The 207358-nt window shown below is 62.6% G+C and carries 224 protein-coding genes, 2 tRNA genes and 7 pseudogenes; 141 read left to right on the top strand and 92 right to left on the bottom strand.

The window, feature by feature from the left end; all coding sequences use genetic code 11:
* The 3 genes and pseudogenes from FXB41_RS28775 to FXB41_RS28765 form a co-directional block, all read right to left on the bottom strand.
* A pseudogene (locus tag FXB41_RS28775) lies at nucleotides 1-675 on the bottom strand (winged helix-turn-helix domain-containing protein); the annotation flags it as partial.
* A 229-nt stretch (nucleotides 676-904) separates the two neighbouring features.
* Nucleotides 905-1030, bottom strand: a complete 126-nt coding sequence (locus FXB41_RS41565; protein WP_283806973.1) for a hypothetical protein — start codon at nucleotides 1028-1030, stop codon at nucleotides 905-907.
* Between the two features lie 814 nt (nucleotides 1031-1844).
* Nucleotides 1845-2204 (bottom strand): VanZ family protein, encoded by a 360-nt coding sequence (locus FXB41_RS28765; RefSeq protein WP_219684112.1) that lies wholly within the window; start codon nucleotides 2202-2204, stop codon nucleotides 1845-1847.
* 243 nt (nucleotides 2205-2447) lie between these two features.
* Here FXB41_RS28765 and FXB41_RS41560 point away from each other — a divergent pair, with 243 nt between their 5' ends.
* Entirely contained in the window at nucleotides 2448-2867 is a 420-nt protein-coding gene (locus FXB41_RS41560) for a hypothetical protein (protein WP_219684131.1), read from the top strand.
* A gap of 1063 nt (nucleotides 2868-3930) precedes the next feature.
* Here FXB41_RS41560 and FXB41_RS28755 read toward each other — a convergent pair.
* A pseudogene (locus tag FXB41_RS28755) lies at nucleotides 3931-4846 on the bottom strand (IS3 family transposase); the annotation flags it as partial.
* A 20-nt stretch (nucleotides 4847-4866) separates the two neighbouring features.
* Between FXB41_RS28755 and FXB41_RS28750 the strand changes: the two are divergent.
* The 3 genes and pseudogenes from FXB41_RS28750 to FXB41_RS28740 all read left to right on the top strand — a co-directional run.
* A pseudogene (locus FXB41_RS28750) lies at nucleotides 4867-5453 on the top strand (IS110 family RNA-guided transposase); the annotation flags it as partial.
* 79 nt (nucleotides 5454-5532) lie between these two features.
* Entirely contained in the window at nucleotides 5533-5715 is a 183-nt protein-coding gene (locus FXB41_RS28745) for a hypothetical protein (RefSeq protein WP_219684110.1), read from the top strand.
* A 165-nt stretch (nucleotides 5716-5880) separates the two neighbouring features.
* A pseudogene (locus FXB41_RS28740) lies at nucleotides 5881-6276 on the top strand (hypothetical protein); the annotation flags it as partial.
* Between the two features lie 42 nt (nucleotides 6277-6318).
* Here FXB41_RS28740 and FXB41_RS28735 read toward each other — a convergent pair.
* The 21 genes from FXB41_RS28735 to FXB41_RS28640 all read right to left on the bottom strand — a co-directional run bounded on the left by FXB41_RS28735 (nucleotide 6319) and on the right by FXB41_RS28640 (nucleotide 26317).
* Complete coding sequence (locus tag FXB41_RS28735) at nucleotides 6319-6762, bottom strand: hypothetical protein (RefSeq protein ID WP_219684108.1); 444 nt, start codon at nucleotides 6760-6762, stop codon at nucleotides 6319-6321.
* A 49-nt stretch (nucleotides 6763-6811) separates the two neighbouring features.
* The gene (locus FXB41_RS28730; protein ID WP_246649281.1) at nucleotides 6812-8296 is read right to left on the bottom strand and encodes a terminase large subunit domain-containing protein; all 1485 of its coding nucleotides are present in this window, start codon (nucleotides 8294-8296) and stop codon (nucleotides 6812-6814) included.
* Nucleotides 8293-8472 (bottom strand): hypothetical protein, encoded by a 180-nt coding sequence (locus FXB41_RS28725; RefSeq protein WP_219684107.1) that lies wholly within the window; start codon nucleotides 8470-8472, stop codon nucleotides 8293-8295. Before FXB41_RS28725 ends, FXB41_RS28730 begins: the two co-directional genes overlap by 4 nt.
* An 899-nt stretch (nucleotides 8473-9371) precedes the next feature.
* On the bottom strand, nucleotides 9372-10040 hold the full coding sequence (locus FXB41_RS41050; RefSeq protein WP_246649279.1) for an acyltransferase: 669 nt from the start codon (nucleotides 10038-10040) through the stop codon (nucleotides 9372-9374).
* A gap of 11 nt (nucleotides 10041-10051) precedes the next feature.
* Nucleotides 10052-10453: an acyltransferase family protein gene (locus FXB41_RS41045; protein ID WP_246649278.1), complete on the bottom strand. Its 402-nt coding sequence runs from the start codon at nucleotides 10451-10453 to the stop codon at nucleotides 10052-10054.
* A gap of 549 nt (nucleotides 10454-11002) precedes the next feature.
* On the bottom strand, nucleotides 11003-12037 hold the full coding sequence (locus FXB41_RS28715; RefSeq protein ID WP_219684105.1) for a Gfo/Idh/MocA family protein: 1035 nt from the start codon (nucleotides 12035-12037) through the stop codon (nucleotides 11003-11005).
* Nucleotides 12034-13245 (bottom strand): class I SAM-dependent methyltransferase, encoded by a 1212-nt coding sequence (locus FXB41_RS28710; RefSeq protein ID WP_007602944.1) that lies wholly within the window; start codon nucleotides 13243-13245, stop codon nucleotides 12034-12036. The genes FXB41_RS28715 and FXB41_RS28710 overlap by 4 nt, the downstream gene beginning before the upstream one ends.
* Nucleotides 13238-14455: a class I SAM-dependent methyltransferase gene (locus FXB41_RS28705; protein WP_219684103.1), complete on the bottom strand. Its 1218-nt coding sequence runs from the start codon at nucleotides 14453-14455 to the stop codon at nucleotides 13238-13240. The genes FXB41_RS28710 and FXB41_RS28705 overlap by 8 nt, the downstream gene beginning before the upstream one ends.
* Complete coding sequence (locus FXB41_RS28700; protein WP_007602946.1) at nucleotides 14448-15068, bottom strand: WbuC family cupin fold metalloprotein; 621 nt, start codon at nucleotides 15066-15068, stop codon at nucleotides 14448-14450. Before FXB41_RS28700 ends, FXB41_RS28705 begins: the two co-directional genes overlap by 8 nt.
* Complete coding sequence (locus FXB41_RS28695; RefSeq protein ID WP_007602947.1) at nucleotides 15046-15711, bottom strand: class I SAM-dependent methyltransferase; 666 nt, start codon at nucleotides 15709-15711, stop codon at nucleotides 15046-15048. The genes FXB41_RS28700 and FXB41_RS28695 overlap by 23 nt, the downstream gene beginning before the upstream one ends.
* Nucleotides 15712-15736: 25 nt before the next feature.
* On the bottom strand, nucleotides 15737-16129 hold the full coding sequence (locus FXB41_RS28690; protein WP_007602948.1) for an LIC12192 family sporadic carbohydrate cluster protein: 393 nt from the start codon (nucleotides 16127-16129) through the stop codon (nucleotides 15737-15739).
* Nucleotides 16122-16928, bottom strand: coding sequence for a sporadic carbohydrate cluster 2OG-Fe(II) oxygenase (locus FXB41_RS28685; RefSeq protein ID WP_007602949.1), 807 nt, complete (start codon nucleotides 16926-16928; stop codon nucleotides 16122-16124). The genes FXB41_RS28690 and FXB41_RS28685 overlap by 8 nt, the downstream gene beginning before the upstream one ends.
* Nucleotides 16925-18043, bottom strand: a complete 1119-nt coding sequence (locus FXB41_RS28680; RefSeq protein ID WP_219684102.1) for a DegT/DnrJ/EryC1/StrS family aminotransferase — start codon at nucleotides 18041-18043, stop codon at nucleotides 16925-16927. Before FXB41_RS28680 ends, FXB41_RS28685 begins: the two co-directional genes overlap by 4 nt.
* Entirely contained in the window at nucleotides 18033-19139 is a 1107-nt protein-coding gene (locus FXB41_RS28675; protein WP_007602951.1) for a DegT/DnrJ/EryC1/StrS family aminotransferase, read from the bottom strand. Before FXB41_RS28675 ends, FXB41_RS28680 begins: the two co-directional genes overlap by 11 nt.
* A gap of 8 nt (nucleotides 19140-19147) precedes the next feature.
* On the bottom strand, nucleotides 19148-20107 hold the full coding sequence (locus FXB41_RS28670) for a transketolase family protein (RefSeq protein WP_007602952.1): 960 nt from the start codon (nucleotides 20105-20107) through the stop codon (nucleotides 19148-19150).
* A gap of 10 nt (nucleotides 20108-20117) precedes the next feature.
* On the bottom strand, nucleotides 20118-20966 hold the full coding sequence (locus FXB41_RS28665; protein ID WP_007602953.1) for a transketolase: 849 nt from the start codon (nucleotides 20964-20966) through the stop codon (nucleotides 20118-20120).
* Complete coding sequence (locus FXB41_RS28660; protein WP_219684100.1) at nucleotides 20963-21991, bottom strand: aminoglycoside phosphotransferase family protein; 1029 nt, start codon at nucleotides 21989-21991, stop codon at nucleotides 20963-20965. Before FXB41_RS28660 ends, FXB41_RS28665 begins: the two co-directional genes overlap by 4 nt.
* A complete protein-coding gene (locus FXB41_RS28655) occupies nucleotides 21988-22599 on the bottom strand; it encodes an HAD family hydrolase (RefSeq protein WP_245286052.1) in 612 nt (203 codons plus the stop codon). The genes FXB41_RS28660 and FXB41_RS28655 overlap by 4 nt, the downstream gene beginning before the upstream one ends.
* 5 nt (nucleotides 22600-22604) lie before the next feature.
* Nucleotides 22605-23606: an NAD-dependent epimerase/dehydratase family protein gene (locus FXB41_RS28650; RefSeq protein WP_007602964.1), complete on the bottom strand. Its 1002-nt coding sequence runs from the start codon at nucleotides 23604-23606 to the stop codon at nucleotides 22605-22607.
* Nucleotides 23607-23633: 27 nt separating this feature from the next.
* The gene (locus FXB41_RS28645; RefSeq protein ID WP_007602965.1) at nucleotides 23634-25205 is read right to left on the bottom strand and encodes a PfkB family carbohydrate kinase; all 1572 of its coding nucleotides are present in this window, start codon (nucleotides 25203-25205) and stop codon (nucleotides 23634-23636) included.
* 83 nt (nucleotides 25206-25288) lie between these two features.
* Nucleotides 25289-26317, bottom strand: a complete 1029-nt coding sequence (locus FXB41_RS28640; protein WP_007602976.1) for an SDR family oxidoreductase — start codon at nucleotides 26315-26317, stop codon at nucleotides 25289-25291.
* Nucleotides 26318-26479: 162 nt separating this feature from the next.
* Between FXB41_RS28640 and FXB41_RS28635 the strand changes: the two genes are divergently transcribed.
* The 13 genes from FXB41_RS28635 to FXB41_RS28575 all read left to right on the top strand — a co-directional run bounded on the left by FXB41_RS28635 (nucleotide 26480) and on the right by FXB41_RS28575 (nucleotide 46686).
* Nucleotides 26480-27067 carry an SIS domain-containing protein gene (locus tag FXB41_RS28635; RefSeq protein WP_007602979.1) on the top strand — a complete coding sequence of 196 codons (588 nt, stop codon included), beginning with the start codon at nucleotides 26480-26482 and terminating at the stop codon, nucleotides 27065-27067.
* Between the two features lie 52 nt (nucleotides 27068-27119).
* Nucleotides 27120-28412, top strand: a complete 1293-nt coding sequence (locus FXB41_RS28630) for a methyltransferase domain-containing protein (RefSeq protein WP_311985920.1) — start codon at nucleotides 27120-27122, stop codon at nucleotides 28410-28412.
* 376 nt (nucleotides 28413-28788) lie between these two features.
* Complete coding sequence (secE, locus tag FXB41_RS28625; RefSeq protein WP_007602984.1) at nucleotides 28789-28980, top strand: preprotein translocase subunit SecE; 192 nt, start codon at nucleotides 28789-28791, stop codon at nucleotides 28978-28980.
* Nucleotides 28980-29534, top strand: a complete 555-nt coding sequence (nusG, locus tag FXB41_RS28620; RefSeq protein ID WP_007602985.1) for a transcription termination/antitermination protein NusG — start codon at nucleotides 28980-28982, stop codon at nucleotides 29532-29534. The genes secE and nusG overlap by 1 nt, the downstream gene beginning before the upstream one ends.
* Nucleotides 29535-29664: 130 nt before the next feature.
* Entirely contained in the window at nucleotides 29665-30093 is a 429-nt protein-coding gene (gene rplK, locus FXB41_RS28615) for a 50S ribosomal protein L11 (protein WP_007602986.1), read from the top strand.
* Nucleotides 30094-30099: 6 nt separating this feature from the next.
* A complete protein-coding gene (rplA, locus tag FXB41_RS28610; RefSeq protein ID WP_007602988.1) occupies nucleotides 30100-30792 on the top strand; it encodes a 50S ribosomal protein L1 in 693 nt (230 codons plus the stop codon).
* Nucleotides 30793-30882: 90 nt separating this feature from the next.
* Complete coding sequence (locus FXB41_RS28605) at nucleotides 30883-31830, top strand: 2-hydroxyacid dehydrogenase (RefSeq protein ID WP_007602991.1); 948 nt, start codon at nucleotides 30883-30885, stop codon at nucleotides 31828-31830.
* A 577-nt stretch (nucleotides 31831-32407) separates the two neighbouring features.
* Complete coding sequence (rplJ, locus tag FXB41_RS28600) at nucleotides 32408-32926, top strand: 50S ribosomal protein L10 (protein WP_035995742.1); 519 nt, start codon at nucleotides 32408-32410, stop codon at nucleotides 32924-32926.
* 54 nt (nucleotides 32927-32980) lie between these two features.
* Nucleotides 32981-33358 (top strand): 50S ribosomal protein L7/L12, encoded by a 378-nt coding sequence (gene rplL / locus FXB41_RS28595; protein ID WP_007602994.1) that lies wholly within the window; start codon nucleotides 32981-32983, stop codon nucleotides 33356-33358.
* A gap of 482 nt (nucleotides 33359-33840) precedes the next feature.
* A complete protein-coding gene (gene rpoB / locus FXB41_RS28590) occupies nucleotides 33841-37956 on the top strand; it encodes a DNA-directed RNA polymerase subunit beta (RefSeq protein WP_007602996.1) in 4116 nt (1371 codons plus the stop codon).
* A 128-nt stretch (nucleotides 37957-38084) separates the two neighbouring features.
* On the top strand, nucleotides 38085-42281 hold the full coding sequence (gene rpoC / locus FXB41_RS28585) for a DNA-directed RNA polymerase subunit beta' (protein WP_007602997.1): 4197 nt from the start codon (nucleotides 38085-38087) through the stop codon (nucleotides 42279-42281).
* 190 nt (nucleotides 42282-42471) lie between these two features.
* The gene (locus tag FXB41_RS28580; protein ID WP_007602998.1) at nucleotides 42472-44532 is read left to right on the top strand and encodes an FAD-dependent oxidoreductase; all 2061 of its coding nucleotides are present in this window, start codon (nucleotides 42472-42474) and stop codon (nucleotides 44530-44532) included.
* A gap of 132 nt (nucleotides 44533-44664) precedes the next feature.
* On the top strand, nucleotides 44665-46686 hold the full coding sequence (locus tag FXB41_RS28575) for an ABC transporter ATP-binding protein (RefSeq protein ID WP_219684097.1): 2022 nt from the start codon (nucleotides 44665-44667) through the stop codon (nucleotides 46684-46686).
* Here FXB41_RS28575 and FXB41_RS28570 read toward each other — a convergent pair.
* Entirely contained in the window at nucleotides 46614-47852 is a 1239-nt protein-coding gene (locus tag FXB41_RS28570; protein WP_219684095.1) for an FAD-dependent oxidoreductase, read from the bottom strand. The two genes, FXB41_RS28575 and FXB41_RS28570, sit on opposite strands and share 73 nt — an antisense overlap.
* A 640-nt stretch (nucleotides 47853-48492) precedes the next feature.
* Between FXB41_RS28570 and rpsL the strand changes: the two genes are divergently transcribed.
* From rpsL to FXB41_RS28400, 34 genes are all read left to right on the top strand, one after another.
* Entirely contained in the window at nucleotides 48493-48864 is a 372-nt protein-coding gene (rpsL, locus tag FXB41_RS28565; RefSeq protein WP_219684094.1) for a 30S ribosomal protein S12, read from the top strand.
* Between the two features lie 15 nt (nucleotides 48865-48879).
* Nucleotides 48880-49350 (top strand): 30S ribosomal protein S7, encoded by a 471-nt coding sequence (gene rpsG / locus FXB41_RS28560; RefSeq protein ID WP_007603009.1) that lies wholly within the window; start codon nucleotides 48880-48882, stop codon nucleotides 49348-49350.
* Between the two features lie 30 nt (nucleotides 49351-49380).
* On the top strand, nucleotides 49381-51453 hold the full coding sequence (gene fusA, locus FXB41_RS28555; protein WP_007603010.1) for an elongation factor G: 2073 nt from the start codon (nucleotides 49381-49383) through the stop codon (nucleotides 51451-51453).
* A 40-nt stretch (nucleotides 51454-51493) separates the two neighbouring features.
* Entirely contained in the window at nucleotides 51494-52684 is a 1191-nt protein-coding gene (gene tuf, locus FXB41_RS28550; RefSeq protein ID WP_007603012.1) for an elongation factor Tu, read from the top strand.
* Between the two features lie 82 nt (nucleotides 52685-52766).
* Nucleotides 52767-53075 carry a 30S ribosomal protein S10 gene (gene rpsJ, locus FXB41_RS28545; protein ID WP_002712302.1) on the top strand — a complete coding sequence of 103 codons (309 nt, stop codon included), beginning with the start codon at nucleotides 52767-52769 and terminating at the stop codon, nucleotides 53073-53075.
* Nucleotides 53076-53128: 53 nt separating this feature from the next.
* The gene (gene rplC / locus FXB41_RS28540; RefSeq protein ID WP_007603016.1) at nucleotides 53129-53842 is read left to right on the top strand and encodes a 50S ribosomal protein L3; all 714 of its coding nucleotides are present in this window, start codon (nucleotides 53129-53131) and stop codon (nucleotides 53840-53842) included.
* Nucleotide 53843: 1 nt separating this feature from the next.
* Entirely contained in the window at nucleotides 53844-54464 is a 621-nt protein-coding gene (gene rplD / locus FXB41_RS28535; RefSeq protein ID WP_007603018.1) for a 50S ribosomal protein L4, read from the top strand.
* Nucleotides 54461-54763, top strand: coding sequence for a 50S ribosomal protein L23 (locus tag FXB41_RS28530; RefSeq protein WP_007603019.1), 303 nt, complete (start codon nucleotides 54461-54463; stop codon nucleotides 54761-54763). Before rplD ends, FXB41_RS28530 begins: the two co-directional genes overlap by 4 nt.
* Before the next feature lie 12 nt (nucleotides 54764-54775).
* Entirely contained in the window at nucleotides 54776-55609 is an 834-nt protein-coding gene (gene rplB / locus FXB41_RS28525; protein ID WP_007603020.1) for a 50S ribosomal protein L2, read from the top strand.
* 12 nt (nucleotides 55610-55621) lie between these two features.
* Nucleotides 55622-55900: a 30S ribosomal protein S19 gene (gene rpsS / locus FXB41_RS28520; RefSeq protein ID WP_007603021.1), complete on the top strand. Its 279-nt coding sequence runs from the start codon at nucleotides 55622-55624 to the stop codon at nucleotides 55898-55900.
* 10 nt (nucleotides 55901-55910) lie between these two features.
* The gene (rplV, locus tag FXB41_RS28515) at nucleotides 55911-56297 is read left to right on the top strand and encodes a 50S ribosomal protein L22 (protein ID WP_007603022.1); all 387 of its coding nucleotides are present in this window, start codon (nucleotides 55911-55913) and stop codon (nucleotides 56295-56297) included.
* A gap of 18 nt (nucleotides 56298-56315) precedes the next feature.
* Nucleotides 56316-57041 (top strand): 30S ribosomal protein S3, encoded by a 726-nt coding sequence (gene rpsC, locus FXB41_RS28510; RefSeq protein ID WP_007603023.1) that lies wholly within the window; start codon nucleotides 56316-56318, stop codon nucleotides 57039-57041.
* 32 nt (nucleotides 57042-57073) lie between these two features.
* Nucleotides 57074-57487 (top strand): 50S ribosomal protein L16, encoded by a 414-nt coding sequence (gene rplP, locus FXB41_RS28505; RefSeq protein ID WP_007603024.1) that lies wholly within the window; start codon nucleotides 57074-57076, stop codon nucleotides 57485-57487.
* A gap of 5 nt (nucleotides 57488-57492) precedes the next feature.
* Complete coding sequence (gene rpmC / locus FXB41_RS28500; RefSeq protein WP_007603026.1) at nucleotides 57493-57699, top strand: 50S ribosomal protein L29; 207 nt, start codon at nucleotides 57493-57495, stop codon at nucleotides 57697-57699.
* A 13-nt stretch (nucleotides 57700-57712) separates the two neighbouring features.
* A complete protein-coding gene (gene rpsQ / locus FXB41_RS28495) occupies nucleotides 57713-57961 on the top strand; it encodes a 30S ribosomal protein S17 (protein WP_007603028.1) in 249 nt (82 codons plus the stop codon).
* A gap of 83 nt (nucleotides 57962-58044) precedes the next feature.
* Nucleotides 58045-58413 (top strand): 50S ribosomal protein L14, encoded by a 369-nt coding sequence (rplN, locus tag FXB41_RS28490; RefSeq protein ID WP_007603030.1) that lies wholly within the window; start codon nucleotides 58045-58047, stop codon nucleotides 58411-58413.
* Nucleotides 58413-58727 carry a 50S ribosomal protein L24 gene (gene rplX / locus FXB41_RS28485; RefSeq protein WP_007603031.1) on the top strand — a complete coding sequence of 105 codons (315 nt, stop codon included), beginning with the start codon at nucleotides 58413-58415 and terminating at the stop codon, nucleotides 58725-58727. The genes rplN and rplX overlap by 1 nt, the downstream gene beginning before the upstream one ends.
* Nucleotides 58720-59277 carry a 50S ribosomal protein L5 gene (rplE, locus tag FXB41_RS28480; protein ID WP_007603032.1) on the top strand — a complete coding sequence of 186 codons (558 nt, stop codon included), beginning with the start codon at nucleotides 58720-58722 and terminating at the stop codon, nucleotides 59275-59277. Before rplX ends, rplE begins: the two co-directional genes overlap by 8 nt.
* Nucleotides 59278-59323: 46 nt before the next feature.
* The gene (rpsN, locus tag FXB41_RS28475) at nucleotides 59324-59629 is read left to right on the top strand and encodes a 30S ribosomal protein S14 (RefSeq protein WP_007603033.1); all 306 of its coding nucleotides are present in this window, start codon (nucleotides 59324-59326) and stop codon (nucleotides 59627-59629) included.
* A gap of 14 nt (nucleotides 59630-59643) precedes the next feature.
* Nucleotides 59644-60042, top strand: coding sequence for a 30S ribosomal protein S8 (gene rpsH, locus FXB41_RS28470; RefSeq protein ID WP_007603034.1), 399 nt, complete (start codon nucleotides 59644-59646; stop codon nucleotides 60040-60042).
* Nucleotides 60043-60058: 16 nt separating this feature from the next.
* Nucleotides 60059-60592, top strand: a complete 534-nt coding sequence (gene rplF, locus FXB41_RS28465; protein ID WP_007603035.1) for a 50S ribosomal protein L6 — start codon at nucleotides 60059-60061, stop codon at nucleotides 60590-60592.
* Nucleotides 60593-60603: 11 nt separating this feature from the next.
* On the top strand, nucleotides 60604-60966 hold the full coding sequence (rplR, locus tag FXB41_RS28460) for a 50S ribosomal protein L18 (RefSeq protein WP_007603036.1): 363 nt from the start codon (nucleotides 60604-60606) through the stop codon (nucleotides 60964-60966).
* Nucleotides 60967-61013: 47 nt separating this feature from the next.
* Nucleotides 61014-61601, top strand: a complete 588-nt coding sequence (rpsE, locus tag FXB41_RS28455; protein WP_007603037.1) for a 30S ribosomal protein S5 — start codon at nucleotides 61014-61016, stop codon at nucleotides 61599-61601.
* Nucleotides 61602-61626: 25 nt separating this feature from the next.
* The gene (gene rpmD, locus FXB41_RS28450; RefSeq protein WP_007603038.1) at nucleotides 61627-61833 is read left to right on the top strand and encodes a 50S ribosomal protein L30; all 207 of its coding nucleotides are present in this window, start codon (nucleotides 61627-61629) and stop codon (nucleotides 61831-61833) included.
* A gap of 73 nt (nucleotides 61834-61906) precedes the next feature.
* A complete protein-coding gene (gene rplO / locus FXB41_RS28445) occupies nucleotides 61907-62392 on the top strand; it encodes a 50S ribosomal protein L15 (protein ID WP_007603039.1) in 486 nt (161 codons plus the stop codon).
* Nucleotides 62393-62544: 152 nt separating this feature from the next.
* Nucleotides 62545-63876 (top strand): preprotein translocase subunit SecY, encoded by a 1332-nt coding sequence (gene secY / locus FXB41_RS28440; protein WP_007603040.1) that lies wholly within the window; start codon nucleotides 62545-62547, stop codon nucleotides 63874-63876.
* Nucleotides 63877-64156: 280 nt separating this feature from the next.
* Nucleotides 64157-65038 (top strand): adenylate kinase, encoded by an 882-nt coding sequence (locus FXB41_RS28435; protein ID WP_007603041.1) that lies wholly within the window; start codon nucleotides 64157-64159, stop codon nucleotides 65036-65038.
* Nucleotides 65039-65225: 187 nt separating this feature from the next.
* Nucleotides 65226-65594: a 30S ribosomal protein S13 gene (gene rpsM / locus FXB41_RS28430; RefSeq protein WP_007611599.1), complete on the top strand. Its 369-nt coding sequence runs from the start codon at nucleotides 65226-65228 to the stop codon at nucleotides 65592-65594.
* Nucleotides 65595-65717: 123 nt separating this feature from the next.
* Nucleotides 65718-66107 (top strand): 30S ribosomal protein S11, encoded by a 390-nt coding sequence (gene rpsK / locus FXB41_RS28425; protein ID WP_007603045.1) that lies wholly within the window; start codon nucleotides 65718-65720, stop codon nucleotides 66105-66107.
* Between the two features lie 111 nt (nucleotides 66108-66218).
* Nucleotides 66219-67250: a DNA-directed RNA polymerase subunit alpha gene (locus tag FXB41_RS28420; RefSeq protein WP_007603046.1), complete on the top strand. Its 1032-nt coding sequence runs from the start codon at nucleotides 66219-66221 to the stop codon at nucleotides 67248-67250.
* A gap of 120 nt (nucleotides 67251-67370) precedes the next feature.
* A complete protein-coding gene (gene rplQ, locus FXB41_RS28415; protein WP_007603047.1) occupies nucleotides 67371-67787 on the top strand; it encodes a 50S ribosomal protein L17 in 417 nt (138 codons plus the stop codon).
* A 159-nt stretch (nucleotides 67788-67946) separates the two neighbouring features.
* A complete protein-coding gene (locus FXB41_RS28410; RefSeq protein WP_007603048.1) occupies nucleotides 67947-68735 on the top strand; it encodes an SDR family NAD(P)-dependent oxidoreductase in 789 nt (262 codons plus the stop codon).
* Between the two features lie 9 nt (nucleotides 68736-68744).
* Nucleotides 68745-69041 (top strand): DUF1330 domain-containing protein, encoded by a 297-nt coding sequence (locus FXB41_RS28405; protein WP_007603049.1) that lies wholly within the window; start codon nucleotides 68745-68747, stop codon nucleotides 69039-69041.
* Between the two features lie 53 nt (nucleotides 69042-69094).
* On the top strand, nucleotides 69095-70423 hold the full coding sequence (locus FXB41_RS28400; RefSeq protein WP_007603050.1) for a chloride channel protein: 1329 nt from the start codon (nucleotides 69095-69097) through the stop codon (nucleotides 70421-70423).
* 3 nt (nucleotides 70424-70426) lie between these two features.
* On the opposite strand, the gene FXB41_RS28395 is transcribed toward FXB41_RS28400, so the two are convergent.
* On the bottom strand, nucleotides 70427-71440 hold the full coding sequence (locus FXB41_RS28395) for a zinc-binding alcohol dehydrogenase family protein (protein ID WP_219684093.1): 1014 nt from the start codon (nucleotides 71438-71440) through the stop codon (nucleotides 70427-70429).
* A gap of 78 nt (nucleotides 71441-71518) precedes the next feature.
* Entirely contained in the window at nucleotides 71519-73132 is a 1614-nt protein-coding gene (locus tag FXB41_RS28390; protein WP_007603052.1) for an OprO/OprP family phosphate-selective porin, read from the bottom strand.
* Nucleotides 73133-73444: 312 nt separating this feature from the next.
* Here FXB41_RS28390 and FXB41_RS28385 point away from each other — a divergent pair, with 312 nt between their 5' ends.
* The 9 genes from FXB41_RS28385 to FXB41_RS28345 all read left to right on the top strand — a co-directional run bounded on the left by FXB41_RS28385 (nucleotide 73445) and on the right by FXB41_RS28345 (nucleotide 82162).
* Entirely contained in the window at nucleotides 73445-74851 is a 1407-nt protein-coding gene (locus FXB41_RS28385) for a DegQ family serine endoprotease (RefSeq protein ID WP_219684092.1), read from the top strand.
* Nucleotides 74848-76182 (top strand): replication-associated recombination protein A, encoded by a 1335-nt coding sequence (locus tag FXB41_RS28380; RefSeq protein ID WP_007603054.1) that lies wholly within the window; start codon nucleotides 74848-74850, stop codon nucleotides 76180-76182. The genes FXB41_RS28385 and FXB41_RS28380 overlap by 4 nt, the downstream gene beginning before the upstream one ends.
* A 78-nt stretch (nucleotides 76183-76260) precedes the next feature.
* Nucleotides 76261-76578 carry a HigA family addiction module antitoxin gene (locus FXB41_RS28375; RefSeq protein WP_007603055.1) on the top strand — a complete coding sequence of 106 codons (318 nt, stop codon included), beginning with the start codon at nucleotides 76261-76263 and terminating at the stop codon, nucleotides 76576-76578.
* The gene (locus FXB41_RS28370; protein WP_007603056.1) at nucleotides 76575-77792 is read left to right on the top strand and encodes an RluA family pseudouridine synthase; all 1218 of its coding nucleotides are present in this window, start codon (nucleotides 76575-76577) and stop codon (nucleotides 77790-77792) included. Before FXB41_RS28375 ends, FXB41_RS28370 begins: the two co-directional genes overlap by 4 nt.
* A 50-nt stretch (nucleotides 77793-77842) precedes the next feature.
* On the top strand, nucleotides 77843-78637 hold the full coding sequence (locus tag FXB41_RS28365; protein ID WP_007603057.1) for an ATP12 family chaperone protein: 795 nt from the start codon (nucleotides 77843-77845) through the stop codon (nucleotides 78635-78637).
* A gap of 54 nt (nucleotides 78638-78691) precedes the next feature.
* Nucleotides 78692-80296 carry a flagellar hook-length control protein FliK gene (fliK, locus tag FXB41_RS28360; RefSeq protein WP_007603058.1) on the top strand — a complete coding sequence of 535 codons (1605 nt, stop codon included), beginning with the start codon at nucleotides 78692-78694 and terminating at the stop codon, nucleotides 80294-80296.
* Entirely contained in the window at nucleotides 80293-80553 is a 261-nt protein-coding gene (locus tag FXB41_RS28355) for an EscU/YscU/HrcU family type III secretion system export apparatus switch protein (RefSeq protein ID WP_007603059.1), read from the top strand. The genes fliK and FXB41_RS28355 overlap by 4 nt, the downstream gene beginning before the upstream one ends.
* A gap of 68 nt (nucleotides 80554-80621) precedes the next feature.
* Nucleotides 80622-81440 carry a class D beta-lactamase gene (blaOXA, locus tag FXB41_RS28350; RefSeq protein WP_219684091.1) on the top strand — a complete coding sequence of 273 codons (819 nt, stop codon included), beginning with the start codon at nucleotides 80622-80624 and terminating at the stop codon, nucleotides 81438-81440.
* 65 nt (nucleotides 81441-81505) lie between these two features.
* On the top strand, nucleotides 81506-82162 hold the full coding sequence (locus FXB41_RS28345) for a carboxymuconolactone decarboxylase family protein (protein ID WP_219684090.1): 657 nt from the start codon (nucleotides 81506-81508) through the stop codon (nucleotides 82160-82162).
* Nucleotides 82163-82295: 133 nt separating this feature from the next.
* On the opposite strand, the gene FXB41_RS28340 is transcribed toward FXB41_RS28345, so the two are convergent.
* The 3 genes from FXB41_RS28340 to FXB41_RS28330 all read right to left on the bottom strand — a co-directional run bounded on the left by FXB41_RS28340 (nucleotide 82296) and on the right by FXB41_RS28330 (nucleotide 84519).
* Nucleotides 82296-83291: a dienelactone hydrolase family protein gene (locus FXB41_RS28340; RefSeq protein ID WP_219684088.1), complete on the bottom strand. Its 996-nt coding sequence runs from the start codon at nucleotides 83289-83291 to the stop codon at nucleotides 82296-82298.
* 79 nt (nucleotides 83292-83370) lie between these two features.
* Nucleotides 83371-83964, bottom strand: a complete 594-nt coding sequence (locus FXB41_RS28335) for a hypothetical protein (protein ID WP_219684128.1) — start codon at nucleotides 83962-83964, stop codon at nucleotides 83371-83373.
* Between the two features lie 150 nt (nucleotides 83965-84114).
* Complete coding sequence (locus FXB41_RS28330) at nucleotides 84115-84519, bottom strand: DUF4260 domain-containing protein (RefSeq protein ID WP_219684086.1); 405 nt, start codon at nucleotides 84517-84519, stop codon at nucleotides 84115-84117.
* A 148-nt stretch (nucleotides 84520-84667) separates the two neighbouring features.
* Here FXB41_RS28330 and FXB41_RS28325 point away from each other — a divergent pair, with 148 nt between their 5' ends.
* Together FXB41_RS28325 and FXB41_RS28320 are read left to right on the top strand one after the other, a co-directional pair.
* A complete protein-coding gene (locus FXB41_RS28325) occupies nucleotides 84668-86200 on the top strand; it encodes an acyl-CoA carboxylase subunit beta (protein ID WP_007603066.1) in 1533 nt (510 codons plus the stop codon).
* Nucleotides 86201-86322: 122 nt separating this feature from the next.
* On the top strand, nucleotides 86323-86670 hold the full coding sequence (locus tag FXB41_RS28320; RefSeq protein ID WP_219684084.1) for a hypothetical protein: 348 nt from the start codon (nucleotides 86323-86325) through the stop codon (nucleotides 86668-86670).
* Between the two features lie 10 nt (nucleotides 86671-86680).
* Here FXB41_RS28320 and FXB41_RS28315 read toward each other — a convergent pair whose 3' ends face one another.
* Both FXB41_RS28315 and FXB41_RS28310 read right to left on the bottom strand, forming a co-directional pair.
* Nucleotides 86681-86833 (bottom strand): hypothetical protein, encoded by a 153-nt coding sequence (locus FXB41_RS28315; RefSeq protein WP_007603069.1) that lies wholly within the window; start codon nucleotides 86831-86833, stop codon nucleotides 86681-86683.
* A gap of 177 nt (nucleotides 86834-87010) precedes the next feature.
* Nucleotides 87011-87661, bottom strand: coding sequence for a glutathione S-transferase family protein (locus tag FXB41_RS28310; protein WP_219684083.1), 651 nt, complete (start codon nucleotides 87659-87661; stop codon nucleotides 87011-87013).
* A 127-nt stretch (nucleotides 87662-87788) separates the two neighbouring features.
* Between FXB41_RS28310 and FXB41_RS28305 the strand changes: the two genes are divergently transcribed.
* Entirely contained in the window at nucleotides 87789-88103 is a 315-nt protein-coding gene (locus FXB41_RS28305) for a hypothetical protein (RefSeq protein WP_007603072.1), read from the top strand.
* Between the two features lie 137 nt (nucleotides 88104-88240).
* Entirely contained in the window at nucleotides 88241-88519 is a 279-nt protein-coding gene (locus FXB41_RS28300; protein WP_007603073.1) for a twin-arginine translocation signal domain-containing protein, read from the top strand.
* 147 nt (nucleotides 88520-88666) lie between these two features.
* Here FXB41_RS28300 and FXB41_RS28295 read toward each other — a convergent pair whose 3' ends face one another.
* The 3 genes from FXB41_RS28295 to FXB41_RS28285 all read right to left on the bottom strand — a co-directional run bounded on the left by FXB41_RS28295 (nucleotide 88667) and on the right by FXB41_RS28285 (nucleotide 90943).
* Nucleotides 88667-88918 carry a GCG_CRPN prefix-to-repeats domain-containing protein gene (locus tag FXB41_RS28295; RefSeq protein WP_007603074.1) on the bottom strand — a complete coding sequence of 84 codons (252 nt, stop codon included), beginning with the start codon at nucleotides 88916-88918 and terminating at the stop codon, nucleotides 88667-88669.
* A gap of 214 nt (nucleotides 88919-89132) precedes the next feature.
* The gene (locus tag FXB41_RS28290) at nucleotides 89133-90143 is read right to left on the bottom strand and encodes an alpha/beta fold hydrolase (RefSeq protein WP_219684082.1); all 1011 of its coding nucleotides are present in this window, start codon (nucleotides 90141-90143) and stop codon (nucleotides 89133-89135) included.
* A gap of 101 nt (nucleotides 90144-90244) precedes the next feature.
* Nucleotides 90245-90943: a winged helix-turn-helix domain-containing protein gene (locus FXB41_RS28285; RefSeq protein WP_035994716.1), complete on the bottom strand. Its 699-nt coding sequence runs from the start codon at nucleotides 90941-90943 to the stop codon at nucleotides 90245-90247.
* Between the two features lie 194 nt (nucleotides 90944-91137).
* On the opposite strand from FXB41_RS28285, the gene FXB41_RS28280 reads away from it, so the two are divergent.
* The 3 genes from FXB41_RS28280 to FXB41_RS28270 are packed head-to-tail and all read left to right on the top strand — an operon-like array spanning nucleotide 91138 to nucleotide 92695.
* Entirely contained in the window at nucleotides 91138-91446 is a 309-nt protein-coding gene (locus FXB41_RS28280) for an NIPSNAP family protein (RefSeq protein ID WP_063995954.1), read from the top strand.
* A 37-nt stretch (nucleotides 91447-91483) separates the two neighbouring features.
* Complete coding sequence (locus tag FXB41_RS28275) at nucleotides 91484-91834, top strand: antibiotic biosynthesis monooxygenase family protein (protein ID WP_007603077.1); 351 nt, start codon at nucleotides 91484-91486, stop codon at nucleotides 91832-91834.
* A 51-nt stretch (nucleotides 91835-91885) separates the two neighbouring features.
* Complete coding sequence (locus FXB41_RS28270) at nucleotides 91886-92695, top strand: isocitrate lyase/PEP mutase family protein (protein ID WP_219684080.1); 810 nt, start codon at nucleotides 91886-91888, stop codon at nucleotides 92693-92695.
* Between the two features lie 59 nt (nucleotides 92696-92754).
* On the opposite strand, the gene FXB41_RS28265 is transcribed toward FXB41_RS28270, so the two are convergent.
* Nucleotides 92755-93147, bottom strand: coding sequence for a hypothetical protein (locus FXB41_RS28265; protein ID WP_007603078.1), 393 nt, complete (start codon nucleotides 93145-93147; stop codon nucleotides 92755-92757).
* Between the two features lie 164 nt (nucleotides 93148-93311).
* Between FXB41_RS28265 and FXB41_RS28260 the strand changes: the two genes are divergently transcribed.
* Nucleotides 93312-93956 carry a trimeric intracellular cation channel family protein gene (locus FXB41_RS28260; protein ID WP_219684079.1) on the top strand — a complete coding sequence of 215 codons (645 nt, stop codon included), beginning with the start codon at nucleotides 93312-93314 and terminating at the stop codon, nucleotides 93954-93956.
* Nucleotides 93957-94138: 182 nt separating this feature from the next.
* On the opposite strand, the gene FXB41_RS28255 is transcribed toward FXB41_RS28260, so the two are convergent.
* Complete coding sequence (locus tag FXB41_RS28255) at nucleotides 94139-95365, bottom strand: c-type cytochrome (RefSeq protein WP_219684078.1); 1227 nt, start codon at nucleotides 95363-95365, stop codon at nucleotides 94139-94141.
* A 280-nt stretch (nucleotides 95366-95645) separates the two neighbouring features.
* Here FXB41_RS28255 and FXB41_RS28250 point away from each other — a divergent pair, with 280 nt between their 5' ends.
* From FXB41_RS28250 to FXB41_RS28210, 9 genes are all read left to right on the top strand, one after another.
* The gene (locus tag FXB41_RS28250) at nucleotides 95646-99137 is read left to right on the top strand and encodes an indolepyruvate ferredoxin oxidoreductase family protein (protein WP_219684077.1); all 3492 of its coding nucleotides are present in this window, start codon (nucleotides 95646-95648) and stop codon (nucleotides 99135-99137) included.
* A gap of 392 nt (nucleotides 99138-99529) precedes the next feature.
* Nucleotides 99530-100687 (top strand): thiolase family protein, encoded by a 1158-nt coding sequence (locus tag FXB41_RS28245; RefSeq protein WP_007603083.1) that lies wholly within the window; start codon nucleotides 99530-99532, stop codon nucleotides 100685-100687.
* Nucleotides 100687-101076 (top strand): Zn-ribbon domain-containing OB-fold protein, encoded by a 390-nt coding sequence (locus FXB41_RS28240; RefSeq protein WP_007603084.1) that lies wholly within the window; start codon nucleotides 100687-100689, stop codon nucleotides 101074-101076. Before FXB41_RS28245 ends, FXB41_RS28240 begins: the two co-directional genes overlap by 1 nt.
* A gap of 214 nt (nucleotides 101077-101290) precedes the next feature.
* Nucleotides 101291-102151 (top strand): MaoC family dehydratase, encoded by an 861-nt coding sequence (locus FXB41_RS28235; RefSeq protein ID WP_007603085.1) that lies wholly within the window; start codon nucleotides 101291-101293, stop codon nucleotides 102149-102151.
* A gap of 182 nt (nucleotides 102152-102333) precedes the next feature.
* Nucleotides 102334-103212, top strand: coding sequence for an SDR family oxidoreductase (locus tag FXB41_RS28230; RefSeq protein ID WP_219684076.1), 879 nt, complete (start codon nucleotides 102334-102336; stop codon nucleotides 103210-103212).
* Between the two features lie 28 nt (nucleotides 103213-103240).
* Nucleotides 103241-104194: a dihydrodipicolinate synthase family protein gene (locus tag FXB41_RS28225; protein WP_219684075.1), complete on the top strand. Its 954-nt coding sequence runs from the start codon at nucleotides 103241-103243 to the stop codon at nucleotides 104192-104194.
* 4 nt (nucleotides 104195-104198) lie between these two features.
* Nucleotides 104199-105014 carry an NUDIX hydrolase gene (locus tag FXB41_RS28220; protein WP_219684074.1) on the top strand — a complete coding sequence of 272 codons (816 nt, stop codon included), beginning with the start codon at nucleotides 104199-104201 and terminating at the stop codon, nucleotides 105012-105014.
* Nucleotides 105015-105094: 80 nt separating this feature from the next.
* Nucleotides 105095-106009, top strand: coding sequence for a DMT family transporter (locus FXB41_RS28215; RefSeq protein ID WP_007603089.1), 915 nt, complete (start codon nucleotides 105095-105097; stop codon nucleotides 106007-106009).
* 125 nt (nucleotides 106010-106134) lie between these two features.
* A complete protein-coding gene (locus FXB41_RS28210) occupies nucleotides 106135-108822 on the top strand; it encodes a PAS domain S-box protein (protein WP_219684073.1) in 2688 nt (895 codons plus the stop codon).
* 99 nt (nucleotides 108823-108921) lie between these two features.
* On the opposite strand, the gene FXB41_RS28205 is transcribed toward FXB41_RS28210, so the two are convergent.
* Nucleotides 108922-109272 (bottom strand): GrlR family regulatory protein, encoded by a 351-nt coding sequence (locus FXB41_RS28205; RefSeq protein ID WP_007603093.1) that lies wholly within the window; start codon nucleotides 109270-109272, stop codon nucleotides 108922-108924.
* Between the two features lie 256 nt (nucleotides 109273-109528).
* Here FXB41_RS28205 and FXB41_RS28200 point away from each other — a divergent pair, with 256 nt between their 5' ends.
* Entirely contained in the window at nucleotides 109529-110026 is a 498-nt protein-coding gene (locus FXB41_RS28200) for a hypothetical protein (RefSeq protein WP_219684072.1), read from the top strand.
* A gap of 49 nt (nucleotides 110027-110075) precedes the next feature.
* Here FXB41_RS28200 and FXB41_RS28195 read toward each other — a convergent pair whose 3' ends face one another.
* A complete protein-coding gene (locus tag FXB41_RS28195; protein ID WP_007603095.1) occupies nucleotides 110076-110459 on the bottom strand; it encodes a VOC family protein in 384 nt (127 codons plus the stop codon).
* Nucleotides 110460-110637: 178 nt separating this feature from the next.
* On the opposite strand from FXB41_RS28195, the gene FXB41_RS28190 reads away from it, so the two are divergent.
* The 3 genes from FXB41_RS28190 to FXB41_RS28180 all read left to right on the top strand — a co-directional run bounded on the left by FXB41_RS28190 (nucleotide 110638) and on the right by FXB41_RS28180 (nucleotide 112142).
* Nucleotides 110638-111207: a hypothetical protein gene (locus FXB41_RS28190; RefSeq protein ID WP_219684071.1), complete on the top strand. Its 570-nt coding sequence runs from the start codon at nucleotides 110638-110640 to the stop codon at nucleotides 111205-111207.
* 161 nt (nucleotides 111208-111368) lie between these two features.
* A complete protein-coding gene (locus tag FXB41_RS28185; RefSeq protein WP_007603097.1) occupies nucleotides 111369-111914 on the top strand; it encodes a hypothetical protein in 546 nt (181 codons plus the stop codon).
* Between the two features lie 151 nt (nucleotides 111915-112065).
* A tRNA-Arg gene (locus FXB41_RS28180) sits at nucleotides 112066-112142 on the top strand.
* 16 nt (nucleotides 112143-112158) lie between these two features.
* On the opposite strand, the gene FXB41_RS28175 is transcribed toward FXB41_RS28180, so the two are convergent.
* From FXB41_RS28175 to FXB41_RS28150, 6 genes are all read right to left on the bottom strand, one after another.
* Complete coding sequence (locus FXB41_RS28175; protein ID WP_219684070.1) at nucleotides 112159-113451, bottom strand: hypothetical protein; 1293 nt, start codon at nucleotides 113449-113451, stop codon at nucleotides 112159-112161.
* 226 nt (nucleotides 113452-113677) lie between these two features.
* A complete protein-coding gene (locus tag FXB41_RS28170) occupies nucleotides 113678-114235 on the bottom strand; it encodes a hypothetical protein (RefSeq protein ID WP_219684069.1) in 558 nt (185 codons plus the stop codon).
* Nucleotides 114232-114495 (bottom strand): hypothetical protein, encoded by a 264-nt coding sequence (locus FXB41_RS28165; RefSeq protein ID WP_219684068.1) that lies wholly within the window; start codon nucleotides 114493-114495, stop codon nucleotides 114232-114234. Before FXB41_RS28165 ends, FXB41_RS28170 begins: the two co-directional genes overlap by 4 nt.
* A gap of 92 nt (nucleotides 114496-114587) precedes the next feature.
* The gene (locus tag FXB41_RS28160) at nucleotides 114588-115043 is read right to left on the bottom strand and encodes a hypothetical protein (RefSeq protein WP_219684067.1); all 456 of its coding nucleotides are present in this window, start codon (nucleotides 115041-115043) and stop codon (nucleotides 114588-114590) included.
* 11 nt (nucleotides 115044-115054) lie between these two features.
* A complete protein-coding gene (locus FXB41_RS28155; RefSeq protein WP_219684066.1) occupies nucleotides 115055-115696 on the bottom strand; it encodes a hypothetical protein in 642 nt (213 codons plus the stop codon).
* A gap of 78 nt (nucleotides 115697-115774) precedes the next feature.
* Nucleotides 115775-116629, bottom strand: a complete 855-nt coding sequence (locus tag FXB41_RS28150; RefSeq protein WP_219684065.1) for a helix-turn-helix domain-containing protein — start codon at nucleotides 116627-116629, stop codon at nucleotides 115775-115777.
* 695 nt (nucleotides 116630-117324) lie between these two features.
* On the opposite strand from FXB41_RS28150, the gene FXB41_RS28145 reads away from it, so the two are divergent.
* From FXB41_RS28145 to FXB41_RS28075, 16 genes are all read left to right on the top strand, one after another.
* Nucleotides 117325-117753: a hypothetical protein gene (locus FXB41_RS28145; RefSeq protein ID WP_219684064.1), complete on the top strand. Its 429-nt coding sequence runs from the start codon at nucleotides 117325-117327 to the stop codon at nucleotides 117751-117753.
* A gap of 68 nt (nucleotides 117754-117821) precedes the next feature.
* Complete coding sequence (locus FXB41_RS28140; RefSeq protein WP_219684063.1) at nucleotides 117822-118361, top strand: hypothetical protein; 540 nt, start codon at nucleotides 117822-117824, stop codon at nucleotides 118359-118361.
* Nucleotides 118362-118441: 80 nt separating this feature from the next.
* Nucleotides 118442-118696, top strand: a complete 255-nt coding sequence (locus tag FXB41_RS28135) for a hypothetical protein (RefSeq protein WP_219684062.1) — start codon at nucleotides 118442-118444, stop codon at nucleotides 118694-118696.
* 162 nt (nucleotides 118697-118858) lie between these two features.
* A complete protein-coding gene (locus FXB41_RS28130; RefSeq protein ID WP_219684061.1) occupies nucleotides 118859-119254 on the top strand; it encodes a hypothetical protein in 396 nt (131 codons plus the stop codon).
* Entirely contained in the window at nucleotides 119251-120132 is an 882-nt protein-coding gene (locus FXB41_RS28125; RefSeq protein ID WP_219684060.1) for a hypothetical protein, read from the top strand. Before FXB41_RS28130 ends, FXB41_RS28125 begins: the two co-directional genes overlap by 4 nt.
* Before the next feature lie 130 nt (nucleotides 120133-120262).
* Complete coding sequence (locus tag FXB41_RS28120; RefSeq protein ID WP_219684059.1) at nucleotides 120263-120538, top strand: hypothetical protein; 276 nt, start codon at nucleotides 120263-120265, stop codon at nucleotides 120536-120538.
* A 404-nt stretch (nucleotides 120539-120942) separates the two neighbouring features.
* Complete coding sequence (locus FXB41_RS28115) at nucleotides 120943-121086, top strand: hypothetical protein (RefSeq protein ID WP_219684058.1); 144 nt, start codon at nucleotides 120943-120945, stop codon at nucleotides 121084-121086.
* A 35-nt stretch (nucleotides 121087-121121) separates the two neighbouring features.
* On the top strand, nucleotides 121122-122936 hold the full coding sequence (locus FXB41_RS28110) for a hypothetical protein (protein ID WP_219684057.1): 1815 nt from the start codon (nucleotides 121122-121124) through the stop codon (nucleotides 122934-122936).
* 86 nt (nucleotides 122937-123022) lie between these two features.
* Nucleotides 123023-123154, top strand: a complete 132-nt coding sequence (locus FXB41_RS41555; protein ID WP_283843470.1) for a hypothetical protein — start codon at nucleotides 123023-123025, stop codon at nucleotides 123152-123154.
* On the top strand, nucleotides 123147-123641 hold the full coding sequence (locus FXB41_RS28105; protein WP_219684056.1) for a hypothetical protein: 495 nt from the start codon (nucleotides 123147-123149) through the stop codon (nucleotides 123639-123641). Before FXB41_RS41555 ends, FXB41_RS28105 begins: the two co-directional genes overlap by 8 nt.
* Nucleotides 123642-123650: 9 nt before the next feature.
* Nucleotides 123651-125759, top strand: coding sequence for a hypothetical protein (locus FXB41_RS28100; RefSeq protein ID WP_219684055.1), 2109 nt, complete (start codon nucleotides 123651-123653; stop codon nucleotides 125757-125759).
* A gap of 373 nt (nucleotides 125760-126132) precedes the next feature.
* The gene (locus FXB41_RS28095; RefSeq protein WP_219684054.1) at nucleotides 126133-126672 is read left to right on the top strand and encodes a hypothetical protein; all 540 of its coding nucleotides are present in this window, start codon (nucleotides 126133-126135) and stop codon (nucleotides 126670-126672) included.
* Entirely contained in the window at nucleotides 126665-126973 is a 309-nt protein-coding gene (locus FXB41_RS28090; RefSeq protein WP_219684053.1) for a hypothetical protein, read from the top strand. The genes FXB41_RS28095 and FXB41_RS28090 overlap by 8 nt, the downstream gene beginning before the upstream one ends.
* A 26-nt stretch (nucleotides 126974-126999) precedes the next feature.
* Nucleotides 127000-127308 carry a hypothetical protein gene (locus tag FXB41_RS28085; RefSeq protein WP_219684052.1) on the top strand — a complete coding sequence of 103 codons (309 nt, stop codon included), beginning with the start codon at nucleotides 127000-127002 and terminating at the stop codon, nucleotides 127306-127308.
* Between the two features lie 132 nt (nucleotides 127309-127440).
* Complete coding sequence (locus tag FXB41_RS28080) at nucleotides 127441-128079, top strand: DUF8453 domain-containing protein (RefSeq protein WP_219684051.1); 639 nt, start codon at nucleotides 127441-127443, stop codon at nucleotides 128077-128079.
* 476 nt (nucleotides 128080-128555) lie between these two features.
* Nucleotides 128556-128996 carry a hypothetical protein gene (locus FXB41_RS28075; RefSeq protein ID WP_219684050.1) on the top strand — a complete coding sequence of 147 codons (441 nt, stop codon included), beginning with the start codon at nucleotides 128556-128558 and terminating at the stop codon, nucleotides 128994-128996.
* Nucleotides 128997-129030: 34 nt separating this feature from the next.
* On the opposite strand, the gene FXB41_RS28070 is transcribed toward FXB41_RS28075, so the two are convergent.
* A complete protein-coding gene (locus FXB41_RS28070) occupies nucleotides 129031-129705 on the bottom strand; it encodes a recombinase family protein (protein ID WP_219684049.1) in 675 nt (224 codons plus the stop codon).
* Between the two features lie 245 nt (nucleotides 129706-129950).
* Here FXB41_RS28070 and FXB41_RS28065 point away from each other — a divergent pair, with 245 nt between their 5' ends.
* The 3 genes from FXB41_RS28065 (at nucleotide 129951) to FXB41_RS28055 (ending at nucleotide 131786) form a co-directional block, all read left to right on the top strand.
* Nucleotides 129951-130187: a hypothetical protein gene (locus FXB41_RS28065; protein WP_219684048.1), complete on the top strand. Its 237-nt coding sequence runs from the start codon at nucleotides 129951-129953 to the stop codon at nucleotides 130185-130187.
* Nucleotides 130188-131046: 859 nt separating this feature from the next.
* Nucleotides 131047-131313: a hypothetical protein gene (locus tag FXB41_RS28060; protein ID WP_219684047.1), complete on the top strand. Its 267-nt coding sequence runs from the start codon at nucleotides 131047-131049 to the stop codon at nucleotides 131311-131313.
* Between the two features lie 239 nt (nucleotides 131314-131552).
* Nucleotides 131553-131786, top strand: coding sequence for a hypothetical protein (locus tag FXB41_RS28055; RefSeq protein WP_376707516.1), 234 nt, complete (start codon nucleotides 131553-131555; stop codon nucleotides 131784-131786).
* A 1103-nt stretch (nucleotides 131787-132889) separates the two neighbouring features.
* Here the strand turns inward: FXB41_RS28055 and FXB41_RS28050 are convergent.
* Together FXB41_RS28050 and FXB41_RS28045 are read right to left on the bottom strand one after the other, a co-directional pair.
* The gene (locus tag FXB41_RS28050) at nucleotides 132890-133471 is read right to left on the bottom strand and encodes a hypothetical protein (RefSeq protein WP_219684045.1); all 582 of its coding nucleotides are present in this window, start codon (nucleotides 133469-133471) and stop codon (nucleotides 132890-132892) included.
* 105 nt (nucleotides 133472-133576) lie between these two features.
* Nucleotides 133577-133807, bottom strand: coding sequence for a hypothetical protein (locus FXB41_RS28045; protein ID WP_219684044.1), 231 nt, complete (start codon nucleotides 133805-133807; stop codon nucleotides 133577-133579).
* Between the two features lie 455 nt (nucleotides 133808-134262).
* Here FXB41_RS28045 and FXB41_RS28040 point away from each other — a divergent pair, with 455 nt between their 5' ends.
* Nucleotides 134263-135075, top strand: a complete 813-nt coding sequence (locus FXB41_RS28040; protein WP_219684043.1) for a COG4705 family protein — start codon at nucleotides 134263-134265, stop codon at nucleotides 135073-135075.
* Nucleotides 135076-135976: 901 nt separating this feature from the next.
* Here the strand turns inward: FXB41_RS28040 and FXB41_RS28035 are convergent.
* The 5 genes from FXB41_RS28035 to FXB41_RS28015 form a co-directional block, all read right to left on the bottom strand.
* Nucleotides 135977-136159, bottom strand: a complete 183-nt coding sequence (locus FXB41_RS28035) for a hypothetical protein (RefSeq protein ID WP_219684042.1) — start codon at nucleotides 136157-136159, stop codon at nucleotides 135977-135979.
* 125 nt (nucleotides 136160-136284) lie between these two features.
* On the bottom strand, nucleotides 136285-136788 hold the full coding sequence (locus FXB41_RS42180; RefSeq protein WP_219684041.1) for a hypothetical protein: 504 nt from the start codon (nucleotides 136786-136788) through the stop codon (nucleotides 136285-136287).
* 2342 nt (nucleotides 136789-139130) lie between these two features.
* Nucleotides 139131-139310, bottom strand: coding sequence for a hypothetical protein (locus FXB41_RS28025; RefSeq protein WP_219684040.1), 180 nt, complete (start codon nucleotides 139308-139310; stop codon nucleotides 139131-139133).
* Nucleotides 139311-139667: 357 nt separating this feature from the next.
* Nucleotides 139668-139832: a hypothetical protein gene (locus FXB41_RS28020; protein ID WP_219684039.1), complete on the bottom strand. Its 165-nt coding sequence runs from the start codon at nucleotides 139830-139832 to the stop codon at nucleotides 139668-139670.
* On the bottom strand, nucleotides 139829-141106 hold the full coding sequence (locus FXB41_RS28015; RefSeq protein WP_219684038.1) for a hypothetical protein: 1278 nt from the start codon (nucleotides 141104-141106) through the stop codon (nucleotides 139829-139831). The genes FXB41_RS28020 and FXB41_RS28015 overlap by 4 nt, the downstream gene beginning before the upstream one ends.
* Before the next feature lie 745 nt (nucleotides 141107-141851).
* On the opposite strand from FXB41_RS28015, the gene FXB41_RS28010 reads away from it, so the two are divergent.
* From FXB41_RS28010 to FXB41_RS28000, 3 genes are all read left to right on the top strand, one after another.
* Nucleotides 141852-142169, top strand: coding sequence for a hypothetical protein (locus FXB41_RS28010; RefSeq protein ID WP_219684037.1), 318 nt, complete (start codon nucleotides 141852-141854; stop codon nucleotides 142167-142169).
* 79 nt (nucleotides 142170-142248) lie between these two features.
* Entirely contained in the window at nucleotides 142249-142641 is a 393-nt protein-coding gene (locus tag FXB41_RS28005) for a response regulator (protein WP_219684036.1), read from the top strand.
* A gap of 9 nt (nucleotides 142642-142650) precedes the next feature.
* Nucleotides 142651-143031: a response regulator gene (locus FXB41_RS28000; RefSeq protein ID WP_311985919.1), complete on the top strand. Its 381-nt coding sequence runs from the start codon at nucleotides 142651-142653 to the stop codon at nucleotides 143029-143031.
* 251 nt (nucleotides 143032-143282) lie between these two features.
* Here the strand turns inward: FXB41_RS28000 and FXB41_RS42050 are convergent, their stop codons facing one another.
* A complete protein-coding gene (locus tag FXB41_RS42050) occupies nucleotides 143283-143459 on the bottom strand; it encodes a hypothetical protein (RefSeq protein ID WP_376707517.1) in 177 nt (58 codons plus the stop codon).
* Between the two features lie 255 nt (nucleotides 143460-143714).
* Between FXB41_RS42050 and FXB41_RS41035 the strand changes: the two genes are divergently transcribed.
* Nucleotides 143715-143939, top strand: coding sequence for a hypothetical protein (locus tag FXB41_RS41035; protein WP_246649272.1), 225 nt, complete (start codon nucleotides 143715-143717; stop codon nucleotides 143937-143939).
* Between the two features lie 510 nt (nucleotides 143940-144449).
* On the opposite strand, the gene FXB41_RS27990 is transcribed toward FXB41_RS41035, so the two are convergent.
* Nucleotides 144450-144878: a hypothetical protein gene (locus FXB41_RS27990; protein ID WP_219684033.1), complete on the bottom strand. Its 429-nt coding sequence runs from the start codon at nucleotides 144876-144878 to the stop codon at nucleotides 144450-144452.
* Between the two features lie 158 nt (nucleotides 144879-145036).
* Here FXB41_RS27990 and FXB41_RS27985 point away from each other — a divergent pair, with 158 nt between their 5' ends.
* The gene (locus tag FXB41_RS27985) at nucleotides 145037-145372 is read left to right on the top strand and encodes a hypothetical protein (RefSeq protein WP_219684032.1); all 336 of its coding nucleotides are present in this window, start codon (nucleotides 145037-145039) and stop codon (nucleotides 145370-145372) included.
* A gap of 269 nt (nucleotides 145373-145641) precedes the next feature.
* The gene (locus tag FXB41_RS27980; protein WP_219684031.1) at nucleotides 145642-145872 is read left to right on the top strand and encodes a hypothetical protein; all 231 of its coding nucleotides are present in this window, start codon (nucleotides 145642-145644) and stop codon (nucleotides 145870-145872) included.
* 181 nt (nucleotides 145873-146053) lie between these two features.
* Here the strand turns inward: FXB41_RS27980 and FXB41_RS27975 are convergent, their stop codons facing one another.
* Entirely contained in the window at nucleotides 146054-146341 is a 288-nt protein-coding gene (locus FXB41_RS27975) for a hypothetical protein (RefSeq protein ID WP_219684030.1), read from the bottom strand.
* A gap of 276 nt (nucleotides 146342-146617) precedes the next feature.
* Nucleotides 146618-147043 (bottom strand): hypothetical protein, encoded by a 426-nt coding sequence (locus tag FXB41_RS27970; protein ID WP_219684029.1) that lies wholly within the window; start codon nucleotides 147041-147043, stop codon nucleotides 146618-146620.
* A gap of 124 nt (nucleotides 147044-147167) precedes the next feature.
* Between FXB41_RS27970 and FXB41_RS27965 the strand changes: the two genes are divergently transcribed.
* From FXB41_RS27965 to FXB41_RS27955, 3 genes are read left to right on the top strand one after another with little or no spacing between them, the layout of a single operon-like run.
* Nucleotides 147168-147731 carry a hypothetical protein gene (locus FXB41_RS27965; protein WP_219684028.1) on the top strand — a complete coding sequence of 188 codons (564 nt, stop codon included), beginning with the start codon at nucleotides 147168-147170 and terminating at the stop codon, nucleotides 147729-147731.
* Nucleotides 147718-148083 (top strand): helix-turn-helix domain-containing protein, encoded by a 366-nt coding sequence (locus tag FXB41_RS27960; RefSeq protein ID WP_204511448.1) that lies wholly within the window; start codon nucleotides 147718-147720, stop codon nucleotides 148081-148083. The genes FXB41_RS27965 and FXB41_RS27960 overlap by 14 nt, the downstream gene beginning before the upstream one ends.
* A gap of 14 nt (nucleotides 148084-148097) precedes the next feature.
* Nucleotides 148098-148517, top strand: a complete 420-nt coding sequence (locus FXB41_RS27955; protein ID WP_219684027.1) for a DUF6941 family protein — start codon at nucleotides 148098-148100, stop codon at nucleotides 148515-148517.
* Nucleotides 148518-148531: 14 nt separating this feature from the next.
* On the opposite strand, the gene FXB41_RS27950 is transcribed toward FXB41_RS27955, so the two are convergent.
* The 3 genes from FXB41_RS27950 to FXB41_RS27940 form a co-directional block, all read right to left on the bottom strand.
* Nucleotides 148532-148867, bottom strand: a complete 336-nt coding sequence (locus FXB41_RS27950; RefSeq protein WP_219684026.1) for a hypothetical protein — start codon at nucleotides 148865-148867, stop codon at nucleotides 148532-148534.
* Between the two features lie 216 nt (nucleotides 148868-149083).
* A complete protein-coding gene (locus FXB41_RS27945; protein ID WP_219684025.1) occupies nucleotides 149084-150049 on the bottom strand; it encodes an AraC family transcriptional regulator in 966 nt (321 codons plus the stop codon).
* Between the two features lie 437 nt (nucleotides 150050-150486).
* The gene (locus FXB41_RS27940; protein WP_007603100.1) at nucleotides 150487-150762 is read right to left on the bottom strand and encodes a hypothetical protein; all 276 of its coding nucleotides are present in this window, start codon (nucleotides 150760-150762) and stop codon (nucleotides 150487-150489) included.
* A 312-nt stretch (nucleotides 150763-151074) separates the two neighbouring features.
* Here FXB41_RS27940 and FXB41_RS27935 point away from each other — a divergent pair, with 312 nt between their 5' ends.
* Nucleotides 151075-151536, top strand: a complete 462-nt coding sequence (locus tag FXB41_RS27935) for a host attachment protein (RefSeq protein WP_219684024.1) — start codon at nucleotides 151075-151077, stop codon at nucleotides 151534-151536.
* 30 nt (nucleotides 151537-151566) lie between these two features.
* Here FXB41_RS27935 and FXB41_RS27930 read toward each other — a convergent pair whose 3' ends face one another.
* Nucleotides 151567-151830, bottom strand: coding sequence for a hypothetical protein (locus FXB41_RS27930; protein ID WP_007603106.1), 264 nt, complete (start codon nucleotides 151828-151830; stop codon nucleotides 151567-151569).
* A gap of 289 nt (nucleotides 151831-152119) precedes the next feature.
* On the opposite strand from FXB41_RS27930, the gene FXB41_RS27925 reads away from it, so the two are divergent.
* From FXB41_RS27925 to FXB41_RS27915, 3 genes are all read left to right on the top strand, one after another.
* Nucleotides 152120-152566, top strand: a complete 447-nt coding sequence (locus FXB41_RS27925) for a hypothetical protein (protein WP_219684023.1) — start codon at nucleotides 152120-152122, stop codon at nucleotides 152564-152566.
* Between the two features lie 101 nt (nucleotides 152567-152667).
* Nucleotides 152668-153540: a DMT family transporter gene (locus FXB41_RS27920; RefSeq protein ID WP_219684022.1), complete on the top strand. Its 873-nt coding sequence runs from the start codon at nucleotides 152668-152670 to the stop codon at nucleotides 153538-153540.
* 97 nt (nucleotides 153541-153637) lie between these two features.
* Nucleotides 153638-154381 (top strand): hypothetical protein, encoded by a 744-nt coding sequence (locus FXB41_RS27915; protein WP_219684021.1) that lies wholly within the window; start codon nucleotides 153638-153640, stop codon nucleotides 154379-154381.
* A 57-nt stretch (nucleotides 154382-154438) separates the two neighbouring features.
* On the opposite strand, the gene FXB41_RS27910 is transcribed toward FXB41_RS27915, so the two are convergent.
* From FXB41_RS27910 to FXB41_RS42045, 3 genes and pseudogenes are all read right to left on the bottom strand, one after another.
* The gene (locus FXB41_RS27910) at nucleotides 154439-154768 is read right to left on the bottom strand and encodes a histone (protein WP_219684020.1); all 330 of its coding nucleotides are present in this window, start codon (nucleotides 154766-154768) and stop codon (nucleotides 154439-154441) included.
* Between the two features lie 66 nt (nucleotides 154769-154834).
* A pseudogene (locus FXB41_RS27905) lies at nucleotides 154835-155465 on the bottom strand (FAD-binding domain-containing protein); the annotation flags it as partial.
* A pseudogene (locus FXB41_RS42045) lies at nucleotides 155437-155637 on the bottom strand (deoxyribodipyrimidine photo-lyase); the annotation flags it as partial. The pseudogenes FXB41_RS42045 and FXB41_RS27905, both read right to left, overlap by 29 nt.
* Nucleotides 155638-155714: 77 nt before the next feature.
* Here FXB41_RS42045 and FXB41_RS27900 point away from each other — a divergent pair.
* Nucleotides 155715-157445, top strand: a complete 1731-nt coding sequence (locus FXB41_RS27900) for a methyl-accepting chemotaxis protein (protein WP_219684019.1) — start codon at nucleotides 155715-155717, stop codon at nucleotides 157443-157445.
* Between the two features lie 56 nt (nucleotides 157446-157501).
* On the opposite strand, the gene FXB41_RS27895 is transcribed toward FXB41_RS27900, so the two are convergent.
* Entirely contained in the window at nucleotides 157502-158161 is a 660-nt protein-coding gene (locus FXB41_RS27895; RefSeq protein ID WP_219684018.1) for a peroxiredoxin, read from the bottom strand.
* Between the two features lie 392 nt (nucleotides 158162-158553).
* Here FXB41_RS27895 and FXB41_RS27890 point away from each other — a divergent pair, with 392 nt between their 5' ends.
* Nucleotides 158554-159126 (top strand): hypothetical protein, encoded by a 573-nt coding sequence (locus FXB41_RS27890; protein ID WP_007603116.1) that lies wholly within the window; start codon nucleotides 158554-158556, stop codon nucleotides 159124-159126.
* 40 nt (nucleotides 159127-159166) lie between these two features.
* Here FXB41_RS27890 and FXB41_RS27885 read toward each other — a convergent pair whose 3' ends face one another.
* From FXB41_RS27885 to FXB41_RS27865, 5 genes are all read right to left on the bottom strand, one after another.
* Nucleotides 159167-161032: an alkaline phosphatase family protein gene (locus tag FXB41_RS27885; RefSeq protein ID WP_219684017.1), complete on the bottom strand. Its 1866-nt coding sequence runs from the start codon at nucleotides 161030-161032 to the stop codon at nucleotides 159167-159169.
* 854 nt (nucleotides 161033-161886) lie between these two features.
* On the bottom strand, nucleotides 161887-162204 hold the full coding sequence (locus FXB41_RS27880; RefSeq protein ID WP_035994724.1) for a response regulator transcription factor: 318 nt from the start codon (nucleotides 162202-162204) through the stop codon (nucleotides 161887-161889).
* Nucleotides 162205-162252: 48 nt separating this feature from the next.
* Nucleotides 162253-163476, bottom strand: coding sequence for an ABC transporter permease (locus FXB41_RS27875; protein WP_219684016.1), 1224 nt, complete (start codon nucleotides 163474-163476; stop codon nucleotides 162253-162255).
* Nucleotides 163473-164198: an ABC transporter ATP-binding protein gene (locus FXB41_RS27870; protein ID WP_219684015.1), complete on the bottom strand. Its 726-nt coding sequence runs from the start codon at nucleotides 164196-164198 to the stop codon at nucleotides 163473-163475. The genes FXB41_RS27875 and FXB41_RS27870 overlap by 4 nt, the downstream gene beginning before the upstream one ends.
* Nucleotides 164195-165622, bottom strand: a complete 1428-nt coding sequence (locus FXB41_RS27865) for an efflux RND transporter periplasmic adaptor subunit (RefSeq protein WP_007603121.1) — start codon at nucleotides 165620-165622, stop codon at nucleotides 164195-164197. Before FXB41_RS27865 ends, FXB41_RS27870 begins: the two co-directional genes overlap by 4 nt.
* A gap of 645 nt (nucleotides 165623-166267) precedes the next feature.
* Here FXB41_RS27865 and FXB41_RS27860 point away from each other — a divergent pair.
* The 6 genes from FXB41_RS27860 to FXB41_RS27835 all read left to right on the top strand — a co-directional run bounded on the left by FXB41_RS27860 (nucleotide 166268) and on the right by FXB41_RS27835 (nucleotide 169215).
* Nucleotides 166268-166927 (top strand): response regulator transcription factor, encoded by a 660-nt coding sequence (locus FXB41_RS27860; protein ID WP_219684014.1) that lies wholly within the window; start codon nucleotides 166268-166270, stop codon nucleotides 166925-166927.
* Between the two features lie 165 nt (nucleotides 166928-167092).
* Entirely contained in the window at nucleotides 167093-167494 is a 402-nt protein-coding gene (locus FXB41_RS27855) for a hypothetical protein (RefSeq protein WP_007603123.1), read from the top strand.
* Nucleotides 167495-167613: 119 nt separating this feature from the next.
* On the top strand, nucleotides 167614-168006 hold the full coding sequence (locus FXB41_RS27850; protein ID WP_035994727.1) for a curlin: 393 nt from the start codon (nucleotides 167614-167616) through the stop codon (nucleotides 168004-168006).
* A 31-nt stretch (nucleotides 168007-168037) separates the two neighbouring features.
* A complete protein-coding gene (locus FXB41_RS27845; protein WP_035994730.1) occupies nucleotides 168038-168415 on the top strand; it encodes a curlin in 378 nt (125 codons plus the stop codon).
* A gap of 69 nt (nucleotides 168416-168484) precedes the next feature.
* Nucleotides 168485-168904: a curlin gene (locus FXB41_RS27840; protein WP_283843468.1), complete on the top strand. Its 420-nt coding sequence runs from the start codon at nucleotides 168485-168487 to the stop codon at nucleotides 168902-168904.
* Between the two features lie 20 nt (nucleotides 168905-168924).
* The gene (locus FXB41_RS27835) at nucleotides 168925-169215 is read left to right on the top strand and encodes a hypothetical protein (RefSeq protein WP_219684013.1); all 291 of its coding nucleotides are present in this window, start codon (nucleotides 168925-168927) and stop codon (nucleotides 169213-169215) included.
* 53 nt (nucleotides 169216-169268) lie between these two features.
* Here the strand turns inward: FXB41_RS27835 and FXB41_RS27830 are convergent, their stop codons facing one another.
* A complete protein-coding gene (locus tag FXB41_RS27830; protein ID WP_007603125.1) occupies nucleotides 169269-169553 on the bottom strand; it encodes a hypothetical protein in 285 nt (94 codons plus the stop codon).
* Nucleotides 169554-169837: 284 nt separating this feature from the next.
* On the opposite strand from FXB41_RS27830, the gene FXB41_RS27825 reads away from it, so the two are divergent.
* A complete protein-coding gene (locus tag FXB41_RS27825; RefSeq protein ID WP_007603127.1) occupies nucleotides 169838-170278 on the top strand; it encodes a hypothetical protein in 441 nt (146 codons plus the stop codon).
* A gap of 18 nt (nucleotides 170279-170296) precedes the next feature.
* Here the strand turns inward: FXB41_RS27825 and FXB41_RS27820 are convergent, their stop codons facing one another.
* On the bottom strand, nucleotides 170297-171139 hold the full coding sequence (locus FXB41_RS27820) for a GNAT family N-acetyltransferase (protein WP_219684012.1): 843 nt from the start codon (nucleotides 171137-171139) through the stop codon (nucleotides 170297-170299).
* Nucleotides 171140-171261: 122 nt separating this feature from the next.
* Here FXB41_RS27820 and FXB41_RS27815 point away from each other — a divergent pair, with 122 nt between their 5' ends.
* Together FXB41_RS27815 and FXB41_RS27810 are read left to right on the top strand one after the other, a co-directional pair.
* Complete coding sequence (locus FXB41_RS27815) at nucleotides 171262-171966, top strand: SDR family oxidoreductase (RefSeq protein WP_219684124.1); 705 nt, start codon at nucleotides 171262-171264, stop codon at nucleotides 171964-171966.
* 262 nt (nucleotides 171967-172228) lie between these two features.
* Nucleotides 172229-173048: pseudogene (locus FXB41_RS27810) on the top strand (outer membrane protein).
* 73 nt (nucleotides 173049-173121) lie between these two features.
* Here FXB41_RS27810 and FXB41_RS27805 read toward each other — a convergent pair.
* Complete coding sequence (locus FXB41_RS27805) at nucleotides 173122-174285, bottom strand: serine hydrolase (protein ID WP_446479885.1); 1164 nt, start codon at nucleotides 174283-174285, stop codon at nucleotides 173122-173124.
* A gap of 264 nt (nucleotides 174286-174549) precedes the next feature.
* Here FXB41_RS27805 and FXB41_RS27800 point away from each other — a divergent pair, with 264 nt between their 5' ends.
* From FXB41_RS27800 to FXB41_RS27790, 3 genes are all read left to right on the top strand, one after another.
* Entirely contained in the window at nucleotides 174550-174942 is a 393-nt protein-coding gene (locus FXB41_RS27800; RefSeq protein ID WP_007603136.1) for an ArsR/SmtB family transcription factor, read from the top strand.
* A gap of 2 nt (nucleotides 174943-174944) precedes the next feature.
* On the top strand, nucleotides 174945-175436 hold the full coding sequence (locus FXB41_RS27795; protein WP_219684121.1) for an SRPBCC family protein: 492 nt from the start codon (nucleotides 174945-174947) through the stop codon (nucleotides 175434-175436).
* Nucleotides 175437-175613: 177 nt separating this feature from the next.
* Nucleotides 175614-176456: a hypothetical protein gene (locus FXB41_RS27790; RefSeq protein ID WP_219684011.1), complete on the top strand. Its 843-nt coding sequence runs from the start codon at nucleotides 175614-175616 to the stop codon at nucleotides 176454-176456.
* Between the two features lie 4 nt (nucleotides 176457-176460).
* Here FXB41_RS27790 and FXB41_RS27785 read toward each other — a convergent pair whose 3' ends face one another.
* Both FXB41_RS27785 and FXB41_RS27780 read right to left on the bottom strand, forming a co-directional pair.
* Nucleotides 176461-177123: a response regulator gene (locus tag FXB41_RS27785; protein ID WP_007603140.1), complete on the bottom strand. Its 663-nt coding sequence runs from the start codon at nucleotides 177121-177123 to the stop codon at nucleotides 176461-176463.
* Nucleotides 177120-178505 carry a HAMP domain-containing sensor histidine kinase gene (locus FXB41_RS27780; protein WP_219684010.1) on the bottom strand — a complete coding sequence of 462 codons (1386 nt, stop codon included), beginning with the start codon at nucleotides 178503-178505 and terminating at the stop codon, nucleotides 177120-177122. The genes FXB41_RS27785 and FXB41_RS27780 overlap by 4 nt, the downstream gene beginning before the upstream one ends.
* Before the next feature lie 191 nt (nucleotides 178506-178696).
* Between FXB41_RS27780 and FXB41_RS27775 the strand changes: the two genes are divergently transcribed.
* On the top strand, nucleotides 178697-179572 hold the full coding sequence (locus tag FXB41_RS27775) for a DUF3280 domain-containing protein (protein WP_219684009.1): 876 nt from the start codon (nucleotides 178697-178699) through the stop codon (nucleotides 179570-179572).
* A 3-nt stretch (nucleotides 179573-179575) separates the two neighbouring features.
* On the opposite strand, the gene FXB41_RS27770 is transcribed toward FXB41_RS27775, so the two are convergent.
* The 3 genes from FXB41_RS27770 to FXB41_RS27760 are packed head-to-tail and all read right to left on the bottom strand — an operon-like array spanning nucleotide 179576 to nucleotide 182613.
* The gene (locus tag FXB41_RS27770) at nucleotides 179576-180607 is read right to left on the bottom strand and encodes an L-idonate 5-dehydrogenase (protein WP_219684008.1); all 1032 of its coding nucleotides are present in this window, start codon (nucleotides 180605-180607) and stop codon (nucleotides 179576-179578) included.
* A gap of 27 nt (nucleotides 180608-180634) precedes the next feature.
* Nucleotides 180635-181402 (bottom strand): SDR family oxidoreductase, encoded by a 768-nt coding sequence (locus FXB41_RS27765; RefSeq protein ID WP_219684007.1) that lies wholly within the window; start codon nucleotides 181400-181402, stop codon nucleotides 180635-180637.
* Between the two features lie 11 nt (nucleotides 181403-181413).
* A complete protein-coding gene (locus FXB41_RS27760) occupies nucleotides 181414-182613 on the bottom strand; it encodes a mandelate racemase/muconate lactonizing enzyme family protein (RefSeq protein ID WP_219684006.1) in 1200 nt (399 codons plus the stop codon).
* 178 nt (nucleotides 182614-182791) lie between these two features.
* On the opposite strand from FXB41_RS27760, the gene FXB41_RS27755 reads away from it, so the two are divergent.
* Together FXB41_RS27755 and FXB41_RS27750 are read left to right on the top strand one after the other, a co-directional pair.
* Entirely contained in the window at nucleotides 182792-183556 is a 765-nt protein-coding gene (locus FXB41_RS27755; RefSeq protein ID WP_219684005.1) for a GntR family transcriptional regulator, read from the top strand.
* Between the two features lie 115 nt (nucleotides 183557-183671).
* Complete coding sequence (locus tag FXB41_RS27750) at nucleotides 183672-185036, top strand: MFS transporter (protein WP_007603148.1); 1365 nt, start codon at nucleotides 183672-183674, stop codon at nucleotides 185034-185036.
* Nucleotides 185037-185045: 9 nt separating this feature from the next.
* Here the strand turns inward: FXB41_RS27750 and FXB41_RS27745 are convergent, their stop codons facing one another.
* A complete protein-coding gene (locus FXB41_RS27745; RefSeq protein WP_219684004.1) occupies nucleotides 185046-186296 on the bottom strand; it encodes an arsenic transporter in 1251 nt (416 codons plus the stop codon).
* Nucleotides 186297-186585: 289 nt separating this feature from the next.
* Nucleotides 186586-189063, bottom strand: a complete 2478-nt coding sequence (locus tag FXB41_RS27740) for a PAS domain-containing hybrid sensor histidine kinase/response regulator (protein ID WP_219684003.1) — start codon at nucleotides 189061-189063, stop codon at nucleotides 186586-186588.
* On the opposite strand from FXB41_RS27740, the gene FXB41_RS27735 reads away from it, so the two are divergent.
* The 5 genes from FXB41_RS27735 to FXB41_RS27715 all read left to right on the top strand — a co-directional run bounded on the left by FXB41_RS27735 (nucleotide 189064) and on the right by FXB41_RS27715 (nucleotide 193868).
* On the top strand, nucleotides 189064-189282 hold the full coding sequence (locus FXB41_RS27735; RefSeq protein WP_219684002.1) for a hypothetical protein: 219 nt from the start codon (nucleotides 189064-189066) through the stop codon (nucleotides 189280-189282).
* Entirely contained in the window at nucleotides 189279-190349 is a 1071-nt protein-coding gene (locus FXB41_RS27730) for a zinc-binding metallopeptidase family protein (protein WP_219684001.1), read from the top strand. The genes FXB41_RS27735 and FXB41_RS27730 overlap by 4 nt, the downstream gene beginning before the upstream one ends.
* A gap of 184 nt (nucleotides 190350-190533) precedes the next feature.
* Nucleotides 190534-192549, top strand: coding sequence for an acetyl-CoA carboxylase biotin carboxylase subunit (locus FXB41_RS27725; protein ID WP_219684000.1), 2016 nt, complete (start codon nucleotides 190534-190536; stop codon nucleotides 192547-192549).
* Nucleotides 192550-192705: 156 nt separating this feature from the next.
* Nucleotides 192706-193572: an isocitrate lyase/PEP mutase family protein gene (locus FXB41_RS27720; protein WP_219683999.1), complete on the top strand. Its 867-nt coding sequence runs from the start codon at nucleotides 192706-192708 to the stop codon at nucleotides 193570-193572.
* Complete coding sequence (locus FXB41_RS27715) at nucleotides 193569-193868, top strand: acylphosphatase (protein WP_219683998.1); 300 nt, start codon at nucleotides 193569-193571, stop codon at nucleotides 193866-193868. The genes FXB41_RS27720 and FXB41_RS27715 overlap by 4 nt, the downstream gene beginning before the upstream one ends.
* Nucleotides 193869-193876: 8 nt before the next feature.
* Here the strand turns inward: FXB41_RS27715 and FXB41_RS27710 are convergent, their stop codons facing one another.
* Nucleotides 193877-195397: a PAS domain-containing hybrid sensor histidine kinase/response regulator family protein gene (locus FXB41_RS27710; RefSeq protein ID WP_219683997.1), complete on the bottom strand. Its 1521-nt coding sequence runs from the start codon at nucleotides 195395-195397 to the stop codon at nucleotides 193877-193879.
* A 147-nt stretch (nucleotides 195398-195544) separates the two neighbouring features.
* Entirely contained in the window at nucleotides 195545-196399 is an 855-nt protein-coding gene (locus FXB41_RS27705) for a LysR family transcriptional regulator (protein WP_219683996.1), read from the bottom strand.
* 112 nt (nucleotides 196400-196511) lie between these two features.
* On the opposite strand from FXB41_RS27705, the gene FXB41_RS27700 reads away from it, so the two are divergent.
* Nucleotides 196512-196934, top strand: coding sequence for a tautomerase family protein (locus tag FXB41_RS27700; RefSeq protein ID WP_219683995.1), 423 nt, complete (start codon nucleotides 196512-196514; stop codon nucleotides 196932-196934).
* Between the two features lie 58 nt (nucleotides 196935-196992).
* On the opposite strand, the gene FXB41_RS27695 is transcribed toward FXB41_RS27700, so the two are convergent.
* Nucleotides 196993-197706, bottom strand: coding sequence for a DNA helicase (locus FXB41_RS27695; RefSeq protein ID WP_219684119.1), 714 nt, complete (start codon nucleotides 197704-197706; stop codon nucleotides 196993-196995).
* A 184-nt stretch (nucleotides 197707-197890) separates the two neighbouring features.
* Complete coding sequence (gene lipB, locus FXB41_RS27690) at nucleotides 197891-198640, bottom strand: lipoyl(octanoyl) transferase LipB (RefSeq protein ID WP_219683994.1); 750 nt, start codon at nucleotides 198638-198640, stop codon at nucleotides 197891-197893.
* Between the two features lie 80 nt (nucleotides 198641-198720).
* On the opposite strand from lipB, the gene FXB41_RS27685 reads away from it, so the two are divergent.
* Nucleotides 198721-198963 (top strand): FliM/FliN family flagellar motor switch protein, encoded by a 243-nt coding sequence (locus FXB41_RS27685; RefSeq protein WP_007603171.1) that lies wholly within the window; start codon nucleotides 198721-198723, stop codon nucleotides 198961-198963.
* A 185-nt stretch (nucleotides 198964-199148) separates the two neighbouring features.
* Nucleotides 199149-199233 (top strand) — tRNA-Leu (locus FXB41_RS27680).
* A 153-nt stretch (nucleotides 199234-199386) separates the two neighbouring features.
* Here FXB41_RS27680 and FXB41_RS27675 read toward each other — a convergent pair.
* Entirely contained in the window at nucleotides 199387-200208 is an 822-nt protein-coding gene (locus FXB41_RS27675; protein WP_219684117.1) for a DUF2182 domain-containing protein, read from the bottom strand.
* Nucleotides 200209-200272: 64 nt separating this feature from the next.
* Nucleotides 200273-200902: a DUF1326 domain-containing protein gene (locus tag FXB41_RS27670; RefSeq protein ID WP_007603175.1), complete on the bottom strand. Its 630-nt coding sequence runs from the start codon at nucleotides 200900-200902 to the stop codon at nucleotides 200273-200275.
* A 257-nt stretch (nucleotides 200903-201159) separates the two neighbouring features.
* On the opposite strand from FXB41_RS27670, the gene FXB41_RS27665 reads away from it, so the two are divergent.
* Nucleotides 201160-201768, top strand: coding sequence for a cysteine hydrolase family protein (locus FXB41_RS27665; protein WP_219683993.1), 609 nt, complete (start codon nucleotides 201160-201162; stop codon nucleotides 201766-201768).
* Between the two features lie 12 nt (nucleotides 201769-201780).
* Here the strand turns inward: FXB41_RS27665 and FXB41_RS27660 are convergent, their stop codons facing one another.
* From FXB41_RS27660 to FXB41_RS27640, 5 genes are all read right to left on the bottom strand, one after another.
* Complete coding sequence (locus FXB41_RS27660) at nucleotides 201781-202941, bottom strand: DUF305 domain-containing protein (RefSeq protein WP_219683992.1); 1161 nt, start codon at nucleotides 202939-202941, stop codon at nucleotides 201781-201783.
* Entirely contained in the window at nucleotides 202938-203117 is a 180-nt protein-coding gene (locus FXB41_RS27655) for a CsbD family protein (RefSeq protein WP_007603181.1), read from the bottom strand. Before FXB41_RS27655 ends, FXB41_RS27660 begins: the two co-directional genes overlap by 4 nt.
* Nucleotides 203118-203262: 145 nt before the next feature.
* Nucleotides 203263-204867 (bottom strand): alpha-amylase family glycosyl hydrolase, encoded by a 1605-nt coding sequence (locus tag FXB41_RS27650; protein ID WP_219683991.1) that lies wholly within the window; start codon nucleotides 204865-204867, stop codon nucleotides 203263-203265.
* Nucleotides 204868-204907: 40 nt separating this feature from the next.
* Nucleotides 204908-205450, bottom strand: a complete 543-nt coding sequence (locus FXB41_RS27645; RefSeq protein WP_219683990.1) for a hypothetical protein — start codon at nucleotides 205448-205450, stop codon at nucleotides 204908-204910.
* A 12-nt stretch (nucleotides 205451-205462) separates the two neighbouring features.
* Nucleotides 205463-206638 carry a zinc-dependent alcohol dehydrogenase gene (locus FXB41_RS27640; RefSeq protein ID WP_219683989.1) on the bottom strand — a complete coding sequence of 392 codons (1176 nt, stop codon included), beginning with the start codon at nucleotides 206636-206638 and terminating at the stop codon, nucleotides 205463-205465.
* Between the two features lie 201 nt (nucleotides 206639-206839).
* Between FXB41_RS27640 and FXB41_RS27635 the strand changes: the two genes are divergently transcribed.
* A partial coding sequence (locus tag FXB41_RS27635) for an SDR family NAD(P)-dependent oxidoreductase (RefSeq protein WP_219683988.1) occupies nucleotides 206840-207358 on the top strand: 519 nt, incomplete at its 3' end.

Genomic DNA, 207358 nt, shown 5'->3' with positions numbered 1-207358 from the left:
TCGGCCCATAGATGCGCGCTAGTTTCCGCGTCCACGAGCTGAACGTTTACGCGAAGTCGATCGCCGGCTCCCTGCATAGAACCCTTTAGCACGTACCGAACATTCAGTTCTCGGCCAATCTGCTTGAGATCGATCGCTTTGCCCTTGTACGCGAATGCGTCGGCCGATAACGAACGAGCCGGAGATGCGCGACAAATCTGTGGTCAAACTCTCGGTCACGCCATCGACAAAGTAGTCCTGCCCAGGATCGTCACTGAGGTTAGCGAAGGGCAACACAATGATGGAAAGGCGGGGCGCTGAAGGCGACGTTTGTGCCGTGCCGCCGTAATGCACCGTCGAATTCGCTAACGCGGTTTCGGACCTCTGTCCTTCGTGCACTGCGCCAACGAAGCGGAAGCCTTTGCGCTGCAATGTTTTGATTAGGCGCTGCTTTTCACCGTCGTCACCGACTGCTGCCCGAGCGGCATTCAGGCGGGTCGTTAACGCGGCGTCTGAGACGATGCGTCCATTCCAAACTGCGTTAATGAGATCGTCCTTGCTGACAACGCGCTCCCTGCGTTGGATCAAATAGTCGAGCAGATCGAAGACCTGCGGCGCTGTGGGGACCACGTCGGCTCCCCGCCGTAGCTCGCGCCGGTCGGTGTCGAAAGCGAAGTCCTCGAAAAAGTAGCGCAACCTACCGCTCCTTGGATGCCACGCAGACGGCTCTAGCGACAATTGCGGTTCAAAAATACGCCGCTGGCGCGCCCGAGGGAAGTCCCCTTCTGGCCCGTTGGCGAAGTGCGGTTTGGCTCAGATATGGCCTGCTAAAGGGGCGGACCGGAAGTGAAAAAGCGCCCATCAAACCGGCGCTGGTGACCCCAAGCCGTCATCGTCGGCGTGCGTTTCAGGAGGGCCCGATCCGCTAACGCTTGCGCACCAGCAAAGACCAAACAGGCGACGCACCGTCCCAGCCGCGAAGGCGCCCCGACAGCCGCACCTTCAGCCCGGCTTCCGTGATCCGCTCGACAACAAGATGCAGCGCGATCACGTCGCCCTCTGACAGCTCCACACAGCCACGCTTCCGCGACCACACCGCGCCCGGGAAGCGAAACAAGTTCGCCTTTAGCCATCGTCCGCTGCGCTCCGACAGCGGTTGTAAGTCGACCTGAGCGCCGGCCCTAGGCCGCAGCCTGACATCTGCCCGTCGCAGCCAATTCGGAATCCACGCCATGCGAATGACTAGCCGTTACTTTCCACGTTTGTCTAGGCTTTGTCCGTCTGAATGGATTCGTCGCCCGAAGCCGAGGACGCTCTTTCAATGTAGACTGGAAGTTTGCAGCCCGCGCCGATCGGCGCCTATTGGCGCGTTGCCGCCCTTCGCCGACAGGGCCGCTATGTCTGCCTTCAGGAGATAAGCCGACCCATAGACGGGTCGCTTATGGAACGGCGCGAATAGAACTCATTGCTCAACTTGAGAAGTTCCGAGCGGAGGCAGGCTATGTTTACAATTTCGCTGCCTATTCCGCCTGTCGCGTGGCCTCAGCCTTCGTGCGCGCTCTCGTGGCGATACTGACGTTGGAGCTAGAGGACATGGTGGTCCGATTGGTTTGAACCCGGCTGCGAAGCTGTTCATCGACACCATCCGCGGGGCGGGAAAGGCAATTGGCAATCCAATCACAGTAATCACGGTGCGGAAGAGTTCAGACGCAAACCTTATGAACCATTCGGCTCCTGTCCTGGTTGAAGGGACCGAGCAGGCTAACCAGCTCGCCAAGTCGATATCGACATTGCGACGTGAGCTATGTCAACGGACGTCCCTGGCTTATGGCACGATTGGGCATGAACCCAACCCGCAATAACCGTTAAACATCAGATGCAGCCGTCCAGCGCTCAATCAGGCGTAAAGCGATGCTGGCGAGCAAAATCCCGAGCAACCCGCCAACCACCTTTTCGGACGCATCCAGCAATCTAGCATGGCGATCTGGCGTCAGCTTTTGGAACAATTCCAGCACCACTGCGCTACCAAGCACGAGGCTGCACACCAGCGTCATCCGGTCCCGGTACGCGGCACAAAATGCGAAACCTAGAAACGCAAAGGCCGCTACGTGTTCAATGTTGGCCGAACTGCTCAGTTGAGGCCTGTCGTGGATTGGAGACAGACTCGCGTAGGTGATAAAGGCAAGAGAAGCCCACGCCACGGCAATTGAAATTCTATACAGCATAGTAGCGACTGACCCCGAGTTGTTGCCGCAAAATACTTAAGCGCCAACCGGATCCAGCGGCTCGCATTTGCCAGCGTGGTGGCTGCGGTTCTTCACCCTCATCCAGAACTTCTGCCGCCCGCGGCAGGGCAGTACGAAGCGCACTAGAACGCAACTTTTCGTGATTGAACCAATTAAAAGGATTTAATTTATTTAATCTAATTTAAGTTAAATAGTCGCAGTTTGAGCCCAGGGGAATACCTGATGCCCGCAAAAGAAGACGAAGACCGCCGGGAGTTCTTGAAGATGTGTGGCAGGTTTGCTGCCGTAACGCCGCCATCGATGACTCTACTCCTGTCGACGTCGTTGACGTCAACAGCCATCGCACGTTCCGGCGCCCATGACGGAGCAGGATATAGCAGCGGTGGCAGCAGTCATTCAGTCTTCGACAATGATCCACACAGCGCGACCGAGGATCACTCGACCAAGGAGCATTCATCAGCCGGCGGCGGTGGTGGGGGCTCTGGCGGGGGTGGCGGCGAGAACTCGGGTGGCGCAAAGGGGTCCAAGGTCGCGCATTCCGGAGAGGAAGGCTCCCGATCTGGAGGTGGCGGCGGTAACAAGGGCTCCTCGGGCTTTGGCGGCCAGGATGGAGATGACAAGAAGAAGAATGAGCGCGATTGAAAAGGACCAGCCAAGCGCCGCTTAGCTGCTGTCTGGTGGGGGGAACATGCGCCGTCTCAAGGTGACAATCCTGGTTTTGGCATATGCGGTGATATCGCCCGCGTCTGCGCAAACCTGTTGCCCCACCGGCTGCGCGCCAGACGCCAATCGATGCGTGAGCGGCGGTCCGCTGTGGACCAGATGCCTTCCTATCGCCTGCGCCGAAGATTCTCGAGGGCCGTCACGTGGGTCCGCCGTGAGCAAGCACAGAGCCGCCGTGCTCGCCCGCCGGCCAGCGCGTACCTACGTGGTCCCAGCTCAGATTCCCCCAGAGTGCCCATTGGTGAAACCGACCAAGGTGCAGGTCGTCGACGCGACCGCTCAATGCATGAACGTGTTGACTCGAAATGCGCAGTTGCGGGATTGCTTTTTTGAGGACGACGCCGGGAGGGTCGAAGACGAAAGAACCGGCCTGAACTGCCCCGATCGCCAAGCTGCGCTGGCGAGGCAGTGTCTAAAGCGCTGCGTCAACTATGCATCCGATACGACACATCTGGTTTGCGCCGGCAGCTATCCAAACACCATCTGGCGTGCGTCTTTTGGAGCTATCTCGGGCTACGCTGTCGGTTCCGAGCTTGTCGACCTTTGCGGCCCTCGGCTAAGAACGCTGCGGCAAGCTCCAACGCGCTGAGGTGCGCTGGACTGAGCCCTTGCCTGCCATCAGGGGGGAGACAAGGGTCCGCCAACTGGCCCTCAATCGAGATGAACAAGGGCTCTCTTTGGGCGTCCTGCCGTGAGCTAGATGGCGAGAGAGGCTATTCATCGTTCCGATGTTGCCGATCAGCAAAGGTCTGTTTCTGGCCCTCAAGCGGAAGAGCGCCTCAGCCGCATAAGTCCGCTGGTTCGAGGATATTGTTGCAAAAGTCGTCTTTCGCCGATGACCAAAATTCTGCGGGCCGTGGGCGCGACTTTCGCGTACAAGATGCGAGGGACCTCACGGCCTCACGCAAAATTCACAGGCGACTTCGGTAAGACGATTGAGGTCATACGAATCAGCGGTCGCTCGTGACCTGCCACCGAACTTTCATCCGGCCGCGGTTAGAGCCTCGGGGTTTTTACGCCAAGTGGCGCGGTTGGAGCAACGGACGATCGGCGGAGCTGGTCGGGGTTGCGTAGCCGATCGTCCGTTGCGGTGAGGTGGGCGGCATAAGCCGCGGGGGTCATGTATTTCAGCGACGAGTGAGGCCGCTGAAGATTGTAGTCGGCAACCCAATTGGCGATCTTGGCGCGGGCGTCGTCCAGATCGAAGAAGAGAGTCTCGTTGAGCAGCTCGTCACGCATCCGGCCGTTGAAACTCTCGACGAAGCCGTTCTGCATCGGCTTTCCCGGTGCAATGAAGTGCCAGTCGATGGCTGCGTCCCTGCACCAGGCGAGCATGGCATTGCAGGTGAACTCGGTGCCGTGGTCGGACACGATCATACCTGGCTTGCCGCGTCGTTCGACGACGGCCGTCAGTTCGCGAGCGACGCGTCGTCCTGAGATCGATTTATCCGGAATGGCGCCCAGACATTCTTTGGTGACGTCGTCGACGATGTTGAGGATGCGGAAGCGCCGACCGTTGGCGAACTGGTCGTGGACGAAATCCAGCGACCAGCGCGCGTTGGGCATCGCCTCGACTAGGATCGGGGCACGGGTCCCCACGGCCTTGCGGCGAGCCCGCCGCTTGCGGACGGTGAGCCCTTCTTCCCGATAAAGCCGGTAGATCCGGTTGATCCCCGATGGCTCACCCTCCCGCCGCAGCAGCACGAACACCGGCGGTAGCCGAAACGCCGCCGCTCGTTGGCAAGGTCACGCAGCCGGCCACGGAGAGTCGCGTCCGGAGGACGGCTGGAGCGATAGCGGATCATCTTCCGATCCGCTCCGACAATTGAACAGGCCCGCCGCTCCGACAGGCTCATGACGGCCTGCAGATGCGCGACCGCAGCGCGCTTGGCGGCGGGGCTTTTGAAAGGAGGAAGCAATGAGGACACGGAACAAGCCCAGGCCGGCAACGGTGTTTGGGATCGACATTGGCAAGAACCTTTTCCACGTCGTTGGGCTCGACGCCGCCGGAATGCCGATCCAGAAGGCGACCTTTCGGCGCGATACGCTCTTGCAGTTCTTAACATGCAGGACCGGCTTTGGTGGGGATGGAGGCCTGCTCCGGCTCGCAATGGTTGGCCCGCAAGATCGCCGCCATGGGGCACACCGTTCGCATTATCCCAGCTCAATTCGTGAAGCCATATGTGAAGTCCAACAAAAATGACATCATCGATGCCGCGGCGATCCGAAGCCGTGACGAGACCAACGATGCGCTTCGTCGAGCTAAGGTCGCCTGAGCACATTGACCTGCAAGCGCTGCATCGTGTTCGCGATCGGATGATGTCGCAACGGACGTGCCTCATCAATCAGATGCGCGCTTTTTGCCTGGAATATGGGATCGCTATTCACCAGGGCGCCGGCAAGTTCAAGGCTGATCTGCCGAAGGTTTTGGCCGATCAGTCGAATGATCTAACCTCGACAATGCGTCGCATTCTTGCATCTACATTTGACGAGCTGCGGCAGCTGGGGGGGTGAGCTGGCCTTTGTCGAGTCTACGGTAAGCGAAGAAGAGAGAGGGGGACCTAAACCCTCGGTGGAGCGGCCTATGGTGCTGTTTTGTCACCAGTACTTCACCCCGCAGCGCTGCGTGAAGGGAGGCTCAGCAGGACCGGAACCAAAATCAGGCGCCGTAAAGCTGATGGGTGCTCCCGGCGAGACAGAAGCAATTGATCTGGCGCGGCATGGTAGTAAAGAGATCCGCGACGAATGGGAAAAACTCAGCAAGTAAACGCTATCTTCTTCCGTCGATCTGCTGGCGGTGCCCGGCAGGGTCACGCATGCCAATGGCACCGCCGAACGCCGGGCTGCGGAGGTCATGCTGAAGGCGAGACCCAAAGCCCGCAGGTCGTCGCATCACGGCTGGTGAGGACAAGGCGTACGATACCGCCGATCATGTCGCCAATCTTCGCGCCCTCGGCGTGACGCCTCATGTGACACAGAACCAGGCCATCAAGCGATCGACGAACGAACCACGCGGCATCCGGGATTCGGCATGTCGCAATCGCCCGGGGCGATGGTCGAGTGCATTTTCGGATGGGGCAAGCAGCATGGCACCATGCGCAAGAACAAACATTGGGGCATCGCTCGCGTCGCCGCCGACTTCCTGCTTAATCTGATCGCCTATAACCTGATCCGAATCCAAAACTGCTCGCCGCAGAGGCGCCCCATCAGCGCGGAATTTGCCTCGGGCAGTGCTTGTCCAGCCCTGGCTTTGCGCGAGGTTTTTTCTTTGGATCTGGCACAGGAGCGTTCGAAGGTCCCGCCGCGGAACGCGCAGGCACGACGCTGAGGCAATCAGCCAGCGGACAATATGCTTGGGTCACTGACCACTTCAATAGTGCAGGCAATAGGCAGACCTCTGCCGTATCTTACTCCTCTCCAGCAGAAGTCGCTCCATCGCGGCGAGTCCACCTCGTAGTTCGTCCAGCGCCTTGATCAACTTCTGCTTCGCCTCTGACTCTTGCGGCGTCAGCTCCTCGCGTCTGTGCAGCCGCTCGATTTCCCTGGTGGCTGCCACGCTGGCACTATCGAACGGCCTGAACACAGCCAGCTGCTTCATCGCCCGGTGGCCGACCTCGGCGCGGCGTCGCATGATCTCATCACGGGCGAGCTGTCTGCTTCCCTCGATCTCAGTACAGTCGCTATCAAAGGTTCGGGCGAAGTCGTGAAGCTGCTGTACGCACTCATGCAGCAGCCTCCAGACGACGCTCGTGGACGCTTCAGGCCAGCGCAGATGGGTCGGCACGATCCGTATGGCTATCTCGTTCTGGGTCAAGTGCCTCATTGCGGTCTCCTTCTCAATTTAGGACTTCGTAGTGTTGCGATTAGTTCACCTTCAGCCACCGAATTCGCTCTCGCTCAATCGGGCGCATAGTTTTAGGATCGATCTCGCAGCCGGGCCTGCTACCCACTACTGGATAGGTGAACATGCGAAGCCCCGAGCGGACGGCGAGGTTGGAGGCGAGAACGCCGGCGACAGCGTTCGCGAGGTCGTCGTGAGCCCCCGGGGGATGGTCGATTGATTCCCGACCGCTCCTGGCAGTGCGGCGCTCCAGGGCGATGAGCTGGGCGGCGAGTCGCGGGTTGTCGAGTAACTCAGCCCGGCGGCTATTCAGGAGCGGCAGCAAGTCGAGATACAGGTCGCTCTTCGACTTGTTTGAGACGTCATAACTGATGCCGTGCTTGCGAAATTGCTCTCTGGGAAACTCGCCCGCGTACCTGTCGCCCACGATCCCTGAGATTCGGTAGGACCTGCAGGTAGAGGCGAACTCCGCAATCGCGGCTTCGGGTGAGAACGGCGGCTTGATCTCGCGAATACAGTCCAGAATCAGGCTGTCGTTCTCTCGATGAGCGATGGCAAGCGTAAAGCTGTCGGACGACCCGCCACTCGGGTCAGTGAAGGCGAGGTAGCGCAAGCCTGTTCTCGGCTGGCGCTCGAACGTGCCTCTGCTGATGCACGCCTGCACGGCTTCGAGGTTGATGAAGGACTCGACGTCGGACCTGAACTCCGCACCGAACTCGGCGCTCGCGGAGGCGGGATCGCGTTCGTAAGCCTGGTCAATCAATGCCTGCGGGATCGTCGGGTTCATTACCCTCGTCGGTGCCTGCCAGACCAGGACCGGATCGGCATCGCGGCCGAAGTGCCTGCGGTGAGCGTCCCACAGCGCGCCACGCCGCGCGTAGGGGCTGGAGGCGCAGAGCAGCAGCGAATTCGGGAACTGCGCCATGCCGGGCCGCAGAGCATTGATGATCTCGAAGTCGGGCTCCGCCGCGTCGTCGGTCGGCCAGAAGGCAATCTCGTCGCAGAGTGCGGCAACGATGCTATAGCCGCGGGTACTCCGGAATGAGGCGACGTGAACCTCGATGGTGATCTGGTTGTCGAGGTCGAATGCCTCGGCCGTCTCGCGCTCGATCATTTGGGCAAGGAGCGGAACGCGCAGCAGTGCCCGGATGTATCTGAGAATGATACGGGCCTGCTGCCGGTCGCGGGCGATCACCATAATCGTGCCGCGCTCGCCGGGCGCCAGGAATTGTCGGCAGTCGCGGAAGCAGGCGATGAATACCGCCAGCATTGCCAAGACGAACGACTTACCGCCCCTTCTTCCGACGGCCAGCCAAGCCTCGGTCGCGGCTGTAGTAGGCAGCGCCTCGCGGCCCGTGCAGGCTCGATACACCGAAGCTTGCTCCTCCGTCATTTCGATTGCGAACAGGGCAGCAAGAAAGGCGAACCACGCGGCCCAGTGTTCGCGGTTCTTGAACCAAGGGGCGAAGAGGTGCCTGTCACAGGCCGCGTCGAGGATCGAGATCATGTCTCGTCCTCCTCGTCCTCATCCAACTTGCCTTTGAGATAGCTCTCCAGCGAAGGCAGGACCTCCCGCGCCCTGCGGTTGATGCCGATCCGCTGGGCGACCCGGACCATCGTCGACGTGAGCGTCGAGTGGGTGGCCACGTCGATGGGGTGGCCCAGCGCGAGTTGCGCCTCCATCTGCTCGGCGACAACAGCGCTGGCCGCGAAGCGGCGGATCAGCTGAAGCCGAGTCTCGCTAACCTGACGTCAATGGGTACCGCTTTACGATGTACCATCGCGGATTGGTGACGAGTACCGCGGTACGCATGGGCATTGAGAACCCGTCGGCTACCGGAGCCGGCGGGTTTTTCTGTTCGGAATGAGTTAGCGCCGCACTCACTTGCTACCTGTGCCGGGGCAACGCCCTTGTCTCTCGTTGGAGGCGGCCGGTTCGTTCGGATGCCTACAGGAAAGACTCGCCGATCCATTTGCTCTGGAATACGTTGCTCGAGCTACGCGCATTTCGCGTGGCGAATTTTGAACAACGTATATTGGGAGCAGCAAATGTCGATTATGAGAGCTTTTGCCCTGTTCGTAATTCTTGCATTCGGAGGCGCCGTGATCGCCGCCGGGTTCATGACATCGCCGGCATCGGCTAACAAAATGGATGGTAAGCCTGGGGGCTATGGCTCTCGTACCACAGCGAATTATGGTACCCCGAAGAGCGGCACAGCGAAACCGCCAACCGCGACGAAGAAGCCTCCGCAGTAAGCCGTACGGCCCGCCGGTTCGCTGGCGGGCCTCTCTCCCAGGGCGAACTAGTGCTATAATGTGAGGATCGATTCTTCGGCAATCGGTTGGATGAGTCAATGCGCATCCATGTCCTTATGTGGGCAGGTTCGTTGACCCTCTGCGGTCTCCTCATCTCAGCTTGCGCGCATTCAACTGATTCCAACTCGCCGTCAGCTATTCGCGCTGGGGCACCATGGGCGCGAGACCTCAACGAGCCGCCGCCAAGTAGAGAACCCGCTGGTGCGGCAATGCCGCAGATAAAGGCCGATCTAGATGCTGCGCGTGTGAAAGCTTCCACGATTAAATCAAGAAGAAGGAAAGATGCGTCGCGCTAATCTTTGACGTGTTTTAGATCGGGCACCATGCTCGGCGATGCGGGCCATAAACTGCCTTGCCAAGACAATGGACGGATCCGCTTTCGCACTCGAAGCATAGGCTGCTCGATCAATAGCGCCGAAAGTGTACCCATCAGGAGCGTGACCATGAAAGCGAAAAGGGCCCTTGCTCCAGAAGCTTAAAGGCAGGTCTGACGTTAGGTGTTGTATTGGAAGAGCATAGAGATAGACGCCATACGAGATATCGAGCTTGGGCGCAGTCCACCGGGGCAGCGGGATAGTGTTTAGTACGACACAGACCGGTGCGATCGCCACGAGTGCAAGGGTTTCTTTATGGCCACACCACAGGAGCAACACCGCGATCGACGTAAAGCAGGCAACTGCAATCGTCTTCGTTAGGCAACGTTCTAACAGAGCAACGCCGACCCCACCGGCGAAAAGAATTGCGCATGTCAGGCCCCGCTCGCCGAGCCAGATCGGCAATAGCTCGCTCCAAATGCCGGAGATTGCAAAGCCGCCAAGAACAACAAAAACGGCGCCTCCAATGGCGCGGGCATCGAACCGGCAAACTAATGCAACGATGGCCAAACAGACATAGAGCTTTGCCTCCTGGGGAAGCGTCCAGAGCGGTGTTAGCACCTCAGTTGTGCCTAGGCTCGACTCGAAAACTCCCGGAAGCTTGTAATCCAACCCGAAGAAGAGAATCGAGTCCCGCCATAAGAACAAAATGGCGTGTTTCGACCATTGAATCCCAAACCTGGCGGAGCAAAGTAATCGCTTAACGGGAGGGTTGTGACGACAGCACCCATCAGGACGCACAAAGAGACGCAAACGATCAGAGCAGGAAAAATTCGAAACGCGCGACTGACGAGGAATTGCGCCGACGAACGCGATCGGACCATGCTTAGAGAATTCAAATAACCGCTAATCGCAAAGAAGGCGAAGACTGCAAATCCACCCAGCGAGCCAACCCACGGCACGGCGGGCTCAGGGAACCCTGTAATTTGATACTGGTGCGACCAAAACACAAGGGAAGCGGCGACGAGCCGCATCAGATCGAAATTCCCGGCCCGCGGATTCATTGCCGCAACTTATTCGAACGAAAAAAGCAGCGCAATGTACTGCATTGGCCGACACTGTCTGTGTGGCCCGGGCCATGGGCGGACTCCTAGACTTGACGGCGACCACCCGTGGGATCCTGAGCCGCCGCATGGGGCGAGATCAGCGCATCATCGACAAGCTACGGGCATTCGAGCGGCTTTGCATTGAGCTGGCGGCCGACGCGACCATGCCGGAGGAGCCGGCAGGCTCGAGATGGCAGCGAACTATCGCGCCGAGGCTGGCCGCTGCTGGACCCAATCCCGGACCCAAAGGCGAAAGTACAGGACAGAACTGAACGGATAGGGTGGATCAGGGGGCGAGGAGAGCCGCTTGATTTCATTACGCAAACGAATTTGGCGGCACCGGATGATACGATGCCGCCCGTACTCCAAAACCGGGGGTCGCAGGTTCGAGCCCTGCCACTCCTGCCAGCGAAATCAAACGCTTAGCTAGGATGTGGCGATCAGCGATCGGCTGGATATTGCTAGATGGCGTGAGCCCTAGGCGATGACCTGCCGTTTCCAGATCGCCTCCGCAAGGGCGATATCGGCCACAGACTCTGCGCCGGAAGCCAGCGGCGTCCTCCGTTCCACGATATCGGCGACGAATGCATCGGCTTGACGCCGAAACGCCCAGCTCGTGTCGCGCCGCAATTGCGTGCGTTGTCCTTGCTGATCGAGGATGACCTCCGCCTCCTGCTCGGCAAAAGGCGGGGGCAATTCGATGGTCAGCGCGCCCCGCTCGAACGCGATGCTCAGCCCCTCGCGCCAGACGCCTTCGGATCCGTTCGCGAGTTGCAGCGCGCAGGCGACGCCGTCGAAGTCGAGCGTCACGGTCGCCGCGCCCGAGCTCTCGATGGTGCTTTCCGCGACTGTCGGTGACGATCCGAGCATGTAACGCGCGAGGTTGATGATATGGCTGAACACATTCAAAAAATTGTCGTAGCCGGGTAGCATCACGCCCGGCATCCAGTCTGGGCCGTCCTGCCAGAGCTCGAGCCCGTCCGGCCGCACTTCGCCGGTCATGACGAAATTGTCCTGCGACCGGCCAGTGCTGCCGCCGAAGCACCAGCCTCGCGCGCCGACAATGCGTCCAAGCGACTGATCCGTTCGCAGGCGCGCCAACTCGGCCAGCGCGCGCGCCACGCCGGCGTCGTGACGCTTCATGTAGCCGATGCTGTAGACGAGGTTGTGCCGCCGCGCCGCCTCGGCCAGCGCAACGGCCTGAGCCGCGGTGTAGGCCATCGGCTTTTCCGACAGCACATGGCGGCCGCTGTTCAACGCATCCAGCACGATCGGGCCGGTGGCGCGACGCTTCGTAACGACGACGACGGCCGACACCTCGCTATCCGCCAGCAATTCCCGGTGCGTGCCGTAGACCCGCGCGATGTCGAATTTCTGCGCCGCTGCGGCGGCGAGATCAGGCCGGAGATCCGCGATCGCGACAACGCGGCAGGCGGGGTTCGCGGCGAAATTGGCGAGGTGGCACATCTGGCCGACCATGCCCGTTCCGATGATGCCAATGCCCGGCCTCACTTGCTAGGACCCTCGAAGCGTTTCCGGAGAACGAGGAAATGCGCCGGCTGTCCCCAGGTGTTGATGAACGCCCGGTCTGACTGGGTGAGGGCGGTGACTGTGGACGCATCCCGTCGCCCGATCGCGTCAAAGATGCGATGGAAGCTGTCGAGGGTCGCGATGATGGCGTCGATGTCGGACGCATCGTCGGCAAGAATGTCCGTCGCCGGTATCGTCTCGCGCAGTGACGCGAGGTTCGCGATCACACGGGGCAGGCTGGCGCCGAAGGGATCGTCGATCATCGCATCGACATCGAGAACCAGTGTCTCGATCGAAGCCGAGATCGCCTCGACCGCTTCGGTCTTGCCGGCCAGATAGAGCTTCCGTCCGCCGAGAAAGCTCAGACGGCTGCGACCGAGGTGGCGCGTCGCGCGGCGCAGCTTCTCGTCGTCGGAGAGGACCTTCTTGTGCCAGTAGACGTCCAGGCTGTCGCGATAGACGGGCCACCCCGAACAGATATCGAACCCCTGCTCGTGCGCCGCCGTGCACAAGGCCCCCGCGTCGAGGAAGTAGCGGTGCCGGACGAAAGGGTTCTCGAGCACGTCCATCAGCCAGGATTCGAAGCTGCGCGTGTGCGGAATGCTGTTCCATTTCGCGTCGAACAGCAGCTTCGCCGTCTCGAGCCCGGGACGGCCCGTCAGTGCCTTGCCGGCCGCATGAATCGCCTTGAGCGCGAGCTCGAAGAAGCCGCCGTAGCGCTCGTAGTAGGAAACGACGGCGTAACCGTCCGGATTGAGCAGCCGGTGAAAGATGCCGAGCCAATTTTCAGTCGGCTGCACCGTGTAGATGAATCCTTCGGCATCGATAATGTCGAAACGACGATCGCTACGAAATCCTTCGACGTCGAACGACACGAGTTCGCGGAGACGTTGGGCTTGGCTGAAATGCGCGAAGTAAGCCTGGATTTTTGCGTGCGCATGCCGGTTCGGCTCGGCGAGCGTCATGTTCGCGCCCCAGCTCGCAAACACGAGCGCGTTCTCGCCGGAATCAGGGCCGAATTCGAGCATGTCGGCGTCGCGGAACAACCGCGGCGGCAGCACCAGCTTGTCCGAAAACAACTCGCGCCGCAGGCCGGCATAGGCTTCGAGTTCGGCGGCGGATTTGAAATTCCCGAACGTCGGTAGGACGTCCTGACGTTCGTAATAGTTGAAGAGCTTGTCCTCAGCCATGCCGCGACCCTGCGGCCGCCTCGAGACGATCGAGCTCGCTCCAGATGTCGGAGGGCGCGAAGATCGAAACGATGTGGAGCGGACGCTTCACGTTTTCACGCAGCCGGCTGCCGACCTTGTCTTCGTTCTCCTGGTTCACGGCCAGAAGACAGACGAGCGGCTCCGACTTGCCGGCGAGGTCCTCCGGCGGGCGGATCGGAATGCCGGTGCCGGGCAGGAACAAGCCCTGGCGCTCCTTCTGGTCGTCGACCGAGAGGTCGACAAGATCCGCAAATTCATGGGCATTGGTGAAGGTGCAGGCGCGGCAGCCGGCGCCGTAGATGGCAATCTCGGCGCCGTCGGCGCGGGCCTTGGCGAGGATCGGGCGAAGACGCGCGCCGTACTCCCTGGCGCGCCGACCGAATTTCTCGCCGACGCCGGACGGCGCGGCCGGCGTCGTCACGTCGCGCGTCGCGCGTCGCGCTGCAATCGCGAGGCTGCCGCCGCTGAAATTGTACTTCTTCACCGACACCGCCTCGAAGCCGTGGCGCGCCAGCAGCGACAGCAGCGTCGGCTCGGTGAAATAGCTGACGTGCTCCTCCCACAGGACGGAGAGGTCGCCCGCCGTCGAGCCGGGCGCGAAATCAGGCACATCGATGAACAGCAGCCCGTCGTCGCGTAGCGCGATTTTCACGCAGTCGAAAAAGTTCTCGAAATCGACGATGTGCTCCAGCACCTGGCGCGACACGACGAGGTCGAACTTGCCGGCCTCGGCAACCGCGTCGTGAGACAGCGCCGGGCTGATCATGTCGGCATAGACCTTGACGCCACGCTCGCGGGCGATCTTGCCGGACACCGGGTTGGGCTCGACGCCCACCAAAACCTTCGCGCCGCGTTCGCGAAGCCTGTCCATGAACAGGCCGTCGTTGCATCCGATCTCGAACACGGATTGGTGGCTCGAGAATTTGGCGATGGTGTCGAGTTCGTCGACCTGGTGCGGCTCCGGCTTCCAGCTGCTGAAATTGTAGTTGAACTGCCGATACAGAATGTCGGGATCGATCGGCTTCACGATCTGGGGCAGGCCGCACTCGCCGCAGGCGAACACCTCGAACGGATACCGTTCGTCCTGTTCGTCGCGGCTGTGCCGAAGCCGATGCGCAATCGGCATCTGTCCGAGGTCGATGACCGGGCGCAAATTGGTCGAATGGCAGAGGCGGCAATGATTAGTCATCGGTAGCAACCTCTGCTGGAATGGCTCGTGAAGTATGGCGATGGGCCAGATGCTTCGCGGCGAGCGCACCGGTCCTAGTGACATAGTCCTGCACTTCCGCGGCATCGCCGCCATCCGGAGCCCAGTCGGGAAACGCCGTGCGGGAGGGATCGAACGGACCGGCGGTGGTTTCGTGAAACACCAGCCACTCCGAGGTGATCAGGATCGAGTGAAGCACCTGCTCGGGCATCCGGTAGTAGCAGAGCGCGCCCCGACCGTACGGCGCCATCTCTAGCACGTCGCGAATGTGGCCGTCGTCCTCGAAGATCACGACCTGCGCGGTACCCTCGATCAAATGAAACGACTCAGGTTTGCCAAAATGCTTGTGAGGCCGCACATAGGCCTCGCGATGATGCACGATCAGCATCTCGTGCAGGCCGGACGAGGGATCGGGATGCATGCACAGCCGGCTGCGCAGACGCGGATTGCCTGCGGCGATGCGCTTCAGTTCCGCGATCGTGGCGTCGTCCGCCGTGACGATGGCGTCGTCCGAATAATACACTTCAAGATTTTGCGCTCGCAGCGAGGCCGGCCGGCGCAGGCCCGTTGCTTCATTCGAAGAAGATGAACCCATGGTCGCCCCGGTAGCCGCATTTGTCGTAGATCCAGGCCCAGGTTTTCGGACCATGGAAACTCAGGCAGGTGAGCTGCCAGTAGAGCAGGTTCGCCTTCTCGCGCTCGTCGCGGAACGATTCCACCATCAGATATTTCGAGGTGCCGCGTCCAACGCGCTCGATCTCCGACACGGCGCGGAAGACGTCCTCGAGCGGAAGATTGTGGAGCACGCCGAGCGACACCACGAGATCGAAGCTGTGGTCGGGGTAGGGGAGCTCGACGGCGCTGCCGACCTTCAATTGCGGTCGCACCTCTTCCTTGGCATTGGCGATGCCATAGTCGGAGATGTCGATGCCGGCGATGGTGAGGCCAGGGACGAGTTGGGTGAATTCGTAGAGCAAATAGCCCTTGCCGCAGCCGACATCGAGCACGCTCATCCCGGGCTTGATGCCGTAGCGGTCGATCAGGGTCTGGGCGAGCGGCCGCCACCGTCCGTCGTAGCTATAACCGCCATAGCCATAGCGGCGGTCGCCGTCCCAGTAGTCGCGTCCCCATTGCCGCGCGACAGTGGCAGATTCCGCCTTGTCGTGCTCGACGACCCGCTGAACGTAGTGCCGCTTGGTCGATGCGTGCATTGGCTGGAGCAGGTTGATCTCGGTCATTGTTTTCAACCGGTCCGCGGCATCGTCACAGGATGGTCGCGAATTTGTTGACGAGCAGGATGTCCTCGACGGCCTGAATGTTGTCGCGCGAGGACAGCGTGATCTCCTCGACGGCCGCGTGCAGGTCGCAGCCCTCGCTCAGCACGCGGTCATAGATCTTCCGCCGCCTTGCCTCGTCGGGCGGCAGCATGAAGATGCTGTAGAGAATCAAGCCGCGCAATCGAGGCAACTCGTCCAGGATGTCCTCGAGCACCATGTAGCTGCCGGGCATAGTGTGCTCGGCGGCGCTGAGCAGATAATGCAGGTTCTTCCGCCGCGCGTAGTCGCGGATCACGATGTTCTGGACGTGCTGCGGGGTGCGGCTGCCGTTCAGCGGCCGGGCGCCGATATAGCCGCGATGGCCGGCTCGCTCAGCCATGGAAGCCTCCCGGGAGCTTGTATTGCATGCCGACGCGGGTCGCCGGACGTAGCAGGATCGGTTCGAAGAATTCGCCGAATCGCTTGTCCGCATAGGGCGACATGATGCTCTTGAAGCGGCAGTTCATGCTCCAACGCGAGCCGGCTTCCTCGTTGACGCGATTGCCGTGCATCAGGGTCTGGTTGAACAGCATCACGTGACCGTAGGGAATCTCGATGAAGGTCGCGTGCGGCTTGATGGTCTGGTAGAGTTCCTCGGCGCTGCGCAGGCTGGCCATCCGGTCCTGCATGTCGCCGTTCAGGGATGGCGGCAGCAGATACATCGATTTGGTGCGGTGGACGTCGACCAGCGGTACCCACACCACGACCTCGAACGGCGAGTCGCCCGACCAGACGTCGGAATGGGTGGCGAGGAGCGACGAATCGTCTCCGGGCAGCTGGATGCTGAGATTGACGCGGCGCTGCATGCAGAGTTCGTTGCCGACGATGGTCTCGATCGTCGAGCGCGCCAGACGGAAATAGGTCGGCCGGAACCAGGGTTCTGCATTGAGGCCGTTGAAGACGTGCAGCCGCAGGCCGTTGAGATCATCGACGCTCACCCGCGTGTGGATGGTGTCGAGCATCGCGTAGGGGTCGTTGCCGTGTGGCAGCTTCAAAAAGTCCGCCGCGAGCTCGGCGGCGCGCCGCTGGATCCGGTCGAGCCCGGCGCGATCGTCGGCCGGCGTGGTGACGAAGCCGTCATCGATGAAACGTTGCGCCAATGCCTGCTCATCGGCCTCGAGGAAAGCCGTGTCCGTCATGCAAAGTACTCCCGGGCGGTCGCGCAAATATAGCTGATGTCCGAGGTCGAGAGGAACTGGTTGATGGGGAGCGTGAGGATCTGATCTGCCTGCCGCTCGGTCGCCGGGAACGCGCCGCGACCGTGGCCAAGATGCGCAGCCGCCTCCTGGAGGTGGATCGGTACCGGATAGTGGATCGCGGTCTCGATACCTTTGTCGGCAAGATATTTTTGGAAGCTATCGCGACGGTCCGTCTGCACGACGAAGGTGTGGAAGGTGTTGAACTCGATGTTGCGACAAAGCGGGATGAACAGGGGAAGGCCGGCGAGCTCGGCGCGGTATTGCGCGGCGTTGCGGCGCCGGCGTTCGATGACAGAGGGCAGGTGACGCAAGCGAATCCGGAGCACCTCGGCCTGGACCGTGTCGAGGCGTGACACGATGCCCCATTCCTGGACGTCACTGCGATTGATCAGGCCATGATTGCGCAGGCGGCGAATTCTCGCGGCAAGCTCGGCGTCGGCGGTGACGACGAAGCCGGCGTCGCCCGCGGCATTGAGGTTCTTCAGCGGGTGGGCGGAGAAGCAGCCGAACGTTCCGATGGTCCCGCTCATCCGCCCGTCATAGGTCGAGCCGACGGCCTGCGCGCTGTCCTCGATCACGGCGAGAGCGTGCTTGGCCGCGATCGCCATCAGCGGGTTCATGTCCGCCATGCGTCCGGTCAGGTGCACCGGCATGATCGCTTTGGTGCGCGAGGTGACGGCGGCCTCAACTGCGGCGGGATCGATATTCTGGTCCGGCAGCACGTCCGCAAACACGGGCTTGGCGCCGACGGCAATGATGGCCGCGGTCGATGCCACGAACGAATTGGGTGGGGTAATCACCTCGTCCCCGGGACCAATGTTGAGCGCCCTCAAGGACAGGATCAGCGCATCGGTGCCGGAATTCAGCGTCACCACATGCGGCGAGCCGATATAAGTGGTGAGCTCCTCTTCGAACTTGGCAATGGCCGCGCCGCCGATGAAATCGCCGCGCCGGAATACGCCCTCGACCGCCTGCATGATCTCAACGCGCTCTTCCTCGAATTGGGCGGGAAGATTGACGTAACCGATGCGCCGGCGGCCGGTGTCAGCGTCCATGGCAGAACGCCCGAACGATCTCGATGACGCGGTCCTGCTGCGCCCGTGTCAGATGCTGGTCGACGGGGAAGCTGATGACTTCCCGGGCATGGCGGTCGGAGACCGGGAAGGTGCCTGGCGCGTAGCCGAGGTGTTTGAGGCCTTCCTGCTGATACAGCGGGATGGGATAGTGGATCTTCGCTTCGATGCCGTTGTCCAGGCAGTGTTTGTAGAGCTCGTCGCGGCGCTCGGCGAACACCATGTAGAGATGGTAGACGTGCTTCACGTTAGGCCGGCGCGGCGGAATGCGCAGGCCGGGCAGGCACGCGAGGCCTGCATCGTAATAGGCCGCGTTCTCGATTCGACGGCGCGTGATCTCGCTGGTCTGGCCGATCAGCCAGTTGCCGACGACCGCCTGGAGGGAATCGAGCCGCGAATTGCAGCCGAGAATCGCGATTTCGTCGCGATTCTTCATGCCGTGGTTGCGGATCAGGCGAAGCCGCTCGTTCATCCCGTCGTCGTTGGTGACGACGACGCCGGCATCGCCCCAGACGTTGAGGTTCTTCAGCGGATGCAGGGAGAAGCCGGCCGCGATACCGTGGGTGCCGGACCGCTTTCCCGCGAATTCCGACAGGATGCCCTGGCAGGAATCCTCGACCACGGGGATGTTGTGACGCTGGGCGATCGCCATCAGCCTGCCCATGTCGGTGACCTCGCCGGTCAATTGAACCGGCATGATCGCCTTGGTTTTCTCCGTGATCGCGGCTTCGACGTAGTCGACGTTCATGCAGAAGGAGTCGTCGCAGTCGACCAGCACCGGGGTCGCGCCGGTCTCGGCGATGGCGCCGACGGTGGCGATGAAGGTGTTGGCGGCCGTGATGACCTCGTCCCCATGGCCGATGCCGAGCGCCTTGAGCGGCAGCTTGAGCGCATCGGTGCCCGATCCGACGCCGATGGCGTGACGCACGCCGATCAGCTCGGCAAAGCGCCGTTCGAATTCCGCGACCGGCTTGCCCAGAGTGAAGTCACCCGTCGCCACCAGTCGGCCGATCTCGGCCAGGATCGGTGCTGGGTCGGAGAATTGCTCGAGCAGATAGGAATATCGAACGTCGTGCATGGGACCCGTCAGGTGGAATGAAGTTGCGGAGAGGAGGTGTATGAGGCGGGAAGCGCGCGCGCGATCGAGGTCGCAATGGCGTCGGCGGAAAGTCCGTGCTTCTTCAGCAGCGAGTCCTGCGATCCGTAATTGTGCATGAACCGGTCCGGCAACGACAACCGCAGCATCGCGGGCAGGCCAGAGCCGAGCTTGTCGATCAGCGTCTCCGCGACCGCGCTGCCCAGGCCGCCCGAGGGCACGTGCTCCTCCAGCGTCGCCACTAGCCTGATACCCCGGATCGCTTGCAGCAGCGCCTTGGTGTCGAGCGGCTTGACCGTGTGCATGTGCAGGATGCCGGCGCGAATGCCTTGCGCGGCCAGCAGGTCGGCCGCAGCGAGTGCCCGCTGGAGCATGATGCCTGTCGTGATCATGACGACGTCGCCTGGCGGCCGCATCAGGATGGCCTTGCCGATCTCGAAGCCGTGCTCGGCCTTTGAGACTACGGCGTCGCCACCTTTGCCGAGCCGGATGTAGATCGGCCCGGTCCAGTCGAGCGTTTGCCCCATCAGCCGCGCCGCTTCGTCGGCGTCGCACGGGCAGACCACCGTCATGTTCGGCAGCGCCCGCATGATGGCGATATCCTCGATCGCCTGGTGGGTGGGGCCGAGCGGGGCGTAGACGAGCCCGCCGCCATTGGCGATCAACCGCACCGGCAGATTGTGCAGGCACAGATCGACCGCGACCTGCTCGTAGCAGCGGCGGGTCAGAAACGTGGCGATGGTGTTGACGTAGGGCACGAAGCCTTCCATCGCGAGACCTGCCGACATGCCGATGATGTGCGCTTCCGAAATGCCTTCGATCAGGTGGCGCTTGGGAAACTCCTTGCTCATCGCGCGCAAGGTACCTGCGCCGGGATCGGAGCCGATGTAGAGCACACGCTCGTCGCGCGCGGCGAGCTTGTGGACCATGTTCATCGCGGTGTTGCGCATGAGAAGCCGATCAAAAATCCCCGACGGCGACGCGGATGGCGTCGAGCTCGCTGTCGGTGAGCTTGTTCTTGTGATGCCAATCCGCGTTGGATTCCGCGGCCGGCAGACCCTTGCCCTTGACGGTATGGCAGATGATCGCTGTGGGTTTTCCCGGAACGGCCGGGACCTGCTTCAGGACAGTGCGCAGGGCGCCGACGTCGTGGCCGTTGAGCTCCTGCACGGCAAAGCCGAAGCTGCGCCATTTGTCCGCGAGCGGCTCCAGCGGCAGGACGTAATCGGTGGGCCCGTAGCTCTGCAGCTTGTTGTAGTCGATCAGCGCGACAAGATTGTCGAGCCCGTGCTTGGCCGCGCCCATGGCAGCTTCCCACACCGATCCCTCGTTGATCTCGCCGTCGCCGAGAAGGACGAAGGTACGGTAGGTCCGCTCGCGCATGCGCGCGGCGAGCGCCAGGCCGACACCGATCGACAGTCCGTGTCCGAGCGCGCCGGTCGAGGCCTCGACCCCCGGCACCATTCCGTATTCGGGATGTCCGCCCAAAATGCTGTCGGGGCCGCAGAAACCGTCCAGCTCCGACAGCGGAAAGAATCCGCGATCGGCCAAGAGCGCATAGAGTGCCAGACACCCGTGTCCCTTGCTGAGGATCGCGCGGTCGCGGGTCGGATCGCGCGGATTGCTCGGATCGATCCGCAGCACGTCGTCGTAGAGCACGCGGACCATCTCGATCAGCGACAATGCCGGACCGACATGTCCGCGTCCCGCAGAGCGGACAGAACCGAGCACCAGGCGGCGCAGATAGAGGCTGCGCTCATCCAGCGTGCAGGCGAGGGCGGTTTCAGCGTGGGGTGAGATCCGGGTCACTTCGGTAAATCGGTTGGGCGAATCGTCTGGTGAAGTCGGCGGGCTTTGTCGAGCTGACCGGCGAGGCGGATCCTAACATCGCCACCTTGCGCAGGCATTGCGCGCCGGGAGCGGCTGTCCGGCAAATACGCGTTCAGGACAATCAGGCACCAGATTCCCTTGAACACAGGATATAGTACGTCAAGGCGGATCGCAAACGCGTCATCGCTCGCCTCGAAGGCGCGCGACAGCCGTTCGATCAAGCGATTCGCGCTCGCTTCCGGCAGGTCGCTGCCGGGGTGAATGGCGGTGTCGGACACGAGCTTGACCGGATCGTCCCAGCCAAAATATTCGAGGTCGATGAATCGCAAGCGCCCGTCTTCGGCGCGCAGCGCGTTGTGCAGTCCGAAGTCGGACGGACTCAGCGCGCGATGGGTGGGCGCAAGGTCCACCGAGGGACCCCGGCCCAGTTCCGCGTAGCGCCGGCGGAGCTGCCGAATCGCGACGGCAGTGCTGGGAACGAGGCTGCCTTCGATAAACGTGCGCAGGTCCGGATGATCATCCAATGCCCGCCTCAATGCGTCCAGGCGCTGCTCGTACTGGGCGATGGCCGCTTCTGGCGAAAAGATGCTGGCTGAGGCGTTGCGCAAATGCTGCGCGCCTTCGGCGTCGCGCAGCTTCTGCAGCCCGATGAGGAAATCGGCGAGTTGATCGGCATCGTCGCCCTGGGGGCGCAGCACCGCAGGTTCGCCGTCGAACCATTGGTACAGCGCGCAGAACGCATCCGCGTCCTTCGCGACCGGCCGTGGTGTCGACGTGATGCCGTGGCGCGCCAGGAACGAGAGTGCATCATACTCCTGTCCCAGGCGATCGCGTCCGTCGGACCGATAATGCTTGAGGGCGAGGGGCGGTCCCTCCGCCATCTCCAGCCGAAAAACCCTGTTGTTGCCGCCGGACCGTGCCGGCTGGGCGTCTGCGACACGCGCACCGGCCAGGCGGCTGCCGATTGCCATCGCATCCGGCGCGGTGATGTCGCTCTCGCTCATGCTGCAAACACCTCGCGGCGGATATCGGCCCATGTCGCGATCGGCTTGCAGTGTTCGGGGTGAGGAGGCTCCGACCGCGTGAACAGGATCGATCGCGTGGTTTTCGGAAAATGCGGTTGCTCGAAGACGTCGACCAGATCGTCGATGAAGACGTCCAGCTTCAGGCTCGCGAGCCTCTCGACCTTGGCGGCCAGTGTGTGCTCGAAATAGACGTCGTCGACGGCCAGCGCCGCATCCGCAGCGTCGATCAGGCCGGCTCCCCGCAGCCAGCCGCGCGCCGCGTCGCGCAGGTCGGTGCGGTCGGGGTCCTGATGACCGAATCGGGTCTTGTGGCTGACGATGCAGACCTTCGAGCCGGCCCGCTTGCACGCCACCAGGAATTCCCGCACGCCCGGATAGATTTCGGCGCCGCCAATTCCCTTGCCGTAGACGAAGCCTTGCAGTCCTTGCCAGGCGAGCTCGCCGCCCGCGCTGGACCGGAGATGATCCCGTAGGTCGGTCTTCAGCCCCTCCCACCCTTCCGGCACCAGCCCACGCTGAAGTGCGACGGCGGCAAAGACCTTGTCGTAGCAGATGATCGTGTTGTCGAAATCGATGCCGATCCGCACGCCGCTCACTTCAGGCTGATGTTCTGCATCATCTTGATGTTGAAGTACCGGGGGTCGTTAAGCGAGTTCGGCAGGTGGCCCGCCTTGAAAGCGTCAACGAGGCCGGACACGGCCTGCTCGATCGTATGGGACGGCGCAAAGCCGAGCTCGCGCCGGATCTTCTCCGAAGAAACGTGGTAGGAGCGGAGATCGTCGGTCGGCTCGACGACGACATCGACATTGCTGCCGACCACCGACTTGACGATGTCGGCGATCTTCATCAGCGAGTGGTTCTCGTAGCCGATATTGTACGTCTTGCCGTCGATCTTTGCGTCATCCAGCTGGAGCAGGAACAGATAAGCGGCTGACATGTCCTGGATGTGCAAATTGGGCCGGCGCTGCGTTCCGCCGAACACGCGGATGCGGCCGGTGTTAACCGCGAGATTAGTCAGGATGTTGACGACGACGTCGAGCCGCTGTCGCGGTGCGTAGCCGCAGACGGTGGCGGGGCGAACCGTGCAGGCGACGAACCCGGACGCGGCCTCGTCGGCTAGGTCGGTCTCGCACATCGCCTTGAACTTCGAGTAGTCCGTGAGCGGCTCGCAGGACAGGTCCTCGGTCACCTCGGCTTCGTCCTTGATTCCGTAGACGCTGGACGAGGAGGCATAGATGAAGCGCTTGATGCCAGCCTTCTTGGCGGCGCGCACCATCGGCCGGAAGCAGTCGTAGTTGATGGACTTGCCGAGCCCCGGGTCCAGCTCGAACGACGGGTCGTTGGAGATGCAGGCGAGGTGGATTACGGCGTTGTTGCCGCGCAGGGCCTCGTTGATCGCGGCTTCGTCACGGATGTCACCCTTGATCAGGCGCAAATTGGGATTGTCGCGGACGGCATCGAACACGTCCTCGCCATACATGAACAGGTCGAGCACGGTGACCTTGTGGCCCGCAGCGAGCAACTGGGGAACCAGCACGCTACCGACATAGCCGGCACCACCGGTGACCATCACATTCCATTTTCGACCAATCACTGTCGTTCTCCAGTATCTGCCGTCGCGCTACTTCAACAGCGCGGTGACGAACTTGACCAGCGGCACCTTTTCGACCGAGCTGCGGTGGCCGACGATCCCGACCTTGATCGCGCCGGCTGCGTTCCCGATGAAGGCGACGTCCTCGATATTGCCGCCGGCGGCAACCAGCGGCGCGGTGATCGTTAGGAAGGCGTCGCCCGCGCCGACGGTATCGACGACGGTCTTGGTGAAGGCGGGGACGCGCGTGACGCCGGTTTTCGACGAGAAGGGGTAGCAGCCGAAGGAGCCGTGCGTGATGATCATGTTGTCGCAGTCGATCTTGCCGTGCAAGCCGGCCTCGATCACGGACGCGATGTCGCTGAACTTGTCGCTTGCAGCCAGACGCGCCTCCGGCGCGTCGATGCAGATGTAGTCGGCCCGCGGATACCTCGTGATCAGGTTGTAGCCGTGATTGCCGCTGTTGCTCTGGGCATTGACCGCCAGGAATCTGGAGTTGGCGATCAGGGTGTCGATCGTGCTCGACGCGATCATGCCGTGACCGAAATCGGTGGCGATCACCACGTCCGCGCCACGGACGCGCTCCGTCGTGATACGGTCGATCTCCTTCCGATCGGCCTCGTCGAGCGGCGTGTCGTCCATGGTGTAGACTTCGAAGAGCTTGTGCAGATATCCGAGCTCGACGTACCGCGATTTGCGGGTCGTCGGACGGCCCTGAAGGCGGATCGGCGTCAACGTGACGTTCGGGCGGACATGCGCCCGAATGAACTCCTCAGGGTAGTCGTTGCCACCAAGCGTCGTGACGACCTCCACCGACTTGCAGAAGCTCGCGACATGGTTCGCCGCGGCAATGACGCCGCCCGCAAATTGCTCGCCGCTCTTGAACAGCGTGGCGACGATGTTTTCCTTCGAGGCCTTTCCGAGCGCCGTGACGTACTGGTATTCGTCGATGATGGTGTCGCCGACCAGCACGACGTGCATGTCCTGCACCTTGTCGATCAGCTTCAGCAGGCGATCGGCGCCGCCACCTTCACGGACTTTTTGCAGGTAGTCGCGGAGGGGAGGATCGTAGATGTCGAAATACCGGTTCACCAGCGACGAGGAGCTGAATGTCACGTCGCGCGTGAACACGATGCGCCCGCCGTGACGCTCGACGGCGTCGCGCTCGGTCCGGATCTTGCCGGTTACGTCGTCTTCGGGGTTTTCATAGTCAGACCCCTTCACATAGATGTCCGGCCGCACCGTATCCAGGATCGGCTCGGCGCTGGAAGTGTGATTGATGCCGACCCAATCGACGGTCGCGAGCGAGGCCAGCATCTCGGCCCGCATGTTTTCGGGGAAGATCGGCCGACCGGGTCCCTTGTTGACGTAACGGTCGGCGGTGATCGTGACCATGACGACGTCGCCGTCGTTGCGCGCCGCCTGGATGTGTCTGATATGGCCGAGATGCACGAGGTCGAAGACGCCATGGCAGAGTGCAACCTTCCGGCCCCGCGCTTGCGCGGAGCGCGCGATCTCGCCCAGTTCCTCGATTGTCCTGATCTTTTCGTGCTCCGCCAGTTGGTCGTTCAACGCGGGATTGTCGGTCGGAATATAGCCCATGTGAATTACCTAAAGCGCCGGCCGGCCTCAGCCGGGCGGCCCGGAATTGATCGATTCGCGGCAACGATACCCGGCGAACCTGTTCACTGGCTTGCCTTCTGCGGCGCGCCGGATGGCGCGTCGTTGTTGTCTGCGAGATATTTGAACCAGTCCTTCGTGGCGTCCGCGATCTTGTCCACTGTCCACAGGGGAGCGTCCTTGTACTGATCCATCGAATTCAGCATCGTCGCGACCCCGTCCTCAAATCTTACCTTCGGCGTCCATTTCAGGATCCGCTTGATCTTGGTGATGTCGGCATAGGTGCAATCGGGCTCGCCGGGACGCTTGGGAATGTGGACCTTGTCGCCGCCGAGAAGCTCAACCAGCCGGTTGACACTGTAGGTGTTGTCGGAGCCGACGTTGAAAATCTCGTTCGAGACCTCGGAGCGCGCGGCGGTCACGAAAGCATCGGCGACATCGCTGACGAAGGTGAAGTCGCGGGTCTGTTCGCCATCGCCGACCACCGTGAAGGGCTTGCCGGCGAGCTTCTGCGCCATGAACACGCCGAACACGGCGCCGTAGGTGCCCGTGGTGCGATGGCGCGGCCCGTACACGTTGAACAGGCGCAGCGCGACCGCGGGCAGCTTGTAGACCTGGCACCAGTGCATGACGCACTGCTCGCCGAGATTCTTGGTGAGGGCATAAGGATACATCGGTCGGATCTCAGCGCTCTCCGGCGTCGGATAGACATCGGGAATTCCGTAGCAGGAGGACGACGCAGCATAAACGAAGCGGCTGACGCCGGCCTGCCGGGCAGCCTCGAGAACGTTGATCGTGCCGTCGACATTGGCGCGGTGATACGGGATCGGGGACTCGATCGAGGGGACGATGTCGGCCAGCGCGGCGAGATGAAACACCCAGTCGATGCCGTCGAAATGCGGCTTGATCGATTCGAGTTCGGTGACGTCGGCCCGCACGATCTTCAGTCGACCAGAATCGACACGCGAGGCCAGATTTTCGGGGCGTCCGATCACGAAATTGTCGAGCGCGACGACCTCATGGTCGTCGTCGAGGAGGCGGTCGACGAGGTGACTGCCGATGAAGCCCGCGCCACCGGTAACGATGCATTTCATAGGAACATCCGTGATGCGAATGCCCAGCGAAACAGGCCCGCCAATGTTGAGTGAAGGTGGAAACCGAATCGGCTGTTGGTCGACTTCGATGGTAATATAGCTTTGCAATCGCTGGTGATAGCCGGTATCAGGGGCGCCATGTTGCCGTCGAGCTGCCAACCCATGCCTGTGGAGCCCATCAATCCCGATCACAAGGCCTTCCTCGACGATTATGTGGGGCGCCTCCATCGCGCGACGGCGGTTGACGACGGGGTTTTCGCCAGGATTTCCGCCACCCGCACGGCTTGGTTGCGCGCGCGCGAGCAGGGCGGCCGAGTCATCTTCATCGGCAATGGAGGCTCGGCCGGCATCGCCTCCCATCTCGCGATCGATCTGGCGAAGAACGCATCGGTGCCCGCACTCTGCTTCAGCGATGCCAGCATGATGTCGTGTCTTGCCAATGATTACGGTTTCGAGCACTGGCTTGCGCATGCTGTGCGGCTGAGCGCCCGCGCCTGCGATTGCCTCGTCGCGATCAGCTCGTCGGGACGCTCGAAGAATATTCTCAATGCGGTCGCGCAGGCGCGGGCGATGAAGCTCGATGTGATCACGCTGTCGGGCATGAACGCCGAGAATCCGCTGCGCAATCTCGGCGACGTCAATTATTACGTCGACAGCCGCAGCTACAACATCGTCGAGACCACGCATCAGTTCTGGATGATGGCCGCGATCGACCTCATCATCGGTGGCGCGGAATATCCGGCGTCCTGAGGCGGTGCCGTCGATCTGATCACCACGGGGTGAGATTGCCTCACCCGCTCGCATGTCTCCGTTTTACGGTCCTACGATGAAAAACCTGTTTTACGTCCGCCATACCTGCCGCCTCTGTCATTCGGACAAGCAAGAGCTTGTCGTCCCGATGGCGGGCATGCCCATCGGCACCCCGAACTTCCAGGTGCCGGATGCAAGCGCCGACGATTCTGTCTTTCGGGCCGCGGTGCCGATGGCGCTGCACCTGTGCGCAGACTGCGGCCACCTGCAGATTCTCCACGTCGGCAATCCGGAGATCCAGTACCGCAACTACGTCTATACCACCTCGCTCTCGCTTGGCCTGCGGGAGCACTTCGCAGGCTATGCCAACGACGTCGTCAGCCGGTTCGCCGTCGCGCCGGGCTCGCTGGTCGTCGAGCTCGGCAGCAACGACGGATCGCTGCTCGGTTTCTTCAGGGAGCGCGGCATGCGGGTGCTGGGTGTCGATCCCGCCGTCGACATCGCGCGGCGTGCGACGGAAGCAGGAATCGAGACCATCGGCGATTTCTTCACCGATGCCATCGGTCGCCGCATCCTGCAAAGCCACGGCGCGGCCAGCGTCGTGATCGCCAACAACATGATCGCAAATGTCGACAATCTCGACCCGCTGGTGATCGGGGTTCGCGACGTGCTTGCGCCGGACGGGCTGTTCGTTTTCGAAACGCAGTATGGCCTCGACGTCACCGAGAAGAACCTTCTCGACACCGTCTATCACGAGCATCTGTCGTATTTTAACATCAAGCCGCTGACGCGCTTCTTCGCGCGGCTCGGCATGGAAGTGATCGACGTCCAGCACATCGAGACCAAGGGCGGCTCGATCCGGGTGACGGTGCAGCGTGCCGGCGGCGCGAAGAAGCCGTCCGCTGAGGTCGCGCGCTTCATCGCCGAGGAAGATCGGCTCGGCGTCGACCAGCCGGGCTACTATGTGCCCTATGCGAAGAGGATCGCCGCCATCCGCGACGAGTTGGTCGCGATGGCCGATGCCGCCCATGCGCGCGGTCAACTCGTGGCCGGCTACGGCGTCTCGGTCGGGACCACGACCCTGCTGCCGCAGTTCGGCCTGGAGAACAAGATCGACTTCCTGGTGGACGACGATCCCAAGAAGGCGAACGTGATGGCCGGCCCGGGATACGACATCCCCATCCTGCCGCCCGCCGCCCTTTACGAGCGCAAGCCAGCGTTCGTCGTCGTCTTCGCCTGGCGCTACGTGGACCCGATCCGGGCCAAGCATGCCGGCTATTTCGCCGAGGGCGGAAAGTTCGTTGTGCCGTTGCCGGGCATTTCGACGATCGACCGGGCCGACTGACCTTGAGGAGGCGCTAATGGGGCGGCAGATGACGGGCCCGGTGGTCTCGTCCTGCCAGGAACCGGCTGCGCCCCTTGGGACGGCGGATTGCAGGCGGCAGATAAGCCCTTGATTGGCCTGATCTCTGGTCGGTCGCCTGTGGAGGTCGTTTTGCTCGCGCCAGCCCTCCCTGTCTTGACCTTTGGCCCCATCCGCAGTAGATACCGCGCACTCGCAGCCGGCCCGTTAGACGCGGATCTCCGGCGCGGCTTTGAAATCCCCGAACAATCGAGCCCGGATTCCGGCTCATCCTTCGAGACAGAGGGCTGGGCCAACGGCGGCTGTTCGGATCCCTGAAATTCATTCGCGTCTGTCGACGGACGTTGGACATCAAACGATGGCAGTCAGCCCGTTCAAGTTCTTGCAGGAAGTGCGCTCGGAGACCGCCAAGGTCACCTGGCCGACCCGCCGCGAGACCACGATCACCACCATCATGGTGTTCGTGATGGTCGCCGTGGCCTCGATCTTCTTCTTCGCCGCCGACCAGATCATCCGCGTCCTCATCACCTTCCTTCTGGGCATTCACTGATGGCAACAGCAACGGCTCAATTGTCTGACAAGCGCTGGTACATCGTCCACGCCTATTCGAACTTCGAGAAGAAGGTCGCCGAATCGATCCGCGAGCAGGCCAAGCAGCGCGGGCTCGAGGAGCTGTTCGAGCTGGTGCTGGTCCCGACCGAGAAGGTCACGGAAGTGCGCCGCGGCCGCAAGATCGATGCCGAGCGCAAGTTTTTCCCGGGCTACGTGCTGGTGAAGATGAAGCTGACCGATGAGGCGTTCCATCTAATCAAGAACACGCCGAAGGTGACCGGCTTCCTCGGCGCGGAAAACAAGCCGATGCCGATCTCGGAAGCCGAGGCCATGCGCATCCTGCACCAGGTGCAGGAGGGCGTGGAGCGGCCGAAGGCGTCGGTGTCGTTCGAGATCGGCGAGAACGTCCGCGTGGCCGATGGCCCGTTTGCCTCGTTCTCGGGTGTGGTCGAGGAAATCGACGAGGCGCGCTCGCGCGTGAAGGTCGCGGTGTCGATCTTCGGCCGCGCCACGCCGGTCGAACTGGAATTCGGTCAGGTCGAGAAGGTCTGATCGGGTAGGCGCGAGACTTCGGTCTCGCGCAACAAGAGGCCGTGGGAGGGAGAGGGCGGTTGCCAGCCGCATCCGACCCAGACCACGAACCTGAAACCGCCGGCCCAGGCCGGCCCAACAGGAGTGATACATGGCAAAGAAAGTGACCGGATACCTGAAGCTTCAGGTCCCGGCCGGTGCGGCGAATCCTTCGCCCCCGATCGGTCCCGCGCTCGGTCAGCGCGGTCTCAACATCATGGAGTTCTGCAAGGCGTTCAACGCCCAGACCCAGAAGGAAGAGAAGAACACCCCGATCCCAGTGGTCATCACCATCTATGCGGACCGTTCCTTCACGTTCGAGATGAAGACGCCGCCGATGTCCTTCTTCCTCAAACAGGCTGCCAAGATCCAGTCCGGCTCCAAGGCGCCGGGCCGTGACAAGGCCGGCGCGGTGACCAAGGCGCAGGTGCGCGAGATCGCCGAGAAGAAGATGAAGGATCTCAATTGCGATTCCATCGAATCGGCCATGAAGATGGTCGAGGGCTCTGCCCGCTCGATGGGTCTGGAAGTGGCGGGGTAAGGGCTCATGGCAATCGGAAAACGTTTGAACAAAGCCCGCGAAGGTATTGATCGCGAAAAGCTTTACCCGCTCGCGGACGCCATCAAGATGGTCAAGGAACGCGCGAAAGCGAAGTTCGACGAGACCATCGAGGTCGCGATCAATCTCGGCGTCGATCCGCGTCACGCTGACCAGATGGTCCGCGGTGTCGTGACCCTGCCGAACGGCACCGGCCGTACGCTTCGCGTCGGCGTGTTCGCCCGCGGCGCCAAGGCCGACGAGGCCAAGGCTGCGGGAGCCGACGTCGTCGGCGCCGAGGACCTGGTCGAGAAGGTGCAGAACGGCACGATCGATTTCGATCGTTGTATTGCGACCCCCGACATGATGCCGCTGGTCGGCCGCCTCGGTAAGGTGCTCGGCCCGCGCGGCCTGATGCCGAACCCGAAGATCGGCACCGTGACCATGGATGTCACCGGTGCGGTGAAGGGCGCCAAGGGCGGCTCGGTCGAGTTCCGCGTCGAGAAGGCTGGCATCCTGCAGGCTGGCGTCGGCAAGGCCTCGTTCACCGAGGAAAAACTGGTCGAGAACATCAAGGCTCTGGCGGACGCAGTCTCCAAGGCCAAGCCGGCCGGTTCCAAGGGCACCTACATCCAGCGCGTTGCGGTGTCCTCGTCGATGGGCCCCGGCGTGAAGGTCGAGCCGGGTACTATTCTCGGCTGAGGTTTGGAAATGACATGAGGCGAGGGGCGGAATTGGGCAACCGATTCCGCCCCTCGTCGTTTGTGACGGCGTTCACCGGAAACAAGAACAATGACTGACAAGGTCCTGATCTACTCGCGCTTTCCCAAGACGATGATGGCGCGCTTCGCCGAGCGGTTCGAGCTGCTCGACACCGGCGGCAGGCCGGCGCGGGAGGTGTTTTCGGCCGACGCGCTCGGCGGCATCCGCGCGGTGCTCACCGCGGGTGGCACGCCAATGGGTGCGGAGGCGATGGACCTGTTTCCGAAGCTCGGCGCCATCGTCTGCTACGGCACTGGCTATGACGGTGTTGACCTGAAGGCCGCTGCTGCCCGCAACGTCGCAGTCGGACACAGCCCGGGCGCCAATGCGGCCTCGGTCGCCGACATCGCGATGACCCTGATGCTCGCGGCGACGCGGCGAATCCTGGTGGCCGACCAGTACGTCCGAAGCGGCGATTGGGCCGCGTCAAAGCCCTCGCCGATGATGCGCCCGCAGGCCGGGATGCCGGGCCGCCGCATCGGCGTCTACGGCATGGGCGAGATCGGCCGCAAGATCGCAGCGCGCTGCGCATCCTTCGAGAGCGAAATCGGCTATTTCAGCCGCAGCAAATACGATCTGCCCTATCAATATTTTCCGACGCTGGAGGCGCTCGCCGACTGGTGTAGCGTGCTGATGATCGCGGTCCGGGCAGGGGCCGAGACCCAGCATGCCGTTGGCGCCGATATCCTCAAGCGCCTCGGGGCGGACGGCTATATCGTCAACATCTCCCGCGGCTCGGTGATCGACGAGAAAGCCCTGGTGGTGGCGCTCACCGAAAAGACCATCGCCGGCGCCGGTCTCGACGTCTACGACCAGGAACCGCACGCCCCGGACGCGCTGACGGCGCTCCCAAATGTCGTGTTCGCCCCCCATATCGGCGGCCACACCCTCGAATCGCACGTAGCCATGCAGAACTGCGTGCTGGCGAACCTGACCGCGTTTTTCGAAGGCAGGCCGCTGCCTTATGAGGTCAAATGAGCGGAAACCGGCCCTTGTCGGCCATGGTTAAGCGCGAGCGGCAACGGATTGGAACTGGTGTGAATTTTGCTCTTGGCAAGCAGGCCCCGGGCGGTTAAAGAACCTCTTCCGGACGTGCCGGCCTCGGCTGGCGCGTTCGTGCACGCATTCCGAAAACAAGCGATGGAGATCATTCCTTTTCAGGACGTCCGTGAGGATTGGCTGGAAAAGGAGGGAAATTCGTCGGGTGTGGGATGCGGGCAGAGGTCGGGCGGTTCGCCGGCTGACCTTGTCCTGTCCAAGACTGCAGGCGCCCGCGGGGAATTTCGATTTCTCAACGGCTTAATCGCATGGCCTGCATAGACGGGTGAAGACCGGATTTCACTTCGTGGCCACCTTAGGGTCGGTTGCGGAATGGGTTTGGTTCGGACCTCGACACGCCGTGGGCCCTAACGGGCTCCCGGAGGGCAGGCTTTGAATTGTCGTCTTGCCCGGCGTGTCCGATGGGTTTGGCCCTGAGGTTCAGGTTTGGGCGGGACGATGGGTGCAACCCGGCGGTCCCGCTTTCGCGATGACCGCCAACCGGAAAGAGCTTGCTGTGGAACGAGCGGCAAAAAAGGAAGCGGTCGAACAGCTCAATGGGGTCTTCAAGACCACGAGCGTCGCGGTCGTTGCCCAATATTCCGGCCTGACCGTTGCCCAGATGCAGAAGCTGCGCATGCAGATGAAGCAGGCTGGCGCCTCGGTGAAGGTCTCGAAGAACCGTCTCGCCAAAATTGCTCTTGAAGGCACTGACGTCGTTGCCATCGGCCCCATGCTGAAGGGACCGACCGTGATCGCCACCTCGGACGATCCGGTAGCGGCGCCAAAGGTCGCCGTCGAATTCGCCAAGGCGAACGAAAAGTTCGTCATCATTGGCGGCTCGATGGGAAAGACCGTCCTGAATGTCGACGGCGTGAAGGCACTTGCCTCGCTGCCGTCGCTTGACGAACTGCGCGCCAAGATCGTCGGCCTGCTTGTGGCCCCGGCGACCAAGATCGCTCAGCTCGCCAACGCGCCCGCGGGCAAGCTCGCGCGCGTCATCCAGGCTTATGCCTCAAAGGGCGAAGCGGCCTGACGCCCTTCGCAAAACTCAAACCCGAACCAGACTTACATTCAAGGAAACTGAACAATGGCTGACCTGCAGAAGATCGTTGACGACCTCTCGAGCCTCACCGTGCTCGAAGCTGCCGAACTCGCGAAGCTCCTCGAAGAGAAGTGGGGCGTTTCGGCTGCCGCGGCTGTCGCCGTGGCCGGCCCGGCTGGTGGTGGCGCTGCCGCCGCTCCGGCCGAAGAGAAGACCGAGTTCACGGTCGTTCTTGCCGCCGCCGGCGACAAGAAGATCGAGGTCATCAAGGAAGTCCGCGCCATCACCGGCCTGGGCCTGAAGGAAGCAAAGGACCTCGTCGAGGGCGCGCCCAAGCCTGTCAAGGAAGGCGTGAACAAGGACGAAGCCGAGAAGCTCAAGGCCCAGCTCGAGAAGGCTGGCGCGAAGGTCGAGCTCAAGTAAGCAACGCTTACTGGCACGAGATCCCGGTGCGCATCATCGCAACCGGGGTCTCGGTCCACTCCCCGAAAGGGTGGGCTGGATGCAAGAGGCGTGCGACGGAACGACCCGACGCAGGCCGAACACGAAAAAGTGTGGGGATTTGAGGGTTTGTCCCTCGAATCTGCACTAATGTCGCCCCATATCGGGTCGGCAGCACGAAAGCGCGGTGGGCAGGGATGCCGCATTCCCTGTAAGCCGTTGGGAGAGCAAGCTATTTCGGGCTTTTGCAGTCCGTGAAGAGGATGGTTGTGACGGGCGGGCGCGCTCCTGCGCCCCGCGCGTCGTTTTGCGTTTTGAAGGTCTGAAGAACAGATTCAGGACATTCCTGCCTGAAACTGAGTCTCCGGCCCCCAAGACGGGTTCGAAAAATTCAACCCGGGGAGCGGCGGTCGCCGCGTTCCGGAGGACGCGCCCAAATCGGGCGACGAAAATGAGAGGCCACGATGGCGCAGCAGACATTCACCGGTCGCAAACGCGTTCGCAAGTTCTTCGGACACATCAAGGAAGTGGCCGAGATGCCGAACCTCATCGAGGTTCAGAAGGCGTCCTATGACCAGTTCCTGATGGTCGACGAGCCCCAGGGCGGACGGTCGGACGAGGGCTTGCAGGCGGTGTTCCGCTCGGTGTTCCCGATCTCCGACTTCTCGGGCACCTCGATGCTGGAATTCGTCCGCTACGAGTTCGAGCCGCCGAAATACGACGTCGACGAGTGCCGCCAGCGCGGCATGACCTTCGCGGCTCCCCTCAAGGTGACGCTGCGCCTCATCGTGTTCGATATCGACGAGGAAACCGGCGCGAAGTCGGTCAAGGACATCAAGGAGCAGGACGTCTACATGGGCGATATCCCGCTCATGACGATGAACGGCACCTTCATCGTCAACGGCACCGAGCGCGTCATCGTCTCGCAGATGCACCGTTCGCCGGGCGTGTTCTTCGACCACGACAAGGGCAAGACCCATTCGTCGGGCAAGCTGCTGTTCGCCGCCCGCGTGATCCCGTATCGCGGCTCCTGGCTCGACATCGAGTTCGACGCCAAGGACATCGTCTATGCGCGTATCGACCGTCGCCGCAAGCTTCCGGTGACGTCGCTGATGTTCGCGCTCGGTCTCGACGGCGAGGCGATCCTCAGCACCTTCTACAAGAAGATCCAGTACAAGCGGATCAAGGAAGGCTGGCGCGTTCCGTTCGACGCCAATCGTTTCCGCGGCTACTCGACCATCAACGACCTGATCGACGCCGATACCGGCAAGGTCGTGCTCGAAGCCGGCAAGAAGCTCACCGTGCGCGGTGCGCGTCAGATGCAGGAGAAGGGTCTGAAGGCGCTGCGCCTGTCGGATGCGGAGCTCGTCGGCAACTACATCGCCGAGGACCTCGTCAATCCCAAGACCGGCGAGATCCACGCGGAAGCCGGTGAAGAGATCACCGACAAGTCGATGAAGGCTCTCAACGAGCAGGGTTACAAGGAACTGCCGCTGCTCGACATCGACCACGTCAATGTCGGCGCCTACATCCGCAACACGCTCTCGGCCGACAAGAACATGACGCGTGAGGACGCGCTGTTCGACATCTACCGCGTCATGCGTCCCGGCGAGCCGCCGACGCTGGATTCGGCGCAGGCGATGTTCCAGTCGCTGTTCTTCGACGCCGAGCGCTACGACCTCTCGGCCGTCGGCCGCGTCAAGATGAACATGCGCCTCGACCTCGATGCGCCCGACACCCAGCGCACGCTGCGCAAGGAAGACATCCTCTCCGTCATCAAGACGCTGGTGGACTTGCGCGACGGCAAGGGCGAGATCGACGACATCGACCATCTCGGCAACCGCCGTGTGCGCTCGGTCGGCGAGCTCATGGAGAACCAGTACCGCATCGGCTTGCTCCGCATGGAGCGTGCGATCAAGGAGCGCATGTCTTCGGTCGACATCGACACGGTCATGCCGCAGGACCTGATCAACGCGAAGCCGGCGGCCGCTGCCGTGCGCGAGTTCTTCGGCTCCTCGCAGCTCTCGCAGTTCATGGACCAGACCAACCCTCTGTCGGAGATCACCCACAAGCGCCGCCTGTCGGCGCTTGGACCGGGCGGTCTGACCCGCGAGCGCGCCGGCTTCGAGGTGCGCGACGTGCATCCGACGCATTACGGCCGCATCTGCCCGATCGAGACGCCGGAAGGTCCGAACATCGGCCTGATCAACTCGCTCGCGACCTTCGCGCGCGTGAACAAGTACGGCTTCGTTGAGACCCCGTATCGCAAGGTCAAGGACGGCCGCGTCACCGACGAGGTCGTGTACCTCTCGGCAATGGAAGAGGGCCGCTACACGGTCGCGCAGGCCAACGTGCCGCTCGATCCGAAGGGCCGCTTCACCGAAGACCTCGTGGTCTGCCGTCACGCCGGCGAAGTCTTGCCGGTGACCCCGGACAAGGTCGACTACATGGACGTGTCGCCGAAGCAGCTCGTTTCGGTCGCAGCCGCGCTGATCCCGTTCCTCGAGAACGACGACGCCAACCGTGCGCTGATGGGCTCGAACATGCAGCGCCAGGCGGTGCCGCTGGTTCGCGCCGAAGCGCCGTTCGTCGGCACCGGCATGGAAGGCGTGGTTGCGCGTGACTCGGGTGCTGCGATCGCGGCGCGCCGTTCGGGCGTGATCGACCAGATCGACGCGACCCGCGTCGTCATCCGCGCCACCGAAGATCTCGATCCGACCAAGTCGGGCGTCGATATCTACCGGCTGATGAAGTACCAGCGCTCCAACCAGTCGACCTGCATCAACCAGCGTCCGCTGGTGAAGGTCGGCGACATCGTCAAGAAGGGCGACATCATCGCCGACGGTCCGTCGACCGATCTCGGCGAGCTCGCGCTCGGCCGGAACGTGCTCGTCGCGTTCATGCCGTGGAACGGCTACAACTTCGAAGACTCGATCCTGCTCTCCGAGCGGATCGTGAAGGAAGACGTGTTTACCTCGATTCATATCGAAGAATTCGAGGTGATGGCCCGCGACACCAAGCTCGGACCCGAGGAAATCACCCGCGACATTCCGAACGTCTCGGAAGAAGCGCTGAAGAACCTCGACGAAGCCGGCATCGTGTACATCGGCGCGGAAGTGCGCGCCGGCGACATCCTGGTCGGCAAGATCACGCCGAAGGGCGAAAGCCCGATGACGCCGGAAGAAAAGCTCCTGCGCGCCATCTTCGGCGAGAAGGCTTCCGACGTCCGCGACACCTCGCTGCGCGTTCCTCCGGGCGTGCAGGGCACCATCGTCGAAGTGCGCGTGTTCAACCGGCACGGCGTCGACAAGGACGAGCGTGCGCTGGCGATCGAGCGGGAAGAGATCGAGCGTCTGGCCAAGGACCGCGACGACGAGCAGGCGATCCTGGACCGCAACGTCTACAACCGCCTTGCCGAGCTGCTCGAAGGACGGCAGGGCATCGCCGGTCCGAAAGGCTTCAAGAAGGACACCAAGATCACCCGTGCGGTGCTCGAGGAGTACCCGAAGTCGCAGTGGTGGCTGTTCGCTTCGCCGAACGACAAGCTGATGGCCGAGATCGAGGCCATGCGGAAGCAGTACGACGAGTCGAAGAAGGGGCTTGAACAGCGCTTCCTCGACAAGGTCGAAAAGCTTCAGCGCGGTGACGAATTGCCGCCCGGTGTGATGAAGATGGTCAAGGTCTTCGTCGCGGTGAAGCGCAAGATCCAGCCCGGCGACAAGATGGCCGGCCGCCACGGCAACAAGGGCGTGGTGTCGAAGATCGTGCCGATCGAGGACATGCCGTTCCTCGAAGACGGTACGCATGCCGACATCGTGCTCAATCCGCTCGGCGTGCCCTCGCGCATGAACGTCGGACAGATCCTCGAGACCCATCTCGGCTGGGCATGTGCCGGCCTCGGCAAGCGTATCGGCCAGACGGTCGATGCCTATTTGTCGAAGCAGGACATCAGGCCGCTGAAGGAAACCTTGAAGAAGGTCTACGGCGAGGACGAGACGATCAAGTCGCTCAACGACAACGAGTTGATCGAGCTCGGCCACAATCTGAGCCGCGGCGTTCCGATCGCGACGCCGGTGTTCGACGGCGCCAAGGAAGCCGACATCGAGGAGATGCTGAAGCTTGCCGGTCTCGACGCTTCGGGCCAGTCGACCGTCTATGACGGCCGCACCGGCGATGCCTTCGACCGCAAGGTGACGGTGGGCTACATCTACATGCTCAAGCTGCACCATCTCGTCGACGACAAGATCCACGCGCGTTCGATCGGTCCGTACTCGCTCGTTACCCAGCAGCCGCTGGGCGGCAAGGCGCAGTTCGGCGGCCAGCGCTTCGGCGAAATGGAAGTGTGGGCGCTCGAGGCTTACGGCGCGGCGTACACGCTCCAGGAGATGCTGACCGTGAAGTCGGACGACGTCGCTGGCCGTACCAAGGTGTACGAGGCGATCGTGCGTGGCGACGACACCTTCGAGGCCGGTATTCCGGAATCGTTCAACGTGCTGGTCAAGGAAATGCGCTCGCTCGGCCTCAACGTCGACTTGCACAATTCCAAGGTCGGACCGGGGACGGCGGAAGCGGCCGAGTAATACGACCCTCATGCCCGGCCTGAATGGCCGGGCATCGGCGCCCAGTCCTCGAATCGCGAGGGCAGGGCGCCCCGCATAGTGATTTTCGAATTTGCTGCCGGAGGCGACCGGCACGCGAGGAGAAGACGATGAACCAAGAAATTATGAATCTCTTTAATCCGACGACGCCGGCTCAGGTCTTCGACCAGATCCGGATCTCGATCGCGAGCCCCGAGAAGATTCTGTCCTGGTCGTACGGCGAGATCAAGAAGCCGGAAACCATCAACTACCGTACCTTCAAGCCCGAGCGCGATGGCCTGTTCTGCGCCCGCATCTTTGGGCCCATCAAGGACTACGAGTGCTTGTGCGGCAAGTACAAGCGCATGAAGTACAAGGGCATCATCTGCGAGAAGTGCTCGGTCGAAGTCACGCTGTCGCGCGTCCGGCGCGAGCGCATGGGCCATATCGAGCTCGCAGCCCCCGTCGCCCACATCTGGTTCCTGAAGTCGCTGCCCTCGCGCATCGGCCTCCTGCTCGACATGACGTTGAAGGATCTCGAGCGGATCCTCTATTTCGAATATTACGTGGTGCTCGAGCCGGGCCTCACCGCGCTGAAGGACCGTCAGCTCTTGTCCGAAGACGAGTATCTGAAGGCGCAGGACGAATACGGCCAGGATTCCTTCACCGCCATGATCGGCGCGGAAGCGATCCGCGAGCTGCTCAAGGGCATGGATCTCGAGAAGCTCGAGCTGACCTTGCGCGCAGAGATGCAGGAGACCGACTCCGACATCAAGCACAAGAAGCTCGCCAAGCGCCTGAAGATCGTGGAAGCGTTCCGCCACTCCGGCAACAAGCCGGAATGGATGATCATGACCGTGGTCCCGGTGATTCCGCCGGACCTGCGTCCGCTGGTGCCGCTGGATGGCGGCCGCTTCGCGACCTCGGACCTCAACGACCTGTACCGCCGCGTCATCAACCGCAACAACCGCTTGAAGCGGCTGATGGAGCTGCGCGCGCCGGACATCATCATCCGCAACGAGAAGCGCATGCTTCAGGAGGCCGTCGACGCGCTGTTCGACAACGGCCGCCGCGGCCGCGTCATCACCGGCGCCAACAAGCGTCCGCTGAAGTCGCTCGCCGACATGCTCAAGGGCAAGCAGGGCCGGTTCCGTCAGAACCTGCTCGGCAAGCGCGTCGACTATTCGGGCCGTTCGGTGATCGTGGTCGGTCCCGAGCTGCGCCTGCATCAGTGCGGCCTGCCGAAGAAGATGGCGCTCGAGCTGTTCAAGCCGTTCATCTACTCGCGGCTTGACGCCAAGGGCCTGTCCACCACCGTGAAGCAGGCCAAGAAGCTGGTCGAGAAGGAGCGGCCCGAGGTCTGGGACATCCTGGACGAGGTCATCCGCGAGCATCCCGTGCTGCTCAACCGCGCACCGACGCTGCATCGCCTCGGCATCCAGGCGTTCGAGCCCGTGCTGATCGAGGGCAAGGCGATCCAGCTCCACCCGCTGGTCTGCGCCGCGTTCAACGCCGACTTCGACGGCGACCAGATGGCCGTGCACGTCCCGCTGTCGCTCGAAGCGCAGCTGGAAGCGCGCGTCCTGATGATGTCGACCAACAACATCCTGCATCCGGCGAACGGCCAGCCGATCATCGTGCCGTCGCAGGACATCGTGCTCGGTCTCTACTACGTCTCCATCATGCGCGAAGGCCTGCCCGGCGAGGGCAAGATCTTCGGCGAGATGGCGGAGCTCGAGCACGCGCTGCACGCGAAGGTCATCCACCTCCACACCAAGATCAAGTACCGGTGGGAAGGCATCGACGAGACCGGCAAGATCTCCAAGCGCTGGATCGAGACCACCGCTGGCCGCGTCATGCTGGGCAATTTGCTGCCGAAGAACCCGCGCGTTCCGTACGAGATCATCAACAAGCTGATGACCAAGCGCGAGATCTCCGGCGTCATCGACCAGGTCTACCGCCACTGCGGTCAGAAGGAGACGGTGATCTTCTGCGACCGCATCATGGCGCTCGGCTTCTACAACGCGTTCAAGGCCGGCATCTCGTTCGGCAAGGACGACATGGTCGTGCCGCACTCCAAGTGGAAGATCGTCGACACCACACGTACGCTGGCGAAGGATTTCGAGCAGCAGTACAACGACGGTCTGATCACCCATGGCGAGAAGTACAACAAGGTCGTCGACGCCTGGTCGAAGGCCACGGAAGAAATCGCCAAGGCGATGATGAAGGAGATTTCCTCGACCAAGAAGACGGCGAGCGGGGCGGATGCCGACATCAACTCGATCTACATGATGGCTCACTCCGGTGCCCGCGGTTCGCCGGCCCAGATGCGCCAGCTCGCCGGCATGCGCGGCCTGATGGCCAAGCCGTCTGGCGAGATCATCGAGACGCCGATCATCTCGAACTTCAAGGAAGGCCTCTCGGTGCTCGAGTACTTCAACTCGACCCACGGCGCCCGCAAGGGCCTCGCGGACACCGCGTTGAAGACTGCGAACTCCGGCTACCTGACCCGTCGTCTCGTCGACGTCGCGCAGGATTGCATCATCACGCAGGACGATTGCGGCACCAAGCTCGGCATCAAGATGCGCGCCATCGTCGATGCCGGCACCGTGGTCGCTTCGCTCGGCTCGCGCATCCTCGGACGCACGGCCTGCGAAGACGTGCGTGACAGCACGGGCAAGGTGATCTTCAAGCGCGGTACGCTGATGGAAGAGAGCCATCTGGATGCCATTCATCAGGGCGGCGTCCAGGAGGTGAAGATCCGCTCGGCGCTGACCTGCGAGCTCGTCAACGGCATCTGCGGCAAGTGCTACGGCCGCGATCTCGCTCGCGGCACGCCGGTCAACCACGGCGAAGCGGTCGGGGTCATCGCGGCCCAGTCGATCGGCGAGCCGGGCACCCAGCTCACCATGCGTACCTTCCACATCGGCGGTGCGGCGCAGCTGAACGAGCAATCTTTCGTCGAATCCAACTTCGACGGCAAGATCGTGATCAGGAATAAGGCCATCGCCCGCAACAGCGACGGCCACCTGGTTGCGATGGTTCGCAACATGGTGATCGCGATCGTCGATGCCGACGGCACCGAGCGTGCGACGCACCGTATTCAGTACGGTTCGCGCCTGCACGTCGACGAGGGCGACATGGTCAAGCGCGGCCAGCGTATCGTCGAATGGGATCCCTACACCCGTCCGCTCCTCACCGAGGTCGAAGGCACCATCGGCTTCGAGGATCTGGTCGAGGGACAGTCGATCTCGGAAACGCTCGACGAGGCCACCGGCATTGCCAAGCGCGTGGTCATCGACTGGCGCTCGATGCGCGGCGGCGGGGACCTGCGTCCCGCCATCGTGATCAAGGGCAAGGACGGCAAGGTGCTCAAGCTCGCCCGTGGCGGCGATGCTCGCTACATGCTGTCGGTCGACGGCATTCTGTCGGTCGATGTCGGAGCCAAGGTCCAGGCGGGCGACATTCTCGCCCGTGTCTCGACCGAAAGCGCCAAGACGCGCGACATCACCGGCGGTCTGCCGCGGGTGGCGGAACTGTTCGAGGCTCGGCGTCCGAAGGATGCGGCGATCATCGCCGAAATCGCGGGCACCATCCGGTTTGGGCGCGACTACAAGAACAAGCGTCGCATCTCGATCGAGCCGATGGACAAGACCGACGAGGCGCGCGAGTACCTGATCCCGAAGGGCAAGCACATCCACCTTCAGGACGGCGACGTCGTCGAAAAGGGCGACTTCATCGTGGAAGGCAACCCGGCGCCGCACGACATTCTGGCGGTCAAGGGCATCGAGGAACTCGCGGCCTATCTGGTCAACGAGATCCAGGAGGTCTACCGGCTCCAGGGCGTGCTCATCAACGACAAGCACATCGAGGTGATCGTCCGGCAGATGCTCCAGAAGGTGGAAGTCACCGACCAGGGCGACACGGACATGATCTCGGGTGAGCAGATCGACAAGATCGAGTTCGACCAGATCAACGCGAAGGCCAAGGAAGAGGGCAAGAAGATCGCCACGGGGACGCCGGTTCTGCTCGGCATCACCAAGGCCAGCCTTCAGACCCGCTCCTTCTTCTCGGCGGCCTCGTTCCAGGAGACCACCCGCGTCCTCACGGAAGCGGCGGTCAACGGCAAGGTCGATCCGCTCGAAGGCCTCAAGGAGAACGTCATCGTCGGTCGGCTGATTCCGGCAGGCACCGGCGCCTCCATGGCGAAGATCCGCGAAGTCGCGGTGAAGCGCGACAAGATGATCCTCGACGAGCGCGAGAAGCAGGCGGCCGTCGTGCCGCCGGCGCCGGAAGTGGAGCCGATGGCGCTGCCACCTGCGGAATGATCATTCATCCGTAGGAATACCGAGGACACTGAAAAGGCCGGCGCAAGCCGGCCTTTTTGCTGCTTTGTTTCCCTGTTGCGGTGCAGGATCAACCTTTGTTCATCTTTCCTTCAGGCGCAAAAGCGCTTCTGCTAGGAGAGCTTAGACCGGTGGTCCCGTGAAGGGGCGGGCCGGAGACCACGGAATTCTCATGCTTGATCTCGCAATCGTAGGCGGCGGCCCCGGTGGGCTGATGAGCGCTTGGTATTTGAAGCGCAAGCTCGGCGACCTCTGCCGCGTCACCATCTACGAGGCATCCGACCGGCTCGGCGGCAAGATCGTCACGCGCAAATTCGATTCCGCGCCCGCGATGTACGAGGCCGGCGTTGCCGAGATCTACGACTACTCGATGACCGGGCCGGATCCGTTGCGCGAGTTGATCCAGCATTTCGGCTTGCAGACCATTCCGATGGATGCCGAGCAGGTGCAGTTCGGCGGCGAGCTCCTCAACGACGTCGCGGGCATGCGTCGCAAATATGGTGCCAAGACCGCGGCTGCGATTGAGGCGTTCCGTAAGCGCTGCGCCGAGGCGATGACGCCGATCGAGTATTACGAGGGCGTCGGCGCGCACGACAACGAGAATCCCTGGGCCTACAAGACCGCCGAACAGGTGCTCGACGAGGAGGTCGAGGACGAGACCGCAAAACGATTCTTCAAGGTGATGGCGCGTTCGGACCTCGCGACCGAGAGCCACAACACCAACGGTCTCAACGCGCTCAAGAACTACCTGATGGATGTCGACGGCTATATCGGCCTCTATTCCATCCAGAACGGTAACGAGCAGCTCATCGAGTGCCTCCAGTCGGAGGTCAATGCCGACATCCAGCTCAATCACCGAATCCTCACGGTCGGCAAGGCGCCGACCGGTCGCTATCAACTCAAGATGATGAACGGCAAGGGGCCAGAGACGCGCGACTTCGACCTTGTGCTGGTCTGTCTGCCGCATTCCTGGCTCGGAACCGTCGGCTGGGAGGGCGAACAGCTCCGCAAGTCGATGGTCAAGCACGTCTCGTACTTCGACCGTCCTGCGCACTATTTGCGGGTCTCGATTCTGTTCGACACGCCGTTCTGGGGCGACAAGATCGCCGGCGCCTGGTTCATGTCGGAGGCCTTTGGCGGTTGCTGCGTCTATAACGAGGGCGCGCGCCATGATGTGGGCAAGCACGGCGTGCTGAACTGGCTGATTCCGGGCTCCGACGCGCTGGCGTTCGCGAATCTCTCCGACCAGGAGCTGATCGATGCCGCGCTGAAATCGCTGCCGGCATCGCTCGGCGATGCACGCGCGCATTTCATGGAAGGCAAGATCCACCGCTGGTTGTCGTCAGTGAACGCGATTCCGGGCGGCTTGCCCGTGCGCGACGTCATGACCAATCACCGCCCCGAGCCGAAGGAACATCCCGGAATCGTGGTGGTCGGCGACTATCTGTTCGACTCGACGCTGAACGGCCTGCTCGATTCCTCGGACGCGGCGACCGACATCATCTTGACCGAGATGATGCGCCTGCGCCGCGAGCGTTCGCAGGACGACAAGCCGCTCTCGGACAAGATCGATCGCGATTATTTTGACAATTATCGCGGCCAGGGTCCTTACAGCGAAGTGTGGCAACACTTCACCGATCCCGACTATCTCACAAAACTGATCGGCATCGTCTGGGGCAAAACCAAAGGCACGAAGCTCTTGATCGCGGGCTCGGCCAGCGGCGAGCTTGTCGGCGCGCTGCGCGACCGCGGTATCGATGCCTTCGGCATCGAGAACAACCGCACCATTCACGCCAGAACGCCGAAGGCGCTGAAGAAGTACAACAAGCTCGGTTCGATCACCGCCATGCCGTTCAAAGACGGTGCGTTCGACTTCGTGTTCGAGACCAGCCTCTGCCATGTTTCCCCGAAGCAGGTGGTCCGTGCGATCAGGGAGCTGAACCGTGTGGTCAAGACCGGGCTCGTGTTCGGCTCGATCACCTCGGACATGGCGCCGGCACTGATCGACCGCTACGACCTTCTGCGCGGCGTCAAGAAGCTCGGCACCTGGTGGGAATGGTCCGAACTGTTCTTCGGCAACGGCTTCGAGCTGTCGATGCACCGCAAGGACTGCACCGACGCGCTCTGGGAGACGACGCTCGCCGCCAACAAGGGCCCGGGCCAGTGGTACGCCGACGCCGATTCGTTGCGCTATTCCTTTTTCGACAAGGTCGAGGACGAGGAAGACGACTAGCCGCCTGAAGCGGACGCCTTCGCCAATTGTTTTGCCGAATTCATCCTGATCGCATAGAATCGATGCAATAGCGGTTTCCGCTATTTCCTTCTTTCTCTGCGGTCATGCCGGCCGTCAGCATCGGTTGGTTTCATGGCGTCCAAGCCCCTCCCGCCCGACAAACAGAAGCTCGCCGCGGAAGAGGCGGCCGAGCTCGACGATAAGCTCGTCCCTATCGCCAAGCCGGACCTCGAAGACGACGAGGACGATGAAGACGAGGAGGATGGCGGGCTGGAGCTCGATGACGACGATGAGGACGAGGACCTCGTCGTCTTTACCGCGCGCGAGGCCGCCGGCGCGCTCGCGACTATCCTGGGCTTCGTCAAACCCTTCCTGGTCAATTACAAGCAGATGCTGTCCTTCGTGGCGTTTGGCGTCTTCGTCGAGACGCTATTCAACGTCATCATGCCGCTCAGCCTGAAGTACCTGATCGACGACGCGCTCGGCGAGGAGGATTTCCAGGCGCTGTACAAGATCCTCGGCGTGCTCGCGGTCGCGGGCATCTTCACCTCGATCGTCGCGGTCTGGTACGAGCGCTGGGATGCGCGGCTCGCGGCGTGCATCATCTCCGACGTCCGCAAACGGCTGTTCGGGCACGTCCAGGACCTGCCGGCGGCCTATTTCGGCCGCACCAAGCGCGGCGAGATCCTGTCGCGCTTCTCCGTTGACCTCGCGGCCTTCGAGGGCTCGGTCAAGACCTTCGCCAACAGCGCGGCATTGCCGTTCCTGGAGTTGATCGCGGGAATCATCCTCATGGTGTTCCTGAACTGGCAGCTCGCGGCGGTTGCGCTGCTGGTGTTCCCGATCACGCTGATCGGTCCCCGCATGCTGACGCCGAAGGCCGTTCAGGCGAATTACGAGCAGAAGCTCAATGAGTCCGCGCTGCTTGGCATGGTGCAGGAGAACGTGGCGGCGCAGGCCGTGATCAAGGCGTTCAGCCTGCAACGCCGGATGCTCGGCTTCTTCACCTTTCGCAACGACGAGACGCGAAACAGGATGGCCTCGGCGGCGTTCCTGTCGACCATGGTAGAGCGGACGGTCACCATCTCGGTGCTGCTCTTGCATCTCGTCGTGCTCGCGATCGGCGCATATCTGGCGACAAAGGGTCAGATCACCATCGGCACCTTCGTCACCTTCGAGAGCGCGTTCTGGGAGGTGTCCTACAACATCGCCCATGTGATGCACTTCATCCCCGTGTCGATCTCCTCGGCAGCCGCGATTCGTCACATGCAGGAGCTGCTCGACGAGCCCACGCGCAGCGCCGATCGTGCCGGCGCGCCCGATCTGCCCCGCATCACCAACGACATCACCTTCGACCACGTGACGTTCCAGTACGAAGGCAGCCAGACGCCGGTGCTGGACAATCTCAGCCTCAAGCTCAATGTCGGCAAGCGCATTGCCGTCGTCGGTCCCTCGGGCTCCGGCAAAAGCACGCTGCTGAATCTGATCCTGCGGCTCTATGTGCCGGACGAGGGGCGGGTCACCATCGACGGCGTCGACGTCCGCAAGGTGACGCTGGATTCGCTGCGCCGGAGCATGGCGGTGGTGTTCCAGGAGAACATGCTGTTCAACATGTCGATCCGGGAGAACATACGGCTCGGCAAGGAGGGCGCGACCGACGAGGAGGTGGAGGAGGCGGCCAAGAAGGCCGAGATCCACCGCTACATCATGAGCCTGCCGCAGCGATACGACACGCCGGTGGGCGAGCGCGGCGATACCTTGTCGGGCGGCCAGCGCCAGCGCATTGCGATCGCGCGCGCGGTCATCCGTAATCCCTCCGTGCTGCTGCTGGACGAAGCCACTTCGGCGCTCGACCAGACCACGGAAGCCGCAATCAACCGCACGCTGCTGAAGGTTGCCAAGGGCCGCACCATGATCTGGTCGACCCACCGCCTGACCTCGGTGGTCGAGATGGACGAGATCATCGTGATTTCAGGGGGCAGGGCGATCGAGCGCGGCTCGCATGCCGAGCTGCTCGCCAAAAACGGCACCTATCGCAAGCTGTGGAACGACCAGATCCATCAACCGCATGGCGCGCCGGCTCACGTCGACGAGGACAGCGACGATGACGACGAGGATGAAGACGACCTCGACGAGGACGATGAGGAGGAGTGACCGAGGAAGTTCGGCTCCAGATCGAAGGCTCCTCCAAGCGGCCGCAATAGCCCCTGAACCGACCAGGCAATGAAGCGTCCCCAGCGCTGCGCCGTCCAATAGGGGCTCGTCGCAATCGAGACCGAGCGGAAGTCGAACGCCTTCGCCGCCGACCAATCGTCGCACGCCCGCTTGACCGGATCTGCGTAGAAGGTGGCGATCTTGCTTGTATCCATCCCGTCGGAGGCCAGCCACTGCGGGATGTAGAGGTTGCAGAGCCGCTCGACGTCGGTGAAGACCTTGTCGCAGCCGGTGCCGGCGGCAGGGCAGGAGGTCGAGAAGGCATCGCCCACCAGCACGAGGCCGGGTTGGCCGCTGGCATCGTTCACATAGAGATCGACCGGGCGGATTTTCAGCTCACCGGGAATGTCGAATCGTCCGGTGATGCGCTTGAGCCGTGGCAGCGCGGCGTTCAACGTCTCGGCGGGCGCGCGGCGCAGCTCAACCAGCCAGGGATCGTCGAAGCTGCGGTAGACGAACAGATTGGCGCGCATCCGCGTCCCGATCGGAAAAAGCGTGAGATAGGGGATGCGGTCGCTCGGCCGTTCCGAGAAATAGGTCAGCGCCGGGAAGTCGAACGAGTCCCGTCCCGCGGGCACCACGTCGAACCCGATCGAAATCGAATGGCAGGCACTGACGACTTTTCGGGCGATTCCCAGCTGGTGGCGCAGGCCGACATTGAGTCCGTTGGCGAGCACGACCAGTCGGGCGGAGACCATCTCGTCGTTGGACAGAGTGACCTTCTGCCGCTCCGTACTTGTCTCGACCGAGACGGCCTTGGCGCAGACGCGCTCGACACCGGCAGGAATTTCGTCGCGGACAGCGTTGACGAGGGAATCGTAGAGGATGTTGAACTGCCGGCTTGGCGCCTTGTCGAGAAGGCGGCCAAAGCGCGCGATCCAGTTCTCACCCACAAAGGTCGCGCGGCGCAGCACCGATTCGGCGATTCCCGTCTGCAAGAATCGCCCGACCTGCACGTGGCCGCTGAGTTTTTCGACTCGAAAGTCCGCAGAATAGCTCTCATGCGGATCGATCAGGATGGTCGAAATGCCGCTACGGCCGAGCATCGCGGCGGCGGTCGAGCCGGACAATCCCCCGCCGATAATGGCAATGTCGGTGTACCGCATGGTGCCAATCCCTGCCCAAGGCGGTACATTGGCGCCCCAACAGGAAAGAAAGCCTTAGCCAAAGGTCATAAAAGTATATTTAACCCGGGTATAAATTGGATTCGAGGTGGCGGAACGCGCTCTTCATTTCCATGTCGCGAAGGCGCAGCGAGCGGCCCAGGAAGCGATTTCGGCAGGCGCGGGAAGCGCTTCTGACTGACGTTTCGCCTTGACTTGACCGACTCCCACTTATAGAACCCCCTCACTTAACGACAGGCGGTGAGCATCGCCAACGTCGGAACGGGCCACCTGTTTGATCCCCTGGGATCACCAAGACAGGCACCAACCTCGACGAATGCCGCTCAAACGCTGTCGATCATAGCTAGGCAATGCCAGTGCGATTTTAGGTCTCGTGAGCATGTTCTCTCGAGATCGAATTCGGATGCATGACCTCGGTGCGCGGACCGCAGCTTCAAGCTGACCGGTTCAACTACTGCGGTCCTCTGTGGCGTCGAAGCGCTTTCCGCCCGTTAATGGGTGGTTGGCGCGATTTCGCTTTGTGCGGATTGTTCCGCGCAAGGTGGCCTCGTCGGGCGGGTAGCTCGAAAGAATTTGCGGACCCGGTGACGGGCCGCGGCAGAACACAAAGGGTAATGCCAGGATGCCGACGATCAACCAGCTGATCGCTCAACCGCGGGAAGTGCAGAAGTCGCGCAAGAAGGTGCCGGCGCTGCAGCAGTCGCCGCAGAAGCGCGGTGTTTGCACGCGCGTTTACACCACGACCCCGAGGAAGCCGAACTCGGCGCTTCGTAAGGTTGCCAAGGTGCGCCTGACCAACGGCTTCGAGGTGATCGGCTACATCCCCGGTGAGGGCCATAACCTCCAGGAGCACTCGGTGGTCATGATCCGCGGCGGTCGCGTCAAGGACTTGCCCGGCGTGCGCTACCACATCCTCCGCGGCGTTCTGGATACCCAGGGCGTCAAGAACCGTAAGCAGCGTCGTTCGAAGTACGGCGCCAAGCGTCCGAAGTAAGCGGGAACCAGGTCCATGTCTCGTCGCCATTCTGCCGAAAAGCGCGAAGTCCTTCCCGATCCGAAGTTCGGGAATATCATCGTTACGAAGTTCATGAATTCGGTGATGTACGCCGGAAAGAAGTCGGTCGCCGAAGGCATCGTCTACGGCGCGTTCGGCCTCATCGAAAGCAAGACCAAGCAGAACCCGCTCGGCGTGTTCGAGCAGGCACTCGAGAACGTCATGCCGACGATCGAAGTGCGCTCCCGCCGCGTCGGCGGCGCGACCTATCAGGTTCCGGTCGAAGTTCGCTCGGTGCGCCGTCAGGCGCTGGGCATTCGCTGGTTGATCTCGGCTGCGCGTGACCGCAACGAGAAGACGATGACCGAGCGGCTCTCTGCGGAGCTCCTGGACGCGTCGAACAACCGGGGTAACGCCGTCAAGAAGCGCGAAGACGTGCACCGGATGGCGGAAGCCAACCGCGCCTTCTCGCACTATCGCTGGTAACGGCGACACACGGAATCTAAGGAACACTCCATGCCCCGCGTTCATGCCATAGAGAACTACCGTAACTTCGGTATCATGGCGCATATCGATGCCGGCAAGACCACGACCACCGAGCGCATCCTCTATTATACCGGCAAGAGCCACAAAATCGGCGAAGTGCACGAAGGTGCCGCGACGATGGACTGGATGGAGCAGGAGCAGGAGCGCGGCATTACGATTACGTCGGCCGCGACCACCGCGTTCTGGGAAGGCAAGCGTCTCAACATCATCGACACTCCCGGCCACGTCGACTTCACCATCGAAGTCGAGCGCAGCCTGCGCGTGCTCGACGGCGCCGTGTGCGTGCTCGACTCGAACCAGGGCGTCGAGCCCCAGACCGAGACGGTCTGGCGCCAGGGCGACAAGTACAAAGTTCCGCGCATCGTCTTCGCCAACAAGATGGATAAGACCGGCGCCGACTTCTACAAGTGCATGCAGGACATTATCGATCGTCTCGGCGCAAAGCCGATCGCGATCCAACTTCCGATCGGTTCCGAGAACAACTTCAAGGGTCTGGTCGATCTCGTTCGCATGAAGGGCGTGATCTGGGAAGAAGAGAAGCTCGACGCCAAGTTCGTGGACATCGATATTCCCGAGGACATGGTCGAGAAGGCCAAGGAATATCGCGAGAAGCTGCTGGAAGCCGCCGTCGAGCTCGACGACGAAGTTCTCGCCGCTTACCTCGACGGCAAGGAGCCCGATGAGGCGACGTTGAAGCGCTTGATCCGCAAGGCCGTGCTGACTGGCGCGTTCTTCCCGGTGTTGTGCGGCTCGGCGTTCAAGAACAAGGGCGTGCAGCCTTTGCTCGACGCGGTCGTGGATTATCTGCCGTCGCCGGTTGACGTGCCCGCCATCAAGGGCGTCGATGAAGACGGCAACGAGGTCGTTCGCCTGCCGGACGACAAGGAGCCGCTGGCTCTGTTGGCCTTCAAGATCATGGACGACCCGTTCGTCGGCACCATCACCTTCTGCCGCATCTATTCCGGCACGCTGCTGTCGGGTACCGGCGTCATCAATTCGACGCGCGACCGCAAGGAGCGCATTGGTCGCATGTTGCTGATGCATGCGAACAACCGCGAAGACATCAAGGAAGCCTATGCCGGCGACATCGTTGCGCTGGCTGGCCTGAAGGAAGCGCGCACCGGTGACACGCTGTGCGATCCCGACAAGGCGGTGATCCTCGAAAAGATGGAATTCCCCGAGCCGGTCATCGAGATCGCGATCGAGCCCAAGTCCAAGGCCGACCAGGAAAAGCTCGGTGTGGCGCTGGCGAAGCTCGCTGCGGAGGATCCGTCGTTCCGCGTGTCGACCGACCAGGAGTCCGGCCAGACCATCCTCAAGGGAATGGGCGAGCTCCATCTCGACATCAAGGTCGACATTCTCCGCCGCACCTACAAGGTCGATGCCAACATCGGCGCGCCGCAAGTGGCGTTCCGTGAGCGCGTCACCAAGAGGGCCGAGGTCAAGTACACCCACAAGAAGCAGACCGGCGGTACCGGTCAGTTCGCGGAAGTGTCGATCGTGGTCGAGCCGAACGAGCCCGGCAAGGGTTACGAGTTCGAGTCCAAGATCGTCGGCGGTGCGGTTCCGAAGGAATACATCCCCGGCGTCGAAAAGGGCCTCAACAGCGTGATGGGCTCTGGTGTCGTCGCGGGCTTCCCCGTGGTCGACGTCAAGGTTCAGCTCGTCGACGGCAAGTATCACGACGTCGACTCGTCGGCGCTCGCCTTCGAAATCGCATCGCGTGCTGCATTCCGCGAAGCCTTGCAGAAGGGCAAGTCCGTCCTGCTCGAGCCGATCATGAAGGTCGAAGTGGTGACCCCGGAAGATTACACCGGCTCCGTCATCGGCGACCTGAATTCCCGGCGCGGTCAGATCCAGGGTCAGGACATGCGCGGCAACGCCAACGTCATCAACGCGATGGTGCCGCTCATGAACATGTTCGGTTACGTGAATAACCTGCGCTCGATGAGCCAGGGTCGCGCAACCTTCACCATGCAGTTCGACCACTACGCAGAAGCGCCGGCCAACGTGTCGGCAGAAGTCCAGAAGAAGTTTGCCTGATTGTCGTCGGTCTCGAACTGACGATTGAACGGAGAGTCAAATGGCCAAAGCAAAGTTTGAACGTAACAAGCCGCACTGCAATATCGGCACCATCGGTCACGTCGACCATGGCAAGACGTCGCTGACCGCGGCGATCACCAAGGTCCTCGCCGAAGCCGGCGGTGCGACGTTCACGGCGTACGACCAGATCGACAAGGCGCCGGAAGAGAAGGCGCGCGGCATCACGATCTCGACGGCGCACGTCGAATACGAGACCAAGAACCGCCACTACGCGCACGTCGACTGCCCCGGCCACGCCGACTACGTGAAGAACATGATCACCGGCGCTGCCCAGATGGACGGTGCGATCCTGGTCGTGTCGGCCGCTGACGGTCCGATGCCGCAGACCCGCGAGCACATCCTGCTCGCCCGCCAGGTCGGCGTTCCCGCGCTGGTCGTGTTCCTCAACAAGTGCGACATGGTCGACGATCCGGAACTGCTCGAGCTGGTCGAGCTCGAGGTTCGCGAGCTGCTCTCGAAGTACGAATTCCCGGGCGACACCATCCCGATCATCAAGGGCTCGGCGCTCGCCGCCCTCGAAGATTCCGACAAGACGCTCGGCCATGAGGCCATCCTCGAGCTGATGAAGCAGGTCGACGCTTACATTCCGCAGCCGGAGCGTCCGGTCGACCTTCCGTTCCTGATGCCGGTTGAAGACGTGTTCTCGATCTCGGGCCGCGGCACCGTCGTGACCGGCCGTGTCGAGCGCGGTATCGTCAAGGTCGGCGAGGAAATCGAGATCGTCGGTCTGCGCGCCACGCAGAAGACCACGGTTACCGGCGTCGAAATGTTCCGCAAGCTGCTCGATCAGGGCCAGGCCGGCGACAACATCGGTGCGCTGCTTCGTGGTACCAAGCGCGAGGACGTCGAGCGCGGCCAGGTGCTGTGCAAGCCGGGTTCGGTCAAGCCGCACACCAAGTTCAAGGCTGAGGCCTACATCCTCACCAAGGAAGAGGGCGGCCGCCACACCCCGTTCTTCACCAACTACCGTCCGCAGTTCTACTTCCGCACCACCGACGTGACCGGTGTCGTGCATCTGCCGGAGGGTACCGAGATGGTGATGCCGGGCGACAACATCGCGATGGAAGTGCACCTGATCGTGCCGATCGCGATGGAAGAGAAGCTCCGCTTCGCGATCCGCGAAGGCGGCCGCACCGTCGGCGCCGGCGTCGTGGCCTCGATCATCGAGTAATTACGAGAATAGGGATCGGCGAATAGCGAATGTGACATTCGCTATTCGCTATTCGCCACCCCACTGAAGAAAGACCACGGCAATGAACGGCCAAAATATTCGCATCCGTCTCAAGGCGTTCGACCATCGTATCCTCGATACGTCGACCCGCGAGATCGTGAACACGGCGAAGCGCACCGGCGCGCAGGTCCGCGGACCCATTCCGCTGCCCACCCGCATCGAGAAGTTCACCGTCAACCGTTCGCCGCACGTCGACAAGAAGAGCCGCGAGCAGTTCGAGATGCGCACTCACAAGCGCCTGCTCGACATCGTCGACCCGACCCCGCAGACCGTCGATGCTTTGATGAAGCTCGACCTGGCCGCCGGTGTCGACGTCGAGATCAAGCTCTAAGATTTTTGGATCACGTTCGCCACTAGCGGACAGAAAGAACAGGAAGCACGCCGATGCGCTCCGGAGTGATCGCACAAAAGGTCGGGATGACGCGGGTCTTTACAGAGGCCGGCGAACATATCCCCGTGACCGTGCTGAAGCTCGGCAATTGCCAGGTCGTAGGCCACCGCACCGAAGAGAAAAACGGTTATGTCGCGCTCCAGCTTGGTTCTGGCAGCCGCAAGACCGTGTACATGCCCAAGGCGGAGCGCGGCCAGTTCGCGGTCGCCAAGGTCGAGCCGAAGCGGCAGGTCGAGGAATTCCGCGTCTCCGCGGATCAGATGATCCCCGTCGGTGCCGAGATCCTGGCCGACCACTTTGTCGTCGGTCAGTTCGTCGACGTCACCGGTACTTCGGTCGGTAAGGGTTTTGCCGGCGGTATGAAGCGCTGGAACTTCGGCGGTCTGCGCGCCACTCACGGCGTCTCGGTCTCGCACCGTTCGATCGGTTCGACCGGTGGCCGTCAGGATCCGGGCAAGACCTGGAAGAACAAGAAGATGCCCGGTCACATGGGCGTCGACCGCATCACCACGCTCAACCTTCGTGTCGTTCAGCTCGATGTCGAGCGCGGTCTGATCCTCGTCGAAGGCGCCGTTCCCGGTTCCAAGGGCGGCTGGATCCGCGTGCGCGACGCCGTCAAGAAGCCGCTGCCGAAGGAAGCTCCGAAGCCCGGCAAGTTCAAGGTTGCTGGCGAAGCGGACGCTGCTCCGGCTGCGCAGGAGGCGTGAGATGGAATTGAAGGTCACGACCCTCGAAGGTAAGGAAGCCGGCTCGGTCCAGCTTTCCGACACCATTTTCGGCCTCGAGCCGCGCCAGGACATCATTGCACGTTGCGTGCAGTGGCAGCTCAACAAGCGCCAGGCCGGTACGCACAAGGCCAAGGGCCGCGCCGAGATCTGGCGCACCGGCAAGAAGATGTACAAGCAGAAGGGCACCGGTGGTGCTCGTCACGGCTCGGCTCGCGTGCCGCAGTTCCGCGGCGGTGGCCGTGCCTTCGGTCCGGTGGTGCGTTCGCACGCCACCGACCTGCCGAAGAAGGTCCGTGCGCTCGCCCTCAAGCATGCGCTCTCGGCCAAGGCCAAGGACGGCGATCTCATCGTGATCGACAAGGCAGCGCTGGAAGCTGCCAAGACCAAGGCGCTGCTCGGTCATTTCTCCGGTCTGGGTTTGACCAACGCGCTGATCATCGACGGCGCCGAGCTCAACAACGGCTTCGCCGCTGCAGCCCGCAACATCCCGAACATGGACGTGCTGCCGATCCAGGGCATCAACGTCTATGATATCCTGCGCCGTCGGAAGCTTGTTCTGACCAAGGCCGCCATCGATGCGCTGGAGGCGCGCTTCAAATGACGAAGAACATCGAGCCTCGCCACTACGACGTGATCCTGTCGCCGGTCGTGACCGAAAAGGCCACGATCGCCTCGGAGCACAACAAGGTGCTGTTCAAGGTGGCCGCAAAGGCGACCAAGCCGCAGATCAAGGAAGCGATCGAGAAGCTGTTCGACGTCAAGGTCAAGAGTGTCAACACGCTGGTCCGCAAGGGCAAGACCAAGATCTTCCGCGGCAATCTCGGCTCGCAGTCGAACTCCAAGCGCGCGATCGTGACTCTCGAAGAGGGTCACCGGATCGACGTGACCACCGGTCTGTAAGGTCGTACGACGATGGCACTGAAGACATTCAATCCCACGACGCCGGGCCAGCGCCAGCTGGTCATGGTCGATCGTTCGGCCCTCTACAAGGGCAAGCCGGTCAAGGCGCTCACCGAAGGTAAGCACTCCTCTGGCGGCCGCAACAACACCGGTCGCATCACCGTGCGCTTCCGCGGCGGCGGTCATAAGCGGACGTTGCGTACGGTCGATTTCAAGCGTGACAAGGTCGATGCGCCCGCGACGGTCGAGCGGCTGGAATACGATCCGAACCGCACCGCCTTCATCGCGCTGGTCAAGTACGAAGACGGCACCCAGGCCTATATCCTGGCGCCGCAGCGTTTGGCCGTCGGTGATTCCGTCGTCGCCGGCAACTACGTCGACGTGAAGCCGGGCAATGTCATGCCGCTCGGCAACATGCCGGTCGGCACGATCATCCACAACATCGAGGTCAAGATCGGGAAGGGCGGCCAGCTCGCCCGTTCCGCGGGCACCTACGCCCAGCTCGTCGGTCGCGACCAGGACTACGTGATCGTCCGCCTGAACTCGGGCGAACAGCGCCTGGTGCACGGCCGTTGCCGCGCCACGATTGGCGCGGTGTCGAACCCGGATCACATGAACACGTCGATCGGCAAGGCCGGCCGCAACCGTTGGCTGGGCCGCAAGCCGCACAACCGCGGCGTTTCCATGAACCCGATCGACCATCCGCACGGCGGTGGTGAAGGTCGTACCTCGGGCGGTCGCCACCCGGTTACTCCGTGGGGCAAGCCGACCAAGGGCAAGAAGACCCGCTCGAACAAGTCGACCAACAAATTCATTCTCCTAAGCCGCCACAAGCGGAAGAAGTAAGGAACGCCGGACATGGTTCGTTCAGTCTGGAAAGGCCCGTTCGTCGAGGGTTCTCTGCTCAAGAAGGCAGATGCCGCGCGCTCGTCCGGCCGTCACGACGTCATCAAGATCTGGAGCCGTCGCTCGACGATCCTGCCGCAATTCGTCGGCCTGACCTTCGGCGTCTACAACGGTCAGAAGCACGTGCCGGTGGCCGTCAACGAGGAAATGGTCGGTCACAAGTTCGGCGAGTTCTCGCCGACCCGTACCTTCCATGGCCACTCCGGGGACAAGAAAGCCAAGAAGGCTTGAGGATTAAACGATGAGCAAACCTAAGCGCGAACGGAGCCTCGCCGAGAACGAGGCCAAGGCGGTCGCCCGGATGCTGCGGGTGAGCCCGCAGAAGCTCAACCTGGTCGCCCAGCTCATTCGCGGCCGGAAGGCGGCTGCTGCGCTCGCCGACCTGCAGTTTTCGCGCAAGCGGATCGCGGTTGACGTGAAGAAGTGCCTGGAATCGGCTATTGCCAACGCCGAGAACAACCACGACCTCGACGTCGACGATCTCGTCGTGGCGCAGGCCTTCGTCGGCAATGGCCTCGTGATGAAGCGCTTTGCCGCCCGCGGCCGTGGCCGCTCGGGCCGTGTCTACAAACCATTTTCACAGCTGACGATCATCGTTCGTCAGGTCGAAGCCGCAGCAGCGGCTTAAGGGACGCAGGAGAACACGATGGGTCAAAAGATCAATCCGATCGGTCTGCGTCTCGGCATCAACCGGACCTGGGATTCCCGCTGGTACGCCGGCAAGCAGGAATACGGCAAGCTGCTGCACGAGGACGTCAAGATCCGCGAGATCCTGCACAAGGAGCTCAAGCAGGCGGCCGTCGCCCGCATCGTGATCGAGCGTCCGCACAAGAAGTGCCGCGTCACCATCCACTCGGCTCGTCCGGGCGTGGTGATCGGCAAGAAGGGCGCCGACATCGACAAGCTGCGCAAGAAGGTCGCGGACATCACCGCGTCCGACGTCGTCATCAACATCGTCGAAATCCGCAAGCCGGAGCTCGATGCGACGCTGGTGGCCGAGTCGATCGCGCAGCAGCTGGAGCGCCGCGTGGCGTTCCGCCGCGCCATGAAGCGCGCCGTCCAGTCGGCGATGCGTCTCGGCGCGGAAGGCATCCGCATCAACTGCTCGGGACGTCTGGGCGGTGCGGAAATCGCGCGCATGGAGTGGTACCGCGAAGGTCGCGTGCCGCTGCACACGCTGCGCGCAGACATCGACTACGGCGTTGCGACCGCGTTCACGACCTTCGGCACCTGCGGTGTCAAGGTCTGGATCTTCAAAGGCGAGATCCTCGAGCACGATCCGATGGCCCAGGACAAGAGAATGGCCGAAGGTGAGACTGGTGGCGGCGGCGATCGCGGCGGCCGGCAGCGCCGTGACAACGCTGCAGCCTGACGCCAGCACAGAGAATTTGAGGGCTTGAAGCCATGATGCAACCTAAGAAAACGAAGTTCCGGAAGGCGCATAAGGGCCGTATCCACGGCGTTGCGTCTTCGGGCGCGACGTTGGCGTTCGGCCAGTTCGGTCTGAAGGCGACCGAGCCTGAGCGCGTCACCGCGCGCCAGATCGAAGCCGCTCGCCGCGCGCTGACCCGCCACATGAAGCGCGCCGGCCGCGTCTGGATCCGCATATTCCCCGACGTTCCCGTGTCGAAGAAGCCTGCCGAAGTCCGCATGGGTTCCGGCAAGGGCGCGCCGGAATTGTGGGTCGCGCGCGTCAAGCCGGGCCGGGTACTGTTCGAGATCGACGGCGTCAACACCCAGACAGCGCGTGAAGCGCTGACCCTGGCGGCAGCCAAGCTGCCGATCAAGACGCGCTTCGTCGAGCGCATTGCGGAGTAATGGCCATGGCCCAGATGAAAATCGAAGACATCCGCGCGTTGAGCCCCGATCAGCAGGATGACGCCATCCTGAACCTGAAGAAGGAGCGCTTCAACCTGCGCTTCCAGCGCGCCACCGGGCAGCTCGAGAACACCTCGCGCCTGCGCGAGGCCCGCCGTGACATCGCCCGGATCAAGACCGTCGCCGCGCAGACGCGCGCGAAGAAGAAGTAAGAGGCTTACGAAGATGCCGAAACGTACTTTGCAGGGCGTGGTCGTCAGCGACAAGCAAGCCAAGACCATCGTGGTGCGCGTCGATCGCCGCTTTACGCACCCGATCTACAAGAAGACGATCCGCCGTTCGAAGAACTACCACGCGCACGACGAGAGCAACGAGTTCAAGCCGGGCGACATGGTGTGGATCGAGGAATCGAAGCCGATTTCGAAGTTGAAGCGCTGGGTCGTGATCCGGGGCGAACACAAGAAAAGCGCCTGATCTGTTGGCTTTAGCCGACTGACTTCAGGTAAATGTTGAGCGCCGGCTGGGCTGGCGCAAAGAGAAGAGGACGAGGTGCATCAATGATTCAGATGCAGACCAACCTCGACGTGGCCGATAATTCTGGCGCACGCCGTGTCATGTGTATCAAGGTGCTCGGGGGCTCCAAGCGCCGCTACGCCACGATCGGCGACATCATCGTTGTCTCGATCAAGGAAGCGATTCCGCGTGGCAAGGTGAAGAAGGGCGACGTGATGAAGGCCGTCGTGGTGCGCGTCCGCAAGGACATCCGCCGCGCCGACGGTTCGGTCATCCGCTTCGACCGCAACGCCGCCGTTCTGATCAACAATCAGTCCGAGCCGGTCGGTACCCGTATCTTCGGGCCCGTGCCGCGCGAGCTGCGCGCCAAGAACCACATGAAGATCATCTCGCTCGCGCCGGAGGTGCTGTGATGGCTGCGAAGATCCGCAAGGGCGACAAGGTCGTCGTGCTGACCGGCCGCGACAAGGGCCGCACCGGCGAGGTGTTCGAAGTGCGTCCCGACGCCGGTACGGCGCTGGTGCGCGGCATCAACATGGTCAAGCGTCACCAGAAGCAGACGCAGGCCCAGGAGGGCGGCATCATCTCGAAAGAGTCGCCGATCCAACTGTCCAACATCGCGTATGTCGGCAAGGACGGGAAGCCGACCCGCGTCGGATTCAAGATTCTGGCGGACGGCAAGAAGGTCCGCATCGCCAAGAGCTCGGGAGCTGAGATCGATGGCTGAGGCCGCTTACACGCCGCGCCTGCGCGCGGAATACGACGCGAAGATCCGGACGGAAATGACCGAGAAGTTCGGTTATGAGAACGTCATGCAGGTTCCGCGGCTGGACAAGGTCGTGCTGAACATGGGCGTTGGCGATTCCGTCAACGACCGCAAGAAGGCCGAGAACGCCGCTGCGGAATTGACCCAGATCGCCGGCCAGAAGGCGATCGTGACCTATTCGCGCATCGCAATCGCGACCTTCAAGTTGCGTGAGAACCAGCCGATCGGCTGCAAGGTCACGCTGCGCAAGGCCCGCATGTACGAGTTCATCGATCGCCTGGTGACGGTCGCGCTGCCGCGCGTCCGCGACTTCCGCGGCTTGAACCCGAAGAGCTTCGACGGCCGCGGCAACTACTCGCTCGGCCTCAAGGAACACATCATTTTCCCCGAGATCGACTTCGACAAGGTCACGGAATCCCGTGGTATGGACATCACCGTCTGCACCACGGCCAAGACCGACGACGAGGCGAGGGCCTTGTTGACCGCTTTCAATTTCCCGTTCCGGCAGTGAGACGCTGACCTAAAGCCTCTCAAACGCGGATACCCAGGAGCCAAGCATGGCAAAGAAGAGTTCAGTCGAGAAGAACAACCGGCGCAAGCGGATGGCGAAGAACGCCGCTCCGAAGCGCGAGCGGTTGAAGGCGATCATCGCCGACAAGTCGCTGCCGATGGAGGAGCGGTTCGCCGCGACCCTGAAGCTGGCGGAAATGCCGCGCAACTCGTCGACGACCCGCATCCGTCTGCGTTGCGAGCTGTCGGGCCGTTCGCGCTCGAACTATCGCTTGACCAAACTGTCCCGCATCGCAATGCGGGATCTTGGCTCCAGGGGCATGGTCCCGGGCCTCGTAAAGTCCAGCTGGTAAGGAGGGTCGTTTAGATGTCTACGCACGATCCAATCAGCGATCTGATCACCCGCATCCGTAACGCGCAGATGCGTTCCAAGAACAAGGTCTCCACGCCTGGCTCGAAGATGCGTGAGAACGTCCTCGAGGTGCTCAAGAGCGAGGGCTACATCCGCGGTTACGCCACGCTCGAGCACTCCTCGGGCCGCAGCGAGATCGAGATCGAGCTGAAGTATTTCGACGGCGAGCCCGTTATCCGCGAGATCGAGCGTGTCTCCAAGCCCGGGCGTCGCGTTTACGCCTCGGTGAAGAACCTGCCGCGGGTCAATAACGGACTCGGCATTTCGGTGTTGTCGACGCCGAAGGGAATCATGGCTGACCACAGTGCGCGTGAAGCGAACGTGGGCGGTGAAGTTCTCTTCACGGTGTTCTGAGAAGGATTTTTGATCCATGTCACGTGTTGGCAAAAGGCCGGTAGCGGTGCCGTCGGGTGTGACCGCGACCGTCGACGGGCAGACCGTCAAGATGAAGGGGCCGAAGGGCCAGCTTCAGTTCGTCGTCCATAACGACGTCGAGGTGAAGCTCGACAACGGGCAGGTCAAGGTGAACCCCCGGGTCGAGACCAACCGCGCGCGGGCCCTGTACGGGACCGCTCGCGCCCAGGTCGCGAATCTGGTCGAAGGCGTCACCAAGGGTTTCGAGAAGAAGCTCGAAATCACCGGCGTCGGTTACCGCGCCGCGCTGCAGGGCAAGAACCTGCAGCTCGCGCTCGGCTACAGCCACGATGTGGTCTACGCGATCCCGGAAGGGATCACGATCACCGTGCCGAAGCCGACCGAGATCACGGTGACCGGCAGCGACATTCAGCGCGTCGGCCAGGTCGCCGCCGAGATTCGCTCCTATCGTCCGCCGGAGCCCTACAAGGGCAAGGGCGTGAAGTATGTTGGCGAATTCATCTTCCGCAAGGAAGGCAAGAAGAAGTAACGGAGCCGGTCATGTCGAAAGCCAAGGTTACGAATGCCCGGCGCAAGCGCAGTGTACGTCTGAAGCTGCGCCGTTCGGGTGGCGGCCGTCCGCGCCTGTCGGTGTTCCGCTCGTCCAAGCACATCTACGCCCAGGTCATCGACGACCTGAAGGGCGAGACGCTGGCCTCTGCCTCGTCGCTCGAGAAGTCGATGCGCGATGGCGGCAAGACCGGCGCCGACATCGATGCGGCGAAGGCGGTCGGCAAGCTGCTGGCCGAGCGCGCCGCCGAGAAGGGTGTCAAGGAAGTCGTGTTCGATCGCGGCAGCTATCTCTATCACGGGCGCGTCAAGGCTCTTGCCGACGCGGCGCGTGAGAGCGGGCTGAGCTTCTAACAGAATTTGAGGATTGAGGCGTAAGCCTCTGAAGGACTGGAAAAACCATGGCAGAACGCGAACAACGTGGTGGACGCGATCAACGCGGCGGCGGACGTGAACGCAGGGAAGAGCGCGACAGCGAGTTCGTCGACAAGCTCGTCCACATCAATCGCGTCGCCAAGGTCGTCAAGGGCGGCAAGCGCTTCGGTTTCGCAGCGCTGGTCGTGATCGGCGACCAGAAGGGCCGCGCCGGCTTCGGTCACGGCAAGGCGCGCGAAGTGCCCGAGGCGATCCGCAAGGCAACCGAATCCGCCAAGCGCAACCTGACCCGCGTGTCGTTGCGCGAGGGCCGCACGCTGCATCACGACATCGCCGGCCGTCATGGCGCGGGCCGTGTTTACCTGCGCGCAGCTCCGGCCGGTACCGGCATCATCGCCGGCGGTCCGATGCGCGCCGTGTTCGAGACGCTCGGCGTCCAGGACGTGGTTGCGAAGTCGATCGGCTCGTCGAACCCGTACAACATGGTTCGCGCGACCTTCGATGCGCTGAAGCATCAGGATTCGCCGCGCTCGGTCGCTGCCCGCCGCAATATCAAGGTGTCCACCCTCCAGTCCCGCCGTATCGGTGGTGACGCCGAGGCGGTTGCCGAATAACGCAAGCTTTTCGGAGTAGACGCCCATGGCCAAGAGTGCCGTTACGACCGCAAAGACGATCAAGATCGAGCAGACCGGCAGCGCGATCCGCCGCCATCACTCGCAGCGCTCGACGCTGATCGGGCTCAAGCTCAACAAGATCGGCCGCACCAGCGAACTGCCGGACACCCCGGCGGTCCGTGGCATGATCTTGAAAGTTCACCATCTCGTTCGCATCGTCGACGAGAAGTAAGCAAAGGCGCACGATCCCGGAGCGGGGACCCGTTTTCGGTGAAGGTCATGCGCAAGAAACAAGGAGCAGGGCGATGAAGCTCAGCGATATCGCCGACAATGCCGGCTCGCGCAAGAAGCGTATGCGCGTCGGCCGCGGCATTGGTTCGGGCAAGGGCAAGCAGGCCGGCCGCGGTGGCAAGGGCCAGACCGCGCGTTCGGGCGTGCGCATCAAGGGTTTCGAAGGCGGCCAGATGCCCTTGCATCGTCGTCTGCCTAAGCGCGGCTTCAACAACATCTTCCGTGTGGAGTTCGCCGAGATCAATCTCGACCGGCTCCAGGACGCGGTCGATGCCAAGAAGATCGACACCGGCAGCGTCGTGAACGTCGAATCCCTGGTCAAGGCCGGCGTGCTGCGCCGCGCCAAGGGTGGCCTGCGGCTGCTCGGCCGTGGCGAGTTCAAGGCCAAGCTCAACATCGAAGTGCACGGCGCCTCGAAGACCGCGATTGCGGCAGTCGAGAAGGCCGGCGGTTCGGTGAAGATCCTCGCGCCTGCCAAGGAAGAAGGCGAGGCGGCGTAACAACTGCGTCATCGGCCCGCGGCTCGCGGGCCTTTACGCATGCGGGACGATGGACTTATCGAAGCCGTAGCCCCAGATAATGTCCGGTGTCCGGTATAATGTAGCCCGGCCGCGGGCATAACGGCGCAATAAGCGGCGGGAGAAAGTCCAAGATGGCCTCTGCAGCGGAACAACTGGCAGCCAATCTCAATTTCGGTGCGTTTGCCAAGGCCGACGAACTGAAGAAGCGCATCTGGTTTACCCTGGGTGCGCTGCTCGTTTATCGGCTCGGGACCTACATCCCGCTCCCCGGCATCGATCCCAACATCTGGGAGCAGGTGTTCCGCTCCCAGGCGGGCGGCATCCTCGGCATGTTCAACATGTTCGCCGGCGGCGGCATTCACCGCATGGCGATCTTTGCGCTGAACATCATGCCGTACATCTCGGCCTCCATCATCATCCAACTCCTGACCACCGTCTCCCCGCAGCTCGAGGCGCTGAAGAAGGAAGGCGAGTCCGGCCGCAAGCTGCTGAACCAGTACACCCGTTATCTCACGGTGATCCTGGCCGCGTTCCAGTCCTACGGCATTGCGGTGGGCCTCGAAGGCGCCGGCAACGTCGTCAGCGACCCCGGCATGTTCTTCCGCCTGTCGACGGCGATCACGCTGACCGGCGGCACCATGTTCCTGATGTGGCTGGGCGAGCAGATCACCTCGCGCGGCATCGGCAACGGCATTTCTCTGATCATTCTCTCCGGCATCGTCGCCGAGCTGCCCGCGGCGCTCGCCAACATGCTCGAACTCGGCCGTCAGGGTGCGATGTCGACCGGCCTGATTCTGGTCGTCATCGTCATGGCGGTGGCCGTGATCGCCTTCATCGTGTTCGTGGAGCGCGCCCAGCGCCGGCTCTTGATCCAGTATCCGAAGCGCCAAGTCGGCAACAAGATGTTCGAGGGGCAGTCCTCGCATCTGCCGCTCAAGCTCAACACCTCGGGCGTGATCCCGCCGATCTTCGCGTCCTCACTGCTGCTGCTGCCGACCACGGTTGCGAACTTCAATGCGGGCAGCGGGCCGGAATGGTTCCAGTGGATCACCACCCAGCTCGGCCACGGCCGTCCGCTGTTCCTGATCATGTATCTGGCGCTGATCGTGTTCTTCGCCTTCTTTTACACCGCGATCGTGTTCAATCCGACCGAGACTGCGGACAATCTGAAGAAGCACGGCGGCTTCATTCCGGGTATCCGCCCGGGCGAGCGTACCGCGGAATATATCGACTACGTGCTGTCGCGCATCACCGTGCTCGGCGCGGTCTATCTCGCGATCGTCTGCTTGATTCCAGAAATCCTGATCTCCTACGCGTCGGTGCCGTTCTACTTTGGCGGCACTTCGCTGCTGATCGTCGTCAGCGTCACCATGGACACGGTGGCACAGGTGCAGGGCTATCTCCTGGCGCATCAGTACGAAGGCCTGATCCGGAAGTCGAAGCTGCGCGGCCGCCGCCGTTAAGCGCGGCGTCCTCTCGGGCGGCGCAATTGCCGCCGCCGATTCGCCGCGCGTGCAACGCGCGCGGACGGCGAGCCGGCCATTTGGTCGCCTCGGCAAAGCCGCTCTTACTGTCGTGCAAGCACTTATCTCCAAGCACTGGTCTCAAAGGCTTCTTGGCGTCCGGCCATTTGCTCCCCTATGATATGGGTAGCGGTGCGGCGCTGATTATGATTTGCACTGTAACTGGACTTCAAAACACAGGTGCACGACGTATCGCGCACCAATCGGGGGGCGTACGCCGATGAGAATTATACTTCTGGGGCCGCCGGGATCGGGCAAGGGCACCCAGGCGCAGCTGCTGGTGCAGCGCTATGGCATCGTCCAGCTCTCGACCGGCGAGATGTTGCGTGCAGCGGTGGCGGCCGGAACGCCGGTCGGTCTCAAGGCCAAGGAGATTATGGCCAGCGGCGGCCTCGTGCCAGACGATGTCGTGGTCGGAATCATCTCCGATCGGATCGATCAGCCGGATGCCAAGAACGGTTTTATCCTCGACGGTTTCCCGCGGACCGTGCCGCAGGCCGAGGCGCTGGATGAGCTGCTCAAGCACAAGCACCTCAAGCTCGATGCCGTGATCGAGCTCCGCGTCAACGAGAGCGCGCTCCTGAACCGTGTCGAGACTCGCGTCGCCCAGATGCGCGAGCGCGGGGAGGAGGTCCGGCTCGACGACACTCCGGAAGTCCTCACCAAGCGACTCGCCAGCTACCGCAACCAGACGGAGCCGCTGATTCACTACTATTCCGAGCGGCGGAAGCTCTCGACCATCGACGGCATGATGGCCATCGACGAGGTCACCCGCGCCATCCATCGCCAGCTCCTGGCGCTCGGGGCGGTCGAGCCCAAGACACATGGCAAGACCCGCGCCCGGAGCGCGGCCAAGGCGGCCCCGGCCAGAAAGGCCAAGACTGCTAAGAAATCGGCCAAAACGCCCGTGAAAGCGGCCAAAAAGGCTGCGAAATCCAAGAAGGCGGCCAAGAAGGCGACGAAGGCAGGCAAGAGAATCGTCAAGAAAGCCGCCAAGAAGGTAGGAAAGAAGAAGGCAGCCAAAAAGACCGCCAGGAAGGCTGTCAAGAAAGGTGCCAAAAAGGCCGCAAAAAAGGTCACGAAAAGGCGAGCTAAGCGCTAGCAGCGGTTGACGAAAGCCCCCTGAATCCCCTAATAAGCCCCGCATCCAAGTCGGATAGTTTCAAACGATGCCGGGCCCCAGGAAGACCAGGGGTGGGCGTCGTGTTCGCGTTTGTGAACACCTGCCCGAGAAACCAAGCACTTAAAGCCCGATTCCTGACGAGGGATTGGCGACAGGAGAGAAGGCCGTGGCCCGTATTGCCGGCGTGAACATCCCGACCAACAAGCGCGTGCTGATCGCGCTCCAGTACATCCATGGCATCGGTCAGAAGATCGCCGGTGAGATCATGGAGAAGGTGAAGATCCCAGACGATCGTCGGGTCAATCAGCTCAGCGACGCCGAAGTGCTTCAGATCCGCGAAGTGATCGACCGCGACTATCTCGTCGAGGGCGATTTGCGTCGTGAGGTCGGCATCAACATCAAGCGTCTGATGGATCTCGGCTGCTACCGCGGCCTGCGCCATCGTCGCGGTCTGCCGGTGCGTGGCCAGCGTACCCACACCAATGCGCGTACGCGCAAGGGTCCGGCCAAGGCCATCGCCGGCAAGAAGAAGTAAGTTTTCGCATCCAATCACGGCGTGTGGCGACCCGGGGATGACCCGTTCGCCACGCGCCTTTCGTTCCACAGGTGTAGCCGCTGGCATTACGGCGGCGTTTGAGATCTTCAGGAAAGGTAGTCTATGGGCAAGGAAGCCACCCGCGTTCGTCGTCGTGAGCGCAAGAACATCGCCTCCGGCGTCGCGCACGTGAACTCGTCGTTCAACAACACGACCATCACCATCACCGACGCGCAGGGCAACACGATTGCCTGGTCCTCCGCCGGCACGATGGGCTTCAAGGGCTCGCGCAAGTCGACCCCGTATGCCGCACAGGTTGCCGCCGAGGACGTGTCGAAGAAGGCGCAAGAGCACGGCATGCGCACGCTGGAAGTCGAAGTCGCCGGTCCCGGTTCGGGCCGCGAATCGGCGCTCCGGGCGCTGCAGGCCGCGGGCTTCACCGTCACCTCGATCCGCGACGTGACCACGATCCCGCACAACGGTTGCCGTCCCCGTAAGCGTCGGCGCGTTTGATACCAGATTGCGGGCGCATCGGCGCCCGCGATGACTTTTTGCAAAGCCGTGGAAATGATCTGCGGCCTTTCTCCAACGCCAGTGCCTGCAACAGCAGTCTGACTGGCCTGTATGGGTGAAACAGTGACGATCCAGAAAAATTGGCAAGAACTGATTCGGCCGAACAAGCTGCAGGTACAGCCCGGCAGCGATCCGACCCGTTTCGCGACCATCGTCGCCGAACCGCTCGAGCGCGGCTTCGGCCAGACGCTCGGCAACGCGCTGCGCCGCATCCTGCTGTCCTCGCTCCAGGGCGCGGCAGTGCAGTCGGTGCACATCGACGGCGTGCTGCACGAGTTCTCCTCGATCGCGGGCGTCCGTGAGGACGTCACCGACATCGTGCTCAACATCAAGGACATCTCGATCAAGATGCAGGGCGAAGGCCCCAAGCGCATGGTCGTCAAGAAGTCCGGCCCGGGCGTCGTCACCGCCGGCGACATCCAGACCGTGGGCGACGTCGTCGTGCTCAATCCCGACCTGCAGATCTGCACGCTCGACGAGGGCGCCGAGATCCGCATGGAGTTCACGGTCGCAACCGGCAAGGGCTACGTTCCCGCCGAGCGCAACCGCCCCGAGGACGCACCGATCGGCCTGATCCCGGTCGATAGCCTGTACTCGCCGGTCCGCAAGGTCTCCTACAAGGTCGAGAACACCCGCGAGGGCCAGATCCTCGACTACGACAAGCTGACCATGACGATCGAGACCAACGGCGCGCTGACGCCTGATGATTCCGTCGCCTACGCTGCGCGCATCCTGCAAGATCAGCTCAACGTGTTCGTCAACTTCGAAGAGCCGCGCAAGGAAGTCGCCCAAGAGATCATCCCGGACCTCGCCTTCAACCCGGCCTTCCTCAAGAAGGTGGACGAGCTCGAGCTGTCGGTGCGTTCGGCCAACTGCTTGAAGAACGACAACATCGTCTACATCGGCGACCTCGTGCAGAAGTCCGAAGCCGAAATGCTCCGCACTCCGAACTTCGGCCGCAAGTCGCTGAACGAGATCAAGGAAGTGTTGGCCCAGATGGGTCTGCACCTCGGCATGGAAGTGCCGGGCTGGCCGCCGGAGAACATCGACGAGCTCGCCAAGCGCTTCGAGGATCACTACTGATCCGAACGACGACAGGCTGAGGCGCGAATTCATCGCGCCTTAGCGGGCGAACGCAGGCAGCCCACCTGAGCAACTGGTCCGACGAACCGTCGCGACGAATGAAATTCAAGGAATAGATAAATGCGTCACGGCAAGGTTCATCGTAAGCTCAACCGCACCGCCGAGCATCGCCGCGCGATGTTCGCCAACATGTGCGCCGCGCTGATCAAGCACGAGCAGATCGTCACCACGCTGCCGAAGGCGAAGGAATTGCGTCCGATCGTCGAGAAGCTGATTACCCTCGGCAAGAAGGGCGGGCTGGCCATGCGCCGCCAGGCCATCTCCGAAATGCGCGACAAGGATCAGGTCAGGAAGCTGTTTGACACCCTCGCGCCCCGCTACAAGGATCGCCAGGGTGGCTACACCCGCATCATCAAGGCCGGCTTCCGCTACGGCGACAACGCCCCGATGGCCGTGATCGAGTTCGTCGACCGCGACGTCGATGCCAAGGGCCAGGACTCCGGTCCGGTGCAGGAGAAGGAAGCCGAGGCGGCGTAAGCCGACCGGCAGAGAGTTTTCAGAAAGCGGCGCCTTCGGGCGCCGCTTTTTTATTGGCCGTCCTCGTTGGTTGCGTCCTGCTCTCACGCGTCGGTGAGTGCCGATTGCTATCGTGCCGGCAGCGCCCAATATCTCCGCCAGCATCAACGGAGATCACGCATGAACATCGACCTTTCCGGAAAGACCGCCCTCGTGACCGGCTCGACCGCTGGTATCGGCCACGCCATCGCCAAGGGCCTTGCCGGCTCGGGTGCGAGCGTCGTGATCAACGGACGCGGCCAGGACAAGGTCGATGCCGCCGTGCGCAAGCTGGAAGGTGTGGGCGGGAAGGTCCGCGGCATCGCTGCCGATGTCTCGACCGCTGCCGGCTGCAAGGCGCTGGCCGCGGCGCTGCCAGACGTCGATATCCTCATCAACAATGCCGGCATCTTCGAGCCGAAGGACTTTTTCGACATTCCGGACGAGGACTGGAGCCGCTTCTTCGAGGTCAACGTCATGAGCGGCGTGCGTCTCTCGCGCGCGTATATGAAGGGCATGCTCAAGCGCAACTGGGGCCGCATCGTCTTCATCTCCTCGGAGTCCGGGCTCAACATTCCCGTCGAGATGATCCACTATGGAATGAGCAAGACGGCGCAGCTCTCGGTCGCGCGGGGCCTGGCGCAGCTCACCCGCGGCACCGGCGTCACCGTCAATTCCGTGCTGCCGGGCCCGACAATGTCGGAGGGCGTCGAGACGTTCGTGAAGGATCTTGCCAAGCAGAACGGCCAGTCGGTCGATGAGGCCGCGGCCAATTTCGTCAAGCAGCATCGCCCGAGCTCGCTGATCCAGCGCTTCGCCAGCGTCGACGAGATCGCCAACATGGTGGTCTATGTCGCCTCGAAGGAAGCGTCCGCGACCAACGGTGCGGCGCTGCGTGCCGAGGGCGGCATCGTCAACACGATTGCCTGAGGCCTGCGCATGCCGGCCTACGTGATCTCCGAGGTCGAGGTGCGCGACAGAGCCGCGATGGAAGCCTATCGCACGTTGGCCGCGGCAACCATCGCGCAATATGGCGGCCGCTATCTCGTGCGTGGCGGCGCCACTGAGGTGGTGGAGGGCGGCCCGCCGCCCAAGACCATCATCATCGTGGAGTTCCCATCGATGGCGCGGGCGCAGGAATGGTACGCGTCAGTGGAATATGCCGAAGCGCTAAAGCTGCGGCAAACGGCGCTGGAGCGACGGTTGATGTTCGTCGAAGGCGTGGTTCCAGTCTAGCTGGTCTGCTCGCTTGCCCCTTCAATTCGCGACGTGACCGGCTAAAACGGCTCATGCTCTGGCCCCTGTCGACCCGCCATAAACGCCTGTTCAGGCTGACATCCGCGCGATGGCAGCGGCGGGCGATCTTCGTGCTCGGTGGGATCGGGGTTGGCGCCGCGGCGGTGGTGCTGGCCCAGCTCGCCGATCTCGCCCAGCACGCCTTTGCGCTGCTGTTGGCTCAGTCGCGCTACGTCGTACTCGCGGTGACACCTCTCGGCTTCATGCTCTCGGCCTATCTGACCACCCGGCTGTTCCCGAACGCACAGGGCAGCGGCATTCCCCAGGCGATCGCCGCGCGGCATCTGACCGACCAGGCGGCGCGCGAGAGCCTGGTCTCGATCCGAATCGCGATCGGAAAAGTGATCCTCACCTTGTTCGGCCTGCTATGCGGCGGCTCCGTCGGCCGGGAAGGACCGAGCGTTCAAGTCGGCGCTTCCATCATGTTCGCCCTCGGCCGCGTCTCGCCACGCCGCCAGCCCGGATTGATCCTGGCCGGCGCGGCCGCCGGCGTCGCGGCCGCCTTCAACACACCGCTGGCGGGAATCGTCTTCGGCATCGAGGAGATGAGCCGTGCTTTCGAGACACGTACCAGCAGCCTCATCATTGCGGCGGTGATCGCGGCCGGCCTGACCTCGCTCGCGCTGATGGGCAACTACGCCTATTTCGGCAGCAGTGCGATGTCGCTGGCCCCCGGCGTCGACTGGCTGGCGGTTCCGGTGTGCGGCGTGGTCGGCGGTTTGGCTGGCGGCATCTTCAGCCGTATCGTCATCATTATGGCGCGCGGCTTGGCCCATCCGTTCGGACGCGCGGTGAAGGGCCACCCTCTGTGGTTCGCGCTTGCGTGCGGATTGGCGGTCGCGATCTGCGGCCTTGTCTCCGGCGATACGATCTATGGCACAGGCTACCAGCAGGTAAAGACGGCCCTGGAGCAGGGCGGACCGCTGCCGCAGGACTTCGGCATCCTCAAGCTTCTCGCCACCACCTTCGCGGCAATCAGTGGCATACCCGGCGGAATTTTTTCGCCGTCACTCGCCGTTGGAGCCGGCCTCGGCAGCAATATCGCGTCCTTCTTCCACGACGCTCCGGTCGGCGCGATCATGCTGCTTGGCATGGTGTCGTATTTTGCAGGTGTAGTGCAGGCGCCGATCACCGCTTTTGTCATCGTGACCGAGATGACCGACAACCACGCCATGGTGGTGCCGTTGATGGCCGCCGCCCTGATTGCACATGCCACATCGCGGATGATCTGCGAGGAAGGGATCTACCACGCGCTCGCCAAGGGCTTTATCGAGCGGGCGACGCGTCCGCCGGAGACGAATGCGGCGCCCGGTTCGAGCTAGGACCTACCACCCCTCCAGCACGATCTTGCCGCGCGACTTGCCACTCTCGAGCAGTGCATGCGCGCGCTTGAGATTGATCGCGTTGATCGTGCCAAAGGTCTGGTCGAGCGTCGTGCGCAGCACGCCCTTGTCGATGAGGTCGGCGACATCGTTGAGCAGATGATGCTGCGCGATCATGTCGGCGGTCTGGAACGAGGAGCGCGTGAACATCGATTCCCAGTGCACCGAGATCGCCTTGCCCTTGAACGCGCTCACGGTGAATTCCGGGGGATCGTCGATCAGGCCGAACTTGCCCTGCGGTGCCATGAATTCGGCGATGCTCTTGTAGTGCTGGTCGGTGAAGGTGAGGCTCGCCACCAGCGCGACCGGCGGCAGCTTGAGCTTCTCGATCTGCTCCTTCATCGGCTTGCCGTGGTCGATCACCGCATGCGCGCCGAGATCGAGGCACCATTTTTGCGACTCCGGTCGCGTCGCGGTCGCGACAACCGTAAGGCCGGTGAGGCGGCGTGCAAGCTGGATCAGGATGGAGCCGACACCGCCGGCGCCGCCCGTGATCAAGAGCGTGCGCGGATCAACACTCTTGCCGGGCACCGCACCGAGCCGATCGAATAACAGCTCCCAGGCGGTGATGGAGGTGAGGGGTAGGGCGGCGGCCTGCGCAAACGACAGGCTCTTCGGCTTGTTGCCGACGATGCGCTCGTCGACGAGATGGAATTCGGAATTGGTACCCTGGCGCAGGATCGAGCCGGCGTAAAACACCTCATCGCCCGGCTTGAACAGCGTGACGTCCGGACCGACGGCGTCGACCACGCCGGCCGCGTCATAGCCCAGAATCTTCGTCTCGCCCTCTGGCGGGGCTGCGCGCTTGCGCACCTTGTAATCGACCGGATTGGCCGAGATCGCCTTCACGGCCACGCGGATATCACGGCCCTTCGGTTCGGGCTTTGCGGTCTCGAAATCGATCAGCGCGTCCTGATCCTCGATCGGAAGCGACTTCCTGTAGCCGACGGCCTTCATGGCGTGTCTCCTTCAGATAGCGTTGCAGATGCTGGGTCCCGGGTTCGCATTTTGGCGCCCCGGGACGACAGGCGAGACCTAGAACGCGAACTGCGTCCGCATCGCGACCGCATCGAATTTCGAGCCGACATCGGCGGTCGAGACCGGCGAGGCCTGCCTCGACACCGTGCCATGCAGATAGTCCAGCATGAAACGGACGTTGCCGTTGACGTACCAGTTCAGCGCCGCCGTGTAGACGGTCTGCCGGCCGCCTGCGACGCCGGTGGCGGTTCCGAGCTGATCGTTGAGGTCGACCGTGGAGAACCGTCCCGCGATTTCCCACGCGCCCCAGCCACCGCCCTCGAGCGAGAACGGGTGCGCTGGCTTAACGCCGCCATAGGCCGCATTCGCCGCATTGTAACTGCGGCTCTCGCCCGTCAGCACGTAGCCGGCCTGCGCGTAGCCGCCCTGGAATTTGAGGCTCGGCGCACCCAGCGGCGGCAGGCCGGTATTGGCGCTGCGATCGATGTTGTACCAGAAATACTCGCCTTGCAGGATCAGCGGTCCATAGGTGGCGGCCGCTTCGACGCTGTAGACCTGCGCGCCGGAGGCATTGGCGATTGCGCTGGTCGTAGCCAGTGCCGTGGGATCGATGCGCAGTTCCGGACGATCGCTCAGCGTCACCGTCTGTGCACCCGTCACCAGATTGCGCGTCGGCTGGATCAGCCATTCGGCATTGCCGCCGAGATGGACTGAGTAGTCTTTGCCGCTGACGACCTGGCCGGCGACACGGGCGACCGCGCCGTATTGTTCCGTGGTGCCGTTCGGCGCAACGCTCGAGGCTGAGTGGATCGCACCGGTAGCGGGACCGGTAACATAGCCGCCCGCCCAGAACACGTCGTTGTACCAGCGCGTGCCGACAGCCGAGCGGAAGTCGCCTGCGGCGATGCTGGTGGCAACGATGCCCGCCGAGGCGCGCTCCATGAACATGATGTCGTTGGAGCTCGTGGCCTCATCGAGCGTGTAGGGCAGGTCCATGATGCCGCCTTCGATGGCCATCTTGCCGCCGAATGGCTTCAAGCCGGTGTAGCTGAGATAGGCGTTCTCGACGCCGGAGACGCCGCCGCCGGGCAGCGAACCCGGAGCTGCGCCGCCAAATCCGTCGGAGGAGCCGCCGAAGTCGTAGATCAGCGCGAAATTCCAGTCATTGAAGAACTTGCCGGCGAGACCGATGCGCGCGCGGCGGACGTTCTCGCCGCTGTCGAGCTTTTGCGGCACGGTCGCCCCCGTGTTGGGCCGATAGTCATAGCCGCCGACATCCCAATGCACGCGGCCTGTGATTCCGACGCAGTTTGCTCCATCGGCAGTGCAGATAGTGGGCCGGTTGTTCGGCATCGTCACGACGACGCCGGATGCGGGCGCTGGTCCCTTGAGCGGGATCGCCGCGTTGGCGTTGGCGACGACGGCCTTCGCTTCGGACCGCGCTTCGGCTTTCGCCTCCGCCTTCGCCTCAAGCCTGGCCTTCGCCGTCGCCGCGGTATTCGCGGCGGTCTGGCTCTGGAGCTTGTCGAGCTTCTGCTCCAGCATCTTCAACTGCTGCTTCAGGAGCGCGATCTCCTGGTCGCTGCTGCTCGCCGATTGGGCCTGGGCCTGCGAAGCTGCCAGTGCGGCGGCGAGACCAATCGCCGTGGCTGCAATTCTTGTCCTGCTCACGTCATGACTCCATCGTTTGACGAACTTCCCCAAGTCGCTGGCGGAGAGCCTAGGTGTGATCGATGACTGCCCCGCGACGCTGCGCCCGGTTGCGCGGTTCCCACTGGTGTAAATTCGCCGCAACCGAATCCGCCTTGCACCACCATGCAAGATGACGCACATCATGCCAATCCACAGCCCCGGCAAATTGCCATTTCGCACGCACAGCTTGCAGGCCGGACACACCAAAAAGGGGGGCGAATATGGCGCCGGGCGCCCTTCTATTGGGGGGCGAACGCGCCTATATTCCGGCGTCTTTTCCAAGAGGTAGGAATGTTTCGATCGACCTGGACCGCCGTCGTCACGGCACTGTGCATAGCCTTTTCGGCCAACTTCAATCCGGCCGCCGCGCAGGACCGCCGAGTGCCGTCCTCGCCCGCCGAACTGCGGCTGTCCTATGCGCCGATCGTGCAGCGGGTGCAGCCGGCGGTCGTCAACGTCTATGCCGCCAAGGTGGTGCAGAACCGCAACCCGCTGCTCGACGACCCGATCTTCCGCCGCTTCTTCGGCGTGCCTGGCCAGCAGCAGGAGCAGGTGCAGCGCTCGCTCGGTTCGGGCGTGATCGTCGATGCGTCCGGGCTCGTCGTCACCAACGTCCATGTCATCGAAGGCGCCGACCAGGTCAAGGTGTCGCTGTCGGACAAGCGTGAGTTCGAGGCCGAGATCGTGCTGAAGGACTCTCGCAGCGATCTCGCGGTGCTGCGTCTGAAGGACACCAAGGAGAAGTTTCCGGCTCTCGAATTCACCAATTCGGACGAGCTGCTGGTCGGCGACGTCGTGATGGCGATCGGCAATCCCTTCGGCGTCGGCCAGACCGTGACTCACGGCATCATCTCGGCCTTGGCGCGCACGCAGGTCGGTATCACCGACTACCAGTTCTTCATCCAGACCGACGCGGCGATCAATCCCGGCAATTCCGGCGGCGCGTTGGTCGACATGAACGGCAGGCTCGCGGGCATCAACACCGCGATCTATTCGCGCTCCGGCGGCTCGCAGGGCATCGGCTTCGCCATCCCCGCCAACATGGTGCGCGTCGTCGTCGCCTCCGCCAAGGGCGGGGGCAAGGCGGTGAAGCGGCCCTGGTTAGGGGCGAAATTGCAGGCGGTGACGCCGGAGATCGCCGAGAGCCTCGGGCTGCGTTCGCCGACCGGTGCGCTGGTCGCAAGCGTCGTTCCGAACGGACCGGCGGCGAAGGCCGGGCTGAAATCCTCCGACCTGATCGTCTCGATCGACGGCCAGACCGTGGATGATCCCAACGCCTTCGACTATCGTTTCGCCACACGGCCGCTCGGCGGCACGGCGCAGATCGACGTGCAGCGCGGCGGCAAGCCGATTAAGCTGACGGTGGCGCTGGACGCCGCGCCCGATGCCGGCCGCAACGAGCTCGTCATTATCGCGCGCTCGCCTCTCCAAGGCGCGAAGGTCTCGACCATCACCCCGGCGCTCGCCGACGAGCTGCATTTGGATGCCGACACCGAAGGCGTCGTGGTCACCGATCTCGGCGGCGACAGCGCGGCCGCGAATGTCGGCTTCCAGAAGGGCGACGTCATCCTGGCGGTCAACAACCAAAAGATCAGCAAGACCAGCGATCTCGAAAAGGCGGCGGCCGAGCGCCAGCGCATCTGGCGCATCACGCTGGTGCGCGGCGGCCAGCAGATCAACGTCACGCTGGGCGGATGAGTCCGAAACGACCACAGGAGACGCCAACTCTCTTCGCCGCGGCGGGGCTCGATCACGAGGCTCCGCATCCGCTGCCGGATCGGCTGCGGCCGCGCGCGCTCTCGGAGGTCGTCGGCCAGGATCACATCCTGGGTCCCGACGGCGCGCTGACGCGCATGCTGGAGACGCGCACGCTGGGCTCGCTGGTGTTCTGGGGCCCGCCCGGCACCGGCAAGACCACGGTGGCGCGGCTGCTCGCGGACGCCACCGATCTGCATTTCGAGCAGATCTCCGCGGTGTTCTCCGGCGTCGCCGATTTGAAGAAGGCCTTTGAGGCGGCGCGTGCACGCCGCGAGATGGGCAAGGGCACGCTGCTGTTCGTCGACGAGGTGCATCGCTTCAACCGCGCCCAGCAGGATTCGTTTCTGCCCGTCATGGAAGATGGCACAGTGGTGATGGTCGGCGCTACCACCGAAAATCCGTCATTCGAGCTCAACGCGGCGCTTCTGTCCCGGGCGCGCGTGCTGGTGTTTCGCTCGCTCGACGCGGCCGCGATCGAAAAGCTGTTTGCGCATGCCGAGGAGGTCGAGGGCCGCAAGCTGCCCCTCGACGAGGAAGCGCGCGCCGTGCTGGTGCGCATGGCCGATGGCGACGGCCGCGCGTCGCTGACGCTCGTCGAGGAAGTCTGGCGCGCCGCGCGCAAGGACGAGATTTTCGACGCCGCGCAGTTGCAGGAGATTTTGCAGCGCCGCGCGCCGATCTACGACAAGTCGGCCGACGGCCATTACAATTTGATCTCGGCGCTGCATAAGTCGGTGCGGGGCTCCGATCCCGATGCCGCGCTGTATTATCTCGCGCGCATGCTCGATGCCGGCGAGGATCCGCTGTTTCTGGCCCGCCGCGTCGTGCGCATGGCTGTCGAGGATATCGGGCTTGCCGATCCGCAGGCGCTGGTCATCGCCAACGCCGCCAAGGATGCCTTCGACTTCCTCGGTCATCCCGAGGGCGAGCTCGCGATCGCGCAGGCGGTGGTCTATCTCGCCACCGCACCGAAATCGAATGCCGTCTACACCGCCTTCGGCAAGGCGATGCAGGTCGCAAAGCAGGCCGGCTCGCTGCTGCCGCCGAAACACATCCTCAACTCGCCGACCAAGCTGATGAAGTCGGAAGGCTACGGCGCATCTTACGAATACGACCATGACGCCCCCGACGCCTTCTCCGGCCAGGATTACTTCCCGGATGCGCTGGGCCGCCAGACCTTTTACGACCCGCCCGACCGCGGGTTCGAGCGGGAGATCAGGAAGCGGCTGGATTATTGGGCGAAGTTGCGGAAGGAGCGGGGTGGGGCCTAACCCTTTCGGGCTTGCTGCAGGGTTCAATTTACGGTTTACGTAACGCGTAATTCACGCTAGTCCGGCCAAGAAATCGCCATGCCCCGCACGCCCATACATCCCGGTGAACACCTTGCCGAAGAACTGCGACAACTCGGCATCTCCGCCGCAGAACTCGCGCGTCAGGTCGATGTACCCGTGAACCGGATCACCGGCATCATCAATGGACAGCGCGGAATCACGGCCGATACGGCGTTGCGTCTTGGTCACTGGTTCGACACCAGCCCGCAGTTCTGGATGGACCTGCAGCAGCAATATGAGCTGCGCCTCGCGGAAGAAGAGGTGGGGGCGCAGGTTGCGTCGCTGCCGCGCCGCGCGACGGTGCAGTCGACACGAAAGCTTGGAAAAACCGCATGAGCCGCCGCATCAAGAGAATGAACCCGAAACCTCGCGAGCGCGACGAGCGCAAGGAGGCGCGTCCGTTCAAGGCGCGCAGCGCCAAGGCGGCGGGGCCGCGGCCTGGGGCGAAGCCAGGCGGGAAGCCGCCGCGATTTGCGGCCGAGCGCAACGAACGGCGCGCGCCCAAAGCTGTTGTGCAGGAAACGCCGGTTGCTGCAAAGCCCGTCGAGGCATTGCTGCCGACCAAGGTGCAGACCGTCAAGGTGACAGCCGACGAGAACAACATGCGCGTCGATCGCTTCCTTGAAGCGCACTTTCCCGGCCTCTCATTCTCCCACATCCAGCGCGTCGTTCGCAAAGGCGAGCTGCGCGTCGACGGCAAGCGCGTCGACAGCAAGGACCGCCTGGAGGAGGGTCAGAGCGTCCGCATTCCGCCGTTGAAGCTCGACACGCCGAAGGCACCCAACCCGCAGTCGGAGGCGGCGCAAAAGACGCTTGCCGCGCTGAAGGAGATGACGATCTATGAGGACGACGACGTTCTCGTCCTGAACAAACCGGCCGGTCTCGCCGTGCAGGGCGGCTCGGGCATGACGCGACACATCGACCAGATGCTGGAGGTGATGCGCGATTCCAAGGGCCAGAAGCCGCGCCTCGTGCATCGCATCGACAGGGAGACGTCGGGCTGTCTCCTGGTCGCCAAGACGCGCTTTGCCGCCTCGCATCTGACCGGCGCGTTCCGTTCGCGGTCGGCGCGAAAAACCTATTGGGCGCTGGTGCCGGGGCTACCGAAGCCGAAGCAGGGCCGCATCTCGACATTCCTTGCCAAGGAAGAGAGCGAGGACGACACCATCATGCGCATCGCCCAGCATGGCGACGAGGGCGCAAGCCACGCTGTGACATACTATGCGGTGGTCGAGACCGCCGGCAACAAGCTGACCTGGGTGTCGCTGAAGCCGGTGACGGGGCGCACCCACCAGCTGCGCGCCCACATGGAACATATCGGCCACCCCATCGTCGGCGATCCCAAATATTTCAACATCGAGAACTGGCAGCTGCCGGGCGGCCTGCAAAACCGGCTGCACCTGCTGGCACGCCGCATCGTCATCCCGCATCCGCGCGGCGGCTTCATCGATGCCACCGCGCCGCTGCCGCAGCACATGCAGCAGTCGTGGAACCTGCTCGGACTCGACGCAAGCCGGTTTGATCCGATCGAGAACGCGCCTGAAGAGTAGTTGAACGGGGGCGGTTGAAGGGTTGGTGACTGGGCAGGGACCGAAACAAGATGCGCGAATTGTTCGATGAAGCTGCGGGGCGATCCCCGCTCGATCCGCAGGAGTTGGTCCGCCAGGCCACGCGCGTGCCGTTGCGCAAGCGTTTCTACAAGGAGGCAGGGGTAACCGAGGCCGAGGACGGCTTCGCCATCACCCTCGATGGCAAGGCGATCCGAACGCCCTCCGGGCGCCAGGTGGTGATCCCCTCGCGCGCGCTGGCCGACGCAGTGGCTGCCGAGTGGGCGGATCAGAACGAGACGATCAAGCCCATGACCATGCCGCTGACGCGGATCGCCAACAGCGTGGTCGAGGGCGTCGTCGACCGCGTCGATCTGGTCACGGACGACCTCGCAAAATACCTCCAGTCCGATCTGCTGTTTTATCGCGCCGGCCATCCCGAGGGACTTGTCGCCCGGGAGGCCGCGCATTGGGACCCCGTGCTGTTCTGGGCCGCGGAGACGCTCGGCGCGCATTTCATCCTGTCCGAAGGCGTCATGCATGTTACGCAGCCGGAGGAGGCGCTCCAGGCCGCGCGTGCGGCGCTGCCGGGGGATGCCTGGTCGGTCGCCGCGCTCCACGTGATCACCACGCTCACCGGCTCGGCCCTGCTGGCGCTGGCACTAGCCCATGGCGTACGCGACGCCGATCAGGTCTGGGCGGCGGCTTATGTCGACGAGGACTGGAATGCCGAGAAATGGGGCGTGGACGAGGAGGCGGCGGGCCGCCGCGCAGCCCGCCTGCGGGATTTCGAGGCTGCCGTGGCGGTTTTGGCCGCTGTGAAGCCGCCTGCGGCCAAAGGTCCTTAACGAGAGGTTTACGACGCAGGCGTTAGGGTGGCCCGTGCTCCAGGGCCCCTCGCGATGCCGACGCCGATAAGCTCGATTCTTCCCGTCAGTGCCGCCAGCCCTGTTGCTGACGCGGCGACGCCCGATCTTGTGCTGCAGGCCGGCAGCGTGGTCGACGCCAGAGTGGTCAGCGTGCTCGCCGATAATCTGGTGCGGATCGCGATCGCCAACCTCTCGATGGATGTGATGTCCGAGGTGTCGCTGACACCGGGACAAAATCTCCAGCTTGCGGTGTCGCAGAACGGCGGCACCATCCGGCTCGCCGTCATGGGCGGCGCCGGCGAGGCGACCGCCGATCAGGTCACGCTGACGCCGGCTGCGGCCTCGCTGGTTGACAGCCCCTCGCTTGCTCCGTCGGCGAGCGCGGGACGCAACGTGCTGACGCCATCGGAGCAGGTCGCCGTTACCGCAGCTTCGGCCGAGGCGGTCACAAAGCAGGGCAGCCAGGCGCCGCTGTTCGCCAATCTGGCCGCGGTCGTCACCGGCAGCGATCTTCCGGCGGGGCTGAAGCAGGCGATGCTGGGCGTGCTGGCGCAGCAGACGCCGCTCAACACCGGGCTCGATGGCGGCGATATCGAATCCGCCTTCCAGAAGTCCGGGCTGCTCCTCGAGGCCTCGCTCGCCGCAGGCGTGACGCCGTCCTCCGGAACGATGCCGGATTTGAAAGCCGCGCTGCTGGTGCTGCGGCAGACTCTGACAACGCTCGAGACGGCGCCACAGGCGCAAGGTGCCGCCCTTCCAGCTGATACCGTGGCGGCACCGCAGGTCGCTGTCGCGCAGACGCAGGCTGCACAGGCCGCATTGACCGCAACCGAACCTGAGATCGCCCAATCACCGCAAATGCCGCGCAGCGCCAATCTCGTAGCCTCTGTGTTGGCGGACATCGCTGGCGGTGCGCCGCAGGCCTCGATGCCGCGGACCATGACCGCAGGCCTTGCCGCCAGTCTCCTGCAAGAGATCACGCAAAACCTGCCGCGCATGATGGGGAACGTGCCGGGCTCGAACAAGGCCGTGCCCGACGGACATATTTTCGAGGCCGCCGCGCGCGCGACGCCACCACCGGTTCGCGGCGCGCTGCCGTCGCCGCAATCCATCGCCTCGCCGTCACTCGTACCGGATACGCCGCTCGCTGCCACCGTGCATCGCCTGCTCGACGACACCGATGCAGCGATCGCGCGCCAGACCTTGCTGCAGGTTGCTTCGCTCCCCGATCGCACCGACGCCGGCGGTCACAGGATCGATCCGACCGTGCCGCAGTGGAATTTCGAGATTCCATTCGCAACGCCGCAGGGCACGGCAATGGCGCAGTTCGAGATCTCGCGCGACGGCGGCAATGAATCCGCCGATCCCGCCAAGCGCGCCTGGCGCGCGCGCTTCACGCTCAATGTCGAGCCGGCCGGCCCCGTGCACGCTTTGATTACTCTGAACGGTGACAAGACCTTCGTGCGGATGTGGGCGGAGCGGCCGGCGACCGCACAGCAGCTCCGCGCCGGAATCGGCGAGCTCAACCAGGCCCTGACCAGGGCCGAGCTCAAGCCCGGCGACATCCTGGTCCGCGATGGCACCCCGCCGCAGCCCACACCGGCCCGTGCCGGCCACTTCCTGGATCGCGCCACATGAGCGACCCGTCGAAGCTTGCGATTGCGCTCCATTACGAGAAGGGCAGCAACGCGCCTGTCGTCGTCGCCAAGGGCAAGGGCACGATCGGCGAAAAAATCGTCGAGATCGCCAAGGCCAACGACATCCCGATCGAGGAGAACGAGATCCTGGCCGGCGCGCTCTCCAAGGTCGAACTCGGCGAGGAGATCCCGCCCGACCTCTACAAGGCCGTCGCCGAAGTACTGGTGTTCGTGCTGCGGCTGTCGGGCAGGCGGTAGCTGTCATCGTTTCACCACGATAACGGCTTCATGGTCGGGTCCATTTTATCGTTCAACGGACATCGCTCTTGCTCACCCGCCGTTCGACTCTCGGTCTTCTCGCCGCAGCCGCGATCCTGCCATCGCGCGCACTCGCTCACGTCGCGCCGCCGCGCAACGAGATCCGTGACAGCCTTGCAAAGCGCTTCACCGACCTCAACACGGCCGGGACGTTCGTCGGCTACAAGGTCGAGGACTATCTGATCGTCGCCAGCGACAAGGAACGTTCGGGCGAGGCGAAGCTGCCGGCTTCGACCTTCAAGATTCCGAACTCGCTGATCGCGCTCGAAACTGGCGTCGTCACTGACCCCGACAAGGACGTATTTCCCTGGGATGGCGTGAAGCGTCCGATCGAGGCCTGGAACAAGGACCACACGCTGCGCAGCGCGATTCTCGTGAGCGCGGTGCCGGTCTATCAGGAGATCGCGCGCCGGATCGGGCAAGAGCGCATGCAGAAATACGTCGATCTGTTCGACTACGGCAATCGCGACATCGGCGGCGGCATCGACCAATTCTGGCTCACCGGCGCCTTGCGCATCGATCCGGTCGAGCAGGTCGATTTCGTCGACCGGCTGCGCCGTCGCGCGCTGCCGATCTCGAAACGCAGCCAGGATCTCGTCGCTGACATCCTGCCGGTGACCAAGGTCGGCGATAGCGTCATTCGCGCCAAGTCCGGGCTGCTTGGTGCAGAGCGCGGCGAGCCGTCGCTTGGCTGGATGGTGGGCTGGGCCGAGAAGGGCGAAGCGCACACCGTGTTCGCGCTCAATATGGACTGCAAGGAGCCGCGTCTGGTCGGTGAGCGCATGCCGCTGACGCAAGCCTGCCTTGCCGAGATCGGCGCGATCTAGCGCTACCGCGCGAGCGCCGCTCGACTAGCATCCTCCGGGTCAAGAAAAAACCGGGAGGACACAACATGAACTCAACGCCGCTCTGGCTGTCGTCGCTGACGCTTGCTGCCGCGGGCGGCTGGCTCGCCGCTACGATGTTTGCCGCTCCCGCCACCAGCAGGGAGCCGCGCTTTCCGCAGCTCACGATGGACCAGCTCGACGCCAAGCAGAAGCCGCTCGGCGAGCAGATCATGAAGGTCTCGAGCGTGGGCATCGGCGGGCCCTACAATCCGATGATCCGCAGCCCGGTGCTCGGCCAGCGTCTGTTTGACCTGTTCCACTATCTGCGCTGGGAGACCTCGGTCCCGACAAAACTCAACGAGTTCGCGATCCTGATCATCGGGCGGCAATGGCGCTCGCAGGTCGAATGGTACGCCCATGCGCCGCTCGCGGCGAAGGCGGGCCTGTCGCCCGACGTCATCGCGGAGCTGATGGCCAATAAGCGGCCTGCGAACATGGCCGAGGACGAGGCCGTGGTCTACGATTTCGTCACCGAGCTCACCACGACCAGGAAGGTTTCTGACGAGACCTACGCGCGGGCGAAGAAGGCGTTTAACGACCAGCAGATCGTCGACCTCACTGCGGTCGCCGGCAATTACGTGATGGTCGCGATGCTGCTGGCAATGGCGGAGGAGACCGTGCCGCCGGACAAGCAGGAGCCGTTCAAGCCGGGCGAGCCGTAGCCTCCGTCATTGCGAGGAGCGAAGCGACGAAGCAATCCAGACTGCCTCCGCGGCGAGATTCTGGATTGCTTCGCTTCGCTCGCAATGACGGAGTATGTGGCGCCGACGCCGGCTCCCAAGGTCGAGTTGCTTCTCAACTCAGTTTGAACAGCACCTGCAAAAACTCCTCCACGGCCTTGCGCGACTCCACGGCCGTGGCGGGATTACCGCCGACATGTGGATTGAGCTCGACGCAAGCGTCCTGGTACGTGAACGGCGCTTTCGTATCGGCGTTCATCAGCACGCCGCCATCGCCTTCGCGGATCTGGCAGTTGCGCACCGTCTGCGCGCCCGTGGACACGGTGACCGTATTGACGCCGAGCAGCCCACTGTCAAAACCATGCGCGCTGTCGGGGTATTCGGTCAGCACCACGTCGCGGCCGGCCGTCTTGAGCCGCTCAACGAAAGCCTTGCAGCTCTTGACGGGATTGTAGTCGTCGGGCGTGCCGTGAAAGATGCGGATCGGGCGCACGGCGACGTCCGTGTCGTTCTGATAGGTCGTCGAGCAGTCGGGGTAGAACGGAATGTAGGCGGCGAACTGGATGCCGGACTTGTTCCAGAGCTTGTGGAAGCGCTCGAGGCTCGCATAGAGCGTCGCCTGTCCGCCGCGTGAAAAGCCCATCAGCACGATGCGATCAGGATCGACGCGGGGATGTTTTGCGAGGATCTCCAGCGAGCGGTAGATGTCGATGACGAGGTTGAGCCGGCCGAGCAGAGCCTGGTTCGGCCCCACCACCGTCAGCCCGCGGCCGGTAAAGCCGTCGATCACGAAGGTCGAGATGCCCATGGCGTTGAACGCGTGCACCCAGGCTTCGGTGGTGGTGCCGACGCCGCTCGAGCCGTGCATCAGCACCACGACGGGGAGTTTTCCGCTGCCTTGCGCCACGCGGAGTTCGCCTGCGACCGTCACCGGCTTGCCGGCCGCGGCGTCGCCGCTCAGGAATTGCTGGTCGGAGAGGGTGAGCGAGGGGATCGGGTAGATCTCGGCGCGGGTGGCGACTTCCCTGGGAAGCGATTGCGCGTTGGCGCAAATGCCGACGAACAGCGTTGAAATGCAGAGCGCCATGGCGACGCGGAATGCCGTCGGCATCGGATCCTCCCCCGTGATTTTCAGTGAGTAGAACAACAGGCCTGCGCGCTGTCAAATTGACGCAAGCCGGCGGTTCGCCTCAGGCGGGATCGACCTTCTTCACCGTCAGCGCCTGGTCGATCGCAAAACCGCCAATCTCGCTCATCGCCTGCGAGATGACGTCGCCCTTGCGGGCAAAGCCGGCGGAGAGGAAATCGAACTGGGTGCGCGCCAGCCGCAGCACCTCGATCGGCACGGAGATTGCGGTCTCGTTGAAGCTGTCGACCGAGGCGTGCAGCGTTTCCAGCTCGCTTGTGAGCTGGCCAATATGGCTCTCGGCGTGCTGCATCAGGCCGAGCAGCTTGCCGCGCTCGGCATCGAATGCCGCGCGCTCGGCCGCGGCGGCCGCGGTGATTTCGGCAAGCTGGCTGCGCAGCCCGTCGATTTGCTTGACCATGGCGTCCGACGCCATCTCACCGGCCTCGCGCAGCTCGCTGTTGCGCGTGTTCTCTTCGTGCTCCCGGTGATAGAGGCGTTCCGCCGACATCGCCCGCTGCGTCAGCGACTCGATCAGCGCGGCCGCACGCAGCAGCATTTCGCCGTTCCGCCCCGACACCATGCTGGCCATGCGCCGCAGGAAGTCGGTGGTTTCGGACGACGAGTTCGGCGGCAGGGGAACGACCGTCGCGGACATGGGGTGATGCTTGCAGCCGGAAATGATGACCGCCGCCGTACCGACTGAGCTCACGCAACATTCGGCGCCTGATCGTAAACGTGAGCAAGCCTGAATCGGCAGGTCCGGTCAACCGGAGCGGGCCGCCAAATTTACGGGCAGCGCGTGGGGTCAGGTATCCTTCTGCCGGCCGATCCGGCCGAGATGGGTGAAGCCGAACCCGGCCGAATATTTCAGGCCATAGCCCAGTGCCCGGTCGAGGCCGATATGGGCGAGCCAGATCAAGGCGATGGACAGGGTGAGCGGCGAGGCGAGGCCGAAGCCGAGCGTCAGCAGCGCGACCGGCGCCATGTAGCTGTGGGCGGCGTTGTAGACCATCGCGCCGAGTTTGGCGTTCGACAGATATGCCAGGAAGCTGAGATCGGGGACGAAGAACAGCAGGGCGAACACGAGCCATGAGCCGTCCCAGGCCCAGTAGAGCATCACCATCCCCACAAACAGGGTCAGGCCCTCCAGCCGCAGCAGGATGTTGACGCCGCCCGTCGCCGCGCCGGTCTCAGCCGTTCCTTCGGTCATGCTCGTCTCCCAGGCAAAACTTTGTAATTCCTTGCGCTTTCCCGCTGCGGCAAGGCAGCCCTGCGGGACCGAAAGCCGCTTCCCGGCCCGCAAAATGCCGTGTTAGAACCCCGGCAATCGCATTTAGGCTAAGAACTGGCGGGAGCAAATGAAGAATATCCTGGACGCCCTCGAAGACCGTCGCGCCGGCGCAAAGCTCGGCGGCGGTGAGAAGCGCATCGAGGCGCAGCACGCGCGCGGCAAGCTGACCGCGCGTGAGCGCATCGAGCTCTTGCTCGACAAGGGATCGTTCGAGGAATTCGACATGTTCGTCGAGCACCGCTCCACCGAATTCGGCATGGAGAAGAACAAGGTGCCCGGCGACGGCGTGGTCACCGGCTGGGGCACCGTCAATGGCCGCAAGACTTTTGTGTTCGCCAAGGACTTTACGGTGTTCGGCGGCTCGCTCTCGGAAACGCACGCGCTGAAGATCACGAAACTCCAGGACATGGCGATGAAGGCGCGTGCGCCCATCATCGGCCTCTATGACGCGGGCGGCGCCCGCATCCAGGAAGGCGTCGCCGCGCTCGCCGGCTATTCCTATGTGTTCCGCCGCAACGTGCTCGCCTCCGGCGTGATCCCGCAGATCTCTGTCATCATGGGCCCCTGCGCCGGCGGCGACGTCTATTCGCCTGCGATGACCGACTTCATCTTCATGGTGAAGAACACCAGCTACATGTTCGTCACCGGCCCGGACGTGGTGAAGACCGTCACCAACGAGGTCGTCACGGCGGAAGAGCTCGGCGGTGCCTCAGTGCACGCCACGCGCTCCTCGATAGCCGACGGCGCCTTCGAGAACGACGTCGAGACGCTGTTGCAGATGCGGCGCCTGATCGACTTCCTGCCGTCCAACAACACCGACGGCGTGCCGGAATGGCCGAGCTTCGACGACATCGGCCGGGTCGACATGTCGCTCGACACGCTGATCCCCGACAATCCGAACAAGCCCTACGACATGAAGGAGCTGATCCTCAAGGTCGTGGACGAGGGCGACTTCTTCGAGATCGCGGACGCTTTTGCCAAGAACATCGTCACCGGCTTCGGCCGCATCGCGGGCCGCACCGTGGGCTTCGTCGCCAACCAGCCGATGGTACTGGCCGGCGTGCTCGACTCCGATGCCTCGCGCAAGGCCGCGCGCTTCGTCCGCTTCTGCGATGCCTTCAACATCCCGATCGTCACCTTCGTCGACGTGCCGGGCTTCCTGCCGGGCACCGCGCAGGAATATGGCGGCCTGATCAAGCACGGCGCCAAGCTGCTGTTTGCGTACTCCCAGTGCACCGTGCCGCTGGTCACCATCATCACCCGCAAGGCCTATGGCGGCGCCTTCGACGTCATGGCCTCCAAGGAGATCGGCGCCGACATGAACTATGCCTGGCCGACCGCCCAGATCGCGGTGATGGGCGCCAAGGGCGCGGTCGAGATCATCTTCCGCGCCGACATCGGCGACCCCGACAAGATCGCCGCGCGCACCAAGGAATACGAAGACCGCTTCCTATCTCCGTTCATTGCCGCAGAACGTGGCTACATCGACGACGTCATCATGCCGCACTCGACGCGGAAACGGATCGCAAGGGCGCTGTCGATGCTGAAGGACAAGAAGGTGGAAACGCCGGCGAAGAAGCACGACAATTTGCCGTTGTAGAGCGCACTTGTAGCCCGGATGAGCGTAGCGACATCCGGGTTTTCTATCCAAGTCCCGCATGTCGCTTCGCTCATGCGGGCTACTGATTCTGTTTCTGAGTTGGCATCCTCGATCCAAATCCAATGACCGACAGCGATCCGACCGACGAGATTTCAGACATCGAAGCGCGGATCGAGGCTTTGGCCGAGATCGCCGAGCGATGTCGGAAGTACATCCTGGCATCAAAGCTCGCGATCGGTGGCGGGGCTGCGCTGTTGCTGATCACGATCCTCGGCTTGTTCGGGATGGGTCAGACCGCCGCGCTCGGATCGATCGCTCTGGTGCTCGGCGGGATCGTCTCGCTCGGTTCGAACGTCAGCACGCTGCGGCAGACGGAGGGTGCGATCGGTGATGCGGAGGCGCTTCGGTCTCAACTGATCAGCCGCATCGACCTTCGCGTGGTCGCGGATGCGCCGATGAAGCTCGTGTAACCGAGCAGCCTTACGCCGCAACCCTGCGCGACAGCACCTGCAGCTCCTCGCGGCATTCGGCTGCGAACGCCTGAAGCTGCTCCGCGGTTTGCCGGTCGAGGATCGCTTTTGCCAGTCTTTCGGCGCGGGCAAGCTGGTCTCTGAGATATGCGATGCGGGCCATGTGTCACCTTCCGCAGGGTTGATTTGATGGCCGAGCCTACGGCCGCCGTCGGGTTAGATATGTGCGGAGCATCACGTTCGGTGCGTAGGGTGGATTAGCGACAGCGTAATCCACCAAGGTTCATCGGATAGGGAAGTGGCGGATTACGCTTCGCTAATCCGCCCTACGAACTACGAACTACGAACGCGCCGCGTCCGCCGCCGCGAAATGCGCCATCTGGTCCGCGTGGGCTTTTGCGAACGCTGGGCGGCTGGTGGCGCGTGCAACATAGGCGCGGCAGGCGGGACTGTCCGCGAGCCCACCGAACTGATCGACGACGCGCAGCACGTCGGCCATCAGGATGTCGGCGACGGAGAACGTGCCTGCCAGCCATTCGCGGTTGGCCAGCACCGCCTCCATGTGCTTGAGGCGGAGTTTGAGGAAGTCGTCCACGAATTTCCACGCCGCCGTATCGGTCGGATGTCCCATGAACTTCGACATCCCCCAGGGCAGGCTCGCCATCTCCACCGAATTGAGCGCGGCGAACAGCCATTCCGTGGCCTCGTTGCGGCCGCGCGGATCTGATGGCATCAGCTTCGCGCTGAGGCCGCCGAGATGTAGCAGGATCGCGCCGCTCTCGAAGATCGAGAGATCGCCGTCGGTCAGCCATGGCACCTGCCCGAACGGCTGGTGCGCAAGATGCTCGGCGCCGCGCCCGTCGAACGGCGCGCTCGCGACGCGATAGGGCAATGCGGCCTCCTCGAGCGCCCAGCGCACCCGTAGGTCGCGCACGAAACCGCGCGGGGGCGGGGGAACCCAGTCGAAGGTGGTGAGGGTGAGGTCGGGCATGTGGTGTCTCCGTCTGCTGTTCAGGCATAGGACGGGCGAGAGATGCGCGTTCCGACACCGGTGCCGTCCTTTTTTGTCGTCGCCGACGTGACCGGCTAGTCTCACCCAAGCAACAGGAGGAAACCCGATGCCGTCAGCCTTCTTCGTCGTTCGCGCCACCGTCACCGAAGCCGGCAGGCGCGCCGCCTTCGATAGATGGTACGAGACGGAACATCTGCCCGACGCGGTGAAGGTGTTCGGTGTGGCTAAGGCCTGGCGGTTCTGGAGCCTCGACGATCCGTCACTGCATCAGGCGATGTTTCAGTTCGAGAGCGAGGCTGCGCTGCACGCCATGTTGAAGGGCGATGCGCTGACGCAGCTGGTGGCCGATTTCAACCGCGATTGGCCCGACGTGACGCGCACGCGCGAGTTGCTGGTGCTGGCGCAGGAGTTTGGGAAATAGAGCACCGGGCTACGGCGCTGCGAATCCTCTCTGTCACCTGCGCAACGAAGCTGAACGCGCGATTCAGCTTCGGTTCATGTCGTCGCCGCGACACTTCCTCTGCATCACTGGCACGACCATCCAAGAGGAAAGAAGTCATGGAGCGCCGGAACTTTTTAAAATTTGCAATCGGTGTCGCGGCCGGAGCTGCCGCGTTCACCACTGCCGCACAGGCCGCGCCGCTGGCGCCGCAGCCGCTCGGTGATGGCAGGATGCCGCAAGGTAATCCCGACGCTCATCCCGCAGTCACCAGCAGCGAAGAGGCCGCGCAGTTGAAGCCGGAGCAGGTGCACTGGCACGGCCGTCACCGTCATTGGGGTTGGCGCCGCCGTCACTGGGGCTGGCATCGCCGGCGCTGGCACCGCCGCCATTGGTAAGCTTCGCGCTAAGCGAGGCTCGAACGGGGACCGCGATCACGGTCCCCGTTCTGATTCGAAACATCCCGGTGCGACGTCAGGCGCTCAAAAAGAAAATGGCCGCGCAGGCTTTCGCCGCGCGGCCATTTCGCTATGCGAAGAACGAGATCAGAACGGGCGGCAGCGGCCGGCGTACCAGCGGAAGCCGTAGGGGCACACGCGCGCGCGCGGCACGACCACGACAGGGGCCGGCGCAACCACGATCGGACCCGGGCGGACAACGACCGGACCGCGCATCGGGCGGCAGCCGCCATAGGCGCCGCGATACCAGCCGGGGCCGCAACCGCCGGCGGCGCTGGCCGCCTCGCTGAAACCAACGACCGCGCTGGCGAGCATCACGGCGGCAAACAGGTATTTCATTTGATCTTCCTTCTCGTCCTTGGGGAGGTTTTGCGGGCAGGATTGGGGCAGCTTCTAGGAGGGCTTGGCACTTTCGGCGCACCATGAATCAAAAGACACGATTCGACACGTTAAAATCGCAACATGCCGACACGACGCGAGCCAAATCTGCCAATCATGACCTGAATGCGGCATGAACATTCCCCGCACGCGGCTCCGGACGACAGCAATGTCGCTAGCGGCCGAGAAAGCCCAGGACCAGCTCCTTGTACTTCTCCGGTGATTCCAGGAAGACGAGATGGCCGGTGTCCGGAATCACCTCAGCCCGCCCGTTCGGCATCTTCGCCGCGAGTGCCTTCGCAAGCTCGGCGTTCTGCCCCATTTTCGCGCGCAGCGACTCCGGCGCGTTCGGCCGGCCCGGTGCGTTGTGGTCGTCGGCACCCATGATGAACAGCGTCGGCTCGGTGATCAGTGCGACCTCGTGCGCCACCGGCTCGCGATAGATCATCTGGCCGGAACTGACGAAGGCGCGCAGCCAGCGCGGATAATCAGGGCTGCCCTTGATGTTGAAGCGGGCATCGATGAACGGCGTAATCGCCTCCGCCGGCAGCTTGATCGCGTAATTGGTCTGCAGCTGCTTGCGATAGCCATCGGCCGTGAGCTTGTCCTCGGCCTCGATGATCTTCTCGGTCGGCGTCGGCGGCACATACAGGCGGTAGTCTTCCAGCCCGATTGGGGCCGTCAGAACAAGGTGAGCGACGCGGTCGGGATAGGCGCGGGCGATGCGGACGCCCAGCATGCCGCCGAGCGAATGGGCGACGATCTCGGCCTTGTCGATCTTGAGATGATCGAGCAGCGCGATGGTGTTGCGCGCCAGATTGTCGAAATGCAGCTCGCCCGTCGGCTTGGAAGATTTGCCGAAGCCGATCTGGTCCGGCACCACGACGCGGAAGCCGGCCTCGCTCAGCATCTTGATAACAGGCGCCCAGTAGCTCGACGGGAAGTTGCGCCCGTGCAGCAGCACGACGGTGCGGCCGTTCGGCTGCGCCGGCGGCACGTCCATATAAGCCATGCTGAGCTGCTCGCCGTCATTGACAAGAGGCAGCAGGTGCACGGGATAGGGATAGGCAAAGCCTTCGAGCGCGATGCCGTAAGGCTCGCGCGGGGCGGTGTCGGCGGCGCGGGTGGAGGTGAGCGGAGAGGCGATGAGGGCGGCGACGAGCGCGGCCCAAGCGAAGCGGTTCATGGAGTCTCTGAGGGTCATGGAACGATGGTTCGCATAATGACGTGGACGGCCGCGGGTCAAGCCCGGCCGCGGCGAGAGACGTCGTTCACACGGAGTTGTGTCTAGTCCCGCCCGTCACCGAACAACGCGGCAAACTGCTTCTCGCCGGTTCGGGTGAAATTCACCACGCGGCTGCCGGGCGTAGCGTCGCGCGCGGCCCATTTCAGCTCGGCAAAACGCTGCATCATGGCGGCGCCCAGCGTGCCGGCGAGATGGTGGCGCCGCTCGCTCCAGTCGAGACAGGCCTTGCACACGGGGCGGCGGGGATGGGTGAGCATGTCGGGCGAGATCTGCAGATGCTTCGCCAGGAAGCGCTCGCCATCCGCCGTCAGCTCGATCTCCTGCTTCCTCTGCTTGACCAGGTTTTTCGCGCGCAGGGTGTCGAGCATCTGCACGCCGAGATCGCCGGCGAGATGGTCGTAGCAGATCCGCGCTCGCCGCAACGCCGGATCCTTCGGCCCGGTGCGCACGCGCATGTGGCCGGTCCGCGCGGCAAGGCCCGCAAGGCCCTCCAGCACGCCGGCGACGTCGTCGTCGGTGAGGCGGTAGTAGCGGTGGCGGCCTTGCTTCTCCGGCTCGATCAGGCCGCCGGCCTCGAGCTTGGAAAGATGCGAGCTCGCGGTCTGCGGCGTGATGCCGGCCTCCTGCGCCAGCTCGCTCGCGGTGAGCGCGCGGCCATTCATCAGCGCCGTGAGCATATTGGCGCGTGCGGGATCGCCGACGAGCGAGGCGATCATGGCGATGTCTGGACCTGATTTCATGCTTCGATGGTAGCCGAAGCATTGCGGTCGGGCAAGCGCGTAGCGTGGGGTTGCTCGTCATTGCGAGGAGCCCGTGACAAAATTGCGAAGCAATTTTGCACTGGCGACGAAACAATCCAGGCTGCCTCCGCAGAGGGATTCCTGGATTGCTTCGCTGCGCTCGCAATGACGGTTTGGAACCAGAGGAGCCCATCATGTCCATCACCGTCTTCATCCGTTACCAGCTCGATCCCTTCAAGCGTGCGCAGTTCGAGGAGTATTCGAAGCGCTGGCTCACCATCATCCCGAAATGCGGCGGCGATCTGATCGGCTATTTCATGCCGCACGAGGGCACCAACAACATCGCGTTTGCACTGATCACCTTCGAGAGTCTCGCTGCGTATGAGGCTTATCGCGCCCGGCTGCGTCAGGATACGGAAGGCATGGCGAACTTCCACTTCGCCGAGGAGCACAAATTCATCCTCGCGGAAGAGCGCACGTTTCTGCGCCAAGTGGTCTTGTAAGTGATATTGTAGGCCATCAACGACAGGAGAGACGCCCATGATCGCCGTGATCTTCGAGGTCTGGCCGAAGCCGGAACACCGCCAGGATTATTTCGACCTCGCGGCCGACCTCAAGCCGATCCTGCAAACCATCGACGGCTTCATCTCGGTCGAGCGTTTCGAGAGCCTGACCGACAAGGGCAAAATCTTGTCGGTGTCGTTCTGGCGGGACGAGGCGGCCGTGCAAGCCTGGCGCAACACGATGGAGCACCGCCGCACCCAGGCCAAGGGCCGCGCGAAAATCTTCGCCGATTATCATTTGCGTATCGCCAGCGTCATCCGTGACTACAGCATGAATGATCGCGAGCAGGCGCCGAAGGATAGCCGCGCGGTGCACGATGCGCACTAGCGCGCGCCGCGGCACGTCCCCATCTCTGCGCGGCCAACAAGGGAGAGAAACATGCACGTGACAACTGCTGACAAGCGCGCGACCTTCAGGAAGATGCACGAGAGCGGCTGCTTCATCCTGCCCAATCCGGTCGACGTCGGCAGCGCGAAAGCGTTGCAGCACCTCGGTTTCAAGGCACTCGCGTCGTCGAGTGCGGGCTTTGCCTGGACCATCGGCAAGGCCGACAACCACGTCTCCGTCGAGGACGTATGTCAGCATCTGGCGGCATTGAGCACGTCCGTCGACATCCCGGTGAACGCGGATTTCGAAGGCGGCTTTGCAGTCGAGCCGGACAAGGTCGCGGACAATGTCGAGCGCTGTGTGCGCACCGGCGTTGCCGGCCTGTCGATCGAGGATTCCTCCGGCGACAAGGACAAGCCGATCTACGAGCGCGCGCTCGCAGTCGAGCGCATCAAGGCGTCGCGCAAGGCGATCGGCGATAGCGGCGCGCTGCTGGTTGGTCGCTGCGAGGCTTATCTGTGGGGCGTGACCGACCTCAAGCTCGTCATCGACCGGCTCACCGCTTACGCCGATGCCGGCGCCGATTGCCTCTACGCGCCGGGCCTGAAGAGCCGCGAGGACATCGCCGCGGTGGTGAAGGCTGTCGCACCCAAACCATTCAACCTGCTGATCGGCGGCTCCGGGCTGTCATTGCAGGAGGCTGCCGATCTCGGCGTGCGCCGGATCAGCGTCGGCGGTTCGCTCGCTCGCGCCGCCTGGGGCGGCTTCATGCGGGCCGCGAAAGAAATGGCGGAGAAGGGCACCTTCGCGGAGCTCGCGAGCGGCTATCCCGGCGGCGAGCTCAACAAGATGTTCAGCTAAAGACAAACGAAAGCGGCAGGATCTGAAATCCCGCCGCTGTCGCATATTGTTGCAAATCGTTACTTCGCGCCGTCGGCCGGTGCGGGCGTATCCGGGGTCGGCTTGCTCGGCGCGGCGCCCGTGGTCACGCCCGGCCCGGTGTTGGTGCGCGGCGTCACGTCGCGCATGCCGGGAGGTGCAGCCGGATTGGTAGCCGGCGCCTGCTGGGCGGTCTGCGTCGCCGGCGTGGTGCTCGCCTGGTTGCTGGTGCCGGTGTTGTTCAGGCCGTAGAACACGGCACCCAGCACCAAGGCGATGGCCACGGCGAACAGGGCTACTTTGCCGCTGGAGGCGGGGCCTTCGCCAAGCTCAGGGTCGACCTGAAGCTGGGCATCCCGTCGCGCCGCATTGCGATACTCATCATCGGCGAGATTCGGGCGGTACGGATCGTTGATAAAACGGTCGTCAGCCATCGATTGGTTCTCCTCGATTATTGCGGCGGGACAACCCGTGGATGCGAGATTCTGTTCCGCCCTCCTTAATGCTTTCGTCGCATGTTGCGCCCGCGGCGGGAATCGGGAACCTGTTCGCTGGGGAACCTGAAGCGTAAGCTCCGCTGACGGAAGGGAACAAAGCCATGTGGAGCTTGCCGCCGAGCGACAGCGTGCTGCATCTGTTGTCGCTGGTTGCGGTCGTGGCGCAAGGCATGACCGCCGCGCTCGCTGCCGGCCGCCGCAGCATGGATTGGCTCGGCGTCTGCTTCCTCGGCTGCATCACGGCGCTCGGCGGCGGCACCTTGCGCGATCTCTTTCTCGGTCATTATCCGCTGGCCTGGGTGCAAAATCCCATCTACCTCGCGCTGGCCGGCGGCGCAGCCTTCCTCACCATCCTGATGGCGCGGCTGGTGCACCGGCTGAAACTGGCCTTCATCGTGCTCGATGCTATCGGCCTCGTCGTCTTCACCATGACCGGCTGCGACATCGCCTGGCAGATGGATGCCACGCTGCCGATCGTCATCGTCTCCGGCATGGTGACCGGTTGCGCCGGCGGCGTCTTGCGGGACGTGCTCTGCAATGACGTGCCGTTGCTGTTCCGCTCCGAGCTCTATGCCAGTGTCTCGGTGGTGACGGGACTGTTCTATGCGACCGCCTTTGGCCTCAAGCTGAACGCCGAGCTCTGGACCATTTTGACGTTCGTCCTCGGCATCAGTTTTCGCCTGCTGGCGGTGCGCTACAAATGGGAAATGCCGAAATTCGTGTTCACGGAAGAGGAGGAGCGGTAGGTCTTCTTCCTTACCTCGCCCCGCTTGCGGGGAGAGGTCGACGCGCGAAGCGTGGCGGGTGAGGGGGGCTCTCCGCGAGTCCAAGTGTCACGATTGTCGCCGAAGCAGCCCCTCACCCCAACCCTCTCCCCGTAAGAACGGGGCGAGGGAGCGTACCGTCGCGGCCGCGCGAGGTTCGTTCGTTACGGCTCCTGCTTCCGCGCCTTGGCGACCTGCGCCGGCGTCACCAGCGGAGCGGCGTTGCCCCAGGAATTGCGGATGTAGTTCGTCACCGCCGCGACCTCTTGGTCGGAGAGCTGGTTGGAATAGGCCGGCATCTCCCCGGTGTTGGGCGCGCGCGGCGTGGTCACGGTGTGGGCGCCGTCGAGGATGATCCGCAAGGTCGAGGACGGATTGACCGATTGCAGCAGCGCGTTGGCAGGCAGCGGCGGATAGATGCGCGGTGCGCCGGATCCGTCGGCCTCATGGCAGGCGATGCAGAGCTTGGCGTAGACGGCTTGGCCGGCCTTCATCTCGGGATCGTCAGGCGGCGTCACGATCGTCTCACGCCGCGCCGGCGGCAGGTCCTTGAGGTAAACCGCGATCGCGCGCACGTCGGCATCGCTCATCTTCGAAGTCGAGTTGACGACCACTTCTGCCATCAGCCCGCTGGCATGGCTCCTGGCGTTGCGCCCGCTCTGAAGATATTCCGTGACGTCCTCGACGCTCCACGATTTCAGCCCGGTGCGGGCGGCGCCATCGAGCCGTGGCGCGTACCAGCCGCCGACCTCGTTGCCCGCGAGTGCCTGCGCCTGCTTGTTCGCGCCAAAATAGTTCTTCGGCGTGTGGCAGGCGCCGCAATGGCCGAGCCCGGTGACGAGATAGCCGCCCCGATTCCACACCGCGCTCTGGCTCTGGTCCGGCTCGAACAGCCCGGGCTTGAAATACACCATGTTCCAGATCCGCATCAGGCCGCGATGGCTAAACGGCCAGCGTAGCTCCGGCGGCTTGTTGCGGCTCGTGACGGCCGCGAGCGTTCCGAGATAGGCGCGGATCGCTAGTGTGTCGTCTTTCGTCATCCGCGTGAAATAGGGGTAGGGGAACGCCGGGTAATAGTTCGAGCCGTCGGGCGCGACGCCGGTGCGCACGGCGCGGGTGAAGTCGGCGTCGGTCCAGCCGCCGATGCCGGTGTCGCGGTCCGGCGTCAGGTTCGGCGCGTAGATCGCGCCGAACGGCGTGTCGATGCGCTTTCCGCCCGCGAACGGTTTGGCGGGATCGGCGGTGTGGCAGCCGGCACAGTCGCCGGCCTCCACCAGCGCCTTGCCGGTGGCGATCAGCTCCGGTGAAGGCTCGGCAGCGACGGCCGCGCTCGCAACCGCACTGCACAACGCCAGACCCACGAGAGCCAGGCCAGCCAGAATCGTCCGCATCGAAAGCCTCTCCTGCGCCCCATCGACGCCGTCCCGGATGACCGGGCGTCAATTCGTTGCGCGACGGCGGGGGTATGGTGACACAAAATGAAAATCGCGGATGCCAATGCAGCCACGAAATTGCGATTTTTACCCGGCGCTGCCTTTGGTCCAGAATTGTGATGCGGAGCGTGAAATATCCGACATAGAGTGGCGGAAATGGTCGGCGCGCCCTAGCTAAAAACAACGGGCAGGCAACGGCTTAAGCAGCCAAGCGCTCAAAAGGGCGGAAGAGGACATAATGGGCATCAACCAGGGTCCGATCAGTCTCGATCAGAAATACACCCAGGACACCGGACATATTTTCACGACCGGCATTCAGGCCCTGGTCCGCCTGCCGATGGCCCAGATCCGGCGCGACCGTGCCGCGGGGCTGAACACCGCGGGCTTCATCTCCGGCTATCGCGGCTCGCCGCTCGGCGGCTACGACCAGCAGCTCTTCGCCGCGCGCAAGCATCTCGAGCAGTACAACATCAAGTTCCAGCCCGGCGTGAACGAAGATCTGGCCGCGACCGCGGTCTGGGGCTCGCAGCAGCTCAACCTCTCGCCCGGCGCCAAGTATGACGGCGTGGTCGGCATCTGGTACGGCAAGGGCCCCGGCGTCGATCGCTGCGGCGACGTCTTCCGCCACGGCAATGCCGCGGGCTCGGCCAAGAACGGCGGCGTCTTGTGTCTCGCCGGCGACGACCACGGCGCAAAATCCTCGACGGTCCCGCATCAGTCCGACCACGCCTTCATGTCGGCGCTGATGCCCTATCTCTATCCCTCGAGCGTCCACGAGATGATCGAGATGGGTCTTCTCGGTATCGCGATGTCGCGCTATTCGGGCTGCTGGGTCGGCATGAAGGTGATCACGGAGACGGTGGAGACCACCGCCGAGATCGACCTTACCGACGAGATGACGCCGTTCGTGATCCCGACCGATTTCGAGATGCCCGAAGGCGGCCTCAATCTGCGCTGGCCCGACGACCGCTTCGCCCAGGACCGCCGCCTGCAGGACTACAAGGGCTTTGCCGCGATCGCCTTTGCGCGCGCCAACAAGGTCAATCGTGTCACGATGGATTCGCCGAATGCCCGCTACGGCATCATGGCGTCCGGCAAGAGCTACGAGGATATCCGTCAGGCGCTGCGCGAGCTCGGTATCACGCCCGAGGTCGCCGCCAAGATCGGACTTCGATTGTACAAGATCGGCATGCCCTGGCCTCTGGAGCCGGAAGGCGTCAGGCAATTCGCCGTGGGCCTCGAGGAAATCTTCATCATCGAAGAGCGCCGCGAGATCGTCGAAAATCAAGTGAAGCAGGAGCTGTTCAACTGGCGCGACGATGTCCGTCCCCGGATCATCGGAAAGATGGACGACCACGACAAGCGCTTCCTCCCCTTTGCCGAAGAACTCAGCGTCGCCTCACTGGCCAGCTCGCTCACCGAGCGTCTGCTTCGACTTGATCTCAATCCCGAAATTGCAACGATGCTGCGCGCCAAGGCCGATTGGTTCAACGGCCGCCAGGCGTCGCAAATGCAGGCGACCGCGCCTGTCGCCCGCACCCCGTATTTCTGCTCCGGCTGCCCGCACAACACATCGACCAAGGTGCCCGAAGGTAGTCGCGCCTTTGCCGGCATCGGTTGCCACTTCATGGCCCTGTGGATGGATCGCTCGACCGAGACCTTCACACACATGGGCGGCGAGGGTGTGCCGTGGGTCGGCGTTGCCCCCTTCACCAAGGAAGAGCACGTGTTCGCCAATCTCGGCGACGGCACGTATTTCCACTCCGGCAGCCTCGCGATCCGCCAGGCGATCGCCTCCGGCGCCAACATCACCTACAAGATCCTCTATAACGACGCGACCGCGATGACCGGCGGCCAGCATGTCGACGGCGAATTGTCGCCGCAGCAGATCACCTTCCAGCTTCACAGCGAAGGCATCCGCGAGATCTATCTGGTCTCGGAAAACCCCGACGCCTATCCGGCGAACGAGATCGCGCCCGGCGTCAAGACCGCGCATCGTGACGAGCTCGATGCGGTCCAGAAAACCCTGCGCAAGGTCAAGGGCGCGTCCGCCATCGTCTTCGTGCAGACTTGCGCCGCCGAGAAGCGCCGCCGCCGCAAGCGCGGCACGATGGAGGATCCCGCGCGCCGTGTGCTCATCAATCCCGCGGTGTGTGAAGGCTGCGGCGATTGTTCGGTGCAATCGAACTGCATTTCGGTCGAGCCGCTGGAGACCGAGTTCGGCCGCAAGCGCGCCATCAACCAGTCGACCTGCAACAAGGATTATTCCTGCGTCAAAGGCTTTTGCCCGTCCTTCGTCACGGTCGACGGCGGCAAGATGCGCAAGCGCGCGCCGGCGGGCGTCGGCGATATTGGCGCGCTGCCCGAGCCGGCATCGCGCCCGAACCTGGACAAGCCCTACAACATCGCTGTCGGCGGCGTCGGCGGGACCGGCGTGCTGACCATCGGCGCGCTGCTCGGCATGGCCGCCCATATCGAGGGCAAGGCCTCGATGATCCTCGACATGTCGGGTCTGGCGCAAAAGGGTGGGGCGGTGCTGAGCCACGTCCGCCTGTCTGATCATCCGGCCGAGGTGACCTGCTCGCGCATCGTCACCGGCACGGCCGATGTCGTGCTCGCAGCCGACGAGGTGGTCGCGGTTGCCAAGGACACCATCTCGCTCTGCGACAGCAGCCGCACCCGCGGCATCATCAACAGCCACGTCATTCCCACCGCCGACTTCGTCCTCAACCGCGATTTCAATTTCCAGACCCGCAAGCTGAACGGGTTGCTGGAGACCGCGCTGCACAAGGACTCGGTATTCTTCGACTTCACCAAGCCGGCCGAACAGCTGCTCGGCGACAGCATCGCCACCAACATGATGATGATGGGCTACGCCTATCAGAAGGGCCTCTTGCCGTTGTCGGCGGAAGCGATCGAGCAGGCGATCGAGGTCAACGGCGTCTCGATCAAGATGAACAAAGAGGCCTTCCGCCTCGGCCGCCTCGCGGTCGCCGACCCCCAGCGCCTCGCCGATATGCTGAAGGGAACGGACGAGGCCGTTGCGCCCAGGACCCTGGACGCCATGACGCTCGACGAACTCGTCGAGCACCGCGCCAAGCATCTCACCGCCTATCAGAACGGCCGGCTGGCCAAGCGCTACCGCAAGCTGGTGGACCAGGTCAGCGACGCCGCCAGGCAGGGCGGCTATGACGAGGCGCTGACGCGCGCCGTTGCGGTCAACTACGCGAAACTGCTGGCCTACAAGGACGAATACGAAGTCGCGCGCCTTTATACCGACGGCGCGTTCGAAAAGCAGCTTCGCGACCAATTCGAGGGCGACTTCAAGTTCAACTTCAACCTGGCCCCGCCTATTCTCAGCAGGGGCGTCGATGCGCTCGGCCGCCCGAAGAAGCGCGCCTTCGGCCCGTGGATGCTTCCGGTGTTCCGCGTGCTGGCAAAATTCAAGTTCTTGCGCGGCACGTCACTCGACATCTTCGGTCGCAGCGCCGACCGCAAGCTCGAACGCGATCTGATCACCGGCTACGAGAAGGACGTCGCCACCGTGCTCGGCCTGCTGTCGCCGCTCACGATCGACACCGCGGTGGAGCTGCTGTCGTTGCCCGACCGCATCCGCGGCTACGGCCCGGTGAAGGAGAAGGCCGTAGCGGATGCCAAGGCCCGCTACGCCCAGCTCGCCGCCGACCTCGCGAACCCGCCGCCGGCTCCGCGGCAGATCGCGGCGGAGTAGAATTTTCGTGGGTGGACTCGCTAATCCACCCACCAAATTCCTGTTTGAAATCAACCACGGGTCTACTGTGCATGGGGTTGTTTTCGCAGAAAAGTGTGTTCCGATAAAACGAAACCGCTTGTGCCGTCGGGCAAAACACCTTTAGGGTTCTGCCCGTCGTTCCCGTCATTGCGAGCGTAGCGAAGCAATCCAGAAATGCGTCCGCGGAAAGATTCCTGGATTGCTTCGCTGCGCTCGCGTGACGATTCCGGAAGCAGAGGCCCTCCCACCGCACCTCGGCCATTTGCGCGAACCCGCTGCTCTCTCGCCCGGCGGAATATTTCCGCGCTTGCCAACAGGGCAGCAGCGGTTCAGAAAAAACTGGAAGTGAGAAACGCCAGCGGAGACCTTATTTGACCATCAAGGGCAAAGCCTACATTGCCGGGATCTACGAACACCCGACCCGGCATGCGCCGGACAAATCCACCGCCCAGCTCCATGCCGAGGTCGCCAAGGGCGCGATCGAGGATGCCGGGCTCAGCAAGGACGATGTCGACGGCTATTTCTGCGCGGGCGACGCCCCGGGCGGCGCCTGGCCGATGGTCGATTATCTCGGCCTGAACACCAAGAAACTCCGCCATGTCGATTCCACCGAGACCGGCGGCTGCTCCTACATCATCCATCTCGGCCACGCCGCCGAAGCGATCGCCGCGGGCAAGTGCTCGGTCGCGCTGATCACGCTGGCCGGCAAGCCGCGTACCGGCGCGATGCCGCCGCGCGCGGCCGGCGCCGAGGCCGATTTCGAGACGGCTTACGGCGCGACCACGCACAATGCCTACGGCATGTGTGCCATGCGTCACATGCACGACTACGGCACCACCAGCGAGCAGCTCGCCTGGATCAAGGTCGCGGCCTCGCACCACGCGCAATACAATCCGCATGCGATGCTCAAGGACGTCGTCACCGTCGAGGACGTCCTGAACTCGCCGATGATCTCCGATCCCTTGCATCGCATGGATTGCTGCGTCGTCTCCGACGGCGGTGGCGCGCTGATCGTGACCACGCCCGAGATCGCAAAAAGTCTGAAGAAGCCGCTGGTCAGACTGATTGGCCACGGCGAGGCGATGAAGGGCCCGCGCGGCGGCAAGGATCTCGACCTCACTTACTCCGCCGGCATCTGGTCCGGCCCGCGTGCCTTCGAGGAAGCCGGCATCACGCCGAAGGACATCAAATACGCCTCGATCTACGACAGCTTCACCATCACCGTCTTGATGCAGCTCGAAGACCTCGGCTTCTGCAAGAAAGGCGAGGGCGGCAAGTTCGTCGCCGACGGCAATCTGATCTCGGGCGTCGGCAAGCTGCCGTTCAACACCGACGGCGGTGGCCTCTGCAGCAACCATCCCGTCAACCGCGGCGGCATGACCAAGATCCTCGAGGCCGTGCGGCAGCTGCGCGGCGAGGCGCATCCGAAGGTGCAGGTCAAGAATTGCGATCTCGCCATCGCCCACGGCACCGGCGGGCTTCTCGGTGTCCGCCACGCCGCCTCGACTGCGATTCTGGAGCGCGTGTGATGAGCGAAGCCAAGAAATATCCGGCCCCGGTGACGAACCCTGAGACAGCGGCGTTCTGGGACGCGGCCAAAGAGGGCAAGTTCATGATCAAGCGCTGCACCGCCTGCGGCGAAGCGCATTACTTCCCCCGCGCGATCTGCCCGTTCTGCTACTCCGACAAGACGGTGTGGGAGGAGTCTTCGGGCGAAGGCACGATCTACACTTACAGCTTGATGCGGAAGTCGCCGACCGGTCCTTACGCGATCGGCTATGTCACGCTGAAGGAAGGACCATCGCTCCAGACCAATTTCGTCGATTGCGATCTGACGACGTTGAAGATCGGCCAGAAGGTGAAGGTGGTGTTCAAGCCGACGGACGGGGCGCCGCTGCCGTTCTTCACGCCGGCGTAGTAGGCGCGGCGAGTTCTTCCCTTCTCCCCTTGTGGGGGAAGGTGGCGCGAAGCGCCGGATGAGGGGTATCTCTCCACAGAGAGATTGTTCGATGAGGAGCGAACCCCTCACCCAAACGAGTTTGTTGCGGGCACCTTGTAGCCCTCTCCCACAAGGGGAGAGGGCGCAACAATGGGCGCCGCTCAGCTGAAGCTGCCGGGAGGAAACAACAAAAATGTCCGCCAGATACGACGAACTCAAAGGCCTCAAGAACCTCGGCCAGAAATATGCCTACACCGACCGCGAAGTGATGCTCTATGCCTACGGTATCGGCCTCGGCGCCGATCCGATGGACGAAAACGAGCTCGCCTTCGTCAACGAGGGCACGCTGACGCCGCGACCGCTCAAGGTGGTGCCGACCTTTGCGTCCGTTGCGGCGTGGGGCGCGGGTCCGGGCGAGATGAACCTCAACCGCGTGATGGTGGTCGACGGCGAGCGCGACATCACCTTCCACCAGCCGCTGCCGGTCGCCGCGCACATCACCGCCGATTCCTCCGTTGTCGAAGTCTACGATAAAGGCAAGGACAAGGGCGTCGTCATCAGCCACCAGACCGTGCTCAAGAACGAGAAGGGCGAGAAGCTGGCAACGCTGGTCGCCTCGCGCTTCGCCCGCGGCGACGGCGGCTTTGGCGGGCCGAACCTGACCCAGCCGGATCCGCACAAGATCCCGTCGCGCGCACCCGACACGACCATCGACATCGTGACGCGTCCCGACCAGGCGCTGGTCTATCGCCTCTGCGGCGACCGCAACCCGCTGCACTCCGACCCTGAGTTCGCGAAGAAAGCCGGCTTCCCGCGTCCGATCCTGCACGGCATGTGCACCTACGGCATCACCTGCCGCGGCGTGCTCCAGACCTATGCCGACTACGATGCCTCCGCCTTCCGCCAGCACGTCGCGCGGTTCTCCTCGCCGGTCTATCCCGGCGAGACCGTGACCATGGACCTCTGGAAGGACGGCAGCGTGATCTCGTTCGAAGCCAAGGTGAAGTCGCGCGGCGTCACCGTGATCAAGAACGGCAAGACGGTGTTGGGTTAGCAACACGCGACGGCCGTCGTCTCCCTCGCCCCGCACTTGCGGGGAGAGGGCGGGGTGAGGGGCTCTCACCACGAGCCGAGACGGTATTGAGACCTGTACCCCCTCACCCGGATCGCAAGGGCGATCCGACCTCTCCCCGCAAGCGGGGCGAGGTAAGAAAAACAAAACCAGGGAGAGCCACCATGGGACTACTCGACGGGAAGGTTGCGCTGATCACCGGCGCGGGCGGGGGGCTCGGTGAGGCCTACGCGAAGCTGTTCGCGCGGGAAGGGGCCTCCGTCGTCGTCAACGACCTCGGCGGGGCCCGTGACGGCTCCGGCGCCGACACATCGATGGCGCAGCTCGTGGTGGATGCGATCAAGGCCGAAGGCGGCAAGGCCGTTGCCAATCGCGCCGACATCTCCACGATGGAAGGCGGCCAGTCGGTGTTCGACGACGCCATCAAGCATTTCGGCCGCGCCGACATCCTCGTCAACAATGCCGGCATTCTGCGCGACCAGACCTTCGCCAAGGCCTCTGAGTCCGACTGGGACAAGGTCATTAAGGTGCATCTGAAGGGCACCTTTTGTTGCACCATGCCGGTGTTTCGCTGGATGCGGGAAAACGGCGGTGGCGTCATCGTCAACACCTCCTCGACCTCGGGCCTGATCGGCAATTTCGGCCAGAGCAATTACGGCGCGGCCAAAGGGGGCATCTGGGGCCTGTCCAACGTGCTGGCGATCGAGGGGCGCAAATACAACATCCGGATCTGGACGCTTGCGCCGGGCGCGCTGACCCGCATGACCGCAGACCTGCCCCGCTATAAGGAGAACCCCGGTGCGGCGCTGGGGCCGGACGGCATCGCGCCGGCCGTGCTATACATGGTCAGCGATTTGTCGGGCGACCAGACCGGCAAGGTGCTGGGCGTGTCCGGGCCCCGCGGCGTGCGCGAAATGCGGATGATGGAAATGGACGGCTGGAAGCCGCCGCACACGGGCTGGAACGCCCAGGACATCGCCGATCATGCCAAGGAGATCTTCTTCTCCGAAGAGCAGATCAAGATGGGGGCGCGGCGGTTTTAGCCATCGACAGAGAGAAACAAGGACAACGATGAAGCTCACCGCCGACGCCAAGGGCACCTTCGCAATCGCGCCGACGCCGTTCCACGATGACGGCCGGATCGACGAGCGCTCGATCGACCGCCTGACCGATTTCTACGAGGAGGTCGGCTGCGACGGCGTCACGGTGCTGGGGATCCTCGGTGAGGCGCCGAAGCTCGATGCCGCCGAGGCCGAGCAGGTGGCGGTACGCTTCGTCAAGCGCGCCAAGAAGATGCAGGTGATCGTCGGCGTCTCCGCGCCGGGTTTTGCCACCATGCGCTCGCTGGCGAAGGCCTCGATGGAGGCCGGTGCAGCCGGTGTGATGATCGCGCCGCCGCCGTCGTTGCGGACCGACGACCAGATCATCGGCTATTACAAGCAGGCGGCCGATGCCATCGGCCCCGACGTGCCCTGGGTGCTCCAGGACTATCCGCTGACCTTGTCGGTGGTGTTCACCCCCGCCGTGATCCGCAAGATCGTCACCGACAATCCGAACTGCGTCATGCTCAAGCACGAGGACTGGCCGGGGCTGGAAAAGATCTCGACGCTGCGCAATTTCCAGAAGGACGGCTCGCTGCGGCCGCTCTCGATCCTCTGCGGCAATGGCGGGCTCTTTCTGGACTTCGAGATGGAGCGCGGCGCCGACGGCGCCATGACCGGCTATGCCTTCCCCGAGCTTCTGATCGACGTCGTGCGACTTTCGAAGGAAGGCAAGCGCGACGCCGCGCATGATCTGTTCGACGCGCATCTGCCGCTGATCCGCTATGAACAGCAGCCCGGCGCGGGCCTTGCCGTGCGCAAATACGTGCTGCAGAAGCGCGGCATCATCGCCTCCAGCGCCCAGCGCAAGCCCGGCGCCACCATCACGCCCGCGGCGAAGGCAGAGGTCGAGTACCTGCTGTCGCGCGTCGCCCGCGTCGACAAGCGTGCCAATCTCGGCCCGCAATCCAGTGCCGCAGGTTAATCGAATGGCCGAGGCATCAGCATCACGCCCTGCGTCGACGATCCTCCTGCTGCGCGACGGCGCGAAGGTCGACGGCAAGAGCCGCGACGAAATTGAAGTCTTCATGATGGTCCGCCATCATCAGATCGAGTTCAATTCGGGCGCGCTGGTGTTTCCCGGCGGCAGCGTCGATGCCGGCGATCAGGAGATCGTCGCCCGCTCCGATCTGTATTCGGGCGGCGAGGGACTGAGTGAAGCGGACCGCGGATTTCGGATCGCCGCGATCCGCGAGACCTTTGAGGAAAGCGGGATCCTGCTGGCGCGGTCGAAGGATTCCGGCACGCCGGTGGATGCCAGGCGAGCCGGTGAGATCGCCGATGCGCATCGCGTCGCGCTCAACGAGCACAAGATCAGCTTCCTGAGCATTCTGGCCGATAACGGGCTCCAGCTCGCGCTCGATACGCTGGTGCCTTACGCGCACTGGATCACGCCCGAGGGGATGCCAAAACGTTTCGACACCTGGTTCTTCCTTGCGGCAGCGCCGCCCGACCAGCTCGGCGCGCATGACGGCCGGGAGTCGACCGATTCGATCTGGGTCTCGCCGCGCGAGGCGGTGGAGGGAGGCGAGAGCGGCCGCTTCAAGCTGCCGTTCCCGACCACGCGCAATCTGATCCGGCTCGCCAAGCAGGGAAGCGTGAGCGCGGCGCTGGAGCACGCCCGCGGCATGTCCGTCGTGACGGTGATGCCTGTCATGACCAAGACCGAAACCGGCCGTCAGCTCCGCATTCCCCGCGAGGCCGGCTATGACGGCGAGGTGTTCGAGGTCGAGGCGCTCGGCTAGAACACTTCGACACACAACGAAGTATCGGCGAGGGCAGACGCGCTAGGTTCCGTCCCTGACAACGGGATCGAGCGCGCGACATGGACAACCGACAGGACAACAACATTGCCGTCGAGCTGGCGTTGCTGCTCGCGCTGGCGACGCTGTGGGGCGGCTCCTACACCTTCATCAAGCTCGGCGTCGCCACCATTCCGCCGATCACGCTGATCGCGGCGCGCACCACGATTGCGGGCCTGCTGCTGCTCGCGATCATGTGGGCGCGAGGCATCAGGATGCCGACGGATGCCGCGACCTGGCAACGCTTCGCCTTCCAGGCCGTGCTCAACAGCGTGATCCCCTGGACGTTGATCGCCTGGGGCGAGCGGCACGTCGATGCCGCGCTCGCGACCATCCTCAACTCGGCCGGCCCGATCTTCACCTTCCTGCTCACGGCCCTAGTGACGCGTCACGAGGCGACGACACCGCGAAAGCTGGTTGGCGTGGTTGCCGGCATGGCCGGCATCCTGCTGATCGTCGGCGTCGACGCCGTCCATGATGTCGGAAGCGGCCTCGTCGCGGAGGCCGCTATCGTTGCCGCCACCATCTGCTACGCCTGCGCCGCGATCTTCGGCCGCAGCTTCAAGGGCCTCGATCCCATGGCGCCCGCGGCCGGCTCGCTGCTGGCGGGGGCGGCGGCGCTGGTCCCGGCCTCGCTCATCGTCGAGCAGCCCTGGACACTGTCGCCCTCGCTGAGTTCCGTGCTGGCGCTGCTCGCGCTGGCGACATTCTCGACCGCCGCGGCCTTCGTGATCTATTTCCGCCTGATCCAGATCCTGGGCTCGGTCGGCACCACGGCGCAGGCTTATCTCCGCGTGCCGATCGGGGTTGCCATCAGCGTCGCCTTCCTCGGCGAAAGCCTGAGCCGGACCGCCTGGATCGGCCTTGCCTGCGTCGTTCTCGGCGTCGCCGCCATGACCATCCCGGCCCGGCGGCCGGCCGACGTCAAAACGTCATAAAGCCGAGGCGGCGGGGGTCCGGCAGGGCTGCAATATTAAGGATATTCGGCGGCGAGACGCATGTTCCCCCGGGACCGCAATACGTCGTATATTGGAGCTCCAATAGCCGGGTCCTCACATCACCAATGTCCGCCGAATTGACGCCGACCCCTGAGAAAAAGCGAACATTCTCGCTCTCCATCGGCCAGCTCACGTTCGGCAGCTTCCTTCTGGTGCTGGCGGTGATCATCGTCACCTCGACCGCGAGCGTGATCGCGATCCGGCACATCGACACGACCTTTGCCGAGCTGCAGCGGCTGCAGAGCGTCGGCGACCTCGCCGAGGACATCGACCGCCGCATGAACGAGCTGCGGCTCGCCGCGCGCGACTTCGTCACCGATCCCGGCGCCGGCATCCAGTTCAAGCAGGTGGGCGAGGCGGCCTCGACGCTCAGCGACATCCTGAAGAAGACCCGCATCGAGCTCGTGCCCGAGCAGCAGGACATGATCGACGGCGTCAGCGAGCGGCTTGCGACCTATCGCAGCGGGCTGGAGCGGATCTCGACGCTGATCGACCGCCGCGCCCAGCTGCTTGCCGGCCTGCCGCCGCTCCGTGACCAGTTCGACGCGGCTGTCTCTGGCACTGCGGACCGAGAGCTGGCGTCCCGCTTGTCGGAAGCGCAGAGCCGGATCGCGCTCGGGTTGCTTGCGCGCAACCCGTCTGCGGCTGAGCAGGCGGCGCAGAGCATGCGAGCGATGGGCGTCACTGATCCCAAGCTCAGATCGGCCGTCAACGACTACGCCGAGGCGATCATCGCGGTCGCTGTCCGTGAACGGCAGATCGCCGACATCGATCGCGAGGTGCTGGGAACCGAGGGCCGGCTGATCGGCCGCGTCACCGAATTGCTGCGCGAGGTCAGCGCCCGGCGCGGTCACGTGCTGTCGCGCGACTTTGCCCGTACGCTGACGGAGGCGCGCTGGCAGAGCATCGTGCTCGGTACCATCGGTGTGCTGATCGGTATTCTCGCGGCCGGCTTCGTGGTGCGGCGGACAGTCCGTCCGCTCGCCCAGATCGCGCGGTCGATCCGCGCGCTCGCAGCCGGCGAGAAGAACACCTCGATCCCGTCCGCCGATCTCGACAATGAGATTGGCGACATCGCGCGGGCGGCCGAAGTGTTCCGCCGCGCGCTGGAGGAGGCCGACACGGCGCGCGAGGCGGCGGTGCGCGCACTGACCGAGCAGCGCCTCGCCGAAGAGAGCTACCGGAAACTGTTCGAGGGCTCGGTCGATGGCATCTATGTCACGACGCCGGCCGGCGACCTCCTCAATGCCAATCCGGCGCTGGCGCGGATGATGGGCTACGACAGCCCGCAGCAGCTGATCGACAGCATCAACGACATCGCCCACACAATCTACGTCAATCCCGAGGCGCGCGTCGAATATCAGCGGCTGATGGCACGCGACGGCATGGTGCGCGAGTTTGAGTACCAGGTGCGCCAGCGCGGCGGCGACATCCTGTGGCTGTCCGACAGTGCCACCGGCGTCCGCGACGAGGCGGGCAACATCGTCCGCTACGAGGGCACGCTGCGCGACATCACCGACCAGAAGCGCGCGGAAGACGCCATCGCCGAAGGACGGCGCCTGCTCCAGCAGGTCATCGACACCGTGCCCGCGGTGATCAACGTCAAGGACCGCGACCTGCGCTACGTGCTGATGAACCGCTACATGGCCGGCATCTTCGGCATCGAGCCCGGCGATGCGCTCGGCCGCACCACGGCCGACCTGATGTCGCGCTATGGCGCTGCCAAGTCCGACGAGAGCGACAAGCGCGTGCTGACGCTGCGGAAAGGCCTCGGCTTCTACGAAGAGGAGTACATCGATGCTTCCGGCCACATGCGGCAATGGCTCGTCAACAAGCTGCCGCTGCTCGATGCCGAAGGCGAGATCGAGCGGATCGTGACCGTGGCGCTCGACATCGGCGAGCGCAAGCGCGGCGAGCAGGAGATGCGGAAAGCCAAGGAATCCGCCGAGACCGCGCTGCGCAATCTGCGCGAGACCCAGGCCTCGCTGATCGAGGCGGAGAAGCTGGCCGCGCTCGGACGCCTCGTCGCCGGCGTCGCGCACGAAGTCAACAATCCCGTCGGCATCAGCCTCACGGTCGCCTCCGCGCTGGAGCGCAAGACCGCTATGTTCACCGCCGAGGTCGAGCGTGGCGAGCTGCGCCGCTCCACGCTCAACGACTTTCTCCATACCAGCCGCGACGCGTCCTCGCAGCTCGTCTCCAATCTCAACCGCGCCGCCGAGCTGATCCAGTCGTTCAAGCAGGTTGCCGCCGACCGCAACTATTCGGACCAGCGCAGCTTCGATCTCGGTGACCTCACCGAGCAGGTGGTGATGAGTCTGCGGCCGGGCCTGCGCAAGCACAATCTGACGCTCAACGTCGAGTGCCAGCCTGATCTGACCATGAACAGCTATCCTGGACCGTACGGGCAGGTGCTGACCAATCTGTTTCTCAACGCGGTGGCGCACGCCTTCCCGGACGGTCGGCCGGGGACCATCGACATCCAGGTGCGCGAGTCCGGCAAGGACAATGTCGAAATCATCTTCTCCGACAATGGCTGCGGCATGTCGCTCGACGTCCGCCGCCGTGCCTTCGATCCGTTCTTCACGACGCGGCGCGACCAGGGCGGCACCGGCCTCGGGCTGCACATCGTCTACAGCATCGTCACGAACAGGCTCGGTGGACGGCTCGATCTGGATTCCGAACCGGGCAGCGGCACACGCATCCAGATCATCCTGCCGCGCGTGGCGCCGCTCGAGCAGGCCGCGGAATAGCTCGAACGTTTTCGAGCGAAGTAGATGCCGGTCCGGGTGTAGAAAACGCGTCGAAACAACAATCCAGAGCTTCGGTCGATTCAATTAAAACCCGAAGCTCTAGTCGGCCTCTGCAAGCTTGTGCAGCGTCGCGCCGAAAATCTGGCTGGCCTTGCCGACCAGCGCGGTGCCCGTCATGTCCCCGCGCGTCTCCGTGAAGGTGCCGCTGACGCCGATGCCGACCGCGGCAGGCCCGCCGAACAGCGGATTGTCGTCGCCCCGCGGCGAGGTGTGACGCTGGACCAGCACCTCACCCTTGAAGGTGTTGTCCTTCACCGTGTAGCTGCCGGTGTAATAGAGGTAGGCATCGCCGCCAAGAATCTTGCCGTCGCGAAAAAGGATCACGCCGCTGCCCTTGCCGACCCGACCATCGAGCAGGTTCACGTGAATCGAATAGAGGCCGTTCTTCATAACGTCCCGAGGCCGGCCGCCGTCGCCCAATGGCGTAACCGGTAGGCATTTATGCCAAAGCGCATGCGGCCGCGCAACGCGGGAGTTTGGCCGCCGGCCTTGCGAGCCTGTCCGTGAGCCGTAGTTGTCCCGGCTTGTCTATGACACCGCCATGACGGTCTGATCATGAAGCGAGGCCAGTCGTTGCGAATCAAGTTGGCCCGCGAAATGCATAACCATTGTTGCACTGGCCGCGGGGTGCTGGAGCAAGACAAACGTGAGCAACTGGATCGATTCCGGCGGCGAGGAGCCGCGTCTGTACAGTGTGCGTCCCACGATTTGCGAAACACGACAACAGCGGATTGGCGGCGCGGTACGCTGGCGAACCGTGGCGAGCCTCGCTTGCGCCCTGGCCTTGATCGCACTCGCACCCCCCTTCGGGCACGCGCGCGACCGCGGCCAGTTCGTCAACACCAATGCCGAATTGAAGGCCTGGTTCGACGGACTGCGAAGCGGCAAGGGGCCTTGCTGCTCCGATGCAGACGGCTCGGCACTCTCAGACACCGACTGGGACAGCAAGGACGGGCACTATCGGGTCCGCGTCCCGCGCTATGGCTACGTGATCGACGGCCGACCGCAGGAGCTCGTCTGGGTCGAGGTGCCAGAGGAGGCCGTGATCTCGGAGCCGAACCGGGTGGGACGCACCATGGTCTGGCCGATCTACGGCTACATGGGCGTGGCCATCCGCTGCTTCATGCCCGGCAGCATGACTTAGGCGCGCGGGGCCGCACGTCGCCCGGTGCGCCGATGCGGCGCGCGCCGTGTCAGGTATATTTCTTGTCGCGCTCGAGCAGCTCGATGGAGATGCCTTCGGGGCCGCGGATGAAGCAGATCCGCACGCCGGGGCGGATCGTGGTCGGTTCACGCGTGAAGGTGACGCCCTTGGCCTTGATCTCGGCGGCGACGGCGTCGATGTCCTTCACCGTGAGACCGAAATGGTCGAGCCCCTGATGCGGGTGCGGCGGCGGCGGGTTGACCGCGTTGTCGCCCTCGAGTGGCGCAATGAAGATCCTTGCACCTCCAAGATTCACGTCGATCCGTCCGGGAGCTTGCACGATCTCGCCACCAAGGATGTCCCGCAGCCAGGCCGCCGTGGCCTCCGGATCGGGGCTGCGCAGATGGACGTGATCCCAAGTGACGACTGGCATTTCATGTTCTCCCGACGGGTCTTGACGTTGCAGCGCATGTTAGCGGCCTCGGCCGGTGACCGCCACCGCTCTTGCCGACTCGCCAGTGCGCGGGAACCTTAGTTCGTCTTCCGGATTAAGGTAAGCAGTGGCGGAATCCGTTGTCGAACGTGCTTCCGCCGCGATCGGTGAGGCAACCATGAACGCTGGGTTTGACCGCATCGGGTTAGGGCGTTTCGCCGGGCCCGGCGAACGACTGGCGCGGGCGGTGACGATCGCGAGCGTTTCATTTGGGCGAGGCCTGCTATGGCTGTTGGCGGCCATCATCGTCGGTTGCGGCGTCTGGATGCTGCTCCCTGTTTCCAGAGGCAACAGTGCCGAACCGGTGAGGTCTGACGTGGCAGCGGTCGAGACGGCGCCTTTGGGCGATGCGGCCGCCCCGTCGTCGCCTTCCGAAGCTCAGATTCCGACAATGGCAGAACTCGGTCGGATCAGGATTTCATCTCAGACCTGGCGCCGCGGCGGCCTTGGCTCGAAGGCGCTGGTGACGCTCACGCTCCGCAACGACAATGACTATGCCGTAACGGATGTCGAGATCGTCTGCGCTTTTGCGCGGCGCGATGGCAGTCATCTCACCGACCGCAGCCGCGTTCTGGCTGATACGGTCGGCATGAAGAGCCGCAAGACTTTTGCGCGCATTCCTGTCGGCTTCGTCAACGTGAATGCCGATCAGGCGAAGTGTTCGCTTGTGGCAGCACGCCGGACCTAAGGTCGGCATTTTCCGGTAGCGGAAAAGTTACTGTCCTGGGGGCTTGGGCAAAAAACTTGGCGTCGCCATTTGAACCGAACGGCTGGGCCAGGAACCAATTAAATGATCGCCCGTTAAGGCGGAGAGCCCACGCGGGGATGCGACGGGCGGAGCGTGGCCAAATGCCCATTTTTCGGTATTTCTTCTTTGTCGGTGGAGCCTTGCTCGCACTGCTGTTCGCGGCGAACTCCGTTCTGCCGACTTCGCCGGTGACGCAGGCTGTCGCAACCGCAAGCAACGAACAGCCTTTGATCCGGATCCGGTCCGATCGCCACCTGCCGGAGCGCGTCGTTCTCGACACCAGTCAGCCGACGCTTGCCGCCCCTGCGGTGAAGATCGCCGCCGTCGCGGCTCCCCAGCCGCCCGTGGAGAGCATGTCTCCGGCTTTGGCCGAGATATCAGCCAAGGCACGGGTCCGCGAGACGTTCGCCCAATTCACGCCGGCCGCGAAGGCCAATACCGCTGCCGCCAAGAGGACCGAAGCCAAGACGCAAATTCAGCCGCAAGTTCAGGCGCAGGCCCAGCTTCCTCAGGCCCAGCCCCCTCGGACCCCGGCGCAGCAGCCCAAGCGCAAGGTCGCCAGAACGCGTCCGATGCCGCAGCAAGGTGGGCCGATGATGGTGATGGCGCAGCAGCCGCATTTCGGCTTCTTCAACAGCACTTGGTAAGAGCGGGTCCGACCCTTCTCGAATCCGGCGGGAAGGGCTTTTTATTGGCCGGCCTCTCTGCTAATTCGAACCCATCCGAACGTCGTCCGGCCTGCTGGCTCGCCAGCAGCGATCTGGGGCGTCTCGGTTGCGGCCCATTGCCTGGGCCAGGGCGCTCGTAGCTCAGCTGGATAGAGCATCGGATTTCGATTCCGAGGGTCGGGAGTTCGAATCTCTCCGAGCGCGCCACTCAAGCGGTTGAAGGCTAAGCACTTTTCTCAACCTCCTGCTTTTCATTCTGAACACTATCAGCCCCGTCATTCTGAACGCTTGTCGCTATTTTGTTCGCGAGGACGTGAGCATGGCGCTTCCGAGTGGCCGATAGCATCCGCTTGGCGGACCGCTTCGCATAGCCCTCATAGCTATGTTGAGTCTTGTGCGTGGACAGCGCGCGGCCTTGGCCGTCCGTAAGCTCTGCCTCCTCCAGCTCGGTCAACCCGCCGTGCCGGCAAGCGTCCAAGGTGAAGTAGGGTGGAACCCCTTCGATCTTTTTTCGCAGCCGCGCCACGACATGGTTAAGAGAGCTGTAAATCCACGGCTTGGCTGCGCCGTCGCCTAAGTCGCGCAAGATCATGGGCAGCCCGAGCCTGGGGAGCTTCGCCAGGACTTCCTCGGCATCAGGATAGAACAGCGTGACGTTGCCTTTTTCGTCGGCCTCTTCCAGTGGGTGGGGCGCAATCGTGCCCGTCTTATGGTGGGCTACCCGAATGATCGACGGTGCCGAAGGTGCCCGGTAGTCGGCCCATGTGATGTAGCCCGCGACCACGTTCTCCGGCCGCTGGAGCCATTCAAAGCAGATGACCGCGGTAGCGGCTGCCTCTGGATAACCCGCGTCGATCGCGCCCCAGGCGAAGGCGTAGGCCTCGTCCCGAGTGACGGCGGATTTCTTGGCTTTCGCCCGCTTCTTTACCGTCACGCCTTCCCATGGGTTCGGAACGCCGGCCGGAAACTCTTCCGGATAGAGCCGATGGACAACGCGCCACGCCTTGCGACAAAGCCCGATTAGCTTTTCGCCCGTGCGCAGCCGTTGCTTGCCGGCTGCGAGTTTCCTTCCCTTCGCAGTGATGAACTTGTCATAGAGCTTGTCTGCCGCTCGCGGGCTGATCGTCTTGACGAGACGGCCTCCGACACGATCGTCCGACTTGGTGAGGACGTTGCAAATCTCGTCCATTGCCCATTCGTAATCTGAGCGAGACCGCTCCGCGACCTTCTCCAGGTAAGCCTTGCTGATCTTGTATTCGCGAAACAGCCAATCAACCGTTCCGTATTTCGGAGCCATGACGCCGCTTACTGGCAGGCCCTTGCGTGCTTGGTCCCATTCGTCAAACTGCTCATTCAGCGTCTTAGCCCGCGCCTGCATCCTCGCGTAGTCAGTCCCAAGCGGCTCATTGGAGAGCGGGCATTTGATCGCCCGATATTTAGTCGGGACGTTGTAATAATACGCAATCGCGCCGCTCGCGAGCTTTTTGGGAATAACGTGGCGCGGCAGATCGACCATCACAGTTCCTCTGCGAGATCGCCTTGCGCCAGACTTGGGGCTATCGCCCTGTCCAGATCGTCCCTCAACCATAACCGTCTACGCCCTTCCGCCACTCGCGGCTGAGGATACTCTTTGCCAACCCGCTTTAGGAAGTCCTCCGCAGTCCGCTCGCCGCAATAGCCGGCTGCCAGTTCGGCTGCCATGCGCCTGGGCCAAGATCCTGCGGGAATTGCTGACGGCTTGCTCAAGCTTCTGTCACTCCCGCCCGGGCGAAATTGGAATAACTGATGTTGCCGGTGCCGTCCCGCTCTTGCGTGGCAAGATAGGCGTAACCCGCGATGACAAACCCGCGCCTAAGCCCGTGACCGATGCAGTAGGCCTGCGTGGCGTCAATGCGGCGCCAGTTTTCGTTGTGCCGTTTGGCGTCAACGTCTCGCCAATCGTAATCCCGGATAGGCGCAACCCGGCATCGCCACGCGGCGGTGTCCTGTCCCGCCGACTTCGCGGTGTGCTCCAGTTTGGCAAGGTGCGCCTCCGTCCAACCCAGCAGCCCCGTAATCACTTCGCGCCATGGCCCGAAGGCGTCCGCGTCCAACGTCATGCGGACAACCTGAATAACCCCGTCCTTATGAAGTTGCTTCGCGTAGGCCGCTGAGGCCGTCTTGTCGCCGGCCGGATTGGTCGTGGCCCAAAGCAGATCAGCCGGGAATCCGCGTCGGCTGTTGCTGGAGGGATGCAGCTCCCCTGAACCAATGATCCAGGGGAGCCGGGCTGTGTCGGTGAAGTGGTAAACGTGCGTCATTCAGGGTCGCTCTGATAATGCGCGTAGTATTTGGCTTTGAGGGCGTCGATCATTTCCGACGCGTGCGTGACTGCAAAAAACAGCTCGGGCGGATATTGCCGGTTGTCGGTGTCCATCAGGTATTGCGCCGCAATCCGCGCCATCATGGCGCAATCGCAAATTGCTCCCTCCAAATCCTGGAACGCCGCGGCACGTTCGCTGTGACGGGCGAGGGCGGGCGGCGCGGCGGTCGCAACGGTATCGCTTGGCAATTGCAGCATGTTGACGGCTCCCTTAAGCCCCGCACGCGATGGCGGACCAAACAAAAACGACGAACAGAAAAGCGGAGAGGGCGGCCAGCGCTACCAGCTCTTCAACCAGTGAACGCAGCATGGTAGGCCTCTGCGGCCTCAACGGCCCGCGCTTCAAGATGGCCCGCGACTTCGCCGGCAAAGAAAGTCATGAATAGCCGCTCGTCCCGCTCCAGTTCCTCGCCACTGCGGAAGCCGTAGAGCGCTTGGGCAACGGCGGCCTTCGCCCTCAGTTCGTTCGCACTCAAGGGCTCGGCGCCCGTGACCATATGCGGGCTCAAGGCCACAAGCTTGGGCAGAATGCGCACGGCCCGGCGCACATGATTGGTGGCCGAAGCAAATTCGCAGTTGCCGGTGGGATCAGCCGCAAAGCCGGCATCCATCGCACCAAGCAGTTGGCAATACTGAACGCACAAGGCGATAACCTTGCGCTCGCGATCGTTCGCGGCGACTTTCGGCGGAGCCGGCGCCGGACCGTGGCGCCGCGCGACAAGGTGAAGGACAGGCGGGTTCGTCATGTTGCCAGCCCTCAATTCACGCCATGCTCAGCGAGGACGGCGGCGGCGGTCCGCATCATGTGCTTTAGATCGCCTTCGTCCGGGGTGAAGAACACGCCGCGCATTTCGTGCCGGCCGGCGTAGCTCAGCCATTCAGCGACCTCGGCAAGGCTTTGTGGCTGGTAATTGACGATCGCGTTCTCGAACACGCTCCAAGCCCGATGCGCCTTGCTCAGCATCCGTTTGGCGTGAACGAGGCCGCGCGGTCTTGCGGCGTCGTATGCCGCTTGCTGGGCATCCCAATCGGCCAGCAACGCTGCATAGCGAATATCGGCTGCGGCGCGGTCGTCCTCAGTCGTCGCGCGCGTCAGGGCGTCGCGGTGGTCCTTCTCGATATTTTCCCGGGACCTGTAGAACCAGTCCGACGCCGGCATTTCTAGGTCCGGCTTTCCGTCCTGCATCAGCGTGGAGGCGGGGACAACTCCGCCCTTTACCTTGGGCGTCGCCTTGCGGAATTGACCGTCTAGCCGTTCCTCAATCAGCGCCCACTTTTCGACCTCGGCAACCGCCGCGTTCATGCGGGCGATTAGATCAGTCAGGCCGCTTTGTGAGGCTGGGCAGGCAAAGTTGATGACCGGTGCTTGCTTCTGGGCCGGCGTGGCGTTCGTGCGCATTGGAGGGCTCCCCGTCGTGAAGTGACAGGAGTACCGTGCATCAATTCACGATAAATGTAAAGGGCTCAGTGCATAAATTCACGGTCTCGGGCGGACGGTCGCCAAAAAGTTCTGTTCGCCGCTATCGTTCCTGAGCACAAATTCACAGCGGCCGACTATTCTATATTCGTCAGTGCCTGGGAGTTCGTGCAATTGCACGGGCGCGAACAGGCGTCGCTTGGCTGGCTTGTCCGGATCTAGCTCGGGATAGTCCTCCGTCCGGGCGCTCAGCAGTTCCCAGCCGTCGCCCTTTGCCTGCCGTCGCAGATAGCGAAGCGTATGCTCCACCTTGAAGGCGTCCTTCGATCGGCGCTCGACTATGACGGGACCATTTAGCGCGTCGCGCCACGGGTTGGGAGAGTCCGGGTAGGGCGTTTCCCGTTGGACAGTGGCAAGGTCTTTTGCCTCAATCCGCGTGCAAAATAGGATGTCGTCCGGCGCTGCGAGCAAATTCGCACTTTCGTCCCGCATAATATAGGCAAAGCAGTCTTTTGGCTCTCGCACGGTGCTCGTTAGATGCAATGGGCCTACGTCCATGTAAGGAAAGCCGGCAGGCTCTTTCCAGACGTTTGCCTGAACCTCGCCAACGATCAGGGTCCACTTGAAGGGTCGTTCTTTCGGGCCATCCCGCATGAGATCAGCCCTGTGCACCTCATTGAGGGTGAGCCCGGCGGCGTCCTCAGCCTCTAGGAATGGCCCGGGGTTGATCCCGCTTACCTCCGCGATCTTCTCCAGCGTCGTCATGGACAGCTTGAACTTATGTCCTGGATCGTTGAGGGCGCGGGTGAGGGTGGAGGGCGACAAGCCGGCCTTTGTCGCCAAGGCGCCGGGCTTCATCTGCCGCATTTCTAGGACGTGGCGCACATAGGCCAGCGCTTTGGTCTCGAAATTCATGCCCCACCCTATAGCTCCTGCTTTAAATCACTGCTTGGTGTATAAATTCACGCTCTGGACTTGAATCAGCGGAATTAGTATGCATTTATGCACGGATGGCACTGACTGCGCAAATCACCGAAGTTGAGACCCGCTTGGACGGGGCGGGGGTGTCCCTCGGTCGCCTGTTCGACCGGTCCGGCGTCGATCGCTCCACATGGAGCCGCTGGCGGTCGGGGAAGGTGAGCCCGACACTGCGCAAGCTGGATGCCGTGATGCAAGCGCTCGATGAACTGGCGCCGCCTAGTGCACAGAATATCCAAGCCTCCGATAGTACAGCTCTCCATGATGCTTCTGCATCACCTGGTCCCAAGCTCGAAATAGTTCGATCGCCCGCTGACGCTGGGACTCGGGATGGTGGGGGCGCAGAGTGAGCGGCTTCGGGCGCATTTCCAATTCCATTTCTGCCCCTACCGGGCGGACGGACGCGCGGGGGATTGCGTCCGTCCGCCAAGTTCAACCGAGCGACGGAGCGTTACTCGGTTGGACAACGATCGCGGTAGTACGCGGGGGCAAGGTCAATCTGCCGCAATCGCTAATCAGAATTTTTGTGTCGGACAGCACAACCCGCCGTGGTCGCCAAACTTTGCCGGGTCGCTCGTCCTCGAATGCGGCGATGTTAAACGCGCGCTCTCTTGAAAAGCAGGAGAGCACAAATGACGTCGGAATTTTCCCATAAGGCATCGGAGATGCAGGCTACTTCTCTCGACGAGGCTGCCGACCTTCTTCGAAGGTTGGCCGGCGAGCGCCAAGCCGGCGAGTCGCTGAAGGCGGTACTTCGCAGAGTAGGCCGCAAGCTCGGCAACTGGTCTGAAAATCGTATCCGGGATGTTTGGCACCGTGATCCCAGGATCAAGGTCCGGGCGGACGAGGTCAATGAGCTGCGAGCGCTCGCAGAACCCAAGCGCAGATCAGAGACCGTCCATGACTTGGAAGAGCTTCGAGCTACTGTCGCCCGTCTTGCAAAGTATGAAGCGCTTCTGCAGCGCCTCGACGAAGACCTTTATGGCCCGGACATTTCTGCGGCGAGCGATCAGCTTGGCCAAGCGCGCAGCCTTTTGGGAAAGGGCGGCTCTCGACTATGATCCAGAACTGGAAGAGCATCTGAGGAGCCGCCGGGGCTACGGCGACGAGAAGAGTCGTCCCTGAGCCTTTGGCGGCGCAGATCCTCGAAGTTGTGCCGCTGGGTCGGCGCGTTGGGCACAGCGGGATGGTGCAACCGATGGCGAACGATAGATCAATGGAGCGCCTGGAGCGCTTGAGAGAAACCCCGCTCTACAAAGTGAGCCCGAGTGGGATCGATTGGAACAAGAGTCCGGACCGGCCGAAGATCGCTAATGCACATACATTGCTTGGCTGGACAAAACATGATGCGCCAATCCGCAAGGCGTTTCAATTTTTCGGTCTAGACGAGAGCGACCCCCGACACTGGCGGGTACTGATCACATACCTTGCAATGGGTTTTTTCCCGAATCCAAAAAAGGATGGCAAGAAAAACCTTAAAACCTTCCTCGCGGACGCCGAATTGCTCAAGAGAGTCAATCAGAAGCGAGACGACATTTTCGAGCGCGATAAACGGCGGGCCACTGACACCGAGCTGTTGAAGGCGATCATCAAGGAGCACAGCGCGGATTACGACATAGGGGAGCTAAAAAATCTCCGGAAAAAGCTCAACGCTGCCCGAAAAACGTGAGGCCGTTTCCTGCGTCAGCTGCAGCTAGACCTGGCGCAAAAAATGCCCCGTGTTTTTGCGTCTCGGATGCGAGCAAACGTTTGTCCGTCATCAACCGTGAGGCACCCGACATGAACGACCGTTCTCGACTATTCACCCGAGACGACCTGCGCAATCGCTTGGCCGAGTACGGCTACCCCATTACGAAAAGCTATTTTGACAAGATTTGCCTTCCCTCACGCAACGCCGGCCCGCCGGTCGCGAAGATGTGGGGCAAGCGCCCGCTGTATGAGCTTGAGCCGGCCCTGGCGTGGGCAGAATCCAACTGCACCAAACCGGTCGCACGGGCCGCATAACAAAAGACCCGCGCGAGCGACGCTCACACGGGTCTGGTCGGATTGTGCCGAAAGCCTGAACAACTCTAGGCATAATCCACCTCTCCCGAAAAAGCAACGTTCGCGCGATCTCCACTGCTGAAAAATCAGCAGTGCAATCCCGTTGCAATTTCGAGAGACCGAATGAACAAACCTGTTGCCCCGAAACAGCTTAGCCTTCGCGCTGAAATGATGCGCGATGAGCTATCAATCGAATCGCTTCCACCACTTATCGATCCGCGAAACCCCAGATTCGAAGAGACTCCCAAAATCGGGCGGATCGAACCGGAAGAATCGGCGCGCGATGATCGCTCCTATGACGACTTTGATTGGAGCAGTGATCCTTCCGTGGTGCTCCAAGGGCAGCGTGCAACCGCAGTCTACCGAAACAAGTGGGACCATCTAGTTGTCCGGCAGGAAAAGACCTGGGACGAGGAATCGGACCCGTTCTTTGTCATCTCTAAGGAAAATTGCCACACGTTCCTGGATCGCATCTGCGACGTGCTCGATATCCCCTCGATACGAAGGGCGGCACGATGAGTTTCACGGTGAGCCGCGCCACGATGGCGCGCGTGTCCAAGGACGTCCTGCGTCGGGACATTGTACGACGCTATAAAGCGCACGGGAGAGCCAGAAAGCAGACGGGCAAAAATCGCAGCCCGATCGCCAACCTGCGGCTGGTTGAACTGGAACGAATTTTCCGAGATCGCTTCGGGAAGTTTATCCCAGCCAATGAGGCCGGGAATGCCGCGCTTCAAGTTCTGGCGGATGGCTTCGTGCTTGCGGGCGGCAACGGCGCTGCCCGCTTTGCCGGGTTCGTCAGCGCGAGGGCACCGTGGGCGTCCAGTTCTGTCGAAGACATCCTTAACGCGTCGGCGACCTGCAGCCGCTGGCAATCTGCGGATCAGATCGCCTGGCGCATTCAGCTGTCAGCCGCTGATCGCAGCCGTCTGAGAGTCCGGACCATTGGCGCCGTTGGCATCACGGCCCGGCAGCGGAAGGGCGCAGCCAGAGCTAGGAAGATAAAGCTGCAGGCAGCAAAGCGGGAGGCATCCGGTGCCACTCCCAGGGCGAAATCGCTTGTCAAAACCGAGCCCTGGACGGAAGCCGGCATCAGCCGCGCTACTTGGTACAGGCGACTTGAAAAGAGCAGTGAGACGATTTCGGTCCCCATTTCTATATTAGATATAACCAGGACCGAAATCGTCTCACCAGAGAGATTGCAGCCCGCCGGTGAGCCCCAGGCGCGAAGGCGTGCCATGGAATCTGGGACGAGGTTCGTCGGCATTTATCTACCGCGGGCCGTGCTGAAGCATTCCGCCGCTGCGCGTCGGCCGTCGCCTTCGGCGTCGGCATTGGTGTCTTTCATTGATCCGCCATCAGCCGAATTTGGCGCGAAGCTAGAGGGAGCGCGGTAATGGCGCATCTCATGAGTGCCGATGGCGAGGCTTACGTTAGACGCCCCGACTCGGGGGCGGATCGCTGGCACATCCTAGAGCCGTTCATGCCAGACGAGGCGATGGTCCGCGACCCGGAGATTATTGAATCATGACAATGGAGGCGAAGTTGCTCGGCTCGGACGATATTCTGGATGCGGACACGGGTGAGGCTGCCGGCATGGATGCTGTGGCGATCCTAGAGATGGTCTTGTCGAGCCAACAGCGACTAATCGAGTTGGAGAGAGTCGATGCGGCGCGGACGGCGCTAGCCCTTGCTGCAAGCGATTTGGAGTCCATCAAGGCGAATGAAACCTATGAGCGGGCCTATTTTAAAGCTGCGAAACGACTCCGCGAGCGAAAGGACGCTTTTTTACTGAAACGTTAAATGACAACGTTCGGTATTACGCCTATAGTGCAACCACATTGGTTCTCCTTGTCCATATCAAGGAGCCGCGCGTGCAGCCGGACCGCCTAGCGCCCCATTATCCTATGGGCTGACTCCAGGCGAGTGAGACGCAAATCTCAAACATAGCTGTTGGCGCCAGCCGACGAAGCGCAGGTTAGTTGCGTTTCGATCGCCTGCGTCCGCGCTCTCGCCCGGTGGACGACCATGAAAGCCGATCGACCAGCCTATGACGCGCTGGTGCAGGTTAAGACTCCCAAGTTCTTCGCTGATGCTCTGGATCAGGCCGCGAACTCCCGCCTGATGTCCCGCAGTGATTTTGTACGGGCGACATTGGCTGATCGCCTCCGTGCAGACGGGATCGCAGTCGAGCGAGGGGCTGCCTGATGGTTGCCAACATGGCTCGCGCTCTGGCGTTCGGCGCGCTCATTGCAATCGCGGCCATTGGCGTTCTGGCAACTCATGTTGAGGAGAAGTATGCCGGCGCCTTTGATCCGTCGTTCGGCCTCCCATTCGACGGGGCGCGTTGATGTTGGGTCCCCGTCTCAAGCAGGGTCTGATTGTCATGGCTGGTTTTCTGGCGCTCGTCGCGCCGGTGCACGCCCAGAATACGAAGGCCCAGATCAACACGCAGATCACGACGAACTTCCCGGACAATACTGTTGGCCAAATAACGCCACAGGGTCTCCGCGCCGTCACCAGCAATATCGTCAACTCGATCATGCCGACCGCGCCGGTTACGTCTGGGAATCTACCGTGCTTTAGCGGTACGACAGGACTGCTTCAAGACTGCGGCTTCAAGCCAGCGCAACCACTGGCGTGCAGTTCATCGAATTGGTTTAGAACTCTCTCAACTGACGGAACTCTCGGCTGCTCTCAGCCCGCATTCTCCGACCTGAGCGGCAATATCTCCGTGTCGCAGATGAACGGCGGTACAAACGCGTCGCCATCCACGTTCTGGCGCGGCGACGGTACATGGGCCGCGCCATCTCCCGCATTCTCCGACCTGAGCGGCAATATCTCCGTGTCGCAGATGAACGGCGGTACAAACGCGTCGCCATCCACATTCTGGCGCGGCGACGGTACATGGGCCGCGCCATCTGGCGGGAGCGGCGGACTCTTAAATTTGCTGCCAAATACACAGTGGCAGATTATCGACGCTATGCCAGTTATAACGAAGATGAATTTGCAGGGGACCGGCACGCAAGCTGGAGTTTCTGTAACGTCATATTCTGCGGCAGGCGTTTACAATACGTTGGGCACGGCCAACACGCAGCAAATGCAGAACGGTGATTTGGTCACCGTCACGGCTAATGCCGATCCTGTTTTGACGCGCGCGCCGATGCACGTCACAAATCTGGTTGCCAATACAAGTTTTGGTTTGCTGAGTCCTTTTCAAGGGGCTGTTGGCGCTACCAGTACAGCCACCGTCACACCAATTTCGCGCGGCGATATCACGGGCTCGACAACCGTGGGCCCCCTTGGTTGGACGAAAAGCAGCAGCATGATCTTGTGGCGCGATAGTTTCGCCGCCAATGCAAAGGCAGGCTCGCAATATACGCTCGGAATGCGCAAAGGCTCTAGCTCGACCGAAAGCCTCACTTATACCGCGCCCGCTGGCGATTTTTCGCAATTCAAGGGGCGTAATATTGTTTGCGGTGGATGGGTCTTGTCAAAGCTGAATGTTGGAAACGGCCAATGGAAGTTCGCAATTCGCGACGGAACGCAAACCGTATTCAGCAGTACAAATTCAGGTGCATATACATGGGCAGAAGTAACGGCGACAATTTCGGCTTCTGCTACAACATTCGCCTTCGATTTGCAGGAAATCGGTTCAAGCGGTGATGGATATTATCTGAGCCAGCCTATTTGTGCCTATGGCACGTCCTTGGGAACGGGGAATTATATCCAAAATCCTGGCGAGCACGTCAATTTCAAAAATCATCCAGGCTTGATCGCTCTTGTCCCTCTAACGCAAACATTTCCTTCAAGCACGTTTGCTGTAGGCGCCCTAACTTCAACGTTATACGGCTGGGAAGTGAACATAGAGGCCGTGACACAAGGGGCAATCGTTGGAACGGTCAAGAACGTCAACATGCAGGTTGAGTTCGTGTCTCCAACTGCTGGCAAGCAGGCATTCACGACTCCGTGCATCGGGATCGGCGGATTGCTGACGTTCGGCTCAGAACTCAATACGCCAGCTGCAAATATAACCGTTGCATCCAACAGTCTTTTGGCTCTTGACGATGGTTCTTGTTACGATGTTACGACCGCAATCGGCGGCACGCCTGAACCCGGTTATTTCGCAATTTGGACGGCAGCGTCTGGAATGACATATACAAATCTTACGTACGATTTTTATGGTGCGACCCTGCGTTAGGTCGCATCCGATAAGTAGATCAAGGCTCCCTGCATTCCGGCTCAATTGATTGTACGGTGAGATTCGAGTGGTCCAAGGACAGAACAATGGCTGACGGTCAAATCGACACTTCCTTCTATCGGGACGCTGTTTCAGACAGCCCGCTCAAGGTTGCCGGCGAGGTTGCGGACTATCGCAACAAGCTCCCTCCAGATGGAGCGGGGCGGCATCATGACTGATGACGTTTCGGCCGAAAGCAAGATCCGCGAGCAAGCGGCGCGAGAGCGCGATCGGCAAGAGTTCGGCGACAAATGCCATGCGCTTGAGGCTGCAGGATCTCAAGCCTTCGGGGACAAGTGGGGCAGGGCGAAAGCCGATCTCGCCTTACTGGACGATAATGGCCGCATCCCGCTCGACATCCTGTCCGTCGCGCTCGAAACCGACAACCCGGCCCAAGTTCTTCTTGAACTAAGCAGGGATCTCCCCATGGCGGATGAATTGATGGCGATGACGCCAATCAAGCGCGCCATTGCCATGGACAAGCTCGCGACGGCCAAGGTCGCAGCGCAGCAGTCCAAGGCTCCCCCTCCGGTCTATCCGATCGGCGGCAAGGGTGCTCGTGACGACTCTCCGCGCGACACCGACTCCGACGAGGAGTGGAATCGCAAGGAGGCCGCCCGTGAGCGTAGAGTTGCCGACGCGCGCCGTAACGCGAAGAACTGGTGAACTGTAAGCATGACCGATGACAGCATCTTTGATCGTTATGCGCGAGGTACAAAGGCCCCCGTATCGGCAGTGCCTGCGAACGATGACGACGTCTTCGCAAAATATGAGCGCAAGGCCGAAGCTGCGGCCGAAAACAAGAGCGAGCGGATCTATGTTTCGCCCGCGCGTCCTCGCGGCGACGTCGCCAATGCCTCCGGCTTCAACAATCGCATGGTTTCGAGCATTCCGGTCGTCGGCCCGCTGTTCGACAAGGCAACGGCTGCGGTGGGCGCCACCATCCAGCCTCTCCTTGTCAAGCCTAAGGGGTTGGACGATCTCGTAACCGGCAAGACACGCCCGGGCAGTGAGCCAAATTGGTCTGATCGCTACCAGGCCAATCTCGCGCGCCAGGACGAGGCAAACCACCTTTACGGCGAAGAGCATCCGCTGGCCTCGATGGGAGCGGATGTGGCAGGCTCCGGCTTGGCTCTCGGCCCCCTGTCTCAGACGGCGATTGGTGCTCGCATGATGGGTCTTGCCGGCAAATCTCTTGGTGCCCGCGTATATCAAGGCGCTGCGGGCATGGGCGTTCTGGAGACCGCCAATCAAGTCTTGAAAGGGAACAATCCTCTCAACCAGGGCTTTGTCGGACCCGTCCCGCTTGCCATGGCTGGAGGGGCGGCGGGCCCAATTGCCGGTGAAGCTCTTTCTTCTGGAGCCAATAAATTGATGGAGTGGTTGCCCCGCCATACGGGCGAGCTCGCAGGGGTCAATTCCGTTGGCCGCAACATGCTGGTGAACGCTCTAGAAGGGGAAACTCCAGCCTCAATTGCTGAAGCAGGACGCAGGTATGGGCGATCCGGCATGCTGGCCGACGTCAACCAATCGACTACGGACCTCGCCGGTGGCCTTGCGGATATACCGGGCCCGCACAAGCAGGTAGTCCGAGACGCCTACAGACAGCGCGCAGCGGGGCAGGCTGACCGCATCATGCAATCACTGGACCAGAACACAGTGCCGTACGTGCCGGTTTCCGACATGACGAGGGCCATCGAAAAGGCGCGCAGCAGCGGCGCCGACCCGCTATACAATCAATTCCGCACCATGGCGGTGCAGCCGACGGAGGAAATCAAGTCGCTCATGCCGCGCCTTGAAAAGGCCGGCGCATTTGATCTGGCGGAGGAGCTTTCAGGCATTTCCGGCAAGCCAATTGACCGGAAGTTCTTCACGGGTGGGCCTCAGAAGGAATATCCAACTGCCGAGACTTGGGACTACATTAAGCGGGGTCTCGACAGGCGAATTTCGCAGGCCCTCGATAAGACCAAGCCGGATAAAGAACTAGCGCGCGAGTTGCTCAATTTGAAGGGAGAACTGCTCTCGGAGATTGATAAGACGCCTGCTGGTAAAGTCTGGCGGCAGGCGCGCGAAAAATTCGCAGAACACACGGAGCTTCTCCATCAAATTGAGGAAGGGCAGAAGACCTTCGCTCGAAACACTCGATATGATGAACTCGCGCACGAACTGACCAATCTATCTACGCCGGAACGCGCTGCCCGCCTGCAGGGCGCTCGCGATGCCATCCAGCAGGTGATTGAGAATAGCACGCGGGGGGACACGACCGCACGTAACATGCTGCTCAGCCGATCTGGGCGGCAGAAGCTGGATTTGCTCTTTGGGCAGAAACGAGCAGAGCAATTGATCAGCGACCTTGAGTCCGAAGTACTCGGTAAGGGCAAAGTCGAAAATGTGATCGGTGGTAGTCAGACGACGCCGAAGCGGGAGCGGGTCGGAGCAATCCTGCCGACGCCGAGCGAGATGGGCTATGTGTCCAACCTTGATTTCACCCGCCCGGCATCGTTCGTACCGGACTGGATGAAGCCCCAGACGATCATGGAGGGTGCCCGTGCACAACGGTACTCCGACGCGTACAGCCAAATTGCGCCTCTCCTCACGCGCAAGATGGAAGATCCCAGCTTCAACGCTCTGACAAGAGAGCTTTTATCCGATCGTCTAAGGATGACGGATCTTCGGAAGCGTCTCGACCGAATGGGTCAGGCTGCGACTCTTGCCATTGGCGTATCCGGTCAAGCTCTGCGTAATAAGCTTCTTGACGGTGCCGCCACTCAAGGATCGCGTTAGCGACGCCCGAGATGACGTGGGTAATGACTAGCACACCCAGCGTTCCAAGGACGCTGTTCTCATATCCGAAAACTCGGGCGGAAGCGATGACTGCAAACGACAAGGCAAACGCCGGAATGATCACAAGACCTGTCCGGGTGAGGATCGGTTCTCGGGCCATGAGATCTGTCGAAGCCTTTGACGTGTGCGAGGGACAACGTGGCATGTCGCGTATCGACATTGAAGATGCAGCGTTGCCCGGCTCGGGTCAATTGCCGCGTCTCCCGAAAATGGATGGAAATATCCGATACTGGCATCCAGGCAGGCCGTGAGAATGTTGGCACTGCCATCCCATTGATCGCGCGAACGGCGCTTAACGGAACGAGGCACTGAGATGTATCAAAACCCTGAACGGACTGAATATGAGGCGATCGTTGGCCGGCTGCGCGGACACTTCGGGAGCGGCATAGACATCGGCGGTTATACCCGCAACGACCTTATGAGACTTCGTAAGCTCGATGCTCAGCGCGCGGCCGAGGTGGCTAGAGCCCAAGCGGCCCAGCCGCTCAACGACGCAATCGGCCAGTTGGCACTTCAACATCGACGGGCGATAGGTGCATGGCAGCAGATCGCTCTGGGACAGAAGGGCATCGCCGAAAACAGGCGGGAGCATCAGATCCTTGGCTTTGACGTATCTCTGGTGGAGCCTGTCGAAATGCCCAAGGCGATCGAAGCTTCCTCGCCAAGCATTGAGGCGTACGACAAAGCCACGGCCGAAATGTCCAGAATCGCAACCGACCTGGAGAGCAGGGCCCGGAAGCTCAACAGCGCCGTATCGCAATGGGCTCAATCCACCCCGGATCAGCAAAACCGCTCTCTCATCCTCGCCATTGCCGATCGGCTCGACGGACTAGAGGGACGGCTCGATGGGTAATTCAACGTCTCTCGCGCCCACCAGAGTGCTGCGATCTGCTGTCCGGCCTCCGAACGCCGGCAAGGGCCGGAAGAAGGGCATCCCGAACAAGACCACCGCGCTCCTGAAGGACGCCCTGCTATTGGCGGCAGCAAAAGCGGGCGGCCATGGTGGCATGGTGGCCTACCTGGAAAAGCAGGCTCACGCTAACCCGACGGCGTTCATGGCTCTACTTGGCAAGGTTCTTCCGATGCAGGTGACCGGTGAAGACGGTGACGGGATCAGGGTCATCATCCAAGGGCCGGATGCCGGATTGCTGTGATCAAAATCTAAAATAGGCGGAAGTAGATGGCGACGAGACAAAAAACAGGCGGACGGACCAAGGGCACGCCGAACAAAGTCAATGCTGCCGTGAAGGAGGCAATCCTTGGCGCGTTCAACGAGGTTGGAGGTCAAGCCTACCTCGAAAAGGTTGCGCAGAGCGATCCCAGGGTCTTTTGCGGGCTGCTCGGTAGGGTTCTGCCCACTCAGCTGACCGGTGCAGGGGATGAGCCAATTCGAGTAGCAAACGAGAGCGACCGTAGTTCAAGGGATGCCCTTGTTGCGAAAATTGAACAGATGAGCCGCAAACTCGGGGGGCGAACTCCCAGCCAATAACCGACAAGGAACTATGCCGGGTACTGCCAGAAATGAGTCACTTTAAAATGGATAGAAGCCGGCACCAAGTAGGTGCCCCCTTGCCCGTGCCGCCCTGTTGAGCCAGCATTCCTCAAGGACGAGGGGGCTGCGATGTCAGAAAATAGGATCGCTCTAATAGCGTTGTTTGCTCTAGGAGGTTGGCTCTTCATCGGGCTCCCGATGATCTATCTTCCAGAGCACAGCGAGCTTTTCAAGGAACCGCTGGGTATTAAGCCTGGAGAATGGTTGCTCTCCTTGGCAACACTTGGTCTCTGGTACGCTACATGGCGCCTCGTGAAAGGTGCCGACCAAAACGCAGAGCGGCAGCTGCGTGCGTATGTACACGTACATGATGCTGAGGTCCTTCACGACGATGATGAGTGGTCGCCGAATATCAGGATAACGATAAAGAACTTTGGACAGACGCCTGCGCGGCGCGTGCAGCACCGGATCGGACATAACATCACCCTCGCGGGTCCTGGAGATTTCACGTTGAGGGCGGATCAATTTATCTCGGATCTCGGCCCGGGTCAGACACTCGTCAAAACTATGATTCTATCACGCGAGATGTGGCACCGACTTCTCAGGCCGATTATGAAAGCGGGTTCGGGTTACGTCTTCGGTGATATCACTTATCAGGACGCAATCGCCGGTGAGACCAGAACGACCACCTATCGATTTAAGATTGATTTCGATGATACAGGCAAGGCCGGCATATCGTTCAGTCCCGAGGGCAATTATTCTGACTAGAATGCGCACTGGTCCGTCCGAATGTTCAGGTCGAGTGCGCCGAGCAAACCTGGACCGAGGACGCGTTATGCTGGCGCGAATGGGGCCGCTCAATGCCGCGATTTCGAGCTTGTGAGCGTACTCCGCCAGATGGCTCATACTGCAAGTCATGACCGCAAATGCTCTCAAACCGGTCGGTGTGGCTGCGCTCTTTTTTACAGCCGGAGCATGGCCCAGCCCGCGTTACGGCGCGGTGATTGCTGTGGGCTTCTGCCTCATGCGGCGGTCGTCCTTCATTTCGCCGCTCCCTAAGCCTCTTCAGCCCCGGAGAGGCAGATGGTGCAGGGCAGACCAATCCGCTCACAGATACGACATACATCATCGATGCCGAGGTGCAGCTGGTCAATGGAGAGCCCAAAGGATATGTCGTTACGCATGTTCATAGAGTGATTGAAGGCGAGGCGTGAAGCCAGCCCAGATCTATTCTTGACCTAGTAATGGTTTTGTCCCATCTCAGTCGTTTGGTTGTAGATCATTGCCGCCTCAAGGTTCTGGCCGGAGCTGAAATGCCTAGGATTCCGCCGCAGTTACTTGATGCTACATTTTACCTCTATCGATCTGTCGAAGAGGCAAAGGCCGGCAAACAAGCGGGAGGAACCGGTGCATTCGTCTCAGTCCCAATCCCAGAAATGCCGGGCAGAGCGGTCGTTTACGCCGTGAGTAATAAGCACGTCGTGATGAAACTTGGATGCTCCGTAATCCGGGTAAACACACTGATTGGCGGGACGGATGCTTTCGAGAAAGATCCCGGCGTTGTCCCTGCATGGCGTTTGGAGAAACTCTTGAACTCTGTTCCGGTGAAGCGCGAACGCCAAGCTATTGTTTCTAGCGAGATGGCCCAATCGGCGGCTCCGGTTTCGCCGAGTGGTGGCTACTAAGACGACCGGCGCTCCGCCTCTTGGCGACGTTGAGCTAGCGAAGCATTGACCTGATCGACGACGCAGAAAATGTCGCTCCACGCTCGTTCAAATGCCCGAGCTTAGCAAGTTCAGCAGCTACATCGCGCAAAGATCGGTTTTTGGTCGCCAATTGCTTTGCGACTTCGACCATTCCTGGCTTCCGCTCAGCCCAGCTCTTACGTCCCTCTACTTTGGCGCCCGTTCGACGGCGCTTTCGCTCTCTCGCGCCTCGCAGCTTGGCAACGGTCATTGCCTTGTCAAACTGTGCAACAGCCCCAAGGATCTGGCGGATCAGCACGGCGGTCGGAGTATCGTCCATGAACTGATCGGGGGAATCAGCGGCGATCAGCGTTACACCGTCTGCGTTTAGGCGCTTCCACCCCGTTTCCTGGACGATCAAGTCTCTCGCGAAGCGGTTGGCTGTTTCGACAATGATTGTCCGGACGCCATTGGTGGCGATCAATTCGAGGGCGGCCATAAAGCCCGGCCTGGAATCGATGGTGTCGCTTCCCGCGATAGCCGGATCGTCGAACCACTCGACAATGCGGTACCCGGCCCGATTGGCGTAAGCCTGGATCGCCTTGCGCTGGCGAGTGACGCTATCTTTGTCTGGCCCGACGTTCGCGGCCGAACTGGTCCGCGTGTAGCCGATGGCGGGCTTTCTTTGGCGTTTCTCTTGGTCCGACATGCGCTTAGTGATTGTACGGATTTCTCAGGAAAACTGTACAGGCTCGAAGTCATGCGCGCAATTGTTTCGCAGGAACTAGGCTCTGGTCGCCTGGAAGAAGCCGCGGGATATCTTCTCATCGCAGCGACGATCTTCGCTATTGGCCGAACAGGCCACTCGCGAAAGCAAAGTAGGCCGCTCCGCATGGAAGCCAGACTTGCCGTCGCACCCTGGTTGCGGTTTGATAGCGCTGGAAGGCTGGGGGATTGATCGTGACCGACGCGGAGCGCGAGCGGATCAAGTTGCGCGCTGCGGCACTTGATAGAGTTTCGACGGCCTGCACGACGATAGGCGTTTTGACGCCGCTGGCCGGGACGTTTTTCTCTGGGAGCACGACCGCTCCAACCGACTGGAAACTTTTCGTCGCGTGCTTCTTGTATCTAGGTGGTGCGCTTGTGCTCCACTATGCTGCGTTGTTCGTGTTGGACGGGTTGGGAGAATGACATTCTACCAATTTTTCGCGCTTTATGCGTTGCCGGTTTTGCTGGCGGCGGGCGGTTGGTCGTACGCAGTACTCTCGCGAAGGGAATTGCGGGAAAAGCAGCGCCATAACCATGCGAACTAAGCCGGCGCCACTCGGGATTTCAAAGTAGGCACGCCGCAAACGCGCCCAAAGCCGCGTTCGATTAATAACGGCGTAGGCCCTTAGGAACGGCGATTCCAATGCCTGGGATCTCGGTCTGCTCATTGTTCTCCAAGGAGAGAGAGCCCTGCTTTGGTTGATTTGCAATTGGCCCGGTTTCGGAGGCAAGCGTCTGAAATCCTTGGACATTCGTCGATTTTCTCGGAGTTACGAATCAGCCGGCGGGGCGGCATGCTTCCCGCTTAAAAACTTCAGGCGCCGATCTGGCGGGGTCTCGGTCGGCGGCGCGCGCGCCACAGGGAGCCTGGCGTCCACTCCGAGCACTGCCGCTTTCCACACCCACGACCTGCAGTAGCTCGCGAACGCCTGGACCTACTAGGAATCGATAATTTGCGAGGTGCTTACGCTGCCGCTTTGATAGGGCATGCGCAGCCGCCGATACACGAAATGGGCCGGCCATTATCCGCCTCGCTCTCCTGCTGAATGGCTGTCTGATGGCCATTTGACTTGCAGCATCCAGTGCCTGAACGGCCATTGCGATCGCAGGGTGGACGTGCGGCTCGACACACTCCCGCAAGATCAGCCGTGGTCGCGCGTCGGCTTGCGCCTGGTCTGCTCGGCATGCGGCGCCGCAGGATCTGTGCATATCGTCCCGAACTGGCATGACAGTCGCGGGCAAGTCAGGCCAAGCATGGGCGCTTGAGGTTTTGATTCCAGCGATGAAGCACGTTACCGAACGCCCCTACGCCGATCCGGAAGCCGCAGCCCGCCAGCTCGTTCAGCTCGCCACCAGCATCGAGCCCGTCCAGGACGGGCGCATTCACATCGAGAAGATCAACTATCCCTTCCTCTACACGCTCAAGGCAAGCGGCGCAGAGTTCGGTGCCGGCATCAGGTGCGCTGTCGAGAAGGGCTGGCTGGAGCTGCACGAGAGCGGGACCTATGTGCGGCTCTTGACGCCGGGCGGTCATCTGCTCCGTCAATAGATCAGCGTGAAGGACAACCACGCCGCAACCGACGCGCAAAGACAAATTCCAAGATAAGGCAATGCAGGGCGCATCGGGCTTTCCCTCCGAAACGCAATAATGGATCATCATGTCATGCTGGGACCACAACCACCAGGAATCGGGGGTTGTAATCGCGCGCCTTCCGGCCGACTGCGCTTGAAGTGATATGGTCTCGCTCGTTCGACGAGCCCCTAACGCTGCCCGATGGCCGCAAGCTGGTGACGCTGCTCGATGCCGGCGAGTACATCAGCGCTCTGCCGAAGAAGGAGCATCAGGCGCCCGAATGGCAAGCCGCGATGGAGGCGTTGATCCTGGTCGCAGAAAGCGGCGGCCCAACTATGTTTGCCCGGATCGGCGTAATGCGGGCTTTGAACCGGCTCCACGTCGTCGAGTTCAACCCGAAAGGCAAGGAGCCGTATTGGGGGCGGCGCAAGCTTAAGAGGGATCAATGAGTCCGCCGGCGTTACTCTTTGTGTTCCGCTGGCGACTACACTCGCGTTCGCAATGTGTTCACGGGCGGATTGAATACCTTGAGATAGGTCAAGGTAAGCACAAAACGAAAACTGAGCACTGAGCGCGATGGCTTACTTCGGAGACTGTAGGCCGGGCGACGCCAGCCAATCGCTGATGTGGGCGCCAGTGTTAGCAAGCCGCGCTTTCCTAAGAAGGGCCTCGCGTTCCGCACCAGCCGGTAATGCGCTTGCCTGCTCCTTGTACCTGGTTGCCAGTTCGCCCAATCGTTCCTCAAGAGAGTTGGTCTGCTTCACTCTACGGCGCTCCGCCATGGCGCTTTCCTCGGGCAGTTAACACGACTCCAAAACGAGAAAGGGCAATTTCAGTTCCCGCGCCGGAACGAACTTAGGCCACTGGCAAAAGCGCAGCCCGCAGGTTCTAGGAGATCCCTATGCTCGGCGGTAGATGCCCCACAGGGCGATTGCGAGAAAGGCCCCACCGCCGGCGACCAGCAGCATCAGGATTACATCCAGCATCCGAATCACTCCCCTGAGATGAGAATGCACGCGGACGGGAAGTCGTCATTAACACAGAGCAGGATGACGGTTTCGCCGAGCGCCGACCACTTCTCAAGGCTTCGCGGGCAGTGCTCTACCGGCGAAAAGGGGCGATGCCGACTGCTACGGAACATAATGCACCCTAACCACATTTCGGTTCCGGCGAAGTTTGTTTTGCAATCTGATAAGAAAGGGCGCTTGCGACCGGGGCTGGCTGCATATTTCACATAGTTCATTTTACCCGGCTCTTTTTGACGCGCGCGGGCCGCAGCGATTTAACCTCCCGCTGCGGCCTTCGCATGTCTTGTTACACCTGCGAGTGTGACCGGCGGGCCTTTGTCGACCTCGACCGTTCCTAGTCGTCCCGATGACCTTTGCACAATTTGCGCACTGGTAGACGCGGCAGTCTGCCGGCCGTGCAAACGAGAAATCTCTGCTTCAAATACTGCCTGCTGACGCGCGCGTGTTCAAGACCCGGCAGAGCTTTGCCTTTATCGGATCGGAACAGAGCTCTAATCGAAGGCGGCATGAGCCTTACGGCTGAACTATTTGGTTTCGGTTTTCGTCTGGATGTTCTGAACGGCTCCGTCCACGGGAGTCCACTGCACCCGACCATCGAAAGCGGAGAGGTTTAGACCACCGCCGGTTCCGTAGAGAATCATTTGGCCCGAGCTGACGGAGTTGACAGCGAGTGTCGCACGGGGAAGTTTTGCAGCATTGTACATCGTCAACGACGCATCCTGATGATCGTTCAGAGACAGCACCGCCCGATGACCTTGCTCCGTGTCGAGGAGCGACACCGAAGGTGAGCCATCCTGGCTAAGCCCGATGCTTAGACGCACCTTCTCGCGGCTATCGAATAGCGAGATACGCGGCATTCCGTCGGAAGTGGATGAGATCAAGGCGACGATTTTGCCGGAGTCATTGCGCAAGGCTATCTTTTCCACAGAGAGGGTCTTGGCCTTGACTGTGTCGGCATTAACGGTCGCGTGCCATTGGGATGCAATGATCACCGCAGCCGCCATGATTGTAGCCCCCAGGACGCTCCATCGCATCGCCTTCAGCGATCGGTCCTGCCGCTGGATATGCGATGCGAGACTTTCAACCGTGGGTTCGGCCTTGAGCATAACTGCGCCTTTGTCTTCGAGAGGCTTCAAATCCGAGCGTGCGCTGGGTGCGAATTTTACGAACCCAGCAGCGGGTGCCGGCAATACACCGTCGAGACAGTTACCTCAGCGGCCGCCCGGAAGGTAGTTGCGCTTGCAGCTTTCGATATTCTTGTTTCGGTCCGGGTAGTCGGCACCGAAGGCTCCCACGTATTTCAGGCAGTCCATGTATGGCCTGTTTCCCATCCAGCCGTATTGCGAGCCGAAGCCAGCTGCAGCAGGTGAATACTGCGCGGATCCGAGCAGAGAGCCGAGCCCAACGAGGGCGGCGAAGAGAGCAAAGCGAGCGGTTTTCATGTGAGGTCCTCCTGTTTTGGGCGGCGGGTTGCGGCCACGATGCAGAGTGCCGCAACTGCTTTGAATCTACGGTGACCTACATCACGGGCCGTGTGACCCGCTTCCTGTGCAGCCTCCTCACCACGGCGGGATCAATCGGCTATGATTCTCGTCGACTATGACCCTTGGCCTTCGATCGATTGAACCCGTGTTGCGTCAACTGTCAGTAACAACCCGGCCGTAAGTCTAACCCCTCTGCTCTGCCGCTGCTCCCATCGAAGAAGTGGCGGCACCTCAGCACGAGGTTCGCTCACCGAGACCTGGCGGACCCAATCTACTCACATTTAGATCGTCCCGTTTGGGCCCAAAGCGGTTGCTCCACGGCTGAGTTCTTGCGCGGCACCTTTCAGGTGCTTGCAGCGTTTCGTCTGTTCGCGGGTCCGCACCGGCAACGTAGATATCGAGGAGTGCGTCGAATGAAGTTCCAGAACGGAAATGACATTGTCAGCAAAGTTCCCGCCGTCACACTCGGCTTCTGGGTAATCAAAATCTTGGCCACTACTTTGGGAGAAACGGGCGGCGACGCGGTGACAATGAGTTGGCTCAACGCAGATCAGAACGCTCAGAACGGCGGATATCTGATCGGGACTGCTATATTTCTGGCCATTTTCGTTGCCGCAGTCATTGCTCAGATTTCAACGACGAAGTTCAATCCCTGGGTCTACTGGCTGGCCATCGTTGCTTCCACCACCGTGGGCACCGCGTTGGCGGATTTTTTTGATCGTTCATTGGGGATTGGTTATGTGGGAGGCTCATCCATCTTGCTGGCCTGTGTGCTTTGTTCCCTTGGTGCATGGTATGCGACTTTGGGCTCGGTGAATGTCGACACGGTAACGTCGCCAAAGACCGAGCTATTCTATTGGATCACCATTACGTTTTCGCAAACCCTGGGTACCGCCCTCGGCGATTGGATCGCTGACGACACGGGACTTGGGTACGATGGCGGCGCTCTACTGTTTGGTGCGGGACTATTGGTGCTTGCGGCGCTGTACTACTGGACCAAGGTATCGCGGGTTTTTCTATTCTGGGCGGCCTTCATTCTCACGCGTCCTCTGGGGGCCACCGTTGGAGATTTTTTGGACAAGCCAGTCAGCCATGGCGGGCTCGCCCTGAGTCGTCCTTTAGCTTCCGTGGTCCTTCTCGCTGCAATCGTCTTGCTCGTCGCTATCCTGCCGCAGCGGCCCGGGCGGCATTCGGGCGATTGGGCTTCGCAGCCGCGGACCGAGTAATCCAATCGACCCGGATGTCGCATCTTGGCCCAGAACTGACCTGCGGTGCAGGGCCGGTCGATGGCTACAGCTCACGTTGCCGCTGAAGGGCGCTGGTCCGGGAGGGCAAACCGGCGGGCGTGCGCCGCAAGCCGCTGGCGCACAGACCAGCGCACCGGGAATTGACTCGCGATTGAGACCCATCGGCGCATACTCGTTCCGTCACCGACCTCCGCACCGAGGCATTACCGGTGACTGAGGGGTCCCGCCTTGAGGGAAGCACCCATGACCCAATCTGAACACCTGCCGCCCGCCTTTGCACCCATCGCATTGCAGCGCCCCGCCTGTCCGAGGTGCAAATCTTCGATGATGCTGGTCAGTATCGAGCTAGAACGCCCAAGCGTGGACTTGCATACGTTTCAGTGCGCTGTCTGCAATCACGTACTTACGACCCTTGCCGCGTGCGAAGATCCTATGCATTCCAAAGTGGGCCGGTGCCTTCAAGGCGATTTGCCTCCGCCGAAGTAAGGTGCGGCGTGAATGAACCCGCGGTTTTGCGGACGGACTGGAAGCAATGTCTTTGTTCTGTAGCGTTGAGATCGGGATTCGTGAGCAACGCCCGTGCCAACCGATATCGCAGATTGGCCCTCGCTTCTAGCGACAAGGCTAACGCTGACCTGCTTCTTAAGCTCGCAGATGAATGCGATCGAGGGATTCTCTGCACCGCTGAATGGCGCTTAGCTCCCTCCACAAGCGCGCAATCACCAAAGGCGGGCGACGAAAGGTTGCATTTTTTTGCGTGGGAACCGGATGATGGTCGTTGAAAGTGGTTCTTATCCCGGCCGAAGGTGCCGGCGCGCAAATTCAGCGTAAGGGGTGAGCTTATCGTTTGGTGGTCCGTTTACCTGACCGGGCCTTCCAATTACCGCTGATGGCCTAAACCAAATCCCAAGACGAGCGCCTTCTGACGAAGCGCGCCCTCAGTACGCTTCATCGCTTTTGCAATCTTCGCAACAGGAGTGCGATCCTTTGAGTGCTTTTTAAGTGCTCGCAAGTCAGCAGATGTCCACTCGCGACGAACAGTTTTCTTTGTTTTTTTGGCCACTCGGTGACTCCATGAACTGTTAGGAGCGCGCGGTCTAACAACATGGTGCGCAGTGCGCAACCATGCCGCCGTTGAACTTCACCGGCTGGTAAAATTCAGAATGTCGCCGTGTTATTTCACAACGATCACGGTAACGGCCGGTCGCTCGCTAGCGCCGCCGGCGCACTGACCCTGTCGTTTTTGACAGGTGCGGGCCGGCCTGACATGTGGGCATGATCGCGGGACAAGGACGAAGGCCGAGGCTTATGCGACGTTTCTACTTCCCGATTTTCCACAAAGGCGAGACACAAGCGGACGATGTGGGGGAACTGCTTCGCTCTGCTGAAATAGCTAGCCAATACGGCGCCCGTGTCGCTCGGGATATCGCCAGCGATCCCGATTGCGACCATGATGCGGGCACGGTTGTAATCGTGATTGATGCCACCGGCGCCGAGATGGCGCGGCATAGCGTTGCTAGTTTTGCAACCGCTATCTAGCGCGTTCGCCACCGCGTTGAAGCTTTGAAAGACAATAGGATTTTCCAGTTTTGCGATCAGATCGTCACCGACGTAGGGGGCGATCCTGGCTCCCTTCACAGATCGCAAGAAGCAGGAGGCGTCGAGCGTTGCGATCACGTTGCCGAACAACATGGGCTCTCTTCCCTTGGGAGGCAGCCCGGCCGGCGAGAACATAACCACGGCCAATCGATGTCTCACGATCGGAGGCTCCGCCGGTTCACGCTGGCGGGCCCCGCTGTTCTCCGGGCGAGAACAGATTGCGATGATAATAAATCTTCGTTTGCTCCCAGCGCGTGTATTTATAAGCGGAACACCCAGAAGTAAGTCCGCCTCAGTTGGCGGCATGGTCGTATGCGCCGGGTTCACGCCGGCGGGCCTCGGGCCCCGAGGAAAGACTCGCTGGCAAGGTCGGTCTGGGATAGCTTGCCCGAACTACGTACATCTCGACGTGACGGCTTTTTGAAAATGCATATTGGAGCAGCAAATGTCGATTATGAGAGCTTTTGCCCTGTTCGTAATTCTTGCATTCGGAGGCGCCGTGATCGCCGCCGGGTTCATGACATCGCCAGCATCGGCTAACAAAATGGATGGTAAGCCTGGGGGCTATGGCTCTCGTACCACAGCGAATTATGGTACCCCGAAGAGCGGCACAGCGAAGCCACCAACCGCAACGAAGAAGCCTCCGCAGTGATCTAATCGGGTCCCACCGGTTCACGCTGGTCGGTCGCTATGCTAGCAGGCCGGAGCAGTGCGGAACGTCGCGGGCGTCGGTCGCAGGAGAAGCCCTTTAGCCGTTCCTGCGACCTTCACTTTTGAGGCACCGGCGCTCTGATCCGCAATTGGATCGGCAGCCGGGAGCATTGGGGGCTGGAAGCCAACCGATGCCACGTTCGCCCTATATCGACAACGCGTACAAAACCGGATTCCGGTAGTTGTCCGGAGTCCATTTTCGGAACGCGGTGTTCTACCATGGGAACGCCGGCGAGATTTGAATACCATTTCTTACTTCATCCGGAATGCCGCAGCGGGGCTGGAACCGCGCTGCGGTTTTTTGTTGAGTGAACCCAATTCCTTTTTAGGCCGTAGCTGGGCAGCGATGGTTCGGCAGGAGAATTTGTGAGCATCCAAGGCATCATGGCGACTATATTGGAGCAAGAGCTCGCCGCGCGCGGCGTGCGGTCGTTGCGGCATTCCGATTGCATGGAGATCGTAGAAAATCTAGTCGTCCGCTTGAAGGAGCTGGACCAGGAATTAGTCGCGCGAAAGGGAAGAGATGTCCCCGGCTAATGGCGGGCCTGGGACAATGTGTGTTCGATTATCGCGCGCCCTCGTATCGCCATCGATGACCGCAACGCTCGACATCTCCCGCTAGATAGTGGTTGCAAAACTAGGTACTGGCCTGTTTTAACCCCTTGTGGCTTAAGTTGAATTTCGCCGTGGCCTGTTTTGGGTTATGCCGACCTTGCGAAAGATCAAGGTATTTAGTCCGTAGGAACAAATTGCAAACGCGAGTGGGATCGTCATGCTGGCAATGATCCTGATCATGCTGACACTCGGAACCGTTATGGTCGGCTCTATCGTCGCCCTATTCGAGATCGTGGCGGCCCTTGAGCGGCATCGCCTGAAAAGGTAAGGCCGCCTCAGTGGGCGGCCTATTTCCTGTGTGCCGGTTTACGCCGGCAGGGCTTTTCGCGTGAACGAAAGTTCTGAATCAGTAGCGCCGATAGTATCGATGGGCATAAGGCCGACGGACGACGACTACGCCGCGACGATAGGCGGGACGATAGACCGGGCGAGTTCGGACACATCCGTGCCGACCGCACACCAGGGCTACTGTCTCAACCTTCGCGACGTTGTTGGATTGTCCCAGCGGAGCAACTGGCATTGCCGATGCCGTTGCAATTGTGAATGCGGTCCCACCGAGAACGGCCAGGGCGGCAAGAGTAAGTTTGAATTTCATCCATGCTACTCCAGCGGAGACTATCCCCGCTAACCAAACTTAGGCGTTCCTCCCTGAACCTTGGATGACCAAGCAGCCTCACGCTCTCAATGAGCGCCCCGGAACGCGCGCGAGCTACTGCGCGTCGGGGGTTAGACATTGCACATGAAGCGAACCGGCCCGGCTTGGCGGGCGGATGCGGGGGCAGTGTGCGATAGTTTGATTGCGGCAGGATAGCTGGCTTGAACCTGGGCACCATAGGCGCATATTCGGCGGATGTTCGAGCAGCGACCAATTTTCATGGCTCGGAAAAATCCCGGACTTGGATGGGGGGTCGATATTCTGTGGCCCGATGGCGAAACGGAAGTAATCAAGGGCTTTATTTCGGAAGGCGACGCGGTCAAGTGGATTGCTGAGCATGAGCACTCGAAGCCGTGGCAGGGAAATACGAATCAAAAACCACCCCTACAGCCTTAGAAACCCGGAATCGCCAATTCTCACCGGATCCTCGAAAGGCCGCCGCCGACTATCTCCATCAATTGTGCTTCACGCTTTCCGCGATTGCGCGTTCAACTTCTGAGGCGAGAACCGTCAGGTGATCAGCCAGCCTCGTAAACAGCTCTCGTTTCTTCGGGTCGGTCGCCAGATCACCGATGAGGGCGCACTCGGCGGCATCTGTGCGGAGCTTTTCCAACTGAACCTGCATGTCTTTCATTGCAGCTACTCCGTTCCCCGAGGGGAACTGTACTGCCACGGTGTGACTGCCAGGGTGTGAAAGCGAACAGAGCGAAACGCCGAACTTTCCTAGGCTCGGGTCGCTGGACCGACGCAGTCCAGCACCTCCAGCGGCCCCGGCCTCCCACACCTCAAAAGCCCCCACGGCCGGGGCCGTCTTTAAGTGGCTATCGATAGCCCAAGCCACCGAAAGGCGCTTTAGCGTTCCAGTCGAAGTCGGGCCGAACGTCGGCACCGCGAGACCCGCAGGCCTGGCATCTCAGTGAAGCTTCCAGCTTCCAGAGCGGCGTATTTCGAGGCCGGCGGATGGCATCAAGCGGCGGTGCGAACGAAAACGTCATGAATAGATCGACTCCGGGGACCACAGCCCGGTCTTGATCGTCTCTCCCCGCGTCGTCTTCCCCTCAGCGAAAATGGGCACGTCGAGCGACAGCGGCGCCCGGGCGCTGCCATAGTCCTTATAGGAGAACATATCGTTGTGCCGCTTCTTGAACTCCTTCATGCGAACGGGGACATCCTCCCGCCGAAGCTTGCGGTCCACAAGAGCCAGAAAGATACTGCCGACGACGTCATTCGATCCGCATCCGACCAGTAGTGAGGGGTGAGGCTAAGAAGCCACTCAGTGTCACCCTCTTGCGGGGTGTAAAGCGGGACATCGCTGCGGACAAAGTCGGCTGGGGCGGCGAGCGTGAGACCTGGCACGCGAGCAATAGTGTTGCCGCTCATGAAGCTTCGGATCGTCGCCGGATTCCGCAAGGCACGCATGAAGCGTTCGTTGATGTCAGGTCGAGTCCGACGCACCGTCCTCCATTGTGCGTACGTAATCGTTGGTCTTTTGCCGTCTCTTGGCGTCGTCAGATCGCCGACGCTCATCCCTGTCAGCAACCCACGCTCCACGTTGTCCAGCATTTGAGGCGTGACAGGCGCGCCTGCGAATGTGCGATTGCACGTGAGGCAGAATCGAGAACCGTTCGATGGCTTGATACCGGTATTCTCGATGGTGAGCTCATGGCCGTATTTGCAATGGCTGATCCGACGCTTTCGAGACCCGACCACGACGGCAACCTTGGCATTGCGTTCAATGATGGGCCTGAGCCTCGACTCCAAATCCGGATTGTTCTTTAGGGCGAGCCTGAAGCGGATCGCATCCCATGCACCGAGGAGCTTTCTCAGCGAAGCTCCCTTGATGAGCCAAGATTCGACCAGCGCAATGTCATCGGCGGAGAGGAATCGCGACCTGCCTGACAAGGTCAACCGCTCAACATTCGCAGGCGGCTCAATGAAGTCTGCTTCCTCAGCAAAATAGCGGCCGACCCCCTGCCACCTCCGAGCGCAAGCTTCGCACCATCGATGGTCGTACCTGCGCTCCGCCTGCATACGAGCGATAATCTCGGGTGACAGCGGATGCCCTTGATTGCAAGCCGTGCGATCTGTCGTGCGTTTAACGATCCCATCCTGGATTCGGGACTTGCTGTTTGCCTCCACAAGCGCAAGAGCTTTCGCGCCCCATTCCGGATTCAACTCGCAGTGCTTGCGGAACGCATCCGCCGAGCAAATCGGCGGTTCGCCGGCGCCGCCCGTGAGCATCCGAAGCGAATGGCCGGCTTCTAGCCTCGCCATAAAAATGTCAGCTTCGGTTGGGTTCATGGTGAATACTTCACCATTCACTATTGCGGAAAAGCAGCCGTGACAAAACTTGCGAGGACGAGAACGACCCCCATAACCGAAGCTGGACAGCGGTAAGTTCTGCTCACATCGACGACACTGCTGCATCATGACTGTCTCCTTTGAGGAAGCGCGGAATGCGCGTCGCGGAGCCGAATCCTGAATCGCGGCGCCGCGTGGACGCGCTCAGCCATCAGGATTTCTCATTCAGCGCGGATGGGATTTGATTCGGCCGGACGCGAGCCGACCGCAGGCCTCAGGCGCTCACAGAAGTGATTTTGACCCTGCACGGGGGGGGCGGGCTTCAAGGTCGGCTTCGGGTCCAAAAGCAGCCTTAGCGCCCATGCTACCGATTGGTCCGCTGAGGGCCAAGCGGTGACATCTGAACCGTCAACTATGGCCGTCTCAACTGGACGACGTTGGATGAGCTGGTCGGATGCGGTTGCGGCGGTTCTCGGACCTGCGCACGGTAGGCCTTGTCGAAATAGTCCAAGGCGAGGATATGCATGGCTCTCGCTTTTTCAGAGTCGGGTTCTGACAATGCCATCCGGGACGCAATTTCGGCTTGCTTCAAATAGTACTCAGCGGTCGGCACGATGATTCCCCCAGCAACGCCCCCTAACGCCCCAAATTGCAACTTGTTCCCGCGATAAATTTCCGCGCGGCGGGCTTACCTGTAGCGCGAGCAGTCTTAGGGAGGCGTCGGCAGAACAGTACGGAAGTGGCCTGAAAGCAATTAAGACTTTGTGGAGATGCTCCGGTTCGGGGGCGCGTCTTTGCTGCTTTTTCCCAAACTCGGTTAGAGCTCTTAGTCGATTTCATATTAGGAGGTACGAAGACGATCTGAGTACCGGCAATGACAAAGGAAACGGAACAAGAGGGACGACGCGTCACCTTCGAGCATGCGCTCCCCGCGCATATGATGGCTATCGACGGCACTTGGCGGCGGTCATGCACCATCAAGGATGTGTCAGAAGCCAACGCAACACTTCAAGTTGATACTTCAATCGAAGGCTTGGCTCTGTCGGAGTTCTTCTTGCTGCTGTCCTGCACGGGCCTTGCCTATCGTCGTTGTCAGCTCGACCGCGTCAACGGCGAGGAGATTTCGGTGAGTTTCCTGCGGCAGAAAGCCAAGGGGAACAAGAAACGGACGCCATCGACTGGGCCAACTTAATCTTCTGTTCCCTTGCGGAACTTTTCCCTTCTGTTCACTTTGTTACGTCCGGGCAGAGTGCGAGTGGAAGGGGGAGTTCGTGGAATTACCGACTATACTTGTCGTCGAGGACGATGAAGCAGTTCAAGGTCTGGTCGCGGACGTGTTGAACGAGGGCGGCTTCGAGCCAGCTACTGCGCGAACGGGTGAGGAAGCGGTTACTCTGCTGAAGGGGGGGCAGACCAACTACAGCGCCCTCGTCACAGATATCAATTTGCTAGGTCGGTTTAATGGTTGGGACGTCGCTCGCGCCGCCCGCGAAGTCGATCCAAATTTCCCGGTGGTGTACATGACAGGCGCTGCGGCGGACGAGTGGGCCATCCAAGGCGTTCCGAACAGCATCCTTCTTCGAAAGCCCTTTGCGCCCGCGCAAATCGTAACAGCCGTCTCGCAGCTTTTGAATGTCGGCTCAATACCGGTGTCCGGCAACTGAGAGCCCACCGTGGACCGTCCAGCATCGATACTCCTGGTCGAAGATGAAGCGATAATTCGCATGATGCTCGTCGAAATGATCGAGGAGCTTGGACACAGAGTTGTCGCCGAAGCCGGACATCTGGATCAGGCCCAATCGCTCGCCGAAAATGAGCAATACGATCTTGCCATTCTCGACATCAATTTGCAGGGCTCAAATGTCAGGCCAGTTGCGGAGGCCATCACGGCTCGGGGACGCCCGTTCTTTTTTCTGAGCGGTTATGGTTCGGGTGGGGTGCCGGAGCAATTCAAGAGCAGGCCGGTGTTGCATAAGCCGTGCGCCATCGAAATGCTAAGCCGGACTATCGACGCGATCTGGCCGAACCGGCAGCCTGATGACGCTCAAGGCTAAGGCGGCGGAGGAGGGGGCAGGCGTGCGGCTGGCGTGGCGCCCAAAAAGAGGTGAGCAAAATTCGCGACGGCACCGTGCTGGTCATGGTTTCGGTCATCCCGCGCCCTCCTCGTATCGCCGTCACTGACCGCAACGCTCGACGCCTCCCGCTTCTTGCGGGAGCCAGGATCGCCCCGTACGTCGGTGACGATCTGATCGCAAAACTGGAAAATCCTATTGTCTTTCAAAGCTTCAACGCGGTGGCGAACGCGCTAGACAGCGGTTGCAAAGCTAGCAACCCTATGCCGCGCGATCACGGCACCGGAGGCGTCAAGAACGATCACGACCGTGCCTGCATCACAGTCATATTCGGGATCGCTGGCGATGTCCCGAGCGACGCGGGCGCCGTATTGGACAGCTACTTCAGCCGAGCGAAATAACTCCCCCACATCGTCCGCCTGTGTCTCGCCTTTGTGGAAAATTGGGAAGTAGTAACGTCGCAAGCCGCGGCCCTCGTCCTTTAGCCGCGATCATGCCCACATGTCAGGACGGCCCGCACCTGTCAAAAACGACAGGGTCAGTGCGACAGCGGCGCTAGCAAGCAGCCCCGCGGTTACCGTGATCGTTGTGGAATAACACGGTGATGTTTTGAAATTTTATCAGCCGGTGAAGTTCAACGGCGGCATGGTTGCGCACTACGCGCCATGTTGTTAGACGGCGGTCCTAACAATTCATGGAGTCACCGAGTGGCCAAAAAGGCGAAGAAAACTGGTCGTCGCGAGTGGACATCCGCTGACCTGCGAGCACTTAAAGTGCACTCAAAGCATCGCACTCCCGTTGTGAAGATTGCAAAGGAGATGAAGCGCACTGAGGGCGCGCTTCGTCAGAAGGCGCTCGTCCTCGGATTTGGTTTAGGCCATCAGCGGTAATTGGAAGGCCCGGTCAGGTAAACGGACCACCAAGGCAAGCCGCAATGACTCGGTGGGCCGATCAGGGCAAGCCGCAGCCTATGATGGCGATGTATGGGGCTTTGGATCGCCCGCCTAGAATAGGCACATCGAAATCCCTTGCTATGTGCTTGCGGATGGCACGCGCGTGTTGGCGCAACGAGGCCTTTATGGAGGTATCGGACTATCTGCCGGAGGCGGAAAGGGTGGCGAGCGCAAAATCACCGAATTGATGGCCAGTTTGGCGGAAAAGGGCGTAGATATCAGAGGCTTAATCGCGCGCGCAAATAATCCGATTCGCTTCATCCCGCCACACGGAGGAAATCCCGCTGACGGATATGAGGCGACTATCCTTCCGGATATCTGCGCCGTACTGATTGAGGCCCAACAGCTCGGCAAGCTGGGCCGGCCCCTTACGCGAATTTGCGCGCCGGCACCTTCTGCCAGCCCCAACCAAGCCTCCTTGCCCGGCGGCCCAATAGATCCATCGGCCTACTTGCGCCGTCTAAAGGGCACTACTTTCCCGGTTGGTTTTGGGGCTCGAGCAGGCGGCGGATCGGGCTCCGGCGTTTCCGGATCAATGCCGTAAAGGTCTTCCACGGTCACTTCTAGTTTCTTCCACCGCTTCCCGCTTTCGTTGTAGGCAAGCAGTGCCCAGTTCTCCGTGAAACGCGCATCCTTCCACGGAATGAGGTTGTCCTCGTCATCACCCGGCTCGTCGTCATCGTTCACTTTGCGAGGAACGGGAATGCTAATAGCTGGCTCCTCCCAAATGACGCCACCAGGTCCGATAGAGGTGTACTCACACTGGCTAGGGTCCAGAACCTCATCAAGCATGTAGGCCAAGTCATAGACGTTCGAGGCGTAAAACACTCCGACCAGGTCATGTTCTTTGATCGTCCGGACGAGATACGCGGGCATGACCGGCTCCTAGGCGTCAGCATCCTTCCCCAGGATCTTAAGCAAAGCAATGTGGCGCCGTTGTCAAAGCGTCGGAAAATTCCGAAACTGTCCCAGCTTGACGGACATTGGGACCTGATTTCTCTGAAGTGTAATTTCCACGAATACGGGAGGGGGACTTGAAGCCTTTAATTGTCATCTTGCCGATATTTGTGGCTGCGGCGGGCTGCATTCCAAGCGAGAGGGTGCACGCCGATACGCTTCGCTGGATCTGCAGGTACGACGCCATGGCCTCACCGACCGGAGTGCAAAGAGAAAACTTCAAGCTTGAGTTCGCGTTAGACACGCTGACAAAAAGGGCCGTTCTCATCGGCAATGCTGGCGTGTCCGACGTTGGTTTTTTCAACGGTGATCAGGCCATACGTTTGAAGAGAAGCTGGGTACTGGGGCAATTCAAACGACCTCGATCAGTCACAGCGACGGTAAGTCGGTACACAGCAGACATTCTATACTGAACGGAAACTTCGTTCCTTCTCAATACTATGGCGCATGTAAGTAGGGCCCTTCAAGCCGCCGCACGAAACACGCCGGTTCACGCGCGGGCCATTTCCATTTCGTGCTCATCGATCAGCGGTTCTTTACGGCAGCGGCGCTGTCCCTATTTAGCATTCATGTCCTGAGTTGATGTCCAATTTGTCGCGGTCTGGCTAGGACAGCTTGGTGGGAAATGCACAACCAGTGCGTTAGTCTATGTGCGTGGGGCCCGTTAGAGGGAGTACCAGCTATGAAGTCTTTGATTGCAATTTTATTCGGCGTTATCGCACTGACGATAGTTCAAGCATCACCTTCGATTGCTCAAATGAACGCCGCTCAAGAGATGGAGCTGGCAAAGGCTAAAGCCGAGCAGCAAAAGCAGAAGGAAGAAGCCGACGCCAAAAAAATGAAGGAAGCTAACGAAAAAAAACAAGCCGAGGAAGCAAAGAAAAAGGAAGAAGAAAAGAAGAAAACGAATTAGAACTAGTAAGTGTAGCCTTCGAGGCCGCCAACTGGGCGGCCTCTTTTATTCCATAGCTTCATATCAAAGATCACGCCTTCGCGGTCGTTCTCCTCGATCCGTTTTCTGCGGTCTCGACGGGGGCGAAGATCTCGATGTGTCGACATCAGCGACCTGTTTCTGTTCACGTAGACGAGGACGGTCATTGATCCCTCTTCAGCTTGCGCCGGCCCCAATGCGGTTCCTTTCCCTTCGGATTGAACTCCGGGACGTGGTGCCGATTCAACGCGCGCATGATGCCGATACGGGCAAACATTGTCGGGCCACCACGTTCGGCCACCAGGATCAATGCCTCCATCGCGGCTTGCCATTCCGGCGCACTGTGCTCTTGCTTTGGCAGAGCAGAAATGTACTCGCCTGCATCAAGCAATGTCAGAAGCTTGCGGTCTGGCAGCGCGATCGGTTCGTCAAACTTGGCGGACCAGGTCATGCCTTCGCCAGCAAGTCCTCGCCCGGCGTCAGCAGACGCACATACGTCCCGCTTTCGTGTAGCTCGATCCAGCCATTCTCGATTGCGTATTTGAGGCCGGCCCCGAACTCGCTGCCCTTGCCGCCGAGCGAAAAAAGGAAAGGCGCGTTAATCTTCTCAATGTGGATGCGCCCGTCCTGGACCGGCTCGATGCTGGCGGCGAGCTGGACGAGCTGGCGAGCGGCGGCTTCGGGATCAGCATAGGGCGTTCAGCCGCAAATTTGGTCATTAGTCGCTCTAACGCTCCTCGGTGGGGTGAACCCACTTATAGGCGGTTATCTGCCTTGTCTCGGTGAGCTTGATCATGCGGGCAGGGGGCGCGTAGCGCGGGGTCCGGCAGGACCGGCATCTAAGCGATGCTTCCAGCTTCCAGAGCGGCGTGTGCTTAGGCCGGCGGATCGCATCCAGCGGGAGGCTGGCGCGCGTCTTACAGCGGGCGCACTCGACCTCCAGCCAAGCTAGTCCGCCGTTGATGCATTGGCCGATCGTCGGCGAGGGCTGGGCAGGGCCGCCGTAACCTTCCATGCGGACAGACCAGGCTTCGGCCTCCGCCCGATCGGCTTCCCGAATGGCCTTCTGGGCACGCTCGCGGGCTCCCTGTGCGCGGATCTTCGCGCCAATGATCCGGCCGCCCCAAATGACCTCTCGCGACTTGGTGCTCATCCCGGATTGATTCCGTGGTGAGGGGCTGGAAGCAAGCCGCTAAGTGTGGGGTAAAGCTACCGGTCACGTCCTAGCTGTTGGTCTACGTCAATCGGACTTTCCCCAATCCGCCCGCAAGGATAGGTTGAGTCGTTTAGAACGAATCGAATCAGAAGTTGCGCCTTACGAAATAGTGACCTTTAAATCAACAAAAATGTTGACCCAAATGAGTACTCTCGATAAGTTGGTTGCTGAGAAGTCGCTGGCGCAAGTGGTTCTCTCCCTGCCTAGGGGGCAGTTCCATGAGCGAAAAATCTACGCTTATCCAGAGTGCGTGGCATGGATGAAATCAGTTCGTCAAATGGTCACGGGAAGAGTTGCGAGCGACTTCACACCTCACGAACAACTGGTGGAGCGTCTCCGACAGTGGATGTCAGGCGACCCTATCGTTTACGACAGGATGTTTCACGATATGGAGCCCCGTGCCGAAAACGTATGGGAGATGAAGACTGCCGACCTTCGTATCTTTGGCTGGATGTATAAACCGAAAGTGTTCGTGGCTGTCCGGGGGGGCTACGCCGACGACTATAAAGAACCGACGAAAACCAAAAATTATGCCGACGACCGGAACGAAGTGGTGAAAGCGCGAGATGCGTTGCCGCTGGACGGTAAGAAATTCGCGGAGGGTGATTTCGATGAGCTTGTTTGAGTTAGAAATTGATGAGAAATCGCAGGTTGGTTCTCAGTTCATGGCAAAGGTGGCGAGTGAAATTCGTCGCGCCCTTATTGCGGAGAAGAAATCGCGCAAGATCACGCAGCAAGCTCTCGCGGAAAAGATCGGCACCAGCCGAGCTGTTATAAATCGTCAGGTGCAGGGTTTGGAGAACTTGAGTGCGCGGCGCATTGCTGAGCTTTTGTGGGCGATCGGCTGGGAGCCGCACTTTGAAGCACGGAAAATTCCGGCGGGAGAAAACCAGCACGTTGCTACTGAGCTGACGCGTCAGTCTGTAAAGACGAGCATCTCTACCACCAACGCGACCGTCACGCTAAAGGCAGCTTAATGGCTCACAATTGCATGGCCGTGTTCTGCGAGGACATTCGCGAGGAAGCGACCGGCACTCATACCCTCGTAGGGGTCATGCCGGACAACATAAACCTCAGCGGTGCCCCAGCGCACACTGAGGCGATCTTTTTTCCCAAAATGGGAATTTATCTGCGCATAAACTTAGATACTTCCAGCAAGCCACGCTCCGCAGTGAGCGCCCGTGTGACCATTCCGGGCGCTGACGATGTGTCGCTTGGCGAAGTTGGCTCCGAGCTAATCGAGAAGGCCTATGCCGAGAGCGCGGCTCACGGTACGCCGGCTGCTGGGCTACTCTTCAAATCTGTGATTTCGCCACTGCAATTTCGAAAGCCGGGCTTAATGGCCGTCTATGCAACGATTGACGATAAAGAGATTGTCTGCGGCTCCCTTAACATCCTGATTCCAAGCTAACAGACGAACTGGACTCATCTTAGCCAAGTCGGCGTATCCGCAATAGCCGGCGGCAGATCGTGCCCGCGTTCGTAAACGAGGTCCCAAAGCTCCCTAGCTACTCTACCGTTTACGTCCGCAATCTTTTTAGACAGAGCTTGTTGGAAGTCCCCGTAGAATGGTGGATAGCTCGGGATAATGCGGTAGCCGCTTAGATGGGGTTGTGTCGGCGTTGCCATGGAGGCATTGAGCCGGGTGCAAATCTTGGCCGCCAGTTCATTCGCCTTCGCTGGAAGTAGCTTCGCGTCTTCTCGCAACATCTGCGACACAATCCGCTCGATGCGAGCGGCGTCCAACCGAATTTCAGCCATCGATTTCTCCACCATTGCATTCTGAACGCACGAAATTCTCCAATGCCGTCAATGAGTGAACGGATCGGGAAAGTTCAGAACGCGCGTTGATCTTGCTCAGGCGCTGTGCGGATTTCGATTCCGAGGGTCGGGAGTTCGAATCTCTCCGAGCGCGCCAATTCCGGATATGTTCCGAAGAGGCGTTGACAACAACGACCGTCGCAGCGGCCTGGCCCGTCAGCCTGCCGTCGGACCCGCTTGCCGGCCTCGTGCCAGCGTGTCGGACGGCGCTTCGTGGAAGATCGCGCGGTAAGCTGCGGAAAACTCGCCCAAATGGTGAAAGCCCTGGGCGCGCGCGCATGTGGCGACGGTGGCGCCGCCGCCCTTGAGAAGGCGAGACCGCGTCGCCCACAATTTTTTCAGGCGAATGTACTGGTGCAGGCTCATGCCACACACCTTGCTGACGGCGCCGCCGAGCGTCCGGATCGAGACGCCAAACTCGCCGGCGAGATCGGCGGTATAGATCGGAGCAGTCTGATGTGCAGCGACGTAATCGTCGATCCGCTGCACGAGTTTGATCGACCGCTCGCCCTGGACGGAGGCACTCCGGTCTGAGAGTGGATCGATGCGAAACAGATCGTCGAGCGCGAGCAGCAAGCCTTCCTGGAGATGGGCGGCGACCTCAGTCGTTTCGAACAAGGCCGGCTGCACCGACGCGGTTCGCAGAATGTCGAGAAGGAGCTGCCGTGCGTGGAGCAAAGCGGGGCGGTTCGCGCCGTGGGCCCGCAAATCGTCCGCCTGATCGAACCAGCCCCGGTCACTCAGGCCGGGTGAGAAGATGATCATCGCATGATGATTGGTCCGACGCTCGACGAAATGGCATTCATCGCTGCCGCGGAGCGCGATGAAGAAACGCGCGTCCAGATCCATGCCCTTGGAATTGACCTGAAGGTCGTCCGTCATGGGCAGGATCACCATCCCCCCGGGCATCCGATAGGCGCCGTCGAGGATGCGCGCGAACGAGCGCATCATGACGATGCGGCAGCCGGGCAGGGAGACGACAGCGCGAGCCGCCGCGAAATTCCGGACGTCGAGCGGAATGCTTCTCGCATCCTCCATCGACTCGATCGGCCGAAACGCATCGACGTCGGCAAAGCCGATCAATCGAAGCGCGGATGATGGGGCGAGGGCGTCGAACAACATGCGTGTGGCCGGCTGCCGCATATGATAATCAAATGAACGTCAGAACATCGCCATCAATGGCGAAACATCGCGTTTCAGTAAACCGGATTCCGGGCCGTAGTATTGCGGACATCATGGCATGCAGCCCGGCGGATCGATGTCGTCGTCAACGGTCTCGCGTCATCGGCTGGCCGGAGGCGAGGTCGATGAAATGCAGCCGCGTGCAGGCGGGACAGGCAAAGGAGGCAAAGCTCTGTGCCTCCTGTCTCTGTTGCTTCTCAAGATGTGTCTGCACATTCATGCCCGTCTGGGGACATCGAAAAACGATCAAATCGACCATCGTCGGAGGATGATGGCGTGGCGGATTTCGTCTTTGATCTAGATCAGTTTTGGAATGACTCCAGACCAACATCCTTGATCTCGCAAAAGCGAAGGGGCCCCGGAGGGCCCCTTTAGAATCACCAGCGGCGATAACGTGGTCCGTAGTAGCGCGGGCCACCATAATAGCGCGGCGCATATCGGGGACCGTAATAGGGGGCCGGGGCACCGTAGTATCCATAGTAGTTCGGGCGCCAGAAACAACGTCCCCAGGCGTCACAGACCATGCGGACCTGCTCGACGTCCGAGACCCGCGGCGTCGCAGGAGCTGGCGCGATGGGCATGGCAGACGCCGCCGGCGATGCGGCCAACGCACCCAACAGGGACGCGGCGACGAGGCCAATTCTAAGCTTCATGATGTCTTTCTCCGCTTACGCAATACAGGGATATCGAAGTTTGTTCTGATCAAATTGTGGCGGGAGCGAAATGTAATGCTGATGAACAGGTCTTCAGCCAGCCCGCCGCAGGCCTGACCTTTAGCTCCGCCAGACTATCCCAGGTTCGTGCTCTTGACCAATGCTGCGCTTGCGTTGCGCTCCGCGGGAAATCGCCGCCATCCTTGATCCCGCGCAATCCAACTGTGCAGCTTCGCCCCTAAGCTTGGCGTCGTGGCCAGCCTTTCGAGCATTTCGAAGAGCCGGCTCGCGAGGTCGCTTTGGAGCTGTGCAATGGACAAAATGAGAATCGACAAGGGTGACTGGCTGGTCGTGTGCGACGGGCGCAAGGCGCTCATTCTGGAAAACCTCGGCGACGAGATGTTTCCGAACCTCCACACCAGGGAGGTGCACGAACAGCCCAATCCCTCGACCGGTGCGCAAGGGACCGACGCGCCGGGCAGGCTCCATGGCGCGGCCGGCAGCACGCGCAGCTCGGTAGAGCAGACTGATTGGCACGACGAGGCCGAGCGCGCCTTCCTGCGCGGCCTGGCCGGACGGCTCGATGCCGCCGTTAGCTCAGGCGAGACCTCGGCCTTGACCCTGGTGGCCTCGCCGCGTGCGCTTGGGATGATCCGCGCCGATTATTCGGACGTGGTGCGCAAGGCTCTCCAGGGCGAGGTCGGCAAGGACCTCGTCAAACTGCCGGTCTACGAGATCGAGAAGCAATTGCTGCTGTCGGGCGCCGCCAAATAGCGGCCCCCGCAGAGGACGCGCCTGCGCTCCTCAGAAGCAGGGGTGCCGGCGGCGGTCCTGGCCGACATAGGCGGCTGCGCTCTGGTAGCAATGGTTGGTCGACGGGCCGTCGTACAAGGCGAACGTCCCTGGCGTGATGCCGGGCCCGTAATTGTGCAGATAGCTGATCGGGTAGGGCAATGGGTTCGCGTAGTGGCGGTGGTACCGGTGATGTCCCCGCGCCTCTGCGAGGCCGGGGGCAAGGATTGCGGCCGACAGGGCTGCAATCGCGGCTACAAGCTTCAACTTGCTCATCTCGAATCTCCGGAACCCGCACGAATAGGTCAGCCGTTTATAACCAGTTCGGGCGGCCGGAGCACCCGTCTGCCGCCCGAAAACCGGGGCCAATCCCGCAGATTCCCGGGTGGGTGTGACAGAATTGCCGGTTCTATGGTCCAGACCTGCCCATTTTTGGCCTTTTCGAGATGCTTAACGAATTCCCCACACAAGTGTGACCAAAGAGAATTAGCTCAAGACTCCTGTTGCCGGCTTTTTGGGGTCCATAGGCCGGTCCATTCCTGAAGGCTTTCGCCGTCACCTCGCCATGCGCATCACGCTTCTGAGCCTGCTGTTGCTCCCGGTCGTCGCCGCCACGCCGGCGCGCGCCGAACTGCACATCACCCGCGACCACGGCGGCTATGTCGAGGAGTACAAGGCCAAGTACAAGCGCGTCCGCGAGAAGGGCGAGCGCGTCATCATCGACGGCATCTGCAACTCGGCCTGCACCCTGGTGCTCGGCATCGTGCCGATGAACAAAATCTGCGTGACGCCGCGCGCCAGCCTCGGCTTCCACCAAGCCTACTACGACAAGGCCTTCACCTTCGGCATCAAGGTCACCAGCGCGGAGGGGACGTCCGACCTGATGGCCTACTACCCCGACACGGTGAAGGACTGGATCCGCCGCAATGGCGGGCTCACCACCGATATGAAAAAGATCAAGAACGGTGTCGAGCTCTGGAAGATCATCGATCCCTGTCCGGACGAATGGTGAGCGGCTGAACCGTCCCGTCCGTCGCAGCGCAGCATCGCCGGACGGAATTGGCCGAAATTCGCATTGCCGCATTGGCCCCCGGTGGGGCAATGAGGGCGGCAATGAACCACAATCAAGAAGCCCTGACCGCCCGCGCCGCGCCGATCCTGTTCGTCCTGCTTTGGAGCACGGGCTTCATCGGCACCAAATACGTCGTCAACAATGCCGATCCCTTGACCTACCTCGCCATCCGCATGGCGTTCGTGGTCGGTCTGATGGCAATCATCGTCGCCGTTGCCCGACCGAAATGGCCGGACCGTATCGGCATCGCGCACAGCGCGGTCGCGGGCATTCTCGTCCATGGCTTCTATCTCGGCGGCACCGCAATCGCGATCGCGCACTCGATTCCGGCCGGGCTCTCCGCGCTCATTCCGGGCCTTCAGCCGATCCTGACCTCGACCATCGCCAACCGCTGGCTCGGGGAGAAGGTGACGCCGGTGCAATGGGCGGGGCTCGTGCTTGGCCTCGGCGGCGTGGTGCTGATCCTGCACGGCCGTCCCATGACCGGCGAAGCCGGGCTCGGCTGGCTCGCCTCCGTGGTTTCGCTGATCAGCATCACGCTCGGCACGCTCTATCAGCGCCGCTACTGCAACCATATCGACTGGCGGGCCGGCAATCTCGTGCAGTACGTGTCCGTCACGATCTTCTTCGCGATCGGCGCCTTCCTGTTCGAGGACCGCGTGGTGCACTGGACGCGCGAGTTCATGCTCGCGCTGGCCTGGCTCGCCGTGGCGCTCTCGATCGGGTCGATCGGGCTGCTGTACTGGCTGATCCGCCACGCCGCCGCCACGTCTGTTGCAAGCCTGTTCTATCTGGTGCCAGCCGTGACGGCGCTGATGGCTTATCTGCTGTTCGGAGAAAAGCTCGATGCGCTGGCGATCGCGGGCATGGTGATGTGCGCGGCCGCGGTGTTCGTGGTCAACCGACGCTTCTAGGACCGGCGGGCCGGGCCGCCGGAATACATCCCTGACGTGCGGCGTGCGTCGTGCTAGGCTTGGGGCATTTCAGCCTCCCTTTCACACGGTGATTTCCATGAAGAAAGCGCGTCGTGCACTGCTCGGCAGATCCCTGAAGCCAGTCCGGATTGCCTGCCTCAACTACGCGGAGCCGATGATCAGCGGCCGCAAGATGGCCAGGCTCACAGCGGCGCTCCAGAAATGCTACGACAAGCACTTCCTGCCGGTGTGGGGCTATCCGGTCGACCTCTATGTCACCGAAAAGCCGAAGCCGGGCGACTGGCAGCTGGTCTATTTTGACAAGGCGTCCCACAAGAACATGCTCGGCCGCCATGAGCTGACGCATCGCCGCCAGCCGATCTCAAAGATCTTCGTCAAGGCGCTGGGCGATGAGCCGGTCAGCGTGGCGGCCTCGCACGAGCTGTTCGAGATGGTGCTCGATCCCATGGCCAATCTGTGGGCCGACAAAAACCCGAACACCCAATATGCCTATGAGGTCTGTGACGCCGTGGAAGAGGACACCTTCTTCGTGGCCGGCTTTGAGATGTCGAACTTCGTCTATCCCTCCTGGTTCGAACCGTTCAAGCACCGCCCGGGCACCAAGTTCGACCACAAGGGAACGCTGAAAGAGCCGTTCTCGATGACCAAGGGCGGCTACGTCATCAAGAAGGTCAACGGCAGGAAGGTGATCAAGGCGTTCGGCTCGCCCGAGAAGCGGCGGCGCTTCAACGCCGAGGACCGGCGAGGTCATCGCAGCGAATTCCGAGATCCGCAAGGCGTCCATCACCCGGGCCGGCGTGCAGCCAAGCGGCGAGGGTAGGGTATCGCTGGAGCCGTCTCCGGGCGCGTCCACACCCGGAGACCTCGGCCTTTGCGATCAGCGCTTGGCCTTCTTGGCCTTCTTTTTCGACTTGGCAGCTTTCTTGGTGGCCTTCTTTGCCGTTTTCTTTGCTGCTCTCTTGGCCGCCTTCTTCGACGACTTCTTTGCAGCTTTCTTCGAAGTCTTCTTGGCGGCCTTTTTCGAAGTTTTCTTCGCAGCCTTCTTGGCTTTCTTCTTGGAAGCCTTCTTCGGCGCTACTTTCTTTGCAGCCTTCTTGGCGGCTTTCCTGACCTTCTTCACCGCAGTGACAGCGGCGTCCTTGGTCGCTTCCACGGCGGTGGTGATCGTATCCATCGCCTGTTCAGTCATTGGCTTGTCGTCGTCCATATCGTCCCCCACGGTTTGCATGGAGCGATGACGATAGCGCGTTTCATAATTGTGTCAAAGCAACGCTCAACCTTTGCGGATCTTTGCGTAGACGGCGAGCGCGCGCTCACGTCCCTTGGCATGATCGACGATCGGCTGCGGATAGCTCTTGCCGAGCGTGACGCCGGCGCTCGCAAGCTCGATCGGCGTCGCCGCCCAGGGCTGGTGGATCAGCTTGGTCGGGACGTCGATCAGGAGGTGGTTGACCAGGAACGAGGCGACCACCTCGCACCCGGTTGTGCATCACGCCAGTGTGCCAGAGTTCGCGCAGGCCGACGTCGACGATGGGATAGCCGGTGCGGCCACGCTGCCAGGCTGCGAGCGCCTTGGCGTCGGGCTTCCATGGGAAGCCATCGAAGTTTGCTTGCAGGTTTTCGGTGGCAAGGTTGGGATGGTCGTGCAGCAGGTGCCGGCAGAACTCACGCCAGCCAAGCTCGCTCAGGAACTTGTCGACGCCGGGACCGATCGCGGAGTTTTCCGCCGTGGCGAACCGCGCGGCGTGCCACACTTGGCGCGGGCTGAGCTCGCCGAACCTCAAATGCGGTAACAGATGTGAGGTCCCCTCCCGGTCCGAGCGCGCGCAGCGACTGCGCCAGCCACCAGCGCGCCGCGGCGCCCGGCGCTCGCCCGGCCGCCTCATCGAGCGCATAGAGGCAGATCACCGGCGCGCCGGTCGTTGCAGCGGCCTTGGCGGCAGCGTGGAGGGCGGGGTGATCGGACAGGCGGAGGTCGTCGCGAAACCAGACGACGATGGGGGGAGCGCTTGGCGTAGTCCTTAGCGTAGTTCTGGGCGTGGTCAGGGGTATCCTCGTTAACGATTTGGAAAGCATGTCGCGGTGGGAACCGCGTTAATGCGGCCGTAAGCCGATTGCACGAATATGCAGGAATTACAGGAGTCATTCCATTCATGTACGGACGAGCAACGGCGAAGTTTCTGCCGCAATTCAAACTTGGCACCAAGGCGCTCCTGTGCGCGGTGCTGCTGATCGCCATGAATACGGCGCTCGTGGTCGGCGCCGGCTATTGGTCGCTCAGCTCCGCTTTCAATGATCGTGCGCTGCGCGATATCGAGGTGAGTTTGCGCACGCTGGCGCTGGCCTTTGCCGAAATCGTTCCCGACGCCAAGATCACGATGAAGGATGGCGCGGTCGCGCGCGCCGAGATTCCCAAGATGCCGGACTTCAGGGATCACGCCATCGTCGATCGCGCGGTGTCCTATGTCGGCGGCAACGCGACCCTGTTCGTGTTCGATGAGGCGAGCGGGCAGTTCGTGCGGCGCTCGACCAACGTGAAGAAGGAAAATGGCGACCGCGCCGTCGGGACCCAGCTTGCCGCCGATCACCCGGCGCAGGCGCTGCTGCGTCGTGGCGAGGCCTACAAGGGCCCGGCCACCCTGTTCGGCAAGACCTTCATGACCGCCTATTTCCCGATCGCCGACGCCAGCGGCAAGGTCGCCGGCATCCTCTATGTCGGCATCCCGATGGCCCAATTCGAGAGCATGCTGGCCCAGACGATCGAAAGCATGGCGGCCGCCGCCGGGCTCGCCGCGCTGCTGGTGCTGGTCCTGACCTTGCTGGTCGTCCGCCGTGTCACCAAGCCGCTCACCTCGGTGACGCGCTCGCTGACCGCGCTCGCCGAAGGGAAAAGCGACGTCGAGATCGATTGCGAGGATCGCGCCGACGAGATCGGCGAGATCGCCCGCACGGTCGCGGTGTTCAGGAGCAATTCGCAGGAGCGGGCGCGGATGCGCAGCGAGCAGGCGGCGGCTTCGGCTGCAGCCGCCGATCAGCGCAAATCCGACCTGCGCAATTTCGTCGAGGAGTTCCGTGGCGGTGTCGGCGGCATTCTCGACAAGGTGCTGACATCGTCAGGCGAATTCGAGCGCGCGGCGCGGCAGCTCACCGACACCGCGCGCTCCACCGCCGATCTGTCCGCGCGGTCGGCCGGAGCTTCCGAAAACGCCTCCGAGCACGTGCGTTCGGCGGCGTCGGCCTCGGACGAGCTGTCTCAATCGATTTCCGAAATCACCCGGCGGGTGCAGGAATCGAACGTCATTTCCGCCGAGGCCGTGCGGCAGGCAAAGGCGACCGATCAGCGAATCGCGCAGCTCTCCGAGGCTGGCGCGCGCATCGGCGATGTCGTCAAGCTGATCACCTCGATTGCCGAGCAGACCAACCTGCTGGCGCTGAACGCGACCATCGAGGCCGCGCGCGCGGGCGACGCCGGCCGCGGTTTTGCGGTGGTGGCCCAGGAGGTCAAGACGCTGGCCGGCCAGACCGCCAAGGCGACCGACGAGATCTCGAACCAGATCGCCAGCATGCAGCTTGCGACGGAGGAATCGGTTGTCGCGATCAAGGCGATCAGCCAGACCATCGAGCGCATCAGCGGCATCGCGGGCTCGATCTCGGCTGCGGTCGAGCAGCAGAAGAGCGCCACCCAAAACATCGTCGCCAGCGTTCGCGCGGCGGTATCGGGCACGGCCGATGTCGCCGTCAACGTCCGTCAGGCCGCCGAGGGTGCGAACGAGACGGGTGAGACGTCCAGCCGGATGTTTGCCTCCGCCCAGGCGTTGTCGGGCGAGAGCCTGCATCTGAAGGCCGAGGTCGAGGGCTTCCTCGAACGCGTACGCGCGGCGTAAGAGCTAACATCGTCATCCCGGGCGGCGCTGACGCATCGCCCGGAATGACAGTTCCGTTATTTCGGCTGCGGCACGATCCGGATGTAGGGCTTCGGCTCCTTCCAGCCCTGCGGGTAGATCGTCTTGGCCTCGTCATTGGAGACCGAGCCCGCGATGATGACGTCGTCACCCTGCGACCAGTCGGCCGGGGTCGCGACGCGGTGCTTGGCGGTGAGCTGGAGCGAGTCGATGACGCGGAGGATCTCCTGGAAGTTCCGGCCCGTCGTCATCGGATAGACCAGCACCAGCTTGATCTTCTTGTCCGGCCCGATGATGAAGACGTTGCGGACGGTCTGGTTGTCTGCGGCGGTGCGGGTGAGGGGATCGCCCGAGATCGCGGCCGGGAGCATGCCGTACAGCTTGGAGACGTTGTAATCGGTGTCGCCGATCATCGGATAGTTCGGGGCCGCGCCTTGCGTCTCCTTGATGTCCTCCGACCATTTGGCGTGGCGGTCGACCGGATCAACCGAGAGGCCCATCAGCTTGACGCCGCGCTGGTCGAATTCCGGCTTCAGCTTGGCGAGCGCGCCGAGCTCGGTCGTGCAAACCGGCGTGAAGTCCTTGGGGTGCGAGAACAGCAGCGCCCAGCTATTGCCGATCCAGTCGTGGAACTTGATCTTCCCTTCGGTGGTCTCGGCTTCGAAGTCGGGGGCGGTGGCGCCGATCGGAAGTGTCATGGTTCTACCTCATGTTATTGAATTTACTTGCGAATTCATCTTGGACCGTGGTGACCATTATAGGGGCTCCACGATCCCAAGTGAACGCTAACTGAACTGCTTCAAGTAAAATGTGAATTCCTTCTTTGAAGGCCTGATTTCCTAGCACCTTTTTGTTACAGCCGCGCCTGCGGCGAAACATCTCCACCGGGGCTATACGGGCGCGATTGCCCCGAGAAAGCCTTTTATGACTTCCATCACGCTCGCCCGTCGCTTCCCAGAACCGAAATGGTCCTGACAGCGACCAATTGGCAACCATCTCAAAAAGTCGCGACCCCCGTACCGAATCATTAACCACCCCTTTACGCCGGCATGAAAATGCTGGCCGATCAGAAGAAATCTGGAAGTGAACTATGTCTGCCGCTGCGCATAAGTCTATTGAGTCGCCGTCCCTCGAACCGTCCTGCCGCGATACCTCGGCCCATGCACTGACCATCGTGCGCGACGGCGTGATCACGGGCGAAGGCCCGACCACCAAGGGAAGGGTCCATTTCTCCCGCTCGCTCGATGCCGATGACACCGCCTGGTGCGCCCGCATCCTGACCGCCACGGCCGTCAACGACCAGCCGATCAGCCGCACTGAGGCCGAAGTGCTGTTCGAGATCAACGAAGCTGCGACCGAGCGTACCGATGGCGGCCGGTTCGACGACCTGCTCGCCAAGGCGGTGGCCCATTATGCCGCCAGCGCCTCCGGCCTGAAGGTACCGCCGCGCAGCGTCGCGCTGTCGGCCGAGTCCGATATCGAGGGCTGGGCGCCGTCCTATGCCTCCAAGGTCAACAGCGAAATGCTGGAGTGGATCGCCGGCCAGATGCGCGGCAAGCGCCACAACAACCGTCGCCTGATGGCGATGGTGGCGACCTTCCTGGGCGCCACCGCGCTGCCTCTGGCGGGCCAGCTGCCGAACGTGTTCGACATCGGCATGTAAGATTCTGCGCCTCTCACGAGGACGCATTTGAACGGCGGGGTTATTTCCCCGCCGTTTTTTGTTTGCCGGCGTCCGGCTCCAGCCCGAGCGTGCGACCCGGGAAGCCGGCGGCGTCGAAATAGCGCTGGCTGCCGACGCGCTGGAAGTTCAGCACGGTCTGCAGGCCGTTCTCGGACTTCTTCGACTTCTCGCCCCCTTTGTACGCCTTCGGCATGATGCCGTTGGGCAGGGCCTCCGACATCACGCGGCCGACGAGGCCGCCGTTCTGCGAACTGCGCAGGCCGAGGAGCTGGGCGGCCGTCATGCCGACGTCGGCATTGCTCACCGGGATCTCGCTGACATAGCCGGCTTTGAAGTCCGGGCCGATGGCGGCCATGAAGTTCATGGTGTCGCCGCGGCTGAAGCTGCCATGCATGCCCTGGCCCTGGCGCAGCACGGTGTCGGCGACCTGCACCGAGCAGTTGGTCGGCGCCTCGCCGCAATCGCTGGCATAGGAGCGGAAGTTGACGACGATCGCCGGCGTCGGCGTCGCCGCCTTGCCGCGCAGGTTGATGCTCGACAGCGGCAGCGTGCCCGGGAAGCGGCCGAGCGAGTCGTCGACGAACAGGCCGGAGACGTAGTCCTGCTCGAGCAGCGTCTTGACGGTCCTGGCCGCCAGCTTCTTGTCCTTGTTCGGCAGATAGATCAGGTCCGAGCCGCCATTAGTAGCGACGACGAGATCGGGCTTTTCCGGATCCTTGCCGAGCACGCCGTTGCCGGCCTTGGGATGCTTGTTGCCCTCGATCTTCGCATTCTTGTCGTTGGGATCGAACAGCGGCAGGTCGAGCGCCTTGGCGAGGTCGAGCGCCAGAAAGCCCATCGGCAAAAAGTCCTTTGGCGTGTCGTCATAGCTGACCTTGGCCGAGGGGCTGGTCTTGCTTTCCTTGGAGATGGTCGAGAAGCCATGGTCGGCCTGGACCATGATATTGGTGGTGGCGGCAAGGCCGAGCTCGTCCAGCGCCTTGCGGAGCTGGGCGAGGTTGTTGTCGGCATTCTTGATGCCGGCCATCGAGGTCGGCCCGTTGATGCCGGGCATGATCTGGTTGAGGCTGTCGCCGGTGTTGTGCTGACTGCCGTCGGGGTCGCGCGACCAGAACACCAGCACGAACGGCTTGTTGCGGGCCTTGAACATCGGCAGCACGACCTTGGCCGCGACGTCGGCGAAATAGGCCTGCTGCGCGACGTTGGCCACCGTGGTGCCGGGCGTCTTGGCATCGCCCGCCTTGGAGTTGTCGCCGCGCGGCGGCGTTGCGAGGGGCAGGCCGGCCTTGGTGAGAGCGGCCTTGACCTCGTCTGACAGCGCCACGCCATTTTTGCCGCCGGTGGCATCGTCGAACACGACCGAATGCAGGCCGGTCTTTTCGGGCTTGTCGGTGTGGTCGAACTGATAGGTCGGACCATGCTTGCCGAGCGCGGCGGTGCTGTAGCCCTTGTCGCGGGCCAGCTTCAGGATCGTGTCTTCATTGAGATAGTCGCCCTTGAAATGCTCGTCGATGTCGCCGAGCACGGCGTCATTCTCGATGAAGGGGACGACGGTGTCGCCGGCGGGCACCGAGGTGTAGTTGGTCCAGATCGTGTTGGAGAACACGCCGGTATCGCCGAGATAATGGCCGGTCGACATCGCCGAGCCGTTGGCCATGGTGAAGGTCGGGAACAGCGAGTGCGAATTCTTGAAATTGACGCCCTTGTCGCGGATTTCGGCCATTGCGGGAGCGGTCTCGGGTGTGACCTTCAACGCCCGCAGACCGTCGGGAATGAACAGGATCAGGTTGCGGGGCGTGTTGTTCTCAGCGGAGGCGGGTCCGGTCGAAAGTCCGGCGGACAACACTGTCAGTCCGGCTGACAGCAACACCAGTGAACGGCGCATCAAAATCTCTCCCTGCGAGGCGGCTTGGCCGCCAACCGCGGCCCCCGGCTTCGTTTAGTTTCGCTGCATGACGGTTTTGTTACAAGAGCGGTTGCGGATGCAAGAGGATTGGGGAGGGGCTCATCGCAAAAGCTCCTGGTAATGACGGAGTTCGTAGGATGGGCAGCGCACTTGCGATATCCATCATGCTTCCGCGTGACAAAAGCGTGATGGGTTCGCTTCGCTCTACCCATCCTACAATCCGCAGACGCGCCTTCGCATCCTCGCGGCTTGTTCGCCCGAGCTTTGCCTCGTCGCCTCACCCTCAAATGAAAGAGGGCGCAGGGAAGACCGGGTGCCGGCTGGCACCCGCGGTCCACTGTGCGAAATTGTCGTAAGAACATTGCACAGCGGCATACAGGTGAAGCCCAACACACGGCCTTCCCTGCGCAGTGGTTTTACGGCTTATGCCGTGCTCTCCCCGGGGAGCGATGCACTATTGCCCCCGTCGCCTTGCGGATGGCTGATGCGTGTGCCCGGTTGAGCACCCCACATCACCGCAACGCTTGGCGCACAGACCCCGGGCGCCAGGACCACACGATTTCGCCGTACGCCGATCACACCGGTCGTGTGCGCGAAGCCTTCACTCACGGTTGCCCGCCCTGCGAAGCCGTTCGCGCCGATGTGGCCCACGTCCACCGCCGTCCGGCCCGCGTTCGTGACGATCGCGATACGCCCCTCTTCCTTGGGTCGGAGTGAGAAAATTCCTAACAAAAATCCGAATTCTAATAAAGAGAAATATTTTGTCGCCGGTCCGTTGACCCCGGATTTGGGTGTTTCGTCTGAGACGACGCAAGAGATTGTGGCCGGAGCGGTCAATCCGGCGCGGTCGGCACCGGCGTATTCTGCGCGACCGCCTTAGCCGGCGCTGCCGCCGTGGAATTGCGGCCGCCATTGGCCAGGTTGCGGCGAAGCGATGGCGGCGCCGCCTGCAGGGCAAAGATGATCGCGATCTGGGTCCGGTTCTGGAGACGGTATTTGCGCATGATGTTGCCGATATGCGCCCGCACCGTGTTCTCCGAGATTTTGAGCTCGTACGCAATGTTCTTGTTCTGCATTCCGCGTGCGATCAGCATCATCAGGTCCCGCTCGCGTGGCGTTGGTGTGATCGGATGTTTCGAATCCGGACTCATGACTGCTCCTCCGTGGCCTCTGGTCGACGCGAACACCCCAGCATGTTCTCACTCCGTCTTGAGTGCCTCGATCGGACTGAGCTTGGATGCCTTGTGGGCGGGATAAAAACCGAAGATCAGGCCGGTCGCGATCGAGAAGGCGAGGGCAAGGCCGATCGCCTGGCCATCAATCGAGGTGATCCATCCTGCCATGCGAGCGACCGTCATCGAGAGCGTGACGCCGGCACCGACGCCGATCGCCCCGCCGAGCAGGCAGAGCACGAGCGCCTCGCAGAGAAACTGAAGCCGGATGTCCCGCATCCGCCCGCCAAGCGCGCGGCGGATTCCGATTTCGCGCGTGCGCTCGGTGACCGACACGATCATGACATTCATGATGCTGATGCCGCCAACCAGCAGCGAGACCGAGGCGATGGCGACGAGCAGGAGCGCGACGGTGCGGATCGCTCCCTGCTGCGCTTCCATGGCGGCGGCCGGATCCTGGACCTTGAAGTCGTCCTCCTGGCCGGCGGGAATACGGTGGCGCTGCCGCAGCAGGTTTTCGATCTCCGTTCGCGCCCCCGCCATCTGTCCGTCCGCAGCCACCTTGGCGATGATGTAGGCGACCGAATCCCGGTTGATGTTGCTTGCGCTGCCGAGGAAGCGCAGCTTGGCGGTGGTGAGCGGCACGAAGGCAACGTCGTCCTGCGCCGGTCCCTTGCGATCGAGGATGCCGACCACTTCGAGCGGCACCTTCATGATCCTGATCTGTGCGCCGATCGGGTCCTCGCCGGGCGCGAACAGCTCATGCGCCACCGTGCTGCCGAGGATCACGACCTTGCCGGCGCCTGCCTCCTCGCTGCCGGAAAAATAGCGCCCGGTCGCAAGCTGCCAGTCGCGCACCATGAAGTGCCCGGTCGTCGTCCCGTTGATGGTCGTGTTCCAGTTCTTGCTCTCGTGAATGACCTGCGCCGTTCCTGCAATCGAACCGGCCGCTGCCTGGATCTCGGGGATCTGCTCGAGGATCGCCTGCACGTCGCTCTCGGTCATGGTCAGCTTGCTGCCATCCTTGAGACGCACGCCGCCCTGGTAGACCGCGCCGGGGTTGATCATCAGCACGTTGGCGCCGATCGAGCGGATCTGCTCCTGCAGGCGAAGCTGCGCGCCGGATCCGATCGCAAACACCGTCACGATGGAGGCGACGCCGATCACGATGCCGAGCATGGTGAGGATGCTGCGCAACGGATTGAGGCGCAAGGCGTGCAAAGCGATCTGAAAGCCCTGGAGCATCGTCATGGCGCAGCGCTCCGTTCCGGCGGGATCGGAGCCAGCGTTTCGTCAGCAACGAGCGCTCCGTCATGCAGGCGGATCGTACGTCGGCACTGGGTCGCGATCCCAGGATCATGCGTGATCATCACGATGGTCTGGCCGGTGCGGTTGAGCGCGGCGAACAGGGCCAGTATCTCGGCGCCGGTACGGCTGTCGAGCGCGCCGGTCGGCTCGTCGGCGAGCACGATCAGCGGGGAGGCGATCAGTGCGCGCGCGATCGCGACGCGCTGCTGCTCACCGCCCGAGAGCTGCCGCGGGAAGTGATGGGCCCGGTGCACCATGCCGACGGACTCCAGGCTCTGCTCGGCGCGGGCCAGACGTTCCTTGCGGCTGATGCCGCAATAGACCAGGGGCAGCGCGACGTTCTCAATCGCATTGTGGCGCGCGAGCAGATTGTAGGACTGGAATACGAAGCCGATGCTGCGGGCGCGCAGGGACGACCGGTGGTCTTCCGAGAGATCGGCGACGTCGGCTCCCTCGAGATAGAGCGCACCCTCGCTCGGCAGGTCGAGCAGCCCGATCATGTTCATCAGCGTCGATTTTCCCGAGCCGGACGGTCCCATCACCGCGACGATCTCGCCTCGTTCGATGTCGAAGCTGACATTGCGCACCGCAGTCACCGCCACTCCGTCGGCGCGATAGGTCCTGGAAACCGACTGCAAGCTGATGAGGGGCTGGGGGGCCGTCATGATCCGAACCTGATGCCGAGAAACTCCATGCCGGCCGGCCGGATGGCCTGACCCACGGCGACCTGGCTGCCCTCGACGAGGTCTCCGCTCCTGAGCGCGACCTGTTCGGTGCCGGCCGCGCCGACGGTCACGGGAATACGCCGGAGCGAGCCGCTTGCGGTGCGCGCCCACACGCCGCTGCGCGCCGCGGCATCCGGCTGCGTGCCGGAGGGCTGGAAGCGCAACGCGGCAAGCGGCACTTTCAGCACGTCATCCTGCCGCTCGATCACGATCTTCACCAGGGCCGTCATGCCGGGCAGCAACGCGCCGTCGAGATTGGAGGTCGCCAGGACGACGGTGTAGGTCACGACGTGCTGCTGGTTCTGCGGTGCCTTGCGCACCTGCCGCACCACCGCCTCGAAGCGGCGGTCCGGGTAGGCATCCACCGTGAAATGGGCGCGCTGGTCGGGGGCGATGCGCCCGATATCGGCTTCGTCGACCTGGGCGTGAATTTCCATGTCCTCCAGTCGGTGCGCGACCACGAACGTGGTGCGCGATTCCAATCCGACCGCGAGCGTCTGGCCCTCGTTGACGAACCTGCCAACGACGACGCCATCGATCGGCGAGCGGATCACGGTGCGGTCGAGATCGGCCTGGGCGGCAGCGAGAACGGCCGCCTTCTCCGGCACGGCCATGCGTGCCTGCTGCAATTCCGCCTCGATCCGGCGGATATCCGCCTGCGCGCCGTCGACTGAGTAGGCGTTCAGGGACATGAGGACTTCGGCTTCGCGCTCTTGGGCAAGCCTCGCGGTGAACTCCGTCTGGGCGTCATCCACCGCCGTTACCGCCACGACGTTTTGTGACTGTAGAGCCAGCTTGCGCTGCAAGGTCTTCTGCGCCGACGCCTTGACCGCCTGCGCGCTGTCGAGCTTGGCCACGAGGACGTCTCTGCTGCCCCTGGCGTTTTGCAGATCGATCCTGGCGCGGTCGAGCTTGGCCCGCTCGATGTCGACAAAGGAGTTCGCCACCGCCACCGCCGCCCTGGCTTCGTCGACCTTGGCCGCAAAGCTGCGCGGATCGATCAGGGCGAGCGGTTGATCCTTGGTGACGGTGTCGTTGAAATCGACATAGACCCGGGCGAGCTGCCCGGACAACTGGGAACCCACCTCGATCGTCTTGACCGGCTGCAGGGCGCCGGTGACGGTGATGGTCTGCTCGATGCTGCCGCGCTGGATCGAGGCATAGCGGAATACGGGGGCGTCCGATCCGAAGCTCCGTGCGTCCCGCCCGACGGGTTTGAGCAGCCGCTGGGTCGATTCATAGGCGCGGGCCGCCTTCTCCGCGGCGCTCCCGGCCGCGTCGCTGATCACGGCTGGCCGGGCGGCGTAGACCGCGGCGAGGCCACATGCAGTTCCGAGCAAGGCAATAACTGGCACAAATCGCATATCAAAAACCCGCCTCTTGAAATGGCATCGTTGGCGGCAAGGACAAATATCGCGCTATGGTTGTAAACGCGCTATGGTTGTAAATCTCAGAAAAACGCAGTCGATCGTCAGTGTGTCGCCGCTGTAGGGGCGACGGTCGGGCGCGCTTGATGATCCAGAAGTAAAGTCCGCGGCGTGCTGTCTTTCGTGACTTGCCGGAAATGCATACGGAGCGTATCGATATGACGCGCGCGGTATCGAACTCGACAAGCTGACTGAACGTCCCGTCTGTTCTGGCCGAAGCGGCCAGCGCTGGGCGTTCAAGTCGGCACGTGGGTGGCGACGCCATGACGCAGTCGGCGATACCGAAGTTCCGACGCCAGATCGTCGCATTCCCGGTCGTTGCGCTCCCGATTGTCGCATTGTCGATATTGCGCCTCGCCATGATGCCGCAGGTCGCGAGGGCGAATCCCCCCAATCACGAAACCCGATATGTGAACGCCTTCACTCGTCTTGAACGGGTGTTGGCCCTAAGACGTCGAAGCGGTGGATCGGAGCGACTCGCTCGATCCCCGCGAATTCATCCAAGCACCTTGATCTCGCTTGCAAGAAGAATGGATGGCTCGTTGCTTGTTCATCGAGCCCCAAGCCGGGGAGCCCGTTGCCATGAGTTCAGGTCAAGCTACAGTTTATATTATTGACGACGAAATTCAGATTCGAACTGCGATTGGAAATCTCTGCGAGGAGACCGGGCACCAGGTGAAATTGTTTGCGTCGACCGACGAGTTTCTCGGGGAGAGTATTTCCGGCGGACCTTCATGCCTCGTGCTCGACGTCCGCTTTCCCGGCACGGCGCCGACCGGCCTCGAGCTTCAGCGCCGGCTCGCCGAGACCGGCGTGCTCATCCCGATCGTCTTCATCAGCGGCCATTCCGACGTCCGCGTCTCGGTTGAGGCCATGAAGCGCGGCGCAGTCGAGTTTCTTCCAAAACCCTTTCGCGAGCAGGAGATCCTCGACGCGATCAGGCATGGCATCGAGCGCGACCGCAGGCGGCTCGAACGCGAAGATAGCGTGCGCGAAGCTCGCCAGCGCGTCGAGACGCTGACGGCGAGGGAGCGCGAGATCATGCTGTTGATGGCGGAAGGTCTCGTCGCCAAGCAGATCGCAGCGAGACTCGGGGTGAGCGAAGTGACGGCCAAGGTCCATCGCACCAGGATGATGCGAAAGCTGGAGCTTCGTTCGCCGATCGAGGTGGTGCGGTTGGTCGACAGCATGGGACGCGAAGAAGAGACGTCACGAACCGGCACGGGACAACCGTACAGCTAGTGCCGCGGGCACCAAGGCGCCGCGCAACGTCTAGTCCGTACCGATTAGCATGAACTGCAGTCTGTCGCACGCAGCACGATCGGTTCAAAGTCTGTCCTGCGATGTCGGCCTCCTCCAAGACGGCATCCGAACCCAGTCAGAGATCTTAGCCAGAAAGGATATTCCATGCGCAAATTGTTTTTTGCTTCCGTTGCCGTGCTCGCCCTGTCCTCCGCCGCGCAGGCCGCCAACACTTCGACCACCGTGCAAGTGGGCGCCGTGAACGGTTCCAGCGTCTCGCAGCAGGGCCTCACCAACGACACCTCGTCGACCAGCCAGCTCGGCATCATCAACAGTGCGACCACGATGCAGGGCACCAGCGCGGTCTCGCTCAACAACGGCAGCACGGTGAACCAGATCGGCGTGCAGAACTCGGCGACGACCGGCCAGGTGGCGTTGGGCAACAACGGCAGCGCGATCACCCAGAACTCGTTCGGGCCTGCCGCGCTCCAGAACAACGCCGCCGCCGTCGGACAGCTCAGCGTGTTCGGCATCAACGGCAGCACCGTCTCGCAGACGGCGCACTAAGCCAGCCCCGTTTGGCCGGACGCGTCAACTGCGGCGCGTCCGTGCCATCCTTGAAAGCACCGCCTCGGGCGGGACGACTCGGTAAGAGCTTGTCCGCCGACTTTCGCGGAGGAAATGTCATGCATCAAAAATATCTCGTTGCCACGATCGTCGCGTTCAGCCTGCTGACCGCCGTCGATGCCCAGGCCGGCAACTCGGCCAGCGTGCTGCAATTCGGCACCACCAACAACTCCTTCATCTCGCAGAGTGGCGGCACCAACAACAGCGCCACCACGATGCAATTCGGCGCCACCAATACTGCGACCACGTTGCAGATGGGTTCGCTCCTGACCGTCAACACCTCGGTAATCGGGCAGGGCGGCACCACCGCGACGGCGTCCAACACCGCGTTACTCGGCCAGGCCGGTGGCTCCAATTCGAGCCTGATCGGCCAGATCGGCGCGAACAACGCGGCGGCGGTCGGACAGCTCGGAATTCTGAACGGCTCGACGATTTTGCAGCAGACTCCTTGATCGCAAATCTTTTTCGATAGCGAGGCATGTCATGAGGCATTTTTCAGGCGCCGCCTGTGGCGCATTTCTCACCTTGTGTTGCGTGGGCGCCGGCTCGGCCGGTGCCCAGACCGCCGACATCAAGACCATCGTGTCGCTCGGCGGCCCGCCGGTCGTGCTGAACCAGAACAGCCAGCTCAACATGGCCGGCGTGTTCATGATCGGCGGCAGCACCAGCGCGACCGTCACTCAGAACGGGACGAACAACGCGACCGGAATCCTGCAATTCGGCGGGACGACGTCGGCATCGGTCGGGCAGGCGGGCGTGAATAATATCGCGTTCGTCGGCCAGGCCGGCCAGTCCACCAGCAGTTTCCTGTCCCAGTTCGGTGCGTTCAACTCGGCGACTGTTGTCCAGAATAGCCATTGAGCCGGCGCGGCCTCGTCGTCAGAAATGGAATGGGGGCAAGCGATGAAATGCGCTAGGCTACTCCTGGCATTGGCTGCATTGTTCGCCGTCAGCGTCGCGTCCGAGGCATCCGCCGGATCCGTCCAGCGCGGCGTGACAAACCGGAACGTAAGCATCGAAACGATCGTGCAATTCGGCAACGATGTCCAGCCGGTCACGATCGAAGAGAACAGCCGCATCAATATTGCGCGTGTCATCCAGATCGGTGGTACGGGAACAGTCGATGCGACGATCATCCAGAACGGCACGCGCAATTATGTCGATGTGATCCAGGTGGGTGGCACCACCAATGTGGCGATCGGTCAGTCGGGCGTGAGCAATATTGCCGACATCACTCAGGTCGGCAATTCCACCAACGCCCTCCTGCTCCAGATCGGAGATATGAACACGGGAACGGTGCGACAATTCGGGCGCTTCAACTGGCTGTCGATATTTCAGTTCAGCCGGTGATCGCGAAGGTGAGGTGCAACATGAGGTTCATCGTACTTGCAGCAGGAATGAGCATCATGACGGCGATGACAGCCGGGCCGGCCGGAGCTGGCGAGTCGGGTGACGGCCATACCACAATTGTTCAGGACGAGAATGGCACGTCCGTCATCACCCAGAGCGGCGATCCGGCGCAGGCCGAGGTCAAGATCGAGAAGGAGCCTGGGCGCACGACGGTCTATCGCCGCAGCGGCGGCAACACCGCCATCGTGTCGCAGGGCACCGGAAATCCGCAGGATACGCTGGACTGGCTGCGCAAGCAGCAGGGCCGCTGACGCACGAAGGCCCATCGTCCGTGATGGACGATGGGCCACGTCGTGAGCGAGCGCTACCAGCTGCGATAGACGCCGGTCACGGTGCCGTTGTTGTTGCCCTCCGGGCCGACATCGCCCTGCGTCGAGCTCGGCGCCGGATGGTTGGTGCCGTTGAGCGCACCGTAAGGTCCGGCGACATCCGGATAGTACGCGCGTGGCTGAACCGGTTGGTAAGCGGGAGCGGTGCGGTCCCATCCCGCGCGCGGTCCGTTCCAATCATAGCCCTGGGCCGAGGCGGCCGCCGTGCCCGCGACGAGCGAAGCCGTGATCAGGCAGAGGAGTTTCGATTTGTTCTGCATTGGAGATGCTCCTTGCTGGTGTCGGGAGCCAACGACCGCAGTGCGGGAGCGTTCCGGGTGTCTTCGGCCGAAGCGATCAACTCCGATCAACTGGTTATGAAGTCCGCTTTTCCCGGAACACCTGCCACATCAGTCGGGATTCCCGGGCGTCTTGCCGCAGTCTGTTCCCTGTTAATCCCGTGCCTTAACCAATAATTAATTATACGTTTGCGGGTGGGCGACAGCCCGGCCTAGCGTGTCGCGGGGAGCCGCTATCCGCGAAGCCAAACGAGTTGGTGCGTATCATGATGTCCAGATCATTTGGGGCGTTGCTCGCCTCGCTCAGCGCAGCCGCGCTGCTCCTCGCTCCCAGCGACAGTTTTGCCCGACCCGGCGGCGCCGTCGCACATGCCGCCACGCCTTCCGGTCCGGCGGTGCGTCCGCCGATTGCGCCGGGCGCCAGGTTCCGTGGCCGCAACACGCCCTGGGTCTACTGGCCGGGCGGCGGCGGGTTCTACTATGACAATGCAGGCTACGGTCAGCCTTTCGCCGAGACCGCCCAGCCCGTCTCCAGCGACGTTCGCTACACCTATACGTACGACGTTCCCTGGGATTGGACGCATCGCTTCCCGCCGAACGTGGTGCCGTCCGACCGGCCCTACGTGCCGAGCTGTCCGACGGAGCAGGTGACTGTGCCCGGCCGCGGCGGCGGCGAGCACACCGTCAACATCATGCGTTGCTACTGAGCAGCGCGTTCGGCTCAGCTAGCCCAGCTCAAAACTGGTCACGCCGAAGACGCGGTCGATCCGCAGCGGCGCGATTGGCCCTGTGTACATCCGCGCCGTCTCGAACACCGGCTTCAGCCCGAGCTGTTCCGCGAGCGCAATCGCCTCGCGATTGACGGCGGGGACGTCGAGGAAGATTTCGCCGCCGTTTGCGCTCGCCAGCAGGGCCTGCACGATCGCGTCCGCCGCCGCGCGGTCGTCGGCGACGAGCGGGCCGATCTTACGGCCGGCCCGGCACGGCCGGATCACGCCCCATGCGGCGAGCTTGCCGTCGCGCAGCAACGCGCGACCGACATGTCCTGAGGTACCGATCCAGGCACGCAGGAAGGCGCCGCGCCGAGCCGGGAACACCGTGGCATCGTCGGCTTCAACGAACGCAAACGGGATCGTGTCGAGCGCAACGACATCGGCGGGCGGCCTCGGTGGCGCGGCGACGAAGCCGCCATAGCGGACATTGGCGTAGGCAAGCTGGAAGCCGGACTTTCTGTAATTGTCCTGCTGCGCCACCACGCCGTCGAGGCCGATCACGCGAGCGCCCGCATGCGCGATCGCCGCGTTCCAGATGCGCAAGCCGTGGCCTCTGTCGCGAAAACCCGATCGCACGATGTAGAATCCGAGAAATGCAAAGCGATCGTCGTAGTTGACGCAGGAGACGGTCGCGACCGGCTCGCCGTCGATCTCGCCGACGAAGAAGCCCCTCGCGTCCGGGATCGCGAAACAGGCGGCATCGGAGAGGCCCGGATTCCAGCCTTCCGCCGCGGCCCAGTCGACCGCGATGGCGATCTCCTCGGGGCGCAAATTGCGGATCTGCAAATCGCTCATCTTTCAGGTCGCTTTCGACGGTGGACCTTCCGGCTGGTCCGGCGGTAGAAGGCCTCATGATAGGCCGAGCCCCCGGCTCGCCTCCACGATATCATAGAGGATGATCGGTCATGGCAGCAGAGATGGCAGCAGAGAAGGTCGCACTCGTGACCGCCGGCGGCAGCGGCATGGGGGCAGGGGCCGCGCGCCGGCTCGCAGCCGACGGCTTTCGCGTCGCCATCCTGTCTTCTTCCGGCAAGGGCGAGGCGCTGGCAGCCGAGCTCGGCGGGTTAGGGATCACCGGCTCCAACAAATCGAACGACGATCTGAAGCGGCTGGTTGACGGGGCGATGACCAAATGGGGACGCATCGACGTGCTCGTCAACAGCGCGGGCCATGGGCCCCGGGCGGCGATCACGGAGATCACCGACGAGCAGTGGCACACCGGCCTCGACACCTATCTGCTCAACGTGATCCGTCCGACCCGGCTGGTGATGCCGATCATGCAGACGCAGAAGGCCGGCGCCATCATCAACATCTCGACCGCCTGGGCATTCGAGCCGAGTGCGATGTTTCCGACCTCGGCGGTGTTCCGCGCCGGCCTCGCCGCCTTCACGAAGATCTTCACCGACACCCATGCCGCCGACAACATTCGCATGAACAACGTGCTGCCGGGCTGGATCGACAGCCTGCCGCAGTTAGATGCGCGCCGCGACAGCGTGCCGATGCGGCGCTACGGCAAGGTCGAGGAGATCGCCGCGACGATCTCGTTCCTGGCATCCGACGGCGCGGCCTACATCACCGGCCAGAACATCCGCGTCGACGGCGGACTGACGCGTTCGGTCTGAGACGCGGGGATTCGAATCGCGTTTCGCGCCCTTGTCGCGATGCGACGCGGACGTGCGTCGTGCGCCGCGGATGAGTGGCTCCTCGGTCACACCTGTCCCGCGTTCGCGTGCCGCACGGCTCACACTACGTCACAGTCCCTATGAACTTCGCCGCAGCCCAAGACGGCGAGGAACCGGCAGCCTATGCCCGATCTGCGCCGGACAACTTCCGCCCGCGCGCATTCGAAACGCGAGATCAATCGCGTGAGGCAAGGAGACTGGAATGAAGAAGTTTTTGCTGGCGGCTGCCGCGGTTGTCTTGGGCTCCGCATCCTTGCAGGCTGCCGACCTCGCGGCGCACTACACCAAGGCGCCGATGATGGCGACGGCCTATAACTGGACCGGCTTTTACGTCGGCGGCAATGTCGGCGGACAATGGGGCAGCGCCGATCCGGCCACCTCGACTGCGTTCGATCCCGCCGCCTATTTCGCGAGCTCCAGTGTTTCCGCGATTGCGGCAGTCGGCGCCCAGCGCGTCAACAGCTCCAGCGTCACGGGCGGTTACCGCCGGCTACAACTGGCAACTCAATAACGCCGTGCTCGGCCTCGAAGGCGACATCAACTATTTCGGCTTCAAGGGCAGCGCGACGGGTTCGGCGCTCTATCCCTGCTGCGCCCCGACCGGCTTCACCGTGTCCTCGCAGGTCTCGGCCGACTGGCTCGCCACGATCCGCGGCCGCATCGGCTTCCTCGCGGCTCCGACCTGGCTGCTTTATGCCACCGGCGGCGCGGCCATCGCCGAGGTGAAGGGCAATTTCAACTTCACCGACACGTTCGCCGCGGCAACGGAGTCGGCTGCTATCCGCGACACACGCCTCGGCTGGACCGCGGGCGTCGGCACCGAATACGCCGTCGGCGGCGGTTGGTCGCTTAAGGCCGAATATCTCTACGTCGATCTTGGACGCAGCACCGTGACCAGCACCAATCTGCTTGGCGGCGCATTTCCGACCAACGTCTTCACCCACTCGGTCGATCTCAAGTCGAACATCGTGCGCGTCGGCGTGAACTACAAATTCGGCGGACCGGTCGTCGCCAGATACTGAGCATCCCGTTCCGTCCCTGGCGTGGAAAGCCCCGGCTCAGCCGGGGCTTTTCTGTTTTCGCGGGCCGTGGGGGTCAGTGCGAAGCCACGAGGCGCGCCAACGCCGGCAGGATCCCGTAGCGCGCGATCTCGTGGGGATATTCGCCGCGATTGGCGAGCAGGACGATCCCGATCCGCTGCGCCGGCACGAGGCCGATATAGCCGGAGGCGTTGTTGAGCCCACCCGGCTTGTCGACGACGGCGACGCCTGGAAGACGCACCGTCTCCCAGGCCATTCCCTGTCCGAACTTCTCGTCGACGCGGAAGATCTCGTGCTGTGTCATCCGCAATGCCTCGCGCAAGTGAGGATCGATCGACCGCCCGTCGACGCAGGCCGCAACGAATGTCGCGAGATCCCGCGGCGAGGAAAACATCTGGCCCGTGCCGGGAAAATCAAAATAACTCTGCTGGTTGCCGATGGGGCCGATCGCCATGCCCTGATCCGAGTAGCCCTGGACCGCGCGCTGCATCCAGGCCGCGTCCATGACGGCACGGCTGTCTTCGCCGCGTTCGGGCACGGAGGTCGCATTCATGCCGATCGGCTTGAGGATACGTTGTTCGAGCAGGGTCGCGATCGGAGCGCCGTAACAGCGCTCGAGCACGAGCTGAAGCAGTACATAGCCGGCGTGGCTGTAGACGCGCTGCTTGCCCGGCACCTCGCCGGCTTGCGGTCGCCAGCTATTGAACATGTCGATGAGCTGCGCGCGGGAAAACGTGTCGCTCGGCCAGGGCGGATGGTCGGTCGGCAGCAGCATGCCTGAGGTGTGCGTCACGAGCTCGCCAACGGTGACGCGGCGGACATAGTCGCCGGTGAGCTCCGGGAGATATTTCGCCAGACGATCGTCGAGCCGCAGCTCGCCGCGGAGGGTGCCGAGCGCGACCAGCGTCGCCTCGAACGGCTTACGCAGGGAACCGAGGTTGAACAGCGTATCCGGCGTGACCGGCCTTTGCGTGGCGTCGTCGGCAAAGCCGTAGTTGAAGAACTCGACATGGCTGCCGGCATAAAGCGCGGCGGCGAGACCGCCCGGCTGGTCCGGTGTTGCGGTCGGCGCCAGCTCGTTCGCGACGATGTCGCGCATCTGCGCGATCATGTCGGAATCCGCGGCGGCGCCGCGCGGCCAGGCAAGCGCGAGCGGAACGAGCGCAGCCCGGGCCAGCGCCCGTCGGGTGAGATACGATGAGGTGACAACAGACGGCACGGCTCTGGCGCAGGATTCGATGCGCCCCCATTCTCTTGTAGCGGGAGGGGCGGTACCTCCCAATTCACGATTGCGCGTGGTGGGTTCCGCGCGAGTGGTTTGTAGCCCGGATGGAGCGAAGCGCAATCCGGGATAGCGCCGCAGCCGAGCGAGCGGCCCTGGATTACGCTTCGCTCCACCCAGGTTACCCGTCGGCAAAATTTAACTTAGCTAATTGGCTAACAATTATTGACGCCAGATGGCGGCAGCTCTATAGTTAGCTCCATGGCTAACCAATTATCCCGACTCGATCAGGTTTTCGCGGCCCTTGCCGATCCCACCCGGCGGGCGATCGTGATGCGGCTCTGCGCCGGCGAAGCATCGGTCGGCGAGCTAGCCGATCCGTTCGAGATGGCGCTGCCGAGCTTCATGAAACACATCCACGTGCTGGAGACGAGCGGGCTCGTCCTGTCGGAGAAATCCGGCCGCGTGCGCACCTGCCGCCTCAGTCCTGACGCACTCCTCACTGCGGAAGACTGGTTCCAGCACCAGCGTGCGATCTGGGAGGCGCGGCTCGATCGCTTCGAAGCCTATGTGATGAAGCTGAAGAAAGAGCGGACGGCTGCCAAGCGGCCGTCCAAGACAAGTAACAAGACGATCAAACGGAAAGGTTCCTGATGATGACGAATTCTGCCAATCCCGCTTTGTCGCAATGGTCGCTCGACCGCGAGATCGTGATGTCGCGCGTGATCGACGCGCCGCGCGATCTGGTGTTCGAGGCCTGGTCTGACCCCAAGCATTTGCCGCAATGGTTCGGGCCGAAGGATTTCAAGCTCGAGACCTTCGAGATCGACGTGCGGGTTGGCGGCGTCTGGCGCTTCAACATGATCGGCCCGGACGGCACGGTCTACCCGAACCGCATGCGCTTCCGCCGCATCGAACGGCCGTCGCTGATGGAGATGGACCATGGCGCCGACCAGGACGACGATCCCGGCCTGTTCCGTTTCACCATCACTTTCGCCGAACAGAGCAATGGCAAGACGGTTCTGATGATGCGGCAGCTGGCGTCGAGCACGGCGCAGCGCGACGGTATGATCAGCTTCGGTGCCGTCGAATACGGCTACCAGACGCTCGACAAGCTCGCGGCCTATGTGGGCGGAATGAAGAGGTAGCGCGAACGCTCGTCCGGAGGCTCGACGAGGGCCTCCGGAATATCGCCGCAACGACGAATATGACAGCGCGCAGGTCAATTATGACAGCGCGATAACGAAGTTTTTGTCGCTTGGAACGACGGATTTATGACAGAATTGCTACCTTGGATGTCAAATTTGACTACAGCGGAGCGATTCATGTTGCAGTGGCAGGCGCGGACAAATCCCCTCGCATGGTGGTGGGGGTCCCTGACGCTGGTCAGTGCTGCCAACATTCTCGTCTGGTTCATGCTGTACCGCGAGTTCTACCCGACGCCCGCCGGCAGCCTCAGTGGCGGCTCCGACATGGGGCTGATGTTCCTGCTCTGCGCCGGCTATGTCTTCGGCTGTGCGTTCCGCTCGTTCCTCCCGCGCGCCGACGTGCAGCGGATCTGTCTGTTCGACACCTGGCTCTCCAGCGTCTTCGTCGGCCGCACGGTCGCGACCGTGGCCGAACTGTGCTTCGCCGCGCAATGGGCGGTCATCCTGCATCAACTCGGGACCATGACGGGCGCGGAGACGGTCGTGAACATCGCGTGGGTGATTGTGCCCATCATCATCATCGCGGAGTGCTTCTCCTGGTATGCGGTGGTGACGACCAACTTCCTCTTCAACGCGATCGAGAACTCGCTGTGGGCGGTGACATTCTTCCTCGCGGGCATCGCGCTGTGCCGACTGATGCCGGAATTCCAGGGACCGGTGCGGTGGGCGCTGATTGCCGGCATCATCGGCATCGCCTGCTTCCTGGTCTTCCTCGTCACCGTCGACGTGCCGATGTATCTCAGCCGCTGGCGGGCAGGGCACGAAGAGGGCAACAGGTTGCTCGGCTTCCTCGAAGGCCTGCATGACGTCTCGACGCGCTGGGTCGTGACCCACGACATCGCGCACTGGAAGGGCGAGCTGACCTGGATGTTCCTGTATTTCACGGCCGCGGTGTGGTCGAGCCTCGCGCTCTGTGCGCTCTACGCCATGGAAGGCTATCTCACGCGCTATCTGGCTTGAGCGATCAGGCCTCGCCGAGATCGACCTCCGTCAAGATGCCCTGACGCAGCGCCAGCCGGACTAGCTCGATGTCGGATCCGACGCCGAGCTTGTCCTTGATCAGGGAATGCAGGTTCGCCACCGTCTTCGGGCTGACATGGAGCGTCTCGGCGATCTCCTCTGTCGTGTTCTCGGCGAGCAGCAGCCGCAGCACCTCGAACTCGCGCGGCGTGAGGACGTCGGCGGCAGAGCTTTCCCCGGCGAGCCGGCTCAGCGCGAGCTCATGATCGATGTCGGGACTAATCGCGATCTTGCCGGCGAGCACGTCCATCACGGCGCGCACCAGCGTCTCCGGCGGACTGGTCTTGGTGACATAGCCCCTGGCACCGGCGCGGATCGCCTGCACGGCAAAGCCGGCATTTTCATGCATGGTGAAGACGAGGATTCTCGCGCTCTTGTCCCACTGCCTGATGCGCCTGACCGCCTCGATGCCGCCGATGCCGGGCATGCTCAGATCCATGATGACGAGGTCGGGCGCCTCCGATTTGTAGAGACGATAGGCCTCCGCGCCGTCGGCGGCTTCGGCGATGACGCGAAGTCCCGGCTGCTTCTGGAGCACGGAACGATAGCCTTCGCGGACGACGGAATGGTCGTCGACCAGCAGAATGGTGGCATCGGCCGCGCTCATGCGGCATGCTCCAGCGGCGGCCGATCGGCGGCTGCGAGCGGAATGACCACGCGCAGTGCGGAGCCGCCGTTCGGCGCGGCCTCGAAGCTCAATTGGCCGCGCAAGGCTGCGACGCGCTCGCGCATGCCGAGCAGGCCCATTCCGGATTTCGCGACGGGATCGCTCGCGCGTCCGTCATCGTCGATCGCCAGCGCGATCTCGCTGGCCCCCATCGTCAATTCCAGGCTGACCCGCGTGGCGACGGCATGCTTGGCGGCATTGGTGAGCGCCTCCTGCACGATCCGGTAGAGGCTGGCGCTGATCGGGGCCGGCAGGGTCTCGAATGCGCCGTCGAACCGGATCGAGAAGCGCGTCTCGCCGCGGCTGCGTCCGTTCCAGCCCGCGACGAGGCCTTCGAGGCTGGCGACGAGCCCGAGTTCCTCGACATCGGGCGGCCGCAGCCGGAACAGCGTGCCGCGCAACGTCTCCATCATGCCGGTTGCGGTCCGCGCGATGCCGTCGCATTCGCCAAGCAGGGAAGGGCAGTCCTGCGCGGCGGTCTGCCGGGCGGAGGAGGCGAGCGCGCGGATGGCCGCGAGCGACTGGCCGAACTCGTCATGCAGCTCGCGCGCGAGATGGCGGCGCTCTTCGTCCTGAAGCGCGATCAGCTTCCGCGTCAGCTCGCTGCGTTCGGCAAGCGCGGTCTCGAGGCTTTCGGCGAGATGGTTGAAGCCGTCGCGGATCGCGGAGAGTTCGGCAAGGTCGAACGGCGGCAACCGCGTGGTGAGGTCGTTGGCGGCAATCCGCTCGAGGCCGGTGCGGATCATGCGGGTGGGGCGCAGCGCGCGTGCCAATGCGGCGTAGACCAGCGCGCAGAGCAGCGGCAGCGCGATTGCCAGCGCCAGCATCAGGCGGCCGGCCTCGTGCCAAGCCTCCGCGGTCTGCACGGCCGGCTCGACCGAGACGACGGCGTCGCCGAGCTTCGCTCCGCGCACGATCACAGGCCGTGCGGCTTCGCGGCCGGGGTCGAACAAGCTGCGATAGAAGGCCGTGAAAGCTTGCGGGGGCGGGTTCGCCGGGGCGGGCGCGCCGCTGCAGAAACGCTGGAGGATGTCGCCGCTCGTGCCGCGGAACGCCAGGCACAGGCCGGGCGTCATCACATAAGCCGAAACGGGGTCGAGGTTGGGAAAGTCCGAGCGGGGGCTCGCCACCCACTGGATCTTGCCCTGCTGCAGCTCCAGCGTCTTGGCCACGATCGCGGCGATATCGTCGAGGCGCGCATGCGCCGCGCGGTCGGCCGTAATCAGGAAATAAGCGGAGATCGCGGCGAAGCAGGCGGCCGATATCGCGGCCACGCGCAACGTCAGACGAACTTTGAGATCGAACCTCGGGCGGTTCCACATCGGCGGGCACCTGGTGCGAACGGGTTGTCGCGACCGCATTAAACGGCAGAACGCATCCGGCGGAAAGCCGCCAGGCGTGAGTGCGGTGCACCGTCGTGAAATTTTCCCGGCGATCGCCGGGACCGGCGCCGCTGCATGGCTTGATTGCGCCGTCCAGATTGGCGCGCCGCACCGTCACACGAGGCACATTTATGCACCTGCGCCGGTTGATCCTCTCAGTCTGTCTCCTTCTCCTGATTCCGGCGTTTCATGCGCCGGCCGGCGCCGAAACCGCCATCGGCATCGCCATGGACGACTTCAGCTATACCGATACGTCGGCTGAACCCGCCAACCAGACCGCCGCCCACGAGCGACGGCTGGCAGCTTTCATGGCCGCGCTCCGGCAAGACATTGGCGGAGACCGGCGCTACCGGCTCGTGCCCTCGGCCCAGGACGGCGCGGCCTTCAAGGTGATCGGCGGCATCCAGAAGACGAGCACGCTGGTGCAATGGGCCAAGGTCGCCGTGATCGACGTCGGCGCCAAAAAGGTCGTGATGGACAAGCTCTACACCTTCCGCGGCGACAATGATGAATCATGGGAGCGCGCCGAGATCTTCGTGTCGCGCGAGATCATGGCCGCGCTTGGCACGCCCGCGCCGATCGCACTGGCCGTGTTCGATTTCGAACTGGAGGATACGACCGCCGCTTCGGCGGGCGCGTCAGCCACGTCAGATGCGTCATATCTGGCCGAGGTCACCGGCAGCGTGCGCGAGGCGCTGGGTCAATCCGGCCGTTACCGCATCGTCGATATCGGCGGCGAGGCGGTGAAGGCGCGCGCGTTGCGCGACTGCAACGGCTGCGAGGCGGCGATTGCGCAGAAGCTTGGCGCCGACCAGGCGCTGATCGGCGTGGTGCGGCGGGTCAGCCGCACCGAGTACACGCTCGGCTTCCGGGTGCGCGACGCCAGGACCGGCACGGTGCTGGCACGCGGCGACAGCGGCCTGCGCCTGGGCGCGGACTATTCGTGGAAACGGGGTGCCGTGCGGTTGGTCAGCGATCGCATGATCGAGAACCAGCCGCAGCAATAGGCCTCAGAACGTCAGCTGCACCTTCATCGACTGCGAGCGGTCGCTGGCGAGCTCGAACGCCGCGACCGCGTTCTCGAATGGCATGGTTGCCGTAATCAGCGGCTTGACGTCGATCAGACCTTCGCCCATCAGCCGCACCGCCAGCTCGAATTCGGGATCGAAGCGGAAGGTGCCGCGGAGCTGCAATTCCTTGGCGACGATGGAGTTGATCGGCAGCGTCATCTCGCCGCCGAGCCCGAGCTGCACGAGCGTGGCGCCGGGCCTGAGCACATCGAGCGCGGTCCGGAGCGCGGCCTGATTGCCGGAGGCTTCGAACAGCGTGTCGAACACGCCCTTGCCGGCGCGCCAGGGATCGAGCGCGGCGGCATCGGCCGCGACGTTGATGGCGTGAGTGGCGCCGAGCTTCCTGGCGACCGCAAGCGGCGCGTCCGCGACATCGGTGACCACGATCTCGGCCGCGCCGCCGAAGCGCGACACCAAAATCATCAGCGCACCGATCGGGCCGCAGCCGGTGATCAGCACGCGCTTGCCGAGCAGGGGCCCGGCCTGCTTGCCGGCATGCAGGCACACCGCGAGTGGCTCGGCGACCGCGGCTTCCGCCAGCGACAGCTTGTCGGCGATCGGAACGGCCTGCGCCGCATCGACCGTGATGAATTCGCGAAACCCGCCCTGCACATGGGGAAAGCGCATCGCGCTGCCGAGGAAGCGCATGTCGAGGCACTGGTTGCGCATGCCTTCCTGGCAATGCAGGCACTGGCCGCACGGCTTGCTCGGATTGACCGCGACGCGGGTGCCCGGCTTCACGTTCGTGACGCCGTCACCGACGGCTGCGACGACGCCCGCGATCTCGTGCCCGAGCGCCATCGGCTGCTGGATGCGCACGACGCCGAAGCCGCCGTGATGATAGTAGTGCAGATCGGACCCGCAGATGCCGCCGTTCGCGATCTTGACGCGGACTTCACCCGGACCGGGCGCTGCATCCGGATAGAGATCGATCCGCAGATCTTTCGGTGCGTGGATCACGACGGCGCGCATGGTTGGCTCCCTTCAGCGTTTCGCGGCTCACATCGCAGCGATCATGCCGCCATCGACATAGATGATCTGGCCGTTGACATAGGTCGAGGCATCCGACGCCAGGAAGATTGCAGCGCCCACCAGCTCGTCCGGTCGGCCCCAGCGCTTGGAGGGAACGCGGCCCATCAGCCAGTTGTTGAAATCGGTGTTGTTGACCAGGGCCTCGTTCATGTCGGTCAGCATATAGCCGGGGCCGATCGCGTTAGCCTGGATGCCGTGCTGGGCCCATTCCACCGCCATCGAGCGGGTCAGGTTCTTGATGCCGCCCTTCGCCGCCGTGTAGGGCGCAATCGTCGGACGCGCGAGCTCGCTGCCGAGCGAGCCGATATTGATGATCTTGCCGTGCTTGCGCGGGATCATGCGCTTGGCCGCCTCGCGGCCGATCACGAAGGCGCTGGTGAGGTTGGTCTCGATCACCTTGCGCCACTCGTCGGTGGTGAACTCCACCAGCGGCTTGCGGTGCTGGATGCCGGCATTGTTGACGAGGATGTCGACCGCGATGCCCTTGTTGTCGAAGTCGTTGAAGGCGGCCACGATCGCGGGCTCGTCGGTGACATTGAACGCGGCGCCTTCCGCGAGGTAGCCGGCGGCGCGAAACTCGGCGACGGCCTGCTCGACGCGCTTGGGATCGACGCCGTTGACGATGATCCTGGCGCCGGCCTTGGCCATGCCCTCGGCGATGGCGCGGCCGAGGCCGCGGGAGGAGCCGGTCACGAGCGCGGTGCGGCCGGAAAGGTCGAAGAGGGCGGTGCTCATCTCAAGAATCCTCAGACGTCGGAACGGCGCACGGTCAGATCGGAGCGGTCGAATACGGCGGGCAGAAGGTCGACGCCGAGGCCGGGGCCTTCCATCGGATAGACGAAACCGTCCTTGATCGTGGGCATGGTGGTCACGAGCTCATTGTACCAGCCCTTGTAGAAGGCGCGCACCGATTCCTGGATCAATGTGTTGGGCTGGCTGAACGACATGTGGATGGCGGCGATGAAGCCGATCGGGCCGATGCAGTCGTGCGGTGCGAAGGGCCGGTGATAGGTCTCGGCCATCGCCGCGATCTTGCGGCCTTCGGTGAGACCGCCGGTCCAGCACAGATCAGCCATCACCACATGCATGGCGTCGCGGTCGAGCATATCCTTGTAGGGGAAGCGCGAGCCCAGCGTCTCGCTGGCGCAGACCCAGACGTCGGTGCAGCGGGCATATTCGGCCAGCGCCTGCGGCGAGTTCATCCGGATGGGGTCTTCGTACCAGGTCGGCTTGTAGGGCTCGAGCGCGCGCGCGATCTGTTTTGCGGTCGGCAGGTTCCAGAGCGAATGAAGCTCGACCATGATCTCCATCTTGTCGCCGACCGCTTTTCGGATCTTCTCGAACGGCTCGATCGCCTGCTTCATCTGCGCGGCGGAGATGTAGAGACCCTTGTTCTCCTGCGCCGCCGGATCGAACGGCCAGATCTTCATCGCCGAGATGCCGCTTTCCAGAAGATTTTCGGCAAGTGCATCGGCATGGTTCATGAAGCCGTCGAGGTCTTCGTAGGGGCCCTTGGAGCCACCGAGATTCCAATTCGCGACCGGGCTGATATTGGTGGAGCGGACATATTGGGTGCCGGCGCAGGTGTTGTAGATGCGCTGCTTGTCGCGGCAGAGGCCGCCGAGCATCTGGTGCACCGGCTGATTGCAGACCTTGCCGAACAGGTCCCATAGCGCGATGTCGATTGCCGAAGCCGCGCGATATTCGACTCCGGTGGACGACTGCGCCATCGGCAGGTTCAGCATGTCGCGATGGATCGCCTCGATGTGCAGCGGATTGCGGCCGAGCAGGCGGCCGGCAAAGGTGTCGTGGATCTGGGCCTCGACCGCGCCGGCGCCGTAGAAGGTTTCGCCGAGGCCGATCATGCCCGTGTCGGTGTGGACGCGCACCCAGATGACGTTGGAGAATTCTTCGGTGCGCAGCGTCTCGATCGACGTGATCTTCACGGCAATACTCCTCCCATCGCAGGCGCGCAGCGCCGTCTTGTTGTCATTCTGCACCGCAGCATGGTGCGGGCACGGGCGGAGTCTTACGCCCGCTTGTAATATATCACAACATGTTTTAGGGATATCACCAACAAGGCGCCGCCCTGCAACGACGGCGCGGGCTGAGGGGAGAGACGAGATGGCAACGCGCAAGCGCGCGCTCGAGGTGGTGAGGAACGACGACGGCGAGGGCAAGCCCTCCCGGCGCAACCGTCTCAACTTCTTCGAGCTGGCCTATCAGAGGATCGAAGAGCTGCTCGTCCATTGCGAGCTCAAGCCCGGCCAGTTCATGACGATGCTGGAATTGCAGCACATCACCGGCTTCGGCCGTACGCCGGTTCATCACGCCGTCAATCGTCTCTCCGCCGATACGTTGATCATCATCCGTCCGCGCCACGGTCTGCGCATTGCGCCGATCGATCTGGCACGCGAGCGCATGCTGCTGGCCTTGCGCCGCGACATGGAGCGCTTCGTGATCCGGCTCGCGGCCGATCGCGCCAGCCTCTCGCACCGCAATCAGGCGCTGCACATCGAGCGTCTTTTGCGCGAGCGCCGCGCCAGTCTGACCCTCGACGAGTTCAATCATATCGACCGCCGCATCGACGCGCTGGTGCTGGAGGCGGCAGGCGAGCCCTTTCTGGTGCACACGCTGCGGCCGCTGCACACGCTGTACCGACGCATCGGCTACATCCACCACCGGTTCATGCCGGGACAGGCCGAACTGTCGGGCACGATCGATCATCACCTCGCCATTCTCGCTGCCGTCGCCAGCCGCCGCGTCGAGGACGCAGTGAAGGCGAGCGATGCACTGATCGACTACATGGGCGAGATGTTCACCGGCATGGAGGTCGGGATCGACCCGCGCCTGCTCGATTGCAGCATCGAGCCGCTGCTTGGCACATGATCCGGAAAAGTGTGCAGCGGTTTTCCGAAGAGATCGTGCTCAAACAATTAGGCCAAAGCGCGGTGACGATCCTGATCTCATCGCGCTTTAGAAAGTTTTGAAGAGAGGACCAAAGATGTCGACGATGGCGATGCCACAACCGACCGCGAGCGAAGCCGCGGTCCGCTACCTCATCACGAACTACAGCCCCAAGGGCAACAAGGTCGGCTGGCTGATGATGGCCTCGATCCTGGTCGAGGCCTGGGATCTCTATTCGATCGCCTTCGTGCTGATCTTCATCAAGGAGCAGTACAATCCCGATCCGCTGATGCTGGGCCTGGCCGCGGCCGGTACGCAAGGCGGCGCCATGATCGGTGCGCTGCTCGGCGGCTGGCTCTCCGACAAGATCGGCCGCCGCGTCATGTTCCTGGTGACGATGGTGATGTTCATCGTGCTGGCGCTGGCGCAGGCCTTCGTGCCCAGCGTCGGCTGGCTCGTCGTGATCCGCTTCCTGCTCGGCGTTCCGCTCGGCTCGGATATTTCGACCGGCTACACCTACATCATGGAATCCATGGCCAAGGGCGAGCGCGAGGTCATGGGCAACCGCTGGCAGTTCATGTTCGCGGTCGGTGAAGTCCTCACCATCGGCGTCATCGTGATCTTCCTGCTGATCGACATGCAGCACGAGATGCTGTGGCGCGTGACGCTCGGCCTCGGGGCGCTGCCGGCGCTGATCATCCTGGTGATGCGCCACGACGTGCCTGAGACGGCGGTGTGGCTGGTGCAGAAGGGACGCTACCGCGAGGCCAAGCAGGTCGCGCGCGAGATGTTCAACGACGATCTCGCCATGCTGCCGGACCATGACGTGGAGGTGCCCAAGGTCTCGACCCGCGCGTTCCTCGCCGACCTTAAGAAGGATCCGATCCGCTGGCGCGCCACGATCTACGGCTGGATCGCCTGCTTCGCGCAGGCCAGCGAGTTCTCGACCTTCGCGTTCTACCTGCCGGTGCTCTTTGTGATGGTCGGCGTGTCGAGCGTGCTCGGCATCAATCTGGTGACGATGGCGCTGTTCTCCTTCGCCGCCGTGTCGGGCTGGGTCGGTCCGCTGCTGACGCCGAAGATCGGCCATCGCGGCATCTCGATCGCGGGCTTCTCGATCGTGCTGGCCTCGCTGCTGGTTGCCGCCTTCGCGCTCTACACCGACAACAAGATCCTGCTGCCGTTCGCGGCTGCCGCCATGCTGTGGGGCCATTATTGGGACGCGTCGAACTGCATGACGATCCCGACCATGGTCGCCAAGCCGAAATACCGCGGCACCGCCAGCGGCTTCGCCTACATGTTCGTGAAGTTGCCGTCGTTCCTCGCGATCTTCCTGTTCCCGACGGTGTTCGCTGCAATCGGGCAGGCGAATGCCACGCTGATGGTCGCGATCTTCCCGCTGATCGGATTGCTCGCCGCGATCTTCATCCTGCCGGAAGTCTACGGCTACGAGAACGATTGATCTCGCAAGCTACCTGATCGCGGCCGCCAAGGCCGCGATCAGGGCCGGTGGCGTCACCAGCAGTCCGAGCTTGAGGAACGGCCAGGCGCCGACCTCGATCTTCTCCCGCCGCAGCGCCACCAGCCACAGGATGGTGGCGAGCGAACCGGTCACCGACAGATTGGGCCCGAGATCGACGCCGATCAGGATGGCGCTGACGACCGGCGCGGGTAAATGATGGCTGGCGGCGACCGAGCCGGCAACGAGGCCAACGGGAAGATTGTTGGCGATGTTGTCGGCGACTGCGGTGGCGATGCCGACGCTCCAGGCCGCCTTCGTCACGGATTGCCCGACAGCTTCATGCAGCAGCGCGCTGAGCTGCCCGATCACGCCGGTCTTGATCAGCGCTTCCACCATCACGAACAGCCCGCCGACCAGGGGCAGCACGCTCCAGGAGACGCCGCGCAGCACGGGTAGCGGCGATTGCCGGTTGAGCAGCAGCACGATTGCGGCCGTCACCACGCCGCAGACGAAGGTCGGCAGGCCCAATTGCTTGTCCAGCGCGGAGGCCGTGACCAGCACGATTCCGATCGCCGCGATGCCGATGGCCGTCAGCTTGCCGCCGCGGCCGAGTTTTGGATGCGGCACGCTGCGCGCGATCGTCTCTTCCTTCAGGGCGCGGTGCTGGGTCAGGCGCAGCACGACGTAGGTCAGCAGGATCGAGGCCGCCGAGGGCAGGGCGAACAGGCGCAGCCATTCGGTGAGCGCAGGCATGTGGGCCCCGAACACGACGAGATTGGCCGGGTTGGAGATCGGCAGCACGAAGCTTGCTGCGTTGGCGATGAAGGCGCAGACGAAGAGATAAGGCAGCGGCTTGGCGCCGGCTGCGCGCGTCGCGGCATAGACGGCGGGCGTCAGCACGATCGCGGTGGCGTCGTTCGAGAGCAGGACGGTGACGAGCGTGCCGACGATGTAGATCAGCAGGAACAGCCGCTGCGGCGAGCCGCCGGCATATTCCACGGCGAGCGCTGCGAGATAGTCGAACAGGCCCTCGAGCCGCGCCAGTTCGGCGATCAGCATCATGCCGATCAGGAAGAGATAGACATCGACGCCTTTCTCGATGCCGGTGAGCGCATCCTGCCACGGCAGCAGGCCGAGCAGCACCAGCGCGCCGGCGCCGATGACGGCCCAGATCGCCTCCGGCAGGCGAAAGGGCCGGATGATGACGCCCGCGGTCGCGGCGACGATGATGCTCCAGGCCAGGATGGCGTCAGACGGCACGGTCAGTCCTCGAAGTGGGAAGGCTTCATTCGGGAGCGATAGCGGAAGCCGATGCCGATGTCTTCCCCCGCGGGCGCGGACGGCTATCTGCGATTTGCCGCGTCTCGGCCCGAGCTTCAGTCCACAATGTTGCTCAAAAGCCTGTGGGGTTAGGGCGCCGCGATAGCGCCGTCGTTGCGAGCGGAGCGAAGCAATCCAGACTGTCTCCGCGGAGCGAGTTCCGGATTGCTTCGTCGCAAGAGCTCCTCGCAATGGCGGAATCTGTGGAGGCGTCTCGCGATGTTCACTCTCACCGCGCCATCGACAGCTTTGCCGTGATCGCCTTGCGCAAGATGCGCGACAGCGCTTCGACCGAATACGGCTTCTGGATCAGCTCGAAACCGCGATCGGCGTTCTCGGCGAGAACGTTGCTGTAACCAGAGGTGAGCACGACGGGCAGGCCCGGATAGCGTTCGCGGATGATGCCGGCGAGCTCGACGCCGTTCATGCCGGGCATGATGACGTCGGAGAAGACGAGATCGACGGCGAACTCGTTCTCGCCGAGGATGGCGAGCGCCGCATTGGCGTTGGCGGCGCGGCGGACGACATAACCGAGGTCTTCCAGCAGCTCCGTGGAGAACCGGCCGACCTCGTCGTCGTCTTCCACTACGAGCACGCGATAGCCGCGCCCGGTGGACGCGGCCTCATAGGTCAGCGCCGCGGCTTCCTGATCCGTCGCGGGGCTTTGCGCCCGCGGCAGATAGATGGTGAAGGTCGCGCCTTCACCATGCTTGCTCGTCACGGCGATGTCGCCCTCGGACTGCTTTGCGAAGCCGAAGGCCTGGCTCAGGCCGAGGCCGGTGCCCTTGCCGACCTCCTTGGTGGTGAAGAACGGTTCGAAGATGGCTTCCATGTTTTCAGGCGCGATGCCGCTTCCGGTGTCGGCGACCGAGATCGCGACATAGTCGCCGCCGCGCGCCGGTTGCGCGCGCAGGTTAGGGATGCCCTGAACCTTCCGGACCGCGATGGTGAGGCGGCCTTCGCCGTCCATGGCGTCGCGCGCGTTGATCGCGAGGTTGATCAGCGCGGTCTCGAATTGCGCGATATCGGCGACCGTGAAGCAGTCGCCATCGTGAACCTCCACCGCGATTTCGATGCGAGCACCGACCAGCGGCCGGACCAGTTGCGCGACGCCTTCAACCTGGCTGGCGACGTTGAAGATCTGCGGTTTGAGCGGCTGCCGGCGCGCAAACGCCAGCAGCTGGGCGGTCAGCTTGGAGGCACGCTCGACGGTGTCGGAGATGGCATCGACATAGCGGCGGCGGCGCTCCTCCGGCAGCTCGCGGCGGCGCAGGAAATCGGTGGCCGAGCGGATGATGGTGAGCAGATTGTTGAAGTCATGCGCGACGCCGCCGGTGAGCTGGCCGATCGCCTCCATCTTCTGCGATTGCCGCAACGCTTCCTCACCGCGGCGGCGCTCGGTGATGTCGACAGCCTCGGGCACCGCGCCGGTGATGTTGCCGTGGCGGTCGAGCACCGGGCGCATGCCGAACTCGAAATCGCGCTCGCCGATGGGAAGGCGCAGGCGCATCTCCAGCCGCACGGCTTCGCCCTTGAGCACGGTGTCGAAGGCCTCGCGCACCAGTGCGCTCATGCCCTCCGTCGTGCTGAACCAGGGCGTCTGCCACAACGGCTTTCCGATCACGTCCGCAGGGCTCGCTTTGATGGCGTCGAGCACGGTCGTGTTGGCGTAAAGCAGCTCGCCCCTGAGATTGACGAGGCCCTGATATTGGTTGCTGGTTTCCAGGATCGCGCGCAGCCGCGCCTCGTTGGATTCGAGCTCGGCGGTGCGCTCGACGATGCGTTCTTCCAGCGTCTCATTGAGCTGCCGGAGCTCGATCTCGGCTTGCTTGGCCACCGTGATGTCGTGGGCAACGCCGATGAAGCCGATATGCCTGCCGGTCGGGTCCCAGCGCGGCTGCGATTCCGAACGCAGCCAGCGCCACTCGCCGGCGGAATTCTTGTAGCGGGCTTCCAGCACGAACGGTTTGAGCGATGCTTCACCCTGGACGGATTGCTGCAGCACATGCGGCAGGTCGTCCGGATGCAGCACCTTGCGCCAGTCGAAAGAGATGGCCTGGTCGTAGGGCAGGCCGACGAAATCGACATAGGCCTGGTTGGCGAAGGACCGTGTGCGGTCGAGCTTGGTGACCCAGATCGGCACCGGCGCGCTGTCGGCGATCAGCCGGAAGCGCTCCTCGCTCTCGCGCAGGGTCTCGCGCACCAGCATCTGGTCGGTGACGTCGATATGGGCGCCCACGAGGCGGAGGGCACGGCCGTCACGATCGCGCTCGATCTTGGCGACGACTCGGATCCAGCGGGTCTCGCCGTCGCTGGGACGGATGATGCGGTATTCGGCGGTGTAGTCCTCGCTCGTGCCGGACAGCGCATCGATGAAGTGCTTTACCGCAGCGTCGCGGTCATCGGGATGAACGCGATTGATCCAATCCTCGTGCGACTCGCCGGCAGCTTCCGGCGGCAGGCCGTGGAGCATCAGATATTCCGGCGAACGGCGGTTCTTGAAGCCTTCGCGGAAGTCGACTTCGAGACCGCCGACCTTGCCGATGCGCTGGATGCGCGCAAGCTCGGCTTCGCGTTCCTGGAGCGCGCGATAGGCGTTGTCACGCTCGCGCGCGACATCTTCCAGGTGCTGGCGCAGCCTTTCGGCGGCGATGGTCTCGGGCAAAGGATCGTTCAAGGCGTTGGCCGTTGTGATGCGGGAGCGCACGTGGCCGACCGATATTCACACAGACGACGCGTGATGGCCATTGCTCAAAAGGAATATGGAAAGAAAGGCGTCGCCGAATGCAGTATGGTGGGCATCAACGAACGCCAAGTCTGGCTATTTGTTCCGAACCTTGGAACGATGAGCCCTCCGCGCGCGTATCCGCGAGGCGCCACAACTTTCATTCCCAAAAGCTCCCTTTCCGAAGAGGCTAAATCTTGAAGCTTTTTGTCTGCCAGGCCTGCGGCAACGTCCTCTATTTCGAGAACCGCGCCTGCGAACGCTGCGGCCATCGGGTCGCCTTCCTGCCGGAGAAGGAGACGATGTCGGCGATCGAGCCCGACGGAGAGGCCTGGAAGACGCTGGCGACCAAGGGCGAAAGTCGCATGCTGTGCAGCAATGCCGAGCACGATTCGTGCAACTGGCTGACGGATGCAGGTGATACCACCGGCTATTGCCGCGCCTGCCGCCATAACGGCGTCGTGCCGGACCTGTCGGATCAGGCGCAACTCGCCGGCTGGCGTGAGCTGGAGATGGCGAAGCACCGGCTGTTCTATTCCCTGATCCGCTGGAAGCTGCCGCTCCAGACCCGGCAGGACAATCCCGAACATGGCCTGATCTTCAATTTCCTCGCCGACGATGCGCAGAGCGGGCAGAAGGTCCTGACCGGCCACGACAACGGCCTGATCACGATCGCGCTGACCGAGGCCGACGACATCGAGCGCGAGCGGCGCAGGCTGGAGATGGGCGAGCCCTACCGGACGCTGCTCGGGCATTTCCGCCACGAGGTCGGGCACTATTTCTGGGACGTGCTGGTGCGCAACGGCGGCGAGCTGGACGAATGCCGCGCCGTGTTCGGCGACGATTCCGCCGATTACGGCCAGGCGTTGCAGCGCCACTATGCCGAAGGCGCCCCGCCGGACTGGCAGCAGAACTACGTCTCGGCCTACGCGACCACGCATCCGTGGGAAGATTTCGCCGAGACCTGGGCGCACTATCTTCACATCGTCGACACCCTGGAGATGGCTAGCGAGTTCGGCATGGAGGTGCGGCCCAAGGTGGATCGCGACGGGGAGTTGACGACGCGCATCCGCTTCAACCCTTACGAAGCGAGGGACGTCGAGGCGATCGTCAACGCATGGCTGCCCTTCACCTTCGCCATGAACAGCGTCAACCGCGCCATGGGCATGCGCGACCTCTATCCGTTCATCCTCTCGCCGGTCGTCGTCGACAAGCTCGGCTTCATTCACGGCCTGGTCCGGAACGTGGGCAAGGCCGGGAAGCCGTAGGCCGTCCGGGAGCTTGCAAAGCCCGTTTCGGTCTTGCTTCGGTCTTGCGCTGGTACGCCAGAGGGGCCGGATTTTGACCGTTGCCTCCGGCCTATTTTGATGTACCACGGGAGCCACACGGCCCATCCCATAGGCTCCAACGGCCAGGGAAGGGTCCCGCCCAAGGTCGAGACTCAAGAAAAGCATGTTCAAACGCATTCTGATCGCCAATCGCGGCGAAATCGCCTGCCGGGTCATCAAGACCGCTCGCCGCATGGGAGTTCAAACGGTCGCCGTCTATTCCGAGGCCGACCGCGACGCTCTGCATGTCGAGATGGCCGACGAGGCCGTGCTGATCGGCCCGCCGGCTGCGGCCGAGAGTTATCTGGTGATCGAGAAGATCGTGGAGGCCTGCCGCAAGACCGGCGCCGAGGCCGTGCATCCCGGTTACGGCTTCCTGTCCGAGCGCGAGGCGTTTCCGCGCGCGCTGGAGGCGGCCGGCATCGTCTTCATCGGCCCCAACCCGGGCGCGATCGCGGCGATGGGCGACAAGATCGAATCCAAGAGGGCTGCCGCGAAGGCAAAAGTCTCGACCGTGCCCGGCTATCTCGGCGTCATCGAGGACGCCACGCACGCGGTCAAGATCGCCGACGAGATCGGCTATCCCGTGATGATCAAGGCCTCCGCCGGCGGCGGCGGCAAGGGCATGCGCATCGCGCATTCGACCTCCGAGGTCGCCGAGGGCTTCAACCTCGCCAAGGCCGAGGCCAAGGCCTCGTTCGGCGACGACCGGGTGTTCATTGAAAAGTTCATTGTCGATCCCCGCCATATCGAGATCCAGCTGCTCGGCGACAAGCACGGCAACGTGATCTATCTCGGCGAGCGCGAATGCTCGATCCAGCGCCGCAACCAGAAGGTCATCGAGGAAGCGCCGTCGCCGCTGCTCGACGAAGCCACCCGCCGCAAGATGGGCGAGCAGGCGGTCGCACTCGCTAAGGCGGTGAATTACGACTCCGCCGGCACCGTCGAATTCGTCGCGGGGCAGGACAAGAGCTTCTACTTCCTCGAGATGAACACGCGCCTCCAGGTCGAGCATCCCGTTACCGAGCTCGTCACCGGCGTCGACCTCGTCGAGCAGATGCTCCGCGTCGCCGCCGGCGAGAAGCTCGCGATCACGCAGAAGGACGTCACGCTGACGGGCTGGGCAGTGGAGTCGCGTCTCTACGCCGAGGACCCGTTCCGCAACTTCCTGCCCTCGATCGGTCGTCTGGTGAAATACCGTCCGCCGGCGGAAGCGAGCCAGGACGGCATCACCGTGCGCAACGACACCGGCGTGCAGGAGGGCGGCGAGATCTCGATCCATTACGATCCGATGATCGCAAAGCTCGTCACTCACGCGCCGTCGCGCGCGGCCGCGATCGAGGCGCAGGCCACCGCGCTGGACTCGTTCTACGTGGACGGTATCCGTCACAACATCCCGTTCCTGTCGGCGCTGATGCATCATCCGCGCTGGCGCGAAGGCCGGCTCTCCACCGGCTTCATCGCCGAGGAATTCCCCAAGGGCTTTGCCGTGCGCGTGCCGGAAGGCGAGGTCGCACGGCGGCTTGCCGCGGTCGGCGCCGCCATCGATCACGTGCTCGGCGAGCGCAAGCGGCAGATCTCGGGTCAGATGGGCGGCCGCATCGTGCAGCGCGAGCGTCGCCGTGCGGTCTGGCTCGACCGCCAGGAGATCCTGCTGGAGATCGCGCGCGAGGGCGAGGCGGTCGCGGTGCGTTTCCTCGATGCCGACGGCAGGGCCGGCAATGCGCATCTGTTGCAGTCGCCGTGGAAGCCAGGCGATCCGGTCTGGCAGGGCACCATCGACGGCCACGTCGTCGCGGTGCAGGTGCGCCCGATCGCGAACGGCATCCGCCTCGCGCATCAGGGCGTCGAGGTGCCGGTCTATGTCTGGACCGAAGCGGAAGCAGCCTCGGCGCGACTGATGCCGGTGACCACGGCTGCCGACACCGGCAAGAAGCTGCTTTGTCCGATGCCCGGCCTCGTGGTCTCGATCGCGGTGACCGAAGGGCAGGAGGTCAAGGCCGGCGAGACGCTCGCGGTGGTCGAAGCCATGAAGATGCAGAACGTGCTGCGCGCCGAGCAGGATGGTACCGTGAAGAAGATCCACGCCACCGCCGGCGCGACGCTCGCGGTGGACGCGCTGATTTTGGAGTTTGCGTAGGGTTTGGGGGGACTCTTGCGAGGGGTCCACTGACTTCGTCATTGCGAGCGCAGCGAAGCAATCCAGACTGCCTCCGCTGAAAGATTCTGGATTGCTTCGCTGCGCTCGCAATGACGGTGTATGTTGCGGCTGCGTCGCAACAGTTGAGAGGGCACCATGGCCTTTCGTTCCCGCCGCGAAAAACTGCGCTCGATCCTGTCGGGCGGGACTTGCGTCCATCCCGGCTCGGTCTACGACGCCATCTCGATCCGCATCGCCGAGGATCTCGGTTTCCCGCTCGGCATGTTCGGCGGCTCGGTGGCTTCGCTCGCGGTGCTCGGCGACCCCGACATCACGCTGATCACGCTCACCGAGCTTGCCGAGCAGATGCGGCGGATGTCGCGTGCGGCGGCACTTCCGGTGCTGGTCGATGCCGATCACGGCTATGGCAACGCGCTCAACGTGCGCCGCACGGTGCAGGAGCTGGAAGCGGCGGGTGCCGCCGGCCTCACCATCGAGGACACGCTGCTGCCGGCTGGCTTCGGCGAAGCGAAGACGCAGCTGATCTCGCTGGAGGAGGGCGTCGGCAAGATGAAGGCGGCACTCGACGGCCGCGGCGATCCCTCGCTCGTCATCATGGGTCGCACCGGTGCGGCCTCGATCACCTCGATCGAGGATGCGATCCGCCGCGCCAGAGCTTATGAGGCTACCGGCGTCGATGCGCTGTTCTTCACCGGCATCAAGTCGCGCACCGAGCTCGAGGCGGTCGCATCCGCCACGCGCCTGCCGATCGTGCTCGGCGGCGCGCCGGAGGAGTTGAACGTGCTCGAATACCTTGCTGGCCAGCGCGTGCGCATCGCGCTTCAGGGCCACGCGCCGATCGCGGCCGCAACGCAGGCCGTCTACGAGACGCAGAAGGCGCTGCGCGACGGCACTGCGCCGAAGAATCTCAAAGGCCTTCCGTCGTCGGACTTGACCAGCCGCGTCACGCGCGAGGCCGAGGTCAAGGCGCGCAGCGCCGATGTCCTCGGACTGAAACAATGAGCCGGGCGATCCTCCAGGTCATGATCCGCGGCCGCGTGCAGGGCGTCGGCTATCGGGCCTGGCTCGAATATCAGGCGACGACGTGCGGCCTCGAAGGCTGGGTCCGCAACCGCCGTGACGGCAGCGTCGAAGCGCTGTTCGCGGGACCGCCAAAGCACGTCGCCGACATGGTGGCGCTGTGCCGCCACGGCCCGCCGTCCTCGCGCGTCGACAATGTCACCAGCGAGACGGCCGACGTCGATGAGCTGAACTTGCGCCGGGCAGGGGAGGCGTTTTCGGTGTTGCCGACGGTGTAGCTGAAGAATTACCGCGGCAGCTTGGCGATCGCTTCGCTCAATTCGTGGATCTCGTAGGGCTTGCGCAGGATCGGGAAATCGCCGCGCACGCCGGCGGCGACTTCGCTGTAGCCGGTGGCGAGCAGGATCGGCAGGCCGGGGCGGATCTGGCGGAGGTGATGGGCGAGGCTGAGTCCGTCCATCTTGCCGGGCATGACGATATCCGAGAACACGAAGTCGACGCCGTTCTTCTCTATCTCGCTCAAAGCGGCTTCGGCGTCCGCGACCCGGCGCACCTGATAGCCGAGCTGCTCCAGAAGACCGATGCTGACGGCGGCGACGTCCGGATTGTCCTCGACTAGCAGCACCGTGCCGCTGCCTTGGAACGCCGGTTCTCCCGCCGCCTCGCGCGACGGTTCGTCTTCTCCGCGCGGCAGGAGAATGGTGAAGGTCGTGCCCTTGCCGAGCGCGCTCGCGACCCGCACCGTGCCGCCGGCCTGATGGGCGAAGCCGTGCACCTGCGAGAGACCGAGGCCGGTGCCCTTTCCGATCGGCTTGGTTGTGAAGAACGGCTCGAAGATCTTGTCGAGAACGTCGGAGGGAATGCCGAGGCCGGTATCGCTGACGTCGATCGCGATGAATTGGCCCACGAGGGGGTCCTCGTCGAGCACGAGATTGCGCGCTGCGATCGTCACCGTGCCTCCGTCGGGCATCGCGTCGCGGGCATTGATGACGAGGTTGAGCAGCGCGGTCTCGAGCTCGGAAACGTCGGTCCTGATCGGCCAGACGTCGCCGCGGACGTCGAAGGCCAGGCGCACGGAGCTGCCGACGCCGGCATCGAGCACCTCGCGGATCGCCGCGATGCGGTCGGCGAAGTCGATCGCCTGCGGATTGACGCTCTGCCGCCGTGCGAAGGTGAGGAGCTGGTTGGTCAGCGCCGCGCCGCGCCTGGTGGCGGTCTCGATCGCCGAGATCGCGCGCTGCAGCTTGGCTTCGTCGTTGGCCCCTCGCTTCAGCATGTGCAGGCTGCCGCTGATGATCATCAGGAGGTTGTTGAAGTCGTGGGCGACCCCGCCGGTGAGCTGGCCGAGCGCATCGAATTTCTGGGATTCGGCGAGCTGCTTCTGCATCGCCTCGAGCTTGAGCTGGGTGTTGCGGCGCTCGGTGATGTCGCGCGTGATCTTGGCGAAGCCGACCAGCTCGCCGGCCTCGTAGATCGGATCGATCACGACGCTCGCCCAGAAGAAGGTGCCATCCTTGCGGACGCGCCAGCCTTCCTCCTCATAGCGGCCCTTTTCCCGCGCGATGCCGAGTGCACGGGCGGGCTTGCCGTTGGCGCGGTCGGTCTCGGTGTAGAAACGGGAAAAGTGCTGGCCGAGGATCTCCCCAGGCGAATAGCCCTTGATGCGCTCGCCACCGATGTTCCAGCTGGTGATTCTCCCGGTGGGATCCAGCATGTAGAGCGCGTAGTCCGCAACTCCTTCAACTAACAGGCGGAAACTGCGTTCGCTTTCGAACAAGTCCCTCTGCTGACTAGACTTCTCGACCATTCCCGGACCCTGCCTCAACGGGGGCAAACGCAGCACGTGGCGGATTGTTCCCGGAGGTTGAAACATTTTTAGGCAACATTGCGAGCCCGTATGCAGGACGCAAACCAGCAGACGCTCGCAGCGTTAGAGGCGATCTTGTAAACGGGGTCAGACCGCCGCCACGCTCCGAAACGTCGCCGCCACCGCGCGCAATGCCGCGAGCTTGGCGGGATCGCTGACCTTCGAATGGAGCATCACCTTCGAGCTGCCGAGTTTTGGCAGCTTGTTGGCGAGGCCGACATCGACCAATCCGGGAGGGGCGATCCGCCGCGCCAGCGGTGCGATTGCAAGTCCGGCAAGTGCGGCCGCGACCACTGCCGTGACGCCGCCGCCGACAAAACGCTCGCGCCAGGCGAGGCCGGCCTTGTCGAGCGCGCGTACGGCGATGGCGCGGACCCCGCAGGGCGGAGCGAGCGTCGCGAGCGGCAAAGGCTGCCCCTTGGGCACGGTGAAGCGTCTCGATGCGAACCAGCCGAATTCGTCCTCGGCCAGCTTCTCTCCGCCGCGTCGGCTGCCTTCCTGGCGCACGATCACCGCATCCAGTTGGCCAGCATCATAGGCCTCCTGCATCTCGCGCGAGAAGCCGATGGTGACGGCGAGCGTGAGGTTCGACGACATCGCATGCAGGCGTTCAAGCAGCGGTACCAGCTCCGGCCCCGCAGCATGGTCGGAGATGCCGAGCGAGAGCGACTGCGCGACTGAGGCCTCGCCCGATAGCGCGCGATCATGCGCCGCGATCAGCGCGCGGGCGCGATCGAGGAACGTCGCGCCGTCTGCCGTGAGCCGGACCGCGCGTGGCGAGCGCTCGACGAGACGTTTTCCCAGCAGTGTCTCCAGCCGCTGCAGCTTGAGGCTGACGGCCGCCTGAGTCGTGCCAAGCGCTTCGGCGGTCCGCGTAAAACTCTGGAGGTCGCCGACCAGCAGGAAGGCCTGGACGGTGGCGATATCGAGCGTTGCTGTCATTATGATATCTTATCACTGGTATCAACAGAGATAAGATACCAAAATGTCGATGGCGGGTCTAGCTTCTCCCCAACGCCGCGCAACACCTGCGCGACATCCGAGGAGAACGACCATGCCGCTGATCACCGTGTCCTACACCACCTCCCGCCAGTCGCCCTCCCTGAAGGCCGACATCGCGAGCGCCGTGTCCGAGCTCACCGCCAAAATCCTGCACAAGGATCCTGAGGTCACCGCCATCATCGTGAAGTCGGTGGAGGCGGGCGACTGGTTCGCCGGCGGCAAGTCGCTCGCGGAGCAAAAGCTCGCGAGCTACTGGATCGACATCCACGTCAGCGAAGGCACCAACACCAAGGACGAGAAGGCCGCCTATCTCGCCGCGATGTTCCAGCACATGGCCGGGATCCTGGGCCCGCTGCATCACGAGACCTATCTGCATGTCGACGAGGTCAAGGGCGACGCCTATGGCTTTGGCGGCCTGACCCAGGAGCGGCGCTACATCGCCGGCAAGCTCGAGGTCTCGCCGGAGAAGGCATGAGGAGCGAGGCCGCGGGTGAACAACCGCACCCGCGGCCTCAACCGGCTGCCAGGGATCGTCAGCTCGCTATGCGAAACTGAACTTCGTCCTTGTTCAGGAAACAGGTCTTGTCGAACAGCTTCACGTCGAGCGGGTTCGGCAGCCTGACATCGTCCAGGTCAGGGCAGGGCTTGAGCGAGGGATCATAGGAACGGTCGATCTGCGAGATGAAGACAACGATCAATCCCTTGTCGCGCGCGAATGCTTTCAACGCGCGCACCTGAACGGTGAGGTCGGGATTTTCCCGCCGCTGGTCGAGCAGTTGCAGATAGTCGATCACCACGACCGTGCCGCGCGGTGCTGCGGCCATCTGCTTGACGACGTAGTCGGCACTGATGACGTCGGAGCAATCGACCTCGAAGAGTTTTTCGAATTGCGCTGGGTCCGCGCCGATCACCCGAAAACGATCCAGAACGTCTTTCTCGGTGTATTCGAGCGAGAAGAACGCGGCGCGGTGGCCCGACCGCATCGCCTCCACGGCAAGCGCGAGGCTCATCAGGGTCTTGCCCTGGCCAGGGCGCGCGCCGACCAGCACCAGGTCACCCGGTTGGAATTGCAGGAAAAGCCGGTTGGCGGGCGTCGCTGCGGCCGCTTTCGCCGCCAGGATGCTCCAGGCGGAAAACCCTTCCGTCACGGCGATGCGGTCGAGCGCATCGTGCAGCGGAATGCCTTCCCCGCGGGACAGGCGCTTCGCTCTTCGCTTCAGATGATAGATGGGTGCAGACAGTCTCATCGCTAAAACCTCCCATTGCGAGCTGAAACGCAACCCCTCCTTATGCCTGGCGCTCGAACAGTCGGTCCGATGATCAATTCGCCCGGTATGAAATGTACTTTCCCGGCGGAGGGGGGAGGCGTGGGCGACACCGGAATCGAGCGTAGCTGATTCCGGGTTTGCGGAGAATGAGAGAGACCAGAAGTTAGGCCGCCGCTTCCGGCACAAGCGCCCGGGTCGGCCCGAACAGCTCCTCGAAGGCCTGCCGGAGCGCGACGTCGACATCGGCCATCGTCACGAGCTGGCCGAGATCGACCAGCGAGGTGACGCCGTAGCGGGGATCGGCGACGCCGCAGGGCACGATGCCGGCGAAATGCGACAGCTCCGGCTCGACATTGATGGCGATGCCATGAAACGAGACCCAGCGCTTCAGCCGGACGCCGATGGCCGCGATCTTGTCCTCGTGCTCGGGTCCCTTGTCGGGCCGCTTCACCCAGACACCGACCCGGTCCTCGCGCCGCTCGCCACGGATGTTGAAGGCGGCGAGTGTCCGCAGAATCAGCTCCTCCAGGCTCGCGACATAGGCCCGGACGTCCGGGCGCCGGCGCTTCAGGTCGAGCATGACATAGGCCACGCGCTGGCCGGGCCCGTGATAGGTGAGCTGACCGCCGCGCCCGGTGGCAAAGGTCGGGAATCGGGCATCGAGCAGGTCGGTGGCCTTGCCCGAGGTGCCGGAGGTGTAGAGCGGGGGGTGCTCCAGCAGCCAGACCAGCTCCGGGGCTTCACCGGCCGCGATCGCCGTGACGCGCGCCTCCATGTCAGCCACGGCCTCCGGATAGGGCACGGGCGCGTCCGAAATCCGCCACTCCACGGGCTCGCCGGAGGAGGCGGAAAACGACGTCAAATCGAGCTCTTGACGCTGGTTTTGGAGGGGGTTTCGAGGTGAATTAACCATTGGCTAACCATAACCAGGTGATGATCGCAGGCGCAAATTCCAAGTCCCTAGTCCTAGTCCCAAGTTGCGGTGGTCCTGAAGTGCCTACTCTCGACAAAGTCACCGTGGATCTCATGGTCGTCCTCGGGACGACCACCATGCCGATCCATCAGGTATTACGTCTTTCCCGCGGCGCCATCATCGAGCTGGACGCAACCGAGGCCGACGAGGTCAAGGTTTTGGCCAATAATCTGCCGGTCGCCTCCGGCGTCGTGCTGGTCGACCGCAACCGCATCGCGGTCGAGGTCAAGCAGATGCTGCCACGTATCCCGGGCACGCGGTAGCGGCCTGGGCACGCAGTAGCGGCCCGAGCAGGCGGAAAAGGCCGATCCCGGCGCAAGGAGCCGGAACTTTCCTGCCAAGCTTGTGGAATTCAGGGCCTTTGGAGGCTTGTACCCCTCTGGCGGATTTGTTAGATCGGCGCCGTTGATCCGGTTGGCCTTCAAGCCTCAAGCCGGCATCCCCAAAAGCGCTCGTGGCGGAATTGGTAGACGCGCTGCCTTGAGGTGGCAGTGAGTAAAATCGTGGGGGTTCGAGTCCCTCCGAGCGCACCAAGCAAACAGACACGCGAGGGATCTTTTCGCGATCTTCAGTGCCCGCCAGGTTCGCACTACGAACCCTGGCATGGGGCCTCCAGAAGTCTCCGATTTTTGATCTCCCGGCCGAGGGTTCGCTCCGTCGGCGCGGTCCTCGTTCGCGACCCGTCATCACTGCGGCAAGGTCAGCAGGAGCCACGTGCCCGCGGCCACACAGGCGATGCCGGCAGCGCGTGCAATCCAGCGTCCGACCGGCGTGACTTTCTCCAAAAGTACAAGCAACGATAAAAGCGCGATCCAGAGTACGTTCATCACGCCGCCCACGAACAACAGCGCCATCAAAACCCAGCAGCAGACGACACAATAACCTCCATGCCGAAAGCCCAGCAGCACGCATCCTCGCAGCTCGCTGCGAAAGCCGCCGTGGCGCATCAGGAATAGAAACGGCGACTGGCATTGGGCGAGACAGACGTCTTTGAGCCGCGTCCATTGATAGATGCCCGCCGCGATCAGCACGATGGCGCCAAGCACGTTGCTCGCGATCGCCATCCGGGAATTCAGCAGGGCGGCCCGCTCGATCGCCCATTGGAGCAAGGTGGCTGCCAGCGAAAAGCCGCACCAGGCGAAAAGATAACCGGCGGCAAACCAGCCGGTCGCGGCGAATGGCTTGCCTTGCGCTTTGCCCTGTCGGCCTACGCGGGCGTACATCAGGATCATGGGCGCGGCCGAGGGAGCCATCATTCCGATCATCATCACCGCCCACATCAGGAACACATAGGCGAACTCGATCGTTCGCCACGGCGCGTTGGCCGGCAGCATGATTCCGGTCCCGGCCGGGATCATCCGGAACTCGGTCATGTCCATGCCGCCCATGTCCATGTCGTTGGCGAGCCAGAGCACATAGCTCCATGCCAGCGCGACAATGACGCCGATCGCGCCGCCGACGATCCAGCGATCGCGCCGCAGCACGGCTTCCATGGGGCTGTCCGTCATTTGCGATCGATGTTGTGCGATCGATGTCGCCGGCCGCCGATGCAGGCCGGTATCGGGAGTTGCATCACACCTGGTTCGACCAGCGGATCGGCGCATAGAGGCCGTTTCTGCCGGAATTATCCCAGCGCATGCCATGATCGCTGAAGGTATTGCCGGCGGCGCCAACGGCCATCACCATTGCGTCGGGGCTGACCGGATGGCCGATGTTCGTCCACATCTCGCCGCTCGGATGCATGGTCGGTAGCGGATTGACCGACATGTGCAGGATGCCGGGGATTTCCGCGGACCGCGTCTTGCCGTCGATCCGGAACGTGATCGGGACCTTGCGCACCCCGAGGTTCTTGCTGATCAGCGGCGCGAACGCAGCCATGGGACCACCGGCGCCGCCGGTGAAGATTGCAGCCAAGGCCTCGGTCTGGTCATCGTTGGCGCGCTGATCGATATAGGCGGCGACCGACCAGTCTCCGTCCGCCATCACCCCAGGTGCGTGGAGGATGACGAGCACATTCAGCTCATCGAGCGCGATATCGCCATAGCGGCCGGTCTCGATGTGGAAGATCAGCGGTACGTTGCAGAAGCCCTCAGTCGGTCGCGCGGTCAACGGGGGCGCCGCCGACACCAGGCAGGGACACACGATGCTGCAACTGCAATTCTCGAAATAGTCACCGGAAAGGTGCCATGGGACATCCGCCACTGCTGTCTCCCGCTTGGCCGAACCCGATAGATGCTTTCGAATGAGCTACGTAGAGTTGAAAATTACGCTTGGTTGGGAAGCGGCGCAAGCCGATTCCACCGACGCCGGGCTTCTCTGGATTGGTCCGCGTCGGCAAGCACTTCCTCCGGCGCGGATGACCGGGGAACGATGGCCGTCGGAATCGCATTGCAGTCGGTGAGCTCGCTGCGGAAATGCCGGCTCCCGGCGCGCGGCCATGTTCCTGATGGTGAAAGACGATGAGAGACAGCGCGTCGGAAGTGACCGACATCAGCGACGCCGTTCACTTGTGCATCGACATGCAGAACATTTTCGCTCCTGGCGGTCTCTGGGAGACGCCATGGATGGCGAGGGTCTTGCCGACGATCGCCTCGATCGTTTCGCGCCATCAGGCCAGAACGATCTTCACGCGATTCATCACGCCCGAGGACCCGGAAGATCGGCCCGGACAGTGGCAGCGCTATTTTCGTCGCTGGCGCGAAGCGACCCGCAAACATCTGCCGCCATCCGGTCTCGAACTCGTGCCGGCCCTGAGCGGCTTCGTTCCGCCGGCTGTCGTCATCGACAAGCCGGCCTATTCGGCATTCAGCAATCCCGGCCTCGCGAGCCTGCTCGTCGAGAAGAACGTCGGCACAGTCGTGATCACGGGCGCAGAGACTGACGTCTGCGTGCTCTCGACGGTCCTGAGCGCCGTCGATCTCGGCTTTCGGGTCGTCATCATCGAGGATGCGCTGTGCAGCTCGTCCGACGTCGGCCATGATGCGCTCATGACGATGTACCGCACCCGCTTTCACGGCCAGGTCGATCTGATGACCGCCGAGGAATTGGCGGAGTTCTGGCGGGAGTAGGGGACGATCCGCTCAATTGACATTGTCGCCGAGCATGTTGTGGAAGGCGGTGGCGACGGCGGCAATGCCGCTGGCGCCGTGCATCAGCGCGATCTCGCCCTGCTGCTCGTGGCGGATGGCGTGGGCCATCACACGCAGGCGCAGATCGCCGCCGCTATGCCACATCTGGTCGGCCATCTTGACTGCGCCTGCGTGATGCTTGCTCATCGTTTCGACGAACAGCGTGTCGAATCGGTCCGCCGGCGCGGCCTTGACCTGCCGCATCTCGGCCTGTGTCAGGAAGCCCGGCATGGCGGCACGTTCGTCCGAGCTGCAATCGGGCATCTCGGTGTCGAACCAGCTCAGCCACCACGTTTCGAAAATCCGGTTCTCGCCGGTCTGGCTTGCGACCATCAGCATCGCCAGCTTTCGCAGATGCGGGTCCTGTGCGCGCTCTGCGGCAATCCGCGCCAGCGCGATGCCCTGGGCGTGATGCGCGGTCATGTGACGGATGTAAGTCTGGTCGGCGTCCCTGTCGCGGCCCATCCACGGCGGCTCGTAACCATGGCTGCCGAACAACGCGGCCGCGCCGAGCAGTGCGATCAAAGCCAGCGCGCCGGTGATCCAGGCGTTGGTGAAGCGAACATCGCGCGCGGGTGCCGCGCCTCGTCTCCAGCGCAACCGGGCGAACAGGGGGTACATCACCGCCGAGGAGCTGTGGACGAGCAGGCCGATCCAGTAGGGCTGCTGCAGCGTGAACAGCGGCTGCCAGAACGGAAACAGCGGCACCAGCACGAACCATTCCATGCTTGACGAGAACACGGCCCAGGGCAGCGCGAGCAGCAGGATCGTGAGCGGCCGCAGGTCGGCGGTCCAGCGCCCGAGCACACCGAAGAACACCAGCGCCCAGGAGAAGTCGGCCCATTGGTGGAAGGCGATCCCGGCAAGGATCGCGCTCCACGACGGCTCCGCGCTGATCGCCCAATCGCGTGCGGGGATGGCGGCCACCGTCATCCAGTCGACGGCGGCATCGCGTCCGATGCGCGCGGCGAAGAGCTGGCTGACGATGGTCGAGAAGGTGCTGCTGATCAGGCCGAGTTCGGCAGCGGCGACCCAGCGCGAGCGTCGCCGTGAGGCGCCTTTATCACCGGTGCGAATTGAATTGGAAATGGTCGACGGCGCGGCGGCGTTCACGTCAGCTGATTGAGTTTCTTCAACGGATTGAGCTCGCTCGGCTTGCTCTGTTCGTCCCGGCCGCGCTCCGCTTGCTCCTTGCCTTCCTCATGGAGATCCTGATCGCCGACGATCTCGCCGACGGCCTGTTTCGCCTTGCCAGCGATCCGCTGACCGAGGCCCTTGGTCTTGCTCATGGTCTGCCTCCAGGCTCACGCCGCCACCCCGGCGCTTGAAGGGGGATGAGCGCCAGGGCCGCGGTTTCGTCTGTTCGGCCTCCGGCAGGGGGGACGTCGGAAGCGTTGAATGAGACTCTCTGACTCGCTGATGGTTCCTCGGCCGTCATCGTGCGTCGAGTGCAATGATCACGCCTTCATTGCCGCGGAGCAGGATGGAGGCGTCCGGCAACGGCTCGGACGGCAGGTCGAGATGCGTGGATATCAGCAGACGGCCGCGACCTTGCCAGTGCCATTTCCGCGGCTCGGCGGCGATGTTGAGCGCAACCAGAATGTCGTTGCCGCCATGCGTCCGCCTGTAGGCCAGAACGTCGTTCTGCGCGCGTAGTGGCTCGTAGCCGCCGTGGCGCAGGCACGCGTGCTCGCGCCGCAGCGTCATCAGCGCGCGAAACAGCGCCAGGATCGAACTTGGGTCGCGCTGCTGCGTGGCCACGTTGGCCGCGCCGTCGGGCGGCTCGAGCGGCAGCCATGGATCGCCGGTTGTAAAGCCGCCGTTGCTGCTGTCATCCCATCGCATCGGCGCGCGTTCGGGATCGCGGCAAAGGCCATACCCCGGCACGAGCTTCTCGAAGGGATCGTGGACGCGGTCGGGCGGAATGGGAACGCGCTTGCGGCCGATCTCGTCGCCCATGAAGAAGAACGGCGTTCCCCGCAGTGTCATCAACAGCATCGCCAGCACGCGCATTTGCGCGTCGCCGATCGTGCTCGCGATTCGCTGCTTGTCGTGGCCACCGATCACCCAGACCGGCCATGCATGATCCGGGATAGCGTTGAAATACGCGTCGATCGTTGCTTGCAGGGACAGCGCGTCCCATTGCGAGTCCAGCAGCGCGAAATTGAGCGGTAGATGCAGGCGCGGTCGGTCGTTGCCGTAGAAGTGGCCGATGCGGTCGGTCTTGCCCTGGACTTCGCCGCACAACATTCGTCCCGGATACCCGTCGATCACCTCGCGGATGAATTCGATGCAATCCATCGTCTCCGGGCGATCGTCGGTAAAGACGGGCGTCTGGCGCTGCGGCGGCGGCTTGCCTTTCGCTCGCGGGTTATGCGGATTGTCGCGCAGCAGCGCGTCCTTGATCAGGACCGCGCTGGCGTCGACGCGGAAGCCGTCGACGCCGCGATCGAGCCAGAAGCGCATGACATCGGCGATCGCGGCGCGCAGCTGCGGGTTGCGCCAGTTCAGATCGGGCTGCTCGACCAGGAAGGAATGGTAGTAATATTGCCGTCGCGCCTCGCACCATTCCCAACCGCTGCCGCCGAAGCGGCTCAGCCAATTGTTGGGCGGGCCGCCATTCTCGGCCGCGTCGGCCCAGATGTACCAATCGGCCTTCGCGCTGTTCCGTGAGCTGCTGCTCTCGACGAACCACGCGTGATCGTTCGCGGTATGGTTGGGCACGAGATCGAGAATCAGGCGGATCTCCGCCGCGTGCAGGGCCTTGAGCAGGCGGTCGAACGCATCGAGGCTGCCGAACGCAGGGTCGATGGAGCAGTAGTCCGAGATGTCGTAGCCGAGGTCGCGGAACGGGCTCTTGGAGATCGGCGTCAGCCACACCGCGTCGACGCCGAGCCATTTCAGATAGTCGATGCGCGATGTCAGGCCGGCAAGGTCGCCCTTGCCGTCACCGTCCGAGTCCTGGAACGAGATCAGTGCGATTTCGTAGATGACGGCGGATTCCCACCACGCACCTTCGTTACGGGACGCCTCGCTCATTGCCTTGCATCACTGTCTTGCATCACCTCGTCGTGCTTCGTCAGGTCCGCCCCGCCGTGGCGTGCGCTGCGATCTGCTTGGCAGCGGTTCGGGCGCCCTCGATGCCCTTGGGATAGCCGCTGCGGTTCGGATACAGCTTGCGCCCCGCATCGCGCGGTGGCCGCCGCGGCTTGGTGTCTTGCGCGGCGCGGTAGTCGAGCATCGCGATGCCGCCGACCATCAGCAGCGCCAGCGCGATATTGCCCTTTTTGGGATTGTCCGCGGTCAGCCCCGAGAGCAGCGCGGCGGCATCGAGGCCGTCACCGCCGACGCGGGCCCACAAGCCGGCGTTCTTGTCGACGGAGAGCGACATGATCCCGGCAAGGATCTCGCGCACGCCGAAGGCGCGGACCAGCGTCTCATGGCCTTCCATGCCCAGCGTTTCCGTGACGCGCCGCGGCGCGAAGAATTCGACGACGCCGAGGCCAATGCTGAACCAGCCGAGCGCACGCGCGAGCTGGTCTTCGGTCCGCTTCAGGCTCGGGCCGCCGGCGACGATCTTGGGGTCGCCCTTGGTGCGAACGATGTTGGAGAAATGGAACATGGATATTGCTCCTCAGGGCTTCAGCACGACCTTGACGCAGGAGTCGCGCTTGTCGCGAAACACCTGATACATCTCGGGGCCTTGGCTGAGCGGGACGGTGTGGGTGATGACGAAGGACGGATCGATCTGGCCTTCCTCGATGCGATGGAGCAGGTCGTCGGTCCAGCGGTTGACGTGAGTCTGGCCGGTGCGCATCGTCAGGCCCTTGTTCATGAAGGCGCCCATCGGAAGCATGTCGGAGAATCCGCTGTACACGCCCGGCACCGAAATGATGCCGCCGGGCCGGCACACATAGATCATCTCGCGAAGAACATGCGGCCGGTCGCTCTCCACCATCACCATCTGCTTGGCGCGGTCGAGCAGCGTGTCGGGCAGGGAGGCCATCACATGCGACTCCATCCCGACGCAATCAATACACTTCTCGGGGCCTCTGCCGTCGGTGAGCTCCTCGAGCCGCTCCAGGACGCTTTCGTTTTCGAAGTTGATGGTGGTGGCGCCGCCGGCTTCGGCCATGCTGAGCCGCTCGGGCAGGCAGTCGATCGCGATCACCTGGTTGGCGCCGAGCAGGATGGCGCTGCGGATCGCCATCTGTCCCACGGGCCCGCAGCCCCAGATCGCGACCGTGTCGGTCGGCTCGATGTCGCATTGCACGGCTGCCTGCCAGCCGGTCGGGAAGATGTCGCTGAGAAACAGCAGCTGCTCGTCGGGAATGCCGGCGGGCACCTTGATATGGGTGGCATCGGCGAACGGCACGCGCAGATATTCGGCCTGACCGCCCGGATAGCCGCCGGTCAGATGCGTATAGCCGAACAGGCCGGCGCCCGAATGACCAAACGCCTTTTCCGCGAGATGACTCTTGCGATTGGTGGTTTCGCAGACCGAGAAATTGCCGCGCTTGCACTGGTCGCATTCGCCGCAAATGATGGTGAAGGGAACGACGACGCGGTCGCCCTTCTTCAGCTTGCCGTCGACGCCGGAGCCGACCTCGACCACTTCGCCCATGGTCTCGTGGCCCATGATGTCGCCGGGCAGCATGCCCGGAATGTAATTGTGAAAGAGGTGCAGGTCCGAGCCGCAGATGGCGCAGCTCGTGACTTTGATGATGGCATCACGCGGATCCTGAATCTCAGGATCGGTGACGGTGTCGCAGCGAATGTCTTCCTTGCCGTGCCAAACCAGCGCCTTCATCTCTGTCCTCCCGCGAGCTACGAGGCATCCAAGTCGAACAACGAACGATGGTTGCTATCGCACGTGGAAAATCTTCGCACCGCACAGTCTTCGGCGGGAGGTTTGCTTCGGCGGGAGGTTTGGCCTGGATAGGAACGAGAGGCGGTTGCAGCCATTGGAGCGTCATCAACGTCATCGCGAGAATACGAGAAGGATACGCTCATGCCCGCCAATCAACTTGCCGTCGTCACCGGCGCCTCCACCGGCATCGGCCTGGAACTCGCAAGATGCTGTGCCCAGGCAGGTTTCAACCTTGTCATCGCGGCGGATGAGCCCGAGATCGAGAGGGTGGCCGTCGATCTCCGCAGGCTCGGCGCCAGCGTCGAGCCAGTCGAGGCAGATCTCGCTACCACCGACGGCGTCGACAAGCTCTGCGCCGCGGTCGGCGACCGGCCGATCGACGCGCTGCTGGCCAATGCCGGCGTCGGCCTCGGCAAGGCATTCCTCGATCAGGATTTTGCCAGGATCAAGCACGTCGTCGACACCAACATCACCGGCACGCTGTATCTGATCCATCGCGCCGGCAACGAGATGCTCCGCCGCAATTCGGGCCGTATCCTGATCACCGGCTCGGTTGCCGGATTCACGCCGGGCAGTTTTCAGGCGGTCTACAACGCCAGCAAGGCGTTTCTCGATTCATTCTCTTTTGCGCTCCGCGAGGAGCTGCGCGACAGCGGCGTC

It is taken from the genome of Bradyrhizobium canariense (assembly GCF_019402665.1).
GTDB lineage: Bacteria > Pseudomonadota > Alphaproteobacteria > Rhizobiales > Xanthobacteraceae > Bradyrhizobium > Bradyrhizobium canariense.
The sequence above is the reverse complement of the archived record's forward strand: the minus strand, read 5'-3'. Positions and strand labels throughout refer to the sequence as shown.

What these genes read in the sequence shown, in the direction of transcription:
- FXB41_RS28765 (WP_219684112.1), bottom strand. Translation starts at nt 2,204, where the DNA reads ATGCTGTATAGAATTTCAATTGCCGTGGCGTGGGCTTCTCTTGCCTTT.
- FXB41_RS41560 (WP_219684131.1), top strand. Translation starts at nt 2,448, where the DNA reads ATGCCCGCAAAAGAAGACGAAGACCGCCGGGAGTTCTTGAAGATGTGT.
- FXB41_RS28745 (WP_219684110.1), top strand. Translation starts at nt 5,533, where the DNA reads ATGGTGCTGTTTTGTCACCAGTACTTCACCCCGCAGCGCTGCGTGAAG.
- FXB41_RS28730 (WP_246649281.1), bottom strand. Translation starts at nt 8,296, where the DNA reads ATGATCTCGATCCTCGACGCGGCCTGTGACAGGCACCTCTTCGCCCCT.
- FXB41_RS28725 (WP_219684107.1), bottom strand. Translation starts at nt 8,472, where the DNA reads ATGGAGGCGCAACTCGCGCTGGGCCACCCCATCGACGTGGCCACCCAC.
- FXB41_RS41045 (WP_246649278.1), bottom strand. Translation starts at nt 10,453, where the DNA reads ATGCGGCTCGTCGCCGCTTCCCTTGTGTTTTGGTCGCACCAGTATCAA.
- FXB41_RS28710 (WP_007602944.1), bottom strand. Translation starts at nt 13,245, where the DNA reads ATGGCTGAGGACAAGCTCTTCAACTATTACGAACGTCAGGACGTCCTA.
- FXB41_RS28705 (WP_219684103.1), bottom strand. Translation starts at nt 14,455, where the DNA reads ATGACTAATCATTGCCGCCTCTGCCATTCGACCAATTTGCGCCCGGTC.
- FXB41_RS28700 (WP_007602946.1), bottom strand. Translation starts at nt 15,068, where the DNA reads ATGGGTTCATCTTCTTCGAATGAAGCAACGGGCCTGCGCCGGCCGGCC.
- FXB41_RS28695 (WP_007602947.1), bottom strand. Translation starts at nt 15,711, where the DNA reads ATGACCGAGATCAACCTGCTCCAGCCAATGCACGCATCGACCAAGCGG.
- FXB41_RS28690 (WP_007602948.1), bottom strand. Translation starts at nt 16,129, where the DNA reads ATGGCTGAGCGAGCCGGCCATCGCGGCTATATCGGCGCCCGGCCGCTG.
- FXB41_RS28685 (WP_007602949.1), bottom strand. Translation starts at nt 16,928, where the DNA reads ATGACGGACACGGCTTTCCTCGAGGCCGATGAGCAGGCATTGGCGCAA.
- FXB41_RS28680 (WP_219684102.1), bottom strand. Translation starts at nt 18,043, where the DNA reads ATGGACGCTGACACCGGCCGCCGGCGCATCGGTTACGTCAATCTTCCC.
- FXB41_RS28675 (WP_007602951.1), bottom strand. Translation starts at nt 19,139, where the DNA reads ATGCACGACGTTCGATATTCCTATCTGCTCGAGCAATTCTCCGACCCA.
- FXB41_RS28670 (WP_007602952.1), bottom strand. Translation starts at nt 20,107, where the DNA reads ATGCGCAACACCGCGATGAACATGGTCCACAAGCTCGCCGCGCGCGAC.
- FXB41_RS28660 (WP_219684100.1), bottom strand. Translation starts at nt 21,991, where the DNA reads ATGAGCGAGAGCGACATCACCGCGCCGGATGCGATGGCAATCGGCAGC.
- FXB41_RS28645 (WP_007602965.1), bottom strand. Translation starts at nt 25,205, where the DNA reads ATGGGCTATATTCCGACCGACAATCCCGCGTTGAACGACCAACTGGCG.
- FXB41_RS28640 (WP_007602976.1), bottom strand. Translation starts at nt 26,317, where the DNA reads ATGAAATGCATCGTTACCGGTGGCGCGGGCTTCATCGGCAGTCACCTC.
- FXB41_RS28635 (WP_007602979.1), top strand. Translation starts at nt 26,480, where the DNA reads ATGCCTGTGGAGCCCATCAATCCCGATCACAAGGCCTTCCTCGACGAT.
- FXB41_RS28630 (WP_311985920.1), top strand. Translation starts at nt 27,120, where the DNA reads ATGTCTCCGTTTTACGGTCCTACGATGAAAAACCTGTTTTACGTCCGC.
- secE (WP_007602984.1), top strand. Translation starts at nt 28,789, where the DNA reads ATGGCAGTCAGCCCGTTCAAGTTCTTGCAGGAAGTGCGCTCGGAGACC.
- nusG (WP_007602985.1), top strand. Translation starts at nt 28,980, where the DNA reads ATGGCAACAGCAACGGCTCAATTGTCTGACAAGCGCTGGTACATCGTC.
- rplK (WP_007602986.1), top strand. Translation starts at nt 29,665, where the DNA reads ATGGCAAAGAAAGTGACCGGATACCTGAAGCTTCAGGTCCCGGCCGGT.
- rplA (WP_007602988.1), top strand. Translation starts at nt 30,100, where the DNA reads ATGGCAATCGGAAAACGTTTGAACAAAGCCCGCGAAGGTATTGATCGC.
- FXB41_RS28605 (WP_007602991.1), top strand. Translation starts at nt 30,883, where the DNA reads ATGACTGACAAGGTCCTGATCTACTCGCGCTTTCCCAAGACGATGATG.
- rplL (WP_007602994.1), top strand. Translation starts at nt 32,981, where the DNA reads ATGGCTGACCTGCAGAAGATCGTTGACGACCTCTCGAGCCTCACCGTG.
- rpoB (WP_007602996.1), top strand. Translation starts at nt 33,841, where the DNA reads ATGGCGCAGCAGACATTCACCGGTCGCAAACGCGTTCGCAAGTTCTTC.
- rpoC (WP_007602997.1), top strand. Translation starts at nt 38,085, where the DNA reads ATGAACCAAGAAATTATGAATCTCTTTAATCCGACGACGCCGGCTCAG.
- FXB41_RS28580 (WP_007602998.1), top strand. Translation starts at nt 42,472, where the DNA reads ATGCTTGATCTCGCAATCGTAGGCGGCGGCCCCGGTGGGCTGATGAGC.
- FXB41_RS28575 (WP_219684097.1), top strand. Translation starts at nt 44,665, where the DNA reads ATGGCGTCCAAGCCCCTCCCGCCCGACAAACAGAAGCTCGCCGCGGAA.
- FXB41_RS28570 (WP_219684095.1), bottom strand. Translation starts at nt 47,852, where the DNA reads ATGCGGTACACCGACATTGCCATTATCGGCGGGGGATTGTCCGGCTCG.
- rpsL (WP_219684094.1), top strand. Translation starts at nt 48,493, where the DNA reads ATGCCGACGATCAACCAGCTGATCGCTCAACCGCGGGAAGTGCAGAAG.
- rpsG (WP_007603009.1), top strand. Translation starts at nt 48,880, where the DNA reads ATGTCTCGTCGCCATTCTGCCGAAAAGCGCGAAGTCCTTCCCGATCCG.
- fusA (WP_007603010.1), top strand. Translation starts at nt 49,381, where the DNA reads ATGCCCCGCGTTCATGCCATAGAGAACTACCGTAACTTCGGTATCATG.
- tuf (WP_007603012.1), top strand. Translation starts at nt 51,494, where the DNA reads ATGGCCAAAGCAAAGTTTGAACGTAACAAGCCGCACTGCAATATCGGC.
- rpsJ (WP_002712302.1), top strand. Translation starts at nt 52,767, where the DNA reads ATGAACGGCCAAAATATTCGCATCCGTCTCAAGGCGTTCGACCATCGT.
- rplC (WP_007603016.1), top strand. Translation starts at nt 53,129, where the DNA reads ATGCGCTCCGGAGTGATCGCACAAAAGGTCGGGATGACGCGGGTCTTT.
- rplD (WP_007603018.1), top strand. Translation starts at nt 53,844, where the DNA reads ATGGAATTGAAGGTCACGACCCTCGAAGGTAAGGAAGCCGGCTCGGTC.
- FXB41_RS28530 (WP_007603019.1), top strand. Translation starts at nt 54,461, where the DNA reads ATGACGAAGAACATCGAGCCTCGCCACTACGACGTGATCCTGTCGCCG.
- rplB (WP_007603020.1), top strand. Translation starts at nt 54,776, where the DNA reads ATGGCACTGAAGACATTCAATCCCACGACGCCGGGCCAGCGCCAGCTG.
- rpsS (WP_007603021.1), top strand. Translation starts at nt 55,622, where the DNA reads ATGGTTCGTTCAGTCTGGAAAGGCCCGTTCGTCGAGGGTTCTCTGCTC.
- rplV (WP_007603022.1), top strand. Translation starts at nt 55,911, where the DNA reads ATGAGCAAACCTAAGCGCGAACGGAGCCTCGCCGAGAACGAGGCCAAG.
- rpsC (WP_007603023.1), top strand. Translation starts at nt 56,316, where the DNA reads ATGGGTCAAAAGATCAATCCGATCGGTCTGCGTCTCGGCATCAACCGG.
- rplP (WP_007603024.1), top strand. Translation starts at nt 57,074, where the DNA reads ATGATGCAACCTAAGAAAACGAAGTTCCGGAAGGCGCATAAGGGCCGT.
- rpmC (WP_007603026.1), top strand. Translation starts at nt 57,493, where the DNA reads ATGGCCCAGATGAAAATCGAAGACATCCGCGCGTTGAGCCCCGATCAG.
- rpsQ (WP_007603028.1), top strand. Translation starts at nt 57,713, where the DNA reads ATGCCGAAACGTACTTTGCAGGGCGTGGTCGTCAGCGACAAGCAAGCC.
- rplN (WP_007603030.1), top strand. Translation starts at nt 58,045, where the DNA reads ATGATTCAGATGCAGACCAACCTCGACGTGGCCGATAATTCTGGCGCA.
- rplX (WP_007603031.1), top strand. Translation starts at nt 58,413, where the DNA reads ATGGCTGCGAAGATCCGCAAGGGCGACAAGGTCGTCGTGCTGACCGGC.
- rplE (WP_007603032.1), top strand. Translation starts at nt 58,720, where the DNA reads ATGGCTGAGGCCGCTTACACGCCGCGCCTGCGCGCGGAATACGACGCG.
- rpsN (WP_007603033.1), top strand. Translation starts at nt 59,324, where the DNA reads ATGGCAAAGAAGAGTTCAGTCGAGAAGAACAACCGGCGCAAGCGGATG.
- rpsH (WP_007603034.1), top strand. Translation starts at nt 59,644, where the DNA reads ATGTCTACGCACGATCCAATCAGCGATCTGATCACCCGCATCCGTAAC.
- rplF (WP_007603035.1), top strand. Translation starts at nt 60,059, where the DNA reads ATGTCACGTGTTGGCAAAAGGCCGGTAGCGGTGCCGTCGGGTGTGACC.
- rplR (WP_007603036.1), top strand. Translation starts at nt 60,604, where the DNA reads ATGTCGAAAGCCAAGGTTACGAATGCCCGGCGCAAGCGCAGTGTACGT.
- rpsE (WP_007603037.1), top strand. Translation starts at nt 61,014, where the DNA reads ATGGCAGAACGCGAACAACGTGGTGGACGCGATCAACGCGGCGGCGGA.
- rpmD (WP_007603038.1), top strand. Translation starts at nt 61,627, where the DNA reads ATGGCCAAGAGTGCCGTTACGACCGCAAAGACGATCAAGATCGAGCAG.
- rplO (WP_007603039.1), top strand. Translation starts at nt 61,907, where the DNA reads ATGAAGCTCAGCGATATCGCCGACAATGCCGGCTCGCGCAAGAAGCGT.
- secY (WP_007603040.1), top strand. Translation starts at nt 62,545, where the DNA reads ATGGCCTCTGCAGCGGAACAACTGGCAGCCAATCTCAATTTCGGTGCG.
- FXB41_RS28435 (WP_007603041.1), top strand. Translation starts at nt 64,157, where the DNA reads ATGAGAATTATACTTCTGGGGCCGCCGGGATCGGGCAAGGGCACCCAG.
- rpsK (WP_007603045.1), top strand. Translation starts at nt 65,718, where the DNA reads ATGGGCAAGGAAGCCACCCGCGTTCGTCGTCGTGAGCGCAAGAACATC.
- FXB41_RS28420 (WP_007603046.1), top strand. Translation starts at nt 66,219, where the DNA reads ATGGGTGAAACAGTGACGATCCAGAAAAATTGGCAAGAACTGATTCGG.
- rplQ (WP_007603047.1), top strand. Translation starts at nt 67,371, where the DNA reads ATGCGTCACGGCAAGGTTCATCGTAAGCTCAACCGCACCGCCGAGCAT.
- FXB41_RS28410 (WP_007603048.1), top strand. Translation starts at nt 67,947, where the DNA reads ATGAACATCGACCTTTCCGGAAAGACCGCCCTCGTGACCGGCTCGACC.
- FXB41_RS28405 (WP_007603049.1), top strand. Translation starts at nt 68,745, where the DNA reads ATGCCGGCCTACGTGATCTCCGAGGTCGAGGTGCGCGACAGAGCCGCG.
- FXB41_RS28400 (WP_007603050.1), top strand. Translation starts at nt 69,095, where the DNA reads ATGCTCTGGCCCCTGTCGACCCGCCATAAACGCCTGTTCAGGCTGACA.
- FXB41_RS28395 (WP_219684093.1), bottom strand. Translation starts at nt 71,440, where the DNA reads ATGAAGGCCGTCGGCTACAGGAAGTCGCTTCCGATCGAGGATCAGGAC.
- FXB41_RS28385 (WP_219684092.1), top strand. Translation starts at nt 73,445, where the DNA reads ATGTTTCGATCGACCTGGACCGCCGTCGTCACGGCACTGTGCATAGCC.
- FXB41_RS28380 (WP_007603054.1), top strand. Translation starts at nt 74,848, where the DNA reads ATGAGTCCGAAACGACCACAGGAGACGCCAACTCTCTTCGCCGCGGCG.
- FXB41_RS28375 (WP_007603055.1), top strand. Translation starts at nt 76,261, where the DNA reads ATGCCCCGCACGCCCATACATCCCGGTGAACACCTTGCCGAAGAACTG.
- FXB41_RS28370 (WP_007603056.1), top strand. Translation starts at nt 76,575, where the DNA reads ATGAGCCGCCGCATCAAGAGAATGAACCCGAAACCTCGCGAGCGCGAC.
- FXB41_RS28365 (WP_007603057.1), top strand. Translation starts at nt 77,843, where the DNA reads ATGCGCGAATTGTTCGATGAAGCTGCGGGGCGATCCCCGCTCGATCCG.
- fliK (WP_007603058.1), top strand. Translation starts at nt 78,692, where the DNA reads ATGCCGACGCCGATAAGCTCGATTCTTCCCGTCAGTGCCGCCAGCCCT.
- FXB41_RS28355 (WP_007603059.1), top strand. Translation starts at nt 80,293, where the DNA reads ATGAGCGACCCGTCGAAGCTTGCGATTGCGCTCCATTACGAGAAGGGC.
- FXB41_RS28345 (WP_219684090.1), top strand. Translation starts at nt 81,506, where the DNA reads ATGAACTCAACGCCGCTCTGGCTGTCGTCGCTGACGCTTGCTGCCGCG.
- FXB41_RS28340 (WP_219684088.1), bottom strand. Translation starts at nt 83,291, where the DNA reads ATGCCGACGGCATTCCGCGTCGCCATGGCGCTCTGCATTTCAACGCTG.
- FXB41_RS28335 (WP_219684128.1), bottom strand. Translation starts at nt 83,964, where the DNA reads ATGTCCGCGACGGTCGTTCCCCTGCCGCCGAACTCGTCGTCCGAAACC.
- FXB41_RS28330 (WP_219684086.1), bottom strand. Translation starts at nt 84,519, where the DNA reads ATGACCGAAGGAACGGCTGAGACCGGCGCGGCGACGGGCGGCGTCAAC.
- FXB41_RS28325 (WP_007603066.1), top strand. Translation starts at nt 84,668, where the DNA reads ATGAAGAATATCCTGGACGCCCTCGAAGACCGTCGCGCCGGCGCAAAG.
- FXB41_RS28320 (WP_219684084.1), top strand. Translation starts at nt 86,323, where the DNA reads ATGACCGACAGCGATCCGACCGACGAGATTTCAGACATCGAAGCGCGG.
- FXB41_RS28315 (WP_007603069.1), bottom strand. Translation starts at nt 86,833, where the DNA reads ATGGCCCGCATCGCATATCTCAGAGACCAGCTTGCCCGCGCCGAAAGA.
- FXB41_RS28310 (WP_219684083.1), bottom strand. Translation starts at nt 87,661, where the DNA reads ATGCCCGACCTCACCCTCACCACCTTCGACTGGGTTCCCCCGCCCCCG.
- FXB41_RS28305 (WP_007603072.1), top strand. Translation starts at nt 87,789, where the DNA reads ATGCCGTCAGCCTTCTTCGTCGTTCGCGCCACCGTCACCGAAGCCGGC.
- FXB41_RS28300 (WP_007603073.1), top strand. Translation starts at nt 88,241, where the DNA reads ATGGAGCGCCGGAACTTTTTAAAATTTGCAATCGGTGTCGCGGCCGGA.
- FXB41_RS28295 (WP_007603074.1), bottom strand. Translation starts at nt 88,918, where the DNA reads ATGAAATACCTGTTTGCCGCCGTGATGCTCGCCAGCGCGGTCGTTGGT.
- FXB41_RS28290 (WP_219684082.1), bottom strand. Translation starts at nt 90,143, where the DNA reads ATGAACCGCTTCGCTTGGGCCGCGCTCGTCGCCGCCCTCATCGCCTCT.
- FXB41_RS28285 (WP_035994716.1), bottom strand. Translation starts at nt 90,943, where the DNA reads ATGAAATCAGGTCCAGACATCGCCATGATCGCCTCGCTCGTCGGCGAT.
- FXB41_RS28280 (WP_063995954.1), top strand. Translation starts at nt 91,138, where the DNA reads ATGTCCATCACCGTCTTCATCCGTTACCAGCTCGATCCCTTCAAGCGT.
- FXB41_RS28275 (WP_007603077.1), top strand. Translation starts at nt 91,484, where the DNA reads ATGATCGCCGTGATCTTCGAGGTCTGGCCGAAGCCGGAACACCGCCAG.
- FXB41_RS28270 (WP_219684080.1), top strand. Translation starts at nt 91,886, where the DNA reads ATGCACGTGACAACTGCTGACAAGCGCGCGACCTTCAGGAAGATGCAC.
- FXB41_RS28265 (WP_007603078.1), bottom strand. Translation starts at nt 93,147, where the DNA reads ATGGCTGACGACCGTTTTATCAACGATCCGTACCGCCCGAATCTCGCC.
- FXB41_RS28260 (WP_219684079.1), top strand. Translation starts at nt 93,312, where the DNA reads ATGTGGAGCTTGCCGCCGAGCGACAGCGTGCTGCATCTGTTGTCGCTG.
- FXB41_RS28255 (WP_219684078.1), bottom strand. Translation starts at nt 95,365, where the DNA reads ATGCGGACGATTCTGGCTGGCCTGGCTCTCGTGGGTCTGGCGTTGTGC.
- FXB41_RS28250 (WP_219684077.1), top strand. Translation starts at nt 95,646, where the DNA reads ATGGGCATCAACCAGGGTCCGATCAGTCTCGATCAGAAATACACCCAG.
- FXB41_RS28240 (WP_007603084.1), top strand. Translation starts at nt 100,687, where the DNA reads ATGAGCGAAGCCAAGAAATATCCGGCCCCGGTGACGAACCCTGAGACA.
- FXB41_RS28235 (WP_007603085.1), top strand. Translation starts at nt 101,291, where the DNA reads ATGTCCGCCAGATACGACGAACTCAAAGGCCTCAAGAACCTCGGCCAG.
- FXB41_RS28230 (WP_219684076.1), top strand. Translation starts at nt 102,334, where the DNA reads ATGGGACTACTCGACGGGAAGGTTGCGCTGATCACCGGCGCGGGCGGG.
- FXB41_RS28225 (WP_219684075.1), top strand. Translation starts at nt 103,241, where the DNA reads ATGAAGCTCACCGCCGACGCCAAGGGCACCTTCGCAATCGCGCCGACG.
- FXB41_RS28220 (WP_219684074.1), top strand. Translation starts at nt 104,199, where the DNA reads ATGGCCGAGGCATCAGCATCACGCCCTGCGTCGACGATCCTCCTGCTG.
- FXB41_RS28215 (WP_007603089.1), top strand. Translation starts at nt 105,095, where the DNA reads ATGGACAACCGACAGGACAACAACATTGCCGTCGAGCTGGCGTTGCTG.
- FXB41_RS28210 (WP_219684073.1), top strand. Translation starts at nt 106,135, where the DNA reads ATGTCCGCCGAATTGACGCCGACCCCTGAGAAAAAGCGAACATTCTCG.
- FXB41_RS28205 (WP_007603093.1), bottom strand. Translation starts at nt 109,272, where the DNA reads ATGAAGAACGGCCTCTATTCGATTCACGTGAACCTGCTCGATGGTCGG.
- FXB41_RS28195 (WP_007603095.1), bottom strand. Translation starts at nt 110,459, where the DNA reads ATGCCAGTCGTCACTTGGGATCACGTCCATCTGCGCAGCCCCGATCCG.
- FXB41_RS28190 (WP_219684071.1), top strand. Translation starts at nt 110,638, where the DNA reads ATGAACGCTGGGTTTGACCGCATCGGGTTAGGGCGTTTCGCCGGGCCC.
- FXB41_RS28185 (WP_007603097.1), top strand. Translation starts at nt 111,369, where the DNA reads ATGCCCATTTTTCGGTATTTCTTCTTTGTCGGTGGAGCCTTGCTCGCA.
- FXB41_RS28175 (WP_219684070.1), bottom strand. Translation starts at nt 113,451, where the DNA reads ATGGTCGATCTGCCGCGCCACGTTATTCCCAAAAAGCTCGCGAGCGGC.
- FXB41_RS28170 (WP_219684069.1), bottom strand. Translation starts at nt 114,235, where the DNA reads ATGACGCACGTTTACCACTTCACCGACACAGCCCGGCTCCCCTGGATC.
- FXB41_RS28165 (WP_219684068.1), bottom strand. Translation starts at nt 114,495, where the DNA reads ATGCTGCAATTGCCAAGCGATACCGTTGCGACCGCCGCGCCGCCCGCC.
- FXB41_RS28160 (WP_219684067.1), bottom strand. Translation starts at nt 115,043, where the DNA reads ATGACGAACCCGCCTGTCCTTCACCTTGTCGCGCGGCGCCACGGTCCG.
- FXB41_RS28155 (WP_219684066.1), bottom strand. Translation starts at nt 115,696, where the DNA reads ATGCGCACGAACGCCACGCCGGCCCAGAAGCAAGCACCGGTCATCAAC.
- FXB41_RS28150 (WP_219684065.1), bottom strand. Translation starts at nt 116,629, where the DNA reads ATGAATTTCGAGACCAAAGCGCTGGCCTATGTGCGCCACGTCCTAGAA.
- FXB41_RS28145 (WP_219684064.1), top strand. Translation starts at nt 117,325, where the DNA reads ATGACGTCGGAATTTTCCCATAAGGCATCGGAGATGCAGGCTACTTCT.
- FXB41_RS28130 (WP_219684061.1), top strand. Translation starts at nt 118,859, where the DNA reads ATGAACAAACCTGTTGCCCCGAAACAGCTTAGCCTTCGCGCTGAAATG.
- FXB41_RS28125 (WP_219684060.1), top strand. Translation starts at nt 119,251, where the DNA reads ATGAGTTTCACGGTGAGCCGCGCCACGATGGCGCGCGTGTCCAAGGAC.
- FXB41_RS28120 (WP_219684059.1), top strand. Translation starts at nt 120,263, where the DNA reads ATGACAATGGAGGCGAAGTTGCTCGGCTCGGACGATATTCTGGATGCG.
- FXB41_RS28115 (WP_219684058.1), top strand. Translation starts at nt 120,943, where the DNA reads ATGGTTGCCAACATGGCTCGCGCTCTGGCGTTCGGCGCGCTCATTGCA.
- FXB41_RS28110 (WP_219684057.1), top strand. Translation starts at nt 121,122, where the DNA reads ATGGCTGGTTTTCTGGCGCTCGTCGCGCCGGTGCACGCCCAGAATACG.
- FXB41_RS41555 (WP_283843470.1), top strand. Translation starts at nt 123,023, where the DNA reads ATGGCTGACGGTCAAATCGACACTTCCTTCTATCGGGACGCTGTTTCA.
- FXB41_RS28105 (WP_219684056.1), top strand. Translation starts at nt 123,147, where the DNA reads ATGACTGATGACGTTTCGGCCGAAAGCAAGATCCGCGAGCAAGCGGCG.
- FXB41_RS28100 (WP_219684055.1), top strand. Translation starts at nt 123,651, where the DNA reads ATGACCGATGACAGCATCTTTGATCGTTATGCGCGAGGTACAAAGGCC.
- FXB41_RS28095 (WP_219684054.1), top strand. Translation starts at nt 126,133, where the DNA reads ATGTATCAAAACCCTGAACGGACTGAATATGAGGCGATCGTTGGCCGG.
- FXB41_RS28090 (WP_219684053.1), top strand. Translation starts at nt 126,665, where the DNA reads ATGGGTAATTCAACGTCTCTCGCGCCCACCAGAGTGCTGCGATCTGCT.
- FXB41_RS28085 (WP_219684052.1), top strand. Translation starts at nt 127,000, where the DNA reads ATGGCGACGAGACAAAAAACAGGCGGACGGACCAAGGGCACGCCGAAC.
- FXB41_RS28080 (WP_219684051.1), top strand. Translation starts at nt 127,441, where the DNA reads ATGTCAGAAAATAGGATCGCTCTAATAGCGTTGTTTGCTCTAGGAGGT.
- FXB41_RS28075 (WP_219684050.1), top strand. Translation starts at nt 128,556, where the DNA reads ATGGTTTTGTCCCATCTCAGTCGTTTGGTTGTAGATCATTGCCGCCTC.
- FXB41_RS28070 (WP_219684049.1), bottom strand. Translation starts at nt 129,705, where the DNA reads ATGTCGGACCAAGAGAAACGCCAAAGAAAGCCCGCCATCGGCTACACG.
- FXB41_RS28060 (WP_219684047.1), top strand. Translation starts at nt 131,047, where the DNA reads ATGAAGCACGTTACCGAACGCCCCTACGCCGATCCGGAAGCCGCAGCC.
- FXB41_RS28050 (WP_219684045.1), bottom strand. Translation starts at nt 133,471, where the DNA reads ATGCTCAAGGCCGAACCCACGGTTGAAAGTCTCGCATCGCATATCCAG.
- FXB41_RS28045 (WP_219684044.1), bottom strand. Translation starts at nt 133,807, where the DNA reads ATGAAAACCGCTCGCTTTGCTCTCTTCGCCGCCCTCGTTGGGCTCGGC.
- FXB41_RS28040 (WP_219684043.1), top strand. Translation starts at nt 134,263, where the DNA reads ATGAAGTTCCAGAACGGAAATGACATTGTCAGCAAAGTTCCCGCCGTC.
- FXB41_RS42180 (WP_219684041.1), bottom strand. Translation starts at nt 136,788, where the DNA reads ATGTTGTTCGGCAACGTGATCGCAACGCTCGACGCCTCCTGCTTCTTG.
- FXB41_RS28025 (WP_219684040.1), bottom strand. Translation starts at nt 139,310, where the DNA reads ATGAAAGACATGCAGGTTCAGTTGGAAAAGCTCCGCACAGATGCCGCC.
- FXB41_RS28020 (WP_219684039.1), bottom strand. Translation starts at nt 139,832, where the DNA reads ATGAAGGAGTTCAAGAAGCGGCACAACGATATGTTCTCCTATAAGGAC.
- FXB41_RS28015 (WP_219684038.1), bottom strand. Translation starts at nt 141,106, where the DNA reads ATGATGCAGCAGTGTCGTCGATGTGAGCAGAACTTACCGCTGTCCAGC.
- FXB41_RS28010 (WP_219684037.1), top strand. Translation starts at nt 141,852, where the DNA reads ATGACAAAGGAAACGGAACAAGAGGGACGACGCGTCACCTTCGAGCAT.
- FXB41_RS41035 (WP_246649272.1), top strand. Translation starts at nt 143,715, where the DNA reads ATGTTGTTAGACGGCGGTCCTAACAATTCATGGAGTCACCGAGTGGCC.
- FXB41_RS27990 (WP_219684033.1), bottom strand. Translation starts at nt 144,878, where the DNA reads ATGCCCGCGTATCTCGTCCGGACGATCAAAGAACATGACCTGGTCGGA.
- FXB41_RS27980 (WP_219684031.1), top strand. Translation starts at nt 145,642, where the DNA reads ATGAAGTCTTTGATTGCAATTTTATTCGGCGTTATCGCACTGACGATA.
- FXB41_RS27975 (WP_219684030.1), bottom strand. Translation starts at nt 146,341, where the DNA reads ATGACCTGGTCCGCCAAGTTTGACGAACCGATCGCGCTGCCAGACCGC.
- FXB41_RS27970 (WP_219684029.1), bottom strand. Translation starts at nt 147,043, where the DNA reads ATGAGCACCAAGTCGCGAGAGGTCATTTGGGGCGGCCGGATCATTGGC.
- FXB41_RS27960 (WP_204511448.1), top strand. Translation starts at nt 147,718, where the DNA reads ATGAGCTTGTTTGAGTTAGAAATTGATGAGAAATCGCAGGTTGGTTCT.
- FXB41_RS27955 (WP_219684027.1), top strand. Translation starts at nt 148,098, where the DNA reads ATGGCCGTGTTCTGCGAGGACATTCGCGAGGAAGCGACCGGCACTCAT.
- FXB41_RS27950 (WP_219684026.1), bottom strand. Translation starts at nt 148,867, where the DNA reads ATGGCTGAAATTCGGTTGGACGCCGCTCGCATCGAGCGGATTGTGTCG.
- FXB41_RS27945 (WP_219684025.1), bottom strand. Translation starts at nt 150,049, where the DNA reads ATGTTGTTCGACGCCCTCGCCCCATCATCCGCGCTTCGATTGATCGGC.
- FXB41_RS27940 (WP_007603100.1), bottom strand. Translation starts at nt 150,762, where the DNA reads ATGAAGCTTAGAATTGGCCTCGTCGCCGCGTCCCTGTTGGGTGCGTTG.
- FXB41_RS27935 (WP_219684024.1), top strand. Translation starts at nt 151,075, where the DNA reads ATGGACAAAATGAGAATCGACAAGGGTGACTGGCTGGTCGTGTGCGAC.
- FXB41_RS27930 (WP_007603106.1), bottom strand. Translation starts at nt 151,830, where the DNA reads ATGAGCAAGTTGAAGCTTGTAGCCGCGATTGCAGCCCTGTCGGCCGCA.
- FXB41_RS27925 (WP_219684023.1), top strand. Translation starts at nt 152,120, where the DNA reads ATGCGCATCACGCTTCTGAGCCTGCTGTTGCTCCCGGTCGTCGCCGCC.
- FXB41_RS27920 (WP_219684022.1), top strand. Translation starts at nt 152,668, where the DNA reads ATGAACCACAATCAAGAAGCCCTGACCGCCCGCGCCGCGCCGATCCTG.
- FXB41_RS27915 (WP_219684021.1), top strand. Translation starts at nt 153,638, where the DNA reads ATGAAGAAAGCGCGTCGTGCACTGCTCGGCAGATCCCTGAAGCCAGTC.
- FXB41_RS27910 (WP_219684020.1), bottom strand. Translation starts at nt 154,768, where the DNA reads ATGGACGACGACAAGCCAATGACTGAACAGGCGATGGATACGATCACC.
- FXB41_RS27900 (WP_219684019.1), top strand. Translation starts at nt 155,715, where the DNA reads ATGTACGGACGAGCAACGGCGAAGTTTCTGCCGCAATTCAAACTTGGC.
- FXB41_RS27895 (WP_219684018.1), bottom strand. Translation starts at nt 158,161, where the DNA reads ATGACACTTCCGATCGGCGCCACCGCCCCCGACTTCGAAGCCGAGACC.
- FXB41_RS27890 (WP_007603116.1), top strand. Translation starts at nt 158,554, where the DNA reads ATGTCTGCCGCTGCGCATAAGTCTATTGAGTCGCCGTCCCTCGAACCG.
- FXB41_RS27885 (WP_219684017.1), bottom strand. Translation starts at nt 161,032, where the DNA reads ATGCGCCGTTCACTGGTGTTGCTGTCAGCCGGACTGACAGTGTTGTCC.
- FXB41_RS27880 (WP_035994724.1), bottom strand. Translation starts at nt 162,204, where the DNA reads ATGAGTCCGGATTCGAAACATCCGATCACACCAACGCCACGCGAGCGG.
- FXB41_RS27875 (WP_219684016.1), bottom strand. Translation starts at nt 163,476, where the DNA reads ATGACGATGCTCCAGGGCTTTCAGATCGCTTTGCACGCCTTGCGCCTC.
- FXB41_RS27870 (WP_219684015.1), bottom strand. Translation starts at nt 164,198, where the DNA reads ATGACGGCCCCCCAGCCCCTCATCAGCTTGCAGTCGGTTTCCAGGACC.
- FXB41_RS27865 (WP_007603121.1), bottom strand. Translation starts at nt 165,622, where the DNA reads ATGCGATTTGTGCCAGTTATTGCCTTGCTCGGAACTGCATGTGGCCTC.
- FXB41_RS27860 (WP_219684014.1), top strand. Translation starts at nt 166,268, where the DNA reads ATGAGTTCAGGTCAAGCTACAGTTTATATTATTGACGACGAAATTCAG.
- FXB41_RS27855 (WP_007603123.1), top strand. Translation starts at nt 167,093, where the DNA reads ATGCGCAAATTGTTTTTTGCTTCCGTTGCCGTGCTCGCCCTGTCCTCC.
- FXB41_RS27850 (WP_035994727.1), top strand. Translation starts at nt 167,614, where the DNA reads ATGCATCAAAAATATCTCGTTGCCACGATCGTCGCGTTCAGCCTGCTG.
- FXB41_RS27845 (WP_035994730.1), top strand. Translation starts at nt 168,038, where the DNA reads ATGAGGCATTTTTCAGGCGCCGCCTGTGGCGCATTTCTCACCTTGTGT.
- FXB41_RS27835 (WP_219684013.1), top strand. Translation starts at nt 168,925, where the DNA reads ATGAGGTTCATCGTACTTGCAGCAGGAATGAGCATCATGACGGCGATG.
- FXB41_RS27830 (WP_007603125.1), bottom strand. Translation starts at nt 169,553, where the DNA reads ATGCAGAACAAATCGAAACTCCTCTGCCTGATCACGGCTTCGCTCGTC.
- FXB41_RS27825 (WP_007603127.1), top strand. Translation starts at nt 169,838, where the DNA reads ATGATGTCCAGATCATTTGGGGCGTTGCTCGCCTCGCTCAGCGCAGCC.
- FXB41_RS27820 (WP_219684012.1), bottom strand. Translation starts at nt 171,139, where the DNA reads ATGAGCGATTTGCAGATCCGCAATTTGCGCCCCGAGGAGATCGCCATC.
- FXB41_RS27815 (WP_219684124.1), top strand. Translation starts at nt 171,262, where the DNA reads ATGGCAGCAGAGAAGGTCGCACTCGTGACCGCCGGCGGCAGCGGCATG.
- FXB41_RS27800 (WP_007603136.1), top strand. Translation starts at nt 174,550, where the DNA reads ATGGCTAACCAATTATCCCGACTCGATCAGGTTTTCGCGGCCCTTGCC.
- FXB41_RS27795 (WP_219684121.1), top strand. Translation starts at nt 174,945, where the DNA reads ATGACGAATTCTGCCAATCCCGCTTTGTCGCAATGGTCGCTCGACCGC.
- FXB41_RS27790 (WP_219684011.1), top strand. Translation starts at nt 175,614, where the DNA reads ATGTTGCAGTGGCAGGCGCGGACAAATCCCCTCGCATGGTGGTGGGGG.
- FXB41_RS27785 (WP_007603140.1), bottom strand. Translation starts at nt 177,123, where the DNA reads ATGAGCGCGGCCGATGCCACCATTCTGCTGGTCGACGACCATTCCGTC.
- FXB41_RS27780 (WP_219684010.1), bottom strand. Translation starts at nt 178,505, where the DNA reads ATGTGGAACCGCCCGAGGTTCGATCTCAAAGTTCGTCTGACGTTGCGC.
- FXB41_RS27775 (WP_219684009.1), top strand. Translation starts at nt 178,697, where the DNA reads ATGCACCTGCGCCGGTTGATCCTCTCAGTCTGTCTCCTTCTCCTGATT.
- FXB41_RS27770 (WP_219684008.1), bottom strand. Translation starts at nt 180,607, where the DNA reads ATGCGCGCCGTCGTGATCCACGCACCGAAAGATCTGCGGATCGATCTC.
- FXB41_RS27765 (WP_219684007.1), bottom strand. Translation starts at nt 181,402, where the DNA reads ATGAGCACCGCCCTCTTCGACCTTTCCGGCCGCACCGCGCTCGTGACC.
- FXB41_RS27755 (WP_219684005.1), top strand. Translation starts at nt 182,792, where the DNA reads ATGGCAACGCGCAAGCGCGCGCTCGAGGTGGTGAGGAACGACGACGGC.
- FXB41_RS27750 (WP_007603148.1), top strand. Translation starts at nt 183,672, where the DNA reads ATGTCGACGATGGCGATGCCACAACCGACCGCGAGCGAAGCCGCGGTC.
- FXB41_RS27725 (WP_219684000.1), top strand. Translation starts at nt 190,534, where the DNA reads ATGTTCAAACGCATTCTGATCGCCAATCGCGGCGAAATCGCCTGCCGG.
- FXB41_RS27720 (WP_219683999.1), top strand. Translation starts at nt 192,706, where the DNA reads ATGGCCTTTCGTTCCCGCCGCGAAAAACTGCGCTCGATCCTGTCGGGC.
- FXB41_RS27715 (WP_219683998.1), top strand. Translation starts at nt 193,569, where the DNA reads ATGAGCCGGGCGATCCTCCAGGTCATGATCCGCGGCCGCGTGCAGGGC.
- FXB41_RS27710 (WP_219683997.1), bottom strand. Translation starts at nt 195,397, where the DNA reads ATGGTCGAGAAGTCTAGTCAGCAGAGGGACTTGTTCGAAAGCGAACGC.
- FXB41_RS27705 (WP_219683996.1), bottom strand. Translation starts at nt 196,399, where the DNA reads ATGACAGCAACGCTCGATATCGCCACCGTCCAGGCCTTCCTGCTGGTC.
- FXB41_RS27700 (WP_219683995.1), top strand. Translation starts at nt 196,512, where the DNA reads ATGCCGCTGATCACCGTGTCCTACACCACCTCCCGCCAGTCGCCCTCC.
- FXB41_RS27695 (WP_219684119.1), bottom strand. Translation starts at nt 197,706, where the DNA reads ATGAGACTGTCTGCACCCATCTATCATCTGAAGCGAAGAGCGAAGCGC.
- lipB (WP_219683994.1), bottom strand. Translation starts at nt 198,640, where the DNA reads ATGGTTAATTCACCTCGAAACCCCCTCCAAAACCAGCGTCAAGAGCTC.
- FXB41_RS27675 (WP_219684117.1), bottom strand. Translation starts at nt 200,208, where the DNA reads ATGACGGACAGCCCCATGGAAGCCGTGCTGCGGCGCGATCGCTGGATC.
- FXB41_RS27665 (WP_219683993.1), top strand. Translation starts at nt 201,160, where the DNA reads ATGAGAGACAGCGCGTCGGAAGTGACCGACATCAGCGACGCCGTTCAC.
- FXB41_RS27655 (WP_007603181.1), bottom strand. Translation starts at nt 203,117, where the DNA reads ATGAGCAAGACCAAGGGCCTCGGTCAGCGGATCGCTGGCAAGGCGAAA.
- FXB41_RS27650 (WP_219683991.1), bottom strand. Translation starts at nt 204,867, where the DNA reads ATGAGCGAGGCGTCCCGTAACGAAGGTGCGTGGTGGGAATCCGCCGTC.
- FXB41_RS27645 (WP_219683990.1), bottom strand. Translation starts at nt 205,450, where the DNA reads ATGTTCCATTTCTCCAACATCGTTCGCACCAAGGGCGACCCCAAGATC.
- FXB41_RS27640 (WP_219683989.1), bottom strand. Translation starts at nt 206,638, where the DNA reads ATGAAGGCGCTGGTTTGGCACGGCAAGGAAGACATTCGCTGCGACACC.